At 42.3% G+C, this 167,200-nt stretch carries 161 protein-coding genes, 3 pseudogenes and 1 riboswitch (1 of these 165 running past the window's edge); of the genes and pseudogenes, 113 read left to right on the top strand and 51 right to left on the bottom strand.

Annotated elements, in window-relative coordinates:
- From ASL11_RS10980 to ASL11_RS10990, 3 genes are all read left to right on the top strand, one after another.
- A protein-coding gene (locus ASL11_RS10980; protein WP_056613433.1) for an urease accessory protein UreD crosses the window boundary here: on the top strand, nt 1–382 show its final stretch. 473 nt of this gene lie to the left of the window's left edge; only the last 382 of its 855 coding nucleotides appear in the window; its start codon lies beyond the left edge, outside the window; its stop codon occupies nt 380–382.
- A 402-nt stretch (nt 383–784) separates the two neighbouring features.
- On the top strand, nt 785–1,762 hold the full coding sequence (gene cyoE, locus ASL11_RS10985; protein ID WP_056613435.1) for a heme o synthase: 978 nt from the start codon (nt 785–787) through the stop codon (nt 1,760–1,762).
- A gap of 17 nt (nt 1,763–1,779) precedes the next feature.
- Nucleotides 1,780–2,412, top strand: coding sequence for an SCO family protein (locus ASL11_RS10990; protein WP_056613437.1), 633 nt, complete (start codon nt 1,780–1,782; stop codon nt 2,410–2,412).
- A 10-nt stretch (nt 2,413–2,422) separates the two neighbouring features.
- On the opposite strand, the gene ASL11_RS10995 is transcribed toward ASL11_RS10990, so the two are convergent.
- Together ASL11_RS10995 and ASL11_RS11000 are read right to left on the bottom strand one after the other, a co-directional pair.
- Nucleotides 2,423–2,776, bottom strand: a complete 354-nt coding sequence (locus tag ASL11_RS10995) for a toprim domain-containing protein (RefSeq protein ID WP_056613439.1) — start codon at nt 2,774–2,776, stop codon at nt 2,423–2,425.
- A 157-nt stretch (nt 2,777–2,933) separates the two neighbouring features.
- A complete protein-coding gene (locus tag ASL11_RS11000; RefSeq protein ID WP_056613441.1) occupies nt 2,934–4,118 on the bottom strand; it encodes an MFS transporter in 1,185 nt (394 codons plus the stop codon).
- Nucleotides 4,119–4,229: 111 nt separating this feature from the next.
- Between ASL11_RS11000 and ASL11_RS36390 the strand changes: the two genes are divergently transcribed.
- The 9 genes from ASL11_RS36390 (at nt 4,230) to ASL11_RS11040 (ending at nt 14,502) form a co-directional block, all read left to right on the top strand.
- Complete coding sequence (locus ASL11_RS36390; RefSeq protein ID WP_157256887.1) at nt 4,230–4,385, top strand: hypothetical protein; 156 nt, start codon at nt 4,230–4,232, stop codon at nt 4,383–4,385.
- Nucleotides 4,386–4,440: 55 nt separating this feature from the next.
- Complete coding sequence (locus ASL11_RS11005; protein WP_056613443.1) at nt 4,441–4,869, top strand: hypothetical protein; 429 nt, start codon at nt 4,441–4,443, stop codon at nt 4,867–4,869.
- Nucleotides 4,870–4,909: 40 nt separating this feature from the next.
- Nucleotides 4,910–6,058 (top strand): transglutaminase domain-containing protein, encoded by a 1,149-nt coding sequence (locus ASL11_RS11010; protein WP_056613445.1) that lies wholly within the window; start codon nt 4,910–4,912, stop codon nt 6,056–6,058.
- Nucleotides 6,059–6,068: 10 nt separating this feature from the next.
- Nucleotides 6,069–6,803 (top strand): HAD-IA family hydrolase, encoded by a 735-nt coding sequence (locus tag ASL11_RS11015; RefSeq protein ID WP_056613447.1) that lies wholly within the window; start codon nt 6,069–6,071, stop codon nt 6,801–6,803.
- 18 nt (nt 6,804–6,821) lie between these two features.
- Nucleotides 6,822–8,882: a peptidoglycan D,D-transpeptidase FtsI family protein gene (locus ASL11_RS11020; RefSeq protein ID WP_056613449.1), complete on the top strand. Its 2,061-nt coding sequence runs from the start codon at nt 6,822–6,824 to the stop codon at nt 8,880–8,882.
- Between the two features lie 687 nt (nt 8,883–9,569).
- Nucleotides 9,570–11,444: an asparagine synthase (glutamine-hydrolyzing) gene (asnB, locus tag ASL11_RS11025; RefSeq protein WP_056613450.1), complete on the top strand. Its 1,875-nt coding sequence runs from the start codon at nt 9,570–9,572 to the stop codon at nt 11,442–11,444.
- Nucleotides 11,445–11,491: 47 nt separating this feature from the next.
- A complete protein-coding gene (locus ASL11_RS11030) occupies nt 11,492–12,229 on the top strand; it encodes a Cof-type HAD-IIB family hydrolase (protein ID WP_056613452.1) in 738 nt (245 codons plus the stop codon).
- 52 nt (nt 12,230–12,281) lie between these two features.
- Nucleotides 12,282–12,761 (top strand): DUF456 domain-containing protein, encoded by a 480-nt coding sequence (locus ASL11_RS11035; protein WP_056613455.1) that lies wholly within the window; start codon nt 12,282–12,284, stop codon nt 12,759–12,761.
- A 46-nt stretch (nt 12,762–12,807) separates the two neighbouring features.
- Nucleotides 12,808–14,502, top strand: coding sequence for a putative polysaccharide biosynthesis protein (locus tag ASL11_RS11040; RefSeq protein ID WP_056613457.1), 1,695 nt, complete (start codon nt 12,808–12,810; stop codon nt 14,500–14,502).
- Nucleotides 14,503–14,516: 14 nt separating this feature from the next.
- Here ASL11_RS11040 and ASL11_RS11045 read toward each other — a convergent pair whose 3' ends face one another.
- Nucleotides 14,517–15,821, bottom strand: coding sequence for a DUF2515 family protein (locus ASL11_RS11045; RefSeq protein ID WP_162261630.1), 1,305 nt, complete (start codon nt 15,819–15,821; stop codon nt 14,517–14,519).
- A gap of 230 nt (nt 15,822–16,051) precedes the next feature.
- Here ASL11_RS11045 and ASL11_RS11050 point away from each other — a divergent pair, with 230 nt between their 5' ends.
- From ASL11_RS11050 to ASL11_RS36395, 5 genes are all read left to right on the top strand, one after another.
- Nucleotides 16,052–16,438, top strand: coding sequence for a GntR family transcriptional regulator (locus ASL11_RS11050; protein WP_056613461.1), 387 nt, complete (start codon nt 16,052–16,054; stop codon nt 16,436–16,438).
- A complete protein-coding gene (locus ASL11_RS11055; protein WP_056613462.1) occupies nt 16,435–17,124 on the top strand; it encodes an ATP-binding cassette domain-containing protein in 690 nt (229 codons plus the stop codon). Before ASL11_RS11050 ends, ASL11_RS11055 begins: the two co-directional genes overlap by 4 nt.
- Nucleotides 17,121–17,954 carry a hypothetical protein gene (locus ASL11_RS11060; RefSeq protein WP_056613464.1) on the top strand — a complete coding sequence of 278 codons (834 nt, stop codon included), beginning with the start codon at nt 17,121–17,123 and terminating at the stop codon, nt 17,952–17,954. The genes ASL11_RS11055 and ASL11_RS11060 overlap by 4 nt, the downstream gene beginning before the upstream one ends.
- Before the next feature lie 62 nt (nt 17,955–18,016).
- Nucleotides 18,017–19,252, top strand: coding sequence for a hypothetical protein (locus tag ASL11_RS11065; protein ID WP_056613466.1), 1,236 nt, complete (start codon nt 18,017–18,019; stop codon nt 19,250–19,252).
- Nucleotides 19,253–19,409: 157 nt separating this feature from the next.
- Nucleotides 19,410–19,565 (top strand): hypothetical protein, encoded by a 156-nt coding sequence (locus tag ASL11_RS36395; protein WP_157256889.1) that lies wholly within the window; start codon nt 19,410–19,412, stop codon nt 19,563–19,565.
- Nucleotides 19,566–19,613: 48 nt separating this feature from the next.
- On the opposite strand, the gene ASL11_RS11070 is transcribed toward ASL11_RS36395, so the two are convergent.
- The 4 genes and pseudogenes from ASL11_RS11070 to ASL11_RS35395 form a co-directional block, all read right to left on the bottom strand.
- The gene (locus ASL11_RS11070; protein ID WP_056613468.1) at nt 19,614–19,805 is read right to left on the bottom strand and encodes a toxin-antitoxin system HicB family antitoxin; all 192 of its coding nucleotides are present in this window, start codon (nt 19,803–19,805) and stop codon (nt 19,614–19,616) included.
- Between the two features lie 12 nt (nt 19,806–19,817).
- Nucleotides 19,818–20,657 (bottom strand): SPFH domain-containing protein, encoded by an 840-nt coding sequence (locus ASL11_RS11075; RefSeq protein WP_056613469.1) that lies wholly within the window; start codon nt 20,655–20,657, stop codon nt 19,818–19,820.
- Between the two features lie 413 nt (nt 20,658–21,070).
- Entirely contained in the window at nt 21,071–21,991 is a 921-nt protein-coding gene (locus ASL11_RS11080; protein ID WP_056613471.1) for an NmrA/HSCARG family protein, read from the bottom strand.
- Nucleotides 21,992–22,019: 28 nt separating this feature from the next.
- A pseudogene (locus ASL11_RS35395) lies at nt 22,020–23,030 on the bottom strand (LLM class flavin-dependent oxidoreductase).
- A gap of 240 nt (nt 23,031–23,270) precedes the next feature.
- Here ASL11_RS35395 and ASL11_RS11095 point away from each other — a divergent pair.
- The 23 genes from ASL11_RS11095 (at nt 23,271) to ASL11_RS11210 (ending at nt 44,733) form a co-directional block, all read left to right on the top strand.
- Nucleotides 23,271–23,621, top strand: coding sequence for a winged helix-turn-helix transcriptional regulator (locus ASL11_RS11095; RefSeq protein ID WP_235550448.1), 351 nt, complete (start codon nt 23,271–23,273; stop codon nt 23,619–23,621).
- An 892-nt stretch (nt 23,622–24,513) separates the two neighbouring features.
- Nucleotides 24,514–24,966, top strand: coding sequence for a hypothetical protein (locus tag ASL11_RS11105; protein ID WP_056613478.1), 453 nt, complete (start codon nt 24,514–24,516; stop codon nt 24,964–24,966).
- Between the two features lie 500 nt (nt 24,967–25,466).
- Entirely contained in the window at nt 25,467–25,802 is a 336-nt protein-coding gene (locus ASL11_RS11110) for a hypothetical protein (RefSeq protein ID WP_056613480.1), read from the top strand.
- Between the two features lie 419 nt (nt 25,803–26,221).
- Complete coding sequence (locus tag ASL11_RS11115) at nt 26,222–26,689, top strand: hypothetical protein (RefSeq protein ID WP_056613482.1); 468 nt, start codon at nt 26,222–26,224, stop codon at nt 26,687–26,689.
- Between the two features lie 189 nt (nt 26,690–26,878).
- On the top strand, nt 26,879–27,607 hold the full coding sequence (locus ASL11_RS11120; RefSeq protein WP_056613484.1) for a GNAT family N-acetyltransferase: 729 nt from the start codon (nt 26,879–26,881) through the stop codon (nt 27,605–27,607).
- A 186-nt stretch (nt 27,608–27,793) separates the two neighbouring features.
- Nucleotides 27,794–28,270: a hypothetical protein gene (locus ASL11_RS11125; protein ID WP_056613487.1), complete on the top strand. Its 477-nt coding sequence runs from the start codon at nt 27,794–27,796 to the stop codon at nt 28,268–28,270.
- A gap of 286 nt (nt 28,271–28,556) precedes the next feature.
- Nucleotides 28,557–29,117 (top strand): hypothetical protein, encoded by a 561-nt coding sequence (locus ASL11_RS11130; protein ID WP_056613489.1) that lies wholly within the window; start codon nt 28,557–28,559, stop codon nt 29,115–29,117.
- Nucleotides 29,118–29,358: 241 nt separating this feature from the next.
- Nucleotides 29,359–29,703, top strand: coding sequence for a DUF3139 domain-containing protein (locus ASL11_RS35750; protein ID WP_056613491.1), 345 nt, complete (start codon nt 29,359–29,361; stop codon nt 29,701–29,703).
- Nucleotides 29,704–30,164: 461 nt separating this feature from the next.
- Complete coding sequence (locus tag ASL11_RS35755; RefSeq protein WP_056613494.1) at nt 30,165–31,112, top strand: stalk domain-containing protein; 948 nt, start codon at nt 30,165–30,167, stop codon at nt 31,110–31,112.
- A gap of 276 nt (nt 31,113–31,388) precedes the next feature.
- Nucleotides 31,389–31,928 (top strand): hypothetical protein, encoded by a 540-nt coding sequence (locus ASL11_RS11145; protein WP_056613496.1) that lies wholly within the window; start codon nt 31,389–31,391, stop codon nt 31,926–31,928.
- 164 nt (nt 31,929–32,092) lie between these two features.
- The gene (locus ASL11_RS11150; protein WP_056613497.1) at nt 32,093–32,374 is read left to right on the top strand and encodes a hypothetical protein; all 282 of its coding nucleotides are present in this window, start codon (nt 32,093–32,095) and stop codon (nt 32,372–32,374) included.
- A 173-nt stretch (nt 32,375–32,547) separates the two neighbouring features.
- Complete coding sequence (locus ASL11_RS11155) at nt 32,548–32,964, top strand: hypothetical protein (RefSeq protein WP_056613499.1); 417 nt, start codon at nt 32,548–32,550, stop codon at nt 32,962–32,964.
- Nucleotides 32,965–33,301: 337 nt separating this feature from the next.
- Complete coding sequence (locus ASL11_RS11160; protein ID WP_056613501.1) at nt 33,302–33,550, top strand: hypothetical protein; 249 nt, start codon at nt 33,302–33,304, stop codon at nt 33,548–33,550.
- 383 nt (nt 33,551–33,933) lie between these two features.
- On the top strand, nt 33,934–35,043 hold the full coding sequence (locus ASL11_RS11165; protein WP_056613503.1) for a GerAB/ArcD/ProY family transporter: 1,110 nt from the start codon (nt 33,934–33,936) through the stop codon (nt 35,041–35,043).
- A 17-nt stretch (nt 35,044–35,060) separates the two neighbouring features.
- On the top strand, nt 35,061–36,629 hold the full coding sequence (locus ASL11_RS11170; protein WP_056613505.1) for a spore germination protein: 1,569 nt from the start codon (nt 35,061–35,063) through the stop codon (nt 36,627–36,629).
- Nucleotides 36,630–36,646: 17 nt separating this feature from the next.
- Nucleotides 36,647–37,846, top strand: coding sequence for a Ger(x)C family spore germination protein (locus ASL11_RS11175; protein ID WP_056613507.1), 1,200 nt, complete (start codon nt 36,647–36,649; stop codon nt 37,844–37,846).
- Between the two features lie 274 nt (nt 37,847–38,120).
- A complete protein-coding gene (locus ASL11_RS36405) occupies nt 38,121–38,279 on the top strand; it encodes a hypothetical protein (RefSeq protein ID WP_157256891.1) in 159 nt (52 codons plus the stop codon).
- 158 nt (nt 38,280–38,437) lie between these two features.
- Nucleotides 38,438–38,782 carry a thioredoxin family protein gene (locus ASL11_RS11185; protein WP_056613511.1) on the top strand — a complete coding sequence of 115 codons (345 nt, stop codon included), beginning with the start codon at nt 38,438–38,440 and terminating at the stop codon, nt 38,780–38,782.
- A gap of 657 nt (nt 38,783–39,439) precedes the next feature.
- Nucleotides 39,440–40,339, top strand: a complete 900-nt coding sequence (locus tag ASL11_RS11190) for a COX15/CtaA family protein (RefSeq protein WP_056613514.1) — start codon at nt 39,440–39,442, stop codon at nt 40,337–40,339.
- Between the two features lie 106 nt (nt 40,340–40,445).
- A complete protein-coding gene (locus ASL11_RS11195) occupies nt 40,446–42,209 on the top strand; it encodes a UbiD family decarboxylase (protein WP_056613516.1) in 1,764 nt (587 codons plus the stop codon).
- Nucleotides 42,188–43,174: a DMT family transporter gene (locus ASL11_RS11200; protein ID WP_235550449.1), complete on the top strand. Its 987-nt coding sequence runs from the start codon at nt 42,188–42,190 to the stop codon at nt 43,172–43,174. Before ASL11_RS11195 ends, ASL11_RS11200 begins: the two co-directional genes overlap by 22 nt.
- Before the next feature lie 50 nt (nt 43,175–43,224).
- Nucleotides 43,225–43,932 carry a Cthe_2314 family HEPN domain-containing protein gene (locus ASL11_RS11205; RefSeq protein ID WP_056613519.1) on the top strand — a complete coding sequence of 236 codons (708 nt, stop codon included), beginning with the start codon at nt 43,225–43,227 and terminating at the stop codon, nt 43,930–43,932.
- A 6-nt stretch (nt 43,933–43,938) separates the two neighbouring features.
- Nucleotides 43,939–44,733, top strand: a complete 795-nt coding sequence (locus ASL11_RS11210; protein WP_056613521.1) for an SDR family oxidoreductase — start codon at nt 43,939–43,941, stop codon at nt 44,731–44,733.
- Between the two features lie 63 nt (nt 44,734–44,796).
- Here the strand turns inward: ASL11_RS11210 and ASL11_RS11215 are convergent, their stop codons facing one another.
- Nucleotides 44,797–45,042: a NifU family protein gene (locus ASL11_RS11215; RefSeq protein ID WP_028558591.1), complete on the bottom strand. Its 246-nt coding sequence runs from the start codon at nt 45,040–45,042 to the stop codon at nt 44,797–44,799.
- A gap of 96 nt (nt 45,043–45,138) precedes the next feature.
- On the opposite strand from ASL11_RS11215, the gene ASL11_RS11220 reads away from it, so the two are divergent.
- Complete coding sequence (locus tag ASL11_RS11220; RefSeq protein ID WP_056613522.1) at nt 45,139–45,393, top strand: YuzB family protein; 255 nt, start codon at nt 45,139–45,141, stop codon at nt 45,391–45,393.
- A gap of 15 nt (nt 45,394–45,408) precedes the next feature.
- On the opposite strand, the gene ASL11_RS11225 is transcribed toward ASL11_RS11220, so the two are convergent.
- The gene (locus ASL11_RS11225; RefSeq protein WP_056613786.1) at nt 45,409–46,473 is read right to left on the bottom strand and encodes an NAD(P)/FAD-dependent oxidoreductase; all 1,065 of its coding nucleotides are present in this window, start codon (nt 46,471–46,473) and stop codon (nt 45,409–45,411) included.
- A gap of 53 nt (nt 46,474–46,526) precedes the next feature.
- The gene (gene mqnE / locus ASL11_RS11230) at nt 46,527–47,627 is read right to left on the bottom strand and encodes an aminofutalosine synthase MqnE (RefSeq protein ID WP_056613524.1); all 1,101 of its coding nucleotides are present in this window, start codon (nt 47,625–47,627) and stop codon (nt 46,527–46,529) included.
- A gap of 354 nt (nt 47,628–47,981) precedes the next feature.
- On the opposite strand from mqnE, the gene ASL11_RS36410 reads away from it, so the two are divergent.
- The 4 genes from ASL11_RS36410 (at nt 47,982) to ASL11_RS11245 (ending at nt 50,057) form a co-directional block, all read left to right on the top strand.
- Nucleotides 47,982–48,149 carry an aspartyl-phosphate phosphatase Spo0E family protein gene (locus tag ASL11_RS36410; RefSeq protein WP_268796194.1) on the top strand — a complete coding sequence of 56 codons (168 nt, stop codon included), beginning with the start codon at nt 47,982–47,984 and terminating at the stop codon, nt 48,147–48,149.
- Nucleotides 48,150–48,261: 112 nt separating this feature from the next.
- On the top strand, nt 48,262–48,633 hold the full coding sequence (locus tag ASL11_RS11235) for a HesB/IscA family protein (protein ID WP_056613525.1): 372 nt from the start codon (nt 48,262–48,264) through the stop codon (nt 48,631–48,633).
- Nucleotides 48,634–48,844: 211 nt separating this feature from the next.
- Nucleotides 48,845–49,870, top strand: coding sequence for a tyrosine-type recombinase/integrase (locus ASL11_RS11240; protein ID WP_235550450.1), 1,026 nt, complete (start codon nt 48,845–48,847; stop codon nt 49,868–49,870).
- Nucleotides 49,860–50,057: a hypothetical protein gene (locus tag ASL11_RS11245; protein ID WP_056613532.1), complete on the top strand. Its 198-nt coding sequence runs from the start codon at nt 49,860–49,862 to the stop codon at nt 50,055–50,057. The genes ASL11_RS11240 and ASL11_RS11245 overlap by 11 nt, the downstream gene beginning before the upstream one ends.
- Before the next feature lie 81 nt (nt 50,058–50,138).
- On the opposite strand, the gene ASL11_RS11250 is transcribed toward ASL11_RS11245, so the two are convergent.
- A complete protein-coding gene (locus ASL11_RS11250) occupies nt 50,139–50,480 on the bottom strand; it encodes a helix-turn-helix domain-containing protein (RefSeq protein ID WP_056613535.1) in 342 nt (113 codons plus the stop codon).
- 237 nt (nt 50,481–50,717) lie between these two features.
- On the opposite strand from ASL11_RS11250, the gene ASL11_RS11255 reads away from it, so the two are divergent.
- From ASL11_RS11255 to ASL11_RS11290, 8 genes and pseudogenes are all read left to right on the top strand, one after another.
- Nucleotides 50,718–51,476, top strand: a complete 759-nt coding sequence (locus ASL11_RS11255; protein WP_056613537.1) for a hypothetical protein — start codon at nt 50,718–50,720, stop codon at nt 51,474–51,476.
- 12 nt (nt 51,477–51,488) lie between these two features.
- On the top strand, nt 51,489–51,965 hold the full coding sequence (locus ASL11_RS11260; protein ID WP_056613539.1) for a hypothetical protein: 477 nt from the start codon (nt 51,489–51,491) through the stop codon (nt 51,963–51,965).
- A 203-nt stretch (nt 51,966–52,168) separates the two neighbouring features.
- Complete coding sequence (locus ASL11_RS11265; RefSeq protein ID WP_056613541.1) at nt 52,169–52,576, top strand: hypothetical protein; 408 nt, start codon at nt 52,169–52,171, stop codon at nt 52,574–52,576.
- A 73-nt stretch (nt 52,577–52,649) separates the two neighbouring features.
- Entirely contained in the window at nt 52,650–54,470 is a 1,821-nt protein-coding gene (locus tag ASL11_RS11270; protein WP_056613544.1) for a DEAD/DEAH box helicase, read from the top strand.
- A 955-nt stretch (nt 54,471–55,425) separates the two neighbouring features.
- Nucleotides 55,426–55,626: a hypothetical protein gene (locus ASL11_RS11275; protein ID WP_056613546.1), complete on the top strand. Its 201-nt coding sequence runs from the start codon at nt 55,426–55,428 to the stop codon at nt 55,624–55,626.
- A complete protein-coding gene (locus tag ASL11_RS11280) occupies nt 55,627–56,022 on the top strand; it encodes a hypothetical protein (RefSeq protein ID WP_056613549.1) in 396 nt (131 codons plus the stop codon). It abuts the gene before it with no gap.
- Nucleotides 56,023–56,560: 538 nt separating this feature from the next.
- Nucleotides 56,561–56,722: pseudogene (locus tag ASL11_RS37425) on the top strand (HesB/IscA family protein); the annotation flags it as partial.
- Between the two features lie 192 nt (nt 56,723–56,914).
- Entirely contained in the window at nt 56,915–57,988 is a 1,074-nt protein-coding gene (locus tag ASL11_RS11290; RefSeq protein WP_082595381.1) for a site-specific integrase, read from the top strand.
- Between the two features lie 161 nt (nt 57,989–58,149).
- On the opposite strand, the gene ASL11_RS11295 is transcribed toward ASL11_RS11290, so the two are convergent.
- The 4 genes from ASL11_RS11295 to ASL11_RS11310 form a co-directional block, all read right to left on the bottom strand.
- Entirely contained in the window at nt 58,150–58,512 is a 363-nt protein-coding gene (locus ASL11_RS11295) for a hypothetical protein (RefSeq protein WP_157256893.1), read from the bottom strand.
- Between the two features lie 131 nt (nt 58,513–58,643).
- Complete coding sequence (locus ASL11_RS11300; RefSeq protein WP_157256894.1) at nt 58,644–59,366, bottom strand: hypothetical protein; 723 nt, start codon at nt 59,364–59,366, stop codon at nt 58,644–58,646.
- 203 nt (nt 59,367–59,569) lie between these two features.
- The gene (locus tag ASL11_RS11305) at nt 59,570–60,655 is read right to left on the bottom strand and encodes a tyrosine-type recombinase/integrase (protein ID WP_056613557.1); all 1,086 of its coding nucleotides are present in this window, start codon (nt 60,653–60,655) and stop codon (nt 59,570–59,572) included.
- 413 nt (nt 60,656–61,068) lie between these two features.
- Nucleotides 61,069–62,160, bottom strand: a complete 1,092-nt coding sequence (locus ASL11_RS11310) for a hypothetical protein (RefSeq protein ID WP_056613559.1) — start codon at nt 62,158–62,160, stop codon at nt 61,069–61,071.
- An 870-nt stretch (nt 62,161–63,030) separates the two neighbouring features.
- On the opposite strand from ASL11_RS11310, the gene ASL11_RS11315 reads away from it, so the two are divergent.
- The 5 genes from ASL11_RS11315 (at nt 63,031) to ASL11_RS11335 (ending at nt 66,239) form a co-directional block, all read left to right on the top strand.
- The gene (locus ASL11_RS11315; protein ID WP_056613561.1) at nt 63,031–63,852 is read left to right on the top strand and encodes a tyrosine-type recombinase/integrase; all 822 of its coding nucleotides are present in this window, start codon (nt 63,031–63,033) and stop codon (nt 63,850–63,852) included.
- A gap of 247 nt (nt 63,853–64,099) precedes the next feature.
- Nucleotides 64,100–64,459 (top strand): DUF3139 domain-containing protein, encoded by a 360-nt coding sequence (locus tag ASL11_RS11320; RefSeq protein ID WP_056613563.1) that lies wholly within the window; start codon nt 64,100–64,102, stop codon nt 64,457–64,459.
- A gap of 136 nt (nt 64,460–64,595) precedes the next feature.
- Nucleotides 64,596–65,024, top strand: coding sequence for a hypothetical protein (locus ASL11_RS11325; RefSeq protein ID WP_056613564.1), 429 nt, complete (start codon nt 64,596–64,598; stop codon nt 65,022–65,024).
- Between the two features lie 46 nt (nt 65,025–65,070).
- Nucleotides 65,071–65,514 (top strand): hypothetical protein, encoded by a 444-nt coding sequence (locus tag ASL11_RS11330; protein ID WP_056613566.1) that lies wholly within the window; start codon nt 65,071–65,073, stop codon nt 65,512–65,514.
- Between the two features lie 74 nt (nt 65,515–65,588).
- Nucleotides 65,589–66,239, top strand: a complete 651-nt coding sequence (locus ASL11_RS11335; RefSeq protein ID WP_056613569.1) for a hypothetical protein — start codon at nt 65,589–65,591, stop codon at nt 66,237–66,239.
- A gap of 84 nt (nt 66,240–66,323) precedes the next feature.
- Here ASL11_RS11335 and ASL11_RS11340 read toward each other — a convergent pair whose 3' ends face one another.
- Nucleotides 66,324–66,554 carry a helix-turn-helix domain-containing protein gene (locus ASL11_RS11340; protein ID WP_157256895.1) on the bottom strand — a complete coding sequence of 77 codons (231 nt, stop codon included), beginning with the start codon at nt 66,552–66,554 and terminating at the stop codon, nt 66,324–66,326.
- A gap of 140 nt (nt 66,555–66,694) precedes the next feature.
- On the opposite strand from ASL11_RS11340, the gene ASL11_RS35410 reads away from it, so the two are divergent.
- The 8 genes from ASL11_RS35410 to ASL11_RS11380 all read left to right on the top strand — a co-directional run bounded on the left by ASL11_RS35410 (nt 66,695) and on the right by ASL11_RS11380 (nt 74,570).
- Nucleotides 66,695–67,753 (top strand): DUF4236 domain-containing protein, encoded by a 1,059-nt coding sequence (locus tag ASL11_RS35410; RefSeq protein WP_063795545.1) that lies wholly within the window; start codon nt 66,695–66,697, stop codon nt 67,751–67,753.
- 248 nt (nt 67,754–68,001) lie between these two features.
- Nucleotides 68,002–68,742, top strand: a complete 741-nt coding sequence (locus tag ASL11_RS11350; RefSeq protein WP_056613573.1) for an NERD domain-containing protein — start codon at nt 68,002–68,004, stop codon at nt 68,740–68,742.
- A gap of 56 nt (nt 68,743–68,798) precedes the next feature.
- Nucleotides 68,799–69,455, top strand: coding sequence for a restriction endonuclease (locus tag ASL11_RS11355; protein WP_056613575.1), 657 nt, complete (start codon nt 68,799–68,801; stop codon nt 69,453–69,455).
- A gap of 18 nt (nt 69,456–69,473) precedes the next feature.
- Nucleotides 69,474–70,451: an HNH endonuclease gene (locus ASL11_RS11360; RefSeq protein WP_056613576.1), complete on the top strand. Its 978-nt coding sequence runs from the start codon at nt 69,474–69,476 to the stop codon at nt 70,449–70,451.
- A gap of 31 nt (nt 70,452–70,482) precedes the next feature.
- Complete coding sequence (locus ASL11_RS11365; RefSeq protein ID WP_056613578.1) at nt 70,483–71,727, top strand: phospholipase D-like domain-containing protein; 1,245 nt, start codon at nt 70,483–70,485, stop codon at nt 71,725–71,727.
- 20 nt (nt 71,728–71,747) lie between these two features.
- The gene (locus ASL11_RS11370; RefSeq protein WP_056613580.1) at nt 71,748–72,071 is read left to right on the top strand and encodes a nucleoside triphosphate pyrophosphohydrolase; all 324 of its coding nucleotides are present in this window, start codon (nt 71,748–71,750) and stop codon (nt 72,069–72,071) included.
- An 18-nt stretch (nt 72,072–72,089) separates the two neighbouring features.
- Nucleotides 72,090–72,872: a hypothetical protein gene (locus ASL11_RS11375; RefSeq protein WP_056613582.1), complete on the top strand. Its 783-nt coding sequence runs from the start codon at nt 72,090–72,092 to the stop codon at nt 72,870–72,872.
- Between the two features lie 222 nt (nt 72,873–73,094).
- Nucleotides 73,095–74,570 (top strand): hypothetical protein, encoded by a 1,476-nt coding sequence (locus ASL11_RS11380; RefSeq protein ID WP_056613584.1) that lies wholly within the window; start codon nt 73,095–73,097, stop codon nt 74,568–74,570.
- Nucleotides 74,571–74,839: 269 nt separating this feature from the next.
- Here the strand turns inward: ASL11_RS11380 and ASL11_RS38120 are convergent.
- The 3 genes and pseudogenes from ASL11_RS38120 to ASL11_RS11390 all read right to left on the bottom strand — a co-directional run.
- Nucleotides 74,840–74,962, bottom strand: a pseudogene (locus ASL11_RS38120) (tyrosine-type recombinase/integrase); the annotation flags it as partial.
- A gap of 417 nt (nt 74,963–75,379) precedes the next feature.
- Entirely contained in the window at nt 75,380–76,066 is a 687-nt protein-coding gene (locus ASL11_RS11385; protein WP_056613587.1) for a class I SAM-dependent methyltransferase, read from the bottom strand.
- 80 nt (nt 76,067–76,146) lie between these two features.
- Nucleotides 76,147–77,196: a MerR family transcriptional regulator gene (locus ASL11_RS11390; RefSeq protein WP_056613589.1), complete on the bottom strand. Its 1,050-nt coding sequence runs from the start codon at nt 77,194–77,196 to the stop codon at nt 76,147–76,149.
- 158 nt (nt 77,197–77,354) lie between these two features.
- Between ASL11_RS11390 and ASL11_RS11395 the strand changes: the two genes are divergently transcribed.
- Nucleotides 77,355–78,035, top strand: a complete 681-nt coding sequence (locus ASL11_RS11395; RefSeq protein WP_056613590.1) for a glycoside hydrolase family 73 protein — start codon at nt 77,355–77,357, stop codon at nt 78,033–78,035.
- A gap of 41 nt (nt 78,036–78,076) precedes the next feature.
- On the opposite strand, the gene ASL11_RS11400 is transcribed toward ASL11_RS11395, so the two are convergent.
- Entirely contained in the window at nt 78,077–78,238 is a 162-nt protein-coding gene (locus ASL11_RS11400; protein WP_056613592.1) for a hypothetical protein, read from the bottom strand.
- A gap of 252 nt (nt 78,239–78,490) precedes the next feature.
- Here ASL11_RS11400 and ASL11_RS38125 point away from each other — a divergent pair, with 252 nt between their 5' ends.
- On the top strand, nt 78,491–78,736 hold the full coding sequence (locus ASL11_RS38125; RefSeq protein ID WP_442953059.1) for a sporulation histidine kinase inhibitor Sda: 246 nt from the start codon (nt 78,491–78,493) through the stop codon (nt 78,734–78,736).
- A 38-nt stretch (nt 78,737–78,774) separates the two neighbouring features.
- Entirely contained in the window at nt 78,775–78,978 is a 204-nt protein-coding gene (locus ASL11_RS36420; RefSeq protein WP_157256897.1) for a hypothetical protein, read from the top strand.
- A gap of 61 nt (nt 78,979–79,039) precedes the next feature.
- Here ASL11_RS36420 and ASL11_RS11405 read toward each other — a convergent pair whose 3' ends face one another.
- Nucleotides 79,040–80,041 carry an NAD(P)/FAD-dependent oxidoreductase gene (locus ASL11_RS11405; RefSeq protein ID WP_056613594.1) on the bottom strand — a complete coding sequence of 334 codons (1,002 nt, stop codon included), beginning with the start codon at nt 80,039–80,041 and terminating at the stop codon, nt 79,040–79,042.
- A 392-nt stretch (nt 80,042–80,433) separates the two neighbouring features.
- Here ASL11_RS11405 and ASL11_RS11410 point away from each other — a divergent pair, with 392 nt between their 5' ends.
- Together ASL11_RS11410 and ASL11_RS11415 are read left to right on the top strand one after the other, a co-directional pair.
- Nucleotides 80,434–81,624: an NAD(P)/FAD-dependent oxidoreductase gene (locus ASL11_RS11410; RefSeq protein WP_056613596.1), complete on the top strand. Its 1,191-nt coding sequence runs from the start codon at nt 80,434–80,436 to the stop codon at nt 81,622–81,624.
- Between the two features lie 27 nt (nt 81,625–81,651).
- Complete coding sequence (locus ASL11_RS11415; protein WP_056613598.1) at nt 81,652–81,933, top strand: hypothetical protein; 282 nt, start codon at nt 81,652–81,654, stop codon at nt 81,931–81,933.
- 103 nt (nt 81,934–82,036) lie between these two features.
- Here ASL11_RS11415 and hemQ read toward each other — a convergent pair whose 3' ends face one another.
- On the bottom strand, nt 82,037–82,783 hold the full coding sequence (gene hemQ, locus ASL11_RS11420) for a hydrogen peroxide-dependent heme synthase (RefSeq protein ID WP_056613599.1): 747 nt from the start codon (nt 82,781–82,783) through the stop codon (nt 82,037–82,039).
- Between the two features lie 210 nt (nt 82,784–82,993).
- Here hemQ and ASL11_RS11425 point away from each other — a divergent pair, with 210 nt between their 5' ends.
- The 5 genes from ASL11_RS11425 to dnaI all read left to right on the top strand — a co-directional run bounded on the left by ASL11_RS11425 (nt 82,994) and on the right by dnaI (nt 86,952).
- Nucleotides 82,994–83,278: a YuiB family protein gene (locus ASL11_RS11425; RefSeq protein ID WP_056613601.1), complete on the top strand. Its 285-nt coding sequence runs from the start codon at nt 82,994–82,996 to the stop codon at nt 83,276–83,278.
- A gap of 69 nt (nt 83,279–83,347) precedes the next feature.
- Entirely contained in the window at nt 83,348–83,701 is a 354-nt protein-coding gene (locus tag ASL11_RS35780; RefSeq protein ID WP_056613604.1) for an alpha/beta fold hydrolase, read from the top strand.
- Between the two features lie 5 nt (nt 83,702–83,706).
- Entirely contained in the window at nt 83,707–84,252 is a 546-nt protein-coding gene (locus tag ASL11_RS35785) for an alpha/beta fold hydrolase (RefSeq protein WP_056613606.1), read from the top strand.
- A gap of 198 nt (nt 84,253–84,450) precedes the next feature.
- Entirely contained in the window at nt 84,451–85,944 is a 1,494-nt protein-coding gene (locus ASL11_RS11440) for a hypothetical protein (RefSeq protein ID WP_056613608.1), read from the top strand.
- Nucleotides 85,945–85,998: 54 nt separating this feature from the next.
- Nucleotides 85,999–86,952, top strand: a complete 954-nt coding sequence (gene dnaI, locus ASL11_RS11445) for a primosomal protein DnaI (RefSeq protein WP_056613789.1) — start codon at nt 85,999–86,001, stop codon at nt 86,950–86,952.
- A 384-nt stretch (nt 86,953–87,336) separates the two neighbouring features.
- Here the strand turns inward: dnaI and ASL11_RS35790 are convergent, their stop codons facing one another.
- Nucleotides 87,337–87,477, bottom strand: coding sequence for a YqzM family protein (locus tag ASL11_RS35790; protein WP_082595384.1), 141 nt, complete (start codon nt 87,475–87,477; stop codon nt 87,337–87,339).
- Nucleotides 87,478–87,688: 211 nt separating this feature from the next.
- Here ASL11_RS35790 and ASL11_RS11450 point away from each other — a divergent pair, with 211 nt between their 5' ends.
- From ASL11_RS11450 to uvrC, 3 genes are all read left to right on the top strand, one after another.
- Nucleotides 87,689–88,072 (top strand): MerR family transcriptional regulator, encoded by a 384-nt coding sequence (locus ASL11_RS11450; RefSeq protein WP_056613610.1) that lies wholly within the window; start codon nt 87,689–87,691, stop codon nt 88,070–88,072.
- Between the two features lie 159 nt (nt 88,073–88,231).
- Nucleotides 88,232–88,546, top strand: coding sequence for a thioredoxin (trxA, locus tag ASL11_RS11455; protein ID WP_056613612.1), 315 nt, complete (start codon nt 88,232–88,234; stop codon nt 88,544–88,546).
- A 117-nt stretch (nt 88,547–88,663) separates the two neighbouring features.
- Nucleotides 88,664–90,562 (top strand): excinuclease ABC subunit UvrC, encoded by a 1,899-nt coding sequence (uvrC, locus tag ASL11_RS11460; protein WP_056613614.1) that lies wholly within the window; start codon nt 88,664–88,666, stop codon nt 90,560–90,562.
- Here uvrC and ASL11_RS11465 read toward each other — a convergent pair.
- Nucleotides 90,522–92,162, bottom strand: a complete 1,641-nt coding sequence (locus ASL11_RS11465; RefSeq protein ID WP_056613616.1) for a CPBP family intramembrane glutamic endopeptidase — start codon at nt 92,160–92,162, stop codon at nt 90,522–90,524. The genes uvrC and ASL11_RS11465 overlap by 41 nt on opposite strands.
- A gap of 209 nt (nt 92,163–92,371) precedes the next feature.
- Between ASL11_RS11465 and ASL11_RS11470 the strand changes: the two genes are divergently transcribed.
- From ASL11_RS11470 to ASL11_RS11480, 3 genes are read left to right on the top strand one after another with little or no spacing between them, the layout of a single operon-like run.
- A complete protein-coding gene (locus ASL11_RS11470; protein WP_056613617.1) occupies nt 92,372–93,724 on the top strand; it encodes a TrkH family potassium uptake protein in 1,353 nt (450 codons plus the stop codon).
- Between the two features lie 12 nt (nt 93,725–93,736).
- Complete coding sequence (locus ASL11_RS11475) at nt 93,737–94,399, top strand: potassium channel family protein (protein ID WP_056613619.1); 663 nt, start codon at nt 93,737–93,739, stop codon at nt 94,397–94,399.
- Nucleotides 94,400–94,456: 57 nt separating this feature from the next.
- Nucleotides 94,457–95,212 carry a response regulator transcription factor gene (locus ASL11_RS11480; protein WP_056613621.1) on the top strand — a complete coding sequence of 252 codons (756 nt, stop codon included), beginning with the start codon at nt 94,457–94,459 and terminating at the stop codon, nt 95,210–95,212.
- Nucleotides 95,213–95,228: 16 nt separating this feature from the next.
- On the opposite strand, the gene ASL11_RS11485 is transcribed toward ASL11_RS11480, so the two are convergent.
- Nucleotides 95,229–96,125, bottom strand: a complete 897-nt coding sequence (locus tag ASL11_RS11485; protein WP_056613623.1) for a LysR family transcriptional regulator — start codon at nt 96,123–96,125, stop codon at nt 95,229–95,231.
- Between the two features lie 276 nt (nt 96,126–96,401).
- Between ASL11_RS11485 and ASL11_RS11490 the strand changes: the two genes are divergently transcribed.
- The 3 genes from ASL11_RS11490 to sdhB are packed head-to-tail and all read left to right on the top strand — an operon-like array spanning nt 96,402 to nt 99,605.
- Nucleotides 96,402–97,058, top strand: coding sequence for a succinate dehydrogenase cytochrome b558 subunit (locus tag ASL11_RS11490; protein ID WP_157256905.1), 657 nt, complete (start codon nt 96,402–96,404; stop codon nt 97,056–97,058).
- A 16-nt stretch (nt 97,059–97,074) separates the two neighbouring features.
- Entirely contained in the window at nt 97,075–98,838 is a 1,764-nt protein-coding gene (gene sdhA, locus ASL11_RS11495; RefSeq protein ID WP_056613627.1) for a succinate dehydrogenase flavoprotein subunit, read from the top strand.
- Between the two features lie 2 nt (nt 98,839–98,840).
- A complete protein-coding gene (gene sdhB, locus ASL11_RS11500) occupies nt 98,841–99,605 on the top strand; it encodes a succinate dehydrogenase iron-sulfur subunit (RefSeq protein WP_056613628.1) in 765 nt (254 codons plus the stop codon).
- 154 nt (nt 99,606–99,759) lie between these two features.
- On the opposite strand, the gene ASL11_RS11505 is transcribed toward sdhB, so the two are convergent.
- Nucleotides 99,760–99,957 (bottom strand): hypothetical protein, encoded by a 198-nt coding sequence (locus ASL11_RS11505; RefSeq protein WP_056613630.1) that lies wholly within the window; start codon nt 99,955–99,957, stop codon nt 99,760–99,762.
- Nucleotides 99,958–100,115: 158 nt separating this feature from the next.
- Nucleotides 100,116–100,224, top strand: a riboswitch (guanidine-I (ykkC/yxkD leader).
- Between the two features lie 66 nt (nt 100,225–100,290).
- Between ASL11_RS11505 and ASL11_RS11510 the strand changes: the two genes are divergently transcribed.
- From ASL11_RS11510 to ASL11_RS11520, 3 genes are read left to right on the top strand one after another with little or no spacing between them, the layout of a single operon-like run.
- Nucleotides 100,291–101,310, top strand: a complete 1,020-nt coding sequence (locus ASL11_RS11510) for an ABC transporter substrate-binding protein (protein ID WP_056613792.1) — start codon at nt 100,291–100,293, stop codon at nt 101,308–101,310.
- 22 nt (nt 101,311–101,332) lie between these two features.
- Nucleotides 101,333–102,151, top strand: coding sequence for an ABC transporter permease (locus ASL11_RS11515; protein ID WP_056613631.1), 819 nt, complete (start codon nt 101,333–101,335; stop codon nt 102,149–102,151).
- Between the two features lies 1 nt (nt 102,152).
- A complete protein-coding gene (locus tag ASL11_RS11520; RefSeq protein ID WP_082595386.1) occupies nt 102,153–102,989 on the top strand; it encodes an ABC transporter ATP-binding protein in 837 nt (278 codons plus the stop codon).
- Between the two features lie 341 nt (nt 102,990–103,330).
- On the opposite strand, the gene ASL11_RS11525 is transcribed toward ASL11_RS11520, so the two are convergent.
- Nucleotides 103,331–104,119 (bottom strand): phytanoyl-CoA dioxygenase family protein, encoded by a 789-nt coding sequence (locus ASL11_RS11525; protein WP_056613633.1) that lies wholly within the window; start codon nt 104,117–104,119, stop codon nt 103,331–103,333.
- 228 nt (nt 104,120–104,347) lie between these two features.
- Between ASL11_RS11525 and ASL11_RS11530 the strand changes: the two genes are divergently transcribed.
- Nucleotides 104,348–105,409, top strand: coding sequence for a LacI family DNA-binding transcriptional regulator (locus ASL11_RS11530; RefSeq protein ID WP_056613635.1), 1,062 nt, complete (start codon nt 104,348–104,350; stop codon nt 105,407–105,409).
- An 84-nt stretch (nt 105,410–105,493) separates the two neighbouring features.
- Here the strand turns inward: ASL11_RS11530 and ASL11_RS11535 are convergent, their stop codons facing one another.
- The 4 genes from ASL11_RS11535 to ASL11_RS11555 all read right to left on the bottom strand — a co-directional run bounded on the left by ASL11_RS11535 (nt 105,494) and on the right by ASL11_RS11555 (nt 111,004).
- Entirely contained in the window at nt 105,494–106,459 is a 966-nt protein-coding gene (locus tag ASL11_RS11535) for a cation diffusion facilitator family transporter (protein ID WP_056613637.1), read from the bottom strand.
- Between the two features lie 446 nt (nt 106,460–106,905).
- Nucleotides 106,906–108,000 (bottom strand): GerAB/ArcD/ProY family transporter, encoded by a 1,095-nt coding sequence (locus ASL11_RS11540; protein WP_056613639.1) that lies wholly within the window; start codon nt 107,998–108,000, stop codon nt 106,906–106,908.
- 237 nt (nt 108,001–108,237) lie between these two features.
- Complete coding sequence (locus ASL11_RS11550) at nt 108,238–109,425, bottom strand: Ger(x)C family spore germination protein (RefSeq protein WP_063795546.1); 1,188 nt, start codon at nt 109,423–109,425, stop codon at nt 108,238–108,240.
- Complete coding sequence (locus ASL11_RS11555; RefSeq protein ID WP_056613644.1) at nt 109,400–111,004, bottom strand: spore germination protein; 1,605 nt, start codon at nt 111,002–111,004, stop codon at nt 109,400–109,402. The genes ASL11_RS11550 and ASL11_RS11555 overlap by 26 nt, the downstream gene beginning before the upstream one ends.
- A gap of 450 nt (nt 111,005–111,454) precedes the next feature.
- Between ASL11_RS11555 and ASL11_RS11560 the strand changes: the two genes are divergently transcribed.
- From ASL11_RS11560 to ASL11_RS11585, 6 genes are all read left to right on the top strand, one after another.
- Entirely contained in the window at nt 111,455–116,851 is a 5,397-nt protein-coding gene (locus ASL11_RS11560) for a glycerophosphodiester phosphodiesterase family protein (RefSeq protein WP_056613646.1), read from the top strand.
- A 98-nt stretch (nt 116,852–116,949) separates the two neighbouring features.
- The gene (locus ASL11_RS11565; protein WP_056613647.1) at nt 116,950–117,498 is read left to right on the top strand and encodes a glycerol-3-phosphate responsive antiterminator; all 549 of its coding nucleotides are present in this window, start codon (nt 116,950–116,952) and stop codon (nt 117,496–117,498) included.
- A gap of 220 nt (nt 117,499–117,718) precedes the next feature.
- A complete protein-coding gene (locus tag ASL11_RS11570) occupies nt 117,719–118,597 on the top strand; it encodes an HAD-IIA family hydrolase (RefSeq protein WP_235550451.1) in 879 nt (292 codons plus the stop codon).
- An 11-nt stretch (nt 118,598–118,608) separates the two neighbouring features.
- A complete protein-coding gene (locus tag ASL11_RS11575; RefSeq protein ID WP_056613650.1) occupies nt 118,609–119,940 on the top strand; it encodes an ABC transporter substrate-binding protein in 1,332 nt (443 codons plus the stop codon).
- Between the two features lie 120 nt (nt 119,941–120,060).
- Entirely contained in the window at nt 120,061–120,954 is an 894-nt protein-coding gene (locus tag ASL11_RS11580; protein ID WP_056613802.1) for a carbohydrate ABC transporter permease, read from the top strand.
- Nucleotides 120,955–120,969: 15 nt separating this feature from the next.
- Nucleotides 120,970–121,785 (top strand): carbohydrate ABC transporter permease, encoded by an 816-nt coding sequence (locus ASL11_RS11585; protein WP_056613652.1) that lies wholly within the window; start codon nt 120,970–120,972, stop codon nt 121,783–121,785.
- A gap of 335 nt (nt 121,786–122,120) precedes the next feature.
- Here the strand turns inward: ASL11_RS11585 and ASL11_RS11590 are convergent, their stop codons facing one another.
- Nucleotides 122,121–122,726, bottom strand: a complete 606-nt coding sequence (locus ASL11_RS11590; protein ID WP_056613654.1) for a hypothetical protein — start codon at nt 122,724–122,726, stop codon at nt 122,121–122,123.
- A 192-nt stretch (nt 122,727–122,918) separates the two neighbouring features.
- Between ASL11_RS11590 and ASL11_RS11595 the strand changes: the two genes are divergently transcribed.
- Nucleotides 122,919–123,968, top strand: a complete 1,050-nt coding sequence (locus tag ASL11_RS11595) for a glycoside hydrolase family 88/105 protein (protein WP_056613656.1) — start codon at nt 122,919–122,921, stop codon at nt 123,966–123,968.
- Between the two features lie 3 nt (nt 123,969–123,971).
- A complete protein-coding gene (locus ASL11_RS11600) occupies nt 123,972–125,660 on the top strand; it encodes a hypothetical protein (protein ID WP_056613659.1) in 1,689 nt (562 codons plus the stop codon).
- Nucleotides 125,661–125,992: 332 nt separating this feature from the next.
- Here ASL11_RS11600 and ASL11_RS11605 read toward each other — a convergent pair whose 3' ends face one another.
- Together ASL11_RS11605 and corA are read right to left on the bottom strand one after the other, a co-directional pair.
- Nucleotides 125,993–126,901 carry an AraC family transcriptional regulator gene (locus ASL11_RS11605; RefSeq protein WP_056613660.1) on the bottom strand — a complete coding sequence of 303 codons (909 nt, stop codon included), beginning with the start codon at nt 126,899–126,901 and terminating at the stop codon, nt 125,993–125,995.
- Complete coding sequence (gene corA / locus ASL11_RS11610; protein WP_056613662.1) at nt 126,898–127,848, bottom strand: magnesium/cobalt transporter CorA; 951 nt, start codon at nt 127,846–127,848, stop codon at nt 126,898–126,900. Before corA ends, ASL11_RS11605 begins: the two co-directional genes overlap by 4 nt.
- Nucleotides 127,849–127,919: 71 nt before the next feature.
- On the opposite strand from corA, the gene ASL11_RS11615 reads away from it, so the two are divergent.
- A complete protein-coding gene (locus ASL11_RS11615; RefSeq protein WP_056613664.1) occupies nt 127,920–128,684 on the top strand; it encodes a hydroxypyruvate isomerase family protein in 765 nt (254 codons plus the stop codon).
- Between the two features lie 251 nt (nt 128,685–128,935).
- Here the strand turns inward: ASL11_RS11615 and ASL11_RS11620 are convergent, their stop codons facing one another.
- Complete coding sequence (locus ASL11_RS11620; protein ID WP_056613666.1) at nt 128,936–132,862, bottom strand: endo-1,4-beta-xylanase; 3,927 nt, start codon at nt 132,860–132,862, stop codon at nt 128,936–128,938.
- 424 nt (nt 132,863–133,286) lie between these two features.
- On the opposite strand from ASL11_RS11620, the gene ASL11_RS11625 reads away from it, so the two are divergent.
- Complete coding sequence (locus tag ASL11_RS11625) at nt 133,287–133,649, top strand: group I truncated hemoglobin (protein WP_056613668.1); 363 nt, start codon at nt 133,287–133,289, stop codon at nt 133,647–133,649.
- A gap of 369 nt (nt 133,650–134,018) precedes the next feature.
- Here ASL11_RS11625 and ASL11_RS11630 read toward each other — a convergent pair whose 3' ends face one another.
- Nucleotides 134,019–135,725: a glycoside hydrolase family 2 protein gene (locus ASL11_RS11630; protein ID WP_056613805.1), complete on the bottom strand. Its 1,707-nt coding sequence runs from the start codon at nt 135,723–135,725 to the stop codon at nt 134,019–134,021.
- Between the two features lie 119 nt (nt 135,726–135,844).
- Between ASL11_RS11630 and ASL11_RS11635 the strand changes: the two genes are divergently transcribed.
- The 4 genes from ASL11_RS11635 (at nt 135,845) to ASL11_RS11650 (ending at nt 141,061) form a co-directional block, all read left to right on the top strand.
- A complete protein-coding gene (locus tag ASL11_RS11635; RefSeq protein WP_056613670.1) occupies nt 135,845–136,657 on the top strand; it encodes a helix-turn-helix transcriptional regulator in 813 nt (270 codons plus the stop codon).
- Nucleotides 136,658–136,675: 18 nt separating this feature from the next.
- The gene (locus tag ASL11_RS11640; protein ID WP_056613672.1) at nt 136,676–137,167 is read left to right on the top strand and encodes a CYTH domain-containing protein; all 492 of its coding nucleotides are present in this window, start codon (nt 136,676–136,678) and stop codon (nt 137,165–137,167) included.
- Nucleotides 137,168–137,303: 136 nt separating this feature from the next.
- Nucleotides 137,304–137,717 carry a hypothetical protein gene (locus ASL11_RS11645; protein WP_056613674.1) on the top strand — a complete coding sequence of 138 codons (414 nt, stop codon included), beginning with the start codon at nt 137,304–137,306 and terminating at the stop codon, nt 137,715–137,717.
- Nucleotides 137,718–137,785: 68 nt separating this feature from the next.
- Complete coding sequence (locus ASL11_RS11650; RefSeq protein WP_056613676.1) at nt 137,786–141,061, top strand: response regulator; 3,276 nt, start codon at nt 137,786–137,788, stop codon at nt 141,059–141,061.
- Nucleotides 141,062–141,343: 282 nt separating this feature from the next.
- Here ASL11_RS11650 and ASL11_RS37840 read toward each other — a convergent pair whose 3' ends face one another.
- The 6 genes from ASL11_RS37840 to ASL11_RS11675 all read right to left on the bottom strand — a co-directional run bounded on the left by ASL11_RS37840 (nt 141,344) and on the right by ASL11_RS11675 (nt 146,256).
- A complete protein-coding gene (locus ASL11_RS37840; protein ID WP_268796192.1) occupies nt 141,344–141,478 on the bottom strand; it encodes a hypothetical protein in 135 nt (44 codons plus the stop codon).
- Between the two features lie 19 nt (nt 141,479–141,497).
- Nucleotides 141,498–142,160, bottom strand: a complete 663-nt coding sequence (locus tag ASL11_RS11655; protein ID WP_056613678.1) for a hypothetical protein — start codon at nt 142,158–142,160, stop codon at nt 141,498–141,500.
- A 159-nt stretch (nt 142,161–142,319) separates the two neighbouring features.
- Nucleotides 142,320–143,174, bottom strand: a complete 855-nt coding sequence (locus ASL11_RS11660; RefSeq protein WP_056613679.1) for an SDR family oxidoreductase — start codon at nt 143,172–143,174, stop codon at nt 142,320–142,322.
- Nucleotides 143,158–144,264, bottom strand: coding sequence for a mannonate dehydratase (uxuA, locus tag ASL11_RS11665; RefSeq protein ID WP_056613681.1), 1,107 nt, complete (start codon nt 144,262–144,264; stop codon nt 143,158–143,160). Before uxuA ends, ASL11_RS11660 begins: the two co-directional genes overlap by 17 nt.
- A 30-nt stretch (nt 144,265–144,294) precedes the next feature.
- A complete protein-coding gene (locus tag ASL11_RS11670) occupies nt 144,295–144,972 on the bottom strand; it encodes a GntR family transcriptional regulator (RefSeq protein ID WP_056613683.1) in 678 nt (225 codons plus the stop codon).
- 195 nt (nt 144,973–145,167) lie between these two features.
- A complete protein-coding gene (locus ASL11_RS11675) occupies nt 145,168–146,256 on the bottom strand; it encodes a ParB/RepB/Spo0J family partition protein (RefSeq protein WP_082595389.1) in 1,089 nt (362 codons plus the stop codon).
- A gap of 224 nt (nt 146,257–146,480) precedes the next feature.
- Here ASL11_RS11675 and ASL11_RS11680 point away from each other — a divergent pair, with 224 nt between their 5' ends.
- Nucleotides 146,481–148,796 (top strand): bifunctional diguanylate cyclase/phosphodiesterase, encoded by a 2,316-nt coding sequence (locus ASL11_RS11680; RefSeq protein ID WP_056613685.1) that lies wholly within the window; start codon nt 146,481–146,483, stop codon nt 148,794–148,796.
- A gap of 64 nt (nt 148,797–148,860) precedes the next feature.
- On the opposite strand, the gene ASL11_RS11685 is transcribed toward ASL11_RS11680, so the two are convergent.
- Both ASL11_RS11685 and ASL11_RS11690 read right to left on the bottom strand, forming a co-directional pair.
- Entirely contained in the window at nt 148,861–149,667 is an 807-nt protein-coding gene (locus ASL11_RS11685) for a histidinol-phosphatase (RefSeq protein WP_056613687.1), read from the bottom strand.
- Between the two features lie 23 nt (nt 149,668–149,690).
- Nucleotides 149,691–150,593, bottom strand: a complete 903-nt coding sequence (locus tag ASL11_RS11690) for a LysR family transcriptional regulator (RefSeq protein ID WP_056613689.1) — start codon at nt 150,591–150,593, stop codon at nt 149,691–149,693.
- A gap of 267 nt (nt 150,594–150,860) precedes the next feature.
- On the opposite strand from ASL11_RS11690, the gene ASL11_RS11695 reads away from it, so the two are divergent.
- Nucleotides 150,861–152,387: an MDR family MFS transporter gene (locus ASL11_RS11695; protein ID WP_056613691.1), complete on the top strand. Its 1,527-nt coding sequence runs from the start codon at nt 150,861–150,863 to the stop codon at nt 152,385–152,387.
- Nucleotides 152,388–152,401: 14 nt separating this feature from the next.
- Nucleotides 152,402–152,980 carry a PadR family transcriptional regulator gene (locus ASL11_RS11700; protein WP_056613693.1) on the top strand — a complete coding sequence of 193 codons (579 nt, stop codon included), beginning with the start codon at nt 152,402–152,404 and terminating at the stop codon, nt 152,978–152,980.
- Nucleotides 152,981–153,110: 130 nt separating this feature from the next.
- On the opposite strand, the gene ASL11_RS11705 is transcribed toward ASL11_RS11700, so the two are convergent.
- Together ASL11_RS11705 and ASL11_RS11710 are read right to left on the bottom strand one after the other, a co-directional pair.
- Nucleotides 153,111–153,908, bottom strand: a complete 798-nt coding sequence (locus ASL11_RS11705; protein ID WP_056613697.1) for a TIGR01457 family HAD-type hydrolase — start codon at nt 153,906–153,908, stop codon at nt 153,111–153,113.
- Nucleotides 153,905–155,584, bottom strand: coding sequence for a PAS domain-containing sensor histidine kinase (locus tag ASL11_RS11710; protein WP_056613700.1), 1,680 nt, complete (start codon nt 155,582–155,584; stop codon nt 153,905–153,907). The genes ASL11_RS11705 and ASL11_RS11710 overlap by 4 nt, the downstream gene beginning before the upstream one ends.
- Nucleotides 155,585–155,864: 280 nt before the next feature.
- Between ASL11_RS11710 and ASL11_RS11715 the strand changes: the two genes are divergently transcribed.
- The gene (locus ASL11_RS11715) at nt 155,865–156,323 is read left to right on the top strand and encodes a chemotaxis protein CheX (protein ID WP_056613703.1); all 459 of its coding nucleotides are present in this window, start codon (nt 155,865–155,867) and stop codon (nt 156,321–156,323) included.
- Nucleotides 156,324–156,397: 74 nt separating this feature from the next.
- Nucleotides 156,398–157,174, top strand: a complete 777-nt coding sequence (locus tag ASL11_RS11720; protein WP_056613706.1) for an SDR family NAD(P)-dependent oxidoreductase — start codon at nt 156,398–156,400, stop codon at nt 157,172–157,174.
- Nucleotides 157,175–157,217: 43 nt separating this feature from the next.
- Here ASL11_RS11720 and ASL11_RS11725 read toward each other — a convergent pair whose 3' ends face one another.
- Nucleotides 157,218–157,481 (bottom strand): DUF2573 family protein, encoded by a 264-nt coding sequence (locus tag ASL11_RS11725; RefSeq protein ID WP_056613709.1) that lies wholly within the window; start codon nt 157,479–157,481, stop codon nt 157,218–157,220.
- A gap of 232 nt (nt 157,482–157,713) precedes the next feature.
- Here ASL11_RS11725 and ASL11_RS11730 point away from each other — a divergent pair, with 232 nt between their 5' ends.
- The 3 genes from ASL11_RS11730 to ASL11_RS11740 all read left to right on the top strand — a co-directional run bounded on the left by ASL11_RS11730 (nt 157,714) and on the right by ASL11_RS11740 (nt 160,403).
- On the top strand, nt 157,714–158,292 hold the full coding sequence (locus tag ASL11_RS11730; RefSeq protein ID WP_056613712.1) for an RNA polymerase sigma factor: 579 nt from the start codon (nt 157,714–157,716) through the stop codon (nt 158,290–158,292).
- An 85-nt stretch (nt 158,293–158,377) separates the two neighbouring features.
- Complete coding sequence (locus ASL11_RS11735) at nt 158,378–159,811, top strand: DEAD/DEAH box helicase (RefSeq protein ID WP_056613716.1); 1,434 nt, start codon at nt 158,378–158,380, stop codon at nt 159,809–159,811.
- Nucleotides 159,812–159,857: 46 nt separating this feature from the next.
- Nucleotides 159,858–160,403 (top strand): hypothetical protein, encoded by a 546-nt coding sequence (locus ASL11_RS11740; RefSeq protein WP_056613720.1) that lies wholly within the window; start codon nt 159,858–159,860, stop codon nt 160,401–160,403.
- Nucleotides 160,404–160,487: 84 nt separating this feature from the next.
- On the opposite strand, the gene ASL11_RS11745 is transcribed toward ASL11_RS11740, so the two are convergent.
- The 4 genes from ASL11_RS11745 to ASL11_RS11760 form a co-directional block, all read right to left on the bottom strand.
- A complete protein-coding gene (locus ASL11_RS11745) occupies nt 160,488–161,669 on the bottom strand; it encodes an MFS transporter (protein WP_056613725.1) in 1,182 nt (393 codons plus the stop codon).
- Nucleotides 161,666–162,490: a Cof-type HAD-IIB family hydrolase gene (locus ASL11_RS11750; protein ID WP_056613730.1), complete on the bottom strand. Its 825-nt coding sequence runs from the start codon at nt 162,488–162,490 to the stop codon at nt 161,666–161,668. Before ASL11_RS11750 ends, ASL11_RS11745 begins: the two co-directional genes overlap by 4 nt.
- Nucleotides 162,483–163,259, bottom strand: coding sequence for a DeoR/GlpR family DNA-binding transcription regulator (locus ASL11_RS11755; protein ID WP_056613732.1), 777 nt, complete (start codon nt 163,257–163,259; stop codon nt 162,483–162,485). The genes ASL11_RS11750 and ASL11_RS11755 overlap by 8 nt, the downstream gene beginning before the upstream one ends.
- Before the next feature lie 154 nt (nt 163,260–163,413).
- A complete protein-coding gene (locus tag ASL11_RS11760; RefSeq protein ID WP_056613734.1) occupies nt 163,414–165,069 on the bottom strand; it encodes an FAD-dependent oxidoreductase in 1,656 nt (551 codons plus the stop codon).
- Nucleotides 165,070–165,288: 219 nt separating this feature from the next.
- Between ASL11_RS11760 and ASL11_RS11765 the strand changes: the two genes are divergently transcribed.
- The gene (locus ASL11_RS11765) at nt 165,289–166,503 is read left to right on the top strand and encodes an S-layer homology domain-containing protein (protein ID WP_056613738.1); all 1,215 of its coding nucleotides are present in this window, start codon (nt 165,289–165,291) and stop codon (nt 166,501–166,503) included.
- A gap of 165 nt (nt 166,504–166,668) precedes the next feature.
- Nucleotides 166,669–166,947: a hypothetical protein gene (locus tag ASL11_RS11770; protein WP_056613742.1), complete on the top strand. Its 279-nt coding sequence runs from the start codon at nt 166,669–166,671 to the stop codon at nt 166,945–166,947.
- The last annotated feature ends 253 nt before the right edge of the window (nt 166,948–167,200 follow it).

A 167,200-nucleotide genomic window follows, 5' to 3' on the forward strand; every position in this document is an offset into this window, starting at 1 on the left:
GGAGATATTTCACTATACAAGGTATGTGAACAGGATGAAGGTCTGGTATGAAGGCGAGCTGATCTTCTATCAGAATCAGCGTGTTGAACCAGGGACGATGGAGCTGTCTTCACCAGGTTGCTGGGAAGGCGAGACGCATATGGGCAATCTGTTTGTCTTCTCAGACCGGCTTGGTCCACGCCACCTTGAAGTCATAGTGGACAAATTAAGTCAGCTGGAAGGCCAAACGGTTCGAGTAGGAGCAAGTCTAACTTACAAATATGGACTTGTTGTGAACGTCATGGGAAGGCATGCCTGGGAGCTGCAAGATGTCTTGACGAAGGCATGGCATCAAATCCGCAGCAGCTTATTGGATTTAACGCCGTTGCTAGTGAATAAATAGGAAGAGGAGGCAGGTTATAACCTGCCTCCTCTTTCTATTTACCACATAACCTGCCTGCGGGTGGGGAATAGGTTTAACGCTAAAGCTTATGGACACAATCCCATTAGCTCAGAATCGTCGGACGTTTGCTAACCTGAGCGAAGGGGATAGTGGCGATAGATCGCTTTATGAGCGCATAGATACGGGCGTTAAGGTGTTCCACGCGTTAATCCTCACAACTTTTTCACATATTCCAAAATGGAATCGAATGGTAAGTGCATTTTCCACGCATACTGGAAGGGAGAATCGACAATATGATGACAACTGCCCGTGCTTCATTGTCAAATGATGTAGGGGTTGGTATGATGAGAATGTTCATTAAGATGTAGGATCGGAAATTCGACATAGAGGAGGTAAACGCACATGGATAATCAAGTCACTTACGAAAATGTTTCAACCGGCTCGTCCCAAGGGCAAGCTGGAACTGATGCCATAGATGCTAGCTCGACGAAAGGTGCAAATGGGCCTGTGACCTTAAAGGAATATTACCGACTGGTGAAACCGGGAATTATTTATTCCAATTTGATGACAGCATTCGCTGGATACTGGGTAGCAGCCAAGTGGGATGTTGACTGGCTCCATTTAATTATGACGATGCTAGGCACAGCACTTGTTATGGCTGGAGGTACGGTACTGAATAATTATCTGGACCGTGAGATGGATGCGAAGATGGAACGCACACAGAATAGAGCACTGCCAAGTGGACGGTTAAGCGCCAATTTTGTTCTTTGGTTCGGAATTATTCTGGGTACGATTGGATTAGGGGTTCTCTATTTAGGGGCGCAGTCACCATTAGCTACATTAATGGGTTTACTTGGATTGTTCTTTTATGTTTGGATCTATACAGCGTGGTTTAAAAGAACATCGGTATGGAGCACATTCGTAGGCGCGATCTCAGGAGCAGTACCACCTCTAATCGGTTATTGCGCGGTTAGTGGGAATATTGATTTGGGAGCGATCTTGGTTTTCTTGTTCTTATTCCTATGGCAGCCACCGCATTTCTGGGCGCTTGGTATTCGCCGTATGGAAGAGTATCGTGCAGCGGGCTTCCCGTTATTGCCGGTAGTCAGAGGAACTTTTGTAACGAAAATTAGTATGGTTCGTTATGTCGTTCTATTAGTACCAGTTACAGTCATGTTAACGGCATATGGTTATGTAGGGACGATCTTCTTAATCGTATCAACAATTCTTGGATTAACGTGGGTTTTCATGAGTGTTAAAGGCTTCAAAGCAAATGGGGAAGCGGAAATTGTATGGGCAAAGCGCATGTTCTTGTTCTCCCTTTTATATTTAACGCTGTTATCGATCTTGATGGTCATTGATACGACAGCGAAAATTTAGTCTGGGGGACGAAAACGATGGGGACGTTTTTGGAGAAAAACTGGTTTAAGCTAGCGCTTGGTGCGATTTTAATTGCGATGATTGCATCCTTCGCTTATAAATTAGTGTCGAACGGAAGTAAGCCGGATGAAAGATTAACAGCAATGAAGGCTGCGCCTTCTTTTACACTGCAAGATTTAGATGGTAAAACAGTTACCTCCGAAAGTATGAACGGTAAAGTACGACTCGTGTATTTCTTTTACTCTTTTTGTCCGGATGTATGCTTACCGACAAGTTTCTTGATTTCACAGGTGCAGGATGAATTGAAGAAAAAGGATTTACTGGGATCCAAAGCGGAAATATTATCGATAACTGTGGATCCAGTAAGGGATACGGCAGAGGTGCTAAAAGCATTCGGAAATCGCTTCGAATCGAAGCCGATTCCAGGCGGATGGACGTTCCTCCGAGGTGAAGAAGCGAAGGTTCATAAGCTTGCTGAAGATTTCGGTATTATGGTGATCAAAGAGAAAGACGGCAATTTCTCACATTCCAATGCGATCTTGCTCGTCGATCCAAAGGGTCAGCTAAGAAATTACTATGATGCAAGTAATCCAGAGTTGGATGCAGATCATATCGTGAAGGATGTTGTAACCCTTTCAAAAGGGAAATAACGCAAAGTGATTATTCATAAGCAGGGTTGGGCGCAGGGTAGATAATATACGCGTCCAGTCCTGCTTTTTCTAATTGCCCAATGAGATATTCTTCTGGCGTGCCTTCAACACCTGCGTAGCCCTTACGGGTATAAATGTGTTCGGCATCTGGAAATGTATCGCGCAGCAAATAACGGATTTTTTTGCCGGATGCATCGTTGTCAGTGAATATATATACAGGCAGATCGCCTACTTTTTTTCGCAACGTGTCAAGCGTAATGGAACTAGGAGTGCCGAAGGTACAATGGATGATGACAGTATCATCAACGACTCGCTTCAACCGACTCTTATCATTTTTTCCCTCAACAATAATGGCAATGGACATGGGATACCTTCACTCCTTTTTAGAGTAGTATACCCCGTTTGGAGCGGCGATCCAAGTAATGCGAAGCTGCGATATTTCCTGGGAAATGACAAGGATTTACAGCATGTGACACATGGAAAAAGGCCTGACGACATCAAGCCTTTTTAGTGAAGAGAAATTATGAAGTTAACATAGGTGATTTGAACGTGCGAAGCGGTAGAAGTGATAGGGCTAGCATAAGGATGAAGAATGCAATGAAGTAGGAGGAAATATGATCGCGAAGCTGACCGGCCATCATGGGTCCGATAAAGGCACCGACCGAATAAGAAATCGATAGCAAAGAAAACACACGACCATATCTAGAGCTGCTGGTAATACTGGCAAGTAAAGCCGCAAGTGCGGGATAAATGACACCTTTGGCCATGCCGATTAAGAAAAGGGATACGGTTAATGGAATTGGCCACTGGATGGCTAATCCGAAGAAAACTGCGGCAAGCCCGATGCTTCCGCTGATTGTTCGTAGAAATGGTGATATTTTATTCAAAAACCAGAATGAGATACTAAGCAATGCGCCTAAACTGACTAATGTGAAAAATACGCCAGAAGTAAGGATTGACTCCCGTGCCGATTGCATTAAGGGAAGCTCGAAGAACAAAATGCCCTGTGAGCAAGAGAGTGCCATGGGAATGAGGAAGAAAAGCCAGGGGATAGCGACACCATCACCGTCATCACCTTCTTTGATATCCTGAGATGCATGGTGACCGTGTGGATCTAAGAGGGCCTTAGAGCTCAACTTGTCCGCTTTGTGAGACAGCATTTCTTTCTCTTTTACACCGAAAATAGCAAGAATACCTGTAATAATAAGGATCCAGCCTAATACGGAAAAAGAGGTTGTAAAGCCAATTTTGGCTACTAATACTGCACCTGCCGCAGGTGAGACTACGGATGCTAGGGTGTGGACCAGACCGTTGCCTGCCATGAGCTTGCTTTGATGAATGCGATCACGTGCTATGCGAGCTAGTAGAGATAAACAAGCAGGTGATAGGAAGGCAAGTACAAATCCACTGATGGAACGGATGTAAAGCAGATGCCACGGATCTTTCACGTTGGATTGAAATAGTAAGATGATCCCTGCTACAATTAAACTACAGACAATGAAAAATTTACTGCCGTATTTGTCTACACCATAGCCTGCAATGAGATTGCCAGGAAGATGTGTGAGTGAATATACGCCCATAATGAGCCCTATAAATGAAGGAGCAGCTCCTAGCGATAAGGCGAAAGGGGATAAAATCGGGTATTGCGCGTGTAAATCAAAAAATGCAACAAACATAAATAGGTACAACCATATGGCTGTTCGCACGGTTTTACCACCTCGATCCTTTAGTTTCATCTCTTCTTAAGTTTTACGCCGCTCGTCCCAAGGATATGACCGTTCGGGACAAATGACACAAATTCGAAACAGGGAGGACACATGGACCCTATCGTTTTTATACTTTTGGCTGCAGTCGGAATTTTTCTTGTTTTTCGTTTAAGGCAATCTTATCGTAGAACTGGAAAAAGCATAGATAAAACCAAAGAAATTGAGCAAAAGCTAGCACAGTTAAGGAAAAAAAGAGATGAAGATTAAGGAGTCCATGTAGTATGATAGGAAGGGACTTTTGGATTATGAGGAGGGGTTAAAGATGGATCAGTGGATTTCGTTTGCACAGGATCGTTGGTATTTAATAGTAGGGGCTATTATTGTTTTATTTATTGTGATTGGTATTGTTAAAACCGTGGTGAAATGGGTCGTAGTCCTTGTCATCGTTGGGGCGCTTATCGTTTATGGAGCGAGTTATAAGGATAAAATAAAAGATATTGGGGCAACGGTTATTTCTCAAGTCAGCGATGATATCAAGGATAAGGCGGTTAGTGCCTTGACTTCCGAAGCCAAAGAGGCGAAATTCAAGGCTAACCCGGACGGTTCCTTCTTAATTACGACGAAAAGTTTGCAAGTAGAAGGGAAACCAGGATCCGACGAGGTTCAGGTTACTTTTCTCGGAAAAACATTCAAAATGAATGCAAATGCTGCCGTGAATGCATTCATTGAGCAAGCAAGGAAAAATGCCTAGTCACTAGCTGGGCTAGCCTATCAAAGGAAGGTGAGTACGCATGACGGATAACGCGTGGTTTTCAACCATTTCAATCAATTTTATATCCATCTTGATCGTTCTCACGATTGCAGCTTCTGTGCTGCAGGGATTTTTCCGTGGTGGCTCTGGCTCAGCCAGGCATTTCGTAGCTATGTTGGTGGAAGCGGTGCTCGCCATCCTCACCATGTTTCTGGCTTGGAAGGGTGTGCAACTGATTTCACCATGGATTCAAACATGGTTGAAAGATCAGAATTTGCAAATTCCGACGGTGGACATAAGTGCGTTAAAACAAGCTTACTATACCGTGATTACTAGTTTACGCGATTTTCCATTACTTCGTTTTGGGGTTTTATTTATCCTTGGCTATGTGATTATCAAACAAATCCTGAATCACTTGGTTGATTTAGTGTTAGGGCGTTGGTTGGCTGAACGATTTGCCATGCCCAAACGGAGCCATTCGATCTTGAGTTCGGTTTCAGGCGGGGCCATTGGATCCATAGCTGGATTTGCTAGAGCTCTTATGCTTATCGCTATTTTGTTCATTTATGTCTCCTTATTCCCTCACTCGATGCTAACCCCGTATATTGAGTCCTCACATATGTATCAAAAAGGAGCTCAAGAAGTAATCTCACCGTTCACAGGTGATTTTATAGCGGAGAAGGCGCCTGTTTTCACACGTGCTGTAGAGCAAGAATTCACGAATATTTTGCAACGAAAATATGAAGTTCTTGACGCGAAAATCCCGGGTAACATTGCGGATGCGGCCAAAGAAATTACAGCGAATGCGACAACGGATGAAGAGAAGGCTAAATTGCTGTACAGTTGGGTCGGAACCCGAGTTCAGTATGATTGGAATAAAGTGAAGCTATATGAAGAACAGCGAATTTGGAAGGAGCAAACACCTGAGGATACGTTCAATACCAAAGAAGGCGTTTGTATTGATTATTCAAGGTTATACGCACAAATGGCCAGATCCATTGGACTTGATGTGAAGGTTGTCACAGGTCTAGGATATGATGGTCAGGGAGGATATGGCCCGCACGCTTGGAATGAAGTGTATCTCAAGGAAACGAATAAGTGGGTACCTCTGGATTCCACTTGGGTGGCAAGCGGAGCAAATTGGTTCAATCCGCCGAATTTCGATCAAACACATGTGAGGGACGTTTAGAGGAGAGAATATGCGGAGAGAGTTAAATTCTTATAAAATGATTTATTTGGATGCAGGTGATACGTTAGTAACGATTCCTGCGGCACAAACGATTTTGAAGCAGTACTTGCAGCTGCGCGCAGTTGATCGGGATGAAGATCATATTAATGAACTTTTTACAGAAGCTTTTCGTCTATTTTATTATGTTGAAAAAAAAGATAACTTCGTGGTGTGCAGTCCAGAGTCAGATCGTGAATTCTGGGTTAACCTATACCACTATGTCCTGCATAAGTTAGGCGTTCATGAGGATTGGACAGAGGAAGAGATTTTCAACTGCTGTCATGAATTATACGAGATTTTCACTGCACCGGAGTATTATGATTTATTCGATGATGTGAAGCCATTTCTGGAAGAGCTGAAGAAACAAGGTTTTCGTATTGGTATTATCTCTAATTTTGCTCCTACACTGAAAGCCATTCTGGCTGACAAAGGGGTATTACACTATTTTGACCCCGTACTGGTATCAACTGAAGTTGGTCTGGAGAAGCCTGACCCTGCTATTTTTCGGCTTGCTTTACAGATGGCAGACGTTGAGGCTAGTGATGTACTGTATGTCGGGGATCATGAGACGAATGATATTTGGGCCCCTAATCAAGTTGGAATAGATGCTGTTCGTATTATTCGGTACCCTTATCACACGGGAGATGGAATCCGATCCCTACTCGAGTTGATTCAGGAGCCTGCCGGTGAAGTACGGCCTAATTGAGAAAGGATATGAACCCGCATGAAGTCATCCATTATGGATGATCCGAAGAAAAAAGAAATCACTAAAAAACGGCACTTTTCGTTTCGGATCAATATATTTTTCTTCGTTACTTTTTTACTTTTTTCCGTACTCATTGTGCGGTTAGCGATTCTTCAATTCGTTCAAGCCAAGGATCTGAAGGCTGCAGAGAATACCAACACGAATCAAACCAACAAAATCGCTCCGATTCGCGGCAATATTTATGATTCTACGAAATCCCCACTGGCGTATACCATTCCCGTACAGTCTTTATTTTTCCGTATTGAACCAGGTCAGGATAAGGATGCTAATATTGATTTAGCCAAACGCATTAAGAGCGAAGTATTTGATAAGTTTGCGAAACCGAATACCGTTAGCCCAACAGCTGAAGAGATTGTCCTTGCAATGGACCTGGGTTATGACATTAATAAAAAGCCAGTGAAAGATCCGAGCTACTATTCCGTACCACGCCGTATTAAAGCGGATTTATCCAATGCTGAAATTGCGTTTTTGCTGGAACACCGGGATGAATACAAAGGGCTGGAAGTAACGGAAGAAAGCATCCGCACCTATGAGGTAGAGGACGATAAGACAACAATTGCTACGCAATTAGTGGGATATACGAATGCATTTTCAACCGAAACAGCGAAAAAAATCTATAAGGATAATCCGAATAGTGAAGAATATTTAAGCAATGAGAATGTCGGTTTCGATGGAATCGAGCGGATGTATCAAGATGAGCTGCGCGGCAAGAACGGCAGTAAGAAGTATCCGGTGAATGCCGCGATGAAAATCATTGGAAGAGCCGAAGTGACAGCTCCCATTAAGGGGAATAATCTGTATCTGTCGATCAACAAGGACGTTCAGAAGGCGACGGAGAAAATGCTCCATGATCATATCCAGTATCTCCGTTCTCCTTCCAATGCGAATGATGCGTATTTGAAATATGGGGTAAAGGCCTCCTCGGGCTTCGCAGTAGCGATGGAAGTGGACACTGGACGTGTCATTACGATGGCGAACTACCCGGATTATGATGCGAATGCCTGGACAGGTGGGATGGCAACAGCCACCTATAAGGAGATCGAGACTTATATACAGAATGGTACGATCACTACAGCCAAAGCCAAATATCCAGACGCCAAAGAAAATGCAAAGCATCCTTCTTCCATTGTTTTCATGGGTTCAACGATTAAACCGTTATCCGTATTAATCGGATTGAAAGAAAAGTTCTTTTCAGCGGGGGTTCAAAATTACAATGATACAGGTACATTCACCTTTGGTAGGGATGGCAATAGCTCCATTTCAAACTCCGATAGACACGCTTATGGCAGCTTAAACGCGTCGTCCGCCATTGAGGTTTCCTCGAATACGTATATGTCGGCGATGGTAGGTATCCCTTTCTGGAATAAATACGGGCGGGAAAACGCAAAGGTGACAGCCAAATGGGCGGAGTATTTAGCTAAGTTCGGCATGGGTGTGCAAACGGGCAGTGGATTGCCTGGTGAGTACGCAGGATCCAATGACTTTATTAAAAATGCGGAGAAGGACAGTTATCAATCCGCGATGGTTTACGCATCCTGGGGACAGAATGAGAAAACGACAACGCTGCAACTTGCGCAATATACGGCAACGCTTGCTAGCCGTGGGAAACGAATGAAGCCTCAGTTCGTAGAAGAAATACGTGATTATCAAGGCAATCTGGTGAAGACGATTGAGCCTGAGGTCCTAGATGATTCATCCAAGGAGTTTTCTCAAGCGGACTGGAATACAATTATTCATGGGATGAAAAGCGGCGCTCAAGGCATTGACGAATTACCCTTCAATGTCGCTCGTAAGACAGGAACATCCACGCAGGATGTGGCTGGCGGAAGGGTTGAGAATGCCGTATTGATCGCCTTTGCACCAGTTGAGAATCCAAAACTGGCTGTAGCGGTCGTAGTACCAGAAGGTGGTTTCGGACGATATGGGGCATCACCGATTGCGGCGAAAATCTTCGAGGCTTATGATGCGGCGTACGGTGGCGTTCTGACGAAACTTGGCGGCGGGAAGAGACCTTGGTAAGAAAGCGGAAGAGAGATAGTGAAAGAGATATGAATAGGAAGAGAGCTTGCTGCGGCAAGCTCTTTTTTTGCGATTAGATGGATTTCCTGTAGCTAATTCTTCGTAAAATCGATATAAATCGAGAATAGCTGGATTTTGTACAGTTAATTTCAGGAAATTTTCGCCGATACACGCTGTTGGGGGAGAATTAGCTACATGTTTTTCATCTATTATGATTTGTCACAGGAATTCCGCAGAAATAGCTGTACAAATTACAGTTAAGTTTTAGTTGAGTGGAGTTGTGTTGTGTTGTGTTGTGTTGTGTTGAATTGAATTGAATTAAGTTAAGTTAATTTAAGTTAAGTTAAGTTACTGGGACAAGTAATTGAGTAATAATACTCAGCCATTTTTGCAATGTGCACCAGTTACTCCCCAACGGCATATCCTATTCCAAGGGTAGGAACTTAGTTCACCCTAAATGTTGCCCGAGGTAAACTTTTGTGTGCAGAGGAAAGGTGGTCGAATCTCATGAAAAAAAGCCGTTTATCTGCTTCTCTAAAACGACTTCTCATTTCCATCATTTTTCTATAGGATACAGCCATTCTCGTACGCTCACGGTATTTCCTGAAAGACGGCCTGATATGGTATACTAATATATCGGTTGTCCAAGAGAAAGAATGATGAGAGTACGGAGGAGTGAGTCTCACCATGTGTGGTATTACGGGTGTAATGTATTTTGAAGATAGAGAACCAACAGAGGCGATGCTTCAGCAAATGACAGATGTGATCGTACATCGGGGGCCCAATGATGTTGGCTTCTGGACAGAGAATCGCATTGGCTTAGGATTTAGACGATTATCCGTTATTGATATCAAAGAAGGCCATCAGCCATTAGCGAATGAAGATGAAACCGTCTGGATTATTTTCAACGGTGAAATTTATAATTACAAAGAGCTGCGCACGATGTTGAAGGAGCGCGGTCATATTTTCCGCACGCAAAGTGACACAGAAGTTATCGTCCATCTTTATGAGGAGTTTGGCGAGGATTGCGTGAAGCATATGCGTGGTATGTTCGGTTTTGTTATCTGGGACCGCAAGAAAAAGCAGCTGTTTGGTGCGAGAGACCACTTCGGCATTAAGCCGTTTTATTATCATGTGAGTGACCGTCAATTCCTGTTCGGCTCGGAGATCAAGAGCTTGCTTGCGGCGGAAGGCATGAATCGGTTGATCCATACGGACAGCTTGCTGAATTACTTGACCTTTCAATATGTGCCAGAGCCGCATACGATGTTTCAAGGTATCTATAAGCTGCCGCCTGCTCACTCGGTTACAATTACTTTTGACGGCAAAATGACCCTACATAAATATTGGGATCCTATGTTTGAGCCAGAAGAGAAGCCATTTGACTACTATGTGGAACAAATTCGTGAAGGCTTGAAAGAATCCGTCAAGCTTCACATGGTCAGCGACGTGGAACGCGGATGTTTCCTGTCGAGTGGGATTGACTCGACGGCGATTGCTACGCACATGCGGAATATCGAACCGATCCGCACGTTCTCCGTTGGCTTCGATGGTGCCAACAACGAAACGCCGATCGCTGCTCAGACCGCAGCTACGCTCGGGACCGAGCACTACGATAAAATCATCACGCAGGATGATTTCTTTGCGACGATGCCGAAAGCGATCTGGCACCAGGACGAGCCTGTCGCCGATCCTTCGGCCATTGCCCTCTACCACGTCGCTCAGCTTGCGCGTGAGCACGTAACGGTCGTGCTGTCCGGCGAAGGCGCGGACGAGCTGTTCGGCGGCTATCGCATCTATCGCGAGCCGCAGTCGCTCAAGCCGCTGGATCAGCTGCCGTCATCGGTGAAGCGCATGCTGAACCGCTTCGCACGCATACTGCCGAGTGGAGTGAAAGGCCGCAACTATGTGTTGCGGGGAACGACTCCGCTAGAAGAACGCTTCCTCGGGAATGCCAAAATCTTCTCCGAGGATATGAAAGCGGAAGTGCTCCGTCTCGATAGTGAGATGCTGCGCGCCTACAAGAATCCCGTGCAAATCGCCGGCGATTACTATAACAAAACGAAACATTTGGATCCAGTAAGCCGGATGCAGTACATCGACATGAATTTGTGGATGCCTGGCGATATTCTCATGAAAGCCGACAAAATGACGATGGCGCATTCCTTGGAGCTGCGCGTTCCTTTTCTGGACAAGGAACTGTTCGAAGTGGCTCGCCGTATTCCAGCGAAGTATCGCATAGCGAATGGGACAACGAAGTACATTTTCCGAAAAGCGATGGAAGGCATCATTCCGGATCCGATTCTGAATCGTCCGAAGTTAGGCTTCCCAGTACCCCTGCGGGATTGGATGAAAGGCGCTATGGGAGATATGGTGATGGACCAAATCAAAACCAGCGGGATAGAGGATTACATCGACATTGAGGCAGTTGAGAAAATGCTGCATAAGCATCGCATCGGTCAAGGGGACTACGCACGACGCTTGTGGACTCTCTATATTTTTGCACTTTGGCACAAAACGTTCATGGAAGAGCTGCCTAAGAAAGTGCTCACTGCTTACTAGAATGACAATGGCAAATGTAAGGCAGCATGAGACAGGAGTTGGCGCGAATGGGAACCTATAAATTAATCGCACTTGACATGGATGGCACCTTATTGAACGAGGACAAGAAAATATCTGCGGAGAATCAAGCGGCGATTCGCGAAGCTTCTGCACAAGGTAAAGTGGTGATCATGTCCACGGGACGCGGTGCCATCAGTGCTTTGCCTTTCATTAAGGAGCTGGGGCTTTCAACGCCCCTTGTTGTGGTAAACGGCAGTGAAGTATGGGCTTCGCCAGATACGTTGCTGAAACGAACGCTAGTACCGATTGAAACGATACGTAATTTGCACCAGCTAGCAGTGGAAAATGACTGCTGGTGGTGGGCGTATTCCGTAGCAGGTGTGTTCAATCGCGAGAGCGAAGGGCTGGATATGAATCAGCATGAATGGCTTAAATTTGGATATTTCACAGATAATGCAGAGAAATTGCAACGCATTCGCGATGTGGTGTCGAGTTGGGGGACCCTTGAAATCACCAATTCACACCCGTCGAACTTGGAACTGAACCCGCTCGGCATCAGCAAAGCAACGGGTGTAGAAACGGTGTGCCAACTTCTGGGCATTGCGATGTCCGAGGTGATTGCTATGGGTGACAGCGAAAATGATATTGCGATGATTCGTGAGGCAGGACTAGGGGTGGCTATGGGAAATGCCCAGGAAGAAGTGAAGCGGATCGCTGATATTACGACAGTTACGAACAATGAGCATGCTGTCGCACAAGTCATTCGCACTTACTTGCTTGCCTAGCCCAGGACCAAGATCCACCACATTCACGCTATAATGGAGGAATGAACTGCGCATGATTACCTTGGGTTGGATTGTCGTTATTCTTTTATTTGTCATCGGAATGGTGGGGGCCGTTTATCCGATTCTTCCTGGTGTACTGGCTATTTATGCGGCCTTTTTCATCTATGGCTGGCTAATCACCTGGAAGCACTTCGGCTTCTGGTTCTGGTTGATCCAGACCTTGGTTGTCATCATTATTATCGTGGCGGATTACGCGGTTAGTGCATTAGGGGTCAAAAAGTTCGGCGGCTCGAAACCGGCAATCGTCGGAAGCACCATTGGTTTGATCATTGGTCCTTTCGTGATTCCAGCATTCGGGATCATCCTAGGTCCATTCATTGGCGCTGTAGTGGGTGAATTGATTGCTGGAACCTCCTGGCAGAACGCCGTACGCGCAGGAATTGGGTCTGTGCTTGGTTTTTTTGCCAGCTCAGTGGTGAAAATCGTTTTGCAGCTGGCAATGATTATTATTTTCTTCTTGTGGATCTTTTGAGGCCTAGATAGACGTAAGAAAACTGTAAGAGAGAGAAGGAACGGACTTGACGAAGGTAACCAAAGATTCCCTTGTAAAAGGGACGCTCATTCTCACCGTAGCCGCGCTTGTAGCGCGGTTTCTCGGCGTTTTCCAGCGAATACCGCTGGTGCATCTGCTTGAGGAAAAAGGGATGGGCAGCTATTCTATTGCTTTTAATTTATATTCCATCCTGCTCGTTATCGCAACAGCGGGTATTCCGAGTGCATTAAGTAAAATGGTTGCCGAGAAGAGAGCCATCGGTCGACCGCAAGAAGCACAAAGGATCTATCGGGCAGCGATATGGTTTGCTGTAGTCGCTGGGGTTGGGATGACGGTACTGTTATACGTCTTCGCACCTATTTATGCTGAGAATATTTCGCACGGTGGACCGGATGCTACGCTGGCGACTAGAGCCATTGCACCAGCGATGTTGTTCTTCCCGCTTATTGCTATTATGCGCGGCTACTTCCAAGGCAGACAACATATGATGCCTAATGGTATTTCACAAGTGGTGGAACAAATATTCCGATTGATTACGTCCATTTTACTTGCCTATTTGTTGCTCAATATTTCACTAGGTTGGGGTGTGGCAGGGGCTTCCTTCGGAGGCGTTGTCGGAGGTGTTGCCGCACTTGCCGTCATGCTGTATTACGCTATGAAGCTGAAACGAAATGATGCACAAACACGTCAGTCGGTTGGGGCAGTATCACAAGCTGCAGCAGAGCAGATTGGAGCGACAGGTACAGGCAATCAACCAGCTGAATTGTTCAGGTATCGGGATATTTATCGAAGCTTGCTAAAGCTTTCGATCCCAATCGTCGTTTTCTCCGTCACCGTAACGCTGGTGTATGCGATCGATACCTCGATGATTATCCCGTTGCTTGAAGATAAGATCGGTGCCGCGGAGGCCCTAGGCTTAGTCGGGATCATTGGTGGACGCGCGCAATCACTCGCGGGGATTCCCATTATTTTGGCCATCGCCTTGAGCCAATCGGTTGTACCTATTATTTCAGCAGCGTATTCACGCAAAGATTTGAAACAGGTTGGACAGCAGACGACACGTGTGCTGCAGCTCGCAATTCTTTCGGGTCTTCCTGCCGTACTTATGATCAGTATTGCGGCTAGGCCGATCGACTTCTTCGTGTTTGGGTATGAGGATTCCGCCTATGGCATTGCCCATGGACCTGCGATGATTTCCTTGCTGACGGCAGGCGCGATGTTCCAGATCGTTATGCAGACCTCAGGAGCCGTTCTGATGGGGATGGGACGGATGAAGCCATTAATGGCTCATGTTGGTGTCGGCATCGCAATTAAGCTGCTTGGCAGCTTCGTGCTCGGGCATTGGTTTGGCATATACGGCATCATCATTTCAACAGGACTTTGCTTTATCGCGATGTCATGGCTGAATTTACGCACTCTCCGTAAGGAAGTATCATTCACGATTCTGGGGCGTCGATTCGGTGGACTTCTCATAACAATCATTGTCATCGGCGTTCTTGGCTTTGCAGCGGAATGGGTGACGCATAACTATGTGGTGCCATTTTCTTGGTACCGTTTGAATCAAGGTATCCAAGCGGTGCTGATCTGCGGATTAACAGTGGCTTTGTATCCCCTTATGCTCATGATGACGCGTGTGGTGACGAAGGATGATGTGAAGAACTTTCCATCACCCATACAGAAGCTCATTGGGAAAGCGAGTCGTTTGCTCCGACGTTCGTAATCACATCGCGCTTGTTAGCGAATGATTTTCTTAATCGCTTGTGCACTTAGAACAGCGAGTTCAATTTTGCTCAATCCTAGGCACAGATCTTGCGTCAAATCGAAAGCACGTGGAACCTTCATCGAGCTGATATGCTGTAAAGGTTCATGTTCAAGCTTAAACCAATCACCTCGCTCAACTGGAGCCATTGGCCTGTCAGGCCATGCTGAGTGAAGCGGGGGACTATAGAACGGCGCAGCTCCTTTCTTAAGGCTGTGGCCATCGAGCCTCTCCTGATATTTGCGATCAGGAGGGGTTTTTCGTATGGGGGCGAATAGATGAGGCCAGTAGTCGGAACGAGAACCGGTGTGTGGAGTAGCAGAGGCGAAAGCTAAAGCGCCTTGAAGCACACCTGGAGCTCCAAACAGAATCGCGTATAGGCTTTTGCCGAATTCGATGCGTTCGGAGAGCTTTGAGAAATTTTCAAGAATAAGGCCAGCAAGATGGGGTTGAGGTGGATCCATGGATGTGGAACGAAAAGGGAATCCGACATGATTAAGCTGCAGCCAGCCTTGTGTTTTGAACAGAGCGGTATCTAAGACCGTTTGTTTGTAGAGTGGATTCTGAACAACACGTTCCTCGACATAATGCTGCTCATTGACAATTAGACCTATGGTGAGAAGTGCCGAATCTTGATAAATCCAGAATTCCTGCCAGATGGGGAGCATCCAAGCGGATATATGTAAATGAGGAAGAAGATGAAATAGGTTAAGCCGCCTTCTTTTGCTTTCAGCATAGAGCAGTAATTGCGGGTAAGCATCTTGGAAAATAAGGGCGTTCGCGCGCTCAAGAAAGGAAAATATATACTCCGTGGCATCGTTGTTCAGCAGGTGAGGCATAAGTTCACCACGTAAATCCGTCATGCACCAGCCTCCGTTGCGGGAAACCATGTGGGCTAACAAGGCCCAATGCAGCTCAGGATAATCACGATAACAAGCCCAGTAGGCTTGTGTACGTGTCACGTTATTGCGATTATTGATCTGAGTTTGGGCGATGATTTGTTCCACAATCTGTTGTTCTTGAACAGTAGTGGGGGGAGATATGACGCCTCCGTGTTGTAGAGCAATTTGTTGATGCAACGCTTTTTCTAATCTGTCTTGTGTGGCAAGAGGGATTTCGATGTTGGGAGTCGATGATCCATGTTCAGCAAGCTCTGAGGAAGTCATGAACTTAGCGGCCTGCTGTTTAACAAGCTGTACAACTGCACCTGGCAGTCCTCGCATTTTCTCGTAAAACCCCTGATTATCCTTGTTTTTTGGTGGAAGATTGACTCTCATCATGGCCTCCTTTCTAGAAACAAAATCCTTCTTAATCCTTCTTTCTATTATTTGCATGTAACTAGTTAGGTATGTCAAAGGGAGTAAAAACAGAGCAAATACTTCCTTGCAATATCCAAATGTTGACAGAATAAGTGTATGGGTAGTATAGTACACTTAAAGTGTATGAACTAGTTAGTACATACACTAAATAATTCCAGTTTTACCTAGAAAGGAACATAGGAGATGGGTAGATGAACATTACGTTTAATAATCGCGATCCCGTTTATCTGCAGGTTGTCAGGTATTTTAAAGAGGAAATGGCCACTGGCAGGCTGAAAGGCGGACAAGAAATCCCGTCGCGGCGCGAACTAGCAGGGCTGCTTCAAATCAATCCGAATACCGCACAGAAGGCGTATAAAGAAATGGAGGAGCAGAAGTTGATCACAACTGCAGGTAATTCCCCGAGTCGGATAACGACGGATAAGCATATTTTGAATACCATTCGTGAAGAACTCATTCAAGAAGCCGTTGGCGTGTTCGTTCAATCCATTAGCAAGATTGGGCTGCCAACGGATGAATTACTGCGTGTTGTTAAAGAAAAGTATGAGGCTGAACGTGGAAGGGAGGTTTCGGAATGATTGAAGTGGATGGGCTTGTGAAGCGATATGGGCGAAAAAATGTGTTGGATCTCGTTTCCTTTACCGCAGAGAAAGGCCAAATCACCTGTTTGATTGGGATAAACGGCGTGGGCAAATCCACGATCATGAAGGCAATCATGGGGCTGACCCCCATTCAAGGAGGATCCATACGAGTGGATGGTCAGGTTCCAACAACGAAAACGTATGAGAAGGTTGTCTTCATTCCTGACACCATAACGATGCCCTCTCATATGAAAATAAAGGAAGCTTGTCTGTTTATGAAGGATTTCTATGCGAACTGGAATGAGGCGCGAGCGGAAGAGTTGATCGTTTTTTTCAAATTGAATCCTGAGGATCGACTTTCTAGCTTGTCCAAAGGAAACTCAGCTAAGGCGAATCTGCTGCTGGGACTTTCATTGGATGCCGACTATTTACTTATGGACGAGCCATTCTCGGGGATTGACATGTTTAGTCGCGAGCAAATTACAGCCGTTTTTACCAGCCATTTGATGGAAGACCGCGGTGTTCTGATCACGACCCACGAAATCCATGATATCGAGCATTTAATTGATAAAGTGGTTTTGCTGGATCAAGGTCAGGTTAGGAAACAGTTTTATCCAGAGGAAATGCGGTCGAACGAAGGTAAATCCGTGGTGGATGTCATGAGAGAGGTGTATATGACTTGAAATACTTTATCAAGCTGTTGAACTGGGAAATTGTACGGTTTAGTAAACTGTATGGTGCCTTGGCACTCCTGTTAGTGGTATCTCAGTTTGTGGGGATTTGGCTTACAGCCCAATCCTATCTCAGTGATGCACATACTTGGGTGGACAGAAATGGTGGAACAGAAGCGCAATACGCGGAAAAATTTCAAAAATTGAATCTTATCTTTATTTTTCATTCTGTCTGGTACGAAGGAGCCATCAGTTTATGTGCAATCGTTCTGGTCTTATATATTTTCATGATTTGGTACAAGGAATGGTTCGGCCGGAATACGTTTGCGTATCGACTGCTTATGTTGCCAACATCACGAATGAATGTTTATTTCGCTAAATTAAGTGCGATTGTGCTGTTTGTATTTGGTTTTGTTTCCCTACAATTTGTGGTAATTCCGCTTCAATTGGCCTCCTTCTGTGCCATCATTCCAGCTGAACTAAGAGTAACGGTTTCTATAGGGGAACTGATCCGAAGAGATCCTTTGCTGAATTTGTTTATGCCTAGCTATGTTATGCAATTTATTTTGTATTATGGAGCTGGCATTCTAGGTGTTTTTGTACTCTTTACGGCCATACTGCTGGAACGAAGTTATCGTTGGAGGGGCATCGTTGCAGGTATTCTGTACGGTGCAGCGGTTCTGATCGTGATCGTTTTGCCACAAGAAATAAGTCAATTAGGAATTACAATTCCTTTATTTTCAAGCGAAATCGTGCTGTTGCAGGTGTTCATCGGACTATGTATGATCGCCGTTTCAATAGGATTTAGTTCCTATTTGCTGCGAAAAAAGGTGACGGTGTAAATTCTCGAATTCTCGAAATTCTTATGAAAAGCTTTCAAAGACAATGCTAAGGAGGTGCACGCATGAAACGATACTGGCTGCTTGCTACACTGATACCCTTTTGTGTATTAGCTTTGGGAACGTATTATGTGTCAGGTACTGGTGATCAGAAGCCGGAGTATGTGTTAAAAACGATGAAAGGCTTAGAAAGCGATGCTGCCGGGCTGCAAATTAAGGTAAATATGGATGGCATTACGACTACCGTTTCTACGAAGGGGAGCGAGTCGGAAGTCGAGCAACTCTCCTATTTGGATAGGCTTGATGCTGAATCCTACTATGATGACGATTTGAAAAGGCTTGTCAAAGAGCATCGTTCTTTCATGCGAGGGAAGAATGATGTGAATGCATTTTATGAGGATGATCAGGTACTTGCGTATGTGGCTACTGAAGCTCACAATGATGTATCGAAGGTGCAATCTAACAGGTTAACCATCTCAATAATGGGAAAATTGGACCAAGAAACATCATCATTTCATGTTCTTACAGACAAGAAAAACGACGAATATATAAGTATCCATGATGTTCAGGTCAAAGATCAGATTATGAAGGTACTTGTTAATCGTATGCGAACCGACAAATATCCGCAGTTCTATCATGTTGGATACGATATGTATACGATTGATCTTACAAGCAAAAGCTTGCTGAAAAGCGAGCAGATCCTTGCTGCTGAAACACAATCGAATGAAATAAGTACGACCACATGGTATATAGCGGGCAATGCTCAGATTGGCCCAAGTGGATATGCGATATTTGATCGCAGTGAAAATAAAATCATAGATAAGGTCGAAAGTCAGACCGTAAAGAGAAATGAAGGGTTAGTAAACCGGGAGATTCGTGTATACGATATTTGGAACGGACAATGGCGGACACTGCAGAGTGAGCCACTGCATAGCTTTTTGATGGAGGATAACTCGATGGGGATGTCTATCCAGTATGCCAATCAGGAGCTATCATTGGCTGCTATATCGGAAAATAAAGACACTCACGTCATGGTAATTAATGTAGCGGAGAATAAAGTGATTCGTGATGTTCAATTACCTCTTCAAGCTATTCAGAAAGAGTGGGGTAGAGTCAACTATAGCGTAGTAGAGAAGGATCGATTGTACCTACTCCTACTCATGTCCGGTCATCATCCCAAAACATCCGCTGCAATCGTTGAACTGCAAACGGGGAACATCCTCTATCAGGGAGAAGTTGAGCGTAAGGATCAGCATAGTATTGACTATATCAATGCGAACGGAATCAAAGTGCAGAAATAAAAGGTAGAGAACCCCCTAATCACAATGATCAGGGGGTTTTGTATGTCATAAATGGGGATACGTACTGAGGTGAATATCCAATTTAAGGTAAAATTTCTCGCGTAGAATATCCTAATCTATGAATGGTCAGTGAGGTGATTCCTATCCGGAAGCGAAAATGTCGACTTTAACAACAGCTTCATTAGTGCTATCCACGATCTTAGCAGCAGCTGGCACACCTGTCGTACTCGAAGTTGCAGATTTCTCAAACACAATTTCCGATATTAGTACTCCACAGACCATTTCTGCACCAACGATTGATGTTATAACTTAAGAAAATAAAAAACATCTTACATGGCTACAACATGTAAGATGTTTTTTGTTAGTTATCCAATTCTTCATTCGCTTGCTGCGCGGCTACAGATTTGGAGAGCCTTCCCGAACGGAGGAGCGCTTCTCGGAGTAAATATTCAATGTGTCCGTTAACACTTCGGAACTCGTCCTCAGCCCACTGCTCAAGAGCTTGGTGCAGCTTCGGATCCAGTCGAAGCGGGAAATTCTTCTTGGGAGCCATGACATGGCTCCGTTAGTACAACGTTCCGGTATTAATGACCGGAGTCGCAGAACGATCAGACACAATCGCAACTAGGAGATTGTTGATCATGGCAGCTTTACGCTCCTCGTCAAGCTGCAAGCCCTTCGCTTCCAATTGTTCGACAGCCAGTTGAACCATGCCCACGGCGCCTTCGACAATAATGGAGCGTGCTGATAAAATCGCAGAAGCTTGTTGACGCTGCAGCATGGCGCTGGCAATTTCGGTGGAGTAGGCCAGATGAGTCAGACGGGACTCAATCACCTCAACACCTGCAACGGAAAGACGATGTTGAAGCTCCGTGCTCAGCTCAGCAGCAACCTCATCGGCGTTCCCTCTTAACGAATAACCTTCTGTTTCGTAACGATCATAAGGATATTTGCTAGCTACATGACGTAGTGCAGTCTCACTTTGAATTTCAACGAATTTCTCATAACTATCTACATCGAACAAAGCTTTGTACGTATCTACGACTTTAAACACGATCACAGCAGCAATTTCAATCGGATTCCCATCGATATCATTCACTTTTAATTTAACACTGTTAAAATTGCGAACCCGCAGCGATATTTTCTTATGTGAAGAGAAGGGGATTACGAGCCACATGCCACTTTTGCGAATCGTCCCTAGATAGCTCCCGAAAAAAGTAATGACTGAGGCTTGATTCGGCTGAACGACATTAACTGTCGTCAGGGAGATTATGCTTACTACGATCAAAATAGCCCCAATCAAAAATCTCTCTTGTGTAAAACTGTAAATACCTAGCCCGAGCGCGGCGAAAAATAAGAGTAAGCCGATAAAGCCATTGAGTGCCCATGCTTTCGTTTCTTTCATACGTTGAAGACCCCCTATAATGTATATTATTGTGATATTTAAATGATATCACTTTTTACTTAAATTGTAAAATGTAATTATACCTCCATGGAGGAATAGGTACGGCTGATCAAGGAAAATAAAGATCGTTAGTGGAAAATAAAGTCCGTTAGTGGAAAATAGAATTCGTTAGTGAGTGTTTACTTTTGTGAACATTCACTTTTTTTATTTCTGGGGAGGGTCTTTTGTTGATTAGCTGTGGTGGTTGCCACACGACATGCATGCATGATGGTAGCCCTTCACCCCGCTAACGGGCAGTCTAGTTGAAAAGTAATAATAAAAAAGTGCTTATTAAAAAGAAAAAACCTTAACTCGTTACAAATATGAAAGCAGCCGCGCATTGTGAGCGGCTGCTTTTTTCATCTAACTGGCGGTTAATTTATTTTAAACTTGTCTTTATATTTTTTTGCCCATTCTTTAAACGAAGTTAATTTAATACCGTAAGTCTTTAATAAATCTATATCTACATTATAACCAACTACGTTGTTCCATTGTTCACCTCGTACAGCTAATGGATGAATTCCTTGCTCTAATGCTTCTTCAATACTAAGTGTTGTAATTTTAAGCTCTTTTCCTGTTACCTCCGAGATGATCTCGGCAATTTCTTTATATGAAATCGATTCGGCAGCCAACTCAATATTATGTTTATTGAATTTTTTAGGATCTGCAAAGGCTGCACACACAAAAGAAGCAAGATCTTCAATTGCAATGTGATCTATAGGTGTATCCGCAAACGTAACCGTTTTTATTTCCCCTTTTTGTAAATCAGGATACATGAACGCAGATTTTTCAGCAGTGAAATTTTCCATAATACATGCTGGTTTCACGATAGTCCATGTAGGAAAACCTGCTGAACGAACAGCTTCCTCTATATCCCACTTATCTGTCCAATATTTTTCGTACCAGTAACCTGTTCCCCAATCTGGGAATTCCTTATATCTGCTTGTGGCTGCAACGGAAGTATGCACAAATTGTTCTACGCCACTTTTTATTGCACATTGAATTAATGCAAAAGCCTGTTTTCTCTCTCGATCCGTTTCATTGGTATCTATTCCAGAAATCGGAACTGAAAAAACAGCATCGACATTTTTCATAGCATTTTCCAAAGAGGATGTGTCATCAAAGTTACCTACTACAGGTTCAGCACCTTTTTGAATAAGTGCCTGGGCTTTAGTAGAATTTTTATCTCTAACTAAAATACGAACTTTAAATCCCTGTTTTAATGCTTCATTTGCAACAGCACCACCTTGTAATCCAGTAGCGCCCGTAACTAAAATCAATTTTTGATTATTCATTTTGATAACACCTTTCATGGGTATATTTTTAGTTTGGTTGTAAATTATTGAGCTCAGCAAGTTTCTCATACAATTTTAAGCGCGTATCAAAGCCTTCTTGGGCAGTTGACACGATGAGTTCTTGGACACCTAGGGTATCCGCCAAAAAGTCCAATTTCGGCTTCAATTCGCTCCACGTACCTATTACAATCGTAGATAAAAACGATTGTGCAACTTTATGATGAGCTTCAGAAAACCCTAACTCATGTGCCTTCAGTGGATCAACACCGTTGAAGTACCCTAAGCTTTGTAAATATTTTAAGCTTAGGATTCTTTTTTGATACTCTACTTCTTTATCCGTATCTCCGCCGATTACTGAAACGCCTAATATAACATCTGGTGCTGACACGCCATGATTTGCTTGATAAAGCTTGCGATACAATGAGATGGCTTCTTTTGCCCCTGCAGGATTAAAATGATATGCAAAAGAGTAGTTGGCTGCTTCAATTGCCGCAAGTTGGGCACTATAAGGACTGGACCCTAGAATCCAGATTGGCGGAAGTGGTGCGTCTTGAGGCATCGCAATTATCTGAGCAAATGAATCATCAGGCAATGACTCTGAAGGCTGGTCATATCCTCTTAATTCACGAAGCAATTCTTGTAAATTATCTGCGTTTAATGAATTCATAGAGCGACGTAAGGCAAGCGCAGTTTTACTGTCAGTTCCAGGTGCACGGCCCACACCCAAGTCAATGCGATCTGGGTAGAACGTCTACAGTAGTTTGAAGTTCTCAGCTACTTTTAACGGAGAATGATTGGGAAGCATGACGCCACCTGAACCAACCCGTATGCGCTGTGTATTCGCAGCTATTTGACCGATTAACAGTTCGGGCGAAGCACTGGCTACGGAGTAAAGATTATGATGCTCCGTGACCCAAAAGCGTTCGTAACCTAGTTCATCCGCTTTACTCGCTAGTTTAACCGAATTTATTAAAGCTTGTTTGGCTGATGTTTCATGATCGACTGGAGCCATATCCAATATAGATAAACGTTGAACCATGTTCTGCCTACATCCTTTCTAGTGATTGATCTCACGTCCATATTGATAAGGTACTCCTAAATGCTCACGTAAAGTTGTTCCTTCATAATCTTTCATGAAACAATTATTTTAAAACCACAGCAAAAGTGGTACTATTACCTTATTCCTTATAAGCAATAATAACAAGTACTGTTATTTTTAATAGGTACTATGTTTTTTGGTAGTAATGAGATTTTATTTGGCTTTTTTAGGAGGAGAAATGTGACTAAAAATACGAAGTACCGTTCACCTGACTGTGGTTTAACAAAAATTCAACAAATGTTAGGAGGGAAATGGAAACTCTTACTCCTATGGTATCTTTCAGAGGAGCCTAGACGTTTTGGAGAGATCCGTCGATGTTTTCCGGAGATTACTGAGGCCATGTTGACAAAACAGTTGAGGGAACTAGAGCAGGATAAATTAATCTATCGTGAAGTATTCAAGGTAGTTCCGCCAAGAGTAGAGTATTCATTAACAGATTTAGGATCAAAATTTTTTCCAATAATAGAGGCAATGCATGATTGGGGGGAAGAGAATTTGAAGAATTACACCATAGTCGCTAAACACAATTAGCGTTACTATTGGGGGATTCGTTTCTCATATTTTGTTATTTATTATTTATTAAGCTAACGCAGAACGTTAGTTCAATAACAACAAGAGAAGGCAGCCGACCTAATGATCGGATAACGATAGCTGAATAAAGACACCTCGGCAGCCGGCCATGATGATCGGCTGCCTTTTCCACGCTAATAAAGGGTAGCATTCGTAATATAATATTTAAATAATAACTACATTGTAAAAGGAGTTTATTATTACGTAGACGAATATGAAAAATAAATATATTGCAGGAGGAAAAAATGAAAAATTCTGTAAATGCATTGACCATTGTATTTTTAGGTGTTTGTTTAATAATTGGGTGCTGGCTCATATCAAATTCATTTAACAAAAATAACGTTGAGGTTCCATCTTCTAATCTTCAGAATCAGCTTTTAACCCGTTCTGAATTAGCCCAATACCTAGGTATTAGTGAAACTGCGGTAGNACAAAAATAACGTTGAGGTTCCATCTTCTAATCTTCAGAATCAGCTTTTAACCCGTTCTGAATTAGCCCAATACCTAGGTATTAGTGAAACTGCGGTAGACAAACTGGGCCCGCAATCCATGGGGGCTACAACTACAAGTCAAATCCCGTATGTGAAAATTGGGAATACAATATATTTCCCATTGAAAGCTATTGACAGTTGGCTTACAAAAACTGAAGCTGTTATTGTCCAATAACAAAATGTAAGACAAGTCCTATCTATTGGACTTGCCGTATTGGGCTAACGGAAAACGATTATTCAATAATAAAACCAGTACGAGGCTGCCGGTATCAATCTGCAGCCTCGTTGAAGTAACGGGCAGGATAGTTCCAATATGTGGTATATTTGGATTAGGGATTTAAAACAAGGGAGGGGGCATATTGATGGAAAAAAAGTATCTGGTTAAGAGTCCTCCAGGGGTTGGAACCATTTTAGGCATGATTGCTATTATATGTAGTCAATCTATTCTTGTACTGAGATCATGGGATCGGATAGGAGTATATTACGCTTCGGCAACGGTGATACTTCTTTGTTTAGTTGTACTGTTACTCGCATTGTACAGAACATTCTTCAAGAAACCAACCGAGTTATGCTTATCCATTGACAAGATCATATTAAATGGAGTTCTAATTACTTCGGGGGATATTAAAGTGATAATGACCAAGGGGTACTTTAAGCCTGTTATCGGAATATTGCTTCATAGGAGGAAGATAGTCCCATTAGATATGGCATTTAGGTATTCAAGGGATGAAGATAGAGGTATTCCGGATTTAAAGAGTTGGGCAAAAATGAACAATGTAAAGATGGTCAATAAATCGTTTCAAACGTGGATATAATTATATTCCCGAACACGATTTGGTACGATCATTTTTTACTAGCAAATTATGTCTTGTAATTATTGCATTCAAACCAACTGATAAATACATTCAATCTCCTATGCCCAATGTAGATGTAGATAATCGTGGTAGGGTAGTACAGATTGCACCTAATAGAATCGGCATAGTTGATACAGGTCATAGTAGTGGCTATCAACAACTAGTTATTTTTGATTATGATAGTAATACAAAATCTTTTAACATCGTAGGAACTCTGAACTATGAAGAATATTTTACTCACCCTGAAAAATATGGAATACCTGTTAGGAAAAATGATGCAAATAAAAAAGAAATTGTTTCGAACAGATAACGAGTTGGAGGGGCAATTTTGAATATAAGACATATAGAGACTGAGGATATCAAAGTAATTCTAGAATTAGCCTCGGGGAAATAATTCCTAATGTATGTCAATAAAACATGGATTTCATTGGCGATTTTTAGTTAAGGAGAGATTGATTTATATGTCGATGGAAGAAGAGGTAATCCCTTTACTTAGAACTGGTTTTATTGCTGTAATGGGAATTGTAGTAATCATTGTAATTACTTTGATGGTGAAATATAGAAAGCGTGGCTTCGGTTGGTTTTTAGCTCACTTACTACTATTTTCTTGGGGTGCATTAGGTTGGATAAGGATTTTGGAAACAAGAGCCACAGCCAGTTCGATTGATAATTCTTTAACCATAGCTTGGATAGGTATAATATGGATGTTAAGCATGGTTTGTTTTGTAAAGGGGTTATTGTTTCTGATACCTAAAACTGAAAAAAATGAACTTCATATAAAAGAGAAGTCCTATTAAAGAAACCACTCCGTTCAGACCGCCACGGTAGTTTTCTCGTTTTGTTAAAAGCAATAGGCAGTATTGCGGAATACTGTAGCAATTGGGGATTACATGAAAAATGAATAAATAAACCGAGGTACCAAAGTGCTCGTATTAGTTAATCCTAATTCGAACGCTTTTTTTGTTCTCTAATATCATTGATTTAATAAAGTTTTGAACTAATAACGTATGTAAGTTATTAATTATAAATAACTTTTGAACGCATATTCGAATATAATACTCTGGTAACCGTGTCGGGTTCTAACTACAGTGGAGCAAGTGCTTTGGCCTTATGAATTTAAGGTGCATAACTAAGAAAGCCCCATTTCTTCATGAATTGCAACCAAGTGTTTCGACAATCGTAATATAGCATATACTGATGTTCGGAGGTGCTTGAGATGGATTTTCTGAAGGATTTAGGTAAACTGGCAGGCGATGTGACAGGCAAAGTACTTGGAGGAACTGTCCGTGTGGCAGGGGAGCTTGTTCGCAGTGATTATATAAAGGAAATTGGGAATGATGTAGAACAGTTAACGGCCAAAACGGGTGAGATCGCAGGCCATGCAGCGAGCGGTGTATGGGATGTAGGCGCAGGCTTAATTACCGCGGATAAGCAACAATCGAAAGCTGGACTCCATGAGCTTGAACAAACGGCCATTACGACGGCAAGAGGAGTTGGCCATGGCATCGAGTATGTGGTTGAGAGCGGAAAAGATGTCGTGACAGGCTTCAAGGATAGCGATAAAGCACGGATGAAAGACGGCGTGAAAAAGCTGGGTAAAGCGGTCGCTATCAGCATTTTGGCTATCGGTGTGATCGATGTCGTCGATGGTCCGGACGTACCGGATTCCTCAGGTGCGGTGTAAAACATGTACCGTCACAAAAACTGACCCAACGAGATATCGGAGTATCATTTTGTCTGTTTTTAGTTTTTGTGCTAGTTAGAGTTTTTGTTGAAGTAAACGGGCAGATTTGTTTAATTGAACAATCATGAATGCATCATTGCATATGTATAAATAATACAATTTGTGTTGTTGATGATGGGGGTGAGTTAGTTGGATGAAGAAACCAGATTAAGAGTATATAAGGATTGGGCTGAGCGATTTGATTGTGATATTTCATCCATGACTATTCCGAACGTCATACTTCGTGAACACTCCAAGACTTTGAAAGGTTATAATGGTATTTATTGCTTTTTTAATGGAACAGCAAGCATTATATCGTCTCCTACTAAGTATATCTCATTTATAAAAAGGTCTATCAGTGGTAGACATCCAGCGGAAACGTTTGATGCTAATTTTCTTATAAAGTCAATTGATATAAGTAAGTACAAGGTAATTGGTCCTGCATTTCAGGGATATGTTGATAGGGCTTCATTTCTCGAAGCATCTTCCCTTGAGGTTGTAGAACTTGTAACTTCAAATCAATTATTTCTACTGAATGATTTACGTAAATCTTGCTCTGAAACAGAGTGGGAGCATAGTTCCATAGAAATCAATAGACAACCAATCCTAGCAAAGATGTCTGAAGAAAAAATTGTAGCAGCAGGTTCTTGGAGAGAAGAGCAATCTGGTTTTCTTAGCGTAGGTATTTTAAGTCACCCTGATTATCGAAGTAAAGGGCACGCCAAAGCAGTTGTAAGTGCTTTAACGAGGAAAGGGTTAGAGGATGGTTACACAATGCATTATCAAACTTTAATGTCCAATAGTTCGTCAGTTGCTGTTGCTAAATCGCTGGGATTTGAAAAATTAGCTTGTACTTTGGCTATAAGGATTCTTGAGTAATTCTTGGATTGGTTTTAGGCAGTAATTAATTTGATATAATTTAACCTTCTAATCTAAAGTAAGAACGTTTGTTCAATATACAGTAACGGGAGGCTGCCGGCACGATCGGCAGCCTTTCGCTCACCTAACGGGCAGGATAACGAAACAAAATGCTTCGATATTCGTTAATAATAAGAGGTGAAAATAATGAAGAATATTTCGTTTGCGATATTGTTAGTATTTCTTTTAATGTGTGGGTGCAGTGGTAACAGTGCACTCACAGAAAGAAGTAAATCAATGATTTACGATTTTAAGGAACCATTTAGATTTCCTTTTGAAGTTAATGAAGTTCGTACTGAAATTGCAATTGATAATCCAGATGTCCTTCAACAGTTTGTTTTTCATTATAAAAACAATCAAACCACTCAAGAAATAAGGTACATTTTGAGCAAAGTTATTGACCAACCAGAGAAAGTGTCTGAAAAAGGCAAGCAAATAGTTAAACTTGAAAATGGGAAACAAGCATTTTACGAAATAGACGAAACCAGCCAATCAATTTGGTGGGAAGGCAAGAATGGCTTTTTGGCTCGCTTTGTTTATGATATCAATGGGAACTCGGAGCAATTAGATGATAATAAATTAGAAGTATCGAAATTATTAGATTTAGCTAACCAAGTCCAATAGTAGTCTTTTGTTATTACGCTAACGTAGAACGATAGTGAAATTAAGCAGACAGCCGCGGCCGTCTGCTTTTATCATTGAAGTAACGGGTAGTTTAATGTAGAAATATTATCCATTTTTTAACCCCGTAGTTTTCAAAAATGTGGTAAATTTAGCGTATATTCTTTAATAAATTCCATCTGGACGTTAAAATGAATCAAAAACCACTGGTGTATTACACCCCAGACGTTATACTGTTATTGCCAAAATGGTTTAATGATCAATTGTTTCAATTTTGGGGGTTAAAAAGATGAAGACATTTTTGAAAATGACAAAGCATAAAAAATGTAGGTTGTGGGTAAATGATTACGACTTTCCAGGAAGCAAGGAAGTAGGGAAAGTAATCGGAAAAAGCATCGCTTCCTCCTTGCAAAAAGGAGTTGTTACAACCCAGATTGCTATTGAAGTATCACTTCCAAGAAATGCGAGCAATTATGCACTAGTTGGGTTCGAGTTTATACCTGACGAGTCCAGAAGAGTGACTGATGTAAGTGTACACGTAGCTAGTGAGCAAATAACTTACCCTCACGATACGATAGCTTTAACAAAATATGGTGTATTCTCAGGTATTTCAGAGGAGTTTGCACAGAGTGTTCTGGATAGTGCTATCGAAGTGATTAATGAAATAGGAGGATTTTCTCCTGGAAGGTTAATTTTCAACATCGGTGCATATTCAGAAAGCGGTTCAAGTATTATGATTTTTAAATTAGCGACAAAGGCACTAATCAAAATTTCCCAATTAGATATAGAAAACATGAGTGATGCATTACTGCAAAATGAACTCGAAATTCTTTTATCAACACGAGCTTGAATAGAGGGAAGATGAAGAAACAAACCACTTCTGGATAATGGCTGATGAGCAGATCAAGCAACCATTACGCTAACGGGAAACGATAGTTGAGGTGCCTGTTTTGCGGCAGCGCCCCTTTTTGTCTTTTAAAGGAACTGGCACTAATATAAAATAGCCAGCCGTTGCGATTCTGGTATGATTGAATGATCGAAGTAATTAATAAATAATATTTACACTTGAATTCTTTCTTTTTATCAGGAGGATGCCAACGATTAAAAGTAGAGGGCTATGGGCTAGTTTATGTATAATTGCATTGTTTATATTATCAATATATTTTTTTGTTGAAGCGAAGAAAAGTAATCTTGAAAAGGATTTACAAGCTTATCTAGTTAATGAGAAGCAATACGAAGCATCTGAAATTTTTGAGATTAAAGCATATTTTGGGAAGGTGCCTCAAATAGGGGCATATGTACTTTTTAAAGATGAACCAGGAGTTTACTATACGTATACAGATAGAGGAGTTGGACAATGGATTCAGATTGGACCTAGTGACGCGGATATAAGAAGAGGAATACAGTATAAACATTTAGATGAAGGAAGAAAATAGCTTTTGAATAAACAAAAGTGATTTTCAACAAGTTATTAAGCTAACGGAGAACTATAGTTCAATAAATGAAAACGGGATCTGCGACTGCGGATCCCGTTTTTTTATTATGACTTTGGAAGCACTTCTTTGCCGCCAATTCTGTTATGGGCATTTGTGAACCTGATTCAAAAATAGACCTTTATAATGATAGTAATTTTTAATCAAAAATTCTTAATGACGCTGTTATTGTTTTTCAAAGAATTACTCGTTTAAATGAATAATACTATATTAAATATGTAAAATGTATACTACAATATTGTTAAGTAAGTTAGATTCTAGGGTGGAGTAAATTCCATTTTGAGAGAGTCAGTCATGCAAGCTTCAGCTTACTTAAACAAAAGGGAGGAATTTTTCTGAAGAAGTCGCTTATTGTCCTTATAATAATGATGATTTGCTTTTCTGGAGTTGTAAGTGCGTCAAGTATGAATGGTGATTATAAGGGGAATCCAATTGTTCTGATTAAATCCAGTGGAAAACAATTGGTGACTAACGAAGTGCCAGGTCAAATCCTTGATGGAAATACTATGGTCCCTATTTCCGTGCTTCGACAATTAGGTGCTTCTGTTACTTGGGATCCGAATACATACAGTGTTGATGTTAAGATTCCAACTTCTGATAACTCGCAAAACGTGGATTTCTTTCAAGTAATAAAAGGATTTAACGAAACAGCAAAACAATATAATGCCTCAAATATTCAGTTGGTTTACAATAACATAGGTACTTATATAAGCGCCGATCTTAATATTAATGGAACCTCTCAGGATACTACAAACATTATGCTTACATCTTCGTTTGTAGCAAAATCACCTGCAATACAAATCTTTATTCATGTTTATAAGAACAACGTATATCTTGGTGTATACGATATTAGAAAAACGGATGTAGAAAAATTTATCAACAATTCATTGCCTACAGAAGATTTTATTAAATCATGGATTTGGACTTCAAACACATCAACACCACAACCGATATCAACTAACACATCTACTACTACTACTACTACTACTACTACTACTACTAATACACCTACTACAAATCAAGCGAAAGTTAAAGGGCCATTAACACTATATTCCTCTGATGGTAAGAAATATTTAGGTATACTGACAGCAGATAAGTATGGTTTAGATTCAGTCTTTAACGAATATGGAACATATGGGAGTAAATATGGGTTAAATAGTATTTGGAATGAATATGGAGATTATGGCAGCAAGTACTCCTTAAAAAGTGCATTCAACGATTACACCACAACTCCTCCTATTATTTTAGACGGAGATGGGAATATATGCGGTTACTTAACAACAAACACCACAATTAAAGGTGGAATATCTCCAGTTGGGTTATATAGCTTTTTGAAAAACGAAGGTTACTGATGAAATAAAATTTAGCCCTTCGGGGCTTTTTTCTTTGAGACAAATAAACTTCCCTGATACGGTGTAAAGCCCTACAAGAGCTTAATGCACTTACATAATGGAGATGCCGCGATCGATGCCGGCAGCCCATTAAGCTATCGGGCAGTAGAGTGTGGTGAAAGGTGCCTGTATTTATTAAAACAATCGGATTAATTTGTTTGGATATGGAGGAGTTTAAATTATGAGAGAGAATATTTCATTTTTATAACCTTCTATACTGAGAAAAGGAAAAACAAAATGCACTTAATAAATTCAAAAACAATTGAAGTTCTAGACGCGACGTTATCTGGAGTTATGAATCACGATGGGTTAATAGAATGGTACATAAATTTAGATTGCGACATTGCTGAATTTGACGGTATTAATACATCGCCAAGAATCTATCTCGAAAGATTTGAATGGGGAATTTTTTGTATTGAAGAAATAACAAACAAAGAAATAAATATAGAAAATGGCTCTAGTTTAAGTAATAATACCATGCTTCCTGGAGAAAGATTATGTTGCCTTTATGCTTTTGAACATCAATTCCTAGATGATAATCAAATAAGTTTTTATTTAAAAAATGAGGACTTATATATTAAATGGAAAGCAAAGAATTCTAACATGTATCCTGAAAGATTTGAAGTTGATGTAGATACTAAAATAGATTTTTTGGGAATTAATTTAGGCGAAACTAAAGATACAGAGACAGCAGAAAAACTCATTAGATTTGATACATCAGGTCTGGATTATTATAAAGAGGATGGAACTCTCTACTTAATACCCGAAGAAAAATAAAGCAAACGAGTAACGATAGCACAATAAACAGGGAGCGGATTGTCACAGCAGCTGCTCCCTATTTTCAATCAAGTAATGTCCAAGATAGTGGAGGAGAATATTTGTAAATCGGCGAATAACTTATTTGACAGAAAAAGAGCTTTGCTACTCTAAGAGGTGCAAATATGGAAATGAAATGGTTAGCATATCGAATCTATCCTGAGCCATTTGGAACCACGTATCAGTATACCGATTTATTGAATGAAGCCGCAGTTGAAACGTTATTTGATTACTGTCAGATATTGGAAGCTATGATTTCAAGAGAAGGTTGGGAATTTATAATTAATTATTATGGTTATCAGGTGTTGTATGAGATCAATGAAAGAAGTAATTGGTTTGACTGCGAAAATCTTGAAGGATTTAATTTTGAAGTCGAAGCACATATGGACTCGTTGCCTGAACGTTAAACTCTAAGAAGAACGTTAGCACATTTAATAAGGAGCATTTGCTGCAGTGCGTTGCGAGCGAGAGTATAAGAGTTAAGATATTTTACAAAATATTACTATCCAAATAAATACAATTCGATTAAAATATATTTGTACATTTTACATTTATTATGACAAATTAAAGGAGTATAATAATGAATACTAATTCCAAGTTAAAGATTGGGCTTCTTCACTTATCAGTTGCCTACGGTTTATTTGTAGTTTTATACGCTTTAATTGTTTTAGTTTTGTCAAGAGGATCGATTGGGAGTGCATTTTTTATGTTTGGCATGTTGATGTTTTATCGTTACGGTATTTTTCGTGTATTAACTTTAGGTAGTCATATATATAACACTTGGCTATTTGTTTGTTTATGGGATTATCTGTTCAATAGAGGGAGATACACTTCAAGTGATGGTGGGCTTGGTTTCATAACTGGCTCGTTTATTGGAGCCTTAATTGGGGTAGTGATCAAATCAGGAATTGTGGCACCATATTTTCTCTATTTAGAAACACGAGAACTTTATAGATATTACAACTTAAAAAAGTTTAGTGAGAGCCAAGCAATGTAATAAGTTAAGTTTTATATTACTTCGAGGCATTGAATTTAATTCAAACAATACATGGATCAGAAACTTTAAACTAGATATAGAAAGCGTGAAGCTAACCAGCTCACGCTTTTAGTGTTTTTATTGACGAGAGTTGCTCACTTCACAATATGAATGTGGTACAAATTATATAATTAACCCCATATAAGGATAAATTGATGACATATGTGTTCGGGGTAAAATAAAATTTTAGACTGCTTAAAGATATGTTACGAACGGGCAGATTAACGGAACAGTGATTGAAACTCTTACTTTTGAAAAACGTACATATATGTAAAAATTTTCAAGGGTGGGTGAAACTGTGAGTAAGGAATTTGATGAATTTCAGAAGGAGATATCAAGACAACTTGAATATGTATATTCCTCTTTACCAGAAGTAATAGAAAAAGCAAAGCAAGACTCAACTGTTAAAAATCATGACATGGCTATCGCTGTAAGTGCAATTCAATCCAGTATACTTGTTCTCATAAGAGTCATGTTTCAATACGATAAATCCATTAATAAACGCATAGAAATTTTCAAAAGGATGTGGACAACAAGTAAAGTATAAATGGTGAAGCTGACTAACTTTCGTGAATGATAGTGTACAATTAATAGAGAATTTATTGAACTAAAAAGAGGTTATCCCACAATCGGGGTAACCTCTTTAGTTTCGTTTTCATTTACTCCTATAAAACTCAGGATCCTGTAAAATGGCGTGTTGATGATCGCGAGAAAGCTCATCAACACGATGAGGAACAGGTACTTACTCCAGTAGAGGTTATGGATGTCGATGTGGAAATACTAGATCTCTATAATATCCTCGGCACTCAATTCGAGGTGGTGTTTTTTTTGCGAAAAAAATATTGCAACAATTGGGCAATTCATACTTTATTGATGATTTATGGAAATATGGGAATAGTATCATTAAATTGAATCACAAGTGAGGGAAGTATGGAAGACGTTAAAATATCCGTGAGCCAATTTGCAGTAATCGTTATGATATATACGATTGGGACTACAATCCTGGTTATTCCATCGGGGCTTGCTGCGGATGCCAAACAGGATGCCTGGCTCGCAGCTATAATCGGAGTTGTTCTAAATTTGTTAGTCGTATGCTTATACAACAGAGTTGGAGATCATTTTCCAAACATGAGCCTTACTAAATATAATGAAATATTGTTTGGGAAATGGCTGGGTAAGCTGCTTTCCACAATATTTATTTTTTTTGCATTTGTCGGTGCAACTACAGTTTTGTTTTATATGGGGAATTTTGTGACCACACAAGTTATGCCTGATACACCCATTCAAGCTGTCAATCTTATTTTTGGTATCGTCGTTGTCATGGGTGTGCGTCTTGGACTTGAAGCAATTGCCCGCGCGGCAGAGATTTTTTTTCCATGGATCATTCTATTATTTATTATTTTGGTCGTATGTCTCGTACCGGAAATTCAATTTGAAAAGTTGCAGCCCATGTTCACAGTTGGATATAAACCTCTGATAAAAGCGGTCATGTCCGTTGCTGGTACTTCTTCACTTCCTTTTATTGTGCTGTTCATGGTATTCCCGGTTCATGTCAATCAAAATCAAAAAGCAAAAAAAGCTTTCCTGATTGCTACCTTATTAGGCGGACTATTATTCGTAATGATCACATTTTTATGTATATCCGTATTGGGGACTAAAATAACTGAAAGACATATGTTTCCAAGCTATGTTTTAGCCAAACAGATAAATATTGGCAATTTATTGGAACGCGTTGAAATCCTAATTGCAGGGATTTGGTTTCTGACGGTTTATTTTAAGACAACCTTTTATTTTTATGGTTTTGTTATGGGGCTAGCTCAAATATTGAATATAAAAGATCATCGCCCGCTTGTTTTACCTTTAGGAATGATTCTGGTTGTTTATTCACTTGTCGTTTATCCCAATGTTGCTTATATGTCAGAATTTGATACCAAAGCTTATATCCCCTATGTGATAACTATTGGACTAGTTTATCCACTACTCATTCTAGGGGTTGGGGCAATTCGAAAGCCGATGTCAAAGAATAAGAATGCTGAGTAGGAGGGGGGGGATTTATCATGGATTTCATCGAGAAAATTTTTCGGAATAATAAGAAGCGCGCAGTTGAAACAAGGCCCGATCAGAATAACTCGACGTTCTCAACAGAATCACTTGAGCTGTCGCTTGAACTTAACATGGACAGAGTCAAGCAAACCTTTGGAAATAGTAACGATATCATTACGCAAACCATCAATCTGAATGGAGCGGATTCGATACAAATTGGATTTATTTACATAAATGGTCTGGTTAATCCGAGTTCTATTCAAGCTCTGCTCACCGAAAATTTAAAAGTTGATTTAAGTGAGTTCCCGCTAAATGCTTTAAGAAATTCAATGAGTACACTCGGTCAAGTTCGCGAGATCCCTGATTTTGAAACCTTAAATCAAGCTATTTTATCAGGGTTAACGGTTATTTTACTGAATGGGTGGGGGCAGGGATTAGCGGCGAATACACAAGGCGGGGAGCATCGTTCCGTTGAAGAACCGACCACGCAATCTGTCGTAAGAGGACCAAGGGAAGGGTTTACAGAGCAAATAAGCACGAATGCCGCACTCGTCAGACGTAAAATAAAAGATCCCGACCTATGGATGGAATCCATGACAATCGGGCGTAAGAGCAAAACAGAAGTAGCCATCATGTATATGAATGGCATTGTGAATGACAAGTTGGTGCAGGAAGCAAGAATTCGACTTGGACGAATCGATATCGATGCGATATTTGAAAGTGGTAATGTCGAAGAGCTGATCCAAGACGAAACATATTCACCGTTCCCTACCCTGTACAATACGGAACGCCCCGACGTTGTCGCCGCAGGGTTAATGGAAGGACGTATTGCGATTCTTGTCGATGGCACTCCCTTTGTGCTTATGGCACCTGCCTTATTTACTCAATTTTATCAATCTGCGGAAGATTATTACCAACGAGCGGATTTCGCAACACTTCTTCGATTTCTTCGTTATGCATGTTTTTTCATATCTTTGTTGGCTCCATCCCTATATATTGCCATAACCACCTTTCACCAAGAATTGCTGCCCTCCTCCTTACTAATCAGTTTAGCTGCTCAAAGAGAGGGGATTCCTTTCCCAGCTTTTATCGAAGCTGCTGTCATGGAAGTAACTTTCGAAATCCTTCGAGAAGCTGGTGTGAGGTTGCCGAAGACTGTCGGACAAGCCGTTTCCATTGTAGGGGCATTAGTAATCGGTCAAGCCGCAGTAGAAGCAGGTTTGGTGTCTCCTGCGATGGTTATCATAGTGGCCATCACTGCCATTTCCAATTTTGTTATTCCTTCCTTCAATATGGGGATTACGATTCGGATTTTGAGATTTCTATTAATGCTTGTAGCGGCTTCTTTTGGGTTATTTGGTGTAACTGTGGGGCTTATTGCTATCGTTATTCATTTGAGTAGTCTAAGGTCCTTCGGAATTCCGTACATGTCTCCAATGGCACCTTTTATCTTAGCGGATCAGAAAGATACCATTTTTCGTTTGCCGCTATGGGCATTATCTACAAGGCCTAGGCTCATTAGTCAAAAAAACAACATTCGAGAAAACAATGCTTCTTCGAATAGGCCTGAAAACAGGTCATAGATAAAGGAGACATCGTAATGCGAAGATATGTATTGGTGTTCTTTGCCTTGTTCGTCACGATTGGATTACTCACGGGATGTTGGAGCCGGCGCGAGCTGAATGACCTCGCCATTTCGGTTGGTATGGGTTTTGATAAAAAAGATGATCAAGTGCAGGTGATGATTCAAATTGTTAACCCCAGTGAAGTGGCTTCAAAAAGGGGCGGGGCAGGAACAACTACACCCGTAAGCACCTTTAAAGCAACATCCAAAACCATTTTTGAATCTTTAAGAAAAATTGCCACACAAAGTCCAAGAAAGGTGTACTCTTCCCATCTTCGGATGCTTGTAATTAGTGAAGAATTGGCTAGAGAAGGGATTACGCCGATTCTGGATGGGATTTCAAGAAATCATGAAATGCGATCTGATTTCTATATCGTTGTAGCCAGAGGAACGACGGCTGAGAATGTATTAAACATACTTACGCCTATCGAGAAAATCCCCTCAAATAAAATGTTTTCCACGTTAGAGATGTCAGAAAAGGTTTGGGCGCCTACGGTAAAAGTAAAATTAGACAAATTAATTTCCGATCTGGAAACAGAGGGAAAAGATCCTGTATTAACTGGTATTTTAATCAAAGGGGATCCGAGTAAAGGTGATGAGAAGAGTAATGTGAACCGAACAGATCCTCCTACATTTTTGGTATATGCGGGTTTAGCTATTTTTAAAAACGACAAACTTGTCGGTTGGCTTAATGAGAAAGAAAGCAAAGGCTACAATTATTTAATAAACAACGTTACTAGTACGATCGGACATATAGATTGTCCAAAAGGAGGTGTTTTAGCATTAGATGTAGTGCGAACTAAAACGAAAATGAAAGGCAAAGTAGAAAACGGAAAACCGCAAATCATTGTTGATGTTTTACTCGAGGAGAATGTGGGTGAAGTCCAGTGCAAGATCGATCTGCTTGATCCGGGGGTTATCCAGAAACTGGAAGAGTTGGCGCAAGAAGAAGTGAAAAATATTTTGGAGGCCACCATTCAAAAAGCGAAAAAATATAACGTTGATATTTTCGGCTTTGGTGAAGCGATATATCGAGCGGACCCTAAATATTGGAATAAAAACAAAGAAAGTTGGATGGAACAATTTTCGGATTTACCTGTACTTGTGAAGACCGAAGTGAAAATTCGTCGTCTGGGCACTGTAAGCGATTCTCTGGTACAAAAAACAAAGGAATGATCAAAATGTGGACAATTACAGGGATACTTTTGGCTTCTGCAGCTATCGCGATGCTAGAGCTTCCATCGCTTATGAAAAAAAAGTTGTATAAAGAATTCGTTATCGTTTGTTGCTTAGTATTGCTAGGTACAATACTAAGCATTGCTCAAAGCATGCATATGAAGCTGCCCAATCCTTTAGATCTCATTACCTTTGTATATCAACCTTGTAGCGATTTCATTCTAGGATTTTTACAGTGAGATTGAGTAAATAAGAGAGGAGGCATAACAAAGAAATGGGAAAAAGTATAATTGGCATCCGACAATTTACCATTCTCATCACACTATTCACCGTTGGAAGCTCAATACTAATAACCCCATCTGATACACCGCTTCAATTTATAATCATGATCTTTCTCGCAGTTGGTATTATGGCAAGTAGGCATGGTATTTGAAACTATTGCACGTTCTGGGGAGATTTTTTTTCCATGGGTTATGATATTTTTTTTGTAACGAACTTTATTTTCCTAAATCTGCGGCGGCGGTGCGACGCTTGACACTGATTTTCTCGTATGCTATAAGAGAGTAAATGCAAGAAGTGAAGAGGTGTCCCATGCGTAAAGTATCGACTGAGCAACAATTTCAAGAACAAATTTCGCAATCCGGCGTGACCATAGCCATTTTCAAAACGACATGGTGTAAGGATTGCCATTATATTGACCCTTTTATGCCTGCAGTTGAGCAAGCTTACGAAGGCCGTCTCACTTTCATAGAACTGGATCGCGATGAGTTCCCCGATTTGTGTGAACAATTGAACATCTTAGGCATCCCGAGTTTCATTGCTTTCCGTAACGGCCAAGAAGTTGTTCGTTTCGTAAGCAAGCTGCGTAAAACCCGTGAGGAAATCGAACAATTCCTTGACCGTGCAATCGAAGTTTCGAACGCGCTAGCTCCTTAGAAGAATTAAGTCGTAAAGAACACCAGATGAAGTAAGCATACGTGACACCGTCGTCGGATCAATCCGATGGCGGTGTTTTTTGATTTCGCTAACGCACCTATCAATGCCCATGTCGCACTGGAAATAGTGGTTTCATCTAGTTTATCTAGAGTCACAATACTCCCCGACCAGAACCTATTTAATCCGATATGACCGAATTAATCCTACTGTCCGCATCTTTAAAGCTTAATTAGACCGAAATAGCCAAACTAAACCGCCCCAAACAATCTGTTCTCTAGGAAAAAGGGGAAATAGTTCGATGGAATCGGACTAAAGGTCTATTAACTCGGGTGAAAAAAGGCGCAGCGAGTGGAGTTAGTCGATATAATCGACTTAAAATGTGCGACGCATCATCAAAAGGATAGTCAGGCTCGGAATCGAGCCTTTTTTCACTTCTAAATCCCTCTTCCGAATAAATGCTTCCATACTACACACACTATACTGTTATTTCCAAGTGTTGGGCGCAACTCGGCGATATGCCAACAACCGATTCCCTGTGGTTTCGGAGCTTTGTAACAATTGCGAATGGAAATGCCTTCATATTACAGCTATAATTGAAAGCGGAACTACAGTATTCGACATGATCCTCAGAAGATATGACATAAAGTAGGTGCAATCATGCAAAAATGGATCCAAAGATTAGCTAATTTATCAGCCATCGGCATGTTTCTTATTCTTGCTATGGGGGCCTTAGTAACCAAGGCTGACGCAGGTCGGGGCTGTGGAGACGAATGGCCGTTGTGCCATGGTAAATTCATCCCAGCACATACCATTTCTTCATTTATCGAGTATAGCCATCGCTTAGTTGTAGGTATTGTGACCATGATACTTGTTGCAACGTTTTACTTAGTATTTCGCTATGTGAAGCGTAGAGATGCTAAATTCTTCATCACAGCAACAGTGGTCATGACCCTGATTCAAGCAGCAATGGGTGCGTTGGCCGTTGTTTGGCCGCAATCCTCCCTTGTCCTGGCACTTCATTTCGGATTATCCTTACTGGCCTTTGCGTTCTCCCTGCTGCTTGCACTCGTGTTTACCCCGTGGGGACAATTTGTACGCACAACGCAGATTCATACTAGCTTTAAAGTAATCGTCTGGTTTACCGCTATTTATAGCTACATTGTTGTTTATTTGGGAGCATTCGTGCGTCATACCGTTTCTTCTGGCGGCTGTTCGGGCTGGCCATTATGTAATGGCGAAGTCATTCCAGAACTGAGCGGTGCAACAGGAATTGTATTTACACATCGAATTGCCGCTTTGCTGCTCTTCGTTTGTATATTATTTCTGTATCTGCAAGCGCGGCGTTATTATCAGCCTACGGACAAGCTGTGGTTCGGGAGCAAATGGGCTCTTATTCTCGTTTCGCTTCAAGTGATTAGCGGCGCAGTCGTAACCTGGTCCTTAGGGAATGAAGTTGCTTATTTATTCACAGGTATGATTCATGCCATTATTGTGGCTTGTATGTTTGGATTCTTATGTTATTTGTGCGTACTTACGCTATATGATCGCAAAGCCTAGCAGCATCATGCGGCAAAGGCACAACAAGGCCTTCTAACGGAAGGCCATTTCCTTTTTTATCTCAAAAGAATGAGCAACTATTACATAGACAAAGGTGGAAGTTCCCATGGTACCAACTAATCTTCGAGCGTTTATAGAGATGTTACGACGCGAAAATGAATTGATTGAAATCTCGGCTCCCGTGGATCCGAATCTCGAGCTTGCTGAAATCCATCGTCGAGTTATCGACGAGCAAGGGCCAGCTTTACTGTTCACGAATGTAAAAGGTAGCGCATTCCCTGTCGTGACGAACCTCTTCGGCACAACAAGAAGAGTGGATCTGGCTTTCGGTCCGAAGCCGGAGCAATTCATGAAAGCGGTTATCAACGCGACGAACTCGTTGTTGCCCCCTACACCGAAAGCACTGTGGGGTGAAAGAGGTCTTATTCTCGACCTCATGAAAGTCGGGACGAAGAAGATCCAACCGAACCAAGCGCCGATTCTCGGCGGCTTGAAGAAGGACAACCCGCTCGCAGGACTGCCTGTCCTGACGAGCTGGCAAGAAGACGGCGGCCCGTTCGTCACGCTGCCGCTCGTGTACACCGAGCATCCCGACGGCGGTCATCATAACCTGGGCATGTATCGTATGCAGGTGTATGATGACTTCACGACCGGGATGCACTGGCAAATCCACAAGGGCGGCGGCTTCCACTACCACGAAGCCGAGAAGCGCAACCAAGCGCTGCCCGTCACCGTGTTCCTGGGCGGTCCTCCCGCACTCATCGCTTCGGCGATTGCGCCGGTGCCCGAGCACCTGCCCGAGCTGATGCTCGCTTCGCTCATCCTCGGGCAGAAGCTGCCCATGGTGGAGAATCCCCATGGGGGGCACCGCCTCGTAGCCGAGGCGGAGTTCGCGATATGCGGCTCCGTTCCGCCGCATCTCAGACGCCCCGAAGGGCCGTTCGGCGACCACTTCGGGTATTACTCTCTCACACATGATTTCCCCGTGTTCAACGTGAATCATGTGTGGCACCGCAAAGACGCGATCTATCCGGCGACGATCGTCGGTAAGCCCCGCCAAGAGGATTACTTCCTTGGCGAATTCTTACAAAGATTGCTGGAGCCCGCGTTCCCGATGGCGATGCCAGGGGTGAAAGACCTGTGGACGTATGCCGAGACCGGGTTCCACCCGCTCGCAGCCGCTGTCGTCCGCGAAAGCTACAGCCGTGAGGCGCTCGGCACGGCGTTCCGGATCCTCGGTGAGGGTCAGCTATCCCTCACAAAGTTCTTGATCGTGACGGATCGTCCGACGACCTTAGCGAACTTCTCACAGCTGTTAGAAACCGTATTAGAACGTTTCGATCCGGCTCGGGATCTGTTTATATTTAATAAAACATCACATGATACATTGGATTATACCGGTGGACAGCTCAACCACGGTTCGAAAGCCGTACTGCTTGGCACAGGTGACCCAGTACGCGAGCTGCCAAGGGCATACACAGAGGGCGAACTGCCTGAGATTCATGATATCGCTGTTTATTGCGGCGGCTGTCTGCTTGTCTCTGGCGCCTCGTATGCAGCTGAACCAGAGCTGCCACAACGTCTGCTTGCGAAAGCAGCTGATCGTTTGAAGCAATGGCCTATGGTCATCCTTGTCGATGATGCCAGTGACATCGCGAATGACCAAACGAAATTCTTATGGACCGTGTTTACACGGTTTAACCCTGCAAGTGATATGTACGCGCAATCCAGTGTGAACCGACATCATATTGCGTATGAAGTTCCTATTGTCATTGACGCGCGTATGAAGCCTGGCTATCCAGATGAGTTGTTCCCGCGGGAAGATATTGTAGAACTGGTTGATCGCAGATGGAAGGAATACTTCGCGTGATGAGCTCGGGACGATTACGAGCGATCTATCCGCATTTGGGATTTGTATTGGTCTATTTACTTTGGGGGATCAATTTGGCTTCTCTCAAAATCGGTGGAAGAGAATGGGACAGTCTCGTCTTTAATGGACTGCGCTTTGCGAGTATGATACCGATCCTGTGGGTCTATACTTACTTCTATTATCGTTCGCGGTCACTTCGTTTCCAAATTGCGGGGCGCGATCTTCTGCTCATCTGTGGGTTAGGGATACTGAATGCCGTAGGGATGGAAGCTCTGCTGCAATATGCTTTACAGTTTTCCAACGCTGCGAATGGTGCCGTACTGGGGCGAGGTTTTATGCCAGTGATTACAGTGCTTATTGCTGTCATGGCTAGGCAAGTAAAAATTACATGGCGAATCCTAATCGGAATCCCCTTGGCGCTCGGCAGTGTAATCCTCATTGTCTCGGGGGGAGCCGAAGGCTTTCACTTGGGAAGTGAGACATTTCGCGGTGATATTCTGCTGCTTATGCGCAGTTTCATGGGAGCCATTTATCTCATTGGGATGAACCGATTAGTCGTGAAATATCCGCTTCCGATATTAATTTCACTTGAAATGACCGCTGGAGCCCTGTCTTTATTACCGTTCGTGCTATTGCGTGCAGATGGTGCTTACTTCGCTGCGATCTCACAGACGGGCTGGATCAGCTTAATCTATACCTCATTGCTGGCAACAGCAGTAGGTTTCTCATTACACAATTGGAGTCTAGCCAAACTGGGGCCTTTCAAAGCATCGGCCTATGGGTATTTACTTCCGGTTACGGCTGCACTTGGAGGTTTCATTTTTCTAGGAGAATCGATCTCGTTAAGTCAGTATCTTGGAGGCGTAGGTGTGTTAGCCGCGATGTTTTTCGTGCAGCGTGATCGAACATCCAGCATCAAACGGGCACCAGTACCTGCACCAACAGCCACGACGTTAACGAAGTAACAGAGCTATGCTAGATCGCTTAGTATGTTGATAAAAAGGGAGGTGATCTTATGCTTCGTGTGTTATTTAATGAGCCGGAACGTATCGACAGCGGACTCCTGCTGGAAGCTTTTGATGCAGTGAGAGCCTATATGAAACAGATCGAAACTGAACAGAGTCACCTCTCCACGGCGCATTCGATCTTTCATCGGCAAGCGATATGGAGTAAAGGTTTTATTGATGCCTTGGATGAGCTCGAACAGAGCAAATACTGCTGTGAGCGATATGGCGAGCGGATTGTTAAAGGTTTTTTGGAAGAAATGACCCCGCAGGAAACAGATGATTATCAACGTTTTGTCTATTTCTACAAAAATGCGTTCATCCGTTTATTTTCTGTTTTTGATAAACTAGGAACTTTTATGAATGACCTCTTCGCCTTGAAGACCGAAACCGTGAAATCACGATTTTCGTATTTTACGGTACTCCGCCATATGCATGACAAGCATCTTCATGGCTCGTTAGAACTGCAACTTTATACTCTCAAAATGACCTATAAAGTGCCGTTAGAACGACTACGCAATCTGCGTAATATGGAAATGCATTATATTAATGCTGAGATGTTAGACGATCTTATGCAGAAAGAGCCGATGCTCGGAGAACGGGTTCATATTGAGGATGTGAAGCTGAATTTATCCGATTTGCAGCAGGGATTTGACATGGTATGCCGAACCTTAACAATAGCATTTACTTATATTACGGCATATGTGACAAAGGGGTAGGGGACCATGCCATTAAGAGGTCGAACAGTGCTTGTTACAGGCAGTGCCAAGGGTTTGGGAAAAATGACGGCGTTGACTTTAGCCAAGAAGGGCTGCCAGGTCGCTGTGAATTATGTAACAAGTGAGAAGGAAGCTGCGGAACTCGTTCATCAATTGACGGATATGGGCGTTCACAGCATCGCGGTGCAGGGAGATGTAGCCAAGCGCGAGGACATCTTCCGCATGGTTGAAGAAACGGTCTCGCAGTTGGGGCCGATAGATATACTTGTCAATAACGCAGGACCTTTTGTACGTGAACGGCGTTTTTTCGCTGACTACAGCATGGACGAAATAGACTATTTAATGCGAGGGAATCTGATAGGCGTCATGGAGTTGGATCATCTTGTGCTGCCTATGATGAGAGAGCGCAGATGGGGGCGTATTATCCATTTCGGCTTTGGGAAAGCGGCTGAAGCGAGGGGTTGGACGCACAGAGCTGCTTATGCGGCTGCCAAAGTAGGGTTAGTTTCCTTTACCAAAACATTAGCCGAAGAAGAAGCCGCACATGGGATCACGGTGAATATGATTTGTCCGGGCGATATTCGCGGGAAGAACAAAGAACGCACCATGGAAGAGGCACGCTTAGAAGTGGATGGCGAAACGCCTGTTGGCAGACCAGGAACGGGTGAAGATGTAGCGCGTGTCATCGATTTCCTCTGCTCGCCTAACTCGGATTTTATTACAGGCAATATTATGGATATCTCTGGCGGGCTGGATCCTATTCAGCCGATACCTGTACTCAAACAACGCAAAACAGAGTAGAACGCCATATGGCAAAAAGAGCTTACCATAGAGGTAAGCTCTTTCTTTATGATATAGTCGTAATTAGAATACCTGTACGACTTCTGTTATGCCTTCTACCTCTTCAACCAATGCGCGCTCAATACCAGCTTTCAAAGTGATTGTTGAGCTCGGGCAGCTGCCGCAGGCACCCATAAGTTTAAGTTTTACGATTCCGTCTTCCACATCAACTAGATCGACGTCACCGCCATCACGTTGTAGGAAAGGACGAAGTTTATCTAAAACCTCAAGAACTTCATCGTAAATCGCTTCTTTGGTTTTTTCTGTCATTTGATTCATCTCCTTTCTTTATCTATTATAGTACAATACGCTTTAAATGAAAATGGTTTAGGGATTGAAACTATCAGTATGGGGTGGAATTTTTAAATGCGACCAATTATAGAATTTTGTGCCAGCAATATGCACACAGGAACAGATAAAGTAATGAAAGATCTTGAACAAAATCCGGAGTTTGATGTCATGGAATACGGCTGTCTGGGCAACTGTGGCCAGTGCTACATGGAGCCTTACGCACTAGTCAATGGAGAAATCATTGCAGCAGAAAGCGCCGAGAGCCTCCATGTTCTTATTTTAGAAAAGATCAAAGAGATTGAGGCCATGTATGATTTGCTTAGTGAATAAGCCGATCTAGCTAGCTTAACCGAAGTGGCGTTTGGATTTCCAAAGCACGCCGCTTTTCAGCATACGAGCAATTTTCCCTGTCATTAACGTACGTTTTCCCATGATGCCGAAGCCGCTCTTTTTGCCAAGTGAACCGAGTGTTCCACGTAGCTTGATTTTACCAAGCTTAGGTGTATCGCCTTTCCAAATTGCTTGAATCGCTTCGGCTATTTGTTTACCTTGCGCTTGTGCGGCTTGGGCACTTGGTGAGAACGGTAGGGACGCGCAGTCACCTACGACGTAAACTTCCTCAAAGTTCGGGATTTGGTGGTATTCGTTTAATAGAATACGTCCTTGACGATCTTTTGGTACATTCAAAGCTTCGACAATTGGCGTTGGTTGTATACCTGCTGTCCAAATTGTAGCATCAGTACGGATAATTTCATCTTGGTTGTACAAATCACCGCCATCTAATCGAACAAGCGATACTTGTGTTCGCAGCTCAATATGATGTTCGATCATCCATTCACGCACATATTGCTGCAGATTCGTAGGGAAAGCGGAGAGCAGACTAGGACCACGATCAATTAATCGGATGTTTAAGTCAGGGCGGCTTTCACGAAGTTCTGAAGCCATTTCTACACCGCTAAGTCCTCCACCAATGATGGATACTTGTCCGTATGGATTGATATTGTTTATTTTCTGATACGTTGCACGCGTTTGAGCCAGTGTCTGGATACTGGATGAAAACTCCTGAGCGCCAGTAATTCCATGATAACTGTCAACACAACCAAGTCCAATGACTAGCCAGTCGTAGGAGATGGGTTCTTTGTCGTGGAAGTTGATTTGCTTCGTTTCGAGATTAACATCAGATACTTCTCCGTAAACAAGCTGAAGCCGCGAATCATCGGGATAAGCTACTCGAATATGCGTTTCAGCAATGGTACCCGAAGCTAGTGCATAATATTCCGTTTTGAGGCCTTGGAATGGACTGCGATCAATCATAATAAGTTCAGTGTCGTCTGGTAAATCCTTTTCGAGCAAGTTTAAAGCTACGGTCAGACCGCCATAGCCTCCTCCGAGAATGACAAACTTTTTCATAGCCAACCAATATCCCTTCTGAACGATGATCTATTCTCTATTACCTATTATCTCTAATACACTTTGATTTCATTATAAAAGGTGTCTCGCTCAACCGCGACGCGGCCCGCACCTTGAATGAGCCATACAATCTCATCGCGTGTTAAACCTTCTGGTGAAAGAGCACCAGCAGCATGTGAGATTTTCTCTTTCACGATCGTGCCGTGAGCATCTGAAGCACCGAATGTGAAGGAAAGTTGCGTAAGTTTCGTTCCGATATTGATGAAGTAAGCTTTAATATGTGGGAAATTGTCCAACATTAGGCGGCTAATCGCCATTGTTTTGAGTTCGTCCCATGCGGGAACGAAACGTTTAAGACTTGCATTTTTGCTCGCTGGCTGAACAGAATTAGGAATGAATACGAGGAAACCGCCCGTTTCGTCTTGCAGCTCGCGCAGCAACATCATATGGCGAATCCGTTCTTCTTTCGTTTCAATTGAACCATATAGCATGGTCGCATGAGTTTTCATCCCTAGAAGATGAGCTTGACGATGAACATCTAACCATTCTTCAGTGGAAGCTTTTTCGACCTTCATTTTCGAGCGGTAACGTTCCGTAAGAATTTCGGCTCCTCCGCCAGGAAGCGTGGAAAGTCCAGCATCCATTAATGCCTTAAGTACATCTCGATAGCTGAGGCCGCTAATACGCGAGAAGAATTCGATCTCTGCAGCAGTATGAGCTTTAATCGTGACATCCGGGTAAGCTTGCTTTAAGCGACGAATGCAATCAACGTAATACTCAAAAGGCAGATGAGGGTTATGCCCCTGACTAATATGGAATTCTTTAATTTCAGGGTTAAAATTCTCGGCAATATAATCTAACATCTGATCTGGTGTTAAGGTGTAAGCACCTTCTTGACCTTCGTCGCGGCGGAAATGACAAAATGAACAATGCTCCTCACAGACATTCGTGAAATATAAGCTCATATTTTGTACAAAATATACCTTATTCCCATTCAACCGTGTATTCACTTTATTTGCTAATTGACCAATGGTTAAAAGATCGTCAGATTCATATAAAAACAGTCCGTCTTCCATGCTCAACCGTTCGCCGTTCTCAACCTTGTCAGCAATCTCAGCCATCCGTTTGATCGGGTCTACTGTCGTAATACTCATGCTCCATGCCTCCTATGAAAATATAATAAACCGCATAATGAAACGACGCAGCCAGCAGTTAGAACTAGGTGCGTTAGGTGGTGTGAGTTGCTCGCGTACCTGTCAACCAGTTCGGTTAAGGAATTCACAACCAGATTTATAACGATACAAGCTATCCATCCATCTTATTATAAACCTCCTACTTGGGAGGGGCAACATCAGAACGTTGAAGATAAATCGACAATCTTATCCATGTCCTATATTTTTTCGGTGAAATTGGCGAAATGTTATTCCCAATATTAACAAATTCCTGTATACTATTGCAATGTGATTACGTAAGGGCTAAAGGTGATAATAATCGTGCTACCATTATTCGTGACCGAACCGCAGGAACGACTTCATATCAAAATAGAACAACTTCGAGGCCAAATGGTTAGTTTGGGAACCTCGCATGGTTTCCTTCATCCTGACGTGCAGAAATGCAGTCGAGATCTAGACCAGTTACTATTGCAGTATTATGCCACAAGACGTTCTAAACAGTGAACAGCTGCCCTTGAGCATCGGATGGATTAGGAGTATACTTATAGCAAGCACTTCGTATACCAATGCCAGTTTTCCTTAATTTACAGGGAAAAACCAAGGAGGGATTTCCATTATGATTAATATAAGTGAATCAGCTAGTGAGAAAATTAAAGAGCTTTTGGCATCGGAAGAATCACCTAATCTTTTCTTACGCCTTGGCGTGAAGGCTGGTGGTTGCAGCGGCTTTTCTTATGGAATGGGCTTCGACGATGATCAAAAGTCTGACGATAAAGAATTTACCATTCATGGCGTGAAGGTTGTTGTGGATGAAGAGAGCGCTAAGTATTTATACGGCGTCCAAATCGACTTCGAAGACAAAGGCATGGGCGGCGGTTTCACCATCAATAACCCGAATGCCGTAGCATCGTGTGGTTGTGGTTCATCTTTCAAGCCAGCTGATTATGAGGGAACACCTGAGCCTTGTGATGATAAAGTTGAGGCTTAATAAAGGGTTTGGGTGTTTGTGAGTGAGTGAATAGCCCTTCGGGATTATGAACTGTGGAATGTGTCATGGATTATTAATTGTATAGGTAAAATGAGCAATCCATAATCATCTTCTTAGGTAAACACAACCCTAAAAATGACTATATTGGATTGATAAATTAGACCTTCTGGACTTGTGTATGACGTATACACATTTCTTAGGAGGTTTTTTTGTGCTTAAAAAGAGAGAACGAAGAATAACAGTTAGCAGTAAAGCATATCCAACTTACACATTGGAACAAGCGATTAATTATGTAGTATCTACCAAAAAAGCAGAAGGTTTGAGAGTAAATACTTTAAAAGATTATGCAAATCATTGGCGTTATTTTTGTGGTTGGTTAATAAACCACTATGAAATTAAGGATGTTGGGGAAATTAATGTTGATGTCATTCGCAATCATGTCAATTACATGAAACATGATGCAAAGCGGTATGAGGGACATAAATTTATTACTGATGACCAAGGAATTGGATTAAGTGATACAACAATTAATATACGTTTGAGAACTTTAAAAGCCATATTCAATCAGCTTGAAAAGGACGATATTATCGAAGTAAGTCCAACTAGAAATATAAAGTTGATTCGAATGGATGAAGACTTAGTTGAAGCATTTACACCAGAGCAAGTGAAAGCTTTACTAAGTCAGCCAAATCAAAAAGATTTTGTAGGATATAGAGACTATGTAGCTATGGTTTTACTGCTGGATACAGGAATGAGGGCTAACGAGCTTATTGGATTAAAATGCGATGATATTGACTTACAGTCTAGGTTGATAACATTAACAGGTCAACAAAATAAGAATAGAAAGCCGCGGATAATGCCAATTTCACATTTGAGCGTGAAATTATTGCATCAACTCGTATCTGAAAATAGAAAGAGCTTTTCATCAAATCGACTGTTCTTATCATGTTTTGGCGAACCGCTAGGGCAAAATCAATTTAACAAACGTCTAAAGTACTATGGGGACAAAGCTGGAATCAGTAAAAAAATAAAGTGTACTGCCCATGTTTTCAGACATACAATGGCGAAGACATATATTTTGAATGGCGGTGACCCGTTCTCGCTTCAAAGAATACTTGGACATTATGATTTGCGAATGACTCGAAGATACATTCAGATGAACAGCGAGGATTTATTGAAGCAACATAGCGACTTTAGCCCTGTTAGGAACATAAGGGGGTACAGCTATGAGAAATAGAACATTATGGGTTGCTATGCAGGATGATATTGCGGCGGAGAGACTGCTTCATATTACTTGCAGACACGTAAAATTGGCTTTGGAACATGGAGATAAGAATACCCAACTTTCTCGCAAACAAGCGATTGTAGATGAAATACAGAAGCTTAGAGCGGAAAGAAACCAAATTATCAACAAAGGAATCTAATTTTTAATATAAGTTCCAGTCGCAGAAAATGTGATTTCTCCGCGGTGCAAAAAAAGGAGTCTAATTAAACATTAGGCTCCTTTATTTCTTCCTAAAACCTAGCATGAGGTCAATCATTTTTGAAACATCTTCAAGCTCTTTGGCAGAAAGTGAATGTAATTGGTTGATGATATGAGAAAGTGTCTTTGCTTCTTTAGAATTTTGAGATGGCTGGGTCTGACGAAAAAGTTCTTCAAGAGTTATGTTTAGTGCTGATGTAATTTTCACAAGACTCTCAAGCGTAGGCGATTTTTCATTCCGTTCTACCTCGCCTAAGAATGACGTATGTATAGATGCTCGATGTGCCGTTTCTTCTTGGCTTAACTTTACTTTCTTACGATAATTTCGTAATCTATCGCCAATAATTTTCCCTATATCATTCATATGGCTACAACTCCTTACTTAAACACAGTAGCCAAGCATAGAGAACTCAACAAAAGGCAATAGAAAGGAAATTAAAATATTTGTGGTCTAAAGACGTTGTGGTTGTTATAATGATTGAAATAATTCCCAATTATTAGGGTGTGTATGAGCAAATCCTCACAGATTTTGTTTCAATTTCATTGGCAATATTAGTTAGTTATGAGTTTAAAAGAAGGAGAAGGCAGGGGGCATGTTGTGATGATTAGATTTAAAGAAGAAAACAAACCTAACAAGCTAAAACTATCTAAACAGGAACAAGACTTAAAAAATGAAAAATTTAGAGCTTGGAAAAGTGGGGTAATTGAATTGCTTGGTTTTATAGAAGATGCTCGTAAAAATGGAGATGAATTTTCTATTGATAGGGCACAAAAAGCCTACAATATTCTTGCACAACGTGTCCAAATTGGCGAGAAAGTTCCAGAATTTTTTAGTGATAAAATACTTGATGCCCAAACGCGGTACAATGAATTGATGAAAAGTCGAGGATACCCACAAGAATATAGATTGAATAAAAAGACTAGACAGCCAATGGGAAAAGCGAAAATTAAAAGATTTTCTTGGATAATAGGGCTGGTTTTCGTAAGTATACTGGTAATATTCATAAAAGTTCAAATAGACGAATATGATGATGCCATACTTAAAACAACTAAATTGTACTTTGCTGAAAGGCTAATTGAATATCCTGAAGATTTAACCATTGAGGATGCTAAAATCGAAAAAATCCGAAAAAATGATATTTTCATTGAGTATCAAGTATCTGGATTAATCTGTAAAACGATGTGTATCAGTGAGTTTGATGTTACGGTACGAAGAATTATCTCTGATGGTCGAACGTTCAACTGGTTTATCGGATGTGATGGTATTTGTCCAGAGAGAGTAGACCCTCCAGATGATATAAACAGTGAAAAATATAAGAAGTGGGAAGAATTATGGGGGAGACTTAAAGAAGTAATATGAGGAGTTGGTTAAATGAACCATGGAAGATTTTTTCAAACGATAGTACTTAGTTTCTTATTCATTCTTCTTTTAGGGTGTTCAACAGAGGAGACACTAGCTCAACAAGATAACGATTACTACACTCAAATGCAGAAAATTGGTGAAGAACTTTTCCCAGCACTTAATCCATTATCACCTGTACTCAAAAAATATGTTGATACCAAGAGCGAGGAATCGAAAAAAGAACTAGGAGTAGCCGCCGAAATATACAGAAAGAAAATGATTGAGTTTCAAAAGAAAACGAAGAAGATTAAGCCAACGAAAGGGCAGGAAGGAAATCATGAATACGTCATAAACAGAATGGAGGACTTAGAGAGATTTGCCAATGCTTTAGTAAGGGTAGCAGAAGGTGATGAAGACCAACTGCTTAATGCACAAAGCGATTTGAAGAAAGGGTACTCAGAGATTTTAATTGAATTGTTCAATGATGCAAAAAAACACAAGGAGTGATAACCATGACAGGTTCTTAACATAAGAACTATAGCGAATGGTTACTACATAGAAAAGGGCAATCCGTACTCTAGGGTTGCTCCCTTCGCTGGTAAAGTTCGAGGTATTACAATAATTCCGCATTATGAAAACCGTTTATCCTTGCCAGATTCACCAACTGAAGTTATAATATAGGTATAATACAAATTCAATGAGGTAATATTATGGCTAAGGATTACACAGTTAACGCCGAAAATTTAGGTAAAGTTCAACAATTCTTTCAATTACAATCTGAAAAACTTGGGAATGGAATACCAATGTCTTTTACGGTTGTTCAAATCGCGGAGGACTCGAATGTAGCACTAGCTACAGCCCACAAGGCTTTGAAAGAATTGGCAAATCGGGGGGTAATCAGTGTAATTAAAGGGCAATCTCGAAGGGAAGCTATTCAATACATATATAGAGGCTCATCTCCACAAAAAAGCTTACAAGAGCTTGAAGCAATGGTTAACCAGTTGGAAAACGAGAACAAAATTCTTAGGGAAAAGTTGACGGAATTTGAAAAGGAATATGGAAATGTCCAAGTTATAACGGTGGATGAAAGCCTTCAAATCGTTGTAAAACGAAAGTAATTTTTTATTCTATTATTATAATATAATTATAATACAAGTTAAAGTCTAATATTAGACTGAAAGGATGGAGATTATGGCGTTAAGTGAGCGACAAATGAAATTTATAATGGAACGTTATTCTTATGGTGGAATTAGAATTACGAGTCCTCTTGTTCGAAAGTATTCTGAGCAAGTTCCATGGAAACTGGTACTTAAAAATATATTATTAGATGCTAGCACGGGGCAGAAGAAGTTTTCCGTCTTTTGTTTGGAAGCGGGTGTAGGTAAGTCATTGGGTACTAATGAAGTCATCATTGAATATCTTCGAAGTACTAAAGGCAAAGGAAATAAGCGTTTTTTGATTGTAAAGCCGTTTAGCAATGAGGTTAATGATTGCGCCAATGTTATTAATGAAGTCTGTCCTAAGTCTGCTTTAGCAATCACTACAAAAGAATGGATTGCAACATATAGAGAATCTCCGAGACTAATAATCCCCTACAATATAATCGTAATAACGCATAGTCGATACATTGACCTTTGTTTAGACGATTATTTAAGGGCTACTTTCTGTGAGGGTCGTGAAGTGCTTATTATCGACGAGAAAATTAACTTCCCTACATGTTCGTTTAGCCAAAGTATTTATAAAAATGTTTTGAATGAATTTCCTCCTTTGCTTGACGAAAAATTGTCAAAACTTTGCGTTCCTATTCTAAGTCAGCTCGAAATATTAGAAATGCAATATGCCGAAACATATGAAATTGAGATTGATTGGGAGTTATTTTCTGAGCTAAAGGAACTAGTTGAAATATGTGTAAATGAAGGTACTTTAAAAAGAGATATTATTGGTTTTTTTGAGAAATTAGAAGTGTTGGCGACAAATAGAGCAATTTTTTCAGGGGGCAATGGTTATGAGCGACAAATACGAACTTTTAACCCGCGTCACAAACTGTGGGGGCTTGAAAATAATGTGATATTGGATGCGTCCGGTAATCTTGATAATTCATATCGTAATTCCAATCAATTCATTATACATGAGTACCCCCGACTTGCAGATTATAGTAACTCTAAGATACATCTGTTGAAATGCGGTTCAAGCTACTCAAGTATTTATAGTAATCGTAAGGAATACTTCAAAAAGATGTGTGGTCTATTCAGTGAGCGATACCAAAGTGATAAAAAGGCGCTAATCATTGTACATGAAGCTTATGAAGCGGAGCTTAGGGAGGAATTACTTAAGTCTGGTTTCAATAGCATTGGCATAGGTGATGACTATAATGATGAACTGATTGCGATTAACCATTTTGGTAATATCATAGGTGTGAATAAGTATCGAGATTTTAACCAATGTTGGGTAATTGGCACATTTAACTTGCCTATGGATGTCTATGCCTTGAAGTGGTACCAATACTCAAATAATGCAGTAAGTGATTTTATGTCATATTCTAGTTACTGTGACCGCACAAGTAGGAAATTTGATGACCCTCATTTAGAACAAATGAGAAAAAGCACACTTATAGGGGACATATATCAAGCTGTGAAACGAATCCAAAGAAATCTTTTACCCCACGCCGAAATTTTCGTAGCTATCAAGCAAGAGGAGATATTCGAAGCTGTTGCTAACGAGCTAAAAGGTATAAAGCGGGGTGAAATTATTGAGTTAAGCTTTGGCAATGAAAAAAAGAAGTCAGAAAGGATTACAGCGACGGATAAGATATTAATGCACATAAAGGTTGGTATGCGTAAGGGGGAACAATTAAGCAAAAAGGAATTTAGAACGCATCCTTCTGTAGACCTGTCTGAAAAGAATTTAGCTCGAAATTTAAGGCATCCCTCTGTCCAGCATTGGCGGGATATTGGTTTATTTGATATTGTCGGTAATAAAATAATCAAACTCAAGGAAGATTGGGAACTTTGAATGGTTTGAAATTTTTTTTGAATTACTACTCTTCATTTTCTTACTTATCTCTTTTTATTAGAAAAGTGAGGAGTTTTAATCTAGAAAATAACAATTATTGTATAAAAAAACAGTAATTACTTCACGGCAGGGGTGGAAGTGAGATATTGTCCCGATAATTGCGTAATGTAATTTATGTAGAATATGCACTGGCAAGTATATGTCCGTTCAGATGATTGTTTATAGAGAAACCCTATATGTATATGTGAATATACTTCAACGCTTTAACTTGACAATGTATATCAAAGCGTTGTTTGAGCCGCCTAGAGCCGTTTTAAGGCGTTTCATATATGGTAGTAAACACTTGTTTAAGAATGAACAAATGTGATAATTCGGGGCATCTAGGGGCGTTTAATTGCGTTTGAAGTATTCCTTTAATCCAATCCTAATAAGCCTTATTAACTTTCATAAATATTATTAACTATGCCGCCGCTCGAAAAAAGAGGTGTATTAGTCCTGTCTCGTCAGATTGTATTAGTAACAGCTTGCCAACCAGGTTAGTTATCACAAACATGGGTTAGATAGCAAAATAACCAGTAATATCAGATACGTACAAGCGCTCAACTTTCTAAAACTAACTAGGCTTTTCATTAGTTTGAATGCACCTTGTTAAACAGAGTGTCGACAGCGAATGAGAGCATTAATTTTAAAATTTAGGAAGCTTATGCTTATGTACGGTGAGGGAGAAATTTCTCCTGCAAACGTCCAAGAGCTTTGCCACTCTTGACGAATTCCTTTGTGTTACATACGAGTCAGCTTGAAAACTGGCTCCACTCACGTTAAGAGTCCAGTCAATAACTCTTTACGACATGAATTTACAAAAGAGATATTTCGGTTTATTACTTTAGTACAGTTTTAAGCTTCATTTGGGACTATATAAGTCCCTAACACACATATAGAAAGGGGGGTAATAACAATGCCTTACAAAATCGCTTATGGAGTCGATAGAAGCCATTTAAACAGCAGTAACCTTATAGATAAATTCATTGTCGCAACAATGAATAACGATGAAGAAGCGTTAAAACAAATCATTGCTTCAATAAATACGAAACAAAGCAAGTCAACAACACAGGAAAATCAACCATTCGCACATCTAAAAAAAGGAGAGAACAAATAAATGGAAAAAGTGAAAATTAAAAAGATTTATAAACATGAGTCATTTGTCCTGTTTGCAGTGAGTCCTTCGAATTTCATCGAGTGGGGCACAAGTAGCCAGTCCACTCTGTGTTTTGCATTGGATTCCCTTGCAATGCAATGGAACATATCAAAGGAGTTATTAGACACTATTAGCTCATACGATATGAATTTTAAAGACTCATTATCCTATTCATCGGAAGAAGATTCTAAAGGAACAACAAGAATCTTTATGATAAATGTAGATGCGATATCAGCACTACTTAGAAAATTGTATGCCACTGGACAATGTTCAGAACTTGACACTGTTGGAGAAAACAAGAAGGTCAATGAGTTAATTAACAAAGTAAAGCGAGGAGAAATAACATGGAAAGAATAAATTTGACTTTGGATAAGTACACATTGAAGATGCTCGCCCTGATTGCTTTGGAGCATAATACATCTCGAAGTGACATTGTAAGAAAACTTGTTCAAGCAAGAATCCTACAAGATAGAGGTATCATCAAGGATTACAGCGAGCTAATTAGTAAGAATGAAAAGTCGGTAAATTAGTCCCGGCTTTTTTTTTGACCCTGCTTTTATTTTTAGCATAGGCAAAGGGGAAAAGCTATAAAAGACTTCAAAAAGGGCAGGTTTTTCGTATGGATGTGCTCATGACATTTGACCTTCACCTTCCCGCGTTTTGTTTGAGTATAGCCCGGCACTTATTTTTCACTTTCCGATAAGATTTGTTATCAGAAGTGTACTATTTAAGTATTGGATTATTCTTGCGTAACTTATAGTACTTGGGTATAATACAATCAACGATGTACTCAAGCCCCAGACAATGCAATTAACAAGTATTGATACAATCCATAGTACCGAAAGCAAACTTCATAAAAATCCGAAAATCCCTGTAAACCCTTGCCACTGCTGGTTTTTTATACGGCGTCCAAATCGACTTCGAAGACAAAGGCATGGGTGGCGGTTTCACCATCAATAACCCAAATGCAGTAGCATCGTGTGGTTGTGGATCATCCTTCAAACCAGCGGATTATGAGGGAACACCTGAGCCTTGCGATGATAAGGTAGAGGCATAATAGGGGGTACGGGTGTTTGAGAGTGGAATTACGCTTGCATATATCGCCTTGTTTATGAGAACAATGAGAGTATCTGTAGATTAAGGATTGCAAGTGAAAATCGGCAATCCGCAATCATTTATATGAATGTACACAACCCTAGAATTAATATTTCTGGGTTGCGGATAACTAACCTTCCATGCTTGTGTGTTGATGTTAATACACTTGACTGGGAGGTTTTTTGTTGTGTTAAAAAAGAAAGTAAGAAGAGTGCCAGTTGGTAATCGTCCAGATCATCAGGAGTTTCCTCGTATTGGATTTCAACAAGCCCTTGATTTTGCAATGAGCGCAAAAAGGGCGGAGGGATTACGGGAGCGTACACTAAAAGATTATGTGAAGCATTTTGGATATTTCATTTCTTGGTTGACGGAGAAGTATCCTGAAGCCGAGTTTGTAGATGAATTGACTTCGACAACCTTCAGAGATCACATTAATTACATGAGATATGATGCTAAAAGATATAGTGGTCATAAATTCATCAACGAAGATAATCAAAGAATTGGATTGAAGGATACAACAGTAAATATTCGTCTTAGAACGTTGAAGGCAATCTTTAACCAATTACGTAAGGATAGATTAATTGAAGTAAATCCACTAGAAAGTGTCAACCTTCTTAGACAAGATATTGATCTAACGAATTGTTTGACTGATGATGAAGTGAAAGCAATACTTACTCAGCCCAATCAAAAAGACTTTGTAGGGTACAGAGACTATGTAGGACTAGTAACAATGCTAGATTCAGGTCTGAGAATTGGGGAGTTATTGAGTTTAAGAACAGGGGATATAGATTTTCAAACACGATTCATTACAATTCCAGCTGATAGAAGCAAGAACAGAAAGCCCAGATTAGTACCAATATCAACTCACTGTTCGAAATTACTGCTTCAATTAGCTTCCGAGAATAAACAACACTTTAGTACGGATAGGTTGTTTATGTCGTGTTTCGGTGAACCTCTAGGTCAAAATCAGTTTAATAAACGTTTAAAGTATTACGGTGAAAAGGCAGGTGTTTCAGGGAAAAAGATGACAGCGCATGTTTACAGACACACTTGGGCTAAAAACCTAACGTTAAATGGAGCAGACCCGTTTTCTCTTCAAAAGATGGGAGGATGGTCTGATATTAGGACTGTACGCCGATATATCCAGATGGATACAGAGGATATTAGGAGGAGTCATGACGATTTTTCACCCGTGAATAAACTATTGGGGAAAAGTAGCAGAGTTTAAGAATGTTCAAATCTTGTTTATGTAACAACTACATATAGTCATATGATAACCAGACGCTTTAAGGTGACTACTCCTGAAGCGTCTTTTTAATTGATACTAATGCTTATTTTTAAATCGTGAATTAGATGCTTAAAGAGCAATATAGCCAACCTAATAGTGATTTAATCATCTTTCATAGCACGAATGCTCTCTTTCTGCTCCTTTTTGCTCATTGAATGAAACGGAGTGGGCTTACTAACTTTAAATGAATTTTGCACAAGTAATTTCTTCCTTTTTTTTAAACTATTATTCGTAAGTAAATTTTTCATAAATTTAGATTTCAATTCTTCTTCATTTGCTCTTGCCTTCTCCCATATTTGAGGGAGTGCATCCTCGAATTTCTTTGTCACTCTTCTGATTTTTTCATCATTTTTAGCAACCATATTCACAAATCGTTCAATTGAATTTACCCTGCTCACTATGCTATCTATTCTATCCTCGATAATACCCAACCTATTTTCAATCTCGCCAAAATTATTTTTCATCGTGTTACTCATATCCAATAACTTGTTCTCGATAATATCCATCCTGCTATTGAAGGTGTTCATAAGTTCTACGTATTGATCATCAATTTCTTTAAAAATAACAATTCACTCCTTAGAAAGTCATTAGTTAATTATTTCATTTCATAACCGAATTGGGCTTTAAACCATTCATATAAATCTTTCTTTACAGAATTACGGGCATAGGTTAAGGCGAATTTTGTAACTCTTAAAACATCATTCTTAATCTTGTGATACAGAAGATGATCCTTGTCTATGTAACATTGAGGGAAACCTTTATTGCCAACTATGAAGATGGCGACCTTTTCGTCAAATGGTATCTCGAAGTATAAACTGTCATCAACTGGGCTGAAAGTATAAGAATCACCGAAATCGTAATCAAAATCATAGTGATGCTCGAGTTTAAGTTGATCCATTAATGATGACAAATTGTCAATGTGATATTCAAGATAGTACTCTTCAATTCTTGCACGTAGAGTTAAAAATGGTTTGTATTCAAAAGGAGTCTCAAGATATTCTGTGCCTTGATCTTCAGCCCAATCTTTAGAACCCTTTTCTTGGTGTTCCCAAATTATATATTGAAATTCATAGTCCTTTTCTGCCTGTTTAGCATACTCAACCGTTGTGGCTTCAAGTAATTTAGTGTTGAGTATCATCAATTGATTCAATGCTTCAAGCTTAGACGGTTCGAATATTTCGCTTTTGTTCAAAGTAATTAAATCTTGTTTTGTTTTCCGATCTACTTGCCACGTTCCATCTTCATTAACAAATATCATATTAAAGTTGCCGTTCCAAATAACTTTTAACAATTTTTCTGGCATATTCAACAGCGCCATAAGCATTACCGCCTTCTCTATTGTTAGTTTTACTGTTTGATGGTTGTTTAAAACGATTATAATCAATGGATAATTAAAAGTAAATAAATATATAAAAGTAAGTGAACGCCAAAGAAAGTACTGATCTTAAAAGATCAATTCTGCAAAAATCTGTGCAATATGCACTTATATTTCTTAAAAAAGAAAGGGCAATCCTTTGCGGATTACCCTTGGTTTATGATTCTCAATAATTCGAATTGTGCGCTATTACTCATCTTCAATAACGCTATAAGCAATTCTTCCTTGGAAAGAGTGCTTGCTTTGTCTATAACATTAACATCTTGATCTAACGTAAATGATGATGTTGTCGTTAGAACATCTATCATTTCAATATAACTGCTTTGTGTTGTTCTTAATGTTGTGACAATAGACTTATGCTTACCCTGTACTTGTGCCTTCGTCAAATCTCCTGTTTTCTCCAATACACGATTGACACCGCACTTCTTAAAACTATGAAACTTAATATTCCTTTTAGGGTCAATTTCGAAATAAGCAATAATCTCTTTTAAAAGTCTTCCAACCTTGTGTGCATGGAGGTTTGGGAATAATTTCCCATCAGTTCCAAGCTTCTCACGAAGCTCATTGTAAAAAATGAGTGATATTGGGGTCTGGTGACGAGTATGTTTATCAACAGCATCTATGTAGTTGACCAGTATTCCTTTTTCATTCTTCACTCTGAAATTTTCTTCCCAATCAAGCGAGAGAAGAGTGTCGAGTCGGATAGAGGTAATACAAGCAAGCTTTAGAATCATAGCCATTTGATTTCCCTCCATTTGTTCAATGTGTGCGTATTCGATAAATAGAAATGCTTCGTCCCAATCCAAGTTTCCATAACCTTCTTGATCGAGTGATGCATTCTCAAGCTTACAGTTGTCAAAGATGTTTTCGTTAATATCTCTGTAGTCAACCTTTAATGAGTTTAAGAAGCTTTTCACAGCGTTGATCTTACGCTTGATAGTGGCGTTTTTCGTTTTAATACCATTCTCATCAGGTTCTTTGAGATGGTTATGGTATTTCATTGCCTCAAGCCTTGTCAAAGAGATTATCATGTCCATTGTCACAAACTGTGCTTCTTTGTTGAATGTAAAGTTCAAGAATTGATTTATGTCGGTTCTATAAGCCAATGCAGTACCCTTAGATCGTTGACCTTTAATAAATTCCTCAAAGAGTGAGTGGAATTTTTGATTGTATGTATTAATCACATTACAACCCAAATCGTCATTATTGGGTTCTATTAATAAATTGCGCATAAATTATTCCTCCACTATAAGCTATAAAATAATAGCTATGTATTAACTTTCGTAAAACTATGAGAGTATTTCATACTGTACAAAAAGAGTTCAATGATAATGAAAGTACTGATGATTTTAAGATAAACATTGTCCAAAGCATAATTAGCTATCTCAATAAAACATAGATTTTATTGAGTAATGGTAAAAAGTAAGCACATTCAAATAGCTAAAATCCGTCCTATGTCCCCCTCATATAATAAAAACAGCATATATATAACTAATAAATTTTATATAGTGGTTATTAATTATTATTAAATGAGGGTGGAGTAGAACGGATTTTAAGAATACAAGAACTGGAACTCCTTTATTAGTGAATGTTTTCCACCAATGTAAATATAAGCATACCTCTCGATACTGTCGAAATGGTTTGCTTATTTGGACTCCCAAGGTAATTTATCCATAACATCAATATCTTTAGCTTCAGATACTACCTTGACATTTTCCTTTATGATCTCGCCTGTTTTGATGTTGACCAAGTTTCCATCAATCACATATTCGTATGCCCAACCAATCTCAACAGCATATCTTTCAGCAGAAATCTTACGTTGCTTTGGAATGACATTCATTTGCATCAAGTTCTGCGCAAAGTATTTGTGCTCAAGAACAGTATAAGTATTGGTTTTACATTCCTTATTTTTTGGCTTATTCAAACAATATGGTTTGTGATCATTCGTAATCATATTTCGTTTTTCCAGATTATAAATCTGACTTTTTATTTCATCAAGAGATAATCCTGTCAATGCTGACATTTGATCATTTGAACAGTCATAACCTTGCTTGAATTTATCTGTCATGAACTTTAAGAAGCAATATAGGTAGAACCCTTCAACGCCCAATTCTGGATTCGTGATGCAGTAAATAAAGGTTTCAATGTTTACTTTGTGAGTATCATTAATTACATAGAGTGTACCATTTTCACAATTGTCCAACTCTGATTCCAAATCTCTCCAAATTCCTTTCACAGGCATAGCTACCTTCCAATTTTTTGTATTGCCATAGACCTCTGGATATTCACTTTCATATATAAACAGAACTTCCTTAAAACGACGTTCCTTGTCATACAAATATCTGCTTGGCTTATCTGACACTTTACGGATGTAACCAATCTTCTGTAGCAAACCAGTTTGGTTCTTTGTAAGGTATGTGTATTGCTCAGATTTCGCAGGGAAGCCCAAGAACTGCTTGATCACACCTTCATTCAAAATAATATCTCCAACTTTATCATCCCAATATCGATACCGCGCATATCTCCACATATAGTTCGCCAAGAAATAATACGAATACGCATATGCTATGTGTGTCGATGTTTTGCCCTTATCGGTTTCCTGTTTCATATCTTTAAATGCTTCGGTAAAATCAGCAAAGATTTCATTAGGCATAAAAACATAATTCTGCTTTTCATTTACATCCAGCATATTCTTTATTTCTTTACTGTTAAAAAACGTTTGTCTTTTCCTCGCCATTTGCCATCTCTCCTGTCTATTAATCCCCTAAGAATGTTTATCCATATGCAAAACCTATTTCTCGAAGCTATCAATACTCTTCTGTAACACTTCACTTCTTGGAAATAACCAAAACTTATTTCCACTTCTCTCATGCACTGCGGAACAGATATAGCTAAAACCACATCGCTTTAAATGAGCCATCATCTTAGCGTTGTAACAGAAGAAAAATTCTTTCTCTGCTCTCATAAATCAATCACCTCCACCAACATCATTTTTCTGCAATAAAAAAGACTAACTCACAGTTGAGTTAGTCGAAGTAAACCTTATTAAATTCTCAATTAATCCCGTACATTTCTATAAATGTTTTTGACCGTACTTATTTTAAACTTTCGGCAAGAATTGAATGTTAGTGTTGTGGGATGGACGGTACTTTTATAAATATTTGGATGTATCGTCCTCGATAGGGTGCATTGCTCTTGAGCAAGGAATAAGCATTTTACAAACATTTATTGTCTCAAGCTTTCGTATCGTTCACAGGACAAATTGAATTACTACGAGGTAGTGTACACCTTAGGAATTGATATAAAGATAGCTTCTGACATGTAAACCTAGCCCCCTCCCGCTTCAGAACTATTTTTTCACTATATATAGTTATGGCGAAGTGCATCAGAATCACACGATCAAAGAAAAAAAGACGTATTATTTGAAAAAACAATTAGCTATTCCAATCTCTTTGGAATACAATATTGCGTAGAATTATTGCGCAGAACTATAATTCTATGCTATTATTTGTATATAAATCGTTGAATTCAATGTCAAAACGATAGAATAGCACACATAAAATATTGCGTAGAATTATTTATTGCAAATTTATTGGGAGAGTGTGACATGCTACAGCAGTTTGTTGAAGGTGGGCTAAGAGGAAAATCAGCATTAACAGTCAAAACCTATCACCATGCTTTACAGCAATTTGAGGAATGGTTAGATGGAGCAGGAGCAAATCTAAACGATTATGCACGTTCAGATGTTCAGCAGTATATAGATTATCTTGCCAGTAAGAAGAAGTCAGCATCAACCATCAATAAGATTTGGAACTCCATTAAGGCTTACTCAAAATGGGCAGGGAAGCGTGAAGCCATAGAAGATATTGCAGTTGTGAAAGTTGCTGACGTGAAGAAGCAAGCACCTAAAGCATTAGATAAGATAGAACGTAACAAGTTGATTCGTGAAATTGACCGCACAGGAAACAAGAGGGATTATGCAATTTTAATGACGTTGATGAATACTGGTGTCAGAGTTTCAGAGTTAGTTGCATTAGATAGGTCAGACATTGAGATTAGTGAACGTAAAGGGGTTCTAGTAGTAAGGTCTGGTAAGGGGAATAAGGAACGATTTCTACCCCTTAATTCGGAAGCAAGGAGATCCATTGAGAAATATCTTGAAGAACGAACAGATAGTCACCCTGCACTATTTATTAGCAACAGGCAAGAGCGAATTAGTGTTAGAAGCGTTCAACATCTTATGGAGAAACATGGACATAATGCTCATCAGACTCGTCACAGCTTCATTACAGGTTTGGTTAGGGCAGGAGAGGACATTAGTGTAATTCAGAGTCTGAGTGGTCACAGTTCGGCAGATATGATATTACGTTACTCAATGCCTAGTGAGGAAGATAAACAGAGAGCAGTTGAACGTATATTTAAAGATTAGCCACCAGAAATGGTGGTTTTTGTTTGTCTTAGAAAAAGAGGGTGGGGGGGTGGTTTTCATCAAAATGAAGTTGTTTGAGTGGTGAAAAGGGTATAGCACTTCCACCGCTCGACTATGAGTTAAATTTGAAGCGATACGATAAAGACGTTCATTCCAGTATATGGTATTATTTGTTTATTGAAAGAATGATTTTATTGGGTAATATACCATCCTTATATCAATTAAACGGAATGAGGGGGTTAAGGTTATGAGTTTAGTGAAAAAGATCATTATCATAAGCGTTTGGGTTATTTCACTAGGACTAATTGCTACTCCCTTTTTATATGTAGCAATAAATAAAATGATTTATGATTACAGAGTAACAAACTACCTTATTGAAGAAAAAGGGTATAAAACAGAGGAAATAAAGTCTGTTAAGGGAGTATGGGGAATAAAACTGCCCCCTTTTTATGCTGTAGTTATATTTAAAGATGAACCATTTGTTGAGTATGTGTATTTCGCACATAGACCTAATCACATAATGCAATTTAGTTATAGGATTACGGATGTATCACAACAAAAAGTGATAACCAAATCCGATTTGAAGCATTTTGTTCCTATGGAGTAGTAATCCATTCTGTTTTCGTACACTGTTAGTTATATAACCACCTCAAATATAATGTGGTTAAATCTTTAAATGAAAGCACGATTTTATTAATTGAAATTGAAATTAATAGTAATTAGGATATAGGAGGATGGACTTTTTGTTTCCACTTTACGGAAAGATTTCAGTTGGCATATTATGTGTTACTTTATTATTTGCCCTCTTTTTTTGGAATTATTATAAAAAGAGAGAGATAAGGTCATCTACGAAATTTGTTATCAGTTCAACTCTTGTATTAATAATGGCTGTATGTTTCTTTGTTACTCTATATGCTAAAGATGAAAAACATACAACAGAGATAAATAATAAAATAAAAAATATGGGTGGTGTAGTAGTTTCAATCCAGTCTACTGAAAAGAGTGCAACCCCATTCACTAACTGGGATAGAATGATAGCACGTCCCAAGGATGATTATTTCAAAGTTATTTATACTATCCAAAATCAGAATAAAACAGCGTGGTTTAAAGGTGATAATGCTCTTTATAAAGAAGTTCCAACCCCTGAGAAGGAAAAATGGATTTTTGAGTAAATAAGGCGATAATAGAGCAATTTCATTGAAAAGGGGGTAAAACGCTTTGGCTATTGAAAAGGCTATACAAATACCTCTTGAAGTATGGCAAGACCCACAGGGGGATGTAATTCTTAATGTTTCAGAAAATGAATGTAATGTGTATTTTGGATGCTGGAATGACGATTCTACACCTGCTGATTATATAGCGAAGATAATATTTAATGGCTGTTGGTCAACGAACTATACCAATGCTGAATATATAGAGTATGATTATGAACTATTACATCACTCCTACATTCTAAAAGTTATAGATTCCCAATTGCTCAAAGGAATGTTGGCTAAGCATAAAAGGCTTTATCCCACCAGTAAGACAAAAAATGACGATTATAATCATTACGTAGTAGCAGGTCATGATGTTTACATAGAAGTTATTGCATTGGATTTCTGTCTTGTAAGATTGAATAGAGAGCAAGCTGGGGAGTACACTAGGCTTATTGATGAAGCGTAACTGGAATAAAACATGGATTTCATATCCATTAAGTCAAAAAAATTATAAATTTCTATGTTTTAAGGAGACATACGATGGATTATCCTCCAGACTATACCAAGTTTTATGTATTAAGAGATACTCCTGCTACTAGACCATTTAGAGGGGACTTTGTTAATCAAGATGACTGGTTTTCAATTTTAAGAGGCGAACAAATGCCAAAGGAAATGGTTGTTGTAAAACATACGGAGGGTACACGTATTCCTTCTCAAATCATTTATACATCCCCTGCTTCACCGTTATTATTTCACGAGAAGCTTATTGATAAATTTGTCAAAGAAGGAATTAGCGGTTGGGAATTGTTTGAAGTAGATGTTTTAGGTAAAAGTGACGAAATTTATAATGGGTATTTTGGGCTTTCGATAAAAGGAAGATGTTCTTCAATTGACTATGCTAGTAGTCTAATTGTGTATCGTGAATTTCCTGGTGGCAGTTTTCCTTATTTTCAAGGTAGATATTTTAAAGACAACTACTGGGATGGTAGTGATTTCTTTATGGAAAATGCTGATGAATTTGGAGCAACAGGATTTCAGTATTGTAGCGAACGAGTAAAAAGAATACTTGATGAATTAAAGGTTAAAAGTATTAAACTTGAAAAACTCACAGAATTTGAAATAGATGTGAATACAGTAAAAATAGGAAGTCCAGGAAGGCTTCCTAAAGGAATCACATTTACCCAAAAATAAGTTCAATAAAAGAGAAGTTTCATTTAATGTGATGCAAAAACAAAGCCGTGGGTTATCCCAACGGCTTTTTGGTGATTAAATATGTTATTGATTTTCAAATTCTAATTCAACCAGTCTTACCAGCTCTGAAGGTTTCATGTTTAGTCCCCTAGCAATATCAAATATGCTTGTTAAGGTTGGTTGGTACTTGCCATTTTCAAGTTCAGATATATAAGTCCTCTCAAGAGTGCTTATTGTAGCTAGCTGTTCTTGGGTAATACCCTTTTTAATCCGTAGGCTCTTGAGAACTTTTCCGAAAATTAATTCAATTTGCAAGGAATTTTCTCCTTTTGAATTAATTATCATGAAAAGGAAGTTACAATACTGTCTGGTATACCCGAAAAAATGGTTTATATTTACAAGTGATTGTGATAAATTGGAAGTGGGACTAATGACCTACGTAGAGGAGAAGATATATGGGATTTAGATATAGAAAGAGTATTAATATTGGTGGCTTGCGTATTAATGCTAGCAAAAGTGGTCTAGGTGCGAGTGTTGGAGTAAAGGGATTAAGGGTCACTAAGAGAGTAGATGGAAGAACAGAATTAACCGCAAGCATTCCTGGTACTGGGGTGTCTTATCAAGAGACTTTATCTAAGGAAAAAAGAAGAAATGAATATATAAATAGACAAAAAAAAGAGAAAAAAGAAAATAATTATAAATCAGTAGATATTGTGGATGCCCCAAAATTATATTCAGAATACAATAGTAATTTATCTGCAAACGCCGATATGTCAGAGTATTTTATTACGTTTGGTGGAAAATTAGCATCTCGTTTTACAAGTGGTATAAAAGATAAAGAAAATAGTGATATAGTGTGTAGTATTATCATTTATAGCCATACTTTTGTTGTGAATTTTCAAATTCATTCGTTGATATTTAAATGTGAAATAGAAAATGTGCATGTAAAGAAAGTAATAACAAATAAAAAGTTTTTATTTAAAAAGTGGACAGAGATTTCTTTAGAATTCGTAATTGATATTGTACCTACTGAGAAATTAGAAGTAATAGTTGTAGATGAAATTATTGCAGACAGAGTTATTCGTCAAATCCAAGAGATTAAAGATAGGATTGTTCTTAATAAGAATAAACAGCAAGAGGAAGTATCTACTTTTGAACTAGAAGATTTCCAGTTACCACAAACAGTAATAAGGGAATCCAGATACTTAACAGAAAATGAGCCAGTACTAGAGGCAACGATATTTAAAATTAGTGAGTATAACGCATCAAAAGTGGCTCTAACTGCAAAGGTACAAAAAGGTACTATAAACGTTGGGGATGAGGTATTACTAATTGGTGAAATAAAAGGCCAAAAAATAAGAATGGATGCAGTTATTACTGATTTAATTCAAAATATGTGTTTTGTTGAATTTGTTGATTCGGAGGATGGCGATGTTAGCTTATTAATAGAAAATAACTTAGAAGACGTTGACTTTTTAGAAAGCGGAGGTTACTTAAGAAATCTAATATATTGAAATACACTTATATAATTAAAGGGAAAATAATAAAAACATCACTTTAGAGTCGTTGTATTACGATTTAAGGTGATGTTTTTTTGGATTTAATTAAACTTTCTTTCTAAGGATACTTACCCAAAATAGGATACTGGAAGCCTATTTTTGTGGTTTCTATGAGCATAACCCTACAAAATATTACATTTTTCCTCTACAAACAATTACGCACATGGTACAATTTAACTATTCAACCAGATAAGGAGAAACATATGTCGATATATGTAGTTCTTGGTTTACTTTTAGTTCTTTCTTTTATCTTGAAGTCTCCAAAATTCAAAGGATTTATTGGGGAGAAATCAGTGTCGTATCAACTCAACAAGCTAGATAAAGAGAAATATCTAGTTCTTCATGACATTACAATCCCATCAATTAAGGGTAAGACAACACAAATAGATCATGTTGTTGTTTCTGAAAATGGAGTATTCGTCATTGAGACAAAGAATTATACAGGCTGGATTTTGGGAGATGAAAAGGCTGACTATTGGACTCAGGTCATCTACAAGCGCAAAGAGAGACTCTATAATCCGCTTAGACAAAATTATGGGCATATTCAAGCATTAAAAGCTTTATTAGGTGGGATGGAGGAAGTCCCTTTCATTTCTATTGTATGCTTTAGTGCTAGGGCTGACTTAAAGGTTAATGTAGTATCAGAAGTAATTTATACGAAGTATTTGGTAAGCACGATCAACAAGTACAGGGGAATTGCTTTAGGTAAAAATGATGTTCAAAAGATATATGATGCCATTCAAAAGGCAAGTTTGAAAGATGGAAATGTTAAGAGAGAACATGTTAAAGCATTAAAGAATGACATGATTGAGAATACGATTAAGATTGCTCAGAATAAATGTCCAAAGTGTGATGGGAAATTGATGGAGCGTACTGGTAAGTATGGGAGATTCAAGGGTTGCGGGAATTATCCAAAGTGTAGGTTTGTACTCAAAAATGTATAGCATCGTCTGGAGGACATTTGTGCTACGAACATCAAAGGTAAGTTGGGGGTAATAAAGTGCTAGGTTTAATTCTCATTGTCATTCTTATTCTTATTCTTCTAGTTATAGTAGTAGGCATTCTTGCGTATAGAAAATCTAGCAGTCAAAAGCAACAAGAACAGTTTTTTCAAATAGATGACTATGATTTAAAGAAAATAAACATTGAAGATATAGATCGTATGCTTGATGGATCAGAGTTTGAAATGTATCTGTACAGATTATTTTTAGAACTTGGTTATTCTGGCGTATACAAAACAGTAGGTAGCAGGGATTTTGGGGCAGATTTAATCTTTACAGATAGTGAAGGAGTTAGGAACGTAGTTCAGGCAAAGAGGTATGGTATTGATAATCCAGTTGGACTTAGTGCAGTTCAAGAAGTATTTACATCAATGAGATATTACAAAGCTAGGAAATCTATTGTTGTTGCTACAACAAAGTACACTGATTCATGCGAAACTTTAGCTGGTATCAATCATGTAAAGCTATTAGATCGTAATGATCTAATTAGAATTATTGAAGCCTTCAAGCAAGATGATAATATTCATGCAAGAGATATTATTGAATCAGAGCCAAGAGTTATTCTTGAATCGTGGAATCAAATGAACAACGCTTTGCCAGTAATTAAAAAAGATCATAAAGCTGAAAAGTACGTGAAATCAATTCAATCTAAATAATTGAAAGTTGATGAATAGATGAAATTCCTTAGTAATTGGCTTCACATCATCCGTAATTGCTCTTTTGACAATACATATAAGGTAGCTTGGGCAAAGGCTATTACAGAAAGTGCACTTGAATACGTTTCTGAAAATGAGCGACAAGTTGTTGTTGAGATAAGTTTAACTTCAATTGCTCAAAAAGTGATTCGTTATTATTGGGAGCAGACATTATTTTTTGATCTTAAGCAAAGTGGCAATCCCAATAAACCTCCTGTGATCGTTAGTGTTGTGAAAGAGCTAACTGCATCCTATCAAGCAAAGACAGGCTCATTTAAGCCCATCAAATGGTTTACAGCTAACGTAGAGAATCTGTGTAAGCATGAGTACGACAAGGCGATCAAAGAGATTGTGAAGGCTTTAAAGGCTGATGTGAGTTATCGATTTCTTCGAATAGAAGGTAAGGAAATAGTAGGAATCTACGAATATCAGCAAAAAGCTGATTGCTTGTATATAGCGGCTGACAATTTGAAGCAACTTAAAGAGCATAGTTTAATCGTTTTCGATGCAATAAACTACCGCTGGACTCAAATGTTGGAGAACTTCAATCATTCACCACGCATTAGTAAAAAAATCAAGATCATTGATGAAGATAATGTAAGACGTAAACCTTTAAGTAAGTTTATTTCATACTTGAATGCGGAGAATCCTACGCATTCATGCTTCTTGTGTGGGTATTCAATTGTTGGTGAAACTCCTGCTATTGATCACGTTATTCCATGGTCATATTTGTATTCTGATGATCTTTGGAATTTGGTGTATGCACATCAAAGTTGCAATAGTAGTAAATCAAACGTGATACCAAGTGAGGATATGATTAAACGTTTAGAGGATAGAAATAGTGAGCTACTTAACTTGCTTCAAACGAGTGGTATAAAGGACAAGCATGTATCAGAGTTAGCGATGGCGATAGAAAATAACTATGTGAAGAAGTTTTGGATTGCTTGTCAGGGATAGCAGGATACTTTAATAAGGGTGAGGGATTAATATGGAAAATATATTTTCGAACTCTATGAAAAGAAATGACTATTTAAGCGATGAAATGTTGAAATATGCGAAAAATAGTGAGGTTTCTATTGCAGTTGCTTTTTTTACAAATGAGAATTTTTTAATGGATTTGATTAACAATGGATGCTCAATTCGACTTTTAGTTAGATTAGGGTTTCCGACTGATGGGATAAGTCTGAGAAGGATTTTTGAATACAAACACAAAATTCAAATCAAATACTATACTTCAAAAAGTTTTCATCCTAAGTTATATATCTTTGAGAATGATATTGCTTTTCTTGGTTCATCCAACCTTACAAATGCAGGCATCAAATCCAATCAAGAATTAAATGTATCAATTGACTCTGAAGACATTCTTTTTGAAGAACTTAAAGATGTATTTGAGGACTATTGGGAGGAAGCACACGTTCTAACTATGGAAATAATAAAAGAATACATTGATATTGTTAGAGAATTAAATACTAAGAATACTGAAGTCGAAAAAGCTATTTTTACTAAATTCGGAAACCATTCTTATCCTAATATTATTCGGATTGATAAAAATAAAAAATCCAAATCACGTGAATTCGAGCAGGGCTTATTAAAAAGGTATCAATCATTCGTTCAGAAATTCATAACTCTAAAAGAAATTTATGAGTCTACATGTTTGAGAAAGGCAAGCCAACTTCCACTACGAATTGAAATTGATCAATTTTTAAATTGGCTAAGGGAAGAAAAAGCCTATGGAGATAATTATAAAAGACCCTCAATTAATACAGAAGAAATAAGAGAATTTACTATTGAAAAAATTAAGGAATTTTATAATAGCGATTATGAGTACTTAGATACTACTACAGTCAACTATATAACGATAATGAAAAATTTAGGTTCTACAGAAGATATTGATTCGATTAATGAAGATCAATTGTCTGAATGTCTGCTATCAATCCATGCATTTTTAGGGCAAGTTAGACATAATAAGGGTGGGAGAATAAAATTTGTAAATGATTTTATCAATTCAAATGGAATGGATAGAATTAAAGAGTCGTTTAAGTATTTGCTTTTTTGTGAGGATTCTTATACTAAAAAAATAACAAATTGTATTTATAACTCCGATTATAAGCTAATTAAATTTGGTCAGAGCTGTGTTCAGGAATTATTCGGTTGGGCAAATAAAGAGGAAGTTCCAATATGTAATGAAAGAACTTATAAAAGTATGCAATATCTAGGGTTCGGAAAATTATGATCTCTTAGGAGTGAATTTTAATGACTAATTATAATAAACTTGTACGTGATAAGATTCCTCAAATTATAGAAGCGAATGGTAAGAAAGCTGTGTATAAAGTGCTAAGCGATGCTGAACATGCAGTAATGCTTAATAAAAAGCTTCATGAGGAATTCCTTGAATATACTAATGCAAATGAGGAAGATAAAGTTGAAGAACTGGCTGATTTGGTGGAAGTTGTTTATGCAATATTGGAGAGCAAGGGAGTAAGTTTTGAGGAATTTGAAAAAGTGAGATTGGCAAAAAGGGAAGAGCGTGGAGGATTTAAGGAGAAGTTGTTTTTAATTAATGTTGATGAGAAATAATTAACGGAGGGAATTAAGGTGAAGACACCTAAATTATTGACCTTTGAATCTTGGGTAAGTGATTACGACTGGTATCAATATGCTATGAATAACAGAAATTATGTACCTAACCTTCTGGTAGACAGATCACCATGTTCTGATCCTTTTTTCGATCCCTTTACAAAGCATACTGAGAGAAGACCAATAATAAGTGGGCTGTGTAGAGGACTCAAAAATTTCTCTGTTGGTGACTTATTTATTTATGTAACTAAAATTGATCCTAAAGTCATTTTGGACTTGAAAATAAGTTCTAATGGAACTCCAATGTATTTTGGAGTAGCTGTGTTACGTTTTACAAAGCTATACGCTTCTCATTTGGAAGCATCTAGACATTATGAACCCAAACAATATGTTGCAGAGCCAGAAATAACAGATTATCCACCAAATTTATCCTTCACAATAGAACCAATTGTAGCAAATAGCATTAATTGTTGTATCACTGGAGTATCTGAAAACAGAGAAAATAAAAAAACAATACATAGAAAATTTGTGCCAAATGAGGTTAATGTTCATCAGTGGGAAAGACATTATCGTGATTATTATTGCAGGAATAGAGATAGAAAGCTAAAGGCTGGAGAATGTAGAGTGGAATATATTAGTAATAAGGAATGCTTAGTTCTAGATCATTCTAAAGCTCCTATTTTTACTACAAAAGATTGGTATGGTACTAAACCAAATCAAAAAGGAATTCAAATATCAGAAGCTAATGCAATTGAGATTGCTAAAAGAATTGCTTTTTCAAATGTAATTAGTACTATCTGAAAACCACAAAGCAAGTGGAGATAAGGGCGACCATGGAACAGTTCCAGTATATGGTACTATTTATTTCAAAAGAGAATTGTTATTTTGCATTTACGTGACTTATATGAAATATAGGGGTTGATTAGTGTTGTTATTTAAAGAAATCGAGTACAATAGCGAAAGTCTCAAATTGATGTCAAGCCACTTCAAATTCTTGTTTTGTTTCATATGGGGACAGTAAGAATGAAAAATAAAGAAGAGATGTTAATCAATTATCTTTTTGAGAATGCAATTCGATTCATGAGATTCTCTATAGAAGAACTTATATCGCCAGATATTAATAATATTGATAATATAATTAAAGCATGTGTACTTATACAAACTACTACAGAACTCTCCCTCAAGTATGCAGTTTCGTATAATTTTGGTGAGATATCTATCCGCAAAATATTACATAAAAATTTAAGGGAACTCTCCATTGATGAAATTTACAATAAGTTTTTAACAAATAAATTAATTATTTCTGAATTTGAAAACTTAAAAAAATATCTAAATAGTGACGCTAAATATAAATTTTCTAGAGAACAAATTGCATACATGGATAAATTCCAATTAATTAGAAATAAAGTATTGCATTTTTCTTATAATTTTGATTCTGAAGATAAAGAAGAGATGAAAAAAACATTTATTTACATTGTTATGAGAATTATATATCCTTTACTTTATGAAAGTTATTCGATAGAATCACTAGAATATTTAACACCTAATCAATTTTTTAAACTTTATATTGGGGAAGAGAAGTTCACAGCAATTAGTAAAACTCAAGAATACAAAGAAATAATATATGAGATCGTTTCGAGTTTTAAGGAAAAAAATGGTATTGGAAAATGTATATATTGTGAGGAAAAAACATGGATGATAGAAAATTGTCAATGTCTTCTTTGTGAAAGAAGGTCCGATGATATACTTTTGAAATGCCCAGTGTGTAAAAGTAATAAATCAGTTATATTTCAGTCATTAAATATGGAATGTAATAATAATGCAACAAAAGGATATTGTGTAAATTGTTATCGGAAAACTTCTATAATAAAATGCAAAAAATGCGGAATATATAATGTATATGATGATGATATTGCCTTTTTAGAGGCGGTTGAGCATATATGTGAATCTGTTTGTGATGACGATTGTTCAAATAAACCAATAAACGAAAAGTTGCCAGTGGATTTTGTATATGCGGTTTCATCAATTATTATTTCAGAATGTTTGAAAATTAATGAAATAGTGGTAAAGAATAAAAATAAGAATGTTACTAGGATATTTGGTAAACACACTATGGATGAATACATACTATATGGTAACCTAGAACAATCCGTTTATAATAGCTATATGTATTTGGATGAAAAACAATATGTTGAATTTTTCGTATCTAAAGAAAAAATATTAGATCGCATCGATAGATATATAAAGAATAATTATGTGTGTGGTTCATTTGATGAAATTAAAAAGCTTTACAAGTCTCTATTTATCTCAATACATGGTGAGGAAAATGATAAAAAGTTCAAATCAATTTTCAAAAGGATAGTTGGAGGAAACTTTGATAAATTGACATCTGATGAATTTAAAGTGTTTTATGAATGCAGGGATTATTTAACATTTGATGATAAGATGTATTTTGGAATATATCACAATAATATAATTAAACCACATGAGGTCAAATGAGTTTAATAGTCTATTGAGAATTTGTGAAATTCGAACTTCGTGTTATGTTCATTTTTTCGGTATCTGCTCCATCACTACTTAGGAGACTCACAATATTTAAGGCATATAAGTATCGTAAGAATCAAATTCAAAGGACTCTCCTTTCATTGGAGAGTTCTTTTTTGTGCTGAGGTTTATAAGCTACTAAACATATTTCTTTATTATTTTTGAGTTAACGGACTGTGTAACCTTCCACGTTCCATTATAACGGCATCTTCGATAGACACGATCTATCTCTCGGTAGTCTGCAATTGACTGTGTCCTAGAAGCCTAGACAACGTGTATAGGTCAATTTGTCTCAACATTTGTTGTGCAAACATTCTCCTAAAATTGTGAGCTGTAGTAGCCACTTCTTTTCCTACAGCATCACATGTTTAAAATTCCCTTATTATATTTAAACGTATTATCCAAACGAATGATGTACTTTGTACAAATATTTGGGTATAATTAGGTTATCATCATCCACAAGCTAGGGACGATGCAATCCATAATCTACATAGCAATTAACAACTCTCATAAAATTCTTCAATCCCTTGATACGCTTAGCTTTTTTCGTTGTAGGAGCGAACGAATAGGCGATTACGGTTTCACCATCAATAACCCGAATGCAGTAGCATCGTGTGGTTGTGGGTCTTCTTTCAAGCCAGCGGATTATGAAGGAACACCTGAACCTTGTGATGATAAGGTTGAGGCATAAATAATTAATATTGAACCTTCTGAATTAGTGTGTTGTACTAACACTCGTTCAGAAGGTTTTTTGTCGTGTTTGTCTACACAGTTAACCACCAAACACCAGCACACTCAGGCAGCACAATCAACTGCTCACTGACAACCTTATTGGCTATCGCGTCTCCAAAGAAAAATCTCGTAAGCATTTCGGCTTCGTCTACGCTCTCAAACGTATAATCGGTCCGTATCCACGTATGAGAAAAGCCATATTCGGATTCAATAAGTCTATAATAATTCATCAAAAAATCAGGTGGATAGGGTGTTTCGGAGCCTGTTCCGAAGTTCTCGATAATAATGACCGTACCGCCTGGGCGCAGAACTCTTCTGATTTCGCTTAAAACTTGGTGAATATTGGCTTCCCATTGATCGACATCCGAATTTCCAAGGTAGCAAATACTCCATCCGGATACGATTAAATCTGCACTATGATTGGCGACAGGTAAATGCCTGTGGTCAGCAACTTGTATTCTCCAATTGTGCAAATCAGCTTTCCTAAGATGATCTGCGGTAATGCGCAGCATAGATTCGGATTCATCTAAAGCTACAATGGACTTTGCTTGTGGAGCGAGAACACGGGTTAATCTCCCAGCACCAGCACCCATGTCGATGATGTCTAGACCTTCAACGGGGATGATGGTTTGAATGGTTTCATATAAGCTTGCTTGTTTGGAAACGAGTTGTTCATACATGTCTGCTTGATTGGCATAAATGTTTGCATGATTAGGCATTTGGTAATCTCCTCCTTAGGGTTATGTTAAACATTGTCATCGTAATGTGTAACGTAAGGAGAAGGTCAAGACATTGTTGATTAGGGTTGAATAGGAACTGCATAAACGAGATACAGCAAATCGTTGAGTTTCATATGTTTGGTAATATAACCATTTTCGTCAAACCAGGTTAGCAGGGAAGAGCAGATGGCATAATGCTGATCTTGCAGGGTTGTCAGGAGATCTGTTCGCCCGTTCGCTGTACATTCTTTCATGTATAGATCTTTTGCAGATTCATTTTCGAACATTAAATCCGCTATGCAAATTCTACCGTGAGACTTGAGTACGCGGCGCATTTCATCTAACGCTAGCACTTGCTGTTCGTTAGTAATATGGTGAAAAGCAAACGATGTAACGACAAAATCGAATTGGTTATCCATGTAAGGAATGGCCAGGAAATTCCCTAGCTTCATGTCCATTTGCGGATGTTTACTTTGGCATTGCTTCATCATTTCTTTGGATTGGTCTACGCCAGCCATGTGAATGCCCTTATGCAGAAATCGCCTTGCCAAATTACCAGTTCCTGTCCCAAGATCAAGCCCTTTCTCTCCAACCCTTGGTTTTACCCATTGAAGTGTTAGATCAAGAACTTCTTCGTATCCTTTATACTCGTTGTCATTATGTAAAACCCGTTCATCATGAGTCAATGCTTGTTGATCAAAGTTCCATGTATCCTTCCAATTTTTGCGGATTTCCCGAAGTCGTTTAGAACCTTCCGCGAGTGTGAAGATATCATCAATCGGAAGTGAGTTGTTCTGTTTCAAAAGGTCGATCATGGTATCCGTCGTTTCAATGATTTGCTTGAACTCCAGCCATTGAGCAAAAACAACAGATCGTTGAATTTCTAAATAGTATTGAAGCTGCTCTTTATCATCGGCATCAACTTCTTGTAATGCTTTTTGAATATCGGCAACGGACATACCTGATTCACGAAGCGAAATAATTGTTTGTAGCCGCCATATTTCTTTTTCTGTAAATGTTCTATATAAATTATTTTCTTGTTTAGACGGTGAAATAAGTCCTTTATCTTCATAGAAGCGGATGGCTCTTGGAGAAATATTCAATTTATTGGCAACATCTTTAATTTGCATGCTTTCACCCTTTCTCTCCCCTTAAATAAACATTAACGTAAGGGAAAAGTAAAGTTGAAAATAGCAATGTCTAGCTAGTTAGGAGTCGTCTCTCATTACCAAATTGTGGAATATACTATAAAGATAGTACTAGTTATTGTTTGAAAGGAGGGAGCCAGATGGCAACTAGAAAGGATTTCATCGATCTTGTTGCACCGATTGCTTTGAAGCTTCGTTTAGAAGGCTCGCCAATTTTCCCATCTGTTCGAATTGCACAAGCAATACTAGAAACTGGGGGTAAAATAAACGCTTGGAATAACTTGGTTGGATATAAAGTTGGAAATGGCGTACTAACACCTTATTGGCAAGGCGATCGTGTGTCAGTAAGCACATGGGAATTCATAAATGAGGATCATATGTTTAATGTACCGGGGGATTTTCGGGCATACAGCACCATTGAGGACGGATTTCGAGATCAAGATTTGTTGTTTCAAGCTGCGCGTTATTCGGCAGTACGGTCAGCAAGCATTCCACAAACTCAAACAGCTGCGCTACAGAAGAGTGGATACGCGACTGACCCTGCCTATACAAGTAAATTGAATATGATGATAGCGACGGAAGGGTTAACTTTCTTCGATGAGGAGGTCATTCGGATGTTAGAGAACTTACAGGCCCAGATTTCAGAATTAACAAGTAGAGTACACTCACTCGAAGAGCAGGCCGCTTTGATGGTCGTGCCAACATGGGCGAAGTCAGCCGTTGATGCGGCAGTAAAGGCCGGTTTGATCGACACACCTGAGAAAGGGAGCTATGATTTCTATCGCTTATTAACTGTGTTACATCGCAAGGGCATTATATAATATGTGGAAGAATATAGGGGCCGAAAGGGGCAATGATGAGGTTAGTAAATCATTCGGCCTTTAATTCTTACATTTTCACCATATTTGGCTTGCATCAACTTCGTTTGCTCTTGCATATAAGCATAAATTTCTTTCAAGCGGTTCTTTCTAGGTTTAATTGTTTCTTTAATTTCGCCATTCAACACGATATCGTAAACGATCATTCTAGTTCAGCTCCTTTGTTTTGTCTTTCTAATATCATTGTAGACGATGAATATTAAGGGACGATTAAAATTTCTTTTCAATTTTGTGAATAAAATGAAGGTTATGTTAAATAAACGTTAAAAATGCCTAAAATAGTGATCATTTTTTTTTATCAGTATTTTACAAGTTTTGGATGTGTATAAGTTTATGCACAATATCCCCCTATGCTTTGTCAGCCTTCATGGTACATATTAACAATTTACCCACAGGATATGCACACTTATCTGTGGATAACGGAACGCTTGTTCTATCAAAAACCCCATGATACTATTAGTTTAAATTATAGAATATGGGTGATTTCAGTGAGACAAATTAGCGATGAGACATTGATCGACTCTTATTACAAGGCACTAGATTTAAGATTAGAATCGGATTTTCTTGAACTATTGCTCGCGGAAATACAGCGACGCAAATTAAAGCTATCCGTGATCATTAAGGACGAAGCACCACTTAATTAATAATTGAACTCAGCACGTATTTGCAGGGTATAGCTAGAATGACAGTCGGGGCAATTCAAGAGGTGAAGGCAGGGCTCTTGCTCGTCGCCTTCCTGGTTTGTCAAGGAAATGTTGTTCATCTCGTAAGGCGAATAAGGACCGAGCAAGTCACTCAGCTTACCATGGTCACACATACGCTGCGAGCACACAGGACAGTTGGTTTGCAATTCTTGCATGCCGTTACAAACTGGACATATAGATGACAAAGGGGTATTCCTCCTAATCCGTAGATTAGGTTAGAATACCCCTTTTCATTGCTATTCATTATAATTTCAAGTTCGAACTGTGTCCTGGTGAAAGCTTGGCACTTGGATCAATGTAAACTTTGGCATTGTTAATTGCCGTAGGTGCTTCACCGAAGCCAACAGCGATCAGTTTCAATTTACCAGGGTATGTCGTAATATCGCCGGCAGCGAAGATACCTGGGATCGTCGTTTCCATACGGGAATCAACAACGATGGAGCCGTTTTCGATTTCGAGCCCCCATTCAGAAATCGGTCCGAGAGAGGATACGAAGCCGAAGTTAATAATAATGGCGTCGACATCGTGGATGCTTTCTTCGCCTGATTTAATATTTTTAAGAGTAATTTGCTCGATACGATCTGTTCCGTGAAGCTTAGTGATTTCGGTTGGTGTAACGATGTTAACCTTCGAATTCATTAAGTTCTCTACACTGTGCTCATGAGCACGGAATTTATCTCGACGGTGGATCAAGGTTACTTGCTCAGCAATAGGTTCAAGCATCAAAGCCCAATCAACTGCGGAATCACCGCCGCCGCTAATAAGTACTTTTTGACCGGCAAATGCATTCAAGTCACTTACGAAGTAATGTAAATTTTTCTTCTCGAATTGAGCTGCTTCCGGTAACTCAAGACGACGCGGCTCGAATGCGCCAACTCCACCTGAAATAATAACGGCATGGCTCAGATGTACACCTTTGTCTGTTGTAATTTCAAAAAGACGTTCTTCTTTCTTAACGACATTATGTACTTTTTCTTCCAAACAAATATCAATAGGGAAGTGTTTCATTTGATCAGATAAGTTATTTACAAGCTCTTGAGCTGTAATTTTTGGGAAGCCTGCAACATCATAAATATATTTTTCGGGATAAAGAGCTGCAAGTTGACCACCAAGTTGTGGCATGCTTTCAATGATTTTCACAGATGCTTGACGCATCCCTGCATAAAAGGATGCAAACATGCCAGCAGGGCCGCCGCCAATTACAATAATATCAACGATGTCTTGACTGGTTTCTCTCTCGTTCATGATAGAACCTCCGATCAAACCCATAGTGTAACACAGTGATAATCATACTCATTATAAACGTCACTTCTATTGAAGGAAACAGAAAAGTTTAAATTTAACATATATATTGCTTATAGATAGGATAAGTAAATGCTTACATGGATTAGATGGGCTAAAACGCCTATAATACAAGATTTTTTATGCAAAATGACACTTGATATTTACTTATGAAAATTATATCATATCATGAGAATCGGTTTACCATGTTGTGATGAATTTCCACCTGTTTAATCATAATTCACTTCGAAAGCGTGCAAACTAGTAGCAGAATACTACTTTTGAAGCTGTTTGTGTAATTTTTCACAAGATAGAGAGACCATGGGACAAAATACGGATATGGAAGTGAGAGAGACATGAGTAGAATACCAAGAATCGTTATATTAGGAGCCGGTTACGGCGGAATCCTTGCTGCAATTCGGTTGCAAAAGGAATTGAACTACAACGAAGCTGATGTTACGCTTGTTAACAAGCATGACTATCACTACATTACAACACATCTTCACATGCCTGCTGCAGGGACAGATAATCCTGAAAATGCACGCGTGAACATTTTGAAATTGATTGATGAATTTAAAGTTGATTTCGTGAAATCGACAGTTACGCAAATTCGTCCACATGAGAAAAAGGTTATTTTGGAAGACGGAACACTTTCCTACGACTACCTAGTAATCGGACTTGGTGGCGAAGCGGAAACTTTCGGAATTCCTGGTCTGAAAGAAAATGCGCTGAATATTCGCAGTATTAACAGTGTTCGCTTTATTCGTGAGCACATTGAATATCAATTCGCGAAGTTTAAACGTGAACCAGATCGCAAAGATTACCTAACTTTCGTTATCGGTGGCGCTGGATTTACTGGTATTGAATTCATTGGTGAACTTGCTGATCGTATCCCTCTTCTATGCAAAGAGTTCGATGTGGATCCTTCCCTTGTGAAGATTTATAATATTGAAGCTGCGCCAACTGCATTGCCAGGTTTCGATCCTGAGCTTGTTGAGTATGCGATGAAAGTTCTTACGGACAAAGGTATAACTTTCAAAATTGGTACAGCCATTAAAGAATGTACGCCAGAAGGTGTTCTGATTGCTGGCGATGAGTTCATCAAAGCAGCAACAGTTGTATGGACAGGCGGTATCCGCGGTAACCATATGTTAGATGAAGCTGGCTTCGAAACGATGCGCGGTAGAATTAAAGTGAATGAGCACCTTCATGCTCCAGGCTTTGATAATATTTATGTTGTGGGTGACTGTTCCATCGTGATGAACGATGAAGGCAGACCATATCCACCAACAGCACAAATTGCGATGCAACAAGGTGAAGCTGTGGCTCACAACTTGATCGCGTCGATTCGTGGATCGCAAATGAAAACTTTCAAGTACTCGAACAAAGGTACAGTAGCTTCCCTTGGTAAAGGTCAAGCGATCGGTATCGTAGGTTCCCGTAAATTGAAAGGGAATGTCGCTGCTATGATGAAAAAAGTGGTTGATATGAGATACCTTTACATTATTGGCGGAATTCCACTAGTTATACGTAAAGGCCGTTTCTAGTCAAGGAATGCTAACGGGGGGATTGCCATGCGACACTGTAGTGTCCAAGTAAGAGGACTTCTTACCCGGGATGAACTGGATCGTTACAATGCCTTGATCGAAGTCGGTCACTTCTTAGAGACTGAGAAACGTTACGATCATGTCGCTGTTGTCCAAAAGGAAATTGATATCCTCATTCTTCCTGCGATTGAACGTCTGAAGGAAAAGAGTCGTCAGCGTGACCGTGATACGGAAGCGTATCTAGCACGTAAAGCTCAGATGGAAACTGAATTAGCAGCTGCTCTGCGTGACGACGAGGATGAAGAATAGATACCAAAGAAGCATTGCTCTTCATGGAGCAGTGCTTCTTTTTTCTTTCTATGTAACATCAACAAAAAAGAGCAGAGGATCGAAGTCCTTTGCTCTTAAGTCATTATACTTGAATGAATGACGCGAATTTCTCAGGAAGCATAACGTTCCCAACGTAGAAATCTCCGAACTCGCCAAAACGTGCGCTGACTTCATCAAAACGCATTTCGTACACGAGCTTTTTGAAATGAAGAGGATCATCCGAGAATAGTGTAACGCCCCATTCCCAATCATCCAATCCAACGGAGCCTGTAATGATTTGTTTTACTTTACCAGCATATGTACGACCGATCATCCCGTGGCTGCGCATCATCGTCTTACGATCTTCCGCAGGAACCATGTACCAGTTGTCATTGCCTTCACGACGCTTATTCATCGGGTAGAAGCAAATGTGCTTGGATTTCGGCAGAATCGGCTTCAAACGAGCTTGAAGCTCAGGATCTTGTGCAGGATCAACACCTGGCTTCGCCAGATAACTGCTCAATTCTACGATGGAGACGTAGGAATAAACGGGTATAGTAAAAGCAGCAAAGCTAGACTTGTTAAAAGCAGTTTCAAGCTCATTCAGCTCTTCCAATGTTTCACGCAGTTGCATGAAAACGAAATCAGCCTTCTGGCCAACGATGCTATAAACGGCAGTGCTGCCTAGTTTATCGTTCTCAATTTGTTGCCACTGGGACAAGAAGGATTGCAGCTCGTCCGCTGCATGCTTACGTTCTTGTGGGGTTGCAGCATGCCATGCATTCCAATCCATTAGACGGAAATCATGGAGCGCATACCAGCCTTCCAGCGTTTGTACGGCTTCACTCATTGTTTTTCCTCCATTCAAGGGCTAATATCCCCTACATTGTATCCAATTCATGGAGAAAGGGCAAATGCATGGAGGGGTGAAGTATAAGAAATGTCCAATTAATTGTTCAATTTGTGTACACTTTACCTGTACCATTTCGTAGATTACAATAATAAGAGCTATAGAGGCCAAAGTTAGGAAGTGCTTCTACATATATAAGGGGGAACTATCGTGCTGCAAATGGTTATCGCCACTGTCTTAATGATGGTGTTATTCTTTGGGATCGGCTTTATTCTGAATATGCTAATGAAAACAACGTGGTTTCCACTTTACGCATTCATTGCCTTAGTGATTGGGATTATCATCTATGGATACATGGGGAATTCTTCCTTTATGTCAAGTGACGAGAGTTTCACTATTGTTGACGTGATTCCGGCAATCGGCGGCTTAGTCGGCGCAATTTTGAGCGGTTCGGCGATCAAAGCACTGCGTATTCGCGGTTTCAAAATGTTCTAATATTACTGGGGCAATTGGGTCAGGCTAAGAGAAGTTACTTAAACTTCACTTACGGAGGAGACACGATCGGTGCCTTGGGCGAATGTGAATGGAACATCACTGCATTATGAGATAACGGGACCAGAATGGGGCATGCCAATCGTTTTTATTCATCCCCCATTGTTAACGTTAGAAGCGTTCAGGTATCAGAAAGAACAACTAGGCGTCCATTTCCGAGTCATTACATTTGACATTAGAGGTCATGGCGGAAGTGCGAGTTCGAAGCAGTCACTAAGTTATCAACTTATTTCGCAAGACATAATAGGGCTTCTTGATTTCTTAGGGATCGAGGAAGCCTTTCTTTGTGGTTATTCAACTGGAGGAACGGTGGCCTTGGAGGCACTGCTTACACATCCCCAACGTTTGGTGGGGGGATTGTCGTAAGCGGAATGTCAGAATTGACGGATACGTACAATCGAATCAGAATTTGGCTTGCGATACGAATGGCGAATCCTAGTCGAATTATGAATTTTTTGATTAGAGCGATTACGTATGGCAATGCCGATAAAAAGACAACCTACCAGGAGTTAAAAGACCATGCCTTACAGGATAAAGCGGACAATGTGAGATCCTATTTCGAGCAATCCCTGCGCTACAACTGCACAAATAGTCTCTCGAAGATTAAGCAGCCCGTCTTATTGATCTATGGTGAAAAAGACGTTGACTTCCATCCCTATGCTCAAATTCTCCATAGGGGGTTACCGCATAGTTCTCTTTTTTTCATCAAAGATGCGAAGCATCCGGTACCGATTCAAAGCGCTGCACGCATGAATGACATCATTCATCTATGGGTGGACAGCCTCAAGGAGAAGGAACAAAAGGAACGTTGGAAGCTCGATCTAGCTATCGCGCAGAAGCTTAATCCTCAATTGTATAGGAATGTAAACGAGTATTCGAGTGATGCTGAGCCCCCCATTTATACGCAAGAACAATGACGCCAAAATTAAGATTCCATTGCTAGTGAAAATGCGATGGAATCTTTTTCTTGCCCAAAAGGTAAAATTATCTTTTCTCTTGTAGATACCAAGATTGTCGATTTTTGTGGTAGACTAATAGAGAGAGACTGAGACATGGGATAGCTAGATTATGAGCGATCTTTCAGTCGAGCTGAGGCAGGATGGTGCTGTAACGGGATGAGAATGACGAATATGCTGCATTTCACCGAGAATCACAGGTTTTGCGTGAACCGTGAGTTTTCTTTGAGCAGTTTAGACTATAAAATGCTAGCGATGATGTATCAACCGATGATAGGCGGTTTGGCCATAAGTTTCTATCAGGCGCTCTATCAGCAGATGAGTGCAGAGAAAGTGGGCTTTTCGCCGATGGAGCAGCAACGTAAGTTGTTTCTACTGCTAGAGCTTGAACAGAATGAGCGTGGTCGAAAGTATATTATTGAACAATCCTCCAAGCTAGAGGCGATTGGTCTGCTTCAGACGACTCGCAAGTTTGTACCCGAGGAAGAAGATTATGTTTTCGTCTATACATTGTTCGCGCCTTTAGGGCCGAATGAGTTTTTCCGAAATCAGCATTTAACGCTGCTGCTGCGCGACAAGGTTGGGAAGTTCATGCTGCTTTCGCTGCGTGAAGATCTGCTCTCGCCTGAACCAGAGGAGTGTCGTGAGGCGGTCGAGGAGAACTTGTCGGTTCCTTTTTATGAGTTATTCCGTCTGAACACACAGGTTGTGGATTATGAACTGGAACAAGCACTCTATGAGGCCTCTGCAAGCAAGCAAGGGGATGCACGGATGGACGTGACGACCAAAGGCTTCAAGTATGCGGATATCATCATGAGATTCCCTCGTGGAGCAAGTAACCGCGTGTTCGTTGAAGCGCTGAAGCACAAACCGGAGCATATGGTCGCCATTAATATTGTGGCCAAGAAGTACAATCTGTCCTTGCAAGAAACGTGCCGCTTGCTTGATGAGGATGGCGTGTTCACTGAAGAAGGTGAGCTTGTCATGGATCTCATGCAATATAATGCGAATCTGTTCTACAGACAGAGCAAGAAGCGGGATGAAGAGAGAGAGCGTACGACTACGAAATCTGAGGAAGAAGTGGAAACTTCGGAAGAGCAGTCTGTGGAGATGGCTTATTATTTAGAAGTACCTCAGCAACTGCGCGGCGAATGCACGGATCATCAGTACAACTACATCATGCGAAATGAGCCATACACGGCTGTGTTGAAAATGTTTTTCACACAGGGTTCGATACCTGATGGCGTACTTAATATTTTCGAGAAAATCGATTTGAACTATAAATTAAAAGAAGAAGTTATTAATGTGTTGATTCACTTCTTGCATATTGATCGTCGCTCTTGGGCCAAATCCTCCATTGAGGCTGTAGCTTCCGATATGCTTGGCAAGCAAATTAATACGTATGAGCATGCCGTTGAATATGTACGTGAGAAAATCAATTACAAGCAGAAAGCTGCTTCTAAGGTGGAATCTGCGAAAGCGGGCGGAGGCTCTGCAACGCGTGGACGTCAGGGCAAGACACAGAAGCCTCATATCCCTATTGTATTACCTGATACGGGGACTACAGCGTCTACTAGGCTGTCTGCAGAGGAGCTTGAGGCAGCTAGACGAATGGCGCAGAAGCTGGATGAGCGATTTAACCGGAAGAATTAGTAAGCGGCTTACTTATGGATTGAACGATGGAACTGTTAGGAGGTGCCGAACATGATGGAGTCCTTATCGCATTTACTCAAATCATTGCCGGATACAGAATGGAAAAGAAAAGCTGAATTGAAAATTCAAGGCGTTCTTGCGGACCCGTTGATTGCTAAATTTCGTCAGAAGTATCCTTTTGTGGATGACTATGCGATTAAAATAAATATGAACAAGTTGTATCAGCATGTTTCGGAATTTAAAACTTGCTCCAATTGCCCTGGCTTAGAGAACTGTCCGAATGATATGACAGGACATTATACAATTCTTACAGCCGAATCGGTGGAGGGGCAAACGCCTTTTATTCATGAGGAGAAGGTAGCTTGCAAGAAGTTTATTGCCAAAGGCCAGCAGGACGCCATCTCCAGCCGAATTCGCACTTTTCACGTGGACCCACGGATGATTTCGCGAAGTTTCTCCTTTGGGGATATCTTGGAGACGGATCTCGATCGTGCGAAAGCGGTCATGCAAATTAACGACTATGTGAGTTTAACCATTGAAGAAGGTCTTCAGACGCGAGGGTTATATTTATCTGGATCGTTTGGTACAGGGAAAACGTTCTTGATGGGTTACATGCTGCATCAGTTGGCGAAGGTCGGTATGACAGGAGCCATCGTCTATATGCCAGACTTTGCTGAGGATTTAAAGGGGATGTTCCAAGAGCCTTATAAGCTCAAGGAGACGATTGACCTACTTAAGGAAACGGATCTGCTCGTATTTGACGATATTGGGGCAGAGAATTTGAACCCTTGGCTAAGAGATCACGTCATTGGCGCTATTGTGAATCATCGGATGAATCGGAAACCAACGTTCTTCACTTCCAACTATGCGCTATCTGGTTTGGAGAAGCATTTCAGCTTCACGAACAAAGACGGCGACGAAGAGTATAAGGGGCAACGAATCATGGATCGGATACGACCATTCGTTGATGTGGTTGAGGTTACGGGTACGAACAAGCGTGGAAGATAAAGCGTAAAGAAAAACCTAGCCGGAGGTGGCTAGGTTTTTGTGTATTTGCGGTTCCTTGCTATAAGCAAGCAAGCAAGCGTGCAAGCGCCACAGATAAGGAAAATAACTGGATTTCCTCCAGCTAAATGAGCCCTTGTAGCAGCTTTTGATGGATTAGCTGTATTTTCTACATTTATTTTTCAACATTTTAGTCAATTCTTCAAAAATCCATCAAATTACGACATATTTTCCAGCTATTTATGTAATACCAACTGAATCACGAAAATTAACTGTAGTTTATACAGCTAATGACTAAGGCAGCGTAAGAAAAAGAAAAAGAAAAAGAAAAAGAAAAAAGCCGCTTCGCAGTTGCCTGCAATGCGGCTTTAACTTTTGAAGTTTCGCTTACTTCATCACTTGGATGACGGTAGCAATGACTGCAATGACGAACAATGCGCCAAAGAATACGCCAAAACCTATGCCTACATCCATGAAATCATTACGCGGTTCTTCGTACACGTGATGCTCAGGGTGTTGATTGCTCATGTGGTTACCCCCTAACGTCCGACATTCGTATTTGTAAGCCTAGTATACCCAAATTCGTCGAAAGTTGTAAAGCTAATCAAAGTGACAATTGTGCAAACAATCGCAATAAAGAGCGGAATGGGTAAAATACTTCTTGACTCTGACATTAGTGTTATGGTTTACAATAAAGACATCCCTCCAAGATATGTGGGAATAGAAAGAAGTGACGTCCATGCGGATTAGTGAGTTATCCAAGCTTACCGGAGCAAGTATTCGGTCCTTGCGCTACTACGAAGCCAAAGGGCTGATCGCAACACAACGTGAAGAGAATGGCTATCGGGTCTACAATCAAATGGTTGTTGAGCGTGTGAAGACCATTCAGTTTTACTTGAGCCTCGGCTTTACGACTGAGCAGATTGAAAGCTTTCTGAACTGTGTGATGAAGAATCAAGAATCACAGTGTGATGATTTGCTGCCCCTGTACACCGAGAAGCTGCAAGAAATCGAGAAACAAATGGAGATGCTGCAACTGCTCCAAGCGAATCTCAAAGATCGTATTTCCTATATTGAGGAACAGCGACGCCAAGGGCTGCCTGTTGGATTACCCTCGATATAGACCAAAGGATACCCCGTTTGCTAACTTATGGCTTGGTTGAAAAGGCATATGAGTGTGGTATACTTTACATGTTGACGTGATGCGAAGCAAGTTAAGTGACGAACTTAATCTTACTTTTCACCTTATAAATCAAATTCATTCTTAGAAGGAGGAACTATCATGGCAATCGTGAATGTTTCTGACAACAGTTTTAAAGCAGAAGTTGAAGGAGAAGGTACAGTACTTGTAGACTTCTGGGCACCTTGGTGCGGACCTTGTAAAATGATCGCTCCTGTATTGGAAGAGCTAGATAAAGAAGTTGAATCTTTGAAAATCGCAAAAGTAAACGTGGATGACAACCCGGAATCCGCTGCTCGCTTTGGCGTTATGAGTATCCCAACTCTAATCGTATTCAAAGATGGTCAACCAGTTGATAAAGTGGTTGGTTTCCAATCCAAAGACGCGTTGAAAAACGTTGTTTCCCGTCATCAATAATTGACAAGTGCAACAAACTAGAAACAATTGTTCGTGAGAAAAAGCTCTTTTTCTGCTATGCTGAGAAAGAGCTTTTTTTTCATTCGCGATGATTTTTTCTGGAAGGAGATTTAGAGGATGACTGATTTTGAGCAAGAGGACGCAGACGTCCGCGAACAGAGCCTGGAAACGATCAGGCACAAGCTATCTTTACTCCCGGACAAGCCGGGCTGTTATATTATGAAGAACCATCAAGGCACGATTATTTATGTAGGCAAAGCCAAAGTATTGAAAAATCGTGTGCGCTCCTATTTCACGGGGAGTCACAGCGCCAAAACGCAAAAGTTAGTCAGCGAAATTCGCGACTTTGAATATATCATTACCTCCTCTAACATGGAGGCACTTATCCTCGAGTGTAACCTGATTAAGCAGCATCATCCTCGATATAACGTACTACTTAAGGATGATAAGACGTTTCCTTATATCAAAATTACACATGAGGAGCAGCCGCGTCTAGAAGTCACTCGGCGGGTGTACAAGGATAAGGGGAAATATTTCGGCCCTTATCCGAATGCTTTCGCGGCCCAGCAGACGAAGAAGCTGCTGGATCGGTTGTACCCGCTGCGCAAGTGCAAGACCATGCCCGATAAAGTATGCCTATACTATCATATGGGGCAATGTCTTGCGCCTTGCGCCCTAGAGGTATCCGCTGAAACGAATGAGCGGATGGTGCAAGAGATCAGTCGTTTCCTTGGCGGAGGACACGACATCATTAAAGAAGAGCTGACGACCAAGATGTTGGCGGCAGCGGAAGAACTGAATTTCGAGCGCGCGAAGGAGCTGCGCGATCATATCATGAGCATCGATGCGCTCATGGAGAAGCAGAAGATCACGACAGCCGACGCGCTGGACCGCGATGTCTTCGGCTACGCCGTAGACAAGGGCTGGATGGCGGTGCATATCCAGTACATGCGCCAAGGCAAGCTCATCGAACGGCATGTCTCGCTCTTCCCTTACTACGGCGATGAGTACAACGATTTTATGACGTATGTCACACAGGTGTACAGCGATAATCCGGCATTGCCGAAGGAGATCTTCTTGCCTACGATGCCGGAGCCAGAAGTTCAGCCAGAGGGGCTAGCAGATGGGGTAAGGCGCACGGAGAGTGAAGAGAAAGAGATTCGCGAAGCTCTGGAAGGTTGGCTCAAGGTCAAGGTGCATATGCCGCAGCGCGGGCTGAAGAAGCAAATGGTCGATATGGCTAGAGACAACGCTGTGAACGCTTTGGACGAGAAATTTCGGCTTGTTGAACGCGACGAGCGTCGGACTACGAAGGCTGTCGAGAACCTCGGTGAGTGGCTTGGGATTGGCACGATTCGCCGAATCGAAGCATTCGATAACTCGAACATCCAAGGGACGAACCCTGTATCGGCCATGGTTGTATTCGTGGATGGGAAGCCGGATCGCAAGGAATACCGTAAATATAAAGTAAAGACGGTTGTCGGACCGGATGATTACGAAACGATGCGAGAGGTTATCAGACGGCGCTATGAGCGTGTTCTGAAGGACAATCTCACAATGCCTGATTTGATCGTCGTCGATGGAGGGAAAGGGCAAATTTCTGCTGCGATTGACGTTCTTGAGAATGAATTAGGCTTATATATTCCGATTTGTGGGCTAGTGAAGGATGCCAAGCATAAAACAGCCCAGCTGATGATCGGTGATCCAGCCGAAATTGTTCCTCTGCCGCGCGACAGTCAGGAGTTTTATTTGCTGCAGCGTATTCAAGACGAAGTCCATCGCTTTGCCATCACGTTTCATCGGGAAACGCGGGCCAAGTCGATGGTCGTCTCCCAGCTCGATGCCATTCCCGGCATCGGTGAGAAACGCCGTAAAGCGCTGCTGAAGCATTTTGGCTCCGTGCGCAAAATAAAAGAGGCCGAAGTCACGGACTTCAAGCCTCTGGGTATTGGTGAAAAATTAGCGAGTGAAATTATCAAAGCACTTCAAGGCGAGGCGGCGGCTCCCCAGGAATAGGGGGCTTTCGCCTTTTTCCATGCAACCAAGCTAAGCCAAGTCCAACCAGTCCAGGGAGTGCAAGATAGAGGATGCCAGCGAGTACATCGCTGATGTGGCCTAAGGAGAAGAGGGACAACCCCATCAGAATGCTATCCATACACGCATGTACGAATATCGCTGTGATGAACCCATATTTCAGGAATACATATCCGAGTATGATGCCAATAATGGTAACCTCGATCAGTCGCGTGTAGACGGGATAGATCGGGTATTGCGTATGACTTGCTGCCCAGATCACACTTGGAAGTAGGATGGCGATGAAATTGTTGCGGAACAGTTTTTTGAAAAGGATAATGCCTAGGAATCTGAAGGTAGCTTCTTCCGAAATCGCCGCAACCCACGCCATAAGCGGGAATAATTGAGGCTTGAGCATATTGAGTACCGAATCGGCAGGATCATTGACCGACCACACATCGAATTTCACTTCACCTGTGTAAAATAATACCTGCTGAATACCTAAGATGAAGAGTGCTATTAAATAGCCTCGACCCATTCCGTCATACACGTCTTGGCCAAACTTGTCATCTTTCCAGGCAGTCCATTTATTAAGACCAATGGAGTTCCACAATCCAATACCGGCGATTAAAGAAAGATAGAGCGATATCCCAAGTAGAACAGTGATGACACTCATAAATACAATTGTAAACCAAACGGCCTCATTACTGTTCGTATCCCCACTCATAACTCGAAAAGCTGGATACATATTCACATTGTTCATGATATAAATCACGAAGAAGATGGTAGTTAATAATAAGCCCCTGCTGAATTTAATTAGTTTCCTATATATAATGGCAAATACAATTGCAGCAAGCGTCATTAACAGCGTAAAGCCCATGGAAATCCAGGTCATGCGTGAAGCGGAATCATCTTGTTGGGTGAGCCAATCTAAGTGAGAATCAGGTAGTCCAAAACTTACATTAAAACCTGTTAGATTCGTTTGATCGAAATTCACTCGTACGTTTAGCTTCGCTTCACCGATAGGTTGAGTGCGTTTTTCGTATTGGAGTGTCATTTGCTCTTCGGGAGAATCATTACGTGCATTGTTGACTTGGCTGAAGTCCTCTGGCTCAAAGCCCATCTGACGAAGCTCCAGTTTCGCTAGTGTATCTGCTTTGGTCGTGCTCATCGGTGATGATGACTTCGTATTCGTCATGGCAAGATTTTCATGCCAGCCGATGATGCTTGAATTCGTGTAGTTGACATCGACTTCAAACTGACGTTTGGTAGTGGCATCCTTGACACTGACTTGATAATAATCAATGGGGAACTTTTCGCCATATTGCTTCGTATAAGCTTCTAATAAATGTTCCTTTTGAAAGTAGCCGCTTCGTTCTTTTTTAGATTGATAGACGACATAGGTTTGTGGATTGTGCAGCTCATAACGCTGACGAATGAAGGCTGCCGCACTTTCGGCTGCTTGCTGCTTCGTGATCGAGGGCATATCCGCTACAGCAGGTTCCTCATCACGCAGTCCATACAACATCGAAACCCCGAGGTAAAGGAACATTCCAATACAAGCCAAGAGGAGTAGGAAACGATTAAATTTCAGCCTTTGCATAGTCAATTCCCTTCTGAATTCACGATTCTCAATCATTTCTTTACGTTATCATAGTTTAAAAAGAAAGCCAATTTACTGGTAAACATTCCGAAACAATTATATAATACCTTTTGAATTGCTACTGGCGGAATTTCTATAAATGAACGGGGAACTCTATCGGTATAGCCAAATGGTAATTAGATTATTTTCTTACATATGCAGGAGGCGCGATGAGTAAAAAACTAAATATTTGGCAGCTAACACCTCCGCAGATCCTGGTTTTAGGTTTCGCTGTTATCATTTTCATAGGAGCGGGGCTATTGATGCTGCCCATTGCTTCGTCGACAGGCCAATCTATTTCCTTTATTGATGCTCTGTTTACCTCCGTATCGGCCACTTGTGTGACAGGGTTGGTTGTTGTTGACACGGGCAGCGCATATACAACTTTTGGGCAAATTGTGATCGTTTCTTTGATTCAAATCGGCGGTCTTGGTTTTATGACAATGGCTACGTTAGTTGCTTTCGTGTTTCGGAAAAAGATCACTTTGAAAGAGCGACTTGTCCTGCAAGAGGCCTTGAATCAAGGCAGTATGGAGGGAATCGTTCGTTTGATACGCAAAGTTATCATATATTCTTTGTCCATTGAGGCCGTGGCTGCAGTCATTTTTACCATTCGGTTTTCGTTTGACTTCGGCTTTACGAGAGGACTCTATTATGGCATCTGGCATGCTGTATCCATGTTTAATAATGCGGGGTTCGATCTGTTCGGTACCGTTGATGCTCCTTTCGTTTCACTTACCGGCTACGTTGGCGATTTTGTAGTGAATTTCGTAGCGATGATGCTGATCATACTTGGGGGAATAGGATTCATAGTTATTTCCGATTTGATTGAATTTAAGAGTACGAAGAAGCTCTCCCTTCACTCAAGAGTTGTTCTAAGTATGAGTGGATTACTTCTTGTTGTTGGAGCACTTGGTATTTTTATATTCGAATTTACCAATATCAGAACCTTAGGCTCGTTAGATTTTGGGGCGAAAATTTTGTCTTCCTTCTTTCAATCCACAGCAGCGCGTACGGCAGGTCCGAACACGGTGGATATTAGTGCTCTTCGCCAAGCCTCTCAGTTTCTCATTGTCATTCTTATGTTTATCGGTGCTTCTCCCGGTTCTACGGGTGGAGGTATCAAAACGACTACATTTACAATTCTGATTAGTGCCATCATTACCATGATTCGTGGAAAAGAAGACATCGTCATTTTTCGTTATCGTTTAGCCAAGGATCGCATTCTTAAAGCAATTACATTATCCATGATGGCTTTATTCTTGGTGATCATCGTCACGATGATCTTATCAACGACAGAGGATTCGTCTTTTATCAAAATATTATTTGAAGTCACATCCGCTTTTGGAACGGTAGGGTTAACGATGGGATTAACTCCGGAACTATCTACACTAGGAAAAGTGCTTATCTGCTTGACGATGTTTGCCGGACGTTTAGGAACGATCACGCTGGCCTATGCTTTGCAACCTAAGCAAGAGAAAGAATTATTTAGATACCCTGAGGGTAAAATTACGATTGGATAGGTGTAAAACAAGATGAAGAAGAAGCAATACGTTGTGGTAGGGTTAGGTAGATTCGGGTCAAGTCTTTCTAGAGAACTTATGAAACTTGGTCATGAAGTTTTGGGGATTGATCTGGACGAGGAAGTCGTGAACGACATGAGTGATGAACTAACACATTCTGTTGTCGCGGACGCAACGGATGAAGATGTACTGAAATCGTTAGGTATTCGAAATTTTGATTGTGCGGTCATCGCCATTGGGGATGATATTCAATCCAGCATTTTGACAGCTATCGTCATGAAAGATTTGGGTGTAAGTCAAGTCGTTGCCAAAGCATTATCCGAGCTACATGGAAAGGTGCTGACGAAATTAGGAGTTGATCGTGTCGTTTATCCGGAACGGGACATGGGCATTCGCGTGGCACATCAATTGGTCACCCCTAATTTATTGGATTATATTGAAATTTCCAAAGACTACACGATTGTAGAGCTTTCAGTGCCAAAGCGGTTATGTGGATATACGATACAGCAGTTGGACCCGCGAGCTAAATTTGGCTGCAGTGTTGTGGCGATCAATAAGCAGACGGGGGTTATCATTGCGCCGCAAGCAGGTGATGTTGTGAATGAAAATGATATCATGGTTATCATCGGAACCAACAACCAAATTAATGAATTTGAAAGTCAAGTTATCGGCTGATCCGCACACATACCAAGTCCTGCAGCAAGGGAATTTTCTTATGAAGGTGGACAACGCATGTATAAGGTACTCATGATCGAAGATGATGCGATGATCGGTGATATGGTCACGATGTATTTGAAAGAAGAGGGTTTTCATGTCATCCGAGAGGAGAATGGGACGAGTGGGATTGCCGTAATACCGCAATTTCAACCTGATCTGATTCTGCTGGACTGGGTGCTGCCAGATATGGACGGGCTAGCGATTTGTCGCCAAGTTCGTGAGACCTCAAGTGTGCCGATCATGATAGTTTCTATGAAAAATAAAATCGTTGAACGCGTCAACGCCCTAGGAGCGGGTGCGGATGACTTCATGTGTAAGCCGTTTAGTATGCATGAATTGATTGCAAGAGCCCATGCACTTATTCGCCGTGCGCAAAGATATCCATCCATGAATCAGATTCCTGATGCGCAGTCGAGACACCAAGAGCAGGAAGAAGTAAAACCAGCTAAATCAACTGTACTTGCGGCTGTCATGGATAAGCAGGATAAGATAACATTGAATACGAACACACGTTCCATGAGTGTGTATGGTGAGATTGTTGAGACAACGTATTCGGAATTCGAAATTATGAGATGCTTTATTAACAACCCAGGTCGCGTGTACAGTCGCGAAGATCTATTACAAACCGTGCGCGGATTTGATTCTTTCGTGACTGACAGGGCTATTGATGTACATATTGCAAATCTTCGGAAGAAGATCGAAGACAACCCCAAAGAGCCGAAATGGATTCGGACCGTTTGGGGTGTTGGATATAAATTTGTGCACATGTAAGGGTAAGTGGTTCAGGCTAGCGGCGCTTTGCAAAATAGTTGATCGCTTGGGCGACAAACTTCATTGATTCCGCATTATCTGCTGAGTGATCGGAGTAGATCAGTGAGGTTGTTCGTTTCGTTTGTTCTAATTCTTGTAGTTCTTTTAAAATTAGTTCATTATTCTGAATTAAATCTTCACGTAAATAGGATTTGGGCAATAAGGTTGCTGTCTTGCAGGTAGAGACGAGCCGTATGATCGCTTCAAAGGAATCGATCTCCATTTGAACATTGGGGAATATCGTGAAACGATTGAACAGCTCGTCCATCAGAATGCGATACCATGTACCTTTGGAAAAGAGGATCATCGGCAGTTCATTCAGATCCTTCATCGTAATCTCCGTACGATCGATTAAGGGATGTCCGGATGGAAGCACCAGGCTGAGATGGTCGTCGAACAAAGGCTCACAGTGGAGGCTAGTCGCATTAATTTGAGAGGCAACGATGCCGATATCCACTTTATTGTCTTTGACCAAGGATACAATCTCATGCGTTTTGCCGGTAAGAAGCTTGATATCAGTGAGTGGATAGTCCTGCAAATAATCCGTAATGAGATCAGGCAACGTAGATTGGAGTGTTGTCAGAGAGGCTCCGATAGTAAGTGATGACGGGCTACCCGCGGCTTTATAACTATGAAGAGCTTGCTTGAACTTCCGCTCAAGATGACGCTTCTCTAAGGCGTGATCGTAGCAAATTTGCCCCGCTTTCGTTAACTCCAGTCGTTTCCCCTTCCGGATAAAAAGCTCCACCCCAAGCTCATCTTCCAGCTTCATAATTTTTCGCGATAGGGCAGGCTGTGAAATGTTTAACAATTGTGACGCTTTGTTAAGACTGACTTGTTCGACTACGATGGCGAAGACATCTAAAAGCTCCAAACGTTTCCCTCATCTCTATATGTGAAATAGTTATAAGTAGATATAAAAAAACGGCACTTCCATTATAAGCGCGAAAGAGGTACGATGTACATGTCACAAATTAGCTATATTTCGTGGACCTTTGTGTATAATCATTGACTGAATTGGCAAAATAGGCGTGGATGATTATGGGTTGACGCTCGTTTGCGGCGAGAGTACAATGATATGTGGCTTGTTTTGTCAAAACTTGTCGGATGTTTGTTGTGATTGAATTTTGTTGAGGGGGGAATTGGTTACATTATGAGTAATTCGTATTACTTTCGAAAGATCCACTCGTTACTAGGTGTCATTCCGGTGGGCTTCTTTCTTTTTGAGCATTTGCTCACTAATTATGAAGCGACCAAAGGACCTGAAGCCTTCCTGGATCAAATTAACTGGTTGAACGATTTGCCGTTACGATTGTTATTGGAAATCGTGGGAATCTGGCTTCCACTTCTTTACCATGCCGTTTATGGACTTTATGTAGCGTATCAATCACGTAATAACGTATCAAGCTACGGGTATTTCCGTAATACGATGTTTATGTTGCAACGTGTGACAGGGGTACTTACATTCTTGTTCATCGTATGGCATCTATTCGAGACTCGCGTTCAGGTTGCCCTAGGCAACGTGGCGCATGAAGCTCTCGGCAATACGATGCATGATATTGCGACGAATCCAGTTATCTTCACGTTATATCTAGTTGGGATTGTTTCTGCAACATTCCATTTCACGAACGGCCTATGGTCATTCCTTGTGAGCTGGGGGATTACAATTGGACCGCGTGCGCAACGCTTTTCGACGATCATTACAATGGGCTTGTTCGTTCTAATGACGGTGATGTTTATTATGTCATTAACTGCGTTTACAGGTACAGAATTTTCAGTTCCAGTAGAAGCGCATACGGGGAAATAAGGGAGGGTGAACAGAAGTGGCTAATTCAAAAATCATCGTCGTCGGCGGAGGCCTTGCGGGACTCATGGCGACAATTAAAGCGGCAGAGGCCGGAGTTCATGTGCAATTGTTCTCCTTGGTTCCTGTTAAACGTTCCCACTCCGTATGTGCGCAAGGCGGCATTAACGGTGCGGTGAATACGAAGGGTGAAGGTGACTCCACATGGGAGCACTTTGACGATACAGTTTACGGGGGAGATTTCTTAGCGAATCAACCTCCTGTTAAAGCATTATGCGACGCGGCTCCAGGAATCATTCACTTAATGGACCGTATGGGCGTTATGTTTAACCGTACACCAGAAGGTTTGCTTGATTTCCGTCGTTTCGGTGGTACCAAATATCACCGTACAGCTTTCGCTGGTGCAACAACGGGTCAACAACTTTTGTATGCTTTGGATGAGCAAGTACGTCGTTGGGAAACAGCGGGTCTCGTAACGAAATTCGAACACTGGGAATTCCTAGGTTCGGTTATTGATGACGAAGGCGTATGCCGTGGTATCGCGGCACAAGATTTGCGCAGCATGGAAATTCAAACGTTCCCAGCTGACGCGGTTATCTTGGCAACAGGTGGTCCTGGGATCATTTTCGGGAAAACAACGAATTCCGTCATTAACACAGGTACAGCAGCAAGTGCGGTTTACCAACAAGGCGTGAAATACGCGAATGGTGAAATGATTCAAATTCACCCAACGGCGATTCCGGGAGACGACAAGCTGCGCTTGATGTCCGAATCAGCACGTGGTGAGGGTGGACGTATTTGGACTTACAAAGACGGTAAGCCTTGGTACTTCCTTGAAGAGAAATACCCAGCCTACGGTAACCTTGTTCCTCGTGATATTGCAACGCGTGAGATTTTCTCCGTGTGTATTGATCAGAAGCTTGGTATTAATGGCGAGAACATGGTGTACTTGGATCTTTCTCATAAAGACCCGAAAGAGCTTGATATTAAGCTCGGCGGTATTATGGAAATTTACGAGAAGTTCATGGGCGATGACCCGCGTAAAATTCCAATGAAAATTTTCCCAGCGGTTCATTATTCGATGGGCGGCATGTGGGTTGACTATAACATGATGACGAACATTCCAGGCCTCTTCGCAGCAGGTGAGTGTGAGTATCAGCATCACGGTGCAAACCGTTTGGGCGCGAACTCCCTCGTTTCCGCGATTTATGACGGCATGGTCTCTGGTCCAAAAGCGGTTGAGTATATTCGCGGCTTATCCAAGCATGCGGATGATACGTCCTCCATCATTTATGATCGTGAGAAGAAACGCCATCAAGATCGTTATGAGAGCTTGCTCAAAATGAACAACGGTACGGAAAATGCGTACGTGCTTCATAAAGAGCTTGGCGACATGATGAATGCTAACATGACGGTTGTTCGTTACAACGATCGTTTGACTGAAACGATTGGCAAGATCAAAGACTTGAAAGAGCGTTACAATAACATTAACATCACGGATACGGCACGTTGGAACAACCAAGGGGTTGCGTTCACACGCCAACTTTGGAACATGTTCGAGCTTGCAGAAGCGATGACAGTTGGTGCCTTGATGCGTGATGAGAGTCGTGGTGCGCATTACAAGCCTGATTTCCCAGAGCGTGATGATGATAACTTCATGAAAACGACAATCGCAGACTGGACGCCAGATGGTCCTAAGATTTCGTATGATGAAATTGATGTATCGTTGATTAAACCTCGTAAACGTGACTACTCCACGGAGAAGAAAAAGGAGGGATCCTGATCATGGCTGAGACACTAAGCGCAACGAAAACCGTGAAGTTTATCGTGACTCGTCAAGAGAGTCCGGATTCCAAACCGTACACAGAGGAGTTTGAAGTTCCTTATCGCGCGAACATGAACGTGATTAGCGGTTTGATGGAAGTTCAGCGTAACCCTAAGAATGCGAATGGCGACAAAACAACACCAGTATGTTGGGAATCCAACTGTCTGGAAGAAGTATGTGGCGCTTGTTCGATGGTCATCAATGGGAAGCCGCGTCAAGCTTGTTCCGCGCTTGTAGATAAGCTGGAGCAGCCGATTCGTGTAGCACCAATGAGCACATTCCCGGTTATGCGTGACCTAGTTATTGACCGTGGACGCATGTTCAACGCGTTGAAAAAGGTTAAAGCATGGGTTCCAATTGACGGAACCTACGATCTTGGTCCTGGACCACGTATGGCGGAGTCGAAGCGTCAATGGGCTTATGAGTTGTCCAAATGTATGACATGCGGCGTGTGTTTGGAAGCTTGTCCGAACGTAAACGACAAAAACTCGTTTATCGGACCTTCCGCACTTTCCCAAGTTCGTCTATTCAATGCTCACCCAACGGGTGAGATGAACAAAGACGAGCGTTTGGATACGCTGATGACAGACGGCGGTATCGAAGGCTGCGGTAACTCGCAGAACTGCGTACGCTCCTGTCCGAAGGGTATTCCGCTTACGACTTCGATCGCAGCTTTGAACGCGGACACGACGAAGCACTTGTTCAAGAAATGGTTAGGCGTGTAAGCAACGCTGATAATGAAGTCCGTCCTCCCGGAGTGGGAGTGACGGGCTTTTTTGTTTTTGGCGGTGACGTCGATAATCCCCAACGAGACTCGCGTCGCGGAATAACAAAAAGACCTGAGTCAGACTCTCAGGTCATCTGGATCATGTGAAGAGGTTAGTGAGCTGCGGGGTAGTCGAGTAATTCTGGTGCATCATACTTATTTATAGGGGACATCAATTGAGGGTGCTGGGAAGAAGGATTGGATGTTAGGAGATCCGCATTGAGTGGTGAAGATACTTTCAGGATCATCGCCGCGGTTGGTTGTTTGTGCTTATTATCTAACATGTGAATGTGGAAATGAATAGAATGCATCGCGACACCTCCATTTAGATGTGTTATATGTTATATAATATTACGCATATACTCGTTTTGACAATCAATAATTTATTTGTGTTATATATATTGACATGAGTAACCAATCTAAGTATGATATAAACAAAAGTAAGACAACGAAGAAACAACCGCATAGCAAACTTGTTTTCTAGGGTTCCGCGATAGAATGAAGGCTATCGGTCAGGTCCAAGAGAAGACACACGATGAGCTTCATCGTGCACACGGAGGGATAAAAGCCCGGGAGGATATCAGGATATGATATCATTCCGGGCTTTTCCTTTTACCATTTTATACAGAGAGGGAGTTCGGGGAATGAGACAAAAAACAATATTTCTGATGTTGGCGGTATTATTAACTTTTACAGTAATCAGCGGATGTGGAAGTAAAGAGGCGAGTACGCAAGCAGGAGGGAGCAAGGAGCCGATCAAGTTGGCGCTTAGTCCATGGCCGGGCTGGTTCGTGTGGTACCTCGTGAAGGAGAAGGGCTTTTTCGAGAAAAATGGCGTAAACGTGGATCTGGTCTGGTTCCCCGTATATAGTGACTCCCTATCCGCACTAGCTTCAGGAAAAGTGGATGCAAACAGTCAAACGCTAAGTGATACGCTGGCTCCGGCGAGTAAAGGCATTAAGCTCAAAGCCGTGCTGGTCAATGATAACTCCAATGGCGGCGACGGTGTTGTCGTGAAGCCAAGTATCAACTCTCTGAAAGATTTGAAAGGTAAGAAAGTAGCGACTGAACTTGGAACGGTCGATCATCTTCTGATGCTGACTGCGCTTGAGAAAGCAGGATTAGCAGAGAAGGATGTCTCCTATACGAATATGACAGTCAACGATGCAGGGCCAGCGTTCATAGCGGGTAATCTGGATGCTGCGGTACTCTGGGAGCCATTCCTAAGCAAAGCCATTCAAGAGGGGAAAGGGAAGCTGCTCTTCTCATCCAAGGACACACCAGGTTTGATCCCTGACTTGCTCGTATTTAAAGAAGAAATTACGAAAAATCGTCCAGACGATGTGAAAAAAATCATTAACGCTTGGTTCGACGCATTGGATTACTGGAAAGCGAACCCAGAAGAGTCTTTAAAAATTATGGCTAAAGCGGCAGAGACGCCGATCGATGAATACAAAGCTGGCGTGGACAGCGTGAAGATTTTCCAACTGGAAGATAACGTTAAAGCTTTCACCAAAGGGGATTCCTATGAATCACTGGCGTTTACTTCTGGAAAGACAGCTGAATTCTTGAAAGGCTTAGATATGCTGAGTACAATACCGAAAGCAGAAACCTTCTTGGATGGCCATTTTGTGGAGGAAGTCATGAAGGAACGTAAGAAATAAAGGCTGAACAGGAGGGCTGCAGATGGAAACGCTGGTGAAAAAAAGTCGCAAGTCCACATTGTTTGCCATACGGGGTGAAATTAGCCGTAAATCATATATGTCTGGTGTCGTGCTTATCATTGCGGTTCTATTGTTGTTCTGGAGCGTGATGAGCTACGGCAACTTAGTAAATCGTACATTCCTTCCAACGCCGGATCAGGTGCTCCGGCAGTTTGGGATTCAATTACAGAACCCTGTGTTCTGGCAAAATGTGTGGATAAGTATTTTCCGAGTTGGCGGTGGATTCTTGCTCGCTTGTCTAATCGGGATACCACTTGGGATTTTGGCGGGTACGTATCGGTTTGCTGAAGCTATTCTAGTACCACCTACTGAATTTATTCGGTATATGCCTGCGACGGCGTTCATTCCCTTGATCATGGTGTGGGCGGGGATCGGCGAGTGGGCAAAGGTCCTCGTAATCTTCCTAGGGTGCTTCTTCCAATTGATGCTGATGGTTGCAGATAATACACGGTCGGTGTCCAATGATCTACTGCAGACCTCGTATACACTTGGTGCAAAACGCTGGCAAGTGATCGAGAAGGTGCTCATTCCTGCACTCCTACCAGATTTGATGAATACACTGCGCTTAATTATTGGATGGGCATGGACGTATCTGGTTGTAGCAGAGTTGGTTGCGGCTAGCAGTGGTCTTGGATTTTCGATCATGAAGGCGCAGAGGTTCTTAAACACGGATCAAATTTTTGTGGGAATTATTGCGATTGGTTTGCTAGGCTTATTAACGGATCGCACATTTGCTTATTGTCATAAGCGGTTTTTCCCATGGTTGGAAGGAGGGCGTTGAGATGGAAGCATTGAACTTGGATTACAATAACGTGCCTTCTACGGGGACATTTGCAGGTGCAGGTACTGATACTGGTGTACGAAAAATTGAGGCAGTCGATGTTACGAAGGTATACAGTACGAAGAAGTCGCAATTCGTAGCATTGGATCGTGTGTCCTTTCACGTGGATGCGCATGAGTTTGTTAGCTTTGTCGGGCCTTCAGGCTGCGGGAAGTCCTCCTTATTGCGGATTATTGCTGGATTAGAGCCATTAACAATGGGGGATCTGAGTATCAACGGACATGAGATTGAAGGACCTGGTGCTGACAGAGGTATGGTCTTCCAGAGCTATACGTTGTTCCCTTGGCTATCCGTGAGAGAGAATATTGAATTCGGTTTGACGTTGAAGGGTGTTCCATTGTTCGAAAAGAGAGCGATAGCCGACCACTTTATGGAATTAGTCGGGTTGCATAAGTTCGCCAAATCATTGCCGAAGGAGCTTTCGGGCGGGATGAAGCAGCGGGTCGCGATCGCGCGAGCTTTGGCGAATAATCCGGGTGTGCTGCTCATGGATGAACCATTCGGCGCATTGGATCCGCAAACGAAAAATGCCATGCAAGAGCTGCTATTGCGCATTTGGGAAAAGGAGAAAACGACTGTTGTGTTCATCACGCACGATATCGAGGAAGCCATCTTCTTATCGCAGCGAGTGTATGTGATGCAGGCGCATCCAGGCACGATCCGCAGTGAGATTGCCATACCACGCGGGATGCGGCAGGTGGAGGATGTGAAAGATTCTGAGGCTTTCGTGAAGCTGAAGAAGCAGATCATTTCGTTAATTGGGCATCACGACGAGTAAGCACATAGGGGGCACCATAGCAGAGTGATCTGCTTGTGGTGCCTTTTGTGCTGGGTTGTTGGGGAGGCAATAAGCAAGCGCTGCTGTGCAGGGGTGGCGATGGGTGATATAACTGGAAAATACCCAGCTATTTCGGGGGAAAGTCTCGCTTATGTTGAAATAACTGGAAAACATCCAGCTATTTTTAGCTGTTTTGCTCAAGAACCGTAGAAGCGAATAAATTAGCTACATGAAATCCATCTAATTCCGATTTTCGTCAATAAATCGAGAATGTAGATGGAGATTTTCCAGTTATTCATTTTAAACGCCAAAAGAGTAACTGACATCCTATGCCATACGACTTAGTCAGATTGTGGAGCCGATGCCAGGACAGGGAAAAGCCGCCCCTTGAGGAGATCACCTTCCTGAAAACCAGAGCCTCGGGTCAGCTCATGATTGCTTTTGCTATTAAACGTGGCATTCTCGGGCATATAGACGATGGTCAAGACTCGGCGCGGTTTATCGGATTTGTTGGCATGCGCATAATGAAAAGTGAGTCCGTGATGAAGTGTGAAGCTGCCGCGTTTGAGAGGTACGTTGACAGGTCGGCGGAGGTTTGTACCACTTTCCTTGGTGAGCTCGAGCAAATCGATGGGATGCAGGAAGTCGACATTGGTTAATTTCCCTTCCTTGTGAGAGCCGGGGATGAAGGACAAGCAGCCATTAACCTCATCCACGTCATGCATTGGCAGCCACAAGGTTAAGACATTAGATTCATGCATGGGAAAATAGGTGGCATCCTGATGCCAAGGCGTAGGTTTGGAATCTCCGGGCATTTTCCAGAAGGCTTGATCATGAAACAAGCGCACACCGGTAGAACCAGAAAATTGCCTTGCGATATCCGCAAGTTTGGGATTTAGCACGTAGAGGGCCATACCCGCAGAATCCCGCCATGTATTCATTTTGCTGTTCAGAATTTTGAAGTAGTCGGAGTCCTTCTCCACACTTTGTGTATGTTCGCCTTCAATCGCCATGACCTCATCGAGGTAAGCGCTCAGCTCGTTGATTTCCTTTTCCGATAAGACATCCTCTAGCTGGACAAAACCATTTTCTTCATAAAATGCGATTTTCTCTGCTGGCACTTGAAACATGGGGGTCACCTCTTTGTTCAAAATGGGTATGGCAAGTGAATCGGGAATTTCAATTGAGTTCATCATACTCTGATGCTTATTTTTCTGTAAGTAGTGATGTCTAAGATTTGGTAGAAATGCTAAAGAGCTGAAGCGCTTTTGGATTATTTGCAAAAAAAGACAGAGATTTGACGAGCAATCCCCTTCTAGCTACAATGAATTTAAGCGTTTCAAGAATGAGGGCATAGGATGAAAAAAAATAAACAAGCTACCATCGTCGATGTTGCCTCTGAGGCTGGCGTATCCATTGCGACGGTGTCGAATGTTATTAACCGTAGGAAGGTTCCGATGTCGCCGGAAACTATCCGCAAAGTAGAAGAAGCGGTTGTACGACTAGGTTATCGCCGGAACGTCATGGCAACGAATTTAAGTCGGCGACGCTCGAATGAGTTAGGGCTAATTCTCCCGCATTTTGGCGGGTATTATGGCAGATTTGCTGAGAAGCTGGAGCAGCGGTTTCACAGTTACGGCTATCATTTATCTGTATTCTCAGCGGCAGGCATGGATCCTGATGTTGAGACGCGGCATATAGAGCATTTACTGCAACGACGAGTGGACGGATTAGTTCTACATGGCTTGGCGATCAGCATGCATTCCACGCAGCAATTAGTGGGTGAAGGAACACCGCTTGTCATCTTTAACGGGTGGGGTTGGCCGAATGAGATCACGAAGCTAGCGGTGAATTTGGATTTTGCCAAGGCCTCGAGCCAGGCAGTTAAGTATTTTCTGTTGCATGGCTGCCGAGCTGTTTTCTATGCGGGAAGACGTAAGGGAATGGGCGCGAATGAGCAGCGAATCGAGGGTTTTCTCTCGGGGCTAGGACAGCGATCGGAGAAGATCGTGCATGCGCTTTTGGATGCAGGAGAGTTGGGTGTGGCCGGAGCTTTGGAAGAGGCGCTGCGTGTGAGCGGTGAACTGCGACCTATCGGCATATACACGTTTAATGATGCGTTAGCGCTGGAACTAATTGCTGAATGCCATGCACGAGGCATCCGTGTTCCTGAAGAAGTACAGCTTATAGGGATGGATAATGAGCATTTTGCGAAAGCGAGCATTCCTTCCATTACGAGCTTCGAGATGCCAGTCGAGCTGCAAACGCGTTTAGTCGCGGCTTTCCTGATGCGGCAGATGGGGGAAGAAGTAGACGAGGAAAGCGCGATGCTGCTGGATTCGTATCTGGCTCAGATGAAGGGCCATGAGCTGCTCATCGATATGGAGATGGTTGTGCGTAAATCTACGCATAACGAATAAAACCGTTAGTCACCTGGGGGAGGTGATTAACGGTTTGTTTGTATTTTTAGGAAGATGGCTTCCATCAAGTTGGTTAGCGGGAGGTTAGGAGTTGTGGTTTTGTTGTTTCAGCTGCTTTTGCTGCCGCAGGAAATCTTTTCCGTATTCCCCGTGTGGATTAATGTCCGCGTGTTCGATTTGAATCGTGGCATGCTCGATGCCGTACTTGCTTTTTAACGTCTCATTAATAGCGAGGATGACACAAAAAGGCTGAATATTGGGACTAATAAACACGTGCGCTGTCAGGGAATAATGGTCAGTCGAAACCGCCCAGAGATGCATTTCGTGGACATCTTCTACGCCTTCAACCTTCGCGATCACGGAGCGGATTTCGTCTAGATCGAACTTTTCAGGGACGGATTCCATCAGGATCATGAAGGATTCTCGAATGATTTTGCTACCACCTGTAAAAATAATGCCCCCAATCACTATCGAAATCAACGGATCGAACCAGAGAAGACCGGAGTAATAAATAACAATAGCTGAAATAATGACACCTACCGAGCTAAGCAAATCTCCGAAAAAGTGCCAGAGTGCGCTTTGCACATTCAGATTGTCTTCCTCTTTGACGCTGTTATGTAGAACCAACGTAAGGACGAGGTTAACGACGAACCCGATCGAGGCAATGCCTAGCATGAGTCCCAATTGTATGGGTTGAGGGTGGAGGACACGTTGGACGGCCTCAATACAAATCCCCAAAGCGATGATGCAAAGCGCTAATCCGTTGAGAAAAGAAGCAACAATTTCAAAGCGCAGGAATCCAAAAGTGAAGCGAGCATTGGGCTGGCGCGTAGCTAATTGGATGGCAACCATACTCAGACCAAGCGCAATGACATCTGAAATCATATGAGCCGAATCGGATAAAAGAGCAAGGGAATTCGAAAGCACCCCACCGATAATTTCAACCAGGGTAAAAAATGCCGTTAATATGAGGGTGACCCACAGGGTTTTTCTTGACTTACTTTGTTCTTTCACATGGTGGAGATGATGATAGTCATACTCGACGCTCATAGGGTTCCTCCTTATTTAGAATTATTCTAATTAATATATACTTAGTATATGCCACTTGGGTGAAACGTGCAACAGGAAATGGGGAAGAATTTGAAAGTGAGGTTAGGGAGGAGCGAAGCGGTGCAGTGCGGAGAGCATAGAGCGGAGACAGCAAATTAGAAAATAAAGCGTTTTCTAATTTGTAACAGAAATGAAATATTCCTGTTATGGTTCCATAATGTTCACTTGGTAATATAATAAACAAGACCCCCTTTTTAATATAAACTTTTAGAACCCAGCCCCGTTGGCTGGGTTCCTTTTTTTATGTAGAGGAGGAAATAATTGAAGGAAATAGAGCCCCTTAAATAAAGTGATGATGTATCAACGAGACTATTTCTTCCCACATTGCGTCTAGTTGTCGCTTTGAGGCTATGGACATCTTTTTAGAGCCCTTCTATCCATACTGTTCAACTGGTTTTCTCCTGCTTCAATTTAGAAGAACGGATCCAATCCACGATTAAATAGACAACGGGAATTAGCTCCGAAATCAAGAGAAATGCGAATTCTCCGTTTCCAAACAATTCATCTAGTTCGGTCTTCGACCTGACCATATAGATGGCGCAACCAACCACCATTGCCGTCATGGAGAAGGAAAATGGCTTATGATCCTTTAACGAGAGCGTTTGCGTTAAGCTGATAATAGCTAAATATATAAACAAACTAGCTTTGATAAACAAACTGGCTAACCAGACAGAGAATAGCAAAGGATCCAAACTTTCGAGTGCGGATCCGGCCTGGATATTTCGTATCAGCTCAAGCTGAGGGTAAGGCAAGTTAGAAGCTAAATGGGGACCGAAAACGAGAATTATAGGAATCAGGTTGGATAACACAATAAATACGGATGTAGCCGTCGCCAACCCCAGAGATTTCATCGTTTTATTGGAACTGGTGAAAAATGGAAACAAGAAGGGGATGTACGCCATTTCTGCAAAAAGAGCTGTGATCAGATAGGCGCCGTTCCATACCCCCTTCCAATCTAAGTGATTCACTAAGGCTATCGCCATTGGAGACATGATTTCGTGATGTACAAAAAAGGGGACAATCAGCACCCCAATAATGCTCAAGAAAAAGATTCCTTGTGAACAGCGGAAAATTGTTCCAACTCCGGAACGAACGGAATAGGCAAGACAAATTCCGAACAGTGCAGAAACAGCCCATTCCGGTGTACCAGGCAAGTAAACTACAACAATGTAATCTTGTAATTGTCTTGTAACAGTACTTGCAGATACTATGAAACAGATAATCATCGTACCCATCAGAGGATAGTGCAGCCAACCTAAAATATCTTTGCCATAATTCCCTAAAAATTGAGTTGGTCTCCTGATTGCTAGCCTATAGGATAAATAAGTAATCATAAGCCCCACGGCAGCGCCAATAATTAAGGATAGCCATGACATAAAGTGGGCATTTCTGGTAAGCGTATTAGTAAAGAAACCTAGAGTGGTTGTAAAAAGAAAAAGGGAGAACAGCATATAAATCTGCGATTGGGATACTCGCTCCATCGTGTTATCCTCCCTTTCAGTTTTCCATTCGAATGATATTTTCTATGGGTCCGAATATCATTTGAATACTCTCAGCTATTGTCCATTGTTCCCTTAAATAATAGATGACTTCAAAGCATAGAAATAGCAAGGTTGCGGTACCAAGCACATATTGGAAAGTGCGCTTTTTGCGTTTTTTATATGTCAAATAGCGCCATTCGTAACATACGATGCATACGTACAGGAAACAACTGACGATCATTGCGCCACCTCATTTAGCGAATCTGTTGTAACATGTACATGATTAAGATAAGTACCTATCTGCTTGATAGTGATGTTCGTTTCCGTCTCTATTTTGATGCTGCTGTATAGATCCCGCCATCGTGGCTTCATACTGTTCCACTTCACGGGATAATTCCAATCTATGTATTCTCCAAAACGGAAGGGATCCGATTGTACTTTTTTTGTCTTGTCGATCGCACTTGTCATTCGTTTATTTACTTCCATATCGAGACTTTGTCCAAGTTTCTCTAATTGTTTACTTTCCAACAAGTTTATATTGGAACTGGACGAAAGCACTTCAGCTTCGGCTTTACATTGAATGAGTATTTCGATCTGGTCTTCTCTGACTTTTGGGATGATATGAGTTTGAGCCCTTTTGACCATGAAGCTTACATCTTTGCCGTCGGTCGGGGAAGAAACCGAAATTTCTGCATCCTTCATTTTCCCAAGAATCCACAATCCCCCCCGCATTTCACCAGTATTTAATGTATCCACCATCTTCCCTTGCTTAAAAATAGCCGCACCACTGGTTCCCATCCATAATTGTTCCTTTTCCTTTTCGCTTTCAATTTTTGTCTTTCCAAATTTAAGCATAGCTACAATAATATCACCACCAGTAAGGAAATCCTTGATTGTGGAATCTACCGTAACATGTGAATTGGCGTACCCCACCAAAATATCAGTGGGAAATCTCTCCATTATGGCTGAAGTAGATTCAATGTCCCTGGCTTTTCCGGGCGTTACAAACAGGTAGGCGTTCATATGCATCGTCGGTTCACGGGCGAAGAAATCTAGGATTGATTCAAATCCCTCTTCGGCTAATTGTCTGCCAATAACAATCACGCGAGTTTGTCCGAAGCTGATTTTCCGTGACAAATCTGATTGGATTTTACGAAAAGCATCACTAATATCATTTCCAGTATTGGAAATGTATGTGTATGGTTTACCAGTCTGCTCCCCTCCTCCTCCTCCCGCCGATCCGGGAATCAATCGACTGGGCAACGTAAAATCAAGGGAAAGCTCGAGACCTGATTTGGTTTTGTCCAAAACCACCATTCGCACAAAAGCACGATCATTTAATTCAACGGATGACCAACACCCGGTAAGCAACAGCAGGGGCAGCAAACCACAAATATATTTAATCCTCTTCCTCCTCCATTCCATGTGCCCATTTACGGGATACTACCCGCTGTCTTGAAGAATTTGTTGCAGTACTTAAGGGGCGTTTCTTCATCAACCACCAAGGTACCCTAATTAAGGTGTCCTTAAGACCACTTATCTCCAAAGGAATGATTGGATATAGATATGGCGTACCAAAAGAACGCAAATTGACTAGATGAATGTAGATAAGAAGGATCCCGCAGGTTACTCCGAATAGGCCAAAAAAACCAGCCAAAATCATGATTGGAAACCGTAATAACCGCAAGGCCAAACCTAGATCGAAGTGCGGGTTAATAAAGGAGGAAATACCTGTCAATGAAACAATAATGACCATCGATGCCGATACAATCCCAGCTTCTACAGCAGCAGTGCCGATAATGAGCGCCCCGATAATGGACACCGCTTGACCGATCGCTTTGGGGATTCGCACCGCTGCTTCCCTTAATGCTTCAAAGGAGACTTCCATGATTAATGCCTCTATCAGTGCAGGAAAGGGTACAACTTCCCGTGATGACGTTACCGTGGTAAGCAGCCTTGCTGGGATCATCTCTGGATGAAATGTCGTGACTGCGATATAAAAGGAGGGCAAGAACAAAGAAACCATGACAAAGATGTAACGGATCCAGCGGATCCATGTCGCTGCGACATACCTTTGATAGTAGTCCTCTGCGGACTGCATCAGCATAAATAAAGTAGTCGGTGCAAGCAAAGCTATTGGTGTGCCATCCACCAGGATGGCTACTCGTCCCTCCGTTAAGGAAGCTGTAACCGTATCCGGACGTTCGGAATATTGCAACTGAGGGAAAGGTGAAAATGGACAATCCTCTATAAAATCCTCTACATAACTGCTTCCAAGGATGCTATCGATTTCAATACCCGACAGTCGCCTTCTCACTTCTTCTATCAGCTCTTGTTTGCATATTCCATGAACATATGCAATTACCACTCGGGTTTGCGTCAGGGTTCCAATGAGCATCGTTTCCATCTTTAAATCAGGAGTTTTCAGTCGTCTTCGGATCAGGGTCAGATTGATATCCAGGTTTTCTATAAAGGCTTCTCTTGGTCCTCGTAACACGGCTTCATTCGGTGCATCATCGATTGATCTTGACTTGTAAGAAGTGATTGAGAAATCGATCATTCTCTGTTCACCCTCGACAAGCAGCAGGGCATGTCCATCTAGAATAGCCGTTACTCCTTGTTGCATGGTAGTTATCTCTTTTTGTTCAGTAACAGATAACTGCTTCTGATCGAAGATTTGAATACGGAATTGGTTCGCGTCCTGCGCATGTAGAGATAAGATACAATTCAGAATTTCCTCTTGAATCGTTTTCAGATCAATCATGCCACTCAAATAGACCAATGCGCACTTTTGATCAGGACCTGCAACGAATGTATGATAAACCACATCGGAACAGCTGGTTAACTGTTGATGAATCCAGTCCAGCCGCTTCTCAAGCTGTACATCGCTCATTAAGGATATGTCAGCATGAGTTTGACCTTGATCATTGAGGGTGGCTGCCTTGTTTTGTTGCGTGTTTCCACTTTTAAATTGCTTTCGGCTAAGCCGTTGAAATAACGACATGCTCTGTGTATCCCCTCGTCTTGGCTTAAGTTACGCTTTCCAATGCTGTTAAGATAAAATTCTTATACCTTATTAAGTATCTCCACCAGCTAACTTGATTATTACAAAAATGGAAACGATAGTAATGTTTACAAAAAAAGTTTTGAAGATCTTGGCTTCCTGAAGTAGCATGATATTTTACAATTTCTTATTCCACATATAACACTTCAATAACACTCATTCGCTAGAATGACTATAGGACAACTAAATAGGGCAAGGGTAGAGACGCGGAGAAAACCCTTCATGCAGCAAATGAACGGCTAGTGGAAGCTAGCAGAGGTCATTTGTATGCGTGAAGGGTTTTTTGTGTTCTCCAAAACAGATAGGAGGATTTCAAGAAGATTGTGAGTAGCATTCTGCTGTTTTAACACGTATATGTATTCATCCATTTTCCAAGAAAGGGTTGATTCTATGAAGCGATATAAAAAGGTTTTGAATAGTCTACTAGTCGCTACATTAGTTACTAGCTTAGCACCAATTGGTCTAATGAATGTCCAAGAGGCTCAGGCTGCGGGAGATGTAAGAAATTCACTCGATGTGAGGAAGACGGTTAATGCTCCGGTGATTGACGGGGATTTGGATGAGTCACTTTGGACAATTAATCAAAGGTTAACGAAACAAACAGGCGATGGAACGTTTAAAGATAGCAAATTCGGTATGCTCTGGGACAATAAGTACCTGTACATTGGGGTTAAGGCAGATGATGAGAGTCTAATGGCAGCAGGTTCGGGGAATTGGTTTGAACAGGATAACATTAATTTCTTCCTAGATCCAACGATGCACCAGTCTGCCCCTTATGCAGCAGATGATTTACAACTCGGTTTTGTGTATCAAGCAGATTCTACTTCTCCTGAGTTTCATTACGGAGCCGCAACAAATGGACAAAGCAGCAAGGATCAGAACAAGATTTTGCGTGCCATAAAGAAAACCGCTTCGGGTTGGTCTTTAGAAACTGCTGTACCATGGGATATGTTGAAGATGGATCCAGTGCTGACGAAGAGGCTGGGCTTGGAAATTGGGGTAACAGATCGTTATGGGGCGGATGCTGCACAGCAAAGAAACAGTTACTGGAGTGCATATCAATCGAGCTCATTTTGGAATGATACTTCTGGTTTTGGGGTGATCAACCTCGTGGACAGCAATCCAGTGACAGATCTGGTGAATCCTGTGCTGCTGCAGGAAAATTTCGATGCGAACCCAACGGGCACAATTCCTTACGGATGGATTTCTGATGTGAATGCGGGAAGCCCGCCGTTTACAGTCGTGCAGGATACATATGGCAATGGACGAATGACGTTCAATGGAAATACCTCGGGTAAACAAGCGCGAGTGGTTGCTCCAGTACAATGGGACAACTATACGGTGGAAGCGGATATAAAATTCGAGTCAGTGGCTAATAACTTAAGATGGGCAGCACTAATGGTTAGAGTACCTTCTACAGGGAAATATCCTTACAATCAAATGGCCATTCGTCAAAATGGTACTTATGAATTTGCTTATCGCCAACCTGATGGAAATTGGACTGCAACAACACCAATCTCCGGTAGTTGGAAAGCACTAACATTAAACTCTGATTATTCAATGAAGGTTCGGGTTTTTGGCAATAACGTCAAGGAGTATATGAAAGCAAAGTCAGATCCAAGCTACACGATGGTAACCGACACTACGCTTCCTACAACAGTGGTAATGGAGAAAGGGAAAGTTGGATTCCAAGCGGATTCAAGTAAGGTTTCGTTCGACAACCTGAAGGTAACGCGAATAACGGCAGATAGGCTTGATCTCGTTCTACCTAACACGATGGAAGCGTTGAGCGGACCGATAAGCGTTACCGGCAGTGTGTATTACTCGGATGGTATTAGTGAAACTATTTCAAACAAACCATTCAAGTACTACTCCTCGGATGAGTCGATCATCAAGGTTTCGAATAATGCGCTATATCCAATTAAGGCGGGGAGCGCAACGGTCAGGGTGATTTACGATACGGCTGAGTACTTGCAAGAAGTAACCGTAACACCGAGTACGGTACCAGCGAAAGTAAATTCCTTCAAGCACGATGAAGGTTACTTTTTAGCTACAGTGAATCAACCGGTACCCTTAAATGCAATCGTGTTTAAAGCTGATTTTAGTGATTTTACGTCAGGTACAGTGACAGGCAGCGATTTGACCTGGGCAACAAGCAGCCCGTCCGTTGTTGTGAACAGTACCAGCCTGAGCGTTCTCCAGAAAGGTGTGTACACCCTAACTGCTCAAAAAGACGGTGTCTCCATTTCTATACTTGTTGTAGCGAAAGAAGCAACGGATAGTGAGTATGTGCTTTATGAAGAAAATTTTGATCAGCTAACGGAAGGAACACTTCCCGCAGGCTGGACACGCAAAGAAGGAACGACAGCGAGCAAAGCTGTTGTTAAAGCGGGAGGATTTGAATTGGATGCGGCAGCATCACCGGATAATCCGTCGCGAGTACTTTTGCCAGACTTCCTAGGGGCATTTGGCAATTATAAAATCGAAGCTGATGTGACGCATTTGCAAGCGAACGATAATGCTAGATGGCATTCCATCATGTATCGCATTCAAAACAATGATTATCCGTATTATCAAATGGCGGTCAGAAAAGATGCTAAAGCTGCCAATGGTGTGGAATTTGCTGAAAGAACGACAGCTAATGCCTGGAACGTCATGGATACGGGTGCTTTTACGGAAGCCATAGACGCTAGCAAACTGTACCATTATACGGTCAAGGCATTTGACAATCGTGTGATGGAGATCATAAACGACAAGGTTGTCGTGGATACGGACAATGCAGGTTTGTATGCAAAAGGAAGAATTGGTTTACAATCCAACGGCAGCAAAATGAGGGTAGACAATATCCGCATTACTTTACAACGGGATGCGCTGCCTTTATCCGCGACTCAGAAATATGTAAGTGTGACGGAGCCTACTACGAAAATTGCGATGGCTTCCACCGTTGTGACGGAGATTGCAACTGCCAACGATTTATCCAAACTGACAGGTACTTCCTTACCTGCTACCGCCATCTTGCATGTCAACAAGGATCTTAAAGTGACTGATGCTAGCAGTCAAACCGTGATTGGGGAGTTGGATTCGATCCTAACAACGCTCGGAACTTCAACGATGGCTGCCTTCAATGTCAAGGATGAGCAGACGGTAGATGCCTTGGTGCCTTATTTGAAAGCGAATAGTATCGAGGATGTATTTGTTATATCAAGCAATGGCGATTTGGTTAAAAAGGCCAGACTAGCGTATCCAATCATACGCGGAATCGTGGATTTTACCAGTAAATCGATTGAGAACAACGATCAACTGCTAGAAATTCGTCAGATAACCAATACAAGCCTCGCACATATTGCGGTGCTTCCACAGCAGGCTGCTACAAGAGAAAATACGAACTATCTGCAAATGAGAACGATCATGGTATGGGCGAAAAATGCTTCGACAGCTAATGTGGATAATCTTGCCTTGCATACGCTGATTACAGCGGGTGTTAACGGGATTGTGACGAGCACGCCAAGTGCGGCTTTCAATGCATTAAGTTTGTACAACAATAATACGACTTTGATACGCAAACCGTATATTATTGGACATCGCGGATTGCCGACTGCTGCACCAGAGAATACGATTGAGAGTAATATTTTGGCGCTGGATAATGGGGCAGATTTCATTGAAAATGACGTTTATATTTCCAAGGATGGCTACCTCGTCATTCATCATGATGGCGAATTATCTGGAACGACGAATGGCACGGGCAATATTGAGAATTATACTTTGGCCGAAATCAAGGCGCTCAATGCCAATAAGCCACATCCGACTGACTATCCAAATGTGAAAATTCCGACATTGGAAGAACAAATTGATCTCGTTCAGCAACGGGGCAAAATGATCATGAACGAGATTAAGACGTCCACACCATCGGCTATTGATGCTTTCGTTCAGTTGGTCCAATCTAAAAATGCCGAAGCTGATATCGACAACATGTCGTTCGTTGCTAATCAGATCTCGCGTATGAACAGTTTGATGCCGACGATGCCTTCAGGCCTGTTATCAAGCTTGTCCGGCGGGAACAACGTGAAAGGCATGCTGCGCACGGTACTTAGCTCCATCCAGCCCTTGAATGCTACGTTCAATAATGGCTACGGCGGTATCTCGCAGAACTTTATGGAGGCTGCTAAGCATCGTGGCATCTTGATTTCACCTTGGACACTCAATGATCGTACAGCGTTTAATCGATTCTTCATAAATGGCGCTTGGGGCTTAACGACCGACTATGCCAACTGGGCTGCAGATATGGCGGCAGCGATTAAACCGGAGAAATCGGAGTTTACGCTTAAGAAGAATGAAACGATTCCGATTCAGGCCAGCGTGACAACGTACAAAGGGGATACAACAAGCATTGCACCTGAGATTGTTATGTTGGATGGGCAAAATTCCTTTGAAGTAAACGGCAATGAGGTTACAGCGAATGGTAAAGGTTCAGGTATAGCGCACGCGTTGTTACGATACGCCTACACGATGAATGATGGCAATAAGTATGACTTGTACACACAGCCAATCACGCTGAATGGACCAAGTGAGCCAAGTGTACCAGATGACAGTGAGCAAAATGGTGGCAGCGTAGGTGGAGGTACGGAAATTAAGGATTCTGCGTTCAAAGTGACAGATGCATTGATTCAAGCGGCCATTCAACAATCGGGAACGGACAAAAAGCTGATTGTTACCGTGCCATTGAATGAGAAGAAGGATCAAGCTGTTGCCATCCTGACACCAGCAGCCATTCAAGCCGTGTTGTCGGCTGCAAGCAATCATACCGTAATTATTCAAACTGAACTTGGTTCCTACGAGCTAAATCTGTCAGCTGTAGATTTGCTAGCTTGGGCAAAGAAGCTGGGAATTTCAGAAGATAAGCTGAACTTGACTATTCAAATTAACTTAAATGAAAAAGCTGCAGCAGAAGCTACTGCAAACGGAAAAGATGTTAAGAAAGCTGTTGAATTTACACTTACAGTAGGAACTGAAGAAGGCAAGAATGAAGAAATTTCGAACTTCCATCAGTATATTGCTAGATCCATTAAGCTAGATGCTGTAACGGACATAAAGGCATTGGCTGCTGTACGTGTAGAACAAGATGCGAAAGGCAATACCGTGTATCATCCAGTTCCATTCTCGATTCAAGGCAATGATGCTCTCATTTACAGCCGCACGAACAGCACGTATCTACTTTTGGCTAACCCAGTGACTTTCAGTGATTTAGAACATCATTGGTCCAAACAGATCGTGGAATCCATGGCGAATAAAATGATCGTTCAGGGTGAAGGGGCTTCGAGCTTTGTACCTGATCGACAAGTAACACGAGCAGAGTTTGCCGCTTTACTGGTGAGATCATTTGGCGTATCTTCCTCACAAGCGACTGTTACAAGCTTTAAGGATGTCAAGGCTACGGATTGGTTTGCAACGGCAGTCAGCCTTGCGGCAGATGCTGGACTCGTAAGTGGTTATGAAGACCACACATTCCGACCAGATGCACCAATCTCGCGCCAGGAAATGACTGTTATGATTGACCGAGCATTACAATTCGCAGGCTTTAACGCAGAATTGAAACCAAGTAGCTCGGTCACGTTCAATGATGAAGTGAATATCGCCGAGTGGGCTAAGGATGCAATCCGAACAGCGTCTGCGTTGAAGATTATTAACGGCAGGGATGGAAATGTCTTTTCTCCGCTGAGTACCGGCACTCGTGCAGAAAGTGCAGTGATGCTAAGCCGCATGCTGCAAGCTCTAAACTTTTCTAACTAATGGCATGGTTAGCATCTCCTCCAAGAAAGGATTGGCGGAGGGGATGTTAATCCTTAGCAAACAAAAGTTTGTTAAGGTTAAAGTGGGGGTGGGGGAGCATGTTGAAGAAGTACCCAATTATAGCATCGGTAACCAAAGACGATCAGCTCGCGAAAGTACTTGAAAGTGATGTGACCCGAGTTAATCTAATGACAGGTCATATTGGTAATTTGGAAACCATTATGGGTCAGCTTCACCAAGCAGGAAAACAAGTATATGTCCATCTTGAAATGGTGGGCGGCCTTGGCCGGGATGCACATGCGGTAGGGTATTTGGCCGAAAAGTTTAAAGTGGACGGTATTGTTACGACCAAGTCCAATGCGGTTGCAGCAGCTAGACAAGCTGGCATCAAAAGCATACAGCGTATTTTTATTATTGATACAGCTGCACTACAAACAGCAGTACGAATGATCAACAGTACACAGCCGGACGAAGTTGAGCTCATGCCAGGCTTAATGCCGAGAGTGATCAAAGAATTGAAAAGCACCATCAAACAACCGTTGATCGTCGGAGGTCTTATTCGATACGAAAAAGAAATTGTAGAAGCGCTAGATAGTGGTGCTGATTACATTTCCATTGGAGATCCAAGCATGTGGAACGGACACTAAGTTTACAAAATGACTAAATTACGATAATTTTCCGCTAACAATTATCATCTATAGTAAAACTATGAATATCACACGAACTGAAACATCGGGTCGAGACCAGGAGAAAACCCTTGTCCAGGAAAATGTGAAAATAAGCAGGAGCATGCTTGTCATACTCTGAATTGGCTTGTTTTCGTGTTTTTTGGATAAGGGTTATTTTTATTGAAAGTGAGGCAGTACTGTGGCAGATACATCTAGATTTCCTGAACGTGGAATCGATGACAAGATTACTACCCAGCATTTTCAGCGAGCACATTCAAGGAAAAGCAGTAAGGAGTTGCATGAATTCAAAGGCTATTTATTCGATTTGGACGGTACCATTTATTCGGGCAGTAAGCTTTTGCCGGGTGTATTGAGCACCGTGAACTGGCTGCGTGAGCAAGACAAATCGGTGATGTTCGTTACGAATACAACGATTCGGACTAAGGAAAGCGTGCATCAGCGGCTTAGCGAATTAGGCGTTCCCTGCGAGGTGGATGAAGTACTTACGGCCTTATGTGTGGCAGGGAAGTTTTTTCAAGAACGTGAGCCGAATGCCACTGTACTGATGATCGGTGAAGCGGCTATGGAGCAAGAATTGGCGCGTAATCGAGTAAAGACGACGGAGAATCCGCTGCTTGCAACACATGTACTTGTCGGATTGGACAGGCAGTTTACATTTGAAAAGCTGACAGCGGGCGTGAATGCCCTGCGAAACGGGGCTAAGCTAATCGCTGCTAATCCAGATCCCTTTTGTCCGATCGATGATGGTGTGATCCCGGATACATGGTCGCTCGTCAAAGCACTGGAAACAGCCAGCCTTCAGAAAACCGTCCATGTGATCGGCAAGCCGTCCGCGTACTATGCGCAAAAGGCCTTCGACCAACTGCATATTTTGCCATCACAATGCTTAATGGTTGGCGATCGGCTATCCACCGATATTCAATTCGGGAATTCAAACGATATGTACACCGCACTGGTGCTGACTGGTGCTGACACTAAGAACGATATCGTAAGGACAGGCATTGAACCTGATTATATTTTGCATGAGCTGAGTGAAATTACATTTAATCACCTTTAGGAGGAAAAACAATGAAAAAAGCACTCGTATCATTATTACTGGTAACTATGGTAGCAACAGCTTGCGCGAAGGGTGAGAGCAACACAGATACCAAGACTGCTGCAGCACCGACAACACCTTCGGCAAGCACTGAAGCTACAGCGAACACGAAGCCAGTTGAACTACAATTTTACTTCCCTGTAGCGGTTGGTGGTCCTATAACAAAGCTGATTGACCAGCTGGCTGACGATTTCCACAAAGAAAACCCAACGATTACGGTAAAACCCGTATATGGGGGCAGCTATCAAGATACAATGACCAAGGTTGCAACAGCTGTACAGGGTGGTAATTCACCTGACGTAGCGGTGCTGCTATCAACTGATTTGTACAGCTTAATTTCTATGAAGGCCATTGAAGATTTGACACCTCGCTTCTCCAAAGAGTATTTTAACGGCTTCTATGAAGCGTTCATGGGGAACACCAAGTCCGGGGATACGGTATGGAGCGTACCATTCCAACGCAGTACAATCGTGCTGTACTACAACAAGGATTTATTTAAAAAAGCAGGTCTAGATCCGGAGAAGGCGCCTAAGAATTGGACGGAACTGAAGGAATATGCAGCTAAGCTCACGACCAGTGACAAATCGCAATGGGGCCTTGAAATCCCTAGCACTGGTTATCAGTATTGGATGACGCAAGCACTATCCCTTCAAACGGGCACCAATATTGTTTCAGCTGACGGCAAGCAAGTGTTCTTCAATAAGCCGGAAGTGCAGGAAGCTCTGCAATTTTACACGGATTTAGGTCGCAAGGATAAAGTTATGCCAGAAGGTACACTTGAGTGGGCAACCGTGCCATCCGATTTCATTAGCGGGAAAACGGCTATGATGTATCATACAACAGGAAATCTGACCAAAGTCAAAACCGATGCGAAATTCAACTTTGGTGTAGCGTTCCTACCTGCCAACAAAAAGTATGGTTCCCCGACAGGCGGCGGCAATCTGTATGTGTTCAAAAACATTCCAGATGACCGCAAAGCTGCATCCGTTAAATTCATTCAATTCTTAACACAGCCAGATCGTGTAGCGCAATGGTCAATCGATACCGGCTATGTAGGCACGACGAAGGCCGCTTATGAGACAGACAAGCTGAAAAACTACATTAAGGATTTCCCACAAGCGGCTGTTGCTAGAGATCAGCTCCAATATGCTGACAGTGAGCTTTCAACATACCAAAACGGTCAAGTAACGAAGCTATTTAACGATAATATCCAAGCAGCCTTGCTAGGAACGATGACGCCGAAAGAAGCATTGGATAAATCCCAGCAGCAAGCGGATGACATTCTGAAAAGCTTTCAAAAATAGCAGCAAGATGACGTAAAACGGCAGGGAAGCGTTCGGCTAACGGAGGTTAACTCCAAGTTAGTGGCCTGCGCTTCCCTTCCTCAGGCTTTCACGACCTATGAGAAAGAGGGAATTTCCTTGATGCAACCGTCACTTCGAACAAAAAGGAAGATCAACTGGAGAGAAAATGGTTTCGCCTATGCATTGCTCATACCCTCACTCTTATTTTTAGGCTTATTTACGTTTTACCCCATCTTAAAATCAATCTACTGGAGCTTTTACAGCTCCGATTTCACCGACAAAACGTTTGTCGGGTTGGATCAATATGTGCATGTCTTTCAAGACGATATTTTCTTGAAGGTGTTGAAAAATAATGTGCTGCTTGCCATAGGCACGGTTCCGGTAAGTATTTTACTAGCCATGTACGTAGCCGTATGGGTTAATAATAAGCTTAGAGGCACAGGCTTGCTGCGTGCACTTTTTTTCTATCCGACGGTCATTCCGATGATTGCGATCGCCAATATATGGCTGTTTATCTATACACCAAGCTATGGGTTGCTCGATAAGTTTTTAAATGTGTTTGGCATACCGACCCAGCATTGGCTAGGAGATCCGCATTGGGTTCTCTTTTCGATGATGTTGATGGTGATCTGGAAGGAGGCCGGCTTTTTTATGATTTTTTATTTGGCTGGCTTGCAAAATTTAGCGAAAGAAGTGTACGAAGCTGCGGAAATGGAGGGGGCACGCCCTTTTCAAACTTTCCGTAAGCTGACATTTCCACTCTTAATGCCGACAACACTTTTCGTGATGGTAATCGCGACGACGAATTCGTTTAAATTGGTAGATCACCTGTACATTATGACGAAAGGCGGTCCCAATAACGCAAGTAATTTGCTGTTATATCATATTTATGAGACGGCTTTCAGCTTTTGGGATATGGGAAAAGCGTCGGTCCTTACCGTCGTGCTGCTCGTGATCTTACTCAGTATTTCAATCTTTAATTATGCATTTCTGGATAAACGCATCCATTACTAGAAAGGAGTCAGCATCATGGTCGTAAGGGTCACTAATCGTTTGGTCATCGCGCTGCTGGCGATTGCTTTTGCTGTACCGCTCGTGTGGGCTGTCTTTACTTCGTTTACGCCGTCTAGTGAAGTCATTACCCGTGTAAACCCCTTTTCGGTTCAGCATCCCACCTTCCAAAACTACAAGACAGCTTGGGAAACTATCTCCTTTCTTCGCTATTATTCCAATACGATCATCATTGTACTTGGTGTGCTGGCTGTACAACTGATTACAGCTACGCTTGCGGCGTACGCTTTTGCCAGATTAAATTTCGTAGGTCGAGGCGTTATGTTCATGCTCTTTCTTGTCCAAATCATGATACCGCCTGACATTCTCATTTTTCCGAATTACACGATTATGAAAGAATTGGGCCTGGTTGACACGAAGCTGGCGATCATGCTGCCGTATTGGGCGTCCTCGTTCAGTGTTTTCTTGCTTAGGCAAACGTTTAAGCAAATCCCAATCGATTTAGACGAAGCTGCGAGGATGGATGGCTGTCGTTGGTGGCAAACGCTTTGGCACGTATATCTGCCTTCAGCTAAATCGACCTATATCGCGTTTGGCTTAATTTCCGTCAGCGCGCACTGGAACGATTTCATGTGGCCACTCATCATCACAAACTCTATCGAAACAAGGCCGCTCACGGTCGGAATTGCGATTTTTGCCCAATCGTTTGAAACAGGCGCGCAATGGGGGACGGTAACGGCGGCTACCGTGTTGGTCATCCTGCCGCTATTAACGGCATTTTTCGTCTTTCAGCGTCAGTTTGTAGAAAGCTTCATGCATTCGGGTATTAAATAGTGATGATGAGCTACATTTGCTGGTTGGAAAACAACCAAGAAGCTGATTCATATCCCTCCTGATTGGTTAAATCTTCCTATAGAGACTTTACAATCAGGAGGGATGAAGTTTGAGTAAAAAACGCGCAAAGCGCAGACGCACACCTCTAGCCCTTTATCTTGCAGCACTTACGATTACAGTGGCGATTACTAACATAGAAGAAGTGTCCTAGCTTGTAGCCATTTTCCTTGCGTACTTAGATGAAATAGAAAAAAGCCCAATGCATGGGTTTTTTTTGCTATCAGAGCGTTATGGATACGGGGGAGTACTGGCCGCATGAATCTTTTTTCCTCAAATTAATCAAATTGAACTTCCTGATCCAAAATGATCTCTTTAGGCGGAGACTCCATCGGGCTGGCATACGGAATTAAGGCAAAATGTAAGCCCTCTAAGTTGTCAGGTAAACGCGGTGTGACAAGGTAGGTTATTTGGGTTTGTCCGCCGCCGCCCCTTGAGCCATTTCTCATGACACGATAGAGTTCAGGACCTATTACATCAAGCTGGAGTTGTGGTCGGAAGTTGCCAAAATGCCCGTCCAGTTGAATGAGCTTGATTTCAACATAGACAATACTGCTGTGTTGATGTTGCATGGTATGTGTCAATGTATAGGAAAAGTCACCGACGACGGTTTTCTTCATGATGGGTACGACGTGCTCTAGATCACCTGGTTCATTCGGCATGACAGGGTAATGCTCATTCAGACTGTTAAGAAGCCAGTTGATTTGTGGAATTTCAATACCGAATCGCGTTGACCATTCTTGGAGGACTTCCTTTTGCGGGTAATATCGTCTGCCTTTTGCAATGGATTTGCGCTCCGTTAGCAGTTGCAGAAGCGATTCATCAATTTTCTTCATTTCATCATTGTATTCATTGGGTACCAAATGCATTTCGGACCAAGCCATTGTCATGTACCTCCAGTTTCCAATTGTATCCATATAGTATAACGGTTAATGAGAGGTTGGAAAAGTTTTGTGAAAATCCCATGTATTCTTCTGGACGATTCCCCATGTTTTTGGGACGGAAGCCCAAGCAAGACACGTGCGAATGATGCTACTCTTTAGGTAATCTTTTTATACAAAGGAGCTGCCTAAATAATGAATTCGACGTATGCAAATCACGCTAATAAGGTATGGAAAGAAATGATAAAGGATCATTCTGGCGAATGGGGAATGGACATTCATCACTGGGACTGGGTGCCTGGTGTAGGTGTGATTGCCATGCTGGAGTATTATGAAGCAACTGGTAAACCTGAAGTATTGGCTTATTTGCAGGAGTGGGTGAAGCACAATAGTGAAAAAGCGAAAGGCACGAAGGTAATCAATTCGATCGCACCTTATGCTATTTTCCCAGCTTTATACCGGATTACGGATGATGCTTGGTTCCGAGATGAAGCGAATCGGGTAGCGGAGTGGCTGATTAAGGATACACCACGAACTCGCGAAGATGCCTTTGAGCATACGGTGACGGAAAATGTGGCGTTCGCTGAACAGGTGTGGGCGGATACGATTTTTATGGCCGTACTATTTCTGGCGCGCACAGCGTCGTTGGTAGGCAATAAGATTTATGCGGAGGAAGCATTGAAGCAGGTGCTAATCCACCTTCGATTGCTGCAGGATGAAGAGACGAATGTTCTTTTCCACGGTTGGAACTGCGGATCAGGTAATCATATGTCAGCGGCGCGATGGACGAGAGCGAATGCTTGGATTGCTGCAGGTATTCCGATGATCGTGAAGGAGATTGATCAGCTTGTTACCATCCCGGATGAGCTTAAGGATCGATACGGACGCCTAATGTCGGGGCTGCTTGCGTATCAGCAGGAAGACGGACTTTGGAGCACGGTTATGGATCAACCTCATTTTTATCGGGAAGTGTCGGGCAGTGCTGGAATTGCTTATGGCCTTTTGAAAGGCATGGACCTTGGATTAATCCCTCCTCTAGAAGAAACAGCTGCCGCTGTGGAGCAAGTGGTTACTTCGATTGTGCCCTATATTACGGAGGAAGGCATCGTGAGGGGGGTATCTGGCGGGACGCCAGTGATGCCAACCATTCAGGCCTACCAAGATGATATTTCAACGTATCCAACGTTATATGGACAAGGTCTAGTGTTGATGCTATTTGCTGAGGTATTGCGAGAGGAGAAGTAAGTTATGAGTAGTGAGGAGCTTTTGGAGGTTATTCGAGCGAAGGAATTAAAGTTTGATCAAGCTGTTAAGTTAATTCGAACCCCGCTCATGTCGACGTATCATACGGCACTTAAGCCGGAGACGCATCCAATGGTGTACGAACTGTATCCATCAACGTGTTATGCCTATGATCTTTTGCGCTATGGCGGTCAGGCGAATAGTCAACGAGCGGCTGATATCCTTGAAGTTGTGCTGGAGCGGCAAGATAAGGATGCATCGCGAGCTACTTATGGCATTTGGCCCTACTTTTATGAAGAATCGCTGGATGAAATGGATCGCCCAGACTGGAACATGGCAGATTTTCAAGGGAAGAAATTGGTTCTTATTTTGAAAAATTATGCAGAATCTCTTCCTGAGGCATTAATCGAACAAATTCGTGAAGCGATCTATCACGCTTGCCAAGCAATCATCCGACGAGATGTGGGGCCGCATTATACGAACATTGCGATTATGGGGGCTTTTGTCACGCTGGTTGGCGGTGAGCTGTTGGGCGATAACGAGATTCGCAGCTATGGTGAGCAACGGCTGAAGCGATTTCATGTGTTTACGTCAGGGATCGGCACTTTTACCGAGTATAACAGTCCTTGTTATTCGCCAATTGCGATTGAGGAATTGGATAGCATCTATCAAGAATCGTTCACCACTACGGCCGTAGTTCTTGCTGAGCAATTGTTAGACATTGCGTGGGAGATGATTGCGAAGCATTTCCACCCAGCAACTGGGGAATGGAGCGGTCCATATAGTCGGACCTATTACACATTGATGACAGAGCGAGAGAAGCATTTCCTGGGAAATGCGCTCAACAAAGAATCGATGGGCATACAATGTCCAGAGAAGTATCATGCTTATTTTAGCTCCAATGCGGAGAGGTATTTCATGGAGCCAACGATGATGGCAGCGGAAGCGGGCTTTCAGAATTATGCGACGACGTATCAAAATGAGAAGCTTTCACTTGGAAGCTATACGATCGGCAGTATGTGGAATCAGCGTCGCAACTTGTTGGGCTTCGTGGATGTTGGTGGGAAGAAAGTGTTCGTGCAGCTGCAATTTCTGAAAGATGGGAAGGACTTCTGCTCTGCTATTTATACGGGCGTGCAGTCACGCAAACAGGTGCTATTCGGCTTCAATTTGGCGACAGATAATGGCGCTTGGCATCAAGATCTAGATGTCATTAACGGCAAGTTCCAGGCGAATGATTTGCGCATTCGGTTGCTGCTCGGCGGGGAATTGGAAGAGCTTGAACTTCCAACTGTTGTGGAAGGGAAAAGTCTGACGACGATGCTCGGAGGAGATACGCAGCTGCGGGTTGAAGCTGTTCTGGAGGAGTCGGACTACGGAGCACTCGAGGTTGCAGTCGAACGCAGTGATGATGAGCTTCATTTGGATTATGTCATCTATGCGGGCGAGGAGAGGGCTTTTGATTTCCATGCGATTCAAAAAGCCGTATGGATCTTCGCATTATCACTTGGCGAGGTTGGAGGCACGCTATCTGCGGTTGATGTTCAGCTCGAGTCCAATTCTGTGACAGCTACAAGAGGTGCTCAGGAGGAGCAGATGTCGATCACTGTGCCGATAGCACCAGGGAAGACATGGGACTTTTATCGGAATAATCGCGTACAGTTGCCGCAGAATTTGCTTGAAAGCGTGCAGTAAGCGGGAGTGTATAAGAGGTGCAGGAATGCTTTCCTGCACTTCTTTTTCTGCATGTTCGCAATTTTAACTGGAAAATAGGCTGTTAATTTCGCCGGAGTTGCCACTAATTTCAATTTAGATGGATTATATGTAGGTAATCTAGCCGAATCGGGCGAAATTGAAGCATTTGGCCGAATTTAACTGCAGGAAATCCAGTTATTTCCTAATTCGAGCGGAATCGAGCCAATTTAGCTTCATTAAACCCAGTTATTTGGCAGGAAGGGTGATCGTAACTGGTTGAAGGAGGCGTCAATATTTCATCGGAGGCATGTTGCATGTTCGGTTATTTATAACTAGTTAGATTTGATGTTTCGTCTAAAAGCCTCAACCCGGTACTGCTTTGGCGTGAGGCTGGTTTCCTTTTTGAACACGTGGAAGAAATGCGACATGTCGCCAAACCCAACGGCAGCTGAGACTTCCGAGATAGCTATATCGGTCTCCATCAACAATCGCTTCGCTTTATTCAGCCGATATTCAATCAAGAATTGTTTAATCGTCGTTCCAGTTGTCTCTTTAAACAACGTAAAAAGCTGTGATCTTGAGACCGGGAAACGTGTCACGAGATCTTCAATGTGTAATGGCTCCTGATAATGTGCAATCAAATAGGAAAGCACATCACCAACGAGATACTGGTCGCCGGTAGTTAGCGTTGTCGTGTTCTCATTTTGTAATCCAAAAGAAAAAAGGAAAAGGTCGGCTATATGCTTCAACACAGCCAATTCATAGCTTCGATCACGCACTGTTAAACAATTCGTCAGCTCGGTGAAGATGGTCTGCACACGATCCAATTGCTGCGTACTCAAGAAATAGTGACTAGAATCCGGATGACGCTCGGCTAGAAGCCGAGGAATGGATAAATCTGACAGTTTGCAAATGGTGTGCAGTTGATCTAAATAGGACTCATCAATAGAAAGGACATAACGAGGAAATTCTTTGCAATGTCCATGAAATGGCCGATGAATGACATTCGGATGAATGATCGTAAGGCTGCCTGCATGAAGCGGATACAAGCGATCACCAACGATATAAGTGCCCGTACCTTGTAAAACCAGATAGATCTCGTATCCGTTATGCGAATGCAGTAACTGCTGCTCCTGCCCCAGCGGAATTGTCCGAAATTCACAGTGCACGGGATAAGCAGCCAGAAAATGATTCGTATAATCATCGATAGCGAAGTTAATCGGTTCATTTCCCATCCTCATTTAAACCAGCCCTTCTTCTGGAACCAGGCGAACATGCCTATACCAATGCCAAGCATGATAGCGAGTATGTCGAAATATCCCCAATGCCATTCGAGTTCAGGCATGTAAGCAAAATTCATCCCATACAGCCCAGCGATAAACGTCAGTGGCATGAAAATCGTCGTAATGACCGTCAATGTCTTCATAATCGTGTTCATTCGATTCGAGTTGAGCGAGATATAACTATCCCGAATATCCGCTGTAATCTCACGGTTCGAGTCCACCATTTCAGAGAGTTTGAGCAGATGATCGTGAATATCCGTGAAAAACACGAGGTGCTCACGCACCTGTTCAATGCGATCCGAACTAATGATTCGATACAGCAGGTCACGCATCGGGACGATGGTACGACGTAATTTCAACAGCTGAGAACGAATTTCAAAAACCTGGTTCATCAACGCATCAATGGCTTCGGCATTTATTTTATTTTCCATATCATCGAGCAGATCCTCAATTTGATAGACACTTGGGAAGTACTGATCGACGAGATTATCTAGAACTAAATACGCGGCATGGATTTGCCCCTGATTTCGCAGACTTTCTTGCTGGGACACTCGGGCCCAAGCATCTTCTATTTCTCGGGATTCATGTAAATGGAAGGTGACGATATAGTTGCTGCCGAGATACATATCCACTTCTTCCGCATCCAGCGTCTTAGGATCAATGGCGTGCATGACGAAGAAATGAACGTCTTGATAGTGATCTACTTTCGGTCGTTGCATGAAATGAAAGCAGTCCTCGATAGTAAGGGGATGGAAGTGGAAATGATCCTTCAGGTTTAAGGCTTCTTTTTCATCTGGATTATAGAAATCAACCCAGTACCACCGAATCGAGGGGGCTGATAATTCCTCAAGAGGGAGATCGTGGATCACAGCATAATCGGTTGTGACGGCAAGCGTTCGTATCATATAGGACTCCTAGCATATCATTTTATCGTAGGCATTTGCTTCATTTTACCATACAATGGAGAAAGATTAGAATGGAAAGAGGGATTGGGATGAAGCTCTCCGTTTGTATGGATGCGCTCTATAAAGGGCGTGATTTTAGGGAAAGTGTGAATGAACTGAAGGAGATCGGTTACGATACAATTGAGTTCTGGTCTTGGTGGCAAAAGGATATTGACGTTGTCGCGGATGCTGTGGCTGAAGCGGAAATTTCGATTTCAACATTCTGCACGAAGTTCTCGAGTTTGGTTGATCCAACACAGCGTAGTGTCTATCTCGAAGGACTCGTCGAATCGATCGCCGTCGCGAAGCGCTTGAATTGCACCAAGCTCATTTCGCAAGTAGGACAAGCACTCGAAGGCGTGCCGCGAGAAGCTCAGACGCAATCTCTGATTGAGGGGCTGCGGGCGTGTGTACCTATTTTGGAAAAAGAGGGCGTAACGCTGCTGATTGAACCGCTGAATACGCGTGTTAATCATCAAGGGTATTTCTTGGCTTCATCGGAAGAAGCTTTTCATATCATCAACCAAGTAGGCAGCCCTTACGTGAAGATCTTGTTCGATATCTACCATCAACAAATCACGGAAGGAAATGTGATTGCTAACATTCGAGAGAATATTGGATTGATTGGCCATTTCCATGCGGCAGGTAACCCTGGTAGACATGAACTCGACAATGGTGAGCTCAATTACGAACAAATTTTCAAAGCCATAGATGAGACAGGTTTTGAGGGGCATATGGGGCTGGAATATTTCCCATTGGAGGCACCGCAGGTTGGGCTTCGAAAGCTGCTGAAGTGAGAAGCATAAGGGAGCGCGGCTGTCAGGTGTGAAAACGCGAAACATTTGTAACACAATTGGAACATTCCTGTTACAGTCCTCTAACATAGAAAGGGTATTATAATAAACAAGACCCCCTTTTTTAATATAAACTTTGGACCTGGCCCCGTTGGCTAGGTCCCTTTTTTTGTTCTCAAGAAATGAAAAACCTAGGTTCAGTTCCGACAAGGGAGATCACCTTGATGGAACCAAATCTAGGTTATGTTTTGTGTTTACTTTTGCCAGATACGGTACAAGATGACTGCCCCTTCAGCACGAGTGAGCTCATCGATCGGAGCAAGCTTGTCGTTCTTGCCATTCACAATGCCAGATTTCACTAAAGCTGCAGCGCTGTCTTTCGCATAGCTGGACATACTTGCTGCGTCCGGATAAGCATCTAAAGTTCCGCCAACTTGGACTTGCTTATCGGCTGCCGCCATCGCACGTGTCGTTAGCACCATCATATCTTGACGGGAGATAGGGCTGTCTGGCTTAAACGTATTGTCTTCAAAGCCAGTAGTGATGCCCAATGCTTTCGCAATCACGAGCTCATTATAATAATAAGCGGTTTTCGGGACATCGCTGAACATAGCTACATCGTTGCTAGTAGTATGCAATTCAAGCGATCGTACAAGGAGCGCGATGAAGTCTGCTCTCTTAATAGAAGCTTCAGGTGAGAAGCTATTCTCATCCGTACCATGGATGACATCGCGAGATGCCATTGTATCAATAGCTTGTTTAGCCCAAGGCACGTACTGTAAGTCTCCGAAGGTCTTGAATACAGAGGCTACCGCATAGGTGCTGAAATGGGTTGTTTGGAAAACAACGGTTCCGCTTGCCGCGTTATAACGACCATTTGGAACTGGTGTCGCCTTTCCTTGACCATCGATGTACCAAATAATGATATGATCAGTATCGCTAAGCTCTTCCTCAGTTGGTAAGTAAGGGATGGCTACCGTTACAGGCGCATTTGGATTATTCCATGCAATGACTTTGTCACCTGCGGCTAGGGTCAGTTCGATAACTGGGCGATTCCCGATTTGTTCACGGGTAGCTGTATCCATGTTGTCCTTAGAGACCTTAGCCACACGAAGGGACACTTGCTCAGCGTTTTCTGTTACGCCCGACAGCATATTGCTTGGAATCTGGATGGTCGCATCTGCTGTTTTCACTGAAAGCTCAAAGTTGTCTTGACCTCTCAGGCTTTGTGTTGGCAATTGCACTTCATAGGAAGTTGCGTTTGCTTGCTTCGGCACTTCGATTACGATTTGTTTCTGGACGTTTGCTGTAGGAGCGGCTTGCTCAAGCGCCTTTTTCAAGGTGTCGCCTGAGATCGCAGCTATCGTTCGTCCGTTTTCGGTTTTCAATTCAGGTGTGATCGTACCACCACTACTACCAGTGTCAGTGCTGGTGCTAGGCACAGTACCCGAACCCGAACCCGTGCCACTACCAGGATCAGGATCACCACCATCACTAGGATTGGAGACTTTGCCGGTTAGGTTCAGCACGCCGTAAACGGACGTATCCTGAAAGCCCGTGCCGGTCGTATCGTTCCATGCTGCAACGCTTTGACGGGCACCGTTTTTAGCATCATTGATCTGTACGTCGAAACCAAGTTTCGTATTGTCTTCTGGCGTTATTGTTTTCAACGGAATCTTCACTTCAACCGTGTAGTTGGTTCCAGAAACATGGGTTTTGGATTCGACGCCAGCCGATTTACTTGCCGGATTGAAGGATTGTTCGTTGCCAAAGTTGATGCGATATTGTCCGTCATCAGCTTCATAGGATGATGTCTTTGCATTGTTTTCGTCCAAGAAGATTTCGACGGAATCTTGTTCATAGGCATTTGCGCTGCTTTTATCAAGCTCAGCATTGCTAACTTGGATGAGAACATACAGATTTTGATCATCCCAAAGTGCTTTCGCTACGCCGCTTGCTCCTTGCCAAGCTTGCTGATACCGGTTGATTGCCATGTCAGGTGCTTGACTCCAAGCCGCGTCATCAGCCATCCCGTCGATTGTAGGGGTAGCGAATTTAGCGGTTGACTGATTGGCTTGGGCTACGGACTCAGGCGGATGTGCGGCCAAGAATGCAGCAGGGTCAATGACCCCGAAGTACGCAGGTTTGGCTTGCAGATCACTATTAAACAATTGCGGATTCTGACTGGCTCTCCAGCTTGTAGCATCATTCAGACCCCAGAAGGTAACACGCTCGATATGAGCAGCATGGGCCTTGAAAATCTGGAATATTTGCGCATATAAAGAGCCCTGGGCATTTGCTTCTTTCTCGGTTAGTCGAGAATTGCTTCCTGCTGTAATGTCTAGCTCGGAGATGCTCACTTGTACGCCTAGAGAAATAAATTTCTCCAATGACAATTTAACATTGTCCGGTTTCGTGTTTAGATTGTAGTGCGCTTGCATGCCGACACCGTCGATGAGGAGTTTGCCAGGGTGTGTCAGGGCATACCTATCATTGATTTCTTTGACCATGCTGTAAATAGCCTGGGCTTTATTCTGGTTATCTTCGTTATAATCATTGTAATAAAGCTTGATATCCCATGTAGGATGCGCGTCCAGCACTTCTTTTGCCGCTAAAAATGCCTGCTCGACGTAGTCATCTCCGATGGCAGCTTTCCAAGGGGATTGACGCAGCGCTCCATGCCAATTTGAAGGGTTAGATGGATTATCATTCATCGCCTCGTTGACGACATCCCATGAGATCACCTTGTTACCGTAATGCTCCATGACCGTTTGGATATGGGTCTTTAAGTTTGCAAGAGCCTCAACTCGTCCTAGCGGGAGTGAATCGGTTGTCGTAGTCAACCAAGTAGGTGTTTGTTGATGCCATACAAGGACGTGCCCATGCAACTTGAGTCCGGCAGCCTGAATTTTAGTAACAAGCGCATCCTCCGTGGCAAAATCAAACTCTTTATTCGCATTGTACGTCTGATCTGGTTTCATGGCATTTTCCGCTGTGACGACATTGTTATGTAACTTGAGAAGTTGAAGTCTAACACCATCTAAATCTGCCGCTGATACCGCATTGCCGATCAGGAAATCGTTGCGATAGGCATCTTTAATCGGAGTTAAATTCGTTTGTACGGAGATTGGCGCCGAACTCTCAACAAAGCTGATATCGTCGATATAGAAGGAAGCGTCCTTGCTGCTAGAACTTTCCACATATATGCTCAAAAACTCATCGGGTACCGTGTTATAACGGTAGTTTCCTTCAAATTTAACCCAGCCGTCTTCGGTGCTAATCGTTTTTTTGTCAACGGTATTATAGCTTGCACTTGCATTACCCACCTGTGTGGACAGCTGAAGTTGCGAGCTTCCAGGCGAGATAAGCTTGACCCAAGCCGTAATTTTATATTCGAAGCCCTTATCCACATATTTCTCCACACGCAATGAAGGACCATGCCAAGTCTCTGTTCTACCCTCAACTTTCAACGCGCTTGTGCCGCCTTCAGTATGATTGGCATCACTGATAACCGTCAGCGTTTCCGTGCCTTTCCTGCCTGCAAATCCGCCATTCGTTTGATCTTCAAACGTAATGGTGGGGAAATCCACGGCTGGGAGTCTAGGAGTCTCAACGACTGGGCCTGCAGCTACATTTTTGGTAACAAGGATATCGCCAAGGTAGAAGGGCACACCTGCACCAGCCGTGTTCGAATTAATGCGCAATGCGCTATCTTTACTCGTATCAACAGTAAATTCCTTAGTTAGGGTGAGCGCTTTGCCAGCTTCATAATTCACGTAAATTGTATTCTGATAGCCATTTACCGTTTGAAAACCAGCTTGTGCACCGCTAGGCACCGTGACATCGGCGTCTACGTAGACGGTTGCGGTAACCGTATAGGTTTGACCATTTTCCAGGCCGATGTCGCTGAATTTGAAATCAGCTCCATCCCAGTTGTTCACTCGGTTGCTTACATATAAAGCTTTACCATCATCATTGCCGGTAAATGTTTTTCCTGTGACCTGTGACAGGTTAGCGCTGCCAGCTCTCGTAGCTTTCCCTTGGCCGCTCGCGAAAGTTTCATGATACAGGGTGATGGTCTCGGTAGTCGCCGCTTTCGTAACTTTAGTAAGCAGGCTTGATGGTATAACTAAAGCCGCAACGAGTAAGATTAAGGCGATTCTCACAAATTTTTTTCTCATATTTGGCATTCCCCTTCCCAATAATCAGTTATCAATGAGTTAGTTAAGCGTTTACATTTTGTAGTGGACATCTCCTTTCCAACGTAATTATAGCGTGATCAAAAACACGTTTAACTAAAGAAACTTTATATGATACTGTAATTATTAAATACAAAGTCGGGTTTTGTTACAGGACTTAAATTAAAAAGAGCAGCTTCAGCTGCTCCTTCATTACCTATGATTGAATGCGAAAACGTCGTTCTTTTTTGACAGACAATTTTGATATCATCCAATAAGCAACCATAGAACTGTAATCCTATATAGAAGGCATGCTAGATAGACGGTTTGATGGACAAGGGCGGAAACAGAAACAATAGATAATTTCCTGTTCAATTGGATAATATAACCAGGTAGATAGGTGTAGACCTGAAGGAGGATAAATATAGTGAGTGAAACAACGTTATACGATAAGCTTGGTGGAGAAGGGGCGATCACGGCAGTGGTGGACTACTTCTATGAGCTGGTTTTGGCGGATGAGACCGTCAATCACTTTTTTAACAACACGGATATGGAGAAGCAACGGAAGCATCAGGCGAAATTTTTTAGTTTTGCGTTAGGGGGACCGAATCAGTATACGGGGGCATCTATGGCCAAGGCGCATGCAGGGATGAATCTGCAGGAAGAGCATTTCAAAGCGATTGCGACTCATCTTCATGATGCGCTTGCTCATTTTGGCGTGGGGGCAGACGAGATCTATCAAGTGTTGGCGAAGGTATCGACGTTGAAGGACGATATTTTACATAAATAAGTTTTGTTAAAAAGGAGGTTCCCCAATGGCTATTTATGTGGCGGGGGATCCTCTTTTTTGCGAGTTAATGGACTTGGAAGAAGTCCGTATGGTGAATACAGCAGTGAAAGATGCTAAAAAGCATCCTTTTTCTTCAAATTAACCATTTTAGTTGAAATACGTGCGAAAGTGCAACTATTTCCACCGGCATTCCACATATTGGCATCTTTCGGTCCAAAAGGTTGCCTTTTTGCACTTATTCCTTCTGTTGAGCTGTTTCCCCGAAAATAAGTGTATATTTGCATCTTTGACTATGCGTACACGAGGTCATTATATTTGCAAAAAATAGGGACCCAGCCACACAGGCTGAGTCCCTTTCTCTTTACTGCCTTACCGTTCCGAGCGATAAATCTCCTTCACTAAGCGATAGGCCAATTTCGGCTTGCGATACTCGCTCAGCAATCCTTTATTATTGAAGCTCCGCGCGCGATCGCGGAAGTAAGGTCGGTCACTTCGCACATCGACGCGAATGTCTGCGAAGTGCCAAATGAGCGTCCCGACGATACGAGGGTCGTCGCGGAAGATTTTCAAGGCGCGTGTAACGACATCCGCTTGGTAGTCTTCACTGAATAGGCGTGGCTCCCAGCCAGCATCGCCAAAAATCCCGGCCGCGCCGAACTCACTCATGATGACAGGCTTGCCAGCAGCGCCGTGCTTCTCCGCATTCAGGAAGTAGTTCTGCAGCATGGTACTAAATCCATCCACGCTGCCTTCATACCAGCCGTAATATTTGTTAATCCCGATGACATCAAAATACGATAAAACGATATCTTCCTCCGGCTGCATTGTTGCGTAAGTGACGAGTCTGCTCGCGTCCATGCTGCGGATTTTGCTCACGAAAGCTTTCGTCAGCTCTAGTGCTTCTTGAGTGCGTGTATCGATTTCGTTGTGCGCTCCCCAGAAAATGATAGAAGGATGATGGTAGTCGCGGCTGATCATTTCGCCTAGCATGTTAACGCCGCGCTCTCTAAAGATCAGGCTTGCCAGCGTTTCCACACTCATGAAACAACCCCACATCGGAATCTCACTCCAGAGCAGCATCCCGTGCTCATCAAGCAGATCGATCCAGAACTGGCTTTGCGGATAATGGGAGCCACGAACAATATTACAGCCCATGTCGGTCAAAATGTCCAAATCTTTCAGCATCAGCTTCGGTGGGAAAGCAAATCCCCATTCGGGATGCTCTTCATGGCGATTCACGCCTTGGAGGTACAGCTTTTTGCCATTAAGCAGAATGTCGCTGCCCTGAACCTCAACCGTACGGAAGCCAGTCCGATCGATAAGATCATCTTCACCAGCTTGGACAGTAAAGGTATAGAGCGCAGGTTGACCGACATCCCAACGCTTAATATTCGCCAGACTTCCACTTAAGGAGAGGCTAGTAGTTTGACCTGCTGCAATCGTGACAGGGCCAGCGGAGAGGGAAAGACCTTCCGTACTAGCACTTACCTCAAGCTGACAGTCTTCTTGGCTTAATGAACTGACTTGAATTTGCAGCTGAACATCAGCTGTATCGTCCTTCAATTGATAATCAATTTTCATGGACTCAATGTAGACATCCGGCAGCTCCTGAAGCTCAACAGAACGAATGATGCCCCCATAGGAGTGCCAGTCGGCGATATCCGTCGGCAAAGTTTGCCAATCAACGGTATTATCAACACGAATCACGAGTTCATGCTTGCCTGCTGTTAGGTGAGGGAGAATCATAGAGAACTGTGTAAACCCGCCAAAATGGTAGCCAATATGCTGGCCATCCACGTACACATCGGCATGGTGAAGAATGCCTTCAAAAACCAGTCGAATATTCGCATCTTGCAGCGTATCAAAATAGGTGCGATACCATGCGGCACCAATGTAATCGTAAGTACCTAATTCGTTATTCCAACAAGAAGGGACGACGGACTTTTTTGATCCGGCAGGGAAGGTTGACGCCCACCCTTCAGAAACACCTTTATTGTCAGGATCCGTGATGAAATCCCATAATCCATCCAAAATTCGAGTAGGTCGTAAGTTATGCTGCTGAAAAGTACGTATCACGAGCATTAAGCCCCTTTCATGTATGTTTCGTAAAGCGTATCATAGAAGAAGAGTCAATTTGAATGGATAAACCTCATCTCTATTTGTCAAAATCGCTATAGGGTTGGTGAACAAAACCAATGAATAACCACCGTATTTATCATCATCGGCTTTCGTATGAGAAGCCACCCGATCCTGGCTGGAAAGATATTCGAAATACGACAGACGTACACTCACTGTATTGGATTCGGAGTGGCGAAGGGGAATTTCACCATGAGATGAATGAAGTTCCGCTGCATGTACAAGCTGGGAGTTTGTTTTATTTGAAGCCCGGGTTTAAACTGAACATGACTTCGTCTACGGACAATCCGTTATGTATTAGGATGCTCCTTTTCGATGCTTTTGATATCCCATATGAGCATCTCAATTGGCTGAAGCCAGTTCCTGTGGAGGAACTGCGGATTCCCTTTTATAAACCGCACACGTTAGAGCAGTCAGATTGGCTAGAAGCACAGTTTACTCGCTTATGGTCAATGAGAGGAACGGACCCGCATGAACGCCAAGCGGAATTCCAATATGTTTTATCGCGATTAATCCAATTTATGAAGGATACGGATACGTCTAGTGATCCCTACATGAAAGCTTTTCAGCAAGCGAAGCTGTGGCTGGAGACCTGCTATCATCAGCCGATTCGGCTGGAAGAGCTGGCGAAAACCTACCATATATCCGTGTCGCAATTACGCAAAATGTTTATGAAGCATGTGGGCATCTCGCCCAAAGCGTATTTAAATCAGATTCGGAATGAGCAGGCGAAGACGATGCTTTTACTAACCGATGAGCCTATGAAGGCGATCGCCGATGCTTGTGGATTTGCAGATGAGTTCCATTTTGGTAAAATGTTTCGAGTATGGAACGAGATTTCACCGGTTCGTTTTCGAACAATGAACAAATAGAGAGGGGCTAACCGAATTATGGGTGCCGAAATTGAAAGAAAGTATTTATTAACCGCATTTCCTGCGGCTGAACTAGCGAATAATGAGTTGACGCAAGTGTCTAAACAATATATTTATCAGACGTATTTAGCTTTCTCGGACGATCAAGAAATTCGCGTACGCCAGCTAGTGGACAGTTCAGGAGAATCACACTTTACGCATACGTTCAAGTCAGGACATGGGATGGTTCGAGAAGAAGTCGAATACAGCATCACGGAGCCTATCTATAAGCAGCTGCTAGAGCGTACAGGATTAATTCCATTAGAGAAGATTCGTACGACCCTCGAAGCGGCTGGTGTAACTTATGAAATCGACGAATATAAACAAATTGACCTGCTAGTCGTTGAAGTGGAGTTTCCTGATCTGCAGACTGCGGAGCAGTTTGTACCGCCGAGCTGGTTCGGCAGAGAACTTGGTTCGGAGGAAGAGTTCCGTAATAAGTCGATGTGGGTGGCTTTGCAGAAACACTAATTCCCCTCCCAGATTCATTAGGGAAGTATGAGTAAAAAACATGCTTCCCTAAAAGTCTAGATAGAAGTTTTACAACACTTACTAGGTATCATCTAAGTATTGTAAGAACTTCTAAAGGAATTGCGAGGGGTTATTCATGAATTTAATCCACTATTATCGTCAACAGTTTGTCGAGTTAACAGCCCAGTTTGAGAAAGTGTGGGAGGAAGATTCGCAATATAAATTTGGTTTTCTTTGGCGCTCACAAGTAAGTAATTCGTATAAGGAAATGTTTCAGATGACACAAACGAGACAGGAACCGCTTTATTTGATGTATGCCATGGAGCTTCCAGAGTCTTATAAAAGAACGAACATTAGCGAGGTTATCAAAAATGTAGCTTCTGCTTACGAATTGTCCATGTATGTGTTCTCAAGTAAAATTATGTTGACATCATGTGTTTCCATTGAAAACTTACAGCAAACGTCATTAGGCTTTATTCATCAAGCTCGTGCCGAGATGATTGATTTAGTCTTCTCTGTGATTAAACAAGTCGATTATGAAACCGTATAGACCTTACATAATTCGACATCTATAATAGATGTAGATGGACGAGATTGCAATCCGATGGGGTGAGTACGATGTTGAGAGACTTATTGAACAATTTCTCGCTTGTTGCCGTATTTGTTTTTATATCGATTCAAATTTTTTACTCCCCCAAATTACAAAAAGCAGCAAGATGGAAATTTCAGATATGGGCAGGCATAACACACGGACTTTTCGGAGTTATGCTTGCTTATACTGGAGTCCATGTGAGTGAACGGCATATTCTAGATTTGAAAGCGATTGCAATTCTGATGGCTACCTTCATTGGTGGGGGCCTTTCTGGTTTTATTACGACGGTTGTCATCATTATTGGCCGGACGATGATCGATCCAGCGGTTTTATTTCGCGTATCGCTGCTAGGCTTCATTATTTATGTGGGTTGTGTGCTTATTCATTATTACATCCGAGACTATTGGAAGAAATGGATGCTGCTCGCATTATGTCCTGTCAGCGTGTTATTCGTTGATATGGTTCTTATTTATAAGCTTCCTGCTATGGAGCTTGTCATTCCGAATTTACTTTTGCATTTAGGGGCGGGCATGTTCGTTGCAGGACTTATTCGCTATTTCTTGCGCTCCGAGGAGCTGAAAAGGCAAGTACGGCAGATACAGCAGGAGCTTTCTGATATTCTTCGTTTTCAACCTGGCCTTACATTTAAGCTCAAAAAAATACAGAATTCCTTGGTATATACGATCATTGATGGTCAATTATTGCATCAGCTCGGGATTAAGCCAGATGACTATTTCTACAAGAATGTGTATGCGATTCCATCCTACTCGGAAGACATTGCGCAATTCTTGCAATCCAAATATGAAGAAGCCTACCGAGGAAATCAAGTCGCCTATGAAATGGATGTGCGTGGAAAAATCATTTTCACGACATTACAGCCTGTTTTCGATGGCGCAGAGGTGGTTGAAGTCATAGGCTCGGCGACGGATGTTACGGAGAAGAGTCTGGCAGAACGTCGGATTCAGGAAAGTGAAGAGCGGAATCGGATTCTCGTAGAGAACTCGCAGGAGGGCATTCTAGGTTTCACAACGGAAGGCGAAATTACGTCAGTGAATCAAGCGGCATGTCATCTATCACAAACCAGAGCTGAGGACATGCTGGGTCTTCCAATGACTGCTTTTTTACCCGTATCCGAGCAGGAGCTTTGGGAGCAGCACTTTCAAGAAGTGCTAACGAGTGGTGATAATGTGAGATTCGAAATCGCGATTCCTTCGTCGGAGGGGCCAAGAAGAGACTATCGGGTAACACTTTCAGCCTATCATCATGCCTCTGGTGAAGTGAAAGGGATTGTGGGTACGATTCACGATTTTACTGAAGCCTCTATGCGCCATGCAGCTGATCAAGCCAATCAAGCGAAGAGTCATTTTATTGCCAAAATGAGTCATGAAATCCGAACGCCTTTGAATGGGATTATCGGGCTATCTCAACTGTTAGGGAAGACGCCGCTCTCCGAGCACCAGAAGGATTACTTAACCAATATTACCTCTTCTTCGCATACGTTGTTAGGTATTATTAATGATGTGTTGGATTTTTCCAAAGTTGAAGCAGGTAAATTAGAGGTGGAACGGACGAGCTTTAATCTGGACGAGCTGTTGAAGGAGCTTTCCAGTATTTGCAGTGTACTATCGAAGAGCCAACCCATAGAGCTTATTTTCAGTACGCCTGCTGAGCTGCCCAGACGACTTCTCGGAGATCCACTTCGGTTGAAGCAAGTTTTACTGAACCTTTGCAGCAATGCCATTAAATTTACACGTGCAGGTTATGTGATGCTTCACATTGAGCTGGTGCCACAGACATCCAGTGAGGAAATGATGCTGCGATTTAGCGTCGAAGACTCGGGGATTGGTATTTCAGCTGATCGGCTTTCTTACATTTTTGAACCTTTCTCTCAGGCGGATGGATCAACGAGCCGTGAGTATGGAGGAACTGGTCTGGGACTGCCGATCAGCCAACATTTGATCACGCTAATGGGCGGTGTGCTCCAAGCAGAAAGTATAATGGGAAGCGGGAGCCGTTTCACATTTGCTTTACCTTTTCAAATCATTGAGCAAGACGATCCTGATGAGTGGGATATTGGAGAGGGAAATGAGCCATATGGCGTGTTGGTTGTTGAGGATCATCCCCTTATGCGAAACAGCTTACAGGATATTTTAGAATCAATTGCACTCATCGTAACAACGGTTCCTTCTTGGGATTCGTTGTTCAAAAGGCTAGGCGGAAAAGAAGAAGGGGCAGATGAATTCCATTGTCTCGTCTTGGATATGGAAAGCGATGATATGTATGGCCTAGAAACATGGGATACACTCCTCGCTTTAATTCATAGAGATCGAACGCGCTTAATTTGTCTGACATCCTCTATGGGGAAGGAAGAGCTGCTTACACTCCCTGAGGAGATAAGGCCTGATGCCGTATTGGTTAAACCGATTAGTCGACTAGAGCTGTACCAGACGTTGGAATATTTGTTCCATCCTATGCATGAATCGCGGGTAACTGAGCAAGGATCGATGCCCAATCCTTCTGCTACAGTGGAGGAATGGGGACACATTTTACTCGTTGAGGACAATGAAATTAATCAACAAGTGGCCATGGAGCTGCTCGAGGAGCGGGGCTACAGAGTCACGCTAACGACAAATGGTCAAGAAGCGCTCGACAAGCTGGAAAAAGGCGAATTTGCCTTGGTCCTCATGGATATTCATATGCCAGTTATGGATGGTGTAGAGGCGACCAAACTTCTGCGTTTGAACCCAAAATTTCGCGAAATACCGGTCATCGGGCTTACAGCTAACGTGGTTAAACAAGACCAAGAAGCGTACGTCCGAGTGGGCATGAACGATGTGATAAGCAAACCGCTGGATGTGAAGTTGCTATTTCGAGTCATTCACAAATGGATGGACCCCGAGAAGAAGAAGGAGCGAGAGCGAAACTTCAAGGAACCTCAACCTGTTAGCGGAGAAGAGATCCCGTATTACCAAGGTATCGCCGCGATAGACTGGGAGGGAGCTTTGGCCCGAGTGGAGGGTAAAGAGAGTATTCTTCTCGTCATGCTGCAGCTGTTCAAGAAAAATTACAGTGACTTCGCAGATCTGCTCCGGATCAATCACCGTGAAGGGGATTGGGTCGCTGCCAAACGAGCTGCGCATACGCTAATCGGAGTAGCAGGCAGCCTATCGGCGATAACACTGCATGCGGGAGCAGTGAAGCTCCAATCAACAATTCTCCTGAATGAGAATTATGAGGATCAAATTGCCGAGATCGCAGCAGAAATTGAACGCATTATCGTTTGTATTCCGGATGAAGCGTAAGCGGAGATGAACGATCTCTGAAGTAGTACCTTAAGTAGACACTCATCATAAACCTCTTATAAAAAAAGGGGGGAGGGATGAGGATAGACTTAAGTTTTTTTTGTATTGGGCAATACGGGAAGGCTTAAGTATTATTGCTGTGGAGAGGCAGTGCGAGCTACGGGGAGGAGCGTGCACGATCATTAAACGCTAACGGCCACCACAGCCGTTAATTGACCAAACACAGCCCCTTTCCTAGGCTAACGGCCACTGCGGCCGCTATTTCGCCCAAAACCCCTGATTCTAGCCCGATTTCCACTCCATTGCGTACGCTGTGTCCGTTAGCGAATCAGGAGCATCGAATTCTAGCAAATAGCGTCTCCTATGTCCGTTAACCGTCCGCTCGCATGCCGCCGTCCCGCTCACCGTCCCGCTCACCCGTCCCGCCGTCCAACAATCAAAGCCTCAACTGATACGTACGATATCGCTGCCGTCCTCCTTCTACAATTAAGATTTGCTTCTCAACGAGTTGATGCAAAATCCGCCTTGTATGGCGATCGGAGAGTCGAAGGTGTTCAGCAATTTCCATCGGTGTAATGGGCCGAAGCAAACGACGAGCAAAACGCACTACTTCTGACTCTGCCCAATTCAAGCCAGCTGACACATCAGCTGAAAGGAATTTTCCGACGAATGACAGGATAAGCTGTTGGCATTGCTTCGGATCTTCTTGGATGGACAAATAAGCAATTGGCATAAAAGTCCACCCATCAGGGGTTAGCAAGCTATGCCGCATACATAAATCCTTAAATCTTCTAACATCAAGATCTCTTGCATGCGATCCAAATCCCTGTATTTCGATCCCTCCTTTTGCGCCTCCAGGCATATAGGCAAGATCCAGATACCGGTAGCCATTATTGAAATCGCGTACCTCCCACTCGGGATATAAGTGATTGAAATTACCAATGGCAGGAAACCAAATGTAACGTAAAAACGCAATGGTTCCGTGGCCCAATCCTTTCTCTAACAATTCGAGCCTTCGATGATTTACAGTCCCAGTACTAGTTCTAGCGTGCTCGATCATCGCCTGTATCCATTCGTTATATTTTTGCTCAAATGACATTCTCTCAGCCTCCAGTTAATCGTCCATAAACAAACAAAAACCGTTCCACCGCATAGCTCATATTGAGCGTTATGCAATGAAACGGCGTGTGCTTCACTCCGTCTACCTTATTAAAATGAGTATAAAAGAAAAAGGCTCGGATTACTACAATGACTAAAACTAAACGCCAGAATAAGCCATGAATCCGCCATCCACAGGGATCGTTGTACCCGTAACGAAGCGGGACATATCGGAATCAGCCAGCCACAGCAACGTTCCTAGTAAATCCTCCGGCTTGCCGAAGCGGCGCATCGGGGTATGAGCAATGATTTTATGAGAGCGGTCCGTCAGACTGCCATCCTCTTTCATTAACAATTTGGCATTCTGCTCCGTCAAAAAGAACCCAGGTGCAATGGCATTCACACGAATACCGCTTTCTGCCAAATGAACAGCTAGCCATTTCGTAAAGTTATCGATAGCCGCTTTGGCTGCGCTGTATGCAGGAACTTTCGTCATGGGTGAAGGTGCGCTCATGGATGAGATATTGATGACTGTTGCACCCGTTTTGCCATGCATATGCTTAGTGAACACTTGCGTAGGAATTAAGGTGCCCACGAAATTAAGATCCAGCACGTTGCGGAATCCAGAGATGCTTAGATCATAAAAGGATTGCACATCCGGATTCGCCACATCTTCCATTTTGAAAATCTCGTTCGTCGTATTCGCGCTGGCATGGTTACCGCCCGCACCATTAATGAGAATATCACAGGTACCCAGCAATTCAATCACGGATGCTGCAGCTTGCTCCACACTTTCAGCTACAGTGACATCGCAGGCAACGGCAATCGCTTCGCCACCAGCGGCCTCAATTTCACGAACCACAGCTAACCCTTTCTCATGCGTACGATTCAGAATGGCAATGCGTGCACCTTGTCTAGCTAATTCTAATGCCATCACGCGGCATAATACGCCAGCGCCTCCAGTAATCACAACGACCTTCCCTTGCAGGGAAGGGAAATTAGTTAATCCGCTCATATGCAGTGACAGCTCCTTCTTGTAAAGTAGCGCTTTGGCGACACAGCATGTCCCAAAGTCCCCATAAATACATGATCCCTAATGCACGATCGTAAAGCCCGTATCCAGGTCTGCAACGTTCATCCCAAATATGTCGACCATGATCCGGACGGCAAAATCCTTCGTAATTATTCGCATGCAGCGCCTGCACAATGCCTGACATATCAACCGTGCCATCCTGCGTGCGATGAGAGGTTTCGATGAAATCACCATTCTCATACAAGCGAACATTCCGCAGATGGGCAAAAGGAATCCGATCCGCGAATTCATGCACGATCGAGACAATATCATTGCTCGGGTTCGCACCGAGTGAGCCACTGCACATCGTAAGCCCGTTATACGGGCTGTCATGCAAGGCTAAGAAACGGCGAATGTTCGCTTGGCTCGTCATCAATCTTGGCAATCCAAAGACGGACCAAGGTGGATCATCCGGGTGAATCGCCATTCGAATGCCGTGCTCGGCGGCCACGGGAATAACTTCATCCAGGAAGTACTTGAGGTTTGCCCAGAGGTGCTCCTCGGTGACATCCTTATAGGCGTCGAATAGCTCCGTTAAATGAGCAAGTCGTTCGGGCTCCCAGCCTGGCATACTGAAATCAGGGTTGGCATTAATCCGTCCCACATGCTCAGAAAGGTCGAGGTTGGCAATTTTACTTTTTTCATAAAATAGTGCCGTCGAGCCGTCTTCCAGCTCCTTATGTAAATCTGTCCGTACCCAATCGAACACAGGCATGAAATTGTAGCAAATGACTTTAACACCAACTTGCGCTAACGTTGCGATCGTTTTCTTATAATTAGCGATGTACGTATCGCGACTTGGCAGTCCTAATTTAATATCCTCATGAATGTTGACGCTCTCCACGACCTGCATATGCAGCCCCGCACGATCAGCCTCGGCTTTGATTTTCTGAATCTTAGCCATCGGCCATTCTTCACCGGCAGGTACATCATGCAGGGCCCAGACGATACCTTCAACACCAGGAATTTGTTTAATTTGCTTAAGAGTGACCGTATCGTTGCCCTCTCCAAACCAACGGAATACCATTTTCATAGTTGCACACTCGCCTCCCATATAATCAACCTATTTGAAATAAGTAGGGAACTTCTCTTTTAATAATGCCTGATCGGAGATGCCAACTTGAAGATGCGCGCGAATTAATCGTTCTGCCTTATCGGGCTGTTGCTCTTTGATGGCCTCCACAATCTGCCCATGCTGCGCATAGAGCTCATCCCAATGATGATCAGTCGCTAAGCGGAGCATACGGGTGCGGTTCAAATGCACATTAATTTGCTCAATGACTGCCCAGGTGTTCATTTTCTTGCATCCTTCAAAAATCGTCCGATGAAACTCCTCATCAAGCTCAAACATTTTCTTGAAGTCTTGTTCATCCATACACACTTTCTGCGAGGCTAAATTCATTTGAAGCAAGCGCAGGGACTCTTCCGGAAAAGAGAGACAGGCCAAGCGAATGACGGCGCTTTCCAGATGTTCGCGAATGAAGCGAGCTTCATCCACCAGTTCCAAATCAATGCGAGAGACAACCGTACCGCGTTGCGGATAAATATCCAGCAAGCCCTCCTGTGCTAATTGCACGAAGCTTTCCCGAACAGGTGTCCGACTAACATTGAAGCTTACCGACATTTCTTTCTCCGAAATGGTAGCACCTGGAAGCAGGCTTAAGCTCAGTATTTGAGCCTTTAGCGTGTGGTAAACAGCATCTCGGGTCGAACTAATCAGAGGTTTTTTGAAGTAATCCATGAGGATCTCCTTTGCAAAATGAAGCCTAAACTTATACTACCATACTTGTATGGTAGTGTGGAAGTAAAAAAATGAGTAGCGAGCCTTCGTTGAGTTCGGATCGCTTACCGATTTGAACAAGCACTAAAAACACCGCATGCAGCTCGTGCTTTCCTCACTAGGAATAACACGAATCACAAGCGGTGTAAGTTAATTTTAATGAGAGACAGCTAGGCTTTGAACCGTTCTCCAAGCTTCCAATTGCTTCTCCAACTGCTCCACTAACGTCGAGACGTCTTGGGAGAACTGTTCTCTTTGTTGCTCATTCATACCATCTTGCTCCTGCTGCAACTCGCTAGAAGTAGGTGGATCGGGAATCGTTTGAAGTAATTGCTGTAGTCTAGCTTGTAAAAGCGATCCGGCAGCAGCAGTTCTAGTTGTATCAGCAGCTTGCGGTACAGCAAGCTTAGCTTCAACGGATAGCTCCACTTTGTTAACTTCTTTCCCCTGCGCAGATACTTCAACTTCTTGAACCTCAACTTTAATCTTCTCAGCTTTAGCAGGTGCCTTGGCTGCGATTGGCTTCGCTCGTTCAGCTCGATTGTTCTGGAAAGTAGACCAGGTTTCGATTAATTCAGGCCCTGATTTATAGAGCAGCTGCCCCTTGATTCGGTCAGAGATGTCTTTATCCTTAAACATCTTAGCAATTTTCTTCACATCACTGACTGGCATTTCATCACGTGCCATGATTAAAGCTAGTGGATCACGATGCTCCAATGGGAGATCCTTCAACGGCAGCAATTGATCCTCGGTAAGCTTGTCCTTGCGAATCTCCGTGCCACCTACGATGAGCTTCTTTACAGAATTCCCAAACTTAAGCAGCTCACATTTGTTTTTAATATACGTTTCAGGTTTGCCAAGTTTGCCAGAAAGATATTTAATAGATGAGCTAAATTTCGCATCATGCATAAGCTTATGAAAGGCCTCAGCTTCCTCAATGGGAGAGAAGCCTTCTCGCGTTAGATTTTCAGCAATCTGCTCCAGATAGATTTCCATCTCATCCGTTACCGTTGACACGATGCATGATATGGTTGGAAGCCCTAGCATTTTGGTAGCTTTATATCTGCGATTGCCATAAATGATCTTATATCGGTTGTTGGCGGTTGTACGAACTTTGATCGGAGAGAGTAAGCCAATTTCCCCAATGCTTTTCATTAATTCTTGCAGTGCTTCTTCATCGAACTGGTAGCGGGGCTGGTCCGTGTCCTCATCAATGAGATGCATAGAAATGTTATGTATGTCCATCTTCATGTCTCCATTCGTTCAGGGTCATATGTCTAATTATATATCAAGGATGAAAGTGTGGGAACGCCAATTCGCTAGAAAGGATTTGGAAGGGATTGGTAGGGGCATCACGGACAACCCCGGAGGCAAATAAATGTATTGCCAGTAAGGGAGAGGAGATGAAATAATAGAGAAAGATGTCGAATAATGTTCCTGCTTCAAGTCAAATTTGGGAGGAGAGACCTATGAACAGAATGCAGTATTTCTTCTTATCCCTCATTTTTGTCCTTCTGTTTACCTCAACTGAATCGGTTCTCACTACCTATAAAAAATCGCTTTTGAATGAACTGCAAAGTACGGAGGCTGCTCAATTATCTGCCAAAGCTGTTGCCTTACAGTCTGTCATTAATCGTAATTTCAATTTGATGGTAAGTCTAGAGGCCTTTGTCAGCGCCGGCTATTTGCAAGACAAAAGTGTACAAGAGGTTCATGCTTATATTGAAGCGTTATATGCGGGTTCACAAGCGTCCGCCTTCAATGTTGTCATTGCACCACATGGGGTTATGAAGTTCGTGTATCCCCCGAAAGGGAATGAGGATATTATCAATTGGGATCTCCTGCATGATCCTCGAGAGAATGTACAGACTCAAGTCTATCAAGCGCTGCAAACGAAAAAAATGACGACCGACGGTCCTTTTATGTTGCTTCAAGGTGTGCAAGGTTTGGTAGCTCGTAAAGCTCTTTTTCAAGATGGCGTTTTCTGGGGCTTCGTTTCTGTTGCCATTAACATGGATAAGTTGCTTATTGAAGCGGGGATCAAAGACGGTGCTTCTGAAGAGCCGAGGATGGCCATTCGAAGTCCAGGCATGCCAGCATTTTACGGAGAAAATACAACATTCTTTCAGTCCCCTTTGATCGCAGTGATCGATCTTCAGGATACGAAATGGGAACTAGCGGCTACCCCTCCCGCCAATGCGGTAAAAACGGTCAATAACCAAATGCTCATTATCCGCTGCGCTATACTGCTCGTTTTATTTCTAGGCTTATTCTTCATTATCTATATCATTCGACAACGTGATCGGCTTAGTCAAGCTGTGAACGAGCGGACGCAAGAGCTGCAGATCGCCAATGAAGACTTGACAGCGGCCAATGAAGAGTTGATTGCTGGGCAGCAGGAACTACAGGAGTCTACGAAGCGGATGCAGGAATCGGAGCAAATGTTGTCCTATATGGCCTACCACGATGTACTGACAGGCATACATAACCGTGCTCATTTTCAGATGATGTTGAAAGAGCAAATTACTTACAATCAGGTGAGGGGGACCTCACTCGTCGTCCTTTTCTTTGATCTTGATAATTTTAAAATGATCAACGATTCACATGGGCATCATATGGGAGACTATATGCTGCAAAAAGTTGTTCAACGCGTCCAGCAATCTCATTTGGTTTTCCACACGTTTGCTAGATTTGGTGGAGATGAATTTGCGATTTTACTGGAGAATTGCTCTAGCGAGCAGGAAATTCAAGCTTTCTGCGAACAACTTATTGCCGTCTTGAAACCGCCTTGTATATTGGCGAATCGGTCCTTTTTTATAAATGCGAGTATTGGCATTGTACAGTATCCATATGGCGGTGAAACGTGGGAAGCGCTGCTGAAAAATGCGGATATTGCGATGTATATGGCTAAAAAAGAAAGTGGCAGCTCCTATAGCTTCTTCACTCAACACATGGAGATGTTGTCAATTTCTAAGCTGGAAATGGAAAATCATCTCCGTCAGTCGTTGGATCGAAAAGAGCTTGAGATTGTATATCAACCCCAGGTAGATTGCATGAAGGGGGCAATTACAGGTGTTGAAGCACTGTTACGTTGGAATCATACGACGAAAGGCTACATTTCACCGTCCGATTTTATTCCAGTAGCGGAGGAAATAGGACTTATTGATGCGATTGGTGAGTGGGTGCTCCGCGGCGCTTGTAGACAAATGAATGCTTGGCATCGTCAGACGGATGAACCGCTGATGATCTCCGTTAATATTTCAGTCAAACAGTTGCATGATGAACGCTTTGTGGATAAGGTTATTGCGATTCTGGAAGAGACCGGGCTTGAAGCGCGATACTTGGAGATGGAAATCACGGAAAATGTAGCGATGCAGGACAAGCAGATGGGTGTTCTGAATAGACTTCGCCAATTAGGAATCTCTATTTCCGTGGATGATTTCGGTACGCATTATTCATCCTTAAGCTATTTGAAAAGGTTCCCGGTCACGAAGATTAAACTGGACCAGTCATTTGTTCGCGGTATTCAGACCGATGACAAGGATCGTGCTATGATCAAAGCTATCATTTCTGTGGCGAATGCTTTTCAGCTGCAAATGATTGCAGAGGGAGTAGAGACGGAAGAACAGGCGGACTTTTTGGTGGCGAATGGATGCCATCACATCCAAGGTTATTATTTTTATAAGCCGATGAAACCCGCACAGTTGCAAGCGATTTTGAAAGAAGAGCTGCATGAAAAATTGGCATTCTTAGGAGCAAAGTCTGTTCATAATTATGATATATAATAAATACCAAAGAGGTGCCCTTCATTAGGGCACCTCTTTGGTATTTGGAAAAAGAAAAAGTTCGCTACAGAGCAACAATTTGCTTTTGTTTATTTTCGAAATAGACCCAATGATGGAAGCCAATTTCCTTCAAAGTTTTCTGAACTTCTTCCCAATCATCAGCAACGCGGCTAGGGACATGGGCGTCAGAACCGAAAGTAACCTCAACGCCATAATGCAGCGCACGCTCTAGAATCTCATGGGAGGGGTACCAACCGCCAACATCTTTCGTTTTGCCTGACGTATTAATCTCAATCGCAACGCCGGATTCTCCTATGATTTTCAAAGTCTCATCGACCTTTGGTGTCACGATATCGGAAAAGGCAGGGTAGAAGCCTTTCATCGCATCGATATGTCCAAGAATTTGGAACATTCCCGATCGAGCGGAATCAGCAATCAGGCGATAATACTCTTCCTTGTGCTCAACGTGCTCAGCTTCGTTCAACTTCTTCCATCTGTTGCGATTGAAGATGCTCACACCTCCGGAAAGATGAACGGAGCCGATGATGTAATCGAACGGATACTTTGCATATTCTTGCTTATAAATCTCCACGTGCTCTGGGAAATAATCAGACTCCACACCTAAGAGTACATTAATTTTGCCTGCATACGCTTGTTTGAGGTGTAGTACTTCCTCTATATAGCGGGGAAATTCGCTTTTTGCCATGGCGATGGCAGGTTGTGCACGATCTTCGGAGCTTCCAAAGTATGGGGAGTGATCGGAGATGCCAATTACTTGAAGGCCAGCTGCAATGGCTGCCTCAATATAGTCACGTATGGTATCTTGCGCATGTCCGCATCGCTCATGATGCGTATGTAGATCGAATTTCACAGCAAGCCCTCCTAAAAAGTAAGCTATTCTGAACCAATAAATTGCGTTTCCGGCATTCCTTTGAGATCGCGGAGAAATTGTTGCATAGCAGAATTCAAGTATCTTCCTGACTTATATACTACGCCTACGGGATGGGTAATATCCAGTTCGTTCACTTTTACCATCTTCAATGAGCCATGTCGCAGTTCATCAGCAACAGACATTTTGGATATGATCGCAACACCTAGATTTAACTCGACCATGCGCTTCACTTCCTCACTGCTAGACAACTCCATGACAATATGAGGCGAGACATCATAGGATTTGAAGATTTGATCGACGAAACGTCGACCTGCAGTTTCTGGAGAAAGCATGATAAACGGAATATTTCTAAGCTTCTCGATAGATAAATGTGTGAAACGACTAAGCGGATGGTGCGTGGAGACGATGAGTTCAAAATTATCATAGTAAAGCACGGAAGTCTCCAAAGCTGGATTCTTCTCAAATAAATACGTGATCCCAATATCGATATGACCGTTTTCCACGGATGTCATGATCTGAGAAGAGGTCATGGAATGAATGGTCGTTTTAATCAGCGGAAATTGATCCTGGAAATAGGAAAGAACCCTCGGCAAGATCTGCATGGCAATGGAAGTCGTTGTGCCAATATGGATATGACCTTGAGGGGTTTGACTCAGATCGGAAAGACGCTGTTTCAGGTCACTGGTGATCCGTAATATTTTTTCCGCATGCTCCAAGAAAAGCTTTCCACTATCTGTTAAAGTAACAGGCTGATTACGATCAATGAGAATCGTACCGAATTCATCCTCAAGACTTTTTATTTGCGCGGAAACGGCAGGTTGGGTCAAGTTTAGAATTTCACCAGCTTTACGAAAGCTCATCGTCTTAGAAATCGTGAGCAGGGTTTCTAACTGGTTCATATTCATCAGATTACCTCCTGCAAGTTAGATGTAAGATCAAAGGTACAAATAAAATTTATCGAAATTGTAAAGGACATAAAAACCTTTTCTGACTTTATTATATGATAGGAAGTGCTAACTAGGCAACAAGGCGGGATATTTGCGGGTCTCAGAGCGCAAGCTACCGATGTATGAAAGCAAAGTGGATAACTGAAATTTATCTTTTCAAATTACTCAAATTTGAATATAATAATTTATGTAATATATAACATAACGATTAAGGAGACTCCACGTATGTCTTTATCACGTAAATCAAATCCGACCGTGACGGTTGTAGCCCTGATGCTTGGACTCTTGTTGGCTTCTCTAGATCAAACGATCGTATCAACTGCGATGCCAACGATTGTATCTAAGCTGGGCGGCTTTAGCCAATTTGTTTGGGTATTCTCGGCCTATCTGATTGCCAATGTGGCAGCAATGCCTATTTTCGGTAAACTTTCGGATATGTATGGCCGCAAACTATTTTTCATTATCGGTATCGTTGTCTTTATGATTGGATCCGCGTTATGTGGAACAGCAACATCGATGACACAGCTGATCATCTACCGTGCGATACAAGGTATTGGCGGCGGAGCGTTGATGCCGATTACTTTTGCTATTATTTTTGACATTTTCCCTCCTGAGAAAAGGGGCAAAATGCAGGGCTTATTCGGCGCAGTTTTCGGATTATCCAGTGTGCTTGGTCCTATTATTGGGGCTTACTTCACAGATCATGTGACGTGGGAATGGATTTTCTTTATCAATTTACCTCTAGGTATTATTTCTTTGATTATGATTATTTTCTCTTATCACGAGTCCGTGGAACATAGTAAGGCTAAGATTGATTGGGGCGGTACAGTTGTATTAACGGCAGCTATCGTTTCACTCATGTTCGCATTGGAGTTTGGCGGGAAAGAATACGCTTGGGGTTCGATGCAAATTATTGGTTTATTTGCAGGGTTCGTCGTACTGTTAGCAGGGTTTATTCTTATTGAGAAAAACGCTGCAGAGCCTATTGTACCTCTAGATTTATTCAAAAATCGGTTATTTACGTCCAGTATGGGAGTTAGCTTTGCTTATGGAGCGGTTCTCATTTCTGCAGGGACGTACATTCCATTATTTATCCAAGGCGTATTCGAAGGTTCAGCGACATCGGCTGGATCGACATTGACTCCTATGATGCTTGGTGTCGTCGTAAGTAGTGCACTAGGTGGTCGCTTCATCGGTAAATTCTCCTATCGGAATGTGCTTCTTGTATCCGTCGCTCTTCTTCTGTTGGCGACATCGCTACTTGGCGGTATCTCCATTGATTCGGAGAGATGGGTTATCACAACCTACATGATTATTCTCGGACTAGGCATCGGCGCTTGTTTCCCGATCACGTCGATGTCTGCACTTCATAAAGTTGATTTCCGTCGCCGGGGTACGGTAACATCCTTGGTTGCTTTCTTCCGTTCCGTTGGTTCTGCCATTGGGGTAGCGATATTCGGGAGTATTCAAGTAAATGCTTTGAAAGACAATATCACCAAATCGTTGAATGACCCAGCTATGGCGGAGAAGTTCCATGATGCGCGGATGCTGCTCCAACCCGAAGTGAGAGCGAATATACCCCAAGAGGTATTGCATAAGCTCTTAACCGCGTTGGCGGATTCGATTGCCGTTGTTTTCCAAACTACGATTGTTTTAGCTATACTAGGTCTCGCGTTCATTTTATTGATGGGAAATGCTAAACTAGAAGTTGGTAAGGCGCCTGTCAAAGGAGATGTACCAGTAGGACACTAGGAGGTTGGGCACAAATGTCGATGAAGCTGGTCATTCTCGGACTATTAATGGAAGCCAATCGGCATACCTATGAGATTCGTCAAACGATGAAAGATCGCGGTATGACGAATTATATGAAACTGCAAGACGGCTCGCTCTATTATGCCATGGATCAACTGCATAAGGATGGTCATGTAGAAGCCTTAGAAGTCGTGCGCGATACGAATCGGCCAGAGAAAACTATTTATCAAATCACCGAAGCTGGTAGGCAAAAATTTCAAGAACTGTTGTCTCATCAATTGCATGAAGAGATCAAACATTATCATCCGCTTTATGTGGCACTGCCATTTACCGTTCACGGTGATCAAGCCAAGATTGCAGATATTCTTGAACATAAAATTTTGGAACAGAAAATGATCATGAATAAGATGAAAAGTTTGTACAACGAGCATTTGAACATTGTTCCTCGCGTTGTCTTGCAAATGATGGTCGGCAGCTATAAACGTGCTTTCACCGAGTTGAAATGGCTAGAAGAGCTGCAGCAGGATGCCCGAGACGGCAGGCTGCAGGAAAGAAACTCAGAGCTCGATGTGGATTGGGATCGGATCGATTGAAGCAAATTGAAAAAAGCACTTCCTTGTCCAACAAGGTAGTGCTTTTTTTTGTCAACAATAGAAAACCAAACGGAAATCCGCGTTTTTAATTGGGAAAATCGGAGTAATGCGACTGTACAGCAGTCATCATTTACTTGGTCGGTGACGATAACAAATTCAGCTGCGCTATGAACTGTGGCAAATCCGTGCAGACCAAGTCCGGTGTCAAGCCAGCCGACGCCAGCTGCTCGTGCACATTGTCTGGCGTCGCGACGCCCGTCAAGACAAGAGCAGTGCGGCAACCCGCCATCGCACCTCCGCGGATGTCGGTGTGCACGTTATCGCCGATGACCCAGACATCGGCGGCAGGCAGACCGAGCCGCTCAATGGCATACGCCATAATGATCGGCGAAGGCTTACCGATCACCACCGGCTCCACGCCGGAGGCGGCGGTGATCGCAGCTGCCAGGGAGCCCGCCCCTGGCATAAGCCCTCCATCCGACGGAAGCATCCGGTCGGGGTTGGTTAAGACATAGGTCGCGCCATGCTTCAGATGGCGGACCGCTTCCGTCAGCTTCCCATAGGTGAAGCTGCGATCAATGCCTTGGACGACGTAATCCGGCGTCGTCTCATCCAGCGTGAAGCCGGCTGCGTCCAACGCAATCCGCAGGCCGTCTTCGCCGATCATATGCACGCGCTGGCCAGCGCGCTGCTCGGTCAAGTACTGCGCAGCCGCCTGCGAAGACGTATAGACGGCTGCCGCGGGTACCGCCATGCCGAGCGCTTGTAGATGCTCGGCAACTTGATCGGGGGTGCGGGACGAATTGTTCGTCACCAAGAGGTAAGGCAATTGCTCCTGCTGGAGCCATTGCAAGAAAGCAGCGGCACCAGGGATAGGCTCGTGCCCTCTGTAAAGTGTGCCATCTAGATCGATTAGAAATCCGTTCATCCTGTTGCTTCTCCTTTAGATAGGATAGTTGTTGTCGGGAGTGTGATCTCGACGATCGTACCCTCCGTAAGTTTACTGCTAATGTTCATGAACCCACCGTGCGCTTCAATGATCCGATAACAAACCATTAGGCCCAGTCCTGTTCCTTTTTCCTTCGTACTATAGAAGGGTTCTCCAAGCTTGGGAAGACGTTCAGGTGAAATGCCGCACCCCTGATCCACGAAACGAACAAGAATCTGATTGCCCGAACCTTTCAGCTCTGCATGAATGTGCAGACTGCCACCTTGCGACATCGACTCTATAGCATTTTTCATAATATTAATGAAGACCTGTTTGATTTGATTTTCATCACACATGACTGGCGGAAGCCCTGAGTCAACCTCTGCTTCAATTTCGATATTAGAGAGCAGTGCTTGTGGTTGAAGTAACTCTACAGTGCTCATGATGATCGTGTATAACGTACTAGTAACGAAATGAGTAGCCTGAGGTTTGGATACAAATAAAAACTCATTCACAATGAATTCTATACGCTGCAGCTCTTTTTGCATAATTTCAATGTAATATTGCTCCTTGGCAGAGCTTGTTTTGAGCAGCTTGAGGAATCCTTTTAACGCGGTCAGCGGATTGCGGATCTCATGTGCAACACCAGCAGCCAATTGTCCAACGGCAGATAGCTTATCCGATTTAATAAGCAATTCCTGCGTCTTCTTCAATTCTGTGATATCACTGAATGTAATGACGGTACCTAATAGCTGACCACCACCATCTAGTATAGGACTGGACATGTACTCTACTGGAAAGCTGGTTCCATCTTTTTTCCAAAACAAATCTTCATTCATTATCGCGCCTTCACGTTGAAGCATCGTGTTTACTGTCGCGTTATCCTCAGGTATGACCAAAGTGCCATCCTCATGAAGCGGCCGAATCAGGTTATGTATGCGTCTACCTAGCATTTCATCCACTTTCCAACCAGTGATGGCTTCCGCGGCTTTGTTCCAGAAAATAGTACGTCCATTTGTATCAATACCATAAATGCCTTCCGAAACCGAATTGAGAATGAGCTGATTTTGTTTATAGAGCTTATCAATTTCTTTCTTCTGTTCTCTGATCTCAGTCAAATCTTTCAGAATAGCATACACCCCAACGATTTGGTTGCCCACTTTGGTAGGAACAAAAGTTACATTAGAAGGGATTGGGAATCCATTTTGATGTAAGAAAGAAGCATCGAAATTTTGGGGCATTCCTTCTGATGCCACTTGGAAATGGTGCAGTGTTTTGAGTAGATCAGGAGGATGGATCATTGGAAGAAATGAGGCGGATTTGGACGATTCTTCACCCAACCCGAGCAAGCTTTCAAGTCCATGATTCGAAGAAAGGATTTCACCATCTAAACTAAAGGAAATGATAGAGTCAAGATGGTTATCGAATAGTGATTTATATCGCTCAGCTGTTTCCGAAATACTGGTTTCACGTCGCTTGAGCAGCCGTATTCCGAATAAAGCGAGTAACATAAATACGACTAACATACAACTATCGAGAGCGATGCTTGCCATACGGTTATGTTGAAAAAAAGGCAAATGGTGCAAATAAAATAAATGAAAACCGAAGATCGCTATGACGGGTATCAGATAAATCGTGAATTTTCGGATACTTACAGGAGGGGGGTTCATCGTCATTGACTCTCATCTCTCCTTTTTGAGATTCTCTTTCATAGTTTAACAGGAATAGCTATTATTTTGTATAATTTACCATTCTTTTTGTATATTAATTATTTGGAGGCGTTTCAATACTAGGTTTCGACAATTTAAGTATGAAGGTAGAATTGTGGCGTGTATCTGAGTAGTTGGAACTATTTTTGTTAAATTGACAGTATACTTGTCCTAAAATATTATGTATAATGTTGAAAAAGGTCGTTTTTCTGTGGAACTTATTCACAAATGAGATCGGAGCGGAGCTATGAAGGCTGAGTACATTAATCCCTTTTTGGAGTCGGCTAGAATCGTCATCGAGCAAGTTGCTAACATTCGCCCAACGACAGGGCAGCTCGGCATTAAAGACGTCAAATTTGTGGAAAAGTATATCTGGATCCAAATCGGTATGACTGGACAAATGGAAGGCGACGTCGTTTTCGGCTTGGCTGAAGATGTTGCTCTGAAAATGGTTTCTGCCATGATGGGTGGATTCGTCATCACTGAGATGGATGAAATGGGTAAGAGTGCCATTTCTGAACTGGGCAATATGATTAGTGGTAATGCGAGCACGATGCTCTTTAACCAAGGTGTTCGGGTAGACATTACACCACCGAAGTTAGTCCAATCTGCAACGGCAGCAGGATTTGTGCCGAAGAGAGCATTAACCATTCCTTTAATCATGGATGGCATTGGTGAACTAGACATTCAAGTACTAATTACGTAATATAAGTAGGAACGTTGGAGTACCAGTTTGATGGTAGCTCCATTTTTTTTGTGTGTCGAAGGGAGTGGAATAGGTTGGAAATCAAGAACAAGGTCGTCTTGATTACAGGTGCTTCAAGTGGAATTGGAGCATTGATGGCGCAGCAATTTGCAGCTAAAGGTGCTATACCTGTGTTGACAGCACGACGTACGGATATGTTGAAACAAATTGCTTCAAACTTGCCGGGGAAACACGCTGTCTACGCCATGGATGTGACGCATACAGATGAGGTAAATCAAGTTGTGAGCCGCATCATCGCCGAGTTTGGGCGAATTGACATACTAATTAATAACGCTGGATATGGCATATTTGAATCATTTACGGAAGCGCCACTTGCTCATTTTGAAGAGATGATGGATGTGAATTATCTGGGGCTCGTACGCTGCACGCAGGCAGTGCTCCCGCACATGTTAAAGGCAGGTAGTGGCCATATTGTCAATGTTGCCTCAATGGCAGGTAAAATTGGTTCTGCCAAATCAACAGCCTATTCGGCAACCAAGCATGCGGTGCTTGGATTTACGAATAGCTTGCGGATGGAACTAGCGAGATCAGGTGTATCTGTGACAGCGATTAATCCAGGTCCGATTGCGACACCATTTTTCGACAAGGCGGATCCGAGCGGTAATTATGTCAAGAACATCGCTTGGTTTATGTTAAAGCCCGAAAAAGTAGTCAAAGAGCTCATTCATGCTGTCGAGAAAAACATTCCAGAAAAGAACCTGCCTTTTGTAGCGGGTGTTGGGATTAAATTATTTCATCTGTTTCCTCGCCTTTTTAATAAACTGGCGTCAGGTATCATGAATAAAAAATAAAGCGGCTCCCAGTCACATTGGGGTCGCTTTTTCTCTGCTTTTTCTACGTTTCGGATGAATCAGACTTCGCTGCTTGCTTCGCTTGATTCAGTGCGCGGATTTCTTCGAAAATCTTTCGCATTTCTGCTTTGCCCTCAGGATGAGATTGATTCCAGTGGGAAGCCAGCGCGGGCAGTGCCTTATGAACATGATTGAAGAAAGCCCATATTTTGATTTTCTCGATCATTTCTGGGGAAGTATCACCAGTAATAAGTTCTGCGGTCTTGGCGACCAACGTGTTAAAATCGTTTTCAAAATCGGTAGGCATGTACGTCATCCCTTCGGATGGAAATAGAGTAGTTGGAGCACTTTTAGTTTAATAGATGAAGAAGAGGCTGTCAAAATATCGGGAAGCATGTTCCCTCTAACAGGTAATCGTTTCCTTATGATCGGGAAATTTTTCCTGTTATTTTAGCGGTAACGATTGTTTACTCCCCCTTTTTAACCTAAAATAAGGTAGATACACTTTAGTTCTTTTTACCTGTAGGCTAGGGGGGAATATGATGAAGTCACTGAGAGAAATATTTAACAGCGACTTTAACACATTAGATACGAGCATGCAGGAACAGATTTATAAAGAATTTTACTTGCTCGTTTATCCGATGATTAATTTTATTTTAAGAGATCACGCTGCCGTGGAGGATATTATCCAGGAAGCCTTTCTCCGTGCGGTTCACAAAGCCCCTTTATTAACGGAAATTGATAAATATGAAGGCTGGCTCAAGAGACTTACGCGGAACGTGACTCTCAATCATTTGCGCAAACATCGACGTAACCGTGACGAACTCGAGACAGAGGTATTGTTCTCCTTAAAGGAGTCAGCTCCAACTTCGGATTATTCGGCTACGCCAGACGTAGAGGTTGAAATGAAAGTCATGAGAGAAGCCGTTATTGCGTATATCAATCAACTTAATCCTTCCTATAGACAGATTATCGCCATGAAGTGGATTCATAATTTATCTTATAAAGATATGGCTAGTGAACTTTGTGTGACCGAAGGCGTTGTGCGACAAAGGCTTTTTCGTGCGCGGGATGCCATTAAACAGAAGTTTTTGGATGAATGGGGATCAGATAGATAGAGAACGGCGTCTACATATTTGTTTGCTGAAGCACTCTAGCATATAATATGGGCATGAGGTTGGAAGAGAAAAGGGGTATATCGTATTGAGTACGAGTTTCGAACAGCTGCAGATTGCACAGACTTATTTAGATAAATTACAAGAATTAGGGATTGGTGAACCGACCCCGATTCAAGCGGAAGGTATTCCAGTTCTCCTGCAAGGGAAAGACGCCATTATTCAATCCCAGACAGGAACGGGCAAAACCCTAGCTTATTTGCTGCCTGCCTTGGAGCGAATTGATCCAACACAGAAACAATTGCAAGTCATGGTTATTGTCCCTACACGAGAGTTGGGCATGCAGATCATGCAGGAAATTGAGAAATTGACGAGCGGAGGACCTATTCGTTCACAATCCTTGATTGGTGGAGCGGCCGTTGCCAGACAGATCGAAAAGCTGCGCCTTCATCCGCATATCGTTGTTGGAACGCCAGGACGTTTGCTTGAGTTAATGAAAGTTCGCAAGCTTACGCTGCATCATGTGAAAATGGGCATTGTCGATGAAGTTGACCAAGTGTTTGAACTTGGCTCTATGCAGGATGTAGAAGCGGTACTTAAAGGTATGCTTCGCACGAGTCAAATGGTGTTTGTCTCGGCGACAATTCCTCAAAGTACGGAGCAAGCAGCAGGTAGATGGTTGAAGGACCCGGTTATTATCAAAATTAACCCCTCCCAGCGTACGGCTGAAACGTTGGAGCATCACTATGTCGTGTGTCAGGAACGTGAAAAGATTGACACCCTCCGAAGACTTGTTCGGATGATTAAGCCGACTTCAGCGATTGTCTTCATTAATGTAACTGATGATATTGCACAAGTCGTTGGTAAGCTTCAATATGTAGGGCTTTCTGTTGAAGCTCTATATGGAGAAGCGAGCAAGCAGGATCGAGCCAAAGTCATGGGCAATTTCCGTGAGGGGAAATTTCAATTATTGTTGGCGACTGACGTTGCTGCCAGAGGACTTGATATTGAAGGTGTGACGCATGTCTTCCATCTGGATGTGGCGACGAATGCGGAGTATTACCTTCACCGTGTAGGTCGGACAGGCAGGATGGGCCGTGAGGGGACTTCTATCTCTATCGTGACCTCGAGAGAGCTCTTCATCATCGAGAAATTCGAGAAGCAGCTCGGCATCACGATCGAGCCGAAGGCTATGTACGAGGGCCGATTGGTTGACCCGGCCCAAGATCGCAGTGCGGCTACGATGCGCAGCCGCCGTGAAGCCGCGCGCCCAAGCGCAGCACCTTCGCGCAGCGGCTCCACCGGCGCGCGTGAGGCTGCCGCGCCTGCGGGCGCGGTGCGTGTAAGTGCCGCGGCGCCAGACGCGCGCGGCCAGCAGGGCGCTGCTCCGGCGAAGCCGGCAGCGCAAGGGAAGACGGCCGCCGCAGGCAAGGCCGTCAGCAAAGCGCAACGCGAGCGCGATCGCAAGAGCAAGGGCGCTCCGCGCTGGCTGAAAGAGAAGCAGCAGAATAAAGAAGAGTAGCTCGCTTACGCGCGAAGCCTACTCATGATCTGCGGGGTGTAAAAGCATGCTGAAGAAAGTTACGATCACACTCCTGATGCTGGTTGTCATCGCCGCGGTGATGCTACTCATCATCATCCAGTATGTGAAACCAACGAAGTCGCTGGATCTACAATATAAAGAGATCGCTATAAGCAACAAAATTGCAGAAATGATCCTCTCCCGAAAGCTGGACGTGCGGCTTTCGGAAGAGGAAGTAAATCAATTATTGAAAAAACAGTTAGCTTCGCACAGCACACTTCCGCATGATTTCCAGATGGAAGGTGCAGAGTTGAATCTGCAGGGCGCCATGGTAGAGGCGGATGTAAACGTGAGGTGGCGCAATCGGATACCGATCGGTGCTCACGCGACATTCACATTGGCATGGGATCCGCCTAACTTGGTCATCCAACATGTGAATACACAGATCCGGAATTGGCAGCTACCGAGTACTTGGCTTCAACTAGCTCCGATTGAAATTCCACTGCAATCATACTTACCTAAATTAATTGGCATTAAAAATGTGGTGTTCGAAGACAATGCCATTCTCGTTCAACTAAAGCCATTTCAGTAAAGCAAAAGACCCTTCATACCACCTAAGTGGATATGAAGGGTCTTTTGCTTTTGGTTTCATCTTACTTGGCTAGCTCGCATATCATCAAACTTTTGCTACTAACACAGGAGCCTGCCATCTTCGTGTATACATGATTATACCAAACACAGCACACATACTAATCAGTACAAACCAGATCGAGACACCTACATGGAAGTGATCCATGCCCCAACCGACACCAAGCGGCAGGATAGCTCCGCCTAAACCACCAGAGGCAATGAGTGCACTCGTCGTTTGCTCTGTACGTCCAGGCAACAGTTGATTGGCATAAATAAGGGCAACAGCAAACATACCTGACATGAATAACCCAAGCAAGAGAATGACGGCAAAGCTGCTCCATAAATTCGTGCTGAACACCCAAATGATTACGGTGATCACGCTTAAAGCGAACGAAAAAGCTAAGTATTTGAAATAGGTCATCTTCTCAGCTAAGGCACCTGCGAATAAGCGACCAACAACCATGGTTAACCAATAAGCGGTGACACCGAGTGTAGAGACAGAGCTTGAAGCCTGCAGCTGGTCCTTAAAGATGGACGGTAAGAAATTTACAATCGTATTTTCCATGCCGCAATACAAGAAGAAGACAGTCATAAGTAAGCTTAAAAAAATGAACGATTTTTTAGAAAGATCAGGAATTCGATCCGCTTTCTGCGAACGATCCGCTTTATGGGCAAGTAATTCATCATGTTCACCTAAGGATAGTTTTGACCAAATGATGCCTGTTGCAAGAGCGCTTAATCCCAGCAGCATAAAGGCAAGTTTCCATAACCCATTTGCAATGAGTAAACTGGATACAAGCGGCATGAATAAAGCGCCTAGTCCGAAGAAAACTTCAAGCTTGCTGAAGGCAACCGCTTGTTGATCTTTGGCAGCCATGAGGACGAAGGTACTGATACTAGACTCCACGAGTCCGAAGGAGATACCTGCAAGGAAGGTCAACCCGATAACCACCGGCCAGGGTGGGAGTAAGCCAATAGCAAGCATAGCCACAAACAAGAAGCAAAATGCCATTGTTATTGTACTTCGACGACTGATGCGACGAATGAGTGTAGGCATCGCAAGCACACCTAGCATGAAACCTCCAAACTGCAAAAAGACCAGCAACCCTCCGCCACTGTAGCTTCGACCATAATGGGCTAGTAGTTCAGGTAACACAGCACCAAAAATAACATGCGTGCAGCCTGTTAATAAGTAGGATAGGCAGCCCATAATTAATAATCGTTTCATAATGCGGCGCTTCCTTTACGTTCAGTCGTAAACTTTTCATTATAAGCCAGTACATGGGCAATCGCTTCGGAAACAGAGTTCACGGTATTCGCAGCAACCTTTTTCACATCAGAATGGGCTGTATGCATGGCGAAGCTATGCGGAGTAATACCGAACATCGAGACATCATTAAAGGAGTCTCCAAAACACGCGATCTCTTCAGGCTTTAATCCCAAATGTGCAAGAAGTGCAAGGAGGGAGCTACCTTTGGAAACTTGGTGAGGCATGATATCGAGGCAATCCGTATCAGCCATATAGATGTCCAATTGATCACAGAGCTCTTTTTCTAACAGCGACTTGATCTCAAGTAAATCCTCTTCCTGCCCGAATAGTGAAAATTTACAAATTGGAAAGGCATCCTTCAGGGATTGTTCCATCTCACTTTTGACTATAAAAGGTTCGAACATTCTCTTCTGAATCTCGTCGGAAGCAGGACTCAAGCGCTCAATATAATTGGCACTTCCAGAGCAGATAAACTTAACTACATCGAAAGATTGGATGAGTTGATACACACGGTGAGCGATGAAAGGATCAAATAGCTTCGCTTGCAGAAGCGCACCATCCATCAAATGGATGAAAGCACCATTTTGGGAAACAGAATGAGCTTGATGTTTTATATCTTGAAGTACTCTCTGCATCTCCGAATTCATTCTACCAGAGGCCAGACAAAGCATTATTCCTGCGTCTCTCACTTGCTGTAGAGCTTTCAGCTCCCGTTCCGTGACTTTCTTATGATGGTCAAGCAGCGTGCCGTCCAGATCGCTAACGATTAGTTTAATCATGTTGTTCTTCTCCTCCTGCTAGTACGATTTCAACCTCACTGGCCAATAAGCGCTCTTTCATTTCCTCGCTCAGCGCTTGATCCGTTACCAGAATATCTATACTCTCAAATCCTACAACACGATGGAACAGACGCTTGCCGAATTTCGAATGATCCGCGAGGACGATCACTTGATCGGCATGCTCTATCATCGCTCTTACTAAATAACAATCCTCTTCATTGGGGGCGGATAGCCCATTCTCGGAAATACCACATGTGCCAATGAAAAGCTTATCGACGTGATACTCGTTTAACATTTCAATCGCCTTAGCCCCGTAGACACTATGTTGCTTATTATCTAGTACACCACCAAGCATATGAATCGTAATGCCATCCTTACGAGTAAGGATAGCGGCTGTTTGAATGGAACTTGTGATGACAATGTTGTTTTTTGAGGCCAGGGCAGTAGCTGCATGCAGAACAGTTGTTGAAGCATCCATCATCAGATAATCGCCATCTTGAACGAGTGTAGCTGCTCTTTTACCAATCGTCAGTTTAGAAGTGGATTCCTCCTGAAGGCGCTGATCATAATTGCCGACTTCTTTAGAAAGCGTGGGTAGAATGGCTCCACCTCGCGTACGAACGATGGATCCTTGTTCCTCTAATTTGACCATATCTCGTCTAGCTGTATCACGAGAAACTTCATAGAGCTCACAAATCAGATCTACGGAGATACGCTTATTTGATTTTAAGTAATCCAGGATGGAAACGAGTCGTTCTTCTTGAAACAAGGATGATAGCCTCCTTCGCTTAAGTATTTGTAAGTGAATATAAGTATAATACTTATTGTATACGCATGTTGCTTAGCTTTCAATCCTTTTTTGAAAAAGAAAAACCGTGCTCACTCGTTACATGAACGAGGACACGGTCGATACGATCTAAATCTCATTTAACGGCTGGTTTTTTACGTGTTTGAACGTAGCTAGGATAAGTGATTTCACCAGTATCCAGTTTGCGAATTTCCTCTTCATTCCAACCAGTGATTTTGTTGGACCCTGTTACGCCAGTTAACTTGATTTGATACCGAGTAGCTAAGTACGATTGGAGCTTCAGCATGTCTTCGGGTTTAATTTCGCGAAGTTTCTGCTTGCCATGCAGCTGACCTAAGATGACACCAATGGACTCTGCGGCCAAACTCGTGTTTGGCTGAATACGTGTGCTGCCGAATGCGATCGCGGAGGAACCAACATTTTTTCCTGCTGCTATGACATTTTCATAATTTTTCAGTAAAAAGCTGCGAAGCGGCATGCCGTATTTGTCAGGGCGTCCCATCTCAATTCCCCATTTGTTGGCACTCGTACCTTGAAGATCAAGCGGATAACCGCCAATACTGACATTGTCCCAGAACATCGTACCTGCAAGGAGATCAGATGGTTTAAGGGTATAGTCCATTTCGTAGTGATTATATTCTCTAATATAAGGGTAAGTTGGCAGTTCGCCTAGCTCAGCTTTCTCCCAGCCTGGTAATGTTTTTCGGAAATGCTGCAAGATCTGGGCTGTTTCCTTATTTCCTAAATAGACTGCTTCTTGCACAGACGCCGGCTTGGCAGGATCAACGGTATAGACTAGCAACGCATTAATGAGGACTTCGCCATCACGTTGATTCACGGCATTCAAACCTCTTAGGAAAACACGATCATTAGAAGGATGATACGCCTTCGTCATGCCGCTAAGTCCAATGGCGAAACTATCGCTGACACTTCCACCGCCGAATTGTTTCGATCTTTCCTCAGGTTTTAGTGCGTTGAAGGTCGTATTGAACTTCTTCCAATCTACATGTTTAAACTTCATCATCATGCCTGCGCTCATGTACTCAATATCTTTTTGCCCATAGAATTTCTCGAGACCTGGTAAACGCTTAGCATCCAAGCGGCTCATTAATGCGGCAAAATCACTGTTATCTACCCAATAGGAGGCCGTAATTTTTTTAACTTCATTTTTATTCGTTTTATATAGGATGGATGGGATTTTGTGCATAAAATCAGGTGTTTGAATTTGTTCAACCTCTTGAATGGTGATGCCTGACTCAATGGGGATATCTTTACTTAACTTGTCCATATATGTCGTGAATTCAGAAAGCTTTCGAATCTTAGCGTTGCGGAAGCCATCGAATAGTTCTTTAGCGCGGCCCTGTACAAGTAAATGTCCTTGTTCATCTCGTGTTTCATCTAGAAATAACATTTGACTTTGAAGGATTTGACCGCCGAAGGCTTGATGGGGATCTAATATTTTCACTTTGAGACCTTCATCTATGGCAGCTCGGGCCAAATAAAGGCCTTCAAGCTCACTTCCAATTACAACAACATCTACGTTTTCAGTTGGATATGTGGCAACGCTCGCTATTTTCGTATCTGGACTGGGTACAGCTGAAGGTACTTCACTCACTTGAGGGGTATCTTGATGGGTAACAGTTGGAACTACTGCGGTTACGTTCATGCTTCCTTGCTTGAACCAAATCTTGCTGAATGAGAAGGCTGATACAACGATTAGGAGTACAGCCAGAGCAATAACGAGTTGAACTCGCGGGTTTCGTAAACGCATACATAAGCTCCTTTAGCGATAGACTATATGGTCTTCATTTTAGCAGTTTCAGGGTGGATTTAATAGACTTTGAGAATTGATTCTGAAAGATTTACAACCTGCACCCCCAAAAACTGACAAGCATTGGCGAATCCTTGTAGCATAACCAGGAACCCTTCGCGAAGGCTCCATCTTAATCTTATGTATAAACCATAAAATGACTAAGGGAGAGATTTTAAAATGAAAAAAAACCTAATGAAAAAATTCGTAGCTACAGGTCTTGTTCTAACTATGGTTGCTGGTGGCGGAACTGCCGCATTTGCAAATGGAAGTAAAAACGATGATCGTGGTAAAGGCAATAATAACAATGGATCTAAAAATAATACGAGTTATACACAAAATGTTATTAATGGAGACGTAACAATTAACATTAATTTCAACGATATGAAAAATTCACAATGGGCAATGCGTTATATTGCAAGCTTAGCTTCCAAACGTGTTTTCGAAGGATATGAAGATGGTAGCTTCAAACCAGAGAAAACAGTAACTCGCATTGAAGCGATTACAGCAGCTGTTCGTTTGATGGGATTGCGTGAGCAAGCCGAATCCGATGCTGAAAAGCAAACAAAATTGAACTTCAAAGATGCTGACAAAATTCCTGCATGGGCAGTAGGTTATGTTGCAGTAGCACTTGAGAACGACCTGTTCACAGAGAGTGATGATAGTGTTAAACCTAATGAAGATGCAAACCGTCTATGGGCAACTACTCTTCTAGTGAAAGCATTGAAATTAGAAGCAGAAGCAAAAGCAAACATGACGAGCACACTTACATTTAAGGATGCTAAACAAATTCCAGCTGGATCCGTTGGTTATGTGAAAGTAGCGGTTGATAAAGGCTTAATCGACGGTTTTGAAGACAATACTTTCAAACCTAATCAAAGCGTAACACGTGCGCAATTGGCAGCTCTTCTTGATCGTACGAACGAGCAATTACCTGGCCAAGATCAAAACTCAAATTCAGGAACTGTAAACACAGCTGTGTACAACAATGTTCTTTCCCTAACTAAAAACGGTACAACTACGGTGTATAACTTGCACCCAGACGTTTTCGTTTTACGTAATGGTGTGAAGGTTGCCCCTACTGAAATTGCTGTTGGTGATACAGTTAAAGTACGTACATTCAACAATACTGTTGTATTCGTAGAAGTAACAGGTAATGCGCCTGTAAACACTTCTTTCGACATCTTGGGTACATTGACTTCAACAACAATTAACGCTCAAGGTAAAATTGCGACAATCACGATCACACAAAATATCAATGGAGTTGATCAATCAACTACATATAATGTATCTTCGACTTTCGCTTTGACAGGAAACCTAGCTAACTTCTCAGCGGGTCACGTGATTCAGCTTAAAGGCCAAAATCAATCCGTTACTACAATTGACGTTAAATAAAGCTAATAAGTTGCATTCTTACTAATAGTTATATAAGAGATAAAAAAGGTTAGATTCACACAACAAGCTCCTTGCATAATTCGCAGGGGGCTTGTTGCTCGTTATATTGTATAAATTGGAAAGATATTGGGAAACTATGCTATATCAGGAGAGGAGATGGCTAGAATGGAAGAAAGTTTAATGGATACGTTCAAAAGGTATTATGCGGATTATCGAGGCGCTGAGGGTGTGGATCAAAGCTTTACGGATGCGTATCAGGCCATGGCGTTCCATGTCATTAATCAGACAGAGCACTTTGTGCAACAGGGTAACCTTCATGAGATTCAGAATCTAATTCGTGAGTTCAAGGAAATTGGACTTGCGACTTCTCCGAGCAATGATTCATTAAAGGAGCAATTTGAGCAAGAACTTGTGGTGCAAGAGTTGAATCGATATTCTTTTTAAAAAGGTGTTGCATATTCCAAATGCCCGTGGTATATTACTGGTCCGGCCAAAACGGGCTGCAAATTTTATCGAATTGTGTAGAAATAAAGCTTGCATTTGGTTGGACGAATATGATATATTATAATTCCTGTTCGTGAGAGCGGGTTGGGAAAAGAAAGAAATTGATCTTTGAAAACTGAACAACGAGTGAGTAAGCACAGTCGAGTAATCGACTATAAAAGAGATTGCAAAATCTCGCTAGCTTCAAATGAGC

The sequence above is a fragment of the Paenibacillus sp. Soil750 genome, assembly GCF_001428045.1.
GTDB classification, from domain to species: Bacteria; Bacillota; Bacilli; order Paenibacillales; family NBRC-103111; genus Paenibacillus_E; species Paenibacillus_E allorhizoplanae.

Coding starts and splice junctions, on each gene's coding strand:
- ASL11_RS11125 (WP_056613487.1), top strand. CDS start 27,794: ATGAAGAATATTTCGTTTGCGATATTGTTAGTATTTCTTTTAATGTGT.
- ASL11_RS11540 (WP_056613639.1), bottom strand. CDS start 108,000: ATGGAGCGAGTATCCCAATCGCAGATTTATATGCTGTTCTCCCTTTTT.
- ASL11_RS11440 (WP_056613608.1), top strand. CDS start 84,451: ATGAGAATGACGAATATGCTGCATTTCACCGAGAATCACAGGTTTTGC.
- ASL11_RS11400 (WP_056613592.1), bottom strand. CDS start 78,238: ATGATCGTTTACGATATCGTGTTGAATGGCGAAATTAAAGAAACAATT.
- ASL11_RS11155 (WP_056613499.1), top strand. CDS start 32,548: ATGAATACTAATTCCAAGTTAAAGATTGGGCTTCTTCACTTATCAGTT.
- ASL11_RS11245 (WP_056613532.1), top strand. CDS start 49,860: ATGAGAAATAGAACATTATGGGTTGCTATGCAGGATGATATTGCGGCG.
- ASL11_RS11615 (WP_056613664.1), top strand. CDS start 127,920: ATGGAAAGAGGGATTGGGATGAAGCTCTCCGTTTGTATGGATGCGCTC.
- ASL11_RS11225 (WP_056613786.1), bottom strand. CDS start 46,473: ATGAAAAAGTTTGTCATTCTCGGAGGAGGCTATGGCGGTCTGACCGTA.
- ASL11_RS11185 (WP_056613511.1), top strand. CDS start 38,438: ATGCGTAAAGTATCGACTGAGCAACAATTTCAAGAACAAATTTCGCAA.
- ASL11_RS11380 (WP_056613584.1), top strand. CDS start 73,095: ATGAAAAATAAAGAAGAGATGTTAATCAATTATCTTTTTGAGAATGCA.
- ASL11_RS11750 (WP_056613730.1), bottom strand. CDS start 162,490: ATGATTAAACTAATCGTTAGCGATCTGGACGGCACGCTGCTTGACCAT.
- ASL11_RS11470 (WP_056613617.1), top strand. CDS start 92,372: ATGAGTAAAAAACTAAATATTTGGCAGCTAACACCTCCGCAGATCCTG.
- ASL11_RS35785 (WP_056613606.1), top strand. CDS start 83,707: ATGTCAGAATTGACGGATACGTACAATCGAATCAGAATTTGGCTTGCG.
- ASL11_RS11145 (WP_056613496.1), top strand. CDS start 31,389: ATGCACTTAATAAATTCAAAAACAATTGAAGTTCTAGACGCGACGTTA.
- ASL11_RS11710 (WP_056613700.1), bottom strand. CDS start 155,584: ATGACGATGAACCCCCCTCCTGTAAGTATCCGAAAATTCACGATTTAT.
- ASL11_RS11675 (WP_082595389.1), bottom strand. CDS start 146,256: ATGGACATACATAACATTTCTATGCATCTCATTGATGAGGACACGGAC.
- ASL11_RS11365 (WP_056613578.1), top strand. CDS start 70,483: ATGGAAAATATATTTTCGAACTCTATGAAAAGAAATGACTATTTAAGC.
- ASL11_RS11410 (WP_056613596.1), top strand. CDS start 80,434: ATGAGTAGAATACCAAGAATCGTTATATTAGGAGCCGGTTACGGCGGA.
- sdhB (WP_056613628.1), top strand. CDS start 98,841: ATGGCTGAGACACTAAGCGCAACGAAAACCGTGAAGTTTATCGTGACT.
- ASL11_RS11480 (WP_056613621.1), top strand. CDS start 94,457: ATGTATAAGGTACTCATGATCGAAGATGATGCGATGATCGGTGATATG.
- ASL11_RS11235 (WP_056613525.1), top strand. CDS start 48,262: ATGATTAATATAAGTGAATCAGCTAGTGAGAAAATTAAAGAGCTTTTG.
- ASL11_RS11760 (WP_056613734.1), bottom strand. CDS start 165,069: ATGCGTTTACGAAACCCGCGAGTTCAACTCGTTATTGCTCTGGCTGTA.
- ASL11_RS11550 (WP_063795546.1), bottom strand. CDS start 109,425: ATGGAATGGAGGAGGAAGAGGATTAAATATATTTGTGGTTTGCTGCCC.
- ASL11_RS11170 (WP_056613505.1), top strand. CDS start 35,061: ATGGATTTCATCGAGAAAATTTTTCGGAATAATAAGAAGCGCGCAGTT.
- ASL11_RS11030 (WP_056613452.1), top strand. CDS start 11,492: ATGGGAACCTATAAATTAATCGCACTTGACATGGATGGCACCTTATTG.
- uxuA (WP_056613681.1), bottom strand. CDS start 144,264: ATGAAAATGGTATTCCGTTGGTTTGGAGAGGGCAACGATACGGTCACT.
- ASL11_RS11620 (WP_056613666.1), bottom strand. CDS start 132,862: ATGAGAAAAAAATTTGTGAGAATCGCCTTAATCTTACTCGTTGCGGCT.
- ASL11_RS11725 (WP_056613709.1), bottom strand. CDS start 157,481: ATGCCTACCGATTTTGAAAACGATTTTAACACGTTGGTCGCCAAGACC.
- ASL11_RS36390 (WP_157256887.1), top strand. CDS start 4,230: ATGGACCCTATCGTTTTTATACTTTTGGCTGCAGTCGGAATTTTTCTT.
- ASL11_RS11050 (WP_056613461.1), top strand. CDS start 16,052: ATGAACATTACGTTTAATAATCGCGATCCCGTTTATCTGCAGGTTGTC.
- ASL11_RS11005 (WP_056613443.1), top strand. CDS start 4,441: ATGGATCAGTGGATTTCGTTTGCACAGGATCGTTGGTATTTAATAGTA.
- ASL11_RS11520 (WP_082595386.1), top strand. CDS start 102,153: ATGGAAGCATTGAACTTGGATTACAATAACGTGCCTTCTACGGGGACA.
- ASL11_RS10990 (WP_056613437.1), top strand. CDS start 1,780: ATGGGGACGTTTTTGGAGAAAAACTGGTTTAAGCTAGCGCTTGGTGCG.
- ASL11_RS11305 (WP_056613557.1), bottom strand. CDS start 60,655: ATGCGCAATTTATTAATAGAACCCAATAATGACGATTTGGGTTGTAAT.
- ASL11_RS11320 (WP_056613563.1), top strand. CDS start 64,100: ATGAGTTTAGTGAAAAAGATCATTATCATAAGCGTTTGGGTTATTTCA.
- ASL11_RS11165 (WP_056613503.1), top strand. CDS start 33,934: ATGGAAGACGTTAAAATATCCGTGAGCCAATTTGCAGTAATCGTTATG.
- ASL11_RS11405 (WP_056613594.1), bottom strand. CDS start 80,041: ATGAACGAGAGAGAAACCAGTCAAGACATCGTTGATATTATTGTAATT.
- ASL11_RS11505 (WP_056613630.1), bottom strand. CDS start 99,957: ATGCATTCTATTCATTTCCACATTCACATGTTAGATAATAAGCACAAA.
- ASL11_RS11415 (WP_056613598.1), top strand. CDS start 81,652: ATGCGACACTGTAGTGTCCAAGTAAGAGGACTTCTTACCCGGGATGAA.
- ASL11_RS35755 (WP_056613494.1), top strand. CDS start 30,165: ATGAATGGTGATTATAAGGGGAATCCAATTGTTCTGATTAAATCCAGT.
- ASL11_RS11075 (WP_056613469.1), bottom strand. CDS start 20,657: ATGAAAGAAACGAAAGCATGGGCACTCAATGGCTTTATCGGCTTACTC.
- ASL11_RS11580 (WP_056613802.1), top strand. CDS start 120,061: ATGCAACCGTCACTTCGAACAAAAAGGAAGATCAACTGGAGAGAAAAT.
- ASL11_RS11110 (WP_056613480.1), top strand. CDS start 25,467: ATGTCGATGGAAGAAGAGGTAATCCCTTTACTTAGAACTGGTTTTATT.
- ASL11_RS11525 (WP_056613633.1), bottom strand. CDS start 104,119: ATGTTTCAAGTGCCAGCAGAGAAAATCGCATTTTATGAAGAAAATGGT.
- uvrC (WP_056613614.1), top strand. CDS start 88,664: ATGACTGATTTTGAGCAAGAGGACGCAGACGTCCGCGAACAGAGCCTG.
- ASL11_RS11745 (WP_056613725.1), bottom strand. CDS start 161,669: ATGAAACGATTATTAATTATGGGCTGCCTATCCTACTTATTAACAGGC.
- ASL11_RS11045 (WP_162261630.1), bottom strand. CDS start 15,821: ATGATGAGAGTCAATCTTCCACCAAAAAACAAGGATAATCAGGGGTTT.
- ASL11_RS11215 (WP_028558591.1), bottom strand. CDS start 45,042: ATGACAGAAAAAACCAAAGAAGCGATTTACGATGAAGTTCTTGAGGTT.
- ASL11_RS11740 (WP_056613720.1), top strand. CDS start 159,858: ATGCTGAAGAAAGTTACGATCACACTCCTGATGCTGGTTGTCATCGCC.
- ASL11_RS11265 (WP_056613541.1), top strand. CDS start 52,169: ATGGCTAAGGATTACACAGTTAACGCCGAAAATTTAGGTAAAGTTCAA.
- ASL11_RS11680 (WP_056613685.1), top strand. CDS start 146,481: ATGAACAGAATGCAGTATTTCTTCTTATCCCTCATTTTTGTCCTTCTG.
- hemQ (WP_056613599.1), bottom strand. CDS start 82,783: ATGAGTGAAGCCGTACAAACGCTGGAAGGCTGGTATGCGCTCCATGAT.
- ASL11_RS11645 (WP_056613674.1), top strand. CDS start 137,304: ATGAATTTAATCCACTATTATCGTCAACAGTTTGTCGAGTTAACAGCC.
- ASL11_RS11510 (WP_056613792.1), top strand. CDS start 100,291: ATGAGACAAAAAACAATATTTCTGATGTTGGCGGTATTATTAACTTTT.
- ASL11_RS11070 (WP_056613468.1), bottom strand. CDS start 19,805: ATGGCTCCCAAGAAGAATTTCCCGCTTCGACTGGATCCGAAGCTGCAC.
- ASL11_RS11605 (WP_056613660.1), bottom strand. CDS start 126,901: ATGAGGATGGGAAATGAACCGATTAACTTCGCTATCGATGATTATACG.
- ASL11_RS10995 (WP_056613439.1), bottom strand. CDS start 2,776: ATGTCCATTGCCATTATTGTTGAGGGAAAAAATGATAAGAGTCGGTTG.
- ASL11_RS11280 (WP_056613549.1), top strand. CDS start 55,627: ATGGAAAAAGTGAAAATTAAAAAGATTTATAAACATGAGTCATTTGTC.
- ASL11_RS11220 (WP_056613522.1), top strand. CDS start 45,139: ATGCGACCAATTATAGAATTTTGTGCCAGCAATATGCACACAGGAACA.
- ASL11_RS11575 (WP_056613650.1), top strand. CDS start 118,609: ATGAAAAAAGCACTCGTATCATTATTACTGGTAACTATGGTAGCAACA.
- ASL11_RS35410 (WP_063795545.1), top strand. CDS start 66,695: ATGGGATTTAGATATAGAAAGAGTATTAATATTGGTGGCTTGCGTATT.
- ASL11_RS11350 (WP_056613573.1), top strand. CDS start 68,002: ATGTCGATATATGTAGTTCTTGGTTTACTTTTAGTTCTTTCTTTTATC.
- ASL11_RS11450 (WP_056613610.1), top strand. CDS start 87,689: ATGCGGATTAGTGAGTTATCCAAGCTTACCGGAGCAAGTATTCGGTCC.
- ASL11_RS11290 (WP_082595381.1), top strand. CDS start 56,915: ATGTTAATACACTTGACTGGGAGGTTTTTTGTTGTGTTAAAAAAGAAA.
- ASL11_RS11200 (WP_235550449.1), top strand. CDS start 42,188: ATGGAAGGAATACTTCGCGTGATGAGCTCGGGACGATTACGAGCGATC.
- ASL11_RS11065 (WP_056613466.1), top strand. CDS start 18,017: ATGAAACGATACTGGCTGCTTGCTACACTGATACCCTTTTGTGTATTA.
- ASL11_RS11035 (WP_056613455.1), top strand. CDS start 12,282: ATGATTACCTTGGGTTGGATTGTCGTTATTCTTTTATTTGTCATCGGA.
- ASL11_RS36420 (WP_157256897.1), top strand. CDS start 78,775: ATGACAGTCGGGGCAATTCAAGAGGTGAAGGCAGGGCTCTTGCTCGTC.
- ASL11_RS11205 (WP_056613519.1), top strand. CDS start 43,225: ATGCTTCGTGTGTTATTTAATGAGCCGGAACGTATCGACAGCGGACTC.
- ASL11_RS11270 (WP_056613544.1), top strand. CDS start 52,650: ATGGCGTTAAGTGAGCGACAAATGAAATTTATAATGGAACGTTATTCT.
- ASL11_RS11590 (WP_056613654.1), bottom strand. CDS start 122,726: ATGGCTTGGTCCGAAATGCATTTGGTACCCAATGAATACAATGATGAA.
- ASL11_RS11260 (WP_056613539.1), top strand. CDS start 51,489: ATGAACCATGGAAGATTTTTTCAAACGATAGTACTTAGTTTCTTATTC.
- ASL11_RS11705 (WP_056613697.1), bottom strand. CDS start 153,908: ATGAACGGATTTCTAATCGATCTAGATGGCACACTTTACAGAGGGCAC.
- ASL11_RS11310 (WP_056613559.1), bottom strand. CDS start 62,160: ATGGCGAGGAAAAGACAAACGTTTTTTAACAGTAAAGAAATAAAGAAT.
- trxA (WP_056613612.1), top strand. CDS start 88,232: ATGGCAATCGTGAATGTTTCTGACAACAGTTTTAAAGCAGAAGTTGAA.
- ASL11_RS11555 (WP_056613644.1), bottom strand. CDS start 111,004: ATGTCGTTATTTCAACGGCTTAGCCGAAAGCAATTTAAAAGTGGAAAC.
- ASL11_RS11700 (WP_056613693.1), top strand. CDS start 152,402: ATGTCGATGAAGCTGGTCATTCTCGGACTATTAATGGAAGCCAATCGG.
- ASL11_RS36405 (WP_157256891.1), top strand. CDS start 38,121: ATGGGAAAAAGTATAATTGGCATCCGACAATTTACCATTCTCATCACA.
- ASL11_RS11105 (WP_056613478.1), top strand. CDS start 24,514: ATGGAAAAAAAGTATCTGGTTAAGAGTCCTCCAGGGGTTGGAACCATT.
- ASL11_RS11655 (WP_056613678.1), bottom strand. CDS start 142,160: ATGTCATTTGAGCAAAAATATAACGAATGGATACAGGCGATGATCGAG.
- ASL11_RS11670 (WP_056613683.1), bottom strand. CDS start 144,972: ATGGATTACTTCAAAAAACCTCTGATTAGTTCGACCCGAGATGCTGTT.
- ASL11_RS11130 (WP_056613489.1), top strand. CDS start 28,557: ATGAAGACATTTTTGAAAATGACAAAGCATAAAAAATGTAGGTTGTGG.
- ASL11_RS11770 (WP_056613742.1), top strand. CDS start 166,669: ATGGAAGAAAGTTTAATGGATACGTTCAAAAGGTATTATGCGGATTAT.
- ASL11_RS11335 (WP_056613569.1), top strand. CDS start 65,589: ATGGATTATCCTCCAGACTATACCAAGTTTTATGTATTAAGAGATACT.
- ASL11_RS11695 (WP_056613691.1), top strand. CDS start 150,861: ATGTCTTTATCACGTAAATCAAATCCGACCGTGACGGTTGTAGCCCTG.
- ASL11_RS11595 (WP_056613656.1), top strand. CDS start 122,919: ATGAATTCGACGTATGCAAATCACGCTAATAAGGTATGGAAAGAAATG.
- ASL11_RS11015 (WP_056613447.1), top strand. CDS start 6,069: ATGCGGAGAGAGTTAAATTCTTATAAAATGATTTATTTGGATGCAGGT.
- ASL11_RS11690 (WP_056613689.1), bottom strand. CDS start 150,593: ATGAATATGAACCAGTTAGAAACCCTGCTCACGATTTCTAAGACGATG.
- ASL11_RS11730 (WP_056613712.1), top strand. CDS start 157,714: ATGATGAAGTCACTGAGAGAAATATTTAACAGCGACTTTAACACATTA.
- ASL11_RS11585 (WP_056613652.1), top strand. CDS start 120,970: ATGGTCGTAAGGGTCACTAATCGTTTGGTCATCGCGCTGCTGGCGATT.
- ASL11_RS11395 (WP_056613590.1), top strand. CDS start 77,355: ATGGCAACTAGAAAGGATTTCATCGATCTTGTTGCACCGATTGCTTTG.
- ASL11_RS36395 (WP_157256889.1), top strand. CDS start 19,410: ATGTCGACTTTAACAACAGCTTCATTAGTGCTATCCACGATCTTAGCA.
- ASL11_RS11640 (WP_056613672.1), top strand. CDS start 136,676: ATGGGTGCCGAAATTGAAAGAAAGTATTTATTAACCGCATTTCCTGCG.
- ASL11_RS11765 (WP_056613738.1), top strand. CDS start 165,289: ATGAAAAAAAACCTAATGAAAAAATTCGTAGCTACAGGTCTTGTTCTA.
- ASL11_RS11535 (WP_056613637.1), bottom strand. CDS start 106,459: ATGAGCGTCGAGTATGACTATCATCATCTCCACCATGTGAAAGAACAA.
- ASL11_RS11385 (WP_056613587.1), bottom strand. CDS start 76,066: ATGCCTAATCATGCAAACATTTATGCCAATCAAGCAGACATGTATGAA.
- ASL11_RS35790 (WP_082595384.1), bottom strand. CDS start 87,477: ATGAGCAATCAACACCCTGAGCATCACGTGTACGAAGAACCGCGTAAT.
- ASL11_RS11255 (WP_056613537.1), top strand. CDS start 50,718: ATGATTAGATTTAAAGAAGAAAACAAACCTAACAAGCTAAAACTATCT.
- ASL11_RS11465 (WP_056613616.1), bottom strand. CDS start 92,162: ATGCAAAGGCTGAAATTTAATCGTTTCCTACTCCTCTTGGCTTGTATT.
- ASL11_RS11565 (WP_056613647.1), top strand. CDS start 116,950: ATGTTGAAGAAGTACCCAATTATAGCATCGGTAACCAAAGACGATCAG.
- ASL11_RS11360 (WP_056613576.1), top strand. CDS start 69,474: ATGAAATTCCTTAGTAATTGGCTTCACATCATCCGTAATTGCTCTTTT.
- ASL11_RS11315 (WP_056613561.1), top strand. CDS start 63,031: ATGCTACAGCAGTTTGTTGAAGGTGGGCTAAGAGGAAAATCAGCATTA.
- ASL11_RS11390 (WP_056613589.1), bottom strand. CDS start 77,196: ATGCAAATTAAAGATGTTGCCAATAAATTGAATATTTCTCCAAGAGCC.
- ASL11_RS11715 (WP_056613703.1), top strand. CDS start 155,865: ATGAAGGCTGAGTACATTAATCCCTTTTTGGAGTCGGCTAGAATCGTC.
- ASL11_RS11150 (WP_056613497.1), top strand. CDS start 32,093: ATGGAAATGAAATGGTTAGCATATCGAATCTATCCTGAGCCATTTGGA.
- ASL11_RS11530 (WP_056613635.1), top strand. CDS start 104,348: ATGAAAAAAAATAAACAAGCTACCATCGTCGATGTTGCCTCTGAGGCT.
- cyoE (WP_056613435.1), top strand. CDS start 785: ATGGATAATCAAGTCACTTACGAAAATGTTTCAACCGGCTCGTCCCAA.
- ASL11_RS11600 (WP_056613659.1), top strand. CDS start 123,972: ATGAGTAGTGAGGAGCTTTTGGAGGTTATTCGAGCGAAGGAATTAAAG.
- ASL11_RS11370 (WP_056613580.1), top strand. CDS start 71,748: ATGACTAATTATAATAAACTTGTACGTGATAAGATTCCTCAAATTATA.
- ASL11_RS11660 (WP_056613679.1), bottom strand. CDS start 143,174: ATGAGCGGATTAACTAATTTCCCTTCCCTGCAAGGGAAGGTCGTTGTG.
- ASL11_RS11515 (WP_056613631.1), top strand. CDS start 101,333: ATGGAAACGCTGGTGAAAAAAAGTCGCAAGTCCACATTGTTTGCCATA.
- ASL11_RS11175 (WP_056613507.1), top strand. CDS start 36,647: ATGCGAAGATATGTATTGGTGTTCTTTGCCTTGTTCGTCACGATTGGA.
- ASL11_RS11300 (WP_157256894.1), bottom strand. CDS start 59,366: ATGGCGCTGTTGAATATGCCAGAAAAATTGTTAAAAGTTATTTGGAAC.
- dnaI (WP_056613789.1), top strand. CDS start 85,999: ATGGAGTCCTTATCGCATTTACTCAAATCATTGCCGGATACAGAATGG.
- ASL11_RS11115 (WP_056613482.1), top strand. CDS start 26,222: ATGGATTTTCTGAAGGATTTAGGTAAACTGGCAGGCGATGTGACAGGC.
- ASL11_RS11635 (WP_056613670.1), top strand. CDS start 135,845: ATGAATAACCACCGTATTTATCATCATCGGCTTTCGTATGAGAAGCCA.
- asnB (WP_056613450.1), top strand. CDS start 9,570: ATGTGTGGTATTACGGGTGTAATGTATTTTGAAGATAGAGAACCAACA.
- ASL11_RS11010 (WP_056613445.1), top strand. CDS start 4,910: ATGACGGATAACGCGTGGTTTTCAACCATTTCAATCAATTTTATATCC.
- ASL11_RS11055 (WP_056613462.1), top strand. CDS start 16,435: ATGATTGAAGTGGATGGGCTTGTGAAGCGATATGGGCGAAAAAATGTG.
- corA (WP_056613662.1), bottom strand. CDS start 127,848: ATGATACGAACGCTTGCCGTCACAACCGATTATGCTGTGATCCACGAT.
- ASL11_RS11210 (WP_056613521.1), top strand. CDS start 43,939: ATGCCATTAAGAGGTCGAACAGTGCTTGTTACAGGCAGTGCCAAGGGT.
- ASL11_RS11275 (WP_056613546.1), top strand. CDS start 55,426: ATGCCTTACAAAATCGCTTATGGAGTCGATAGAAGCCATTTAAACAGC.
- ASL11_RS11560 (WP_056613646.1), top strand. CDS start 111,455: ATGAAGCGATATAAAAAGGTTTTGAATAGTCTACTAGTCGCTACATTA.
- ASL11_RS11020 (WP_056613449.1), top strand. CDS start 6,822: ATGAAGTCATCCATTATGGATGATCCGAAGAAAAAAGAAATCACTAAA.
- ASL11_RS11475 (WP_056613619.1), top strand. CDS start 93,737: ATGAAGAAGAAGCAATACGTTGTGGTAGGGTTAGGTAGATTCGGGTCA.
- ASL11_RS11190 (WP_056613514.1), top strand. CDS start 39,440: ATGCAAAAATGGATCCAAAGATTAGCTAATTTATCAGCCATCGGCATG.
- ASL11_RS11250 (WP_056613535.1), bottom strand. CDS start 50,480: ATGAATGATATAGGGAAAATTATTGGCGATAGATTACGAAATTATCGT.
- ASL11_RS35750 (WP_056613491.1), top strand. CDS start 29,359: ATGCCAACGATTAAAAGTAGAGGGCTATGGGCTAGTTTATGTATAATT.
- mqnE (WP_056613524.1), bottom strand. CDS start 47,627: ATGAGTATTACGACAGTAGACCCGATCAAACGGATGGCTGAGATTGCT.
- ASL11_RS11295 (WP_157256893.1), bottom strand. CDS start 58,512: ATGAAAAATAATTTTGGCGAGATTGAAAATAGGTTGGGTATTATCGAG.
- ASL11_RS11650 (WP_056613676.1), top strand. CDS start 137,786: ATGTTGAGAGACTTATTGAACAATTTCTCGCTTGTTGCCGTATTTGTT.
- ASL11_RS11195 (WP_056613516.1), top strand. CDS start 40,446: ATGGTACCAACTAATCTTCGAGCGTTTATAGAGATGTTACGACGCGAA.
- ASL11_RS38125 (WP_442953059.1), top strand. CDS start 78,491: ATGCACACTTATCTGTGGATAACGGAACGCTTGTTCTATCAAAAACCC.
- ASL11_RS11080 (WP_056613471.1), bottom strand. CDS start 21,991: ATGAATAATCAAAAATTGATTTTAGTTACGGGCGCTACTGGATTACAA.